Raw genomic sequence first — 230,686 nt, 5'->3', positions numbered from 1 at the left:
GCTGGAAATAAAAATAGGCAGTTAACCAAACACTTGCTGTTGCGCTTAGGTCTAAGAAATGAATAACGACATTTGTCGCTGTTGCAGAAATGACCAATGGGAATGTGAATGCAGCATAGCTCGGATAAAATGGGAGCTTAAGAGCACTTGGCAATTTCATTAATACTAAAAGATACAAAAGCTGAGCGACAATATAGAAAGTGACGACAATAAATAATTGCGCTTCAAACTGCTTAAAGTAGGCTGCCAAACTAAGCGATACCGGAGCAGTTAAAATCGTCAGCATCGGAATAGTCGGTTCAGGCAGATCTTTGCGAATAAAGCCACGTAAAATAATAATTGGCACTAAAATAATAAATGCGCAAACAGCAAAAATCAAAATACTCTTCGTGAACATTCCTGATAAATTACCTGCTGTTAAAGGCATTACAGCCGTACCTACAAATAAAATGAGCCAGCTTGGAAAAATATTTGAGATCGTGATTTTATTTTTCCAAACAAAGGTTTTGATGAAGTATATAATAATAGCAATTTGTAAAACGGCAGCAGCACTCCATAAAAGATGTATTACAGCTTCCGGAATACCGTAATAGTGCAACCCATTACTAATTGATAAAGTCCCCATTGTAAAAGTAGGGGAAACAGATGCAATAATCGGGTTTTGCATTTCCTTAACTACAGAAGAAAAAGCAAAAAGAATTTTCCCCACGATTAAAATAAACAGTAGTATGCCAATTAAAAAGAAAAAATGCCCAGTTACTGACTGATTCATACTTAATAATAAATTTCCCAATGAAATGAAAGCGAGCATAAGGCCGCTAATCGGAATAGGGATAACCTGCAATAAATTTCTCACGATGTTCCTCCAATATAAATGTGTGTGTACGCTCGATGAAATTTGACGGAAATCATACACATTTGTTCAGTATAATCTATTTTACTGCGTAATTTTTAATCCTACAACCGCAAAAGCAATAGACGAAATTAATATAATACTTCGAGCTTACCGTTTATTTGACATAGTTTCCGAAAATCCCTTACAGTTGAAAATAAAACAAGATTGCGGTGATAACATGGAGCGTTGTAGTTGGGTGAAGTTGGATGAGCCGGTGTATGTGAAATACCATGACGAGGAATGGGGAGTACCGGTTTATGATGACCGGAAATTGTTTGAAATGCTCTGTCTCGAAGGCGCACAGGCAGGATTGAGCTGGCTGACGATTTTAAAGCGCAGAGAAGGATACATAAAAGCATTTGATCAATTTGATGCGAATAAGATCGTACAGTACGACGAAGACAAATTAACGGCATTAAAAAACGACGAGCGTATTATACGCAATCAACTGAAAATCAATAGTGTTGTTACAAACGCGAAAAGTTTCCTTGCGATTCAAAAGAAATATGGCTCTTTTTCAAATTATATTTGGTCTTTTGTAGGGGGAGAGCCGATAGTAAATGCATGGGAAAGCCATCACGAAGTTCCGATCACTACAGAGATTAGTGATCAAATGAGTAAACAATTAAAAAAAGACGGATTTAAATTTGTCGGAAGTATCATTTGCTATTCCTATATGCAGGCGGTCGGTATGGTAAATGATCATACAGTTAATTGCCATTGTTATAAAAATTTACGATGAGGTGAGTGCAATAAAGAAAAAAGTTGGATGGGCAATTGCTATAATAGTCATTTTAATAGGGATTATTTTAGTTTCTTCTAATTTTAATTATGAAATAACCGAAGATTTATACGGTTTCCCTATTCCAATAAAAGCGGAATTAGTTCAAGAGAGTGAACGAGTGAAAAGTTATAATTGGTCAAGGGCTTCCGAGGAAAATGGGATACCACTTGATTATGAAATTGTTCTGAAATTAAATGGTTGGAAAAAAGGAGAACGAGAAGGGGCTAACGTATTATATACAAAAGGAAATCATACCATCAATTTGGCTTCCTACCATAAAGTAATAGATATTATGGAGAGATAGCAGTTGCAAGCATTCTTTTACAGAATGTCCTTTTTCATGCTTGAAATTATGCAGAGATTTTTTTGATATAGAAGAAAAATTAGTTGTTCTTAGTGAAGGCGGCGACTCCTTGGGGACAAGCAAAATTTATTTTGCGACGAGTAATCGCAGGAGCACGTGGGAGAGACTACAGGCTCGAGCCGTGCCCCCAGGAAAGCGTCCGCCGTAACGGAGAACAACGGCTACAGGGCAGACACAAAAATAAAGCTGTTCAAATTTTACGATGAGTAAAGTTTGAACGGCTTTATTTTTGAGGGGGATTTTGTCCCAGCCTCTTATGCTTTATTTCACAATCATTGCCGGACATTGAACACGTTTCATCACTTTATGCGATACACTTCCTAAAACCATTTCCTGCAAACTGTTTAAGCCGCGGCTGCCGATTACGACTAAATCTATATTTTGTGTATTGGCATATTTAATAATCTCCGGAGCGGGTGATCCGTGAATCATTTCTACCTTGCATTTGATTTGCTCATCTTGGAATAATTGTTCAATCGGTACAATCTTTTGACGACGTTCCATATAAAGACCTTCATTGGAACTCGCATGCAATACTTCAGTTTTCACTTTGACCATATCAATGACAAAAATAATGGTTACCATTGTTTCGGGATTTATCTTCGCTATTTTTACAGCTTCCTTTGCTGCCCGAAACGCGTTTTCGGAACCATCAGCGGCAAGTAATATATGTTGATACATAAATCCACTCCTAATCAGTTAATGTAGTACCTGTTAATTTTTTCATGAGCTGTTTGCTCGATTCATCAATATTTAAGAATGTTACTACTATGTGTTTCGTCTTCAGTTGGTCTTTTACCTTCATTAAAGCTCCAATTGCTGAATCATCCCATACTTTACATTGTTCAAAGTCAATTTGGATGGAAGATTGGTCCATTGAAATTGATTTGAAATAGTCCATAAAGCTTTCCGTTGACGCAAAGAATAATTGACCTTTTACGAAATAAGTAGTGCCTTGCTGAGAAATCGTAACACGTGAAATTTCATTGACAAAGAATAGGGCACTTACAACAATACCTGCCACAACACCTAGAGCTAAATTGTGCGTATACAATACGACACCAATTGTAAGCAGCATAACAAAAACGTCTTTCTTTGGTGCTGTCACCGCATATTTAAACGAATGCCAGTCAAATTGTGTAATACACACAACAACCATAACACCAGCGAGTACAGGCATTGGAATCTGCACGACATAATCCCCTAAAACCAATATTAAAAACATTAAAAATACACCAGCCACAAATGTGGACAAACGGCCTCTTGCACCGGACTTTACATTAATGACAGATTGTCCGATCATAGCACAGCCGGCCATACCTCCGAAAAATCCATTGATGACATTGGCAATTCCCTGTCCACGGGCCTCTTTATTTTTGTCGCTTTCTGATACGGTCATATCATCCAGAATCGAAGCCGTTAATAAAGATTCCACCAAACCGACAACAGCTAAAGCTAAAGAATAAGGTAAAATAATCATCAATGTTTCAAAAGTAAACGGAATATCAGGAATGAAAAAAGAAGGTAGGGATTGTGTAATTGTCCCCATATCTCCAACTGTGTTTAAATTAAAACCAGAATAAATGGCTACTACTGTTAAGATGATAACAGCAATTAAAGGTGCCGGAATTCCTTTTATAAAAAGAGGAATTAAGTAAATGAGCGCTATTGTTCCAAGTAAAAATAACCATGTCATGAGGCTTCCGCCAATAAAGTGGGGCGTTTGAGCGATAAAGACTAAAATGGCTAGTGAGTTTACAAAGCCAATCATGACCGCATTCGGAATAAACTTCATTAGTCTAGCAATTTTTAAAGCGCCAAAAATAATTTGGATAATTCCTGTTAGGATCGTTGCGGCTAATAAATACTGTAATCCGTGGTCCTTTACAAGTGACACGATAACAAGCGCCATCGCACCCGTTGCAGCAGAGATCATTGCTGGGCGTCCGCCAACAAAGCTGATTGTGACAGCGATAACAAAGGAGGCATACAATCCGACCATCGGATCTACTCCTGCTAAAATAGAAAAAGCAATTGCTTCCGGAATTAGTGCCAATGCAACAACTAGACCTGCTAGTACATCTGCACGAATATTTCCAAACCATTGCTCACGTAAATTGTCCATATAGGGTATAGCTCCTTTAAATAATCTTCTACTATAATATCATGCGACCAAGATGGTGCGATAGCTTTTAAAAGTTCAACTGAGTTAATCAGCATTTGGATACAACGAAAAGGAACTGAGACACAACCTAAAAAATGCCATTATTCTCCTTGAGAGAAATGACATTTTTTGCTGGCATAAAAAATTGATTTCCATTCCGGGACGCTTTCCGCGGGCACGGCCTGAGCCTGTAGTCTCAGGCGACGCGCTGTTCCCGCTGGAGTCGCCCTCCATTCCAATCAATTTTTAAAGTATCGTTTTTTAATAAGGGTCTTTTCCTTATCCAATGAAATTCTGTCCTAGCCCATTTTCTACTTTATTTTACTGAACCACTAATAAACTGTTCGTCCTGATAATACATGTTTTTAACGAGCACATTAGGGCCGAGGCATTTTACAGCAGGGCAGTGGCAGTTAAGGCTTTTCGCCAAATCTGTTTCAAGCCATTTATCAAAAATTACCGGTAACGAATCGGACGTAATATTGCCTAATGCCGGTGTATCTCCAAAGTCTGTTACGATAACGTCACCTGTGAAAATATTAATATTTAAACGAGAACGTCCGTCCGGGTCATTACGCATTGTTACATTTGGAGTGTTGCGTAAACGGTCCAGTAATTTTTGGTCTTCCTCGGTTTTACTGCAAGGGTAAAAGGGAAGAGTTCCAAACAGCATCCAAGTATTTTCATCGCGAATATCTAGTAAATGATGAATCGCTTCACGCGTTTCCTCAAGTGATAATGAAGTTAAGGCACTGGCGAAATCTGATGGATACATTGGGTGGATTTCATGACGCGCACATTTCATTTCCTCTACAATTTGCTTGTGGATATGGTCTAAGTAAGGCAATGTTTTTTTGTTCAACATCGTTTCAGCCGATACCATGACCCCATTTTCAGCAAGCATTTTAGAGTTATCAATCATACGCTGAAATAAAGCAGCACGCTGATCAAATGTTGGTTTCCGTTCCATCATGGCAAAGCCAGTTTCAACGAATTCCTCAATTGTACCCCAGTTATGCGAAATATGTAGTACATCCAGATATGGTGCAATTTCCAGGTAACGCTCACCATCAATGGTTAAATTGGAGTTCATTTGTGTACGGACACCGCGGCTATGCGCATATTTTAAAAGCGGTAAAACATACTCACGTACAGATTTACGTGACATCATTGGTTCTCCGCCTGTGATTGAGATTGTTTGAAGATGAGGAATCTCATCTAAACGCTTTAAAATTAAATCGATTGGTAAAGCATCGGGATCTTTAGTCTGCAATGTATAGCCGACTGCGCAGTGTGCACAGCGCATGTTGCATAATGTAGTGGTAGTGAATTCAATATTCGATAAAGTCAACTTACCATGTTTTTCGATATCCATATAGGCTTCCCATGGGTCGTAGCTTGTCGTAATACTTTGTTTTTCTAATGTAGTCATTTTAGTTCGATACTTCCTTTCCAACAATTTATTTTCTCATAAATTATTTGAGATGCAACCTAAAACCTTATTTAACTTGGATTTATTCTGAAAGATCGAGCACCTAAAAAGCATCAACAAAAAACTACCTGACGTTTATTAACATACAGGTAGCATAATATTTAGCTTATCTCATCCATGTTGTAAGTAATTTGACTGTTGTTCTCACTGTAAAATTTCGAACCAAACGAATTGTCTACCATTGTTTCAGCGAGATAAATTTTAGAAAAGTTAACTGCCTGAATATTAAAGTTGAACTTTGCATTTTGAATGATGCAGTTTGAAGCATGCAATACGGAGTTGTTTTGCACATAAATATCCGATTCACGACCTTCAGTTAGTTGTGTTGCTTTCAGTTCAACGGTAGATTCCGAGTCAATCCATATTTGCGGATAACCATGATTGGAAATGAATGAATCCTGAATCAATGCCTCGGCATGATTTTTAATAATAAAGCCATTCCGATCGCCTTCGAGCAGTTCACTATTTTTGAAAATAATCGAACTATCATTGACAATTACCTGTGGCATTTTATGCGAGGAAATTTGACTTTCAATAATATTCACCGATGTATCTTTCATCGCTATTATTCCGTTCGTTTGCCCGTCAATGATTTTGGAGTTTTGGATAGTGGCATTAATATGATCAATCATTTCTATTTGGGCTCCGGTTCCATCCTTAATGACAGAATCGATAATGTCCAATTGGCAATGGTCAATAACAAAAATACTTTTTCCACCCGTTAATTCACTGTGACTAATATGAATCGTGCTGTCGTTTTTCCCGGCAATATGCGCCAAATCGTTATGATTAAATTGGCAGTTATCCAACGTCGCCTTGGCATTATTAACGGCAAATAACCCATTCCCATTATTATGGTGAATTGTTGTATTCAACAGAAACATTTCTGCTTCGATTACCGTAAGTGCCGCATTTTTATGGCCTGTAATCGTACTGGATACAATGGAACAAGAAGACCCTTTCTCCGCAAAGACTCCAATTTGCTTTCCATCCTCAATCGTTACACTTTTTAATGTACAGATCGAATTTTCCGTGATGAAAAGTTGCGGTAGGACATTATGTGCAAATAACGTATCGGTAAAGTTGGCAATTGATTTTTCCTTTAATTGAATTCCAACTCCCTGACTATTGAGTACTTCGCTATTTGTCATATTCAACAAAGATTCGAATGTCAGTTGCACATTGGCTATTTTATGAAATGAAAGCAGCGTATCGGAAATCGTTGCTTCCGCATATTCCCGCAACATAATACCCGATTCACTTCCATGTTGTATTTGACACTCGCTAATGTTCAAGGAACTTTTTTGAATCCATAATTGGGGAAGGGTATGATGATGAACTGTAGTTTGAGCGAGATGAATTATCGAATTTTCGGATGCATATATCCCGTTACCTTCGCCTTGCTTAATTTCACTTTCTTTTATATCCAATAGCGAATGGTCCTGTATGACTATTTGTGTACCTGAATGGTGATGGACTTTTACATTATTTAAATAGGTCTTTGAATTCGTTTTAGCCCATATAGCTTGATTTCCTTTTGAAAGCTCACAATTTTCCAGATGGGCAGTGGAGTTTTCCAAGAGTATATGCACTTTTTTGTTTTGTTCAAAATGGCAGTATTCGAAATGTGCTTTACTGTTGGAAATGAGGGTTATGCCAATATCCGGGGCATCTCTGAAATGAGTTTTCTCACAATGTGCATAGCCGCCCTTCATAGCGATTAGGACGTTTGTTAGACCACCCTGAATAACACAGTTCTTTAAAATTAATTGACCTTCCACAAAAATTTGCGACGTAGGTTGAATGGTCATGTTTTCAAAAGTAACAACAGCCGATTTAGCGATAAGTATCGCCCCTTCTACGACAACGGTTCCTGCATTTTTAGCAGTGATTGTTCTGCTATCTAGGAAAGCTAACGTCTCTTTATATTTGCCGGCATTTACGACGATTATGTCGTCATTTGTTGCCTTTTGAACAGCTCGGCTGATTGTTTTCACCGTTGAAAAAAATGAAGTAGACACTTTTACTATCACCATACGATTCCTCCTGCAAAACATGCTATATGTAATATGTTCACGTAAAATAATGAAAATAATCATTTAATTTAAAAATTACATAAAAAAATTTTGAGTTGCTACTATTTAAAATAGTATAAAACGGCTTGAATTATTCCTCTAATTAAATGAAAGACCTGTCAAATACAAGAAATAGGTTTAAAAATCACTTAGGAAGTGAAAATTTATAGGAAGAGAAATACATCATACATAAATTCCATACATTGCAGATTTCTTAGTAGAAGAAAAGGGAGTGTAATATGGTAAAACAACTACAAATTGTCCAACAACAATTAAATGAATGTTTTTATGATCGGGAAGAAGAAGTCGAGGCATTATTAATTGCACTTTTATCTAAACAACATGTGTTATTTATAGGTCCAGCGGGTACAGGTAAGAGTGTGCTATCGTCAATGCTTGGCTCCATTGTCGATGGAAGCCGTTACTTTCAGCATTTGCTGACACCTTTCAGTACACCTGAAGAGTTATTTGGCGTGCTGTCATTGAAGGATTTGGAACAGGGAATTTATAGACGGAATGTAACCAATATGCTACCGGAAGCGCATTTTGCATTTATCGACGAAATTTTTAAAGCAAATTCAGCTATATTAAATTCGTTGCTTACACTAATTAATGAGCGTGTTTATTATAACAATGGAGTTCCAATTCCTTCACCGCTTTTAACAATTGTAGGCTCCTCCAATGAATATATAGAAGAAGGAGAAGGTCTGGAAGCGTTATTTGATCGATTCCTGCTTCGCTATGAAGTCGATTATATTCGTAATGAGGACTCTTTCATCTCCATGTTGAAGGATCAAAATGAAAAAAATGTTACAAAAATATCACTGGAAGAGCTTTATGAACACCAGCAACAAGTAGCGAATATTGACGTTTCGGACGGCATTCTTAAAATGATTGCTAAAATTCGTCAAGCACTAAAAGACGAGGGAATAAGACCTTCTGATCGCCGGTTTAAACAGTCCCTGTCCATCTTAAGGGCGAAAGCTTACTTAGCTGGAAGAACAGAAGTTATCCGAGAAGATTTAGCGATTATGGCGAATGTTTTATGGGAAACAAGCGATCAAAAAAGCACGGCGAAAGAAATTATTCATGAGATTGCCTTTGATACAGTAGATGCGTTTATTCACCGTACGACAGCTGAATTCGAAACGATTATGCTGACTGCACAAACTACATTACTTCATAGGACACCTATAGCACGAACAGAACTTAGCCAATTATTAATGCAGGGGAAATCATTGTTTATGGAAGTACAAAACATGAATCGCCAAATACCTAATCGGCCCGAATTACAAAGTTTAAAAACTGAAATGCATAAACAGTTGCTACGGATTACGTCGGATGTTATCGGGTTTTAAATTATGCTTTAAGGTGGTGAACGATGCTTGAGAGATAACGTACTTGTATTTTATAGTCGATCTGTTTTCGACATCAGCGCGACTTATAAAGAACGTTTCAACGAGCTTTTAAAAATGGCGGCAAGGTTAAAAGACAGCTGTTTAGCAGGAGAAAGAAAAGTTGCCGGCTTTACTAATTTAATTGGGGATTGTTGGTATGCCTTTTATCATAACGAGCCAATCTTAAAAGGAAATATCAATCGTGTTGATGATACACAATACGAATTTATCCGTCATTTACTGAAAAATGAGGAATACGTTCAATGGCACTCCTTAACACAGGGCGATGATTTATTAAGTGTCCTTACATCAATCAGTATTGCGGAACAGCTGCTTCAAAATTTAGAGCTGTTAAATAATGATACGTATGCTGTAAATTCCGGTCAGGAACTTGGTGCCAGTACAGCACAAATGAAAGCACATATTCGACAGCTTGGAGAAACCTCAATTAGTATGATGCTCCAAGAAAATAAAAAGAAAATCCGCAATACGAAAAAAGCTGTTCGAACAGTTGGTACAATGGATGGCAAAAAAATTGAAAATATTCCGTTGTCAGATCAATTTAAACTCGCTTCAGTCATCGGTCAGAGAAAGGAACTGCAACGCATTGCAGACTTAGTTGGTCGTTTTAAAAAAATCGCCATGAAAAAACAAAAGATGAAAAATCAGCGAAATATGGAATTTCGAAATATTTCAACCGGGCATGAAGTGTCGCGAATACTACCGCTCGAATTAGCCAATTATATGATGAGGCCAAGTAAGCTGGATTTTTTAAAACGACTAAGTGAACAGCAGACCTTCGTATTTGGTACGAAAGGGAAAGCACGTAAAGGGAAGGGACCCATTATTGTCTGTATTGATGAAAGCAGTTCCATGACAGCGATAAAAGAGCAGAGCAAAGCATTTTGTATTGCGCTGTTAACAATCGCTAAAAAGCAAAAGAGAGATTTTGCCATTGTTCCATTTGCTACAAATATAGGAGAAGTTGTCTTTTTTAGAAAAGGTCAAGCGACTACCGACGATTTAATCCAATTCAGCAATAGCTTCTTAGGTGGCGGTACGAATTACGAGTTACCTCTTCGTGAATCGTTAAATATTTTATTGAAAAGTGAGTTCAATAAAGCGGATCTATTGTTTGTTACGGATGGTTCGAGTTTTTTGCCAACAAGATTTGTCGAAGAATTTAATCACTTAAAAAAGAAAAAACAATTCGAATGTACAGCTGTTGTTTTAACAAATTTATTTAATGCAATTGATTTAAATGTCGTCCAGAAATTTTCAGATCGTGTCATTGAAGTAAATGAACTATTTGAAGCTGGTGATGCGTTCGTTCTATAGGTGCAAATTGGTATTGAAAATCATCCCTTTCCAATTTTGCGTACGTTCTCCTAGTCAAAAAGCTTACCGTCTCTTACAATGGTATAGATAATAATGGGTATATGATTTAGGGGGCGTTTTTTTGTTAGTGGAAGATTATGATGAATTATTTGAAATGTCGGTAGATGAACGAAAACATTATATTCAGTTGAATCCTACCATTGTGGAAAATTTACTGGACGGAGTTGGCGAGGAAGATGCTGCCATTCGAGACCAGTACAATTATCGTTTGTTTATCCAACTTTTAACGGAAAATGCGCTAAGCGAAATGGTGATTAATCAATTTGTCGATCATCTTTTTGCGGATAAAGGTCTACTTGCCAATATTGGTGAAAGTGGGACAGGCGCGGTTTTTCAACGGTCATATTCTGCCCTGTATTTGGCGGCAATTGTAAATGCTGATAGACAACTTTCCTATTTAAATAAGGAACAATTGGAACAGATTACACAAAATGCGATTGATTTATTAACAAAGGAACAGGATTTACGCAGCTATGTTAATATCCAATCCGGTTGGGCGCATAGTGTTGCAAATGCGTGTGAGCTCTTATGTGCAATTATCGAACACCCCGAGTATTCAATTCGCTTTACTTTCCAAATTTTGCAGGCGATCCGTGCAAATCTATGGAAAGACTATGTATTCATTGATGATGAAGACGAACGTTTTTGCAATGTCATTAACGCCTTGATAGTAAAGGGTATTGAGGAAGATTTATTCATTGAATGGTTTGAACAGCTTTTTGACCAGCTAGAAGCATCTGCTTACGCGCAGGGGTATAGTGCACTTTGGTATAAAGCAAGAACTAATCAATTAAATTTAAGCAAAACACTTTACTTCTATTTGAAATTTGCAAATCGACATGAAAAGTTACGGAGTACCGTATCAATATTCATACAGCGGTGGATAAAGTTAGGTTAACTTTTGTTTTACTGCTATAATGAATTTTGTGGAAAAATGTTATGAAGCAATGAAAACTCTCCATCTAAATAGCATTTAATTTGAATAAGGAAATTGTTGGTAAGTATAGTGTGAGGCTAACTTTTTAACGACGTAGGAATTCTAAATAATATTGTAGAATAAATATGTATTTCCGATAGGTCATAATTAAAACTTATTGTAAAAGATAATAATAATGCAATTTACTTATGTATAATAATGCGTTATTATTGAATGTGGAGAAAAGAGCTTTATAACCTTTTCGATTATGAAAAAACTAGGGGGAACACAAAAATGGCAAACTTACACAACAGTCGTGCTTCATTTGAAGTGAACGGTAAGACTTACAACTACTACCGTTTAGCTGCTCTTGAAGAAGCTGGTATCGCAAAAATTTCACGCCTACCTTACTCAATTAAAGTATTATTAGAATCAGTATTACGTCAATATGACAACTATGTAATTAAAGAAGAGCACGTAAACGAATTAGCAAAATTCGGTTCTCACAACAAAGAAGCTGAAGTACCATTCAAGCCTTCACGCGTTGTATTACAAGATTTCACTGGTGTACCAGTAGTAGTTGACTTAGCTTCATTACGTTCTGCAATGAAAGAAATGGGTGGAGACCCAGCTAAAATCAACCCAGCTATCCCAGTTGACCTTGTAATTGACCACTCAGTACAAGTAGACAAATACGGTAACGCTGCAGCTTTACAAGCGAACATGGATTTAGAGTTCGAACGTAACGCTGAACGTTATAACTTCTTAAAATGGGCTCAAACTGCTTATGATAACTTCCGTGCTGTACCACCTGCAACAGGTATCGTACACCAAGTTAACTTAGAGTATTTAGCTCCAATCGTACACGTTAACGAAACAGAAGACGGTTTAATCGCATTCCCTGACTCAGTAGTAGGTACTGACTCTCACACAACTATGATCAACGGTATCGGTGTTCTAGGTTGGGGTGTTGGTGGTATCGAAGCTGAAGCTGGTATGTTAGGTCAACCATCTTACTTCCCAATTCCTGATGTTATCGGTGTTAAATTAGTTGGCGAATTACCAAACGGTACAACTGCAACTGACTTAGCATTAAAAGTAACACAAGTATTACGTGCTCGTGGTGTAGTAAACAAATTCGTTGAGTTCTTCGGACCTGGCGTACCTGCTTTACCACTTGCTGACCGTGCAACAATCTCTAACATGGCTCCGGAATATGGTGCTACTTGTGGTTTCTTCGCAGTTGACGAAGAATCATTAAACTACATGCGTTTAACTGGCCGTGACGAAGAGCACATTGCTGTTGTTGAAGCTTACTTAAAAGCTAACGACATGTTCTTTGATGCTGACTTAGAGCCAGTATACACAGACGTATTAGAAATTAACCTTGGGGATATCGAAGCTAACCTTTCTGGTCCTAAACGTCCACAAGATTTAATTCCTTTAACTGAAATGAAACGTGTTTACCGTGAATCAGTAGTAGCTCCACAAGGTACTCAAGGTTTCGGTTTAACTGAAGAAGAATTCTCTAAAACATCTACTGCTAAATTTGCAGAAGGTGACGTAGAAATTCCAGCAGGTGCTGTAGCAATCGCTGCAATCACTTCTTGTACAAACACTTCTAACCCATACGTATTATTAGCTGCTGGTTTAGTTGCTAAAAAAGCGGTTGAGTTAGGAATCAAACCTGCTAAGTGGGTTAAAACTTCTTTAGCACCAGGTTCTAAAGTAGTAACTGGTTACCTAGAAGAGTCAGGTTTACAAGACTACTTCGACCAAATCGGTTTCAACACTGTAGGTTACGGTTGTACAACATGTATCGGTAACTCAGGTCCGTTATTACCAGAATTAGAAGAAGCAATCAAATCAAACGATTTATTCGTAACTTCTGTATTATCAGGTAACCGTAACTTCGAAGGCCGTGTACACCCATTAGTAAAAGCTAACTTCTTAGCTTCACCACCATTAGTTGTTGCTTACGCTTTAGCTGGTACTGTAGATATCGACTTACAAAAAGACGCTATCGCACAAACTCCAGACGGTAAAGATGTATTCTTCGCTGACATCTGGCCATCAACTGAAGAAGTTAATGAAGTATTAAATAAAGTTGTTACTCGTGAATTATTCCAAAAAGAATACGAAACAGTATTCACTGCTAACGAAGCTTGGAATGCAATCGAAACTTCAACTGAAAACTTATATACTTTCGATGAAAAATCAACTTACATCCAAAACCCACCATTCTTCACTGGTCTTTCTAAAGAGCCAGGTGCTATCCAAACATTAGCTGGAATGCGTGTAATGGCTAAGTTCGGTGACTCTATCACTACTGACCATATCTCTCCTGCAGGTGCGATCGGTAAAGATACACCAGCTGGTAAGTATTTAATCGAAAACGGTGTTGCTATCCGTGACTTCAACTCTTACGGATCTCGTCGTGGTAACCACGAAGTAATGATGCGTGGTACATTCGCGAACATCCGTATCCGTAACCAAATCGCTCCAGGTACAGAAGGTGGTTTCACTACTTACTGGCCAACAGGCGAAGTTGAGTACATTTACGATGCTTGCATGAAGTACCAAGAACAAGGTACTGGCTTAGTAGTATTAGCTGGTAACGACTACGGTATGGGTTCATCTCGTGACTGGGCTGCTAAAGGTACATTCTTATTAGGCGTTAAAACTGTAATCGCACAATCTTATGAGCGTATTCACCGTTCTAACCTAGTAATGATGGGCGTATTACCATTACAATTTATGGCTGGCGAATCTGCTGATTCATTAGGATTAAAAGGTGACGAAACAATCGACGTTAACTTAACTGATGATGTTAAACCACGTGATATCCTAACAGTTACTGCAACTTCTCCAGAAGGTAAAGTAACTGAGTTCAAAGCATTAGCTCGTTTCGACTCAGAAGTAGAAGTAGACTACTACCGTCACGGTGGTATCCTACAAATGGTATTACGTGCTAAAGCTGCACAACAATAATACTGTTTAACATAAGTAGCACAAACCATGTATTTGGTTTGTGCTACTTTTTTTATGTTTGAAGTTGTGTCGAATATCGGAGAGAAACTGTCGAATAAGTTCGCTTAAGTGGCGAATAAAAATAGAAGTGACGAAAATAAGGTGCCAAGTGACGAATATGTTAAGTGGATTGACGATTAAGTTTGGCAAAGTGGCGAATAAATGGAATGAAGTGTCTATTATCAAAAAATATTGTCGAATAAAATTTCTCAAGATAAAAATACTAGCGTTGATTAAAATTCTCTCGAATCAGTAGATTCGTATAAACGCTTAAAATAATCCGATTTTGTTCGTATAAACCCAAACCTCAATATACATAAAGAACGCAATATTTTGTTAATTTTACATTAATTTTTCAGAAAATGTGGAAATTTCTATAATATTCAGCTACTATCAAAAAGGTAGGTAAAAATATTATTGGGGGTTTTTTTATGAAGAAAAAGAGAATGTATTCAGCAACAGCTTTAGCAGCATTTACTGCAGTAGCTGTTGGCGCAACAGGTGTTTTAGCAGAAGAAGCAATTTTTACAGATGTAAGTGCTAACCATCCATATGCGGATGGAATTAATGCATTAACAGCTGCAGGCGTTGTAAAAGGATTTGGCGATGGTACATTTAAACCAGATACAACTGTAACACGTGGGCAAGCAGCTAAGATGATTGCAGGCGCTTTAAAACTTGATACTACAAATGTAAAGAATCCTAATTTCAAAGATATCGAAACTTCAAATCAATATTACAACCAAATTGCTGCATTAGTGGCAACAGGCTTTGTAAATGGTTATGAGGACGGTACATTCCGTACAGCAGATAAAATTACACATAATCAATTTGCAAAAATTTTAACAAATGTTTCTGCCGTTTATCCGGTTGATGCAACAGCGTTATTAACAGAAGCAAAAGTAGTGTTCAATCCAACAAAACAACTTACGCGTGGAGAACTTTCTAGTGTATTAGCTACGATGTTAGCAGGTGCAACACCAGCTCCACAGCCAGAACCAACTCCAGAACCAGAAAATGATAACTACAAATTATCGATTATGCATGTAAACGACACACATGCACGTGTAGAAATGCTTCCAAAATTAATGACAGCGGTCAAAGAGTATCGTACAACAACGCCGGATTCATTACTTCTGCATGCTGGTGATATTTTCAGCGGTACACTTTACTTTAATGAGTTTGAGGGACAAGCAGATTTACCGTTATTAAATGCACTGAAATTTGATGCAATTACATTAGGAAACCATGAATTTGATTTAGGTTCTTCACCAGAGGGACATAAAGCATTGGTGGACTTCATTAAAGCAGCGCAGTTCCCGGTAGTGACGGCAAATGTTGATTTTTCTAAGGATGCATTATTTACTGGGTTATTCTCGGATTTAGTGTCAAGTGAGCCGGAGAACGGCAAAATCTATGCGGGTATGATTAAAGAAGTGAACGGTGAAAAAGTAGGTATTTTCGGTTTAACGACTGCTGAAACGGAAGATATCGCTTCACCAGGAAGTATTGCGTTTGAAAATTATATTGAAGAAGCGAAAAAAGCAGTAAAAGCATTTGAAGATAAAGGTGTAGACAAAATTATTGCCTTAACACATATCGGATTTGATGATAATCCTGCATATGATAATGATCAAATTCTAGCAAAATCAGTACCTGGAATTGATATTATCGTAGGTGGTCACTCACATACAGAGCTTAAAGAGCCATTCGTTGTGGATACGAATACAGTAGGCGAGAAAAAAGATGTAACATTAATTGTGCAAGCGAAAGAGTATGCTAGTTTCCTTGGTACATTGAATGTTGAATTCGACGAAAATGGTGTTATTGTTAAGCATGAAGGACAATTAGTTGAAATCGGTAAACTTGCTGATGATGCAGAAGGTTTAAAAATGTTAGCACCATTTAAAGAAAAAGTGGATGCTATTTCTTCAGCTGAAATTGGGGTTACATTAACGGAAGAGTTAGTAAGTCCACGTACTTCTGAAACTATTAAAACAGGTGTACGTAATAGCGAAACAGTTTTAGGAAACATTATTACAGACGGTATGCTTACAAAAGCGAAACAATATACGGATAAAAAAGTTATAATGGCAATGCAAAACGGTGGTGGTATTCGTTCTGCAATTCCAGCAGGTAATATTACAACTGGCCAAGTTATTACAGTGTTACCATTTGGTAATACGCTAGCATTGATGGATGTTACAGGTGCTGAGATAAAAGCTGCATTTGAACATGCTGTTAAAGATGCTCCAAAAGAAAGTGGCGGGTTCCTACACATTTCAGGTGCTAAGCTAGAGTACGATTCATCTAAAGAAGCTGGCTCTCGCGTAGTTTCAGTGAAATATTATGACGAAGCGACAAAAACGTATGTTGATGTAGCGGATAACGAAACTTACACAGTTGCAACAAATGCCTTTACTGCTAAAGGCGGCGATGGATTTGATATGTTCAAGAAGGCATATGAAGATGGCCGTGTAACTGACTTAGGCTTATCGGATTGGGAAAACTTAAAAGAACAACTTTTATCAATGAAAGAAATCAAGTATACAACAGAAGGTCGTATAGTAGATGTTGCGACAGTAGAAGCAAAATAATATTGAAATCGGAAAAATCACTAATTTGGGCGACCAATTTAGTGATTTTTTTTATTTTATTTTCAGCAATATTATTATGATAAATGAGCTATTAATTTTATAGTTAAATAATTTATAAAATAGAAAATTCTGAAAAATAGACGAATGAACTACGATAGATTACTATATAGCAATTACTTTGTCCTATTTTTTGAATATTAATATGAACAAAATTCACGTACTATAGAGAAAATATTTACATTTTACAGTAGAAATATGTAAAAACTTAGAATATATTAATGTATATACGTAATGAGTAATAATTCATTCGTATATAAGTAATAGTTCAAAAAGGGGGGATTTTATGGGGTCATTTCAGTTGTTCGGAAAAGAGCTAAGTTCGCTCAAAAATCGTAAAGGATTACTTTTTACATTGATTGGCATTATGTTAATTCCAATTGTCTACGTAGCTGTATTACTTTCTGCTACATGGGGACCGTATGACAATTTGGATAATTTGCCGGTCGCCTTCGTCAATAAAGATGCAGGCGGTGTATCAAGTGGTCAACCAATCAATGTCGGCAATGATTTAATGGAAACATTAAAGGAAAGTAAGTCATTGGGGTGGCATTTCGTTTCTGAAAAAGAGGCAATGGATGGGCTCGAAAAGCAGGAATTTTATTTAGTAGTGGAAGTGCCAGAGGACTTTTCACAAAAGGTAACAACAGTCCTTGATGCAAATCCGCAAGTACCAGAGCTGCGATACATCCAAAATGAAGGGTTAAACTTCATGGGTGCCCAAGTAACGAATAGTGCGGTGGAAAGGCTTCGCGAACAATTAGGGGACAAAATTACAGCAACATATGCCAGAACAGTATTTGCTAGATTTACAGATATCGAGACAGGATTTGCAACTGGAGCAGATGGGTCGAAGCAAATTTTAACTGGTACGGAACAGCTAGCTGAGGGCACAAACACATTGCTATCATCATTAACTGATAAATCAGCCGATATTAATCAACTAGCTGCTGGTGCAAAAACAGCGGATGATGGGGCAGGTCAACTTTTATCAGCGATTACTGGCGGGACAAGTAACATTAACCGTTTAGCTAGTGGCGCAAAAGAAGTAGCAAGCGGGGCTGGTCAACTAAAGAATGGTTCCGAACAAGTTTTAGCTGGATTAAATTCAATTCAAGGAGCAACGAATCAGGTATATAATGGCTTGCAACAATTGCAGCCAGGTTCTGAAGAGTTATTAAATGGATTACAACAGCTTTCAACGGGTGCAAATCAGTTATATGCAGGAATTGCAGTAGGTGATGGAACTGCAGCTAATCCGGGGTTAGCTAATGGCTTAGCTCAATTAGCTACAGTATTACAGTCAAAACAAGCGGATATTGAGCAATTAGGTCAAGGTGCACAACTTCTGCAAGGATTGGCACAAGCACCTGGTATGGAAACATATCGTGCGAATTTGTTGGCTTTAAGCGAAGGCTTAACAGAATTAGCGACAATTTATCCGGTTGCTGTTCAAAGTGCAAGCGCTTTAAATAATGGTGCTCAACAAATTGCACAATCGATGCCAAGCTTAACAACAGGATTGGAAAATGCAATTGTTGGTCAAAAAACAATTGTAGGCGGCATTGATGCGCTTGTTACAGGTCAAGGTCAAACTGTTGCAGGAGTAAGTCAGTTAGTAAACGGACAAAAGGCGGTAGTATCAGGTGCCACTCAATTAGCTAGTGGTGCTTCACAAGTAGCCAATGGTAACCAAACGCTAACAAGCTCTTGGAATCAGTTGGGCACAGGTGTATCCAACCTGAAAAACGGCTTAACTCAAATCAGTACTGGTAATGAAACAGTAGCATTAGGTTGGCAAACAATGACTGAAGGTGTTACTTCATTAAATGATGGTGTTAACCGCCTTCAAGCAGGATCTAATGATTTAGCTACTGGTTTAGAAGGTGGACGTGATCAAGTAGCATCTTTACGAATTACCGATGAAAATATCGCGATGTTCTCTTCACCAGTTGCACTAGCTGGCGAAAAGGTGAATCCATATGAATATTACCGTGATTCAACAGCACCGTATATTTTATCGTTAGCATTATTTGTAGGTATGCTTGTATTATCACTGTTCGTTGATTTCAAAAAGCCGGCTGTACTACCAAAATCAGCGGTAAGTTGGTACGTTAGTAAATGGATGCAATTAGCGATGTTCGCTACAATCCAGGCGGTGCTTGTAACACTATTTACGTTAGTGGTATTACAATTATCAGTAGCTAATGTCATGCTATTTATTTTATTCGCTATTTTTGTAAGTATTGTATTTATGTCAATTATCTTCTTCCTAGTATCGGTTGCTGGTCATATCGGACGCTTTATCGCACTTGTGTTAGTCGTAGCACAATTATCGATTACAGGTTCGAATTTACCGATTCCGATGCTGCCGGAAAACTTACAGGCAGTAAGTTCATTCTTACCATTTACGTATTCGATCTCAGGCTTCAAATCGGTTATTTCATTAGGAGATGTTTCATTATTATCTTCTAATGCCGCAATACTTGCCATCTATTTAGTAGGGGCATCGGTGTTGGCATTCATCGCATTTATCGTAAGCTACAAAACACTTACGACAAAGTATACACCGGAAGTAGAAGTGCAACCGACTGTTTAAATTAGCCATTATTTAAATATGAAAGCCCCGAAATTTGTCGCGAACAAGTTTCGGGGCTTTCTATTTATTCGGAAAAAATCCAATAAAAAAGTGCTGAAACGTTATGTTTCAACACTAATAATATATCTAATTAAAATTCAACATTTGCGATCATGCCTTCTTCATCATCAATGTCGAGTGAAATACGTGCAGACATTGAGTCACGGCCAAGTTGCTCGTCGATGTATAGACGAAGTGCCATAATGAAATTTACTGAGTTATATACATCCAACTGACCATTATAGAATGCTTCTGCTGAATAGCCTGCTACATCATCGTACATAAGCTCCACTTCAACTTCATCAGGTGTTACATTTTTGAATTTTGCATGGAATAAACATACGGCATTAATTAAATCTTGTTCAAGTAATGTTAGCTTTTCCAAGTATCTGTTACCTCGTTATCTTTTTTGCGTTTAATAATTTGATAAATTTTAACTAGGAAGAATACGATTGCTGCAATTGCTGCAACGTTTATAAGTAAGCCTAAAATGTTACCTAACATTCCCATACCGGCAAATAAACTACCGAATAATAAACCAGCTAAACCACCAAGCATTAAGCCTTTCATTAAGCCGCCTTTGTTTGAAGCTGTGTTTGTATTATCTTTTTTAGTTGTTGTACCGTTGTTTTGTTTTGCAGCAGGGTTTGTAGCATCATTATTATTCTTTTGAATATTTGAGTTGTTATTGTTGTTATTGCTAAAGCCTTTTTTTCCTGATTTATAGGATTTTGCTTCAACAGTTTGTGCATCGTTAGCGAATAAAATTGTAGAACCTACACTTGAAAATACTAGTGCAAACGCTAACAGTATAGCTGATAATTTTTTCATGTCTTTCCCCCATATTTTCTTTTTATTTACTTTAGTAGTATATCAAAAAATGAATGAAATAGAAAATGAAAACTCTTTTATGTAAATAGAGCATGCTTTACTCGAAAGATAACATTTGCTTGTAAAATAATCGAAAGATATTGTATTCGTAAAAATGAAATTGTATGATGAATAGAATATTCTGAATTTACATAACTATGTAAGTTAAAAAAAGCACCAAATAGTTTAGGAGGAAGAAATGATGAGTAACATTCGTATTGGTATTGTAGGTTACGGTAATTTAGGACGTGGGGTAGAAGCAGCGATCAGTCAGAATTCTGACATGGAATTGGTAGCTATATTCACCCGCCGAGACCCTAGCACTGTTTCAATAAAATCAGCTAATGTACCTGTATATTTAGTGGAAGATGCACCGAAATACAAAGAGCAAATTGATGTCATGATTTTATGTGGGGGTTCTGCGAAAGATTTACCAGAGCAAGTCCCTCACTTTGCCCAATGGTTTAATACAATTGACAGCTATGATACACATGCCAATATACCGGCCTTTTTTGATGCAGCGGATGCAGTCGCACAACAGAATAATACTGTGTCGATTATTTCAGTTGGATGGGATCCTGGTTTATTTTCATTAAACCGTTTACTAGGTGAAGCAGTGTTGCCGGTCGGTCATACATATACATTTTGGGGTGATGGGTTAAGTCAAGGTCACTCAGATGCTGTACGCCGCATTAATGGCGTGAAAAAAGCAGTCCAATATACTTTACCTATTAAAGACGCGGTGAATCGTGTCCGTAATGGTGAAAATCCGGAACTGACAACGAGAGAAAAGCATGCTCGTGAATGCTATGTTGTATTGGAAGATGGCGCAGATGCAAACGTCATTGAAACAGAAATTAAAGAAATGCCGAATTATTTTGCAGATTATGATACGACTGTAAATTTCATTACGGAAACTGAATTTGATGAAAATCATCAAGGTATGCCACATGGAGGTTTCGTAATCCGTTCTGGTCAATCAGGTGAGGGTGATAAACAAATTCTGGAGTTCTCATTAAATTTGGAATCGAATCCTATGTTTACATCGAGTGTTTTAGTTGCCTATGCACGTGCAGCCTACAAACTGCATGCTAAAGGAGATAAGGGAGCTAAAACGGTATTCGATATTCCGTTTGGCTTACTATCACCTAAATCTCCAGCAGACTTACGAAAAGAATTACTTTAATTGGAAGATAAAAACGACGTCTATTTATAGTTAGACGCCGTTTTTTTTATTAAATTAATAATATTGTTTGCGAATTTCGAGGAATTTGGGCTTTTCTATTTAGAAAGTCTTTTCTTCTAACGCTTTGCCACGTATGATAGAGAGGATTATTCAACTTCTTTTAACAAAAAGAATGAAGTAGGCATCTCTAAAAGTTGCCATCGTAAATTGATATTTAAAGAAAGGATGTTTACTGTGCAGGATAAGCGTTTTAAAATCGCACATAAAGAAGCATTAATCGGAGTTGTACTTGTCATTATAAACTTTGCGATTTGGTATGGTTTTGCTTATGGACTCGGTTCAGGCGATCCGCTTCAATATAAATATATTTTAGGGTTCCCGGCCTGGTTTTTCTATAGCTGTATTGTCGGAACAGTTTTTATGATTATTTGTGTTTGGCTTGCGATGAAGCTTTTCTTCAAAGATATTTCACTTGAAGAGGAGGACAAGCATCAATGATTCATTGGCAAGTAATTGTACCACTTTTCATATTTCTAATCGTTATATTCGGAATTGGAATTTGGGCAAATAAACAAGTTCGAACGTCGACCTCTTTTATGCAGGAATATTTTTTAGGCGGTCGTGAAATGGGTGGCTTCCTTCTAGCAATGACTATGATGGCTACATACGGAAGTGCATCAAGCTTTATCGGCGGGCCAGGTGTTGCTTATAATACGGGTCTAGGCTGGGTATTACTTGCAATGGCACAGCTTCCTGCCGGCTATTTTGTATTGATGGTTCTTGGTAAGAAATTTGCGATCGTATCGCGTCGTATTGAGGCAATTACATTAATCGACTTTTTAAAGAAACGCTATGACAGCCATACGATTGTTATTTTATCGGCCATTAGTATTATTATTTTCCTATTTGCTTCAATGACAGCACAATGGGTCGGTGGGGCACGGTTAATTGAATCATTAACTGGACTTTCCTATACGAACGCATTACTGATTTTTGCGGTCGCTGTATTGGCATATGTAATTATCGGAGGTTTCCGTGCCGTAGCATTAACCGATGCATTGCAGGGAACGATTATGATTATCGGGACAGTTATTTTATTAATCGCTACGGTAATTGCCGGTGGCGGTGTAGAAAATATTATGCAAGGGCTAGTTGCGGAAAATCCGAATTTAGTTTCACCATTTGGTGCAGCTGGTAATTTAACACCTTTATATGTTTCAACGTTCTGGATATTAATCGGGTTAGGTGTAATCGGTTTACCGCAAATCGCGGTGCGAGCAATGAGCTATAAAGATTCAAAAAGCTTACACCGTGCTATTTTAATCGGTACTATCGGAATTGGCACAATTATGTTCGGCATGCATTTAATTGGTGTATTTGCGCGTCCTGTAATGCCGGGTATTGAAGTTGGCGATAAGGTGATGCCTTTATTAACGCTTGAAGTCCTGCCGCCTGTTTTAGCAGGTATTGTACTCGCTGCTCCAATGGCGGCAATTATGTCGACGGTTAATGCATTGTTAATATTAGTAAGCTCTACCGTTGTAAAAGATATTTATTTAAATTATATCAATCCAAAAGCTAGTGAAACACAAATAAAAAATCGTAGCTTCTGGGTAACGACAATTATTGGAATTACAGTCGTTATTTTTGCCGTAAAACCGCCTGAACTATTAATTATGCTGAATTTATTTGCGTTTGGCGGATTGGAATCAGCATTCCTGTGGAGCGTGGTGTTTGGTCTCTATTGGAAAAAGGCGAATAAATATGGAGCAATTAGCTCGATGATTGTTGGTATAGTGCTGTATATTGTTATTTATAGCTTTGCAGAAAATATATACGGCATGCATTCGGTGACAATTCCTATTTTTGCATCTTTATTTACATTTGTAGTTGTAAGTTTAATTGCAAATAAAGTAAAGAAAATAGAGGATTATCATTTTTAAGAGCCCTTTCAAAAAAGCCGAAGCAATCATATGATAGATTGCTTCGGTTTATTTGACGTTATTAACTTATTATTATAAACTAGGTTACGTAAAGTAACTTAAAGAAAACAAGGTGATCATATATGGAAAATATAATGGCAATTTTAAAAGATAAAATTCAGCTTATCCGTCGAGACGATCTGCAAAATATTGCACTTGTTGGACCGGTAAAGCTACCAATAAAACAAGGTGATTTTGAAGCGACTTTCCAATGGTATTCGTGGACTACTGTCGGAAAAGATTTAACGAAAGAGCAGGTAGTACAGTCGATACCTTCGATGAATTTAGCTTTCGGGCAGCAATCATCGGTATTAGTATATGGCGATTTTACACATGATGAGAATGCTTTAATTCGCATGCACAGTATTTGTCATACAGGTGATATTTTCGGGTCACAACGCTGTGATTGCGGCTACCAATTGCATGAATCTATGAAAATGATAGTCGATCATGGCTGTGGAGCAATATTATATTTGGCAGATCATGAAGGGCGCGGCATTGGCTTGTTTTCAAAATCACTTGCTTATTTATTGCAAGAGGAAGCATTTGATACAGTAGAGGCAAATCATGCACTAGGCTTTGAAGATGACACTCGTTCTTATGACGATGCCATCCGTGTATTGCAAGTACTCCGTGCAAAAGCAGTGACACTGATTACGAATAACCCGAAAAAGCTGGACGCCTTGAAAAAAAGTGGGCTTCTAGTGGCAGGGCATATACCTTTATGGGGCGGTCTAACCGAAACGAATGAACAGTATTTACAAACGAAAGTACAAAAGTCTGGACACATGGGTTTAGTTGAAAAGCTAACTGTTTAAGGGGAATGAATGATATGAAAACAGATCAGGACTATATGCAACTGGCACTCCAATTAGCGGCAAGTGCAAAGGGGAATACGAATCCGAATCCGCTAGTCGGAGCTGTCATTGTGAAAGATGGTGTCATTGTAGGTACAGGGCTTCATCGGAAAGCAGGAGAGCCCCATGCTGAAGTTCATGCAGTGAAAATGGCAGGTGATCATGCAAAGGGAGCTACTATATATGTGACGTTAGAGCCTTGTTCCCACTATGGTAAAACACCACCTTGCGCGAATCTAGTAAAAGAAAGTGGAGTTACCCGTGTCGTTGTTGCTACTGAAGATCCGAATCCTGAAGTAGCAGGACGCGGAATTCAACTTTTACGTGACGCAGGGATCGAAGTAGAAGTAGGCATTTTGCAAGAGGAAGCACAAAAACTAAATAAACGCTTTATCCATAATATGCTGACAGAGCGGCCGTTTGTTGTAGCAAAGTTTGCAATGACGTTGGACGGCAAAATTGCTACATATAATGGACATTCCCAGTGGATTACAAATGAAGAGGCACGTGCTGATGTTCATGAACTGCGACATGAAGTGGATGGGATACTCGTAGGCGTCCAAACTGTAATCAATGATAACCCGAAACTGACAACACGGCTTGCCGATCGCCCAGGTCGTAACCCGATACGTGTCGTGTTGGACCGTACATTGAGAACACCTTTGAATGCTCATATAGTCAATACGACCGAAGTACGTACGATTATCGTGACGTCACACGATGCAAACGAAAATGCCATTAAAGAATATGAAAAGCTAGGTGTAGAAATAATCCGAGTAGCAGTAAATGCATCAGGTCTTAATCTGGATGAAACGCTGCAAGCATTATATAAACAGGGGATTACCCACTTATTAGTTGAAGGTGGGGGCACTGTAAATGCTTCGTTTTTACGGAATAATATCATCGACCAATATATTGTCTATATCGCCCCGAAAGTGTTAGGAGGCAAAAATTCGATAACACCATTTACAGGAGACGATGTTGAGACCATTGATTTTGCTTCACTCGTTGAGTTTGATGAAGTGACCCGAATTGGGGAAGATTTACGCATTATCGCTTATCCTAAAAAGGTGAAGTCCAATGAGTAGAAAAGTGGATGTTTGCATTGTAGGTGGTGGTCCAGGTGGTACGTTACTTGCAAACATTTTAGCTAAGCATAATCTTTCCGTACTCTTACTGGAACGCACAAATGGCTTTGCAAAAGCGTTTCGAGGAGAGCACTTAAATGAAGAAGGCGAGCAAGTTTTAAAGCAATATGGATTATTCGAACGGATTGAAGAGCTTGGGTTACTTCGAATGGAAACATTGGAATATTGGTTGGATGGGCAAAAATTCAATACAGTTTACCCTGATCCAGTGATTGGACATTTAGGCATTCATGTACCGCAAGCACACCTTTTACAGGCGATTGTCGAACAAGCTCAAAAATATACTAGTTTTGACTATCTATTAAATACGACGGTTAAAGAGCTTATACAGGATGAACATGGTCATTATATAGGTGTTATGGCGCTTCAGGACGATCAAATCATTCAAATAGACGCACAGCTTATTATTGGGGCAGATGGACGCCATTCCACGATACGCAAATTGGCAAATTTAGACGCGACGATTCATAATCATGGCTATGATTTACTATGGGCAAGAATACCGGCACCGGAAGACTGGACCCCGTCAATTAAGATGGCGCTCGTAGATGGCATGCAAATATCGCTTTTTACCCAAACAAACGGCTTTGTGCAGATCGGGTGGAATATAGAAAAGGGAAGCTATCCATCATTAAGGAAACAGCCATTTACCCCTTTTATTGAAAAGTTGATAAAAGCATTTCCACAGTTAACTGATATGGTCAATGAGCATATCCAGACTTGGCGTGACTTTGTACTGCTTGATGTGTTTAGTACAACATCAGAACAATGGGAAAAAAACGGTGTGATATTAATCGGGGATGCAGTCCATACAATGACACCAACTGGAGCGTTTGGTTTAAATAGTTCACTAATGGATGCTCATATATTAGCGCAATGGGTTCTTCAAAAGAATCCATTTGATTATAGCTGTGCCACTGAACGTCAGAAGCAAATTGCAGCAATTCAAGCATTACAAATCGAAAAAGAACAAAAGTTTCAAGATGCTTTTGTCATATTAAGTTAGGTGAGAAAAATGAAATTTGGTTTTGATATTGATGATACACTAATTGATTTACGTCGACATGCGTTTCATTTATATAGTAAGAAGTTAAACAAATCGATTGGTGAGGACCTGTTCGATAAGATTTTGACAGTTGAAATTCATGAAGCATTTGGAATGACGAGTGAAGAAGGCAGTAAAATGTGGAATGATTCGATGGAAGATATTTATTTTACAGATTGTCCAAGCTATGAAGGGGCGAAAGAGGTTTTACAAGCCTTAGCAGAAGAAGGGCATGAAATTTACTATATTACATCACGTCCGAAAGGCTATTGTGAACAAACGCGTGAGTGGGTAAAGGCACAGGGATTTCCTGTTGTAGATGAGCGCTTTTTTTGTGGTATGAAAGATCATGAGAAAATTGATATTATAAAAAAATTACAGCTTGATGTTTATGTTGATGATAAGCCGGCTGTTCTGAATACGCTAACAGGAACAAATACGAAAGTTATTGTTAAAAATCAGTCATATAATCAAGAAATGGAATGTACTCGTCTATTAAATTGGAGCGAATTTAACGGATTAATTCAAAACGCAACATCGTAACTGTATGGAAGAGAGTCTAGCATAATACTATCCTTGAACTGAAAAAGTGAAATAGTTTGAATTTTTTACTTTCAACTCGTAAAATCTATGGTATTGTATGAGTATATCGTTAAGGGTTGGGGGATAAATAAAACTATGATTACTGAACAACATTACGAAGCAAGCATAAATTATAATGGGATTATTTTGCTATCGGCCTATTTGCAGCGCCAGTATGTATACCGTACCATTCAAGTTCGATTAAATGGTGCGAGTGAAGAGCCTTTAAATAAAGTGAAAAATATGCTCGATCATACAGAGGCTATGTTAAACGTCTTTGAAGAAGCGAAAAGTTTATTGGATGGTCAACGAAATAAGTTGAAGTCTTTTGCAGATGAAGTGAGCTTAATGATGCAAAATTATATAAAAGAAAACCCGGATTTTAATGAACGTCTAGCGGTTGTTGGTTCTACACTTTATTCGGAGCAATTGATGAATAATGGGATTATTAAACTAGGCTATATTTTCAAGCAAAATATCGGAAAAGATTTCCCGGCTCGAGTTAAATTTTATGAAGAGCGAACAAAGGTTATCGATGTGATGGTTCAATTAGTGTCTGATGGAAAAGAGATTGAGCAAGGCATGCAGGACATTTTAAACAAATGGTACGAAGGCATTGCCAATCAGAAAAAAGGCATTATGGAAGATCTATCGAAAATCAATGAAATGCTGGATTATAAAATACCACGATAAAAAAACCTTGCCATTATAGAAATGGCAAGGCTTTTTTTTGAGATTATTGACGCTCGAAGAATACTTTATCGATATTGTATTTAGCTTGGAATTGGTTGATCGCGTATGTTTCGTAAATTTCACGTTCCATTGGATCTTCAATTTCATATACTTCAATTTTATGGATTTCATCACGATGGTTTTTCATTGGTGATACGTTGTCTTCGAAGTGCTTTTTAATGCGTTGACGAATTTTACGTGCTTTCCCAACGAATAAAAGTTCATTTTTCTCATTATAGAAGAAGAAAATTCCGCCTTTATCACGCGTAATTTTGTGGAAATCAATAAAGCCGAAGTAAGGTGTAATTTCCACGTCTCCTTGTTTTAAAACTTGCTCACGCTGACGAATTACTAAATCAGGTTTTGGCATTTCAATTTTAATCATTTGTTCACGTCCCTAAAGTATTATAAAGGCTTATTTTACATGAAATTCACATAAATAGCTATCTATATAGATAATACCCATTTTTTAATGTATAAATCATATAAATATTAATCATTGCATTACATATTATCCGACACTAAATTGTAACGATATTATAGTATCACTTCGAACAAAATATTTATAATACATGATCTTTTCTCTTTTTTGTTAATAAAAAACCAATTACTAATGCTCTAGTCAAGCAATAAATATGAAATTTATTCAATATTTCCATATATTTTGGAATTTTCACTTTCTTTTTTATGCAATATTGATTATTGTATATCTAATTGTGTATAAAGAGAGAGAAGGAATAATTATGCAAAAGTATAAAGGCGAACTGTTAATGCTTATTACCGCAGTGATGTGGGGAAGTGGATTCGTTGGAATGGCGAAAGGTTTGGAGCATTGGACCGTATTTCAATTAATGGCGGGACGTTTTTTGTTAGCTTCTATTTTATTAAGTATGATTTTCAATAAAAAAATTCGGTTAATAACGAAAGCCGTCTTGTGGAAGGGCGCAGTGTTGGGAGCTATTTTATTTACTGCTTTTGCGTTACAGACTATGGGATTGGAATATACGACTCCATCCAAAAATGCTTTTTTAACGGCGATTAATGTTATTATCGTGCCTATTATCGCCTATGTTATCTACAAAAGACGCATCGATCGTTTTGAATTTATTGCTGCCGGAATTGCAGTTGTCGGGATTGGATTTTTATCGCTGCAGGATTCATTGACTATTAATGTTGGAGATTTCTTATCGATACTTTGTGCGGTAGGGTTTGCATTTGATATTTTTTATACGAATGTTTTTGTAAAAACAGAGGATGCATTAGCTTTAACAATCGTTCAGTTTTATACTGCGGCCGTGTTAAGTGTAATTGCTGTATTAATATTAGGTGAAGTACCGACTAGCTATAGTTCTGAAGGTCTTGGAATCATTATTTATTTAGCCGTTTTTTGTACCGGGGTTGCGTATGTTTGCCAAAATATTGGGATGCAATATGCGAATCCTACAAAATCAGCGATCATTTTATCTACCGAATCATTGTTCGGTACGATGTTCTCTGTACTGATTTTACATGAAATTTTAACGGGGCGTATGCTTGTAGGATGTGTGCTTATTTTTATCGCCATTCTTTTTGCCGAAGTAAAACCTACATTTAGACGGAAAAAGTCCTTTATATAAATAAGTAGAGAGCTGTATTTAAAGTCATTGAAACTTTAATACAGCTCTTTGTTTATGTTTACGTAAATACGGAAAAAGATAAGAGAAGAAACAAGGGGAGGACTGATATTAATGTTAAATTATACTCGAAACGGATCAGGAGAAGTGGTCGTGTTAGTTCACGGCTTTTTAGGTGGCACAGCAATTTTTGATAAAATTATTGAACCTTTAACAAAGTGCTTTGATGTCATTGCAATTGATTTACCCGGACATGGAAAGAGTGAGGCTCCTGAAGGGGATTACACAGTATACCAGTATGCAGAAGATATTATCGATATCTTAACATTAGAAAAAGTTGAAAAGTCATATTGGATTGGCCATTCAATGGGCGGATATATTACGCTTGCAGCCATCGAAAAACAATATACGAATATTGAAAAGGCTGTTTTATTGTATTCATCTGATGCACCGGATACCCCGGAAGCGATTGAAAAACGAGCGAAACAACAGGAAGAAATATCATTACATGGAGTCGGACCGTTTGTAGATGGGATTATCCATAACTTCTTAGCTCCGGATGCAGATGCAGAAGATGTGCTATTTGCAAAGGAAGTGGCACACGAAGCAAATGCGCAAGGGCTCGTTGCTGCACTTGGGGCAATGAAATCACGTCCAAGTCAAAAGGATTTAATGGATACAACATCTACTCCAATATTAGTTATTGAAGGTGAACAGGACAAAGCTGTTACACCAATTGTGACATCAAACCCTCATGTTAAAAAAGTAAAAACTAATACAGGGCATCTCGGCATGCTGGAAGATTCGAAAACCGTAGCCCGCGAAATATTAAATTTCCTGAATGGAGAAAATTAAAAAGATAGAGTGACCTTATTGTGCTTGAACTTAGACAGAGTCATATATTTTTTATATAAGTAAAACTACTATTTGTTCATCGGTATAGCCCCAACTCCTAGGGGACATGCAAGTGGGAAAGCCTATAGACTTTCCCACTTGCACCCCTTGGCACAAAATGATTTTATACAGAAAGAAACCAACTGTTTTGAAATAAAGTTTAATCAAAACAGTTGGTTCTTTATTTATCTAGTTTGTTTTTATAAAAAAAGTGAGATTATTTCGGGTAACTAATAACAAGTAGAACCTATAATCATATGTATTGAAAAAGAGGCAGCTATTGCTATTGTGAAATGAAAATAAATTTATTTAATCTTAAAGATTAAACAAGCATAACCCCGTTCTAATTTAGGGCTAAAAATATAATTGTTTAATTTTGAATTTAAGCAACTTCTCTATACTAAAAAATATCACAATTAAGTCGTTTGAAAATCTATTTTTATTGAACAATCGCGGCCGATTGTTGCATAAGGGTGGCATCAGATTTATACATTTACAATATTAAGCAAAAAGGATGTTACCAAACGTCACTTTTGGAACTTCCAATCGAGCAGCTAGGACAATAGCGTCTTAGCTGTTTTTATATTTAACGAATAGAGACCAACTATTATCCAACGCTTGCTATTATTAAAAATTACTAATATAATGACTTACTGTAACAATTATAGTTACAGTAAATCGGATGATTGTTTTAAGAAAAAGGAGATTCATTATGAAAATTGGTATTATTGGCGCAACAGGCAAGTCAGGACAAAAGCTTACAACTGAAGCAATTGAAAGAGGGGTAGATGTAACAGCTATCGTACGTGATGTATCAAAATTAACGCATTCTATAAAGACGATTGAAAAAAGTATTTTAGAGTTAACAACTGAAGACATTCAACAATTTGATGTTGTGATTAATACATTTGCAGCACCATTAACGGATGCTGATCAATATTTAGTGATAGGAAAACATTTAATTTCAATCTTTAAAGATGTATCAACACGCTTAATTGTCATTGGTGGAGCTGGAAGACTATTTGTTGATGAAGCAGCTACAATGCAAGTATTTGATACACCTGATTTCCCAGACTTTTTAGTACCATCTTCAAAAAAACAGTATGCTAGTTATTTAGAGTTAAAAGCATCTTCAATTAATTGGACATATGTATCTCCATCAGCATTCTTTGATCCAGAAGGGGAACGTACAGGTAATTACCTTGTTGGAAATGACCATTTAATTTTCAATTCAACAGGTGAAAGCTATGTAAGTTATGCAGATTTAGCTGTAGCGATTATTGATGCAGCTGTAAATGGAACTTATATTGGCACAGCGATTACAGTAGTAGGCGAAAAATAACTATAGTATTTGAATTAGATGACTTTCTAACACGATTTACTCGCCTAATTTCTCTACGAATTCTATACTTTATGTAGTATCAGTATTAAACCTACTGCACGATAATTAGGAGGAAGTAAACAAGTGATTAATACAAGATTAGCAATAGGTATTCATATATTAGCTTTCGTTGAGTGTGTACCAGAGAAAGATAAGTTAAACTCTGAAATTATTGCTGAAAGTATTGGGACAAATCCAGTCGTTGTACGTCGTATGTTGAGTGCACTTAAAAAAGCTAGTTTATTACAATCGATTTCAATTAAAAAGGGACTCATATTAGCTAAGAAGCCCGAAAATATTACATTATATGAAATTTTAAAGGCTGTTGATCCGTCTAATGAGTTATTTGGGATCCATCAGAGTGTGAACCCGCAATGTATGTATGGACTATCTATTGTAAAAGTAATTGAGGATGAATTTAAAAATGTCCAATTAGAATTAGAAGAAAATTTAAAGACCAAAACATTGAACGACCTTATGAGCAAAGTAAATATCCCCTTATAAATTTATTTGTTTTCATTCAAAAAGTTCTCAAATAAAAGTTTGGGGCATAAGAAAAATCGGTAAACGTTGTTTTATGATATGCTCCCCATTAGGTAGACAGATTAAAAAATAAAATCTGTTTATCGAATGGAGGGCATTTTTTTGTCTAATAAAACATTTTCATTAGAGACGAAGATTTCGGCTCTTAAATACCTAGAGGAAGGTCGTTATTCTACAAGAGAAATTTGCAAGATGTTTAATTTGAATCCAAATCGCTTATATGAATGGCGAGCTAAATATCAATTCGGGGGCACAGTGCAAGGTACAGCGAATTCGTCCTTCCACGTTGCGTGGGCAAAACTAATAGAAGAGAAACGTTTCATGAAAACTTTGAGATTCAACAAGGCTCTATTCGCAAATTGGATAGCTTGCATGGGGATCATGCGAAATTAATTGCTTATGTAGACTCAGTGAATGAAAGACATGGTCGCTTAAATGTTTATACGCCGTTTACGTCGCTTGCTTTAATTGAAGCATACGCGGCTATGGGGGATTTAGAAAAGGCAAAAATTACATTTGATTTGTACGAGCCATTTATTAATAATCCAGCTGAGTTTGCGGATTTGGCAATTATGTTTAAAGGGGACCGTTCACTCAGTGAAATGTTAATGAATAAGGGGCTGAATTACGCACTTCAATACGGTTATGATACGAAGGAATATGAAGCGTATTTGCAGTCCGTTCAGTAATTTAATCAACTGCCCCCAGAAAAGTGTCTACCGTTAAGGAGAACAATAGTTATGAGGTAGAAACAAAATAAAGGGGCTGAGAAAAAGTAGAATATTCTTTGGAGAAGGAAAAGACCCTTATTAATAAACGTAGACTTTAAAATTGATTGGAATGGAGGGCGAGTGTAGCTGACGGCTAGCGCCTTTCGCTACAAGCAAAGCTTCCAGCGGGAAAAGCGTGACGCCTGAGACTACAGGCTCAGGCCACGCCCGCGGAAAGCGTCCCGGAATGGAAATCAATTTTTTATGCTAGCAAAAAAATGCCATTTCCCTCAAGGATATTAATGGCATTGTTGGGTTACGTCCCAGGCTCTTTTAATTTTGAAGCGGGATTTTTCATACCCTCATTCAAATGAAATGATTTTTTAAATATAATGTAACCCAATTAAAATTCTCATTTTTTTCTAAATTAGAAACAAGACCAATGATGATAGCAGGACGGGGATTTTCCATAGTTAGCTCTTCTTTCAGCAATTGGATGGATTCCAGTTCCAGATTATCATTTGTTTGTTGCTGTAATTGATCTAGTTCCTCAATAATATGCTCTATTGAATAGACCTTCATTCGACTGTACAGCTGAGATGAATCCTGTAAAAAAACGACTTCACTTTTCGTAGCCAATAGCGTCGTTTTCTCTACGAGTGAATCAGCAAGTTTTATAACATCGAACGGTTTACACGATTCGAAGAAATTTTGTAAATACGCCTGTACCATCCCATTAACAACGAGCACTAAATCATACTGTTTACCTTCAATTTGATCTCCAAATACTTCGAATAATAATTTTTCCAAGCTTTTCTTCGCTAAGTCAACATAAAATTGGATTCGTTCAATCAATGTTTCATTAATCGCAGAAACCTTTTCCTTCATTAAAATTTCCGCAAAACCAGTATATTGTGACATTACTTTAAAGGTATGAACAAAATAATTATGGAGTTTTTCTGATGGTGTAGACCCTTCACTGACTGCTTGGTCAACTTCTCTTATTATATTGTTCATAAAATGTTCAATTATTGCATAAATAAGTTCATCTTTAGATTTAAATGAAAGATAGAAGGCACCTTTAGAAATGCCACAGTGATCAGTGATTTGTTGAACTGATGTAGCTTCTATCCCTTTTTCTGCAAAAAGCTGTAGGGCAGAATCCATTATTAATTGTTTTCTTGTCATAATAATTTTGAGCCCCTTTCAATTGACACGTGACCGGCTAGTCATTATTATAGAATGGTGGTTACATATAGTCAAGAAAGGTAAGGTGGAACCGTGAAAGGCTTAGTAAATTTCGTATTGAAAAATAAGCTTGCCGTATGGTTACTAACAATCATAATCGTGTTCTCAGGTATTTATTCATCTACACGTATGAAAATGGAATCGATTCCAGACATATCGATCCCGTTCTTAATCGTTATGGGTGTTTATCCTGGTGCTACACCAGAGCAAGTAATGGATGATCTTTCAATTCCTTATGAAAAGGCTGTTGAAAGTTTAGAAGATGTAAAGGCTGTTTACTCTACATCGAGTTCAAATGTTTCACAAGTTCAAGTGGAATATGAATATGGCGTAGATATGGATGAAAAGAAACGTCAATTAGAAGCTGCTTTAGATGATATTGCACTTCCAGAAGGTGCTCAAGAGCCTTCTATTATGGCAATCAGTATGAATATGATGCCGGTTATTGCGTTATCAGTAAGTAGTTCAGATGAGGATATTGTCGAATTAACTTCTACGGTAGAACAAATTATCCTTCCAAAGTTAAACAAAATTGACGGTGTAGCATCAGCTACGGTTACTGGTCAGCATTTGGAAGAGGTAGCCTTCACATATGATGAAGCAAAAATGAATGAATTAGGCCTAACAGAAGATTCTGTTAAGCAAATGGTTCAAGCAAGCGACTTAGCTGTTTCTTTAGGTTTATATAAATTTGAAGAAGGCGAGCAGGCTGTTGCAGTTGATGGTAAGTTCAAAACAGTGGAAGACTTAAAAGAAATGTTAATCCCTGTTACACCATCTGAAGCAAATCCAGTACCGTTTGTGAAGCTAGGCGATATTGCTGAGATTGAAAAGGTTGGTAAAGTTCAATCAGTTTCTCGTACAAATGGTTCAGATGCTATTGCCATTCAAGTTATTAAAGGTCAGGATGCAAATACAGTAACAGTTGTAAATGCAGTAAAAGATTTAATTGAAGAAGAGCAAGAGTTAATTTCCGGTCTTCAAATCGATATTTCTTTAGACCAAGGTAAGCCGATTGAAGACTCTGTTTTCACAATGGTTGAAAAGGCAGTATTCGGGGGATTAATTGCGATTTTAATTATCCTATTATTCCTACGTGACTTTAAATCAACAATCATTTCGATTATTTCAATTCCAGTTTCAGTATTTATGGCATTAATGCTATTGCACTGGATGGATATTACATTAAATATTATGACGTTAGGTGCCATTACCGTTGCAATCGGTCGTGTAATTGATGACTCGATTGTAGTAGTAGAAAACATATACCGTCGTATGCACTTAAAAGAAGAAAAATTACAAGGCCGTGCATTAATTCGTGAAGCAACGATTGAAATGTTTAAGCCAATTATGTCTTCAACATTAGTAACAATTGCGGTATTCGCGCCATTAGTATTTGTAGGTGGTATGGTTGGAGAATTATTCGTACCATTCGCTCTTACAATGTCATTTGCATTAATCGCTTCATTAATCGTTGCGGTTACAATTGTACCGGCACTTTCTCACACATTATTCCGTAAGAAAATTTACGGTGAAAAATCAGAAAGTCAACATAAAGAGGTTGGTAAATTAGCATTAACTTACCGAGGTTTCTTAGAAAAATGTTTAAATCATAAATGGATTACTTCTATCATTGCGATTGTAATGTTAGTAGGTTCATTAGCATTAACGCCTTTAATCGGTTTCAGCTTCATGGGTTCTCAAGAAGAGAAGGTTATGTACTTAACATACACACCTAAAACAGGTGAGTTAATGGAAGATACTTTAGCCAACATTGAAGAAGTTGAACAGGAATTAATGAAGCGTGAAGATATCGATATTTTACAATTATCGGTAAATACGGAGCCTTCAACAGATGCAGCCTCGATGATGACTGGCGGCGGTGCTGGCGGTGGTTTAATCTACGCGATTTTCGATCCGGATATGGATGATTTCCCTGGAGCGAAAAAAGAAGTAGAGGACTATATCTTCAACGTTGGCCAATCAGGCGAATGGAAAACACAAAACTTCGCGATGGGTATGTCATCGAATGAAGTGAGCTATACATTATACAGTGAAGACTTAGATAAGTTAAACGAAGCTGTAGCTCAAGTGGAAGAAGTATTAGTGGATATCGACGGACTGGATGAAGTTGAATCAAATGCTTCTGAGCCTTATGTAGAAAATGTTATCAAAGTAGATCAACAAAACGTATTACAATACGGTTTAACTACTGCACAAATTTTAATGGCATTACAAACAAATACAGCAAAAGAAGTGTTAACAACTGTTGAAAGTGATGGCAGTGACATTAATGTTGTTGTACAGCGTGAAGCTAGATCTGCAGCTGCTGACATTGACGAATTATTGGAAACACCAATTCAAACTGCAACAGGTCAATCGATGACTATCGGAGACATTGTAGAGCTTGAAGAAGGTACGACTTTAAATTCTTTATCTCGTCAAAAAGGTGAATACTTTGCGACAGTATCTGCAACAATTACAGACAAAGATATTTCTAAAGCAACATCTGCAGCGGATGAAAAAATTGCTGATTTAGAGTTACCTAAAGGTGTTACGACTGGTGTAGGTGGTGTTGCAGCTGATATGACTGAAACATTCACTCAATTAGGTGTAGCGATGATTGCAGCGATTGCAATTGTATACTTCATTTTAGTTGTAACATTTGGTGAAGGTTTGGCACCATTTGCGATTTTATTCTCATTACCATTTACTGTAATAGGTTCTTGGATTGGATTATTCGCGACAGGTCAAACGATTTCTGTATCAGTTATGATGGGACTACTGATGTTAATCGGTATCGTTGTCACGAACGCAATCGTACTTGTAGACCGTATTATCCGTATGGAACATGAAGGTATGAATATGCGTGAAGCAATATTGGAAGCCGGGGCAACACGTTTACGACCAATTTTAATGACCGCGATTGCAACAATTGGTGCAATGTTACCAATGGCATTCGGTGGCGCTGGCGGCGGTCTGATTTCTCAGGACTTGGCTGTAACAGTAATTGGTGGTTTATTATCATCAACATTATTAACATTAATTATCGTTCCGATTGTATATGAAGTATTATCAAAAATGCTGAAGAAAAATCGTAAAGATGTAAAAGACAATTAATATGAGCGGCCTGTAGGAATAATATTCTTACAGGCCGTTTTTTATTGTACAGTAAAGGGTATAGAAGTTAAGTTTTATAGACCTAAGTGGGAGGAATTTCATGAGAAAAATATTGCTTTTTAGTTTAATATTATTTGTAGCAGCCATTATTCATCCAATGACTACAAATGCTGCTACAGAAAAGGTTGACCTTGGAAAATATCCGGTACAAGTAATCGCAAAAAAGAATATAGAACTGAAGGATAAAAATGGGACTGTTATAAAAAAAGTAGCAAAAGGGGAGAAACTTTTATTAACCGGGATACATGATAAGCAAGGTATCGTAAAAAATTCGTCTAAAACCGCTTTTCTTACTTTAACCGATGTCCACTATGATCAATTAGTCGACGGTTCGAAAGTTTTAACATTCGATGAAGTAGCCTCAAAGTTAAAGCTGATATCACTAATGTATCCTTCACTTACGAATTTACAGGAAATTGGACAATCTGTTGAGGGGCGTTCTCTTTATTCCATAAAGCTTGGAACTGGTAAAAAGGAAGTTTTATTCGATGCAGCTTTCCATGGCCGGGAACATATGACGACCAACGTGCTGATGGAAATGATTGGTACATATTTAAAGGCTTACTTGAATGGTACGAAGATAGAAAAATATGATGTAAAAACGATATTAAGTGAGGTAAGTATTGTGTTTGTACCAATGGTTAACCCAGATGGTGTAACTCTTTCACAAGGTGGAAAAGTGAAAACACCTATGGCCAAGTTAAGAGCAATGAATGGGAGCTCCAATTTTAATCGTTGGAAAGCAAATATAAATGGTGTCGATTTAAATCGGCAATTCAATGTGAAATGGCAATTAATAAAAATGACAAAGCCTTCGTATAAAGAATATAAAGGTAAAGCGCCGAATACAGAGCCTGAAGCACTTGCAATGAAAAGACTGATTGATCGCGGCAATCATTTAGCCTATGTATCCTATCATTCTTCCGGTCAAATTATATATTGGAGTCGAGCGAAGAGCCATTTTGAACGCACGAAAAAGCTAGTAAAGGGAGTTTCCTCAATTACAGGCTATAAGATTATGCCCGTAACAACAAAAAACGAACCAATCGCAGCTTCTGAGGACTACTTCACAAAAGTTAAAGACCGACCTGCGATGACGGTTGAAATTGCACCATATGCCGGTGAAGCCTCGGTGCCACTAAAACGCTGGAACAATGTTTGGAAGCAAAATAAAACTGTCGCACTATACGTAGCGAATGAAGCGAGAAAATGGTAGGCAGTAGGAAAAAATTTAAATTACCGTTGCATTTATTCAGAATTATCAGTAGACTAGTAGTAATTAAATGAATTTGCAGGGGGACACGTAAGTGTTGAGAAGGTAAAACCTGACCCTTAGAACCTGTTCCGTTAACACGGGCGTAGGGAGCAAAATGTACAAGCTAATAATCGTACGTGGCGCTCTCCATCTTTTTGGAGAGCTTTTCTTTTGCAAATTTTTTAATTGCGGGGGGACACAATTGTGTTGAGAAGGTTAAAACCTGACCCTTAGAACCTGACAGTTAATACTGGCGTAGGGAGCAATAAGTGCGTACATATGCACTTTTTTAGGCATCTCTACTTTTTGTAGAGGTGCCTTTTTTGCTTACGCCTCCAAGGAGGAAATAGGATGGATTTTTGTAAAGAAGTAAGAAAGCAAACGGAATATTATTGGGAGGCCAGTTTGAAGCATCCATTTGTACAAGGTATTGCTGATGGAACATTGGAGCTGGAAAAGTTTAAATTTTATATGCTGCAGGACGCCTATTATTTAAAGCATTATATGAAACTACTTGCAATGCTGGCGGCAAAAGCTAATGAAGATGAAGATGTAGCTTATTTCCTGGAAACCGCGAACTTTATACGGGAAGCAGAGTTAGAACTACACCGTTCGACTTTCAAAGAGTTGCACGTTACACCTGAAGAAATCAGAAATTTCCAACCAGCACCTGCAGCGTACAATTATGTTAGTCATATGTATCAAGCATTTTATACAGGGTCGATTGCCGACGCATACGCTGCGATACTACCTTGTCCGTGGTTATATCAGGAAATCGGGGTCGCATTACGAAAAGCAACACCGGGTGTTAAGTTGTATCAGCAGTGGATTGATCTATATGCCTCCACTGAGATGGAGGAAACAATTGAAAAACAAAAGGAAATGATGAATCGATTTGCACAGATGCCAGGAAATAATGAACGTGAATTGACAGCCCATTTCAAGCGCAGTTGCTATTATGAGTGGCAGTTTTGGGAAATGTCCTGGACTTGTCAGGATTGGCAACAGGAAGTGTATATGAATGAGCATGCTACGATTTTATAAGGTCATATTTATATGAAGTTAATGGCATTAACAGATGATAGTCAGCCAATTTCAGTATTAGCACAAAAAATTATTCAAATTCAGCAAATCGTGGATTATATACAAATACGTGAAAAATCAAAAACACCAAAAGAAGTGGTGACTTTACTGGAATATTTGAACGAGAGATCTGTCCCGAAAGACAAAATTATCGTAAATAGTCATTTGGATATTGCGGTGAGCAACAGTATTCCAACAGTACATTTGCCAGAAAAAGGCTTTTCTATAAAGCAGGTGAAAGAGCAATTTCCTCATCTTAAAATAGGGAAATCTGTTCATGATTATGCAGGTGCAAAGGAGGCGGAGCACCATGGAGCCGATTATGTACTGTATGGACATTGCTTTGAAACAAACAGCAAAAAAGGAAAGGTTCCAAACGGTCTTTCTCCTATTAATGAAATGAAAAAGAACTTAAAAATTCCCGTCTTCGCCATTGGTGGAATTCATGTGGATCGAGTCCAGGCACTCCTAGATGTTAAGGCAGATGGAATTGCGGTTATGTCCGGGATTTTTTCGGCAACGCATCCGTTTGCAGCAGCGAACCAATACAGGGAGGCCATTAAAGATGCAAACAAGCTATGACGTAGTCGTAATTGGCGGAGGAATTATTGGAAGTGCAATTGCTTATTATTTAGCAAAGAATCAAGTCGAGGTGGCCGTGCTTGAGGAAAGTCGAATTGGACTAAAAGCGACAAGTGCAGCGGCGGGTATGCTTGGAGCACATTCGGAATATGAAGGCTATGGAAAGGACTTCTTCAATTTTGCGAGATACAGTCAAGCGCTCTATACGGAGTTAAAGGATGAACTATACGGGCTAAGTGGCATTGACATTGGCTGCAAAAAGGGAGGGATTTTAAAGCTGGCCTTTTCTGAACATGACAAGAAAGCATTAAGGGCAATACTCACACTGCCTACTGTGAAATGGCTTGAAGCAAATGAAGTAAGAAATCTAGAACCCGATGTTTCCCCGAAAATAATAGGGGCTGCCTATATTGAAGAGGATATTAGTGTAATGCCGTATCGTGTATGCCAGGCTTTTCTTAAAGGGGCACAAGTTTACGGTGCATCCATTTTTGAACATACAAATGTGTTAAAGATTCAAAAGCAGCTGGATACTTTTCAAATAGATACAACAGTAGGAATGTTCAAAGCAAAACGGGTTGTTATTGCTGCGGGTGTTTGGAGTAATCCCTTTTTTCAGCAGCTAGGTGTAGAGCAGCAAATAACACCGGTCAAAGGGGAATGTATTGCTGTGGAAGGGAGAAGTACTTTTTTAAAACACACTATTTTTCATGATAAATACTATATCGTTCCTAGAAATAATGGGGAGCTAGTTATTGGCGCTACTATGGAGGAAAATGATTGGTCAGAACACGTAAGTCTGGATGGCATGGAAACATTAATTCAAAAAGCGAAGGAACTCTTTCCTGGAATTGGTCAGATGAAGATGAATGCTGCCTGGTCAGGATTGCGTCCACAAACATTCGATCAAAAACCATTTATAGGCTTTCATCCACATGATGAAGCGATATTATTTGCAACAGGACATTACAGAAACGGGATTTTATTAGCACCAGCAACAGGTGAGATGATTGCGAGCTTTATATTAAATAGGACTGTGAAAAAAGAATGGGTCGAGTCTTTTCAAATTAATCGACCTAACAGGAGATGAGTAAGCGATGTCTATTACAGTGAATGGGAGAAAGCAAATAGAGCACTTTGAAAATGTTCAGCAATTACTGAAACATTATGGCTTAGAAAATCGCATTGTTGTCGTAGAGGTTAATCATGAAATTGTCATGAAAGAAAACTATGAAACGACGAGCTTATCACAAGGTGATGTAGTAGAGATTGTTCATTTTGTTGGAGGAGGATGAAATATGTTGAAAATCGCAGATCGCACGTTTCAATCCAGACTGCTGTTAGGGACAGGGAAATATCCGTCGTTTGAGGTGCAGAAAAAAGCAGTAGAAATATCCCAGGCAGAAATTTTAACGTTTGCCGTAAGAAGAATGAATATTTTTTCAGAAGAGCAGCCTAACTTTTTGGAGCAGCTCGATTTGACGAAATATACGCTATTGCCTAATACAGCAGGGGCAAAAACTGCAGAGGAAGCGGTACGTATTGCTAAACTTGCTAAGGCATCCGGATTATGTGACATGATTAAAGTCGAAGTCATTGGAGACTGGCATACATTGCTACCGGATCCCCTTGAAACTTTAAAGGCGTCAGAAATGCTGTTAGAAGAAGGATTTATCGTTTTACCGTATACATCGGATGACGTCGTTCTAGCTAAACGCCTTGAAAGTTTGGGTGTTCATGCGATTATGCCAGGTGCTTCACCAATTGGCTCAGGCAAAGGGATTATTAATCCAATGAATTTAAAGTTTATTATAGAGCAGTCAACTATACCAGTTATTGTAGATGCAGGGATTGGCTCGCCTAAAGATGCTGCCTATGCGATGGAGTTAGGAGCAGATGCGGTATTACTGAATACAGCTGTAGCTGGCGCAAAAGATCCTGTAAAAATGGCTGAGGCAATGAAGCTCGCGATAGATGCTGGCAGATTAGGCTTTGAGGCAGGCAGAATAGAAGAAAAAGAGTATGCAACTCCGAGCAGCCCGACAGCAGGAATGGTGACGCCTTGAACAATCGTTATGCAAGACAATCCTTATTTTTAGGAGAAAATACGCAACAACGTATCCAGCAAGCAAAAGTCTTAATTATTGGGGCAGGTGCACTTGGCTCAGCGAGTTCTGAAATGCTGGCGAGGGCAGGAATTGGGCATTTGACGATTGTTGATAGAGACTATGTTGAATGGAGCAATTTGCAGCGCCAGCAGCTCTACGTCGAGACAGATGTCCATCGCAAATTACCAAAGGCTATCGCAGCTAAACAAAGACTGGAGCAAATAAACAGTGAAATTATTGTTGAAGGTATTGTGGAAGATGTACACGGACTAAATATAGAAACTTTAATGCAAGGGCATATGATTGTTGTCGATGCAACGGATAATTTTGATACAAGCTTAATCATTAATGATGCGGCAAATAAGAAAGGGATTCCGTATATATTTGGTGCCTGTGTCGGGAGCTATGGTCTCACATTGCCTATTGTCCCAGGAGAAACCCCGTGCTTACATTGTTTACTACAGCATTTACCGATGGACACGATGACCTGTGATACAGTGGGTGTCATTAGCCCAATTGTTCAAGTTACGGCTGCGTATCAAGTAACACATATAATGAAGTGGCTTTCAGGAATCCCATTGCAACCAATTGTTCAATCGGTCGACCTTTGGAAGGACGAGCACGCAAAGGTTCATGTATCGAAGCTTAAAAATCCACATTGCCTTACTTGCGGAGAACAACCAATTTACCCTTTTCTCCAATTAGAGCAGCAAATGAAGGTAGGGGTGCTTTGCGGGCGGGATGCCGTTCAGCTAAGACCTGGCCAATCGTATAAGTATTCGTTAGAACAAATTGCAGAAAACATAAGTAAGCAAGTGACAAAGCTAATAGTAAATCCATATTTACTATCGTGTCATTTTGAGACATACCGTATCGTTTTCTTTGAGGATGGTCGTGCCATTATCCATGGTGTTGCAGACCCGATGTTAGCAAGAGTTGTTTATAATCGATTCATACAAATAGGCGGAAGCAATCAAAGAGTACAGGTGTAAATATTTCAACTGAAATGTGGTGAACAAGAGGGTACGAAACATAAATTCGTACCCTTATACTATTTAGTCTGATCAACTGCCCTCCTAAAGTAAGGGAAGCTTTTACCGTTATTTGAATGATCTAAGTCACTTTAGGATAAATAAGGGAACACTTTACCGTTATTTTCAATAAAATCATTAAATTTCATGTTTTTTAAGGTCAATAACGGAAATCTCTTCTCTTATTTTTACTATTTTTCATGTTATTTTAAAAATAACGGAAATTCATTCCTCTATTTATCTCGTTACGCAATTCAATTAAAAAAGCTTTGGAACCAAGTCTGGAAAGCCTGCCCCGGAACGGATTACAACGGACGGTAGCTTCAAAAACACTTGCTTCAACGCTTGTTTCCCGGAGCGCAGCAGAGGCCTTCATTAGGAATTTTTATTTTCAATTTCGTCTCCCACCCCTATGGTTATTAACCGTATTATTTCCATAAAAGATATTAGTTGTTGATAATTGAAATTTGTTCCTGTATAGTAATGAGCAACTTATTAAGGAGGAATGTTTATGCTGAAAATGAAGGCATCTATATTTTCTACAACACATCATCATACAAAGTAGTCTTGCTATCTTTATTAATTTATTAATATCGAATAGGAAGACTATTTTTCGTGGAATCGTATACATAAAGCCGTTTAAGGAGCTTTATATAGACGATTTTTTTTATTGCCAAAAATAAAGGGGGAACACAGCAATGAAGAAAATGGATTATCAAAATGTAAGGGGTACACAGGATTTTTTACCGGAGCAAGAGGTAGTACGACGTAAAATTCGCCGAACGTTGGAGGATACATTTATTTTATACGGCTGTAAACCGTTAGAAACACCGATGATTAATTATACCGATTTAATGGCTTCTAAATATGGGGGTGGGGCAGAAATTTTGCAGGAAATGTACACCTTAACAGATCGTGGCGAACGTGATTTGGCACTTCGTTATGATTTAACCATTCCATTCGCAAAAGTAGTCGCGATGAATCCAGGGCTTGCGATGCCATTTAAACGTTATGAAATCGGGAAGGTGTTTCGTGATGGTCCGATTAAAGCTGGACGATTCCGTGAGTTTACACAATGTGATGTCGATATCGTCGGTGTAAAGTCACAAGCTGCAGAAGCTGAACTCATGATGATGGCAGTCAATGCTTTTGAGAAATTAGACGTAAACATCTTAATTCAATATAATAACCGCAAGCTTTTGTACGGGTTACTACAAGTGCTTGAAGTGGATGAACAAAAAATGAATCGGGTTATTTTAGTTTTAGACAAGATGGAAAAAATCGACCGTATGACATTAGCGAAGGAATTATTGGAGTTGGGGGTAGGTCAAAAAGCGCTAAAAAATATAGAAGCCTTTTTAGACGCAGCACCGACACTTTCGTATTTTGAAACATTCCAAGAAGAAAATAACTTCATAAAACAAGGTGTAGCTGAAGTACGTGAATTGATGGATTATTTAAACGCGCTTAATATTGCCGAAACCTGTATTTTTAATCCGTTTTTAGCACGAGGTCTGGAAATTTATACAGGAACTATTTATGAAATTTTCTTAGCAGACGGTGTAATTAAATCAAGTATTGGCAGTGGTGGACGCTATGATAATGCCATTGGTGGATTAATAGGCACAGATGAGGAATTTGCAACGGTTGGTATTTCATTCGGCCTTGATGTTATTTATACAGCGTTTGAATTAGCTGGTAAAATTGAAGAAAAGCCTACAGAGATCGATATTTATATTATTCCGATCGGCACGGAAAAACAGGCGCTTCAACTTGCGACAAGCTTACGCAAAGAAGGTAATCGGGTGGAAGTGGAGCTCGGTGGCAAAAAGGTGCGCAAGGCAATGGAAAAGGCCAATCGTGAAAATGTATCAAAGGTTATTGTACTGGGGGAAGATGAACTAGCTAAAGGGAAGTATGAATTGAGGGATATGAAGACACGGGATATTGAAGAAAAATCATGGACGTACTAAATTAGAAGAGAATAATACATCACCTTCGATCATTAGTTAGTAATTAATAAAAGGTGATGTATTTTCTGCTGCATGATGTCAGAGTAATACATTCTTTCTTAAATATCACATAGGGCAGGTTTAATTAAATGGCGCAATAAAGTAGGTAGTAGGCTATGTACTAGACAGATTCATTTTTATGGTATATACTATGTTTAATAAGAGTTATACAAGACAACAATAAATTCACCTATTACAAAAAGTATTTGGATTTTGTTTGGTACTTTTTGTAATATGTGAATTTTTTTCTTTTTAAGGAAATTGTCATCTTATTAATACGAATAATGGAGGTCATTTAAATGACACAAGGTACAGTAAAATGGTTTAACGCAGAAAAAGGTTTTGGATTTATCGAAGTTGAAGGCGGAAACGACGTATTCGCTCACTTCTCAGCAATCCAAGGCGACGGATTCAAATCTTTAGACGAAGGTCAAAAAGTTGAGTTCGGTATCGAAGAAGGTCAACGTGGCCCACAAGCTACAAACATCGTAAAACTTTAATTTTAATGATGTAACCATACAAAAGAGGTATCCTTTTATTAGGATGCCTCTTTTTTGTGTTCAGTTTATGGTTTTCGTGTTTATGAAGATGAAGATTCGAGAGGTAATATAAAATCAGAATCCGCAATAATAAAATTACTTTTATGGATTTTAAAAATTCTATTATTTAAAAATGTTAAACTAGTTACTAAATATAGGAAGTTAATGAAAGGGGCGATCTTAATGGATTTACTATTTATAATTTTAATCTTGGTAATATTACTTGGAATATATGATTTGATAAGACATGTAAATGCGAACTTAGTAAAACAAACAAATGAATTAAAAACAATACGAGAAGAATTAAGTAAAAATAAAATAAGTGAATAAACATCCTCAAACATCGCTTTGGATACAATTTATCTTTAACTAATGGAGCAGGTTAGTTGTACAATTAATGTTACTATTATTAGAGTAGAGATATAGGTTTTTTGAAACATTTACGAAAGGAGTTTTCATTTTGCTTGGATTTTTTAGTTTTATATTATTAATCTTCTCTGTTTTATTTTTCTTATTAGGATATGCGTACTTAAATAATAAAGCAGAAAACCTCATGATGTGGAGTTTTACAGGAAAGGTTGAAAATGTGATTGATAAGGAAGGATATAAAAGGCAACAAGGAAAGCAATCAATATTAATGGGAATAATTTTCCTTTTAGTACCAGTTTCTCTATATCTAGTTGATAAATTTGATATAAATGCAAAATTACTTTACATATGGCTTCTTGTTTTAGCTGGTACGACTATTTTAAATACCATAAAGGTAAGAAGGTATTTTAACTAAAAATACCTTTAGAAACATCAAATAATTTAAGTTATTCCATTTTGCATTAACATGAGCGTTTCTGGGATAAGTAGGGCAGTTTTCTTTATTAAGGAATAAAGAGTTTATGAAAAAATATACTTAAAGTAACGGAGCTTTAGTTCAACAAATATTTATAAGTATACAAAAGAAATCTAGATAACGTTCCCGAATGAAAGTTTGGCAAGAAGCAAAAACGGCAGGAATGTTGTTAAATCAACGTTCCTGCTTTTTCTATTGGTACATTGTTTATGCGTGCTTTATACACTGTTATTAAAAGACAATACTGACATTGATTTGAGCGTATTTTATGGCATGCTGTGTCATGCATGCTTATCCTAATCTTATACCGTTTTTGTAAATTTTGTTTTAAATAGAATAAAAACATTAATAGAAATAATAATTGCGCTTATAAGAAATATCGGTGGAATGGCAAAGTGATCTGCCCAATAGCCCCCAACTAGTAAACCAAAAGGTAAAGCGAGTTTCATAATCATTGAGGTTGTACCAGCAACACGACCTAATAAATGATTGGGCGTTGTTTCTTGACGTAGTGCAAGGTAGACGATATTTGTCATCGTTGAAATTGCTGTACGTAAGGCTAATAAAATCCCTAATAGCCACCAAGTTTGTGCAAACATAAAAGCAATTAAAATAAAAACTTCCACTGCCATTGAATATGTATAAATTTGTCCTCTTCGATATTTATTACGAAGCGGTCTAATTATTTTTGCTCCCAATATGCCACCAAAAGCTGATAGTGTAAGCATGAAGCCAAGTTCCTCTTTAGAAAAATGGAGCGTATCGAGTGCATAAAACGTCAGCACACCGATAATAAGGCTTGAGGCGAAATTTGAAAAGAAAATTGTCCATGTTTGTATAAACAGTGACTTATTTCTGATCAGCTCATCATAACCCTCTTTTAAATCCTGCCAAAGCGATTGAGAAGACCGCTCTGGATTCGGCACCTTCTGTAGTAGCGCTGTTACGAAAACAATGAGCAGATTACAACCTACAAATAGCCATAAAAATAAAGCATTCGAACTCCAAAGCAGAAGCATACCTAATAGTCCAGGTCCGATAATTGAAATTAAGGTACTTTGTAACGACAATCTTGTTTGAATTTCTGTCATTTGCGAACGCTCAAACAACTGCGGCATAATCGCATTTGTCGCGCTGCCGATCATATAGCCGAGCGATGAAATAACGAAACCAAGTACATACACAGACCAAAGTGAAAACTCGGTTGTCGTTAGCACTACAGTTAAAGTGAATGCAAATAGCGTACGGATGACATTTCCCCAAAGCATTGTTAGGCGACGATTCATTCGGTCTACGAGTACACCAATAAACATTCCTAATAGCACATTGGGTAGGAAATCCATTAAGCGCATTGTACTCATAGCAATGGCTGACTTTGTATATTCATACAAGATAAGCGGTAATATAAAGGAAAACGTCGTCATTGAAATGTTTACTAATAGTGAGATTACATACAACTTTTGGAAATTTGGATTTTTAAGTAAATTCATATAGCACCTCCACTTAAAGAAGTTTAGAATAAAATAACAGGAACAAAAAGTGATTGAAAAAATAGACTTGTTCACCTTTTAAGGAGGAATTATGGAATACGAGTTTACGTTAAGCAAATTTTTTAGGAAAGATCAACGTATGGAAACGTCTATTGCGGAAATAGCCGAGCTTTTAAATTGTTCTACACGCTATGCAAAAACGATAGTACATCAGCTTGAGGAAAACCAGAAAATCCAGTGGGAGACCGCGCGTGGACGCGGAAAGAAGCCGTTTATTACGATGCTGAGAAATTCAGATACCATTCTACTAGAATGGATATCTCAACTCTGGGAAATAGGGAATTATGAAGTCGCATTGGAAATAATAAAACGCTATGACATGACGCAAAATACAACTATTCAGGCGTGGTTAAATTCAAAATTAGGTCTACAGTCTATTGAAGATGCGCATATATTTGTTCAGCAAATGTATGAAGTTGAACTTTTTCTAGATCCTTTAAAATCAATTTCAAGACATGATTCCCATATGATGGAGCAAATTCATGAAACACTTTTTGGGATTGATGAAAATGGTAATATTTTCAATAATTTAGTATTTGCTTATGATACACAGGATTATCGCACATGGTCTTTCGTATTAAAGAAAGGCGTCAAGTTTCATGACGGTACAATATTGACGGCAGAGGAGGTCGCAGCCTCGATTGCCTATATCAGTGAACGTTACAGAGAAATATATGAAATTGAACAAATGGATGTCCTTAGTAAATACGAACTTCTTGTACAACTGAAAAAGCCATTTTCCTTACTGCCAACTTTTTTTGCAAGCCCGAGATTAGTCATGCTCACCAAATCCCTCAATCCGGAAATCGGCTGTGGACCCTTTCAGCTTAAGCAACTTTCAAATGACAAAATCATTCTGGAGGCATTTCAATCTTATTTTAAAGAACGACCTTGGATTGACCGAGTGGAGCTGTTTATAACGGAAAGCGACGTCGCAAGTCCAATCTCTCATATGCCGATTGAGGACGAACCTTATCGTGTCATTGAACAGCAGGAGGAAGGGGCAACATATTTATTTTTTAACAGTAACCGTGAAGCCTTCTCAAGTGTAGAGGCAAGAGCCTATATATGGCATAATATTTTACCAGAGCAATTTGTATTAAATCCGTATTACGAGCAACCTGCGTACGGCTGGCTGACTACATCAAATAAAGTACAAGTAGAAATCCCACAGTTAATAAACCCCGACTTGAAAGAGCCGATTATTATTGGGTATCAACAAATTCGTGAAGGAGTGAACCACCTTCCACAGGCAGAAAAGCTTCAGGAGATTTTAGCAGAGCATAATATTGAAGCGGAACTTCAATGTATTAATTTTCAACAGCCAACAACTGAACGATTTAAAAAGATGGACTTATTTGTTGGAGGTATGGCTATTTTAAGAAATCTAAATCTATCCTTTTATAATTATTACACTACATACGGGAAAGACTTAATTTCTACAATGAATGCACAGGATTGTAAAAAGGCATTCAATCTATTTGAAGAAGCGAAAACGTCACATAATCCATTGCTTCAATTTGAGGAACTTGAGCAATTTCTGCAAACGTCATATCATCTGAAATTTCTAAAACACCGTAAGCATTACTATTATGTTCGGGAAAATTCTAACTTTGATCACGTGGTGTTTGATAGCCATGGACGAATTGATTATCGGAAACTTTATATTTCGGCAAATGAACATAAAAAATGATAAATACCTAAAATATAAGCCGCCTCACTACTGTTTTTCAGAAGTAAGGGGGCTTATGAACTTTTAGGCGAATGTAATTGACAATTCTGCCAATAAATAATAAGTTATATATGAGTATATGTTCATATATATAAATTGAAATGTGGAGGGGTTTTAAATGGGGGGTCACGATCACCATCATCATCATTCTCATAGCACTAACAAGAAAGTATTGTTCATTTCCTTTTTAATCATTACAAGCTTTATGATTGTCGAAGCGATTGGCGGTTTCTTGACAAATAGCCTTGCTCTTCTTTCAGATGCAGGTCATATGTTAAGCGATGCGGTATCGCTGGGCATTGCATTGTTGGCCATCATTTTGGCTGAAAGGGTCGCTAATGGCAGTAAAACATTCGGCTATAAACGTATTGAAATATTGGCCGCTACTTTAAATGGATTAACTTTAATCGTTATTGCATTGTTTATTTTCTATGAAGCAATTCAAAGATTCATGAATCCACCGGAAGTCGCATCAATAGGGATGCTCATCATTAGTAGTATCGGGTTAGCGGTAAATATATTAGTCGCATGGATCATGCTACGCGGTGCAGATACGAAAGAAAATTTAAATATGCGAGGAGCCTATTTACATGTAATAAGCGACATGATTGGCTCAATCGGTGCCATTGTGGCAGCTTTACTTATTTTGATTTTTGATTGGGGTTGGGCAGATCCATTAGCCAGCATATTTGTAGCGGCACTTGTTATTCGAAGCGGGTACCACTTAACGAAAGCTTCTTTGCATATTTTAATGGAAGGAACACCTTCAGATATAAATGTGGAGGACATCATTCATACGATTGAACAGCATAGTGAAATTAAAGCGATTCATGATCTGCATATATGGACAATTACTAGTGGGTTAAATGCCATGTCGTGCCATGTAGTAGTGAATGAAAACTTAACGATAAAAGAAAGCGAGCAGCTTCTCGATAAAATTGAACACGACTTACTTCATCAAAATATTCACCATGTGACAATACAAGTTGAAACTAATACACATAAACATGACAGTTCCATTTATTGCACAGTCAAGCAGGATACGAATGCTCATCACCACCACCATCATCATTAATACCTTTAATTTAATAAGAAATGAGTGTTAATAATATGTCGATAGAAAAAAGAACACAACACGAGCTGGATGACGAAACTTTATTTGTCGTATCGCAAACATTTAAAGCATTAAGTGATCCTACGCGGATTCGTATTTTAAACATGTTATGCTGTGAGGAACATTCTGTAAATGATATAGCGGAAAAGCTAGATTTAAATCAATCCGCTGTTTCCCATCAATTGCGTTTTTTGAAAAATCTGCGCTTAGTAAAGTTCCGTCGGGAAGGAACTACATTGTATTATTCAAGTGACGATGATCATATTATTAACCTGCTTCACCAGGCAATTGATCATGCAAAGCATTAAAGTCTGAGTTCATTTCGTAGCTTGAAATCGCACAATTTTTAGCCTTTGTAAGTACCGGATATAAAAAATAGCCTATGATAAATTATTCATAAATATATATTATGATTTTGATATAATTTGCAAGAGTAATTTAAGTAGTCTTTATAGCGTTAAAGCATCGGATTAAAGGGATTCAACAATTCCTTAATCCGATTTTTTATATTAATCTCTTTACTAAGATAATAGATTATTTCTATCATTATGATAGGTATGATGTAATAGACGAACGGGAATGCTCTCATTACAATATATATAAGGCAATTAAAAAATATAGTGTCTTGGATTTTTTAATTGGCAATATGAATTTCATAAAAATTCATCGTAACAACGAATTAAAAAACTATTTTGGGGTGATTGTTAATGGAAAAAGATTTAAGTCAATTCATCAGAAATGAAGCGTTTTTAAGTAAAGTTGTTTCGGCAGAAGAGGCCGCTTCTTGGATTGAGGACGGTATGAACCTTGGAATGAGTGGTTTTACACTTTTCGGGGAGCCAAAAGAATTTCCACTTGCACTATCTAAACGTGGTGAGAAAGAAAATTTCAAAGTCAATTTATATACTGGCGCATCTTTAGGTCCAACTGCAGATCAATCGATGGCTGAGGCGGATATTATTAACTTACGTGTTCCTTATCAGGGGAATGCCGTTATGCGCGGGAAAATCAATGCTGGAGAAATATTCTATATTGATCAGCATTTATCTCATACAGCAGAAGAAGTGAGAAAAGGATCGTTAGGGAAAATCGATTATGCTATTATCGAAGCTGCTGCTATTACAGAAGATGGGCTAATTATTCCGACTGGTTCGGTAGGGAATTCGCCTGTTTTTGTTGAAAAAGCTGAAAACGTTATCATCGAAATTAATACGACGGCACCAAAAGCTTATGAAGGACTTCATGATATTTATGTTCAGAAGGCACAAGGTGAACGTAAAGAAATTCCTGTATACGGTGTGGCAGACCGTATTGGTGATATCGGGATTAAAGTAGATCCAGCCAAGGTAAAAGGGATCGTATTATCGGAACAGCCTGATGTGCCTTCACCGTTATTTGAGCCAAATGAAGAAACACAGCAAATTGCAGATCACTTATTAGATTTCTTTGCAAGTGAAGTGGAAGCGGGCAAATTACCAGAGTCATTAGCTCCATTACAATCGGGAGTTGGATCGGTTGCAAATGCGGTTTTAAATGGCATGCAAAAATCACAATTTAAGGATATAGAAGTGTTTTCTGAAGTACTGCAAGATGGCGTGTTCGATCTAATCGACGCGGGAATCGTGAAATTCGCAGCGGGTACTGCATTCTCACTATCGAAAAAACGCGTTGATCAATTGGCAGAGGATTTAGAGAAATATAAAGATAAGATTATGTTTAGACCACAGGAAATCTCAAACAATCCGGAAGTTATTCGACGTTTAGGTGTTATTTCATTTAATACTGCCCTTGAGGTAGACATTTATGGAAATGTTAATTCAACACACGTAAACGGTACAAAAATTATGAACGGTATTGGTGGTTCAGGTGACTTTGCACGTAATGCCCGAATTACAATTTTTGTAACATCTTCTTTAGCAAAAAATGGTGCCATTTCAACAATCGTTCCATTCGTGTCGCATATTGACCATACAGAGCATGATGTGGATGTTATTGTTACAGAGCAAGGATATGCGGATCTTCGCGGGCTTCCACCAGTAAAGAGAGCCGAAAAGTTAATTGAAATTGCGCATCCTAAATATCGCGCGCAATTACGTGCCTACTTTGAAGAGGCGAAAGAAAAAGTCGGCGGTCAAACACCACATATTCTAGAAAAGGCATTTTCTTTCCATACGAATTTAAAAGAGCATGGAACAATGTTAGTTGATGATATAAAAATTAATAACTAGTAGTAATTGTACGGAAAAAAGGCGGTGTTTCAAAAGATGGATGTACAATTTCCAATTGGTAAATTACAAGTTCCTGAAAAGGTGACTTTAAATAATATTCAAGAGTGGGCAAAACAAATAGAGACTTATTCAACTCGTCTATTTGAAACTGTTGACGGTTTAAGTGACGAGGAATTGAACAAAACTTACCGGGACGGCGCCTGGACAGTCCGCCAGCTTGTGCATCATATTGCAGACTCACAGCTGAATATGTATCAGCGTTTAAAACTTGCGTTAACAGATAAAAATCCTACGGTACCGGCTTTTGATGAAGAAAAATGGGCAGTTCTACCGGATACAGAGCTTCCTGTTGAAAGTTCTCTGAAAATGCTGGAGGGGATTAATGAGCGTATTGTCGCTTTAACGCATCATTTAACAGAAGAACAATTAGGACGTGTATTCACGCACGAAACAAATGGCGAAATTTATGTAGCGACTAAGGTAGCGAAACTGGCATGGCATGAAGAACATCATTTAGCCCATATTAAAATCGCATTATCAAAATAATAGCTCTTTACAGAATTGGCTTATCTAAACTTGATAAGCCAATTTTTGGTACGATAAAAATAACGAGGGGGTGTAAATTTGATTTATTACGAACAATACGGGGATCCTAATCGTCCGACAATCATACTTTTACATGGGGCAATGGCAGTACATACATTTACACAGCAATATAGCTTATTAAAAGACTATCATATCGTTTTACCTCATTTATATGGCGCAGGAAAGTCAGTTGAAATACTTTACGAACCTGAAAAATTATCGCAGGAAATTGTGGAATTGATCCGGTCACTTAATAAGCCGAAAGTTGGTATTATTGGTCATTCTATAGGCGCACAGCTTGCGGTCAAATTAGTAAGTGACAATCCGGAGCTGTTTTCATTTGCTGTATTTTTTAGTGCGAATATATGCCCGAATGAAAAGACGATTCAAATGTATTGTAAATTTGCCCCTATAACTGTAAAGTTGCTGCGTTTTAATTGGATTGTAAAAATGCAGGGAAGGTATTGGAATTATTCGAAGGAGCAGGCGAATGATATGGTGGCGTATGCTCAAAAAATTACCGAAGAGAATTACAAGGCGTTTTTCACTGAAACGTTAAATATAATCAATCTACCTCACTTTTATACAGTTTCAGTACCAATGCTAGCGATTTGTGGTGAGCGTGAAAGCAAAGATATAAGAGAATCACTTAAATTGCTAGGGGAAAATAAGCATTGTAATGTAGCGACTATTTCTAAAGCAGGTCATGATTTCCCGATGCGTAATGCCGTAAAAATAAACCCGATTTTAATCGAGTTTATTCAAAGGCTAATATGATATGTATTAATAACGGGAGTAGTTGCAGCATAACATTATAACGCTACCAGTTAGTAAACAAAGGGAGTACCTTTAATTATTGTCTGTAGAAAATTGTTCAAGAGTCTTCCACTCTACAATTTTCTCACTTTCTTCACCATTACTTTTAAATTTTATTTTTACTTTACGGTCACTATCTTCCTTTACATTGTCCGCTATTATTTTTAGTATTATTTTTCCTTGACCATCTATTTCAAAGTTATTAATACTTTTTTTATCTCCAATATCTCTATTTCCATAAATCCCTGACTTTTTTAATGGATCAGCACCGAAAAATTCATACTTTATCCCATCTTCCTCGTAAGTAATAGGATTATTATCCTTTTTTATTAACTCAATTGAATCTATTGTTACTGGTGATTCTCCTGTCCATTCAAATGGAACAATGAGGTGATAAGTTTCATTTGATAGAAGCTCGAATCCAAAATTCCCTAAAAGAAATTCACCTGTTACCGCTTCTTCCTGTTCACTACAACCTACTAATGTAAACATAATGCATAAGAAGCTTATACATAATAAAATTTTCTTCATAATCAATCTCCTTAAATAATTAAACATATTTATTTAAAGCTTTTTCGTAAAGCAAATGATGCGGTTTGCTTCAGTAAAGCCTAATTTAATATGTACGTGTAAGCTGGCTGTATTCGATAGTTCACAATCGCTCGCAAATTCCTTGCACCCTTTAGCCTTTGCCCATTGTTCACATGCTTGAACTAGACCTTTTGCTAAGCCACGCTCACGGCAATGCTCAACGACATATAAGCCTTCCAAATACCCAACTGGACTTGAATCTGTCCCTTCTACGTAGTCATGTCGAAGCTGACACTGAGCAAATCCGATTGCTTCTTCCTCACTAAATGCCAAAAAGATAGCACTGTTAGGATGTTTAATCGTTACTTCCATGTTTTGAATGAATTCCTCTAAATCATTATCTGGCCAAAGTTGTAACGCAAGTTGTGCTGTCACAGTTGCATGTTCAATCGTAGCTAATTTAATCATAGTATCCTCCTAATTGGAAATATAATAATATAATATCAAAATTTAAGAGTTGATTTCTTAAGTTCTTTAGAAAAAAATATATTTCTGATAATCTCTCTTAATTTTTTACTTTTCAATAGATGTTTTGTACTATATAAAAGTAGTATAAAATATTTACCGAAATTTAAAATTAGGGGGATCTAAATGAGTATTTATAATTATTTGGTAAGAAAAACGAACGGTGAAATTTTATCAATGGAAACATATCGGAATCAAGTGATGCTAATTGTCAACTCAGCTAGTAATTGCGGTTTTACATATCAATATGAAGATTTACAAAAATTATATGAACGGTACGGCAATAAAGGTTTTAATGTTCTTTCATTTCCATGCAACCAATTCGGTGAGCAGAACCCTGAAGATGGTGCAACATCTGCATTGCAATGTAAAACGCAGTTCGGTGTTACTTACCAAGTATTCGATAAAATAAATGTCAATGGTAAAGAGACACATCCTTTATTTAATTATTTAAAGCATGAGGTCGATTGCCCGGAGTTTGTCCGTGATACGATGCAGCAAAAACACTTGTATGATATGATTCAGACAAATTATCCTGACTATTTAATCGGCCGCAATATTCGATGGAATTTCACGAAGTTTCTCGTTGACCGAAATGGTCGTGTCATTCAACGCTTTGAGCCGGATAGTTCATTTTTGGATATTGAAAGGGCTATTGAAAATTTATTGTAATCGTTAGCTTTTCATATCACATAAGAAAGAGCAAACACGTATGAAACTTGCGCGTTTGCTCTTTTAGTTTTAGGCATTTTTCTTCGTTCGGGTTGTACGCTTTCTTGGTGCTGGTTTCTTCGTTTTATCAAGTGATGCTTGAAGGGCCGACATTAAATCCGTAACATTATCAGGAAGTGGCCGCTTTTCGTTTACGGATACGGTACTTCCAGCCTTTTTATCTTCAATTAATTGCATTAATGCTGTACGGTATTCATCTGTATATTTTGAAGGATCAAACTCGGTTGTCAATTGTTCAACTAACATGAGCGCTGTATCAAGCTCCTTTTGAACAACGGTATCCACATCCGGAATATTTGGTACATCACCGACACTTCTTACCTCATCAGGGAAATGGATTGTCTCCATAACTAAAGCATCCTTGTAAACCCTAACTACCGCTAATTGTTCTTTGGAGCGTATAATGATTTTTGCAACACCGATCTTACCGGATTCTTCTAAAGTCTTCCTAAGTAATGCGTAAGCTTTTGATCCTGTTGCATCGGGTGACAGGAAATACGTTTTTTCAAAATAAATGGGATCAATTTCTTCTAACTTCACAAAATCAATAATCTCAACTGATTTATCCTCATTTTCTTTACGTAAATTTTCTAGTTCCTCAGCATCCAGTACGACATATTTATTTTTCGAATACTCGTAAGCTTTTACGATATCTTCTTCAGTAACTTCTTTTTCGCAGCCTTCACATACTTTTTTATAGCTAATCGGCGTATGGCATTCTTTATGAAGTTGCCTTAACTTAATATCCTTATTTTCAGTAGCCGCATGAAGTTTCACTGGAATATTGACTAATCCAAAGCTAATACTTCCTTTCCAGACAGTATGCATGCATTTTTCACCTCATTTTTCCTTACTATGGAACTAAAGATTAATTTTTATGTATTGTCTTAGTAAAAAAAACGAAAGATAGTAGAAAAACGAAAGTTGGTTGGAAATTTGAAACCAATGTTATTAACTGATTCAAATGAAATACCAGTTGGTGATTGGTTATATGAACCAAAGTATGATGGGTACCGCTGTATTCTTTCCTGGGATGAAGGAATGCATTTTCCTATTTTAAAATCGAGAAACGGCAATATACTTAATGATAAATTCCCGGAAATTATAAATTACTGTGAGCGTATTTATGACGAGATAGCACCATATTTACCTGTAATTCTCGACGGGGAATTAGTTTATTTAACTAATAATTACCATAGTGAATTTTCAGTAGTACAAAAGCGGGGAAGAATGAATAATGCCGAAACGATTGAATCCCAGGCAGATACTTTTCCTTGTCATTATATTGCTTTTGATTTACTGATCTATGAGGGAAAGTCAAAAATTAATAGCCAGTTGACTACTAGAAAGCAAATGCTTAATAAGCTGTTCGATACGATCAATCTCCCTACTACAATAAATTACATGAACGCTAGGCGACTGCAGGCTATAGATACTTTTGAAGATAGCGCTTTTGTTTGGCAGAATGTGAAAACACATAACGGGGAAGGGCTTATTGCCAAGAAAAAAACAAGTAAATGGATGGAAGGAACAAGAACTGCTAGCTGGATAAAAATAAAAAACTGGAAATATGTAGATGTTATTTTAACAAAGTTCGATAAATCTAATGGTTTTTTTGCCGGAGCAATTTTTAAAGAGGGTACATTACAGGAAATTGTCTCATTTAAACACGGTTTAAAAGAAGAAGAATACAAAACACTTACAACTTTTTTTAACACATATGGCACATTACTAGGAAATGAAATATCGGAAATCCCTGCTTCGATATGTGTTTCGATTGCGTGTATTGATTTTGATGGCACTAAATTAAGGGAACCAAGATTTCATGCGTTCCAGCATAATATAAATCCGGAAGAATGCCATTGGAAAAGTATGCAACGTCAGTTAAATCCAATACCTGAAAATGTAGCTGTAACACATCCGGAAAAACCCGTATTCCCTGTGAATGCAATTATTAAAGATGATTTTTTACTCTACCTTCAAGAGACAGCACCTTTTATGATGCCTTTTTTAAAGGACCGTCTGTTAACTGTTATTCGTTATCCTCATGGCTTACCGGGGGAAAGTTTTTATCAAAAGAACTACTTGGAAAATATACCGGACTATGTAACAACGCATATTGCGGATGAGACAAATTATGTGATTTGTAATAATATCGAAACGCTTTTATGGCTAGGAAACCAGTTAGCTATAGAATTCCATATTCCATTTCAGACAATTCATACGGATAAACCGACCGAGATTGTCTTTGACTTGGACCCGCCATCCGTCGAAGAATTTCATTTGGCAGTGAATGCAGCATTAAAGCTTAAAGTTATACTGGATCATTTTAATCTTCAATCATTTATCAAAACTTCAGGTGGAAAGGGCATGCAAGTTTATATTCCCTTGCCGTTTAATACTTTTACATATGAAGAAACCGGGGTTTTTACCGAATTTATATGTAAATTTTTAGAGCAGCAATATCCCGAATGGTTTACAATTGAGCGGCTTAAAAAAAATAGGGGAAATAGATTATATTTGGATTATGTCCAGCACAGGGAAGGTAAGACAATCGTAGCGCCCTATTCTACGCGTGGTAATGCCAATGGATTGGTAGCCGCGCCCTTATATTGGGATGAGGTTAACGAACAGTTAAAGCCAAAAAAGTTTACGACTATCCATGTAATGGAACGGATGCGTACACTCGGTAATCCATTTAGAGAATTTAGAGAAATCGGTGAAAAACAAGCGTTTAAATCAGCGCTTGATCAAATTAATGGTTTAGGATAAATATTTTGGAGCGTTGGAAGTAATTTTGTACGGATAACAAATACTAAAAGGGTCACTCGGGGGAGGTGACCCTTTTAACCGTTAGCAACAGATGATTTTAGGCACAAAGATTTTAGTAGATGAAAGTAGCGCCGACAATAATTAAAAGAATGAATAAAACAACGATTAAAGCGAATGTTGAACCAGTACCGCCGCCGTTGCCACCACCGTAACCACCACCGTAACCACCACCGTAGTTTCCGTAGTTGTTAGTATTACCTTGGTATCCACCTTGGTATCCCATGAAAAATCACCTCCTTCTCCGTTATCCTATTCAACGATGGGGAACTGATTCGGGGCATTCGAACATAAATGAATTAGAATTTAAATTATTTTTCGTTACACATCGCCATTATTAACGCTATAATACCTTCTAGAGGTGAATTGAATGTTTATTTCAGAAACAACAGTAGAAGTACGCTATGCCGAAACCGATCAGATGGGTGTCGTGTATCATGCGAATTACCTTGTATGGTGCGAAATAGGGCGTACGCAAATTTTAAAGGATTTAGGTTTTAATTATGCAAAGCTTGAAGAAGATGGCTACTTATCGCCAGTGATGGATTTTTCGATTCAGTACAAGGCAGCGATGCGCTATGGTCAAACTGCGACAGTACGGACTTGGATTGAGGAGCATACGAAGCTGCGCACTACATATGGCTATGAAATTTTACATGAAGACGGGACTGTTGCAGTAACGGCGAAGTCTCAGCATATTTTAGTGAAAAAGGAAAATTTCCGCCCGGTAGCATTAAAAAAAGTAGACCCAGCTTGGGATGCAAAATATGCAGAAGTGGCAAGAATTAAGGGCTAATAATTAATTTTATATGAACTCAAAAGGAGCTTAGCTGTACAAACAGCTAAGCTCCTTTACGTTTTAATTCAAGTATTTTTGGCGTCTCACCCTTCGCTCCGCGTCACTCTGCTTTAACATAAATAGAGCATTTCCGTTCTCTGCCGCCTCTCGATAGCGCAAGCGGCTTGATTGGGGATTATTTACTTCACTCTATAACGAGGGGCAAAGCTTTGAAATTGGTAGGCCTCTTAAAAGACAAGAAGGCAGTGATAAAGACAAGTATCACATGGCTTTAGCGCTTCTTGCCGTAGTCCACAAATCAAGGGGAATTTTACTAAAAAAGCAAACCTCATTTTATGAGGATGGCAGATTGTCGACAAAAGGTTTCCAGAGACCTTTTGTCTTTTTATTATAAATTTAACTAGGTGCTTAGCAGAAACAAGTTGTTCATTCTTCCTATTTCAAGTTGTTCAGGTTCATTGATTTGATTACTAGTCATGTAGATATCTATCCTATCGCACTTTATTTAAAGGGATTACTAAGTTGATTGGAATGGAGGGACCGTGACTCCACCGGGAAAAGCGCGCGCGGAAGATCCACTAAATTGTGCCTGCCGGTGTAGGCACAATTTAGTTAGCTGGAGCCGTGCCCGGGGAAAGCATCGGTCCCGGAATGGAAATCAACGGTTTCAATGTTAATGTAATTCTTCTTTTACAAACGCTTTTTAAGAATTTTTCTACAGTCTGACAACCTCATTATATTTGGATATAATTACAGGTAAGAAACGACAGATTAATTACAGACTTTGGGGGTAGTAGGTATGCAATTTATTAAAAGTCCATTAGGAGTGACCATTTTATTTTCGCTCGTGGCGCTCGGTTTTCAATTAACAGCTTTTGCGGATACATTTCAAACGATTTGGTTATTTAGCGTGCTCGCTATTGCGACATTTTTTATCCATGAACTAGGGCATGCCTTGTTTGCGGTGGCGGCAGGGTATCAATTTAACTTTTTAACGGCCGGACCTATTACGATTGAACGTAATAAGATTAGCGCTAATAAAAGCTGGGCATTTTTCGGTGGCGTCGCAAGTTGTTTGCCAAAAACAGATGACTTACAAATTATACGTCGTCAACATCTTTGGTTTGCAGCAGGGGGGCCAATTATTTCGCTAATAGTAGGTAGCGGTTCTCTTATTTTAGGTTATATTTTTGATCTACAAATTATATTATTTTTCGGAATGTTGAATGTAGTTATTTTTCTAGTGACAGCTATTCCGTTTAACGGAGGAATGAAATCAGATGGACGTGTAATACTTGAACTATTATCGGATAAAGATCAAAATCAGTTCGTTAGCTCGCTTATACTGATGAAAGAAATGATGACACCGGTTCATCCGACATCATGGTCAAGTAATTTAGTGGAGCAAGCAAGAACAGTACAACCAAGTGAAGAAAATATTAGCACTAGCTATTTGCTGTTTTACTATGATTTATTGAAGCATGATTACGAAACCGCATCAAAAGCCATAACTGAATATAAATCAATCCCAGTGACAAAGAAAAATAAAATGACAATGCAATTCATAACACATATAAAGCAACTGGATTTAGTAATGCTGGGACATACAGCAGCATTAGAGGAAATGAGTGAGTTACATAAGATGATTGCGCCAATTGAGCCGATTAGCTATAAGCGTAGTGAGTGGATGATTGCGAAACTTTCCGGAAACGAAGCTTTGGCATCGAAAAAGCTAGTAGAACACCGCAAACAAATCGAACAAGGTAAATCTCAATTCGGATTTTTCTATGCGGAAGAAAGACTGACAGATTTAGTGGAGGAAAAGTTAAAATAGACAAACCCCTGTTCTAGAAATAAAGTACCGGCTAGGCATTAAATTTAGAACAGGGGTATACATTTTTTGATTTAGTTGACGTTACAAACAGTTTTTATTTAATTTCTTTTTCAAAAATCAACTCAAAATTCTCTGCAGATCCATAACCGACAACACTAGGTGCAAAAATTTGAACGAGTCTCCAGCCATTTTTTGCCTCTTCTTTTATAATTTCGCGATAATCTTCTTTTGCCGTTGCCTTCATTAAACCTTGCTTTAATTCAATTTGAATAAATTTGTATTCGTACATCATGATTCACCCCTCTTGGCTTAGTTAACTTTCTCCCATCTTAAAATTCGTTAAGTATATAGTTAAACCTTTAATAAATATGAAATTTAAAATAAAAATATAACTGGTGAGAATAGTTAAGCAAATGGTCACATGACATCCTTTATACAATAGCTTTTACTAAAAAAATGCTTTAAAGGCGAAATACAGCTATATAATATTTTTGCACGTGTCCGTAAAATATTGATATAATGAAAGTTATGATTAAAAGATAAGGGAGGTGTGTTCATGGCATCAAAAACAATCACGAATGTGCAAACCCGCTGCCATATTTTACTTACAAATACTGCACGTGAAGCAATGAAGGAGCATGTTCCTGATGAACACGCCTTTTTTAATTTACAACAATATTTTTACGTCGCAATTGAAAAAGTTTCTGTGGAAGATGAACAAACACATATTACGATTTATTTCGATAATGAGAAAAATTTAAAGCTGAAAAGTAAATTTGATGATCGTGTTGTCATTATGGATTGTGTTTTCGATCCGAAAAATGGCCTCGTCGCAAAAAGCTTCCGTTCACGTGGTAAAGGTACACCGGTCGTAACAAATCGCCGCGCAACAATGAAAATTCATTTTGTCGCTTCACGAATTAGTGGGCATACATATCAAGCGCCATTTTTACAGGCAATTGCCGAGTTGCCAATAGCACAAGAACGCTTTGACTACGTAAATAAAAGAATTAGTAGCTGGGAAGGCTATTTAAAAGTTTTAAATAAAAATGCAGATATTGAAGATATACATGCCCGTTTTTCAGCCGTTACATATGATGCGGATTTTACCCATATGACATTGCGCATTTCCAATCTGGATAATAAACAATGGAAGCAGCTGGAAGGCTTAAGTGCCCGACTACGTGGTTATGTCCAGGAAATTGGAGACGTCGCAAAAATTCGTCGTAATGAAAATACAGTTGAAATTGCATTAAAGCCTTATTACAGTAACTTGGCTCGCAGAAATGAACTGCATTTTCAATCAGAGGACGTTGAATTTTCCAATGCTGCGACAAAATCACAGCTAAAGCGTTTATTAAAAGGATTTGAGCGGTTAAAAGAAGGATTAGCGGCCAATGCCAATTTGGAAACGATTTTATTTGAAGACAAACCAACGATTGCAGAGCGGAAACAGCCGTTATCAATCGATTTTCATAATCAGTTAAATACGTACCAGCAGCAAGCAGTTGAAGGGGCAATGAGTGCAGAAGATTTATACGTTATTCAAGGTCCACCCGGTACTGGTAAAACGACGGTAATTTCAGAAATTTGCTACCAAAACGCCAAAGCCGGTTTAAAAACGCTCGTTGCATCCCAATCAAACTTAGCTGTGGACAATGCATTAAGTCGGCTATTGTCGAATAAGGATATCCGAATTTTGCGTTATGGCCGTACAGAAAGTATTGAAGAAGAAGGCAAAAAGTTTATTGAAGAAAATGTAGCGGCGTATTGGCAGGAGCAAACGTTTAACGCGATTGGTCATGAAATTTCATTGCATACAAAAAAAGAACAGCTTTTAAACGAAGAAATTGCCTACGCACAAAAGGAAATTCATGAACTAAATGAACAAAAGCTAGAACTTGAAAAGCAAATCGAGCAAAAAGAAGCGGCGAAAGCAGAGCTGCATGTATTGGCGGAAAAAATCAGTGCTTTAAAAAAAGAGCTGACGTTATGCAAGAAAGAACTTGAAGAAAATGAACGTAAACTCGAAAAACTACAAACCGTGCAAAGTACAACAGCTGAAACAGTCGCAAACTTCGAACAGCAATTAGCAGATGGAATGACTGTTGAACAGCTTACAGAACAGCAGGAAAAGCTGAGTGAAGCGAAAATGGACTATGAAAAGCAAATTGCACAAAGTAAATACAAGTCAGTTCTTCATCGTTATGAGCAGCAGTATGAAGCCATTCAACTAAAAATCCAACGTGCGAATGAAACTTCGGAATATGGAAAGATCGTCGACAAAATTGCCTCTTTGAAAAAAGTGTATGAAATTGAAGCATTCATGACTGAATACAATATTCGCAGAAACTATGCAATGGATCGATTACTTACTGCTCTAGAGCGTATCCAGCCTCAAATGGAGCAATACAAGCCTATAAAGGATGTAAAAGAACGACTTGAAAAAGCGCTGAATTACAGTGAAACAGCACTTGGCATTCATGTGACACCAGATCAACTGGAAATGAATCATCATTATTCACTTGAAGAGGTACAGGAATTTTTAACGAAACTAAGCAAGGCATTTCGCGATAAGAAAGTGAATGCACAAAACGGTATACGCTCAATCCAGGGCATCCATTTGCGTATGCAATATATTGATCAGTTGAACAATAAGTATATGGATTCAATTCGTGAAACGGTGCTTATTTTTGAAAAGCTAAAAGAAGAAATCACGCTTCAGTTCAAGGAGCAAAATGACGAAAAGGCACAGGTTCTTCAAAAATTGCAGGGTGAAGCTGCTGCGATCCAAACTCAAATCGATTCAGTAAAAGGAAATGTGGACCCTTCAATTGTCGTTAGCCATACGACGGAAGAACTAGAAGAATTGTTGGCTACAAATGAGCTGGAGCAAATGAAATTCGAGACGCAGCGTCAAAATCGGGAAAGATTAGAGCTTCAGCACAGTAAAAAAGCAGAAGAACTTGCGGTACTGGATGAACAAATTACACTTGGCACTACGACTGTTGAAAACATGACGGCACGCTTTAAAGAAATCAACAGTGAAGGCGTGCAACTCGAAAAACGCCGTACAGAGCTTGAACAATTAACGAAGCTAAATCCAGAACAAGCTATTGTAGCTGTAAACGAAAAAATTGAGCATTTCACTGCGCAAATTGCAACATTACAAGTGAAAATCGATTTACTACCCGTGACAGCCGAGCTTCAAAACGAGTGGTACGGTTTACTGGAAAATGCGAATGCGCACGATTTAGATGAAATCAGAAAATTATATGTGAAGCATGCAAATGTCATTGGCACGACATGTGTAGCGTCGGCAAATAAAGAGTTTATGGACAACTATCCAACGTTTGATGTTGTCATAATTGACGAAGTTTCAAAGGCGACACCACCTGAACTACTATTACCGATGTTAAAAGGTGCAAAAATCATTTTAGTAGGAGATCATCACCAATTACCGCCACTTGTCGGGGATGCAACATTTGAAGAAACCTTAGAGCAAGTAGTAAAAGAAAGTACGACGTTTGAGGAAAAACGAGAACTAGAAAAATTACTGGAAGAATCGTTATTCGAACGCCTTTACAATAACTTACCTAACCAAAATAAAACGATGCTTGCTCTGCAATATCGTATGCATAAAAATATTATGTCAACTATCACGCCGTTTTATGAAAATGAACAGGAAAGTCTGCAATGTGGTTTGGAAGATTCGGATGCTGTACGCGATCACTTCCTGCAAACTTCTAAAATTACGCGCGACAACCATTTAATGTGGCTGGATATTCCGAATGAAAAGCCGTATTTTGAACAGCGTGTAAAAGAAGGTTCCAGCTTATTCAATGTAGCGGAGCTTGATCAGATTAAACAACAATTAATGGAAATGAATGAAGCGACTGCAAAAGCAAAAGCGGAAGGGTTAATCCCGCAAGATGCTCTAAAATCTGTTGGAGTCATTTCGTTTTACGCGGAGCAAGTAAGACGTATAAACCGTCTCATCGAACAGGAACTTAGCTTACCGCACCTGCACATTCGTACAGGCTCGGTCGATAAGTTCCAGGGTATGGAGATGGACGTTATTATCGTCAGTATGGTGCGTAATCATGATCATGAGCGCGGAGAAATTGGGTTTGCCAAAGATTATCGCCGTTTAAATGTTGCATTATCCCGCGCACGTGAACTGCTTATTATGATTGGCAGTACCGATATGTTTACAAAACGTCCAAAACATGTGAAAACACGCGATATGTATTCCCATGTATTAAATACAGTAAAAGAGCAAAGCGGCTATTTTGCAATGTAAGGAAAGGTGTATACAGTGGATTTAAACAGCATAACCGGACAATTACAAAAAGAATTCAACGAAAATCCGAACATCGAAATTCAAAAGCAGATGCAATACGCCATTCCCATCCACACGTTGGAAGTGCATTATCATCCTGTTATGCGGAATGCGATGGATATTTTAATGAAGATGATGCTCATTTCATTCCAGAAGGCGAAGCTGAAAAATGTCGAGCTTTTAGCGGAAATTTTATTAGTTGAACCGTTATTTATCCATGATTTAACTAATAAAATGTTACGAATGGGCATGATTGAAAAAGAAAATGAAGTGTTCACACTTACGGCAAAAGGAATGGCACAGCTTGAATCGGGTATTTTTGAAGAGGAGCTTGAGCAAACAAGTCATTTTGTGCAATATAGTCCGATTCATGAACAGCTGCTGGAAGGTGATTTAGAGGAGTTCGCTGATTTAGAGGAGTTTCCTGAACCATTTCCGGCGATTGAAAACGAGGAAATTGAAGCGATTGAAGAATCGATGCTGATTGAATTTATTCAGCGGCAGTTAAGCGAACAACCCTTGTCCGAACAGGAAGCCCCAACTTTTATTACAAAAGTTATATCGACCGAATCGATTCAAATTAATGATATTCCAGTTCTATGTTTTTCACTTTTGAATCAAAAGCAAAATCGGCATTTTATGCGTGTATATAATACATTAACAGGTGTATGGGATGAGAGGCTTGAAACGATTTTATTCAATTATGAGAAAGAGCATTTGAAGCCGGAATAAATATATATTTTTTGAATTATTGCAAAACTTACGCTACCGTGTTACACTAGTGTCAATTTAATAGTCTTATCAAGAGAAGCGGAGGGAACTTGGCCCGTAGATGCTTCAGCAACCTCTAGTATAACTAGAAAGGTGCTACTTCCAGCAAGGCAAAGTCCTTGGCAGATAAGAACGGGTATATTAACCTCTCATTTCTGTTGTGCTGGAATGAGGGGTTTTTTGTTTTTTCAGCAAGTATGAAGGTACTTGCTCCAATAATCAAACCCCTGCGGCTATTATGATTTACTTGAAAGGAAAGAAGCTTGAAATAGCTTTCGTTATGAAACTAAGATTATTTAGAAAGATTAGAGGGGGACAGTGTAATGCCGATTAATATTCCGAAACATTTACCGGCCGGTGAGCTACTGAGAAAAGAGAAAATTTTCGTTATGGAGGAAGACCGGGCGAAAACTCAGCAAATTCGACCTTTGAATATTTTAGTGTTCAATTTAATGCCGGAAAAAGAAAAAACCGAGCTCCAATTATTGCGTTTACTCGGAAATACACCACTACAGGTAGATGTGACATTTTTAAATACCGCTACATATGAATCAAAAAATGTTTCCAAATCACATTTAGATACGTTCTATCAAACATTCGATGAAATTAAACACCGCCGATATGATGGTCTGATTATCACAGGTGCACCGGTAGAGAAAATGCAATTTGAAGATGTGGGCTATTGGAAGGAAATTACTGATGTGATGGACTGGGCCGATCAAAATGTGACATCAATCATGTATATATGTTGGGGAGCACAAGCTGCTCTGTATCATCATTTCGGTATCGGGAAATTTGAGCTGCCTAAAAAATGCTCCGGCGTCTATTCACATGTGATTACCGATTTAACGGTCGATTTAGTACGAGGCTTCAGTGATGAATATGTTGCGCCTCATTCACGTCATACATCCGTATCAATTGATGAAGTCCGTGCGCACCCAGATTTGCGTCTGCTTAGCTATTCGGATGATGCCGGTGTATTTATCGTTCAATCAAAAAACAATAAGCATATTATGATTACAGGCCATTTAGAGTATGATGCGACGACTCTATCGGACGAATATTTCCGAGATGTTGAAAAGGATCCGGAAAATACGGAAGTTCCAATTAATTACTTCCCAAATAATGACCCGCAAAATGCTCCAAAAAATGTATGGCGTGCCCATTCACATCTATTGTTCTACAACTGGTTAAACTATTACGTATACCAAGAAACACCTTATGAGTGGCATTTTGTTGAGGAAAATATCGAATATCATATTTAAAAAAATGGCTAGGAAAGAAATAAAAAATTGATGGGAATGGAGGGCGATTCCAGCGGGAAAAGCAAAATTTTTTGCGACGAGTAACCGCAGGAGCACGGACGCCTGAGACTACAGGCTCAGGCCGTGCCCGCGGAAAGCGTCCCGGAATGGAAATCAATTTTTGGGTTATAGCTCAGCCGCTCATTTCTATTTCACTGCAAGCCATGCGCGTTCTTGCTGTATTTGCAAACTTACTTCACGGCCAAAAAAGTCACTTAGCAATTGTTCATTCAATATGACTTCACGAGTATCTGCGGCTACGCTTTTACCATCCTTCATTAACAGCACATGGCTAAAACACGGTAAAATTTCTTCTACATGATGGGTTACATAAATAAGTGTAGGACAGTTTTCACCATCAGCTATTTGCTCAATCTTTTGGAGTAAGTTTTCCCGCTCAATAAGATCAAGTCCGCCGCATGGTTCATCCAATATTAAAATTTCTGGTTCTGCCATTAAAGCACGTGCAATTTGTACACGTTGTTGTTCACCTTGCGATAAATGCTCAAAAGATTTATTCGCCAAATGTTCGCAGTGAAACTGTCTCATAAAGGATAGTGCCTGCTCAATTTCCGCATCGGACACGTCATTAAATAGACGTAGCGCACCAAACTTTCCGCTAAGCACAATTTCAATTGCATTATCCTGCCAGTTGAAGCTGTCAATCATTGCATTGCTTACCCAGCCGATGCGTGTTCGGAGAGTAGGGATATATGTATTGCCGAAAGTTTCACCTAGTACTTGCACTTTACCATTGTTCGGCCAAATATAGCCGTTGATTACTTTTAACAAGGTTGTTTTTCCTGAACCGTTCAAGCCTAAAATGGCCCAATGCTGTCCTTTTTGTACATGCCAGTCTAAATTATTCAAAATTACTTTTTCATTGCGGTAAAGATGGACATTTTCGATTTTTATCATAAAAAACACCTCCAATTACTACTATGCTTGATTTATTCAAATTCTGAAAGTATTTTTTGAATATTGTCACAATTGTTTATAAAAAAAGAAAGCAAACTTAATAAGTTCGCTTTCATCACAATTTAAATTACGGCGCTTTCTACACCTGCTGCACGGTAAAACAGTTTTTCATTCCATTTTAAAGCCCACTGAACAACGGGCCCTAAGCCGAATGCCATAATTACTGTTCCTACGCCAACAGGACCGCCTAATAGGAAGCCAATAACAGCAACTGATACTTCCATTGTCGTACGTGCACGGTTCACGCTCCAGCCTAAACGACGGACTAATAATAGCATTAATGTATCGCGTGGTCCGACACCGAGGTTAGCTACCATATACATGCCACAACCGATACCTAGTAATACAATTCCCACGACAAACGATAAAGTTTGTTCCAAAAGGTTGTGAGCATGAGGTAGCACATACAAAAAGATATCAATAAAAATACCTGTTAAAAACATATCTAAATAAGTACCTATTTTCGGTAATCTTTTAGATAACATCGAGTCAATCGCTAAAATAAGTAACCCGATAATGATGGACCAAGTCCCGATTGTTAATCCGAGATTTTTATAAAGTCCTATATGGAGCACGTCCCATGAACCTACTCCAATTGTTTGTCCTTTAATCGTTAAGGCAACACCTAATGATAAAACGATAATACCTGCGATAAAAAATAGGCAGCGCCAATAAAATCCTTGTTTCACGTTCAATTGTAATCCCTCTTCTTGTAGTCAATATCATCTTTACACATTATAGCGATTACAAGGGTGAAAAACGGATTTACAATATATTTAAAATATTATTACTTTTTAAGGCTATTTTTCATAGGAATAGCGTAACTCGTCCATTGACTCGTCGACGTCTACAATTAGATTGTGGTGATTAAAAAACCATTCATCTGACTTTTCAATAAAGAAGTGTACATTCTCTATAACAGTTTCTATCCCTATTTCATGTGGCTCCTCACGTGTCATTCCTAACGAAAAGCCTTCATGAAAGGGAGATGAGCCGCCATAGCGTGCGTAAAAGCGAATATAGTCCCCATGTTCTATTTCCATTTCTTCTTTAAACCATTCGACTGCTTTTTCTGTTAATTTAATTTCCATACAATTCACCTCTATAGTCATTATGCAGGAAATGAAAAAAACTTACAAAGCCCGCGCCTGCTTAAATGAACCAAAAAAGGCTGAAAGTATAACCCTTCAGCCTGGATGTTAAAAACCTTTAATTTTTGGTTCAGTTCCGTTTTTAATGCGTATAATATTCTCTCGGTGACGATAAAAGATAAAGGAAGCTAAAATTGCTACTAAAATAAAGAGGGCATATTCACCTGTAACAATCCAATTAATCGTTACATAGATGATCGCCACTGTAGAAGCAATCATTGACGTTAAGCTCACCATTTTTGTTGTCTTTAATGAAATAATAAATACAATAAGTAAAACAATGAATAATGGCAAATTATAGCCTAAAATGATACCTGCACTTGTAGCTACGGCCTTACCGCCGCGGAAGCTAGCGAATATCGGGAACATATGCCCCGCAGCTGCAACGATACCAAGAATAAGCGGATGAACAGTGCTATCACTGAAAACAGCTAACAGTGGCAACAAAACGGCTGCTGTTCCTTTAAAAATATCAATTAGTAGGACAGCAATTCCAGGTTTTTTACCTAGAACTCTAAATGTATTCGTAGTGCCTAAATTTCCGCTGCCTTGCTTACGGATATCTGTTTTATAAAAAATTTTCCCTATCCATAATGCAGATGGGATGGAACCGATTAAATAAGCACAAATAATTATTAAAGCGTTGATCAAGAAGTTGTGCTCCTTTCAAATATCAGAATTATTAGTTGGTACTAATAGTATGTTATGAATATTCTACAATGTTTTTTAATAGAAGGAAAGAGGTATTATTTTTTCGCAATTTTATGAAGTAAACAGGAAAAAAGTTACATTTGTACATCAACTATTAAAGGATAGGCTTTTAAACGTCGGTTTTTGATGATACAATTAGTCTTTGCAAAGCCTAAAAAAGTACGCTCAAACATTGACATCATGCATATTTGAAAGTACGATTAGGTAGTAAATAGAACGTTTGTTTGTATTTTTTGGAGGGGATTGCATTTGGTTAAAAATCAATCAGGCATGTCTTATAATGAAGATGCCATTCAAGTATTAGAAGGTTTAGAAGCCGTACGTAAAAGACCAGGGATGTATATTGGTTCTACAGATAGTCGAGGTCTTCACCACTTAGTGTATGAAATTGTAGATAACGCAGTGGATGAAGCGCTTGCTGGATTTGGTAATCATATCATCGTGAAGATTCATGAAGATAATAGTATTAGCGTACGAGACCATGGTCGTGGTATGCCTACAGGTATGCATAAAATGGGTAAGCCAACTCCGGAAATTATTTTTACAGTACTCCATGCAGGTGGTAAATTTGGACAAGGCGGCTATAAAACGAGTGGTGGTTTACATGGTGTAGGTTCATCAGTCGTAAATGCGTTGTCCACATTTTTAGAAGTGACAATTTACCGTGACGGGCAAATCTATCGTCAACGCTTCGAACAGGGCGGTAAACCGGCAACATCACTTGATATGATTGGAAATACAAAGGAAACAGGTACATTAGTGCACTTCCTGCCTGATTCATCGATTTTCTCAGCTACAAAGTATAATTACGACACGCTGGCAGAGCGCCTGCGAGAATCAGCATTTTTATTAAAAGGTTTAAAAATAGAATTGATCGATGAGCGTGTTGAAGGACAACATGAAGTGTTCTTCTATGAAAATGGTATTGAAGCATTTGTTGCTTACTTAAATGAAGAAAAAGATGTTCTGCATCCTGTTAAATATGTGGAAGGTATACTTCAGGAAATTGAAGTGGAATTTGCCCTGCAATTTAATGACGGCTATTCCGAAACGATTCTTTCATTCGTAAACAATGTTCGTACTCGAGATGGTGGAACACATGAAACAGGTGCGAAGTCTGCTTTAACACGGGTGTTTAATGAATATGCAAGAAAAATTGGTCTATTAAAAGAAAAAGATAAAAACTTGGAGGGCGTTGACATTCGCGAAGGTTTAACTGCGATTGTTTCAGTACGTATTCCAGAGAATTTGCTCCAGTTTGAAGGTCAGACGAAAGGCAAACTCGGTACATCCGAGGCGCGTTATGTCGTTGATACAGTGGTTTCTGAAAAGTTATTGTATGTACTGGAGGAAAATGCAGAGCTTTCGGCATCTTTAGTTCGAAAGGCGATTCGTGCACACCAAGTTCGTGAAGCAGCCCGTAAAGCACGTGATGACGCAAGAAACGGGAAAAAGAAAAAGTCGAGTACATTGCTATCAGGTAAGTTAACACCTGCACAATCGAAAAATGCAGCAAGAAACGAGCTGTATTTAGTAGAGGGTGATTCTGCCGGCGGTTCTGCGAAACAAGGTCGGGATCGTACATTCCAAGCTATTTTGCCTTTACGTGGTAAAGTTATCAATACCGAAAAGGCTAAGCTGCAGGACATTATGAAAAACGAGGAAATCGCTACGATTATCCATACAATTGGTGCGGGTGTCGGCGCGGATTTCAATGTGGAAGATGCCTGCTACGATAAAGTAGTCATTATGACGGATGCCGATACAGATGGCGCACATATTCAAGTACTTTTACTTACATTTTTCTATCGCTATATGCGTCCTTTAATCGAAGCTGGTAAAGTCTACATAGCATTACCACCATTGTATAAAGTGTCGAAAGGTTCCGGGAAGAAGCAGGAACTTGTATATGCCTGGACAGAGCAGGAGCTTAGTGCCGCTACGCAGAAAATTGGTAAAGGCTACGTTATCCAACGCTATAAAGGATTAGGTGAGATGAATGCTGACCAGCTTTGGGATACAACGATGAATCCGGAAACACGTACATTAATTCGTGTAAAAATTGAAGATGGTGCACGTGCGGAACGTCGTATTACTACATTAATGGGTGATAAAGTAGAACCCCGTCGTAAATGGATTGAATCAAACGTCAACTTCGGCATGGAAGAGGATGCAAGCATTTTAGAAAATGAATTCATCCAGCATGAGGAGGCAAAAGACAAATGAGTTTTGTTGAAAAATTTCAGGACTTACCATTAGAAGAAGTAATGGGTGACCGTTTTGGTCGCTATTCAAAATATATTATTCAAGACCGTGCATTGCCGGACACACGCGATGGTTTAAAACCAGTACAACGCCGTATATTATATGCGATGTTCCATGAAGGTAATACTTTTGACAAACCATTCCGTAAATCGGCAAAAACGGTCGGAAATGTAATCGGTAACTACCATCCGCACGGAGATACTTCTGTGTATGATGCGATGGTCCGAATGAGTCAAGATTGGAAAAGCCGTCACATGTTAATTGAAATGCACGGTAACAACGGGTCGGTCGACGGAGACCCGCCGGCTGCGATGCGTTATACAGAAGCACGTCTATCGGCCATTGCTGCAGAGCTATTGCGTGATATCAATAAAAATACGGTTGAATTCGTACCAAACTTTGATGATCAGGATATGGAACCAACTGTTTTACCATCACGCTTTCCGAATCTGTTGGTAAATGGCGCTACCGGGATATCTGCCGGTTATGCGACAGACATCCCTCCACATAACTTACAAGAAGCCCTTGATGCTGTGTTAATGCGTTTAGACAATCAAAACTGTACAGTCGATGAACTGATGACAGTTATTAAAGGACCTGATTTCCCGACAGGTGGCATTATACAAGGTGTCGATGGCATCAAAAAGGCATATGAAACAGGAAAAGGGAAAATTATAGTTCGTTCCCGCACAGAAATCGAGCAGTTAAAAGGGAATAAAGAGCAAATTATTATTTCGGAAATTCCATACGAAGTGAATAAAGCAAATATGATTCGTAAAATGGATGAATTGCGTGTGAATGACCGTCGTTTAGATGGTATTTCGGAAATTCGTGATGAATCTGACCGTGATGGAATGCGCATCGTCGTGGAATTAAAAAAAGATGTACAGGCACAAGGTATTTTAAACTTTTTATTAAAATCAACGGATTTACAAGTGTCTTATAACTTTAATATGATTGCTATTCATAATCGCCGTCCGATGATGATGACATTGCCCCTTATGCTGGATGCCTATATCGATCACCAAAAGGAAATTGTACGTCGCCGATCACAATATGATCTTACGCGTGCAGAAGATCGATTACATATTGTCGAAGGACTTATGAAAGCATTATCGATTTTAGACGAAGTGATAGAAACAATCCGTGCGTCAAAAGATAAGCGTGATGCAAAAAATAATATTATCGCTAAATTCGATTTTTCTGAAGAACAAGCAGAAGCCATCGTAAGCCTTCAACTTTACCGTCTAACAAATACAGATATTACACAATTACAAACTGAGCAAGAAGAATTAAGTGCCCTTATCGTAAAATTATCAGCAATTTTGGGCGATGAAAAAAAATTAATTCGGGTCATTAAGACGGAACTAAACGATATTAAGAAGCGTTTCCCATCACCGCGCCTATCAACGATCGAAGCAGAAATCGAAGAGATTAAAGTGACTCGCGATGTATTGGTGCCAAGTGAGGAAGTTGTCGTAACTGTTACCAAAGATGGTTATGTTAAACGGACAAGTCTTCGTTCGCATAGTGCTTCCAATGGGAAGGATTTCGCGATGAAGGATTCCGATTACTTAATATACGAAGCGAATTTAAATACACAGCATCATCTATTGCTGTTTACGAGTAAAGGGCACTATATTTACCAACCGGTGCATGAATTGCCTGATATTCGTTGGAAAGATCTAGGTCAGCATATTTCAAGTATTGTACCAATTGACTCCAATGAAGAAATTATCGAGGTAATTGGAATAGAGACATTCGAGCAGCCGAATGTTTATGTGTTTACAGCTACGAGAGACGGGCAAATTAAACGTTCAGCCCTTACGGATTACGTTGTAACACGTTATTCAAGACCGATTAAAACGATGAACCTTAAAGGTGACGACGAAATGATCTTTGCGCGTCTTGTTACCGAGGAGGAAGAGGTTCTATTATCCACAAATACTAGCTATACCATTCGTTTCCCAATGGAAGACTTGCCTGTAACAGGTGTAAAAACTGCGGGTGTTAAAGGGATTGTTGTAAAAGATGGTGAGTACTTAGCTGCTGTCGCTATTTTAAATCCTAAGCAAGATCATGAGTTAATTATCGTGACGCAACGCGGTGCCGTAAAACGAATGCTATTAAATGAGCTTGAGCTAGGCAACCGTGCAAAGCGCGGTGTTGTAATACTTAAAGAGCTAAAAGCAAACCCACACCGTATTTATACTATTTTAGTTGTAGGCTTTAAAGATACTTTTACAATTGAAACAGAAAAAGGTATAGTGGAAACAATTCAAGTAACAAACTTAACGAGAGCTGACCGCTATTCAAATGGTTCGCTTCGTATAGATACTGATGGAGACGGAGCTATTTCCCGAGCTTTTGTCAATAAAATGGCATAACAGTAGCGTATAATTCAGGAATCTTTCACATATGATAAAAGTAATTCATTGACATGTAAGCCAGACTTTCATACAATGAAGTTAGTAAGATTCATGCGTGATGGATCTACAGTAGTACAAAGCGATTGGGTGGCCCCCAGTCGCTTTTTTCATTTCCATAAATAAAAAACACCACTTAGGTGGCTAGTCTAAGTGGTGAAAATACTTTTTTACAGCATCATTCGGAAAAAACGATAAATAGTATCGACAAGACGAAATAAGTCTGTCACATAACGAAAAATGGCGAGTTTTTCATTACGCTTCTTTTCCGAAGCAGCCTTAGCCTTTTCTTTGCGTGATGGATAAGACACAGTAGTACACCTCCTTTACAAAAGGAGTCAGCTGGATGCTGCTTTTCTATTGTAACATGGACTAAATAATTTTCTGGTATTTAATTGATAAAATAATAGAAAAAGCGTCAAAAACCGGCAAGAATTTCTCCGGCATTTGACGCTTTTTTAGTTACTAATTTTTTTATATAAGTCCATTTCCTTTCAGGTGTTAACAAAATATTATTTTGCTTTACAGCACCAATTGTAAAGTCCGAATAATCTTCTTCCACAACAAACTGATAAATATCTTGTTGTTCTTCATTCGTTCCTGTCAACTGTACAACGTGCTGCCCTGTGCGTGCAGTAAAGTACTCCCAATACGTTATTTCATAATGCCCATCAAATACATCAGCAATCAACAATTCTTCGTTAAAAGGCCATTGCTGTGCTTTTACAAAATCAATATAAGGGGATGAAGTAGCTGTTTCTTCGCCATTAAGCACAAACCCTACTATACAGCCCATAATAACGACACAAAACAGTACCCGGATATGTTGTCCAATCGTCATCGTCTTCACTCCTCATTATAAAATAGGGGAGAGCTCACAATAGAAATGTATATAAAAAATCAGCCCCTAACAAAGTTAGAGGCTGATCGTTTTCCCTCAACTCAACAAAGTAGGAAGGATCTTTTTAGTGAGAAATATCTTGTACAGAAATACCCGTTTGTGCTTTAACTTCAACTTCACGGTATTTCACAGCGTCTACTTCTTTCGACATTAATGTACCAATAAATCCGCCTAAGAAGCCAAGAGGTACGGAAATGATCGCTGGGTTCGTTAACATAATTAACGGATCACCTACGAAGATTGCTTTACCTACTTCTGGATTCCAAACGTTTGGAGATACCGCTACTAAAACTAATGCTGAAATTAGACCTGTTAGCATCGCTGAAACAGCACCTGTTGTATTAAAGCGTTTCCAGTAAATTGTGTAAATGATTACCGGTAAGTTTGCCGATGCCGCGATACAGAATGCTAACGATACTAAGAATGCTACGTTTAATGTTTGAGCACCAAGCGCTAAAAGGATTGATACTACAGAGATTATGATTGAACCGATACGCGCTGCTTTAACAGCTTCTTTTTCAGAGATTTTACCCTTTTTAACGATTTGACCATAGATGTCATGAGATAGGGCAGATGCTCCGGAAAGTACCAGACCTGCTACTACCGCTAAAATTGTTGCGAATGCCACGGCACATACGAATGAGAAGAGGATGTCGCCACCAAGAGCTTGTGCTAATAGTGGGGCAGCCATGTTACCTGCCGGGTTGGCAGCTACAATTGTCTCTTTACCTACGAATGCAGCAGCACCGAAACCTAAGAAAATAGTTAATACATAGAATAAACCAACGATCCAAGTAGCCCAAATTACAGAAGAACGAGCTGTTTGCGCATCTTTTACAGTGAAGAAACGCATAAGAATGTGCGGAAGACCCGCTGTACCAAGTACTAACGCGATTAGCATTGAAATTGTATCAATACCATTTGTGTAACGTAAACCTGGATTTAAGTATGCTTCACCATGCTCTGTTACAGTTGTCATTTCAGTGAACATTTTTGCAATAGAGAAGTCGAATTTTGCTAATACTAGGAATGAGATAATAATAGTACCTAACATTAATAGTACTGCTTTAATAATTTGTACCCAAGAAGTGGCAGTCATACCACCGAATAATACGTATGTCGTCATCATGACACCAACTAAAAGTACAGCCATCCAGTATTCAATACCTAATAATAATTGAATAAGGGCACCAGCACCAACAAGCTGTGCAATCATGTAGAATAATACGATTGTAATAGTAGATAAAGCTGCTGTTCCACGAACTTTTGCTTTGTCAAAACGAGCAGTAATCATATCTGCCAAAGTGAATCGACCTAAGTTACGTAATGGCTCAGCTACGATATATAAAACTACTAAGTAAGCTACTAAGTATCCGATAGAGAAGAAGAATCCATCGAAACCGAATAAAGCGATCGAACCGGCGATACCTAGGAATGATGCAGCCGATAAATAGTCACCCGCGATTGCAAGTCCATTTTGCCAACCAGTTAAACCGCCACCAGCTGTATAGAAGTCTGATGCACTTGAAGTACGTTTTGATGCCCACCATGTAATAACTAAAGTTAAACCTACGATTGCTACGAAGAAGAAGACCGCTGTAAAACTCATTCCATTCATAATTAGCGACCTCCTTCATATTCTGCAATGATTGATTTCGCTTCTTTATCAAACTTGTTTGCACGTGCTACATAGAAGTGTGCGAAGCTCCATGTCATGATGAATAGACCAGCTGAATAAATCCAAACCCATGTAATGTTGCCGATTGCTTTTTGATGTAGAATTTCAGTGAATGACGTCAAGATTGGTAATAACATATAAAGTGCTAAGAAGATTGCCGTCATTGTCCATAGAAATAAATTCTTTTTCTTCGCAAGCTGCTTAAATGATTGCTGTGATGCGATTCTTTCATAATCAATTATTGGCTTTTGATTATTCCCCATAAACATACCCCCGTTTGTGATTAATATTACTGCTTCGTGTACGTAAAATTCTCTATTAGGAATTTACATTTTCATTCTATTTTAGCTGTAACAAAATTGCAATACTTTTTAAAGAAATTATGTAAAAAAACTTTTTTAAAAAATAAGTTTAATAGAGAAAAAAAGATACATAACAAATCATTTTCTTGTTATTTGAAATTCGTTTAATGTATAGAAAGCTAGATAAATCAATGTTTTGCGAAGAATATTGAAAAGGGGGTTTTGCTATTTCATTGAAATTTATGATAAGAAAATATTATATGTTTTTATAAGAAATAGTAATATTCGAAAAACAATTTACTTTTCAAAAAACGATTTTCTGTTTATTCAGAAAGTTATATTCATAAGTTAAATGGTATAAAAAGTAAAAAACTGTCCTAGAAACGTAAAAATTTCGGGACAGTTTTTTATATTTATTTGTAACTTAATAAAAGTTAATGTGAAACATCCTGCACAGAAACGCCTGTATGTGCTTTTACGCGAATTTCTTTATAAATTCGTTCTGCTTCTGCCTGTTCAACTTTATTTGCCGTTAATATAGAGCCTAAATAACCTGCAAAGAAGCTAAGTGGGATAGTGATAATTGCTGGTACTGCCAAGTTTACAAGTGGTTCCCCTACAAAGATAGCATTACCTGTCGGGCTCCAAATGTTTGGTCCAAGCGCACCTAATACTAAACATGAAACCAAACCTGTTACCATTGCAGCAACCGCACCATTGGCATTGAACTTTTTCCAGTAGATTGTGTAAAGAATAACCGGTAAGTTTGCAGAAGCACCAATACAGAAAGCAAATGACACTAAGAACGATACGTTTAAGCTTTGTGCAAATAATGCTAATAGAATAGAAATTACTGCAATTGAAATAGAACCGATTCGAGCAGCTAGTACTTGCTGTTTCTCTGTTAATTTACCATCATTTAAGATTTCACCATAAATATCATGTGAAATGGCAGAAGCACCTGTTAATACTAGTCCAGATACGACTGCTAAAATTGTTGCAAAGGCAACGGCACAAATAAATGATAATAAAATATTGCCGCCTAAAAACTCAGCTAATAGTGGTGCAGCTGTATTACCTGCAGAGTTTTCCGCAATAATGGCATCAAATCCTACGAAATGCATCGCACCAAAGCCTAGGAAAATCGTTAACGAGAAGAAAATAGCTGTTATCCAAGTAGTCCAAGAGATTGATTGACGTGCCGTTTTAGCATCCTTAACCGTGAAGAATCGCATTAAAATATGCGGTAAACCGGATGTACCCAACACTAATGCAAGCATCATCGATACTGAATCAATTGTCGAAGTATATTTAACGCCTGGCACTAAATACTGATCCCCGTAATTTGTACTTACTGTATCGAACATTTTCACTAAATTAAAATCAAACTTGGCAAATACTAAAAATGCCAACAATGTTGTACCGAATAATAATAGACCTGCTTTAATAATCTGAACCCAACTAGTCGCTGTCATTCCACCGAATAATACGTATGTAGTCATCATAACTCCAACAATAAGAACGGCTAACCAATACTCAATACCGAATAACAGTTTAATTAATGCACCTGCACCTACTAATTGTGCAATCATATATAAAATTACGATAATAATAGTTCCTGTCGCAGCAACCCCACGAATTCGCTTTTCATTGAAACGTGCTGTCAGCATATCCGCTAAAGTGTAGCGACCTAAATTACGCATCGGTTCTGCAATTATATATAGAAGAACTAAATTTGCTACTACATAACCGACAGAGAAGAAGAAGCCATCAAAGCCCGTTAATGCAATGGCACCGGATACCCCTAAAAACGCAGCTGCCGATAAATAGTCCCCAGCAATGGCAAATCCGTTTTGCCAACCTTTTAACCCACCACCGGCTGTGTAGAAGTCACTTGCAGATGAAGTTCTTTTTGCTGCAATATATGTAACTATTAATGTTAAACCGACAATCCCTAGAAAGAAACTTGCTGACACTAAATTCATTGTTGCGCACCTGCCTTTTTATATTCCTGTAAAACAGCAGCTGCAGTTTTATCAAACTTTGCTGCCATTTTTACGTAAAGTGTACAAAGCACGATTGTCATTATAAATAAGGCAAGTGAATAAACCCAAACCCATGTTATACTACCGATCGCTTTCTGTTGTAACACAGGTGTAAACGCCAAAACCGGTAATAAGATGTAAAATGTCAAAAATGTTATAGTTATACCGAATAAAAATGTGTTTTTCTTCTTTACAAATTGATTAAATGTTTCCATACGATCGATTGCATCATAGTTGATTGCATCGTGTTTCGCTGAGTATTTCTCCCCTGAATTGCCCAACGTAATTCCCCCTTATGAATTATTATTCTGTTTTAAACGGAATATTACTTTCTGAAACCGTTAATAGTAATCATTGTAAGAGGGAATTCTTTATAATGCAATAACATTTTTTCTGAATAATTAAAATCATCTGACCTAGTATGAAGTAGAATTAATAAGTTTTTTGGAGAAAATCCTTGTGGTTTTATCAGTTGATATGTAATGGAAATATTATTTTGATTTCATAATTTACAAAAAACAAAATTTAATAAGAAAAATATATACATAAAGCAAGATATTGTATTTCATTACTCTAATATAATAGATGATGCTAATTGAAACAATGAACACTTAGTTTGTACTATAACAACTATAAAATGATAAAATTTTGATATTAATAAAAATAAGAAAATTTTCTTTTCATAGGGATGTTATGATAAGAACAGTAGATGTAAAAAATAATGTTATTTTTTGGAGAACGTGCAGTTAAAATGATAATAATTTGATATTTTATTTATAATAACCCGTGTTTTTTTAAATGACGAGCAAAAATTTAATATAAAGGTGGAGAAGTATGTTAACTATTACGACGGAACGTTTACGATTTGAACAATATACTTTAGATGATTTAGATTTAGTAACAGCACTTGTAATGGACGAGCGGGTAATGAAGTATATCGGAGACGGCAACGTAAAGGATCAAACCTATGCTAAGCATTTAATTGAACGTATGCTGGAACAATATAAAAACTTTGGTGATTATGGATTACATAAACTGATGCATAAAGAAACAGGGGAGTTCATAGGACATGCTGGTTTAGTTGCACAAATTATAGATGATGCTTTCGAGATGGAGCTCGGTTACTGGATAGCACCAGACTATTGGCAGGAAGGGTATGGTTTCGAAGCGGCACGGGCATTAAAGCAGTATGCAAATGAAGAAATGTATTTGGAACGGTATGTATCGGCAATTCAGGTAGGGAATACAGGCTCAAAGCAAATTGCCCTTAAAAATGGAATGAAGCTTGAAAAGGTAATTACGATGGAAGGTAAGTCTGTTGAAATTTATGTAATAGAAAATGAAATTGAATGAGGAATAAAAATTGAAAAGTTATTTTATAAGTTATGAAGCATTTATACAAAAAGGAGGATCCATTAAAACAACGACAATTACGTATGACGAGCTACTTGCAGTGTTAACGATGCATATGGAACGGTTAGATAAACAGTTTTCTCTTATTATTAATGGACATCTACCAAAGCCATTGCATGAAATACTGGATGATGCATTTGAACAAAGTCATTTGTATAAGGCATTTTATACACAGCATTGTGCTAATCGTAGTTATCGTTATCGCAGTTTGTCCAAAAATCGTGTGAAGGTGGATTTTACACTAAGTTACCGAATGAATCGGAAAGATGAAAAACAGATGCTTGAAGAAATTGAATCGGTGCTGCAGGATATTACTACACCTAACATGTCTGCACTTCAAAAAGTGATCGAGATACATGATTATATTGTTAGAACCTATAGCTATGAACTTCATACAAAAGGGTCTCCATTTTCGGTTGCGACGTTTATGGCAGAAAAGCGCGGTGTTTGTATGGCGTATGCGCTGCTATTTGAAAAGATGATGGAAGTACTTAAGATTCCTTGTCATTATGTAATAGGGAAGGCTGACGGGGAAGGAGATGCCGGTCATGCGTGGAATATGGTCGAGATTGACGGACAATGGTATCACATAGATGTTACATGGAATGATATTGGCCATGTGTTGGAACATCATGAAATTCGATATCGTTATTTTTTGTTGACTGATGAACAAATTGCCAAAAATCATCAATGGGACTTGGATCTGTATCCACCATGTACAAGCGAACGGTTTAACGCGATACATCATCTATATGATGTGTGTATTGCTGGTGATCTGCTTATTTATCCGCATCCTAAGACGGCTTATTTGACAGCGATGGATCCGCTAACTTTGCAAACGAGAAAGCTTACTGATATTCGTGTTCAATATTGTACATATGCGAACGAGCTTGTGTATTTGGTGAATCATTCTGACGGGGCTACACTTTATACATATGATGCTAAAACGGCTGAATTAACGAAATGTAGTACGGACCCGATACATGCGATACATAAAACAACCAATGAGCTTGTTGTGACGTATGCGAATGGAAGTCAGGAAATGATTGCAATCGAAACGGCTGTGGATGTAACTGAAAGTCTTCAAATAGCTGAATTTGACGATGCGCGGTATACGAACATTTCCATGATGTCTCTTGGTGATAGTTATCTTGCAACGTTTAACAGTAATACGGAGGATCTAATCGCATTCAAGAGCGCGGATGGAGTCGAATTGTACATCAACGAGCCAATTAGGCAGTTAACAGTGTCGTTGGAGTTAAATAAAGGTATCCAGCTGCAAATGACTACGAATCGCAAACCGGTTCAATTTAAGGAATCAGCAAAATTAGTCTTGCCATTATCCTTTATAAAGGCATATATCCCAGCTTTAGAAAAAAAATTGGATAAGCAAATAACTGTTTTTGACAAAAGTATTAGTATTGATGTTTCCCGTAGCTTGCTGATACAAATCAAAAATAAATAGCTAATGTCGAATGAAGACAGGATTTTTAGAAAGAATGTTGAAATACAATATTAAATGTATCAAAAACGGGGGATAACTATGAATAGATTAAATCTTATAACACTCGGAACAAAAGATATTGTAAAGTCTCATAATTTTTTTAAAAGTCTAGGATTTCATACATCGATTAGAGGAACAGAATCTGCTCCTTCCATTATTTTCTTCAAAAATGAAGGGACAAAAATTGCATTGTATCCATTGGATGAGCTTGCAAAAGATATTAATAAAGAGAATCCGCCAGCTATTTCAAGTGGTTTTTCAGGAATTACACTCGCTTATAATGCAAAATCAATTGATGAAGTAGATGAAATTATTAATAAAGCAAAATTATCAGGCGCAACCGTTCATAAAGAGCCTAAAAAGAATGATTGGGGCGGTTACGGTGGATATTTCACGGATCTTGACGGCTACTATTGGGAAGTTGCTTACGGAGAAGATTGGGAATTCGACGAATCAAATATGCTAGTTATTAAAGATCAGCAAGCCACTTGATGAAAATGATCAAGAAAGTTTGTTCCAGCAGCTCGAAGTTCTATAACTTTATATTTTTTATATTAAGTTGACTAGATTCTAAAGTAATGCTGCGTATAAATTGAAAGTTAAATTTAATTGTTAAAAAAGTATATACAATTAAATATTTATTTCATTAAAATACGCCTTGAGTTAGCTGGATTTAGACTTAAAATAAATTCAACTAACTCAAGGCTTAATTTCGCATTTCGTCTCACTGTTATAAGTATACTTTTGAAACGAGATGTAACTTCCTATAATATATATTATGACCGTGTCCCTAATTTCTAATCCTATAAAAAGATCATCGATGATATTCCCTATAATTTTTTGTGACGTTCCTGATAATTTGTCTTTTTCATGTGAACGATAATCTCCTTTTGAACGATAAGTTGTGTATGTTTTTACAGATAATGCGTTAGCTTTTAATACATTTTATCTGGAGATTTAATATTGGATCTAAAAATAGCAATCGACGATTTTCTGTTGAACATTCAAAATGAAAAAAATTACTCTGATCATACATTCTGTTGCTATGAGTATGATTTTAAAAGCTTTTATTCCCTTTGATTCGATTCTCTTCACCTTATCTAGATTTGTTTTGTTACTAATATCTTCGTCATAGTTACAAATAATTGTATAAGATTAGTTTAACCAGCCATTTCAGCAATTAACACATGTCTATCATCTATTTCCCACTCTAAATAGCCTAATTCGATAATTAATCTTTGTAGTTCCTCTTGTGGAATATGCTGAATATTATAATCATTTTGGCCAAATTCAATCATTAAACTTTCTAAAATAAAATAAAATACTGCATGGGTATATCGAGGACTGCACAGGCAGTAAAAAAGAAGCAGGCATTCATGGATTTCCATGAATGCCTGCTTCGTTAATATTGTCAAGCGCTTTAAGTTAATGACATTGACATAAGGTTGGGTGCTTTTAGAGAATAATAAATTATTCAGTGTTTTCGCCTTCAACTTAGTCACCTTCACCTGCTGCAGAAATCTTATAAATCATACCGCCATCAGTGCTTGCAATAAGCGCGCCATCCTCAGTTACAAGAATATCACGGAAACGTTGGGCTTCTTCAGTTAATAGACGTTCTTCTCCAACGACGAGACCATTTTCAATAACGACACGTACAATATAGTTCGGCGCTAAACCACCGATGAACAAGTTGTTCTTCCATTCAGGAATTGTGTCGTTATCATAGAATGACATACCACTTGGTGCACTTGTTGGATCCCAGTAATATACTGGTTCAACAAAGCCTTGCTCCTCGTGTTCTGAAATACCATCATTTACTAAATCACCAGTGTACTCGATACCATAAGAAACAATTGGCCATCCATAGTTAGAACCTGGTTTAATAATATTCAGTTCATCCCCAGCTTGTGGACCGAATTCAACAGTCCATAAGTCTCCTGTTTCAGGATGGAAGTCTACACCTTGAATATTACGGTGACCGTAGCTATAAATACCATCTAGTGCATCTTCATCTTCAATAAATGGATTCGTGTCTACTGCTTCTCCATCTTGTGTAATGTGAATTACTTTACCTAAGTAAGCATCTAAGTCTTGTGCACGTTCACGAATTGGATCATCTGAACGTTCTCCAGTTGTTAAGAATAGGTTGCCATCATCATCAAAGATAATACGTCCACCATAGTGTAAGGCTCCATCATATGCTGGTACTGCTTGGAATATTACTTCAAAGTCTTCAAGTGAGGCTTCATCTTCTGATAAAACGCCTTTACCGACAGCAGTGACAGTACCACCTTCAATATCTTGAGAAAACGTCATAAATACTAATCTTGATTCGTCGAAATCAGGTGCAATGGTTACATCAAGTAAACCACCTTGACCTTCATTATTTACTTCGGGTGTACCTTCGATTGGATCTGAAACAGAGCCATCTTCAAGGTTTATAATAAGAAGTTCTGCTGATTCTCTTTGTGTAACAAGTAAACGGTTTGTATCAAACTCAACCATCCCCCAAGACACGCCAAGACCTTCAACTACAACTTCCACATCAAGTTCTGTTTCAGTCACTACTTTAGGTGCTCTTGTTTGTTCTTGAAATGCTGGTTCAAACTTAGTAACTTTTGGTTCAGATTCTGCACTTGTATTTGTATCTGTACTTTCATCAGCGCTTTCTTCTGTTGCAGCATCCGAGTCATTAGTTGATTCTTCGTCTGTAGTATCATCATTGCCACATGCTGCTAAAGCCAATACAAAAATCAGCATTGTAAAGAACATTAATCTTGACCACGAAACCTTCGTCATTGTTTTTCCTCCCCTTTTCGCATTCACGATTCAACTTGTCCAGCTACTCTATATGATGTTATTACCTTTACCTTTTCACATCTTGCAGTATTACTAAACATATATACATCGCAGAAATCAACTTTTGTTCCATTTGCTAATGAAATTAAACCATTTTTTGAAGCGAATTTTCCGTGAGTCTTGCAAAATAGTAATTAATAAACCGTTTCTCACTTATTTAGGAAAAGAGCAGAAAATCAAGATTAGTCTTTCTGCCCTTTCAAAACTAGCATACATATAGGCGAAACAATTGTCACAAGGCCAATGACTGTAAAAGCTATTCCCCAACTAAATGATTGTAATAAGAAGCCAAATATCATGGGAGAAAAAATGGTTACTGTAAATCCAATAACGGACTGGACTCCTAAAGCTAATCCTATGACTTCCGGATCAGAGACGTTTGTTATCGCTACATTATAAATTGGTGAATCTGCAACAATCGAAAAACCATAAATCAATAGCAATATGAACATAAGGATCATAGGAACAAAATCTAACCAGCCAATCATTAGTGAACACGAAATACTAATAATTAAAAAGAAGTTTGCCACTTTAATATGACCGAACTGATCAGATAGCTTTCCCCCCACATATGTTGCAATTCCTCCGACCATTATGACGAGCGCACCAGTAATATTTCCATACCGAATCGCTTCCGTTTGTGCTAATCCTTGAACGCCAAAATAATAAACTAGAAATGGACCGATCCATGCCCACATTGCATATAATTCCCATGAATGCCCTGCATAGCTTGCGTTGACGAGAAGGTTTTTCTTTTTCAACACTTTTTTCATAATATTCCACTGAAATTTAAGTGCATTCTCCCCACCTTTTAGATTAGGAATCTTTATAAAAATCATTAGCATTGAACCGATAATACTTAAACAGGAAGTAATGAATATGACACCTTGCCAGCCAATGTATTCGATTAAAATTCCCGAAACGAGCAAGGAAAATCCGGAACCTACCACTAATGAGCCTACATATATTCCTACTGCCTCGCCTCTTTTATGTACAGGGAATAAATCTGTCAAAATTCTCATTCCCGGCACATAGATCCCTGCTATACCAATCCCTGAAATCATTCTTAATAACAACGTCAGCCAAAACCCCTCTGCCATAATGGCAAAAGCAATTCCTGAAATGCCAGCTATTAATGCTCCAATTACAATAAAGTACTTAGGATTATATTTGTCTATTAATAAACTATAAAATATAATAGCCCCGACATAACCGATATGAAAAAAGGCAATAATAATTCCCGATTGTGAAGAGGTTAGCCCCCATTCTTCTTCAATTACAGGCATAACGGCTGAGAAATTGAACCATATTTGCATCGCCAAAAACTGTACAATTGACATACCCCATAATATTTTACTTTTGTTCAAACAGATAATGCTCCTTTCGCATACTGCTTTATATCCTTCGGCGACATTTCGGAACTTTAGTATGTAATTATATGTTATAATTTGGAAGATTAATATAAGCAGAAGTCAATTAATACCGATACCGCGCTGCTTGTGGTCTTATTAAGGAATGATGACACCCGGTTATAAAGATAGGCTTTTAAAAATGATGTTCTCTTTTCTTCAATACAATACTTATATACCATATATTTGTAAAGTTTAGAAATTTTGATTATTCTATTATTTATAACATTATTATAAAAAGTAAATAGAAAGTGAGATGAGTGTGTATTTAACACAACAGAAAGAGACATTGCCTTACCTACTTACATAGCGTTTAGTTGGTTAAGCATCTTAGGGGGAACTTATGCGAGAATATTTAAAAATAGAATTTAAGCACTTTTTTATGAATAAAAAAAACATATTTATCTACATTCTTTTAACGTTTGCTGCGTTTTTTTATGCATATAAAGTAGCTCCTGCCTATGATCCGATAGAAAAGGTAGATCGTGAAGAAATCGAAGCGCGTTATTTAACACGGCAAGAGTTTATTGAGAGCATAGAGAAACGAGATAATGAAGATATTCACCCTATGACAATACAGGCCTACCATATGTTCAGTGAAGTCAATCCATTGGACAAAGCTAGATTAGACGTACTTGATACAGGTGATTTGAAAAAATATGCTCAGTTAACAAGCGAATGGTATTTTAAGACAAATTATATGACTTATTACAACGAGCATCTCTCATACAATTCACGCTACTATATGAAACAACGAGAATTGGCATTTGATCGAGGCTTTTATAATTCGTTAGAGCAATATGCACGTTACGGGGCTTATGCCAAAGCAGATTATGAGTTATCCATTAACCAATTTGAACAACGCACAGCATTACAAACCGTTGAGCGCTTATTAAACGGCCCATTGCCAATTATATTAATTACTTGTGCCCTACTATTGACAATCGATGTTGTGTTGAAAGACCGCCTTCATCCTTCCGTTTTAAAGGGCTTTCCTTTAACCGATTGGAAAAAGCTGCTTTCGAAAATGTTCGTTGCTTATATTGGCAGCCTGGCATTATTTTTTCCGTTAATTATAGGTTTTGTTGTAATTGGTATGCGATCAGGCTTTGGTCATTTTCAGCTACCTTCTCCCGTCTTTACAAACATATCAGAATGGCAACAAGTAGGCAGTTTTGATATGATGACACTCGGAACTTTTTTAGCTCAATCACTTGCACTTATTTTAATGTGGTTCCTTGTTGTTATTGCGGTTGTAATACTGTGCAGCGTGTTGTTCCGTCATGAAATGGTGAATTTAGCTGTCGGTACTCTTTTAATTTTTGGTGAAAGATTTTATTTGAGTCGTAATGTCGGTTATTTTTGGGATATTGAAAAAGTTCCAACCTCTTATATTCAAGTTGGAAGGATCGTTTCAAAACAATATAACTTTTTCTTAGCAAGTGAATCTTTAGATTACCTTTTAGGCATTCAATTATTAGCGATATCAGCTGCTATTGTACTTATTATTATTATGCTCATTGCAAAAAATAAACGATTTATGCTCATAAAATAGGCAATGGAGAAATATAGAGCTCACAAAAAAACTGCCCTTACATTTGTTAGATTTAAACAAGTGTAAGGGCAGTTTAATTTTTCAATACAATAATTAGCTTATCAGGATTCATGTATTAAGCTTTCTTCCCATAACCTAACAATATTTAGTAATTGATTACTTTCACTAATAGTTAGCTTATAAATGTCAGGCTTTGTTGTAGACTTCCAAAAATTAAAATCATAAGTACGATCGAAGTGATGCATAATATTCGACATTATATTTCCATGAATTCCTATGACAATCTTTTTCCCTTTATATTTATGTAATAGTTCATTTAGAGCTGCAAGTCCGCGCTCCTTCACCTCATTACTTGATTCCCCGCCCGGATAAGAGAAATTTGGATTTTCCATTGAATATTTAAACGCTTCGACTGGATCTTCAAATATGTAGTCAATAGCAGCTAAACAACCTTCTCTAAAACGGTAATCCTTTTCGATTTCTTTATTAATCAATTTCGATAAACCTTCAACAGTTTGAATTGCTCTTACATATGAGCTGGATACGATATGATCAATGGATTCTAAACTTAATATTTCTTTTACTTTTTCAGCATCTTTTCTACCTTTATCAGATAAGCCTCTAAATTCTTCGTTTTCTATATCAAAAACTGAATGTGCGTGTCTTACAAAATATATTTCCGTATTCACTCTATAATTGCTCCTAATTGATCAAATTTTTATTGTGAAGATCAGTAAGGTCTTTTATATAATATAAAGTGAAATCGTCCGTTATATCTACTTCAAAAAAATATAGCTTTTCGGTTGCTACATCAATAATTTCTATTTCAAAAAGCCCCATTCCAAAGCGATAGTTGATTTCTTTTGGTTCCAAATTATTTTTATTTATATCGTAATTAGTTTCAATATTATTTTCTGCATAGAAATATGCGACTGCTTCTTTAGATTTAGAATTAAAATGATAGCTACTAATAAAAATAACTAATATGCATAATAGGACATTCAATAGAATTATTTTTTTCATACCCTCCCCCCAATAAAAACTGCTATGTACGCTCGTTCTTGTTTAACATAACAGCTAGACCTTTCTCTTTTACTTTGAGTACATAACATACTTGCTCGTTCATTTTACTAAAAGCCACATTATATTTCGTTAGGTCAATTAAATCTCGATAAGCATTGGGAAGATCGGTTGTTAAGTGCAGATGTTCAGATTGATATGGAAAGGGATCGTAAGGATTATTCGAATGTATATATACAGCGTCATATTCCGGGTATGTATCATTTAACGTAATCCATGCTTGATAAGGTTTCTGAAACGGTTCCAACTGTTCAAGCACACGGTCCAGCAGCGCTAAATGCCCTTTAATATGCTCCCTTCTTTGTTTCCGACTATCTTTCCCATACCCATAAAAATCTAAATGGTGATGCTTAAAAGCGAACCACATGTCTTCTTCAAGGTCTAAATCATACCTATATATTTCCGACCACATATTACGAAAGTAGCGGCGTTTTCCTCTGAATTTTTTCAAATGTATCTCCCTTTCATTTTCAAAAAGCAATACACTCTTTTAAATACTTAAAGTTCCCTTCATTACTCATTTCAATCTCCAACTATTATTTTCGCAAATGTTGATGGAGAAAACACTACTTCATATTGTCCTTCTAGCGCCTGCTTCACTTTTTTTGTCAGTTCAGCACCACGATCATTATGCGGCTGCTCTAGCAAAACACCATTTGGCACAATGCCGTCATTTTCCCAGTCGATCCATTTACCATAGTCATATATCCATTCCTGCAGATCTTGCTTCAACCCTTTTGATAATGTAAAATCCTCTACATTTAAATTTGTAAGACATCGGTCACACCATAATGGATCAGCACTAATATCTGCCTGCACTTTTAGTTTTTTTAATTTATGACTTCCACAATATTGCATAGGTGAAAACGCTCCTTTTACTTGTTTTCCCATCATTAATTATGAATCAAAGCATCCTCTAAAATTAGTTTTGTAAGTTCATGGTCATTAATTACAAAAGACACCTCAGTTGGTTCAACCCATATGCGCGATTTTGATTCGTGTTCACGGAGAAAAGGGAAACATTCATTTACGTCAATTCTATAAAAAGCTTGATAACCGATCATAGGATATTTCCCGTTTGGATTAAATGATGGGTTTTCTTCATGGCTCACTTCAATTGAACCTATGTATTGAATTTTTCCATTCACATATCCTTCTTCGTAAGTTTCACGCAAAATAGCTTCTTCGGGTGTTTCTCCCGCTTCCAAGTGCCCCCCTGGAAAATTAAAACCTCTATGTTTAATTTGCACTAATAAAATATTGCCATCTTTTATACAAATGGAATGTACACTTGTTACCTTAATGGATTGATTTATTTTCATTCCAGGAATCCATGTAAGTTTTACTTTATTTCCGGCCCAGTTAACATAAATTGTCTTCATTTAAAAACCTCCTCAGACACGATTAAAATGAGTGTCTGGAAATTTAGTTGGATATTTCAATCCAAGACCAAACATTCTATCCATTCCGATATGCGCTATCCAAATAAGGCAAATCATTATAATACGATCGTTATGTAGTAAAAATCCGCAAATCATTAATATTAATGGAATCGAGTATGTATGAAATAAATTATACAGTATTGAACCAACCTTAACGTTTTTTATGTAACCAAGTGCTGAAATGTCTGGAGCTAACAATAAAACTAGAAAAATGCCCCAACTAAATTGCAAATGGAAGTAAAAATAAACGCTTAAAGCAAAAACAGCTAACCCTTCCATTTGCAATATAAATTTATTCAAATAAGCCATCCTCCCTTATAATTAGTAGTGTTAGCAATCATTCTCCTCAATAACCAAACTGGTTGTTGACTATAGGTAACCATTTAAAGCACAAAAAGTTTAGCATCAAACAAAGGCTAAACTTTTTGTGCTTATTTAATTTATAATTTTATGCTGGCTTTCCGAACTACTCCTAAAGCCAATATCCTTCTATTTCTTCTCATACTCATCATAAGGGACATTTTTTTTGTTGGCCATTTGATAAATGAAAATCGAAGCCATTTCCTTATCTTCTTTAACGATCATTTCGTTCCCTGATTTATCGATAAACTTATAGTTGCCAATTGCTCCTGGTACATATTCGAATGCAACTTTACCGATTACATCCCATTCCATTTTCTGCGAACCGATTAATTGTTTTTTATACACGACATTCTCATTAATAGCTGTATATGTTTCTGTTGAACTATACAAAGTAACAAAGCCTATAATCAAAACTCCAAAACTTACAATGTATGTGATAGTCTGACGCTTCCAGCTGAGCAGTGCAAATCCAGCAGCTAAAATTGCAAAACCAGTCAAAATAAGCATTACATTCGTTTTAAATGAATAGATATAGAAATATGAGCGATCTGTTAAAAATAAGTCTGGAACGGTCATCGGTACAAAGATAGCAAATAACGGTGAAATAATTAAACAAGTAATCGCTATCAATGCAAAGATTAATCTAGGTGAATATTTTTTTAACATGGTCTTCCCCCTATAAAAATTTACTTCTTTCGCATAGTCTATAATACTGAAAGCGAGAAGTGATGCAATATTAACAATGGTATGAACTAATTATAAAATAAATTGTAAATTTTTTCAATATTTTCAATAAATATGGTTCATCATCATATCATGGGGTTGCTTTTCTAATAATATTCCATTTAATTGGTGGGCTGCAGCAAGACAGCGCTAAAGCCACCTAATACGTGATCTTAATCACTGCCTTTATTGCCGTTTGCGAGGCCCACCAATCCCAAAATTTTATCCTCGTTATAAAGTGAAGTAAAAAACATATAATCAAGCCACTTGCGCCATCGTGATTCGGCAGAGAGCGGAAATGCTATGTTTTATAAGCTTTATTTTTGCAGAATTCACTTTATGCCAAAGCAGAGTGACGTGGAGCGAAGGTTTTTTTCAATTTTGTCATCCCCAACTTATGGTGATTGATAAATATAGACGTCCGTCTGTTCTCTTTCTATTTTGAAACACCAAAAAACCAGTGCCAAATAAGATTGACACTGGTTTTGTTCTTGGATTACAGAATTAAATTTCCACGCGGTATCTCCAATGCGAATGTTTTACGTCCTCGAAGTTGATATAAGCAACGCTTGCTTCAATGACATCATTTAAATTGAGTTCATGATTTTTGGCAAAGTTTTTTAGGCTCTCAAGCAATTCTTGGTCACATGTCGTTCGGAATTCAGTCCGGTCTTTCGGGCGGTTCTGTTTATTGAATACAACAGTTCCAGTTTCTATTAAATTGCTATAGCCATTTTCGAGTAAATATCCAATGTGGGTATCGTATTTTTCGGCCAATTGCTTTAAGTTATTTAAAATTTCCGCGCTTATACGTGTTTTGTAGCGTACTCTTGTTTCATCTGTTGTTTGAATGAGCTTACCGTTATGTAGTTTCCACATTGTCATTCTCCTATCAAATATATAGATATTAACATTATATCCGATGTCTAACAAAATAAAACACTCCTTATGGGATAAGGAGTGGAAAACGTAAAGTTGCGATCGGTAATGCATATTTAGTTGTGAAGGTTTTCTTACGATAGTTTAACATTAAATACTACGTGTGAGCTGAAATTTTCAATGGTATATCTCAATTCGTGTATGCATTTCGCTCGCCTAATTTGGTTGGCATCTTTCGAGAATCTTCGTTAAAGCATTTGGTCCATTAATTGCCTGTAACACTTCTTTAAATATTACTAAAAAACGCATACAACGAAGTTAATAGAAATCATAATTATCTAACTCTAAACTAGTGGTTAATTATTTACTCTTCTTAATGATCGCAACTTTACTTACTAGTAATATACCACCTCCAAAAATAATTAAACCTCTTTATAACACTTTTTCTTTCAATTTTTTTATGTTTCAAGTATATAATGTAGGAACGGAGGTGTCTTATAATGATTAAAATTAAGAAAATAGAATTTATGAAAGTACTTTATGATGATGCATTGGCACAAAATATATTTTCTATTGCTAATATTACGTTTTCAAACCGAAATCCAATTAATGGGGCCCTCCTCTACTGGCAGCAAAATCAATCCGAAGAACTATATACAAAAGAAGGCGACTATAAGTTTTTTTATGATTTAGCAAAAGCACAATATTTTGCAGCGGTGAAATTCCCGAAAGACAGTAATTTAACTCGTGAAGAGCGCCAGGAACTTGCCTATTTATTATTGGAAGAGCGCGGAGCAATCGGAACTTACAGCTTTGTATCCACAAAGCCTAAAAAGCTCTTACATGTTAAAGATGCTTTCGAGTCTATTAATTTTCCGTCTGATTTTTCAGTCGCGGATTTTAACGATATTGCAGTAATTAAAAAAATCGAATCGCATGATGAAACACTTTATGAAGAGCTGCCTTATGACCGGACGTTTGTGGAATCCTATTTAGAATGGTGCCGATTAGCGGTGCAAAAGCATCCTTCAAAACTGACAGCTTACTTGCAATACTTACCGTTTTCGTATGTTTGCTATAGTAATGCGTTGTTATCCGAGCAATTTTTAATTGATTATTTACCGGAAGTGGATTTGGAAGCACTTCAATATAATAAACCAGTACTTGCAAGGCTTACGATGTCATTTAAACGATATTTAATTACAACTTTAATGGAAAATAAAAAGCGCATTCATCCTGATTTTGTCGATCAATTAGATGATTTTATTGAAAGTAATGCTTTTTACAGCTCCTATGATGTCGTTTATCTTCCGGAGGCTGATGAGATTCCAGATATGGATTTACAGTATTTCGAATATGACCGTGGACCGTATAAGTGGTCTGGCAGTGAACATCTAGTAAAAGGTATTCCTTCGCTAGTGAGCCAGCAGTATAATTCCTACGGGGATAAACGTTTAACAAACGCGGAAATGGATAAGAAGTTAATGGCCTATAATCCACAGCAAAAGCAATTATTTATGGCTATTGCCGAACTCCATTGGTTAAACAAATACAAAAATGAGCTGGATTGGTCATACATTTGCCAATATAATGTACATTTAAATGAGCAGTTTTTAACTGCCCATATACAATATGTTGATTTTGACGCTCTCGGACTTAATACAGATATCGCAGTTAATGTCGAATTCTTATCAACGTATTTACACCGTTTTAACCATCAAAAAGCGGTCCCTTTAATTATTTGTCATTTAACCGAGCAGTTTTATTTAACGCATAAAGATGATATTAAAGTTGATATTGATTTATTGTACAAATATATGGATTGTATCGATGAAGAGGAATTTTTGCGGATTGAAAACTATTTAATTGACTATTAGAATAACGTATTTGGTGTGAAATATAATTAGGGGTTGGATAAAGTGTAATAACTTTATCCAACCCCGTTTTGTTGCTATACATTTTGAATTTGTTTTGAAAAGTCCTTGAGGGTTAAAGGCTGATTAAAATAAAGACCTTGCCCATATTGACAGTTGAGCTCCTTTAAAATCGCCAAATCTTCCCCATTTTCAATATTATTAGCTACCACTTCTAATTCCAGGGCATTTGCTAATGAAATAATGGCAGCTACCATTTTCGCATTTGCCGGTACTAAATTTAATTCGTGAGTGAATGAGTGATCGATTTTTAATGTACTAATGGGAATTTCTCTTAAATAGTTTAAAGACGAATAACCTGTACCGAAATCATCTATTGAAATGGTAATCCCTTTATCATGCAGTTTGTTAATTTTATCAATGAGATGGATATCTTTATCGAGCATTCCAAGCTCAGATATTTCAATTTCTAAATGATGCGGTGCAAGACTTAACTGTTCCAGCATCGTTGTTAAATCAGTAATGAAATTCGATTCTTTTATTGTCTCAATTGACAGATTGATGGCAATTTTAAAGTTGTCATCTACAAACGGCTTAAATTCAGCAAGTTGCATAATTGCATTTCGCAATACCCAATGGTCGATTTGTGTGATTAATCCGCATTGTGAAGCAAAAGGTAAGATTTCTTCCTGATTCATCACGCCAATTTCTTCATCAATCCATTGGACCATCACTTCGGCTCCGATAATATTATTTTTATGTAAATGGTAGATGGGATCATACTGCAGAGCAAATTTATTTTCTCGCAATGCTTTATGCAATTTTGTTTCCAATACTAAAAACTGATCATTCGTATTGGGCATTTCTTTTTTATAGACGATATAACTGTTTCCCTTTTTAGCTTTTGCCGCATACATCGCAATGTCTGCAGTTTTGAGTAATTTTGCAGCACTTTCCCCATGTTCAGGATAAATACTGATGCCTAAACTTACGCTTGCATAAAATTCGTAATCCTCTAAGACGAAACTGTCTTTAAATACATCCAATATTTTAGCTGCCATTTCATGCACTAATGTAACGTCTTCTAATATATATACAAACTCATCGCCGTTCATTCGATAAAATGAATTGGACTGGATATCGATTTCCGTTAAACGTCTTGCTAATTCTTTTAAAAACATATCCCCGATTTTGTGTCCTAAACTATCATTTATGTTTTTAAAACGATTAACATCAAAAAAACATACAGCAAATTCTTTATTATGACGCAGACTAGTTGAAATTTCATGTTCGATTCGTTTAGATAGACTGCGACGATTAGGTAATCCTGTTAAATCATCATGATAGGCAATATGGGCAATCTTTTTAATATTTTTTTGTGCGGTAATGTCTGTACGAATGGAAATATATCGTTCAGGTTTTCCGTTCTCCCCCAAAAAAGGAACAATCGTAGTTTTTACCCAATATAATGATCCATCTTTTGCACGATTACATACCTCGCCTTGCCAAGTATCACCATTTCCTATTGTTCGCCACATTTCTTTGAAAAAAGATTTTGCATGGAAACCTGAATTTAAAATACGATGATCTTCTCCAATTAATTCCTCTCGAGAATATTTGGAAATCTCGCAAAACTGATCGTTAACCTTCTGTATAATACCCCGCTGATCCGTTACAGCTACAATTGCTGTCTTATCCAATGCAGCTTTTAAATCAACAAGTTGTTCATATGTAAAATCAATCGAAGTTAGTGCTTTAGAGTCCGATGCTCCATGCATAGAAACCTCTCCATTCTGTTCGTTAGAATAACTATATTTTCTATTGATAAAATTATAAATCTAAATACTATATTTAGCTAACTTTTTATGTAAACGTAGACATTTTAAAAATAGTTAATTACGCATAATTCACAATTTTATCATAATTACATAGTCTAAAAACAATCTCATTAAAAGATTTTTGTTGATACTATAGTAATGAAAATCTATTTCATTTAATAGATAAATATATTTATATTGAAATAATAATACAAAAAATAAACCAATCTATATATGTATAGACTGATTTATTGGGAGCTATGAAATTGTTGTATGTTGATTTTCTCATCTGTGGTGATGAGTGAATGCTTTACAAATGGAAGGTAAAGTTGGTTCAATGCTGCTTGTATGATATTATTTCATCTCCTGTTGGATTGCGTAGTTGTTATACGCAAGTAATTGCTGTGGTGAAAGCTGATTCACAAAATAACGGAAGTTTACTGGCTCAAGTCCAAACTGTTCACATTTTTCTACATATACGGAATAACCTTGTTCATAATAAATCATAATATATCCTCCTTTGTACTATAACAGTTTTTATTTTATGAATTAACTATATAACAGTTCTGTTGTGAATGTCAACGAATTTTCTGAATTTAAGCAAATAAAAAACTACAAAAATGATTTTGTAGTTTAGTTTACATAATATAATTATTTATAAATTATTGAATGGATTGTTTTTTAGTACTTCTTGTATTTGCTCATCTTCTATATGGGTATAAATTTGAGTTGTTGCAACACTGGAGTGTCCCAATATGTGCTGAAGGCTTCGTATATCTGCACCTGCTTTATACATCATTGTGGCAGAAGTATGCCGCAGCTTATGTGGTGTTAAGCGGTCTTTTGGTGAATCGCTGTTTGCATTAATGACTTTAACGATCCGAGCAATGGATTGTCTGGCAAACCGAGTTCCTTTTTGTGAAACGAATAACGGCTCTTTCCCATCACCTTTATATGTATTGCGTTCTAGTAGATATTTTTCGAGCGCTTTCATGCAGGCATCATTTAAGTATACATGGCGCTCTTTGTTCCCTTTACCGATCACGGTTAGCTTACGGTCATGAATCGAATCTAAATTTAGAGAACATAACTCTGAAACCCGTAACCCTAGATTTAGAAAAAATACCATCATACATTCATCGCGTGCACTATACGACTGTGCATGAACCGCCTCAATAAAATCCTTTGCTTCATTATAATTTAAATAAACCGGTGATCTTTTACCTATTTTCGGTGTTTCTAGTTGTTCGGCCGGATTTTCATCAATAAGTCGGCGTTTTCCTTTTAAATATTTGAAAAAGGTTTTTAATGTCGCAACTTTACGAGCGCGGGCTGCAGAAGAATTTCCACGCTGAACTTCACAATACTCCATAAATAAATATAAATCTTCCAAAGAAACTTCCTTCATCATTTCTATTGTTACATCTGAAATATCGATTGTATGTATTAAATCCAATTGTATATCATGTTCAATCGCTTTTAAAAAGCGCATAAATAAAACTAGTTCATATTCATATTCTTTACGGGTTCTTGGAGACTTACCCGTTATGGTCGTTAAGTAGATTAAAAAATCACGTAAAAATTTCGGTAATGCCATTTCCCGTATTCATCCTCTCTTCGCTATAATTATAGCACAAAAAATGTTCCCAAATATGTATTTGGGAACATTATTGGATAAATACATCTATTTTGTCGGATTGACGCCCAAAAACAGAACAAATGTTCCTATTTTGTAATTTCGATCTCAGACGAAGTGAAATATATCGTTGTGGATAGTTGTCCATCTCAAATCGTCTGAGAGCGTTTTTGAAAACTAGGTTTTTGGTTAGTATTTTTTAGATATTGGGAATATAAAGTCTAGGAGGTGAAACGATGAATACGCAAAAAACCCATTACGTCTTTTATTATCCATTTAACTATCGTCAATATCATTTTGAAAAATTTGAGCAATTATTGAAGCAACATCATTTTTATCATTTTAAAATGGATTATGAAAATGATCTTTATGGAACAGATGTCGAAATTTCTCACCAATTATTAAAGCAATTTTATTACCCGTTCGTAGAAGAAAAATTATTAAATGATGACGTTTCTCATCTCCACTTTAACCGCTACTCGAAAAAGATTCAGGAGCAAGGCGTGATGGTCACACAATTTGATGAAATTCCTTTTACTTTGTTGAGTACAGACATTAACCTCTGTCCATTCGGCATTGGAATTGCAGCTTTAAGAATAGAATTGGAAGAGGAAATAGATATTAATGCAGCGATATCATTTGGACACTATTTTCGCGTACTACAGCCGAAAATTGATGAAGAAATGGGCGCTACGATTCATTATGAAGATTTTACGTTTGAAAACACGGAGGAATTGATATTTAAGAAGATTGCCCCTTTTTTAGAAAAGTTTTTTGTTGATTATTCGGCAATTCATAAAAATATTAGCAAAATACCATTTTTTGAAGATGAACGTATGTATGTAAGTGCATTTTTTCAATTTGACGAAGATACAAAAATCGATGAATTTCTACTATACCGTGCCGGTCAGCTGAATGGACGTGATAGTAATGGAGATCCGTATATATCTAGTACGAATGAGGAATATATAAAGCGTTTTATTGATGAGCATACTTACCAACGCTGGGCACCAAGATTTTATACAATCACAACACTTCAAGGCCACATCCAATTAACAAATGTCGATAATGAAAGTATGAAGAAATATCTCGGCAGTTTCCATTCGATTTCCTATTATACTTTGCTTATTCATTATTTTTATAAGCTCATGCTATTGAAGTTAATATTTGAGCATAGTGAATTGAAATTTTCGAAGGATAAAGATATTGTGGAGGAACTAATAGAACAAATAACAAAGTTTGCTTCCCGGTATTATTTTACCGAAGTATCGGTACGTACGGAAGGAAAGGAAATATCGAATTATTTCCGGAAAGTGTTTCGTATAGACGGGCTGTACCATGAAACAAAGGAAACGCTGGAGGAACTTTATCGTATTCAGGAAGATCGATCAGCTGATAGATTAAACAAGTTAATTTTTATTTTAACAATTTTCAGTATGATTTCCGGTATATATGGCATGAACTTAGTCATTGAAATGTTAGGAGAGCCTATCCAACTGTCTGATATAGTAGGCTTCACATTATTTGAATGGATAGCATTAATACTAGCTATGCTGGGGTTATTCACAATGGCAGCTCTAATCATCAATCAGCTGTTCAACTTTACAACGAGCATCTACGGAAAACTACAAAGAAAACGACAGCGGTAAATTAAAAGATGGGATAAAGTAACAGTCATAAAGACGCTACTCTATCCCATCATTTTATTGCTACATCATAAAAAAACGATACAAGAAAAAGGCTATAATTAAAAATAAAGCTAGTTTCAGTACGCCTTTAAAAAGTTTGACAAAAAGCAGGAACGCCCCGATAAATAAGATAATAGTAAACCAATCCATTTATTTATACGAACAGCGTAATCGTTTCACCGTTACGCTCTACTTTCCAGTTTGATGATAACATTTCGCGGATTTTCTGTTCCGTCTCTGCTGAAACATTTATTTGAGTCAAGCCATTCCCTGCTTCTAACACCTCATACTGATCCTCTGTAACTTCAAAACGCATACGCAGCAAATTTTTCAATCCATTAATCGTCATAAACTTCACTTGATAAGTCCCTTTAAATGCCTGTTCCAGAACATTCGAGTCTTCTTTTAGCAACGTCACGATTGGTTCAAAGTCCATATTGTAATCGTTAGTTAAAATGTGTGCCTGATTATTTTCAAGATACTGTTTCACTTGTTCATATGTGTATGGATGTGCTTTTAATAGTTCAATTGTATAAGCTTCCATCATCGAAATAGCCAATGCCTTTCCCCCTATAAATATCATTTACTCTCTTTTTATCTATTTGCTATTGTAGCATAAGTTTCAATTCTTTTTGGGGAAACGTTGCTCACGTTCGACTAAAACCCCTTTTCTCGCATAACCAAATTGCCCAAATAACGATTCTGTATCGTGTTGATGGTCTAATTCCTTTTGGATGGCGTAATATCTTAAATTTGTAGCTGTTACTTTAAATTCCATCTGCTGAGACATTGATTTAAAAATTCTTTCAATCGTTTTTACTGTCAATGGCTCTCCCATCTTGTTCCCTACTCCAAGCCAGACATATGGTGAATATTCAGTGAGGGGCATAAATTGTTCGGTCAATTTTTTATAGTCATCCAGTAATTCCAGCAGTCTTGAAGGAATAGGCAATGACCTGAAACTTTTGGAAGCAAGGACAATGACCTCTTTCGTTTGTTTATGAATATGCTTCCATTCCATACGGACTAACTCTGCTGGTTTGATGCCAAGCTCAGCTACCGTGAAAACAATTGCCGCATTTCTTAATGCCAGCCATTCATGTTCAGCGTTTTGTGCGATGTCATATTGATAGGGCCAAAAGGATAGTGCCCGTTTAAACTGCTTTTCTTTTAAAAAGTCAAGCTCTGTATCTAGCTTTGCTAAAGGTTGGATCAATTCTTCATTATACGCGGTTATAACGCCTCTTAATTGTAAAAAGGTTGAAAATTGACGAATTGCCGCGAATTTCCGGTTTATTGTATTCACCTTTTGATAGGTTTCCTGAATTTCCTTTGAATAAAGTTCCAATGCTTCATTTATGTGCTCAGTATGCTGAGTCATTTCAGCAAACTGCTTCGCATCCAACGTATATTGTTTTTTCGTATAAAACGATTTGTTAAGTGACATTAAATAGGTTTCGAAAGCTTTCACATATGTGTCATACATAAACATCGCTCCCTTCAACCATATTGTACCATTCTATTAAATAGATTTAACATGATAAGAGTATAGATTTGCTTAACATATCATTGTTTTTCTTGAAAATTCTTAATTAAATGTTAATGATTTAATAATCGTCTATAATAATTGGTATAAAAGATTTAAGGGGGATATTTATGCAAGTGCGTACGACAAGGCTTGAAGCAGAAGAAGCAAAAATTATTTATCAGGAGACAGCTGGAATTGCCATTATTACAATTCACCGACCACAGCTCAAAAATGCGTTAACTGCTAATATGTGGGATCAATTAGCAAACATTGCACTAAAGACTTTGGAAAATCCGAAAAATAAAGTGTTGCTATTACGCGGTTCTGGAGAGAATTTTACTGCGGGTTCTGATATTAAAGAATTCAATTCAATTTCCTTGGAAAAAGCGGAAGAAGCTTTTGTACATATGGAAAAAACAATTTCTACAATTGAAAATTTGCCACTGCCTGTTATCGGTGTTATTAATGGACCGGCAATGGGTGCTGGGTTAGAGCTTGCACTTGCATGTGACATCCGCATTGGTTCGGATAAAGCGAAGATGGGGATTCCCGTTGGAAAGCTTGGTATTACATTAAACAATAAATTTGCTAAGCGTTTAGTTGATTTAGTCGGACCTTCTGCAACGAAGGATTTCGTATTTACTGGCCGTATGTATAAAGCAGACGAGGCATATAAAGCTGGCATGTTGAATTATTTAGTGGCCGAAAAGGATTTGAATCGCTTTGCCATTCGCATGGGGAAATTAGTGGCCGGAATGTCACCCGATTCACTTCTTGCTGTAAAGCGTTCTGTGAAAGAGTGTATCGATTCATCACCAGCTCTATGGGAAGGTTCTTCACCATTCGTTTCTCAAGTTGATTTCCCTGAAGGTGTACGCGCCTTTGTTGAAAAACGTCAACCTGCTTTTACTAGACAACAACGTAAATAAAATAGTAAAACGCCGCAAATTAGATTTTAAAATTTGCGGCGTTCTTCATTATTTAGTGATGAAATTTTTAAAATGATAATTCTGAGATTTCTTCACGAATTGTCCGAATATGGTCTTCCATAAGTGTTTTCGCTTTTTCGCTTTCACCTCGGCTAATGGCCAAATAGATTGCTTTATGCTCATCAAATGTACGCGTAATATTTGCTTTTGATGATAATCGATGTTTGCGCGTTGCTTCAATCGTATTTTGCATATGCGGTTCCAATGACGCAATTAGCTGTTCAAGTACGCTATTATGTGTCGATTTTGCAATTGCCATATGGAAATCCAAGTCTGCCTGTATCCCAGCTTCTTCATGATCATCTGCTGTCTTCATCGCTTCAACTGATTGGGCAATTTTTTCAAGATCATGTCCGTCAGCACGTAATGCAGCAAGTGCCGCACATTGAGATTCCAGAATCAGCCTTAATTCAAGCATCTCGTATAAAACGACTTTATCTGTTTTTAATAGTACATTTGATAATTGGTCTTGTACTTGATGAAGGGAAATATTTTTAATAAATGTCCCATCACCTTGTCGGATTTCCACTACATCACTGACTTCTAATAACCGTAGTGCCTCTCGTATCGAGGTGCGACTTACGCTATAGAGCGTGGCGAGGTCCCGTTCAGGAGGCAATTTATCCCCAACCTTTAAATGACCGTCAGCAATTTCCTGTTGTATTTTTTGGAATATGATTTCATAAACCTTTTGTTTGTTTGTTGAAGTCACCGGATTCACACCTTCACTATTTCACTAAAAATAAACTAATTGCTGGAACGAATGAGATGAGTAATACACAAATGATCATGACAAGTAGAAATGGTATAATCGCACGCATTACACCTTCAAGTTTCGTTCCAGCTATTTTATTGGCTACGAATAAGTTTAACCCAACTGGTGGTGTTATGTATCCAATTGCTAAATTTACGATCATTATAATTCCAAAATGAACAAGGTCAATTCCAAGTGCAGTCGCAACAGGCGCTAATATTGGTGTTAAAATTAAAATAGCGGCCGCTGTTTCCATAAATGTTCCGACAATCAGTAAGATGAAATTAATGATAAGCAATGCAAAAATCCAGTTGTCCGTCACACTTAATAAAGCTTCTGTAATTTGCATCGGAATGCGTTCGCGCGTTAAGTAATAGGCGAATACTGATGCGCCAGCAATGATAAATAGTATGGAGGCACTCATGACAGTTGCTGATGAAAATATGTGATACAAATCTTTTAAAGTAATTTCACGGTAAATAAATACACCAACGATTAATCCGTATACTACCGCAACTAAAGCCGCTTCTGTAGCGGTAAAAAACCCACTGTAAATACCGCCTAAAATAATAACAGGCATCATTAGAGCTAAAAAAGAATCCTTTAAAGCTAAGAAAAATTCTTTGAAATCATATTTCTCTCCGCCACCATACCCTTGAAATATTGAAACGATATAAACAAGTAAAAGTAAGGCAAACGTTACAAATATACCGGGAATAATACCTGCTAAAAAAAGATCACTAATCGAAACACTTGCTGTGACACCGAATAATACAAGTGGGACACTTGGAGGGATAATCACTCCGATTGTACCTCCTGCAGCCTGAATGGCAGTCGAGAAGTTTTTATCATAGCCTTTTTTCACCATAGCCGGAATCATAATAGCACCAACCGCCGCTGTTGTCGCCGCAGCTGAGCCAGATAATGCTGCGAAAAAGGCACATGAAATAATTGATACTAATGCCAATCCACCGCGTACACGGCCGAGCATTACTTCTGCTAAATGAATTAATCTACGGGAAATCCCGCCAGACTCCATTAACTTTCCAGCAAGCAGGAAAAAAGGAACTGCCAGTAATGGAAAGGAGTCTATCGAGTTAAACATACGTTGGAAAATTGCTACAATGGGCATTTCACTTTGAATAACGAAAAACGTTGTTGCTGCCATCGCTAGCGCAATGGCAATTGGAACATTGATGAAAATTAATACGAGCAATACAATGAAAAGAATAATATCTGCCATTAAGATAGCTCTCCTTTCAGTTGTTTTGTCGTGATATAGAACAAATTCATCACTAGAATTAGCCCACTAATAGGAATGACTGAATAGACGATTCCCATCGGTATTTGCAATACAGCTGAAGGCTGATCCATCACACGCATTGACAGTTCCAAGCCCTTAACGACCATGAGAACAAAAAACACAAGACATACTGCTGCGCTTAGTACGATAAAAACTTTCTTGATAAGGCCTTCCATACGGTCAACTAATAATTCCATGCCAATATGCGCACGGGCTGCTACTGCATAGGCCGCACCTAAAAATGTCATCCAAATCATAGAATACCGTGATAGTTCTTCTGTCCAGGCAATAGAATAGTCAAAAAAGCGGAACGTAATTTGACAAAATACCGAAATAACAAGTACAACCATCAAGGCAATTAAAATACCATGTACTACTTTATTTACCCCTTCTACTAATTTCACCATTGTCTTTCTCCTATCCTACTGCTCATTTAATATACGCTGTAATAGCTGTTGGTTTTTAGCACTGTCATATACAGACATAATTTTCTCGCGGAAAGCATCCACTTCAATTGTATCTACAACTTCCATTCCTTGTTCTTGAAGTCTGGCAAGTGCCTTTTGTTCCATATCAATTACGAGTTGCCGCTCATATGCTCCGATTTTCTGACCTTCTTCCATTACAATTTGGCGTAGATCTTCCGGTAAACGGTTATAGGCATGTTCACTCATCATAAACACTGCCGACGAATAGGCATGTCCAGTAAGCGTCATATGCTTTTGATTGGCATCATATAATTTGTAGCTATCAATCACTAAAATTGGGTTTTCCTGCCCATCCACTACACCGGACTGCAGCGCGGTCAAAGCTTCTGTCCAAGCCATCGGGGAAGGTGTCACACCAAGCTCCTTAAAGGCAGAGATAAATACTTTATTTTCCTGTACACGCATCGATAACCCTTTTAAATCATCAGGTGTTTCAACTGGCTTCAAACTGTTTGTGACATGCCTGAATCCATTTTCTCCCCAAGATAACCCGACAATCCCAATGTCGCGTAATTGATCAAACAACTCTTGTCCGATTTCACCTTCCAAAATGTTCACGGCTGATTCTCTGTCGTTAAATAAAAACGGCAGGTCAAGTACAGCAAAATCTGAAACGAAATTCATAATCGGTCCTGATGTTGAGACAACCATGTCTACTGAACCGAGCATAGCTCCTTCAATCAGCTCACGCTCTGCCCCGAGCTGACTTAAAGGGAACGTTTCAATAATGACTCTACCGTCTGTACGCTCTTCAATCCGCTGCTTCAATTCTTGCATCGCCAACTCGAATGGATGATCTGCTGCCAGTGAATGTCCTGCGTATAATACATACTGCTCTCTTTCATTTGAACTTGTGCAAGCCGATAAAAGTGCAAAACTCAATACAAGCCCCACTACGCAAACGAATTTTTTCATCTTTCAATTCCCCTAATCAATGAATATTTTCCCTGGATTCATAATGTTGTTTGGATCAAACACTTGTTTAATCTGTTTCATCCAGTCGTATGCCAGCCCATGTTCAAGTCGCTGGTATTTTGCTTTCCCACTACCGACACCATGTTCACCTGTACAAGTACCACCCAGTGATAAGGCGAATTCCACTACATGCTCATTAAGCTCTTTTGCCTTTAAAATATCCTGAGGGTCATTCATATCAACCATAAGCAAAATATGGTAGTTCCCGTCACCGACATGTCCGACAATTCCAGCGTTAATATTCATGCTCTCAATTTTTTGGCGCGAATTTTCGATTGCTTCCGGCAATGAATTGATCGGAACTACTACATCGGTAGACATTAAGCGTTTTCCTGGCGCTGAATGGATGTATGTATACGCCAAATTATGACGTAGCTCCCATAGCTGATTACGCGCCCGTTCATCCTGTTCAAAAGACAGACCTGTACAGCCATTATCATTGAGTAGCTCTGTTGCAAAGACAACGTCAGATTGTAAACCAGATTCATTTCCGTGGAATTCTAAAAATAGCGTAGGCATTTCTAAAAAGCTAGCACCTGATGCATGATTCACCTGTTCAATACTCGTTTTATCAACGAGCTCAATGCGTGCCATCGGAATACCTGCCTGCTTTAATGCAACAACGGAATTGACCGCTTCTTGGACAGTATTAAATGTCGCACGTCCTGCCACTATTTTTTCCGGAATACCGTAAACACGTAATGTTAACTCTGTAATGACACCAAGTGTACCTTCTGAACCAATCATAAGTCCGTTTAGATGATAGCCTGATGATGACTTGGCAGCTAACCCGCCTGTATGGATAATATCGCCGTTAGCTAAAACGACTTCTAAATCACGGACTTGATCACGCATAATGCCATAGCGTACTGAAGTTGTTCCGCTCGCATTTGTCGCAGCCATACCACCTAATGTTGCATCCGCCCCTGGATCTACAGAAAAGAACATGCCGTATTTTTTCAGTTCCTTATTTAATTGACTGCGAGTAACACCCGGTTGGACCTTTACAAGAAAATCTTCTGACCGTACTTCCAGCACCGCATTCATAAGTGACAAATCAAGTGAGATCCCACCTTTTGTTGGAATGACATGTCCTTCAAGACTCGTACCTAAACCAAATGGTACAACCGGTATAAGTTGCTCATTTGCGAAGGCTAAAATTGCACTAACTTCTTCCGCTGATTTTGGAAATACGACTACATCCGGTAAGTGAGGTTCATGGTAAGATTCATCTCGTCCATGTTGTTCACGTAAAACATCATTTGTTGTTACTTGTTCAGGTGATAATAAATTTTGTAAGTGTTCAATATAGTTCATAGTGCATCCCCTTTATAATTTTTGGTTATACCAACAGTCATTTGGTCCAACCAATACTTCTTAATATTTAGAATATATTTATTTATCAGAAAATACAATTAATTTTTAAGATTTATATGTTGATATTTTAAAAAAAAGAGCTGACGCATTCATGTCAGCCCTTTTTAACGGTTATTTAATTCCTCTTAACTGTAAATTAATTTTCTCGGGTTCTATGCCGAATTGATGGGAGAATACATCAGCAATATCCTTTTGAACTTCGTATAGATAGGTCGGAATATGATATTGGACAGGTGATTTTAAATAAATATTAATATTCATTTGCGGAATCCCTTCAATTTGTAGACTCAGTACTTCAAATTTTGTGATTTGACTCTGTTGCTCGAGTACATGCTCTAAAACATCTAAATAAACGGAACGTGCTATATACACACTATTTTGATGAAAATCAGGCTGTACTATCGTCGTTTCTCCAAGCTTTACTTGAGTAGAAGAGAAAATCTCTTTCCCTCGCTGAACTAGACGTTTAAAGAAATTCTGCTCCACTTGTCTGTAAGGTACTGGCATAACATGCTTTCCTTGTACTTCCCTTACGTATTTAGCGATACGGATTTCCTTTTCTGTTCGAATGTTTTGTACATAATAAAAATGATTAATTTCGCCAAGCTCTAAACGTGCAGCTATTTTTTTAGTCATTTTATCCGATGTGCCAATTATTAAGATAGATTTTACTTCATAGGTTTGAATAGCTTTTAAAATCTCCTCTTTATGTACATCATCATCAAAAATTGCGCGGCGTACAGCCTTTAATGTATTTTTCTCAAACTTTGCTGACGTTCCGGCTACCTTTTCTCCATTTACAATAAATAGCCCATCATCAATAATAGCCTGAATATTTTGTTGGTGAGCAAACTGTAAAGCACTGGTACTTTTACCAGTACCACTAGGCCCGCTTAAAGAATAAATGATCATCATTCTCTCCCTTTCTACTATCTCTACAGTAAAAAATCGCTACTCTATTTCAATTTAATGCTTTTGTGTTTGAAGATAACTCTATTTTCTGATTTCCTCCCCATTATACGTGAAGGATATGATAAAATGGTGCTTACATTTGAAAGTTTTAAGGAGTGTTACATATTGAATATCCAACCGTCAAAAAAAATGTCTTTGTTTGCACCGGCAATTTTTGGGGATTTAAAAAAACATGCAAAAAGCCAACAGCAAAATGGGATGGAATTAATTGATCTGAGCTTAGGCAGTCCAGATATCCCTCCAGCTGAAAATTTACGACAAAAGATGTCTGAACTTTCGGCACTTTCTTCTTCATATGGTTATACATTAACGGGTATTCAAACATTTAATGAAGCAGTATGTAACTACTATAAACGAGTAAACGGTGTTGAATTAAATGCAGAAACTGAAGTAGTCCAAACAATCGGCTCTCAAGAAGGATTAGTACACTTGCCTGTTGCTTTTTGTGATCCGGGAGACGTCGTATTAACAACAAATCCAGCATATGTTGCCTACGATGCCGGAATCCATTTAGCGGGTGCAAAGCCCTACTACATGCCTTTAACAAAGGAGAACGATTACTTACCCGATTTAAAAGCTGTTCCTGAAGAAGTACTGCAAAAAGCAAAATTACTTATATTGAATTTACCAGGTAATCCAGTACCTGCAATGCCATCTCCAGAATATTTTAAAGAAGTAGTCGAATTCGCGAAGAAATATAATATTATTGTATTACATGATGCGGCCTATTCAGAGTTTTACTTTAAAGGTGATGCACCGATTAGCTTCCTTGCAACACCGGGAGCAAAAGAAGTTGGGCTGGAAATCAATTCACTATCAAAAAGCTTTAGCCTGGCTGGTACACGTGTAGCCTACATTGTAGGGAATGCTCAATTAGTTGGAATAATGAAACAGTTAAAATCCAATTTAGATTTTGGTATTTTTGAACCGATTCAACAAGTAGCAGCATTAGCGTTAGACAACTCTGAGGAAATTACAGACAAATTAAGAAAGACCTTTTCAGAGCGCCATAAAACATTGATGGAAGGTTTGACATCAATTGGCTGGGAAGTTGCGCCTAGTAATGGCGGAATGTTCGTTTGGGCAAAATATCCTTACGATATTAATTGCATAGACTTTGCCTTTAAAGCAATTGAGCAAACGGGTGTCGTTATGGTTCCAGGCACGGTTTTTGGTTCAGCAGGTGAAGGCTACATGCGTTTAGCATTAGTACAACCAGTCGAATTACTTGAAAAAGCCGTTGAAAAATTAAAAACGATTCGAGTATAGCTGGGACAAAAATTATGTAGAGATTTAAATGATATAGAAGGAAACTTAGTTGTTCGTAGTGAAGGCGGCGACTCCCAGGGGACAAGCACGTGGGAGAGACTACAGGCTCGAGCCGTGCCCCCAGGAAAGCGTCCGCCGTAACGAAGAACAACGGCTACGAAGTAGACACAAATATAAAGCCGTTCAAACTTTACTTATCGTAAAATTTGAACGGCTGTTTTATTTTGAGGTGGGTTTTGTACCGGCCTCTATATACTTACTCAGTATCATAAGAAATATAACCAACTTCTTCGACTTCTGTTCCATCTAAAAATATTACAGTCGTCTGGAAAATAAGTCGCTCATCTACTCCACATACCCAACGCTCATCCGGCATGATTTCAAAAGGCATAATTTCCGCATCTTTTGATCGTATACTGCCGACCACTTCAAAGGAATGTTTACCAATAACAGTTAATTCCCCATTCGCCTGCTCACATAATACCTTTAATGAAATGTAGTCAATTTTATCTTCTTCATCTTCTGTAAGAGGCGTAATGTAAACAGAACCATTTAGTACGTCACCTTCTACAAGCTCTGTTTTTTCAATAACGGTTTCTACTCTTACGCCGTTTTCTTCTACTGTTGTTAACCATTTACTTAACATGTGAATTCCCCCATAAAATAAGAAATCAACCGAATGATTTGAAAAGGAAGTGCCCTGAATATTTCAGGCCACCCCCAAGTTCTTTATTTTAAATCTTCATACAAATTCGTTTCGTCTGTTTGAAAGCGATTATAGCGCTCTTTAAATATTCGATACGTATGTGTAATAAGGACTTTAATTAGCGCATAGCCAGGAAGACCTAACACGACACCAGCTACACCAAATAGAGAACCGGATGTTAATAATACAAAAATAATCGTAATCGGATGAATACTTAATGATTTACCCATAATTTGAGGAGATATAAACTTCCCTTCGATTAATTGTACTATTGTCCAGACGATAATTAACTTCAATAACAACCATGGTGAATTTACAATGGCAATAATCGCTGCTGGTGTTGCGGCAATTGCTGGACCTAAGTAAGGGACTACACTTGTTATCATGGCTAAGAAACCTAATAGTAATGCATAAGGCATCTTAATGATTAAAAACCCGATTGTCATCATGACGCCAATACAAAATGACACTAAAATTTGCCCTTGAATATAGGAGCTGATTTGTTTGTCCATATCATGTAGGACTTCCCCCATACGTAGGCGCATACGAGGTGGAAAAAGACGTAAAATAAAACGAGGCATTTTTTCCCCTTCATATAATAGATAAAACGTAATAAAAGGAACGATGACGAGTGATAAAACGATTCCTGTTATTGTAGATACAAGTCCCGTAATTCCTGACGCTACGCCTGACGCAACACTTGTCAATGTATCTTTCACTGTTTCAATAAAACTGCCGGTAAAATCAGTTAATATTTGATTGTAATCAAAATTGATTTTCTCAAAATACTCATTGAACTGGGAGTTATTTAAAAAGGCTAATAAATCATTGGCAAGTGACATAAGCACGACAGGGAATTCTTGTACTAAGTTTGTAAACTGGTCCCGCAAAAACGGGAATACAAGAACAACAAGCAAAGTGATTAATGCAATTGCTACAATGTACAAAATCAAGATGGCCAACCCGCGAGGTACTTTCCATCTCACTAACAGTTTTAACGGAGGACGTAATAGGTAGAATAAAATTACCCCTAACACACCCGGTAAAATGATCACTTCGAATAGTACATGCAATGGTTCAAAAACAAACGCAATTTTATCGTAGATGAATACTGTACAACCGATTAATAAGATAACCACTAATAAGAACAATAAATTTTTTCCGCCTAGAAAACGAATAAAGATCGATGAGAAAAAATTAGATTTTTCTTGCGGTAATTGATTATTACTTTTATCTTCTACTTTTTTCTCCAAAAGACCACCCCAATATATCGACAAAATTTCCTATATGTCCATTTTAGCATGAATTAGAAAATTACATCTAATGCTTACTCGCTTAAATTTAAAAAATCATGCAATATTTGTTTATTTTTTTCTTTATCGATTTCGATTACTTCACCTGCGTGACGATACTTAGCAAATTTGTATGTTCCTTCAGCAGGAATCGTTAATTTCTCAATATTTACCTTACCGCCTGCAACCGCTTTTAAAACGGTAGCTAATTGATCCTTACTAGTTAAATCAGTTGTAATATAGCCTTGCATGGCACCAACGAATTTAGGCATGTTTGCTACATTTTTCGGTGATAATAATTCATCTTTTAATGCTTCAATTACTTTTTGCTGTCGTGCAACTCGTCCAAAATCACCTTCTGCATCAGCGCGGAAACGGGCATAGCCAAGTAATTCTTTTCCGTTTAGATTGTGGACACCTTTTTTCAGTTCCACATAGATTAAACCGCCCATGTCCTTTTCAACATCCATTTCGATTCCATTCGGCGCCAAAATATCAATTAATGTTTCAAAGCTTCTAAAATCAATCATCGCATAATGATGAATTGGGATATCGAACATATTATTTAATGTTTTTTGCAGTAATGAAACGCCATCTAAGTAATAGGCAGTATTCAGTTTATATGATTGATAGCCTGGAATGTCTGCATAAATATCACGCATGAAGGAAACGAGCTTCATATCATTAGTATCACGGTTCCAGGAAAGTAACATCATTGTATCGGTACGTGATTTTTCTTCCCCGCGTGTATCAACCCCTAATACTAGGTAATTTTCAATAGTCGGGTGGTTATCATCTGGTTCAAAGCCCTCGACTGGAATTTTGTTGTCCGATGCTAAATCACGGCCACTTTGAAATTGAACATAACTATAACCAACAGAGCCAATAATGACTAAAAAGAGAATTAAAAATATGACCCTGCCCTTTCGGATTTTTTTCTTTTTATAACGGGTTTGACGCGCCTGATCTTCCATTAATACAACTTCCTTTCTAATTACGTGAAGTTTAGACGATTTATAATTATATTTAGTTTCAAATTATCATGATTATACCATTTATAGCCGAAAGCTTACTGATTAATATCAATTGTAATCATTGAATGACATACATATACATGATAGAATACAACAATTAACTACTTATGATATTAGTTCTATATTCTGCACGATATATAAAATAGTCGTCAGCAAAAGGAGTGTTACATAATGGAAAAGGCAACATTTGCAGGTGGATGTTTTTGGTGTATGGTTAAACCATTCGACAGTTGGGATGGCATCGAAAAAGTGACAAGTGGCTATACAGGCGGCCATGTAGAAAATCCAACATATGAAGATGTAAAAAAGGGTAATTCCGGACATGTTGAAGCAGTGGAGATCCTATTTAACCCGGAAATATTCAGCTATGAGAAACTGTTGGAAATTTACTGGATGCAAATAGACCCGACTGATGCGGGAGGCCAGTTCCATGATCGCGGTGAGTCGTACAAAACTATAATTTTTACACATAATAGCGCTCAACACGAAGCAGCTTTGCTGTCAAAGCAGAAATTAGCTGAAAGTGGCCGATTTAAAAAGCCTATCGTGACTGAAATCAGACAAGCCACTGCATTCTGGCCAGCAGAAGAACATCACCAGGATTATTATAAAAAAGAAGAAGCACATTATAAGGAAGACCGTGCAAAATCAGGGCGTGACGAGTTTTTAAATAACCACTGGGATAAAAATTAACTAACCCTACTTTATAAAAATAAAGACATATACAGCCGTTCAAACATTACGCATCGTAAATTTGAACGGCTTTTTATTTAAGCATTTTACCCCGGATCACTTATTACATGAAAATTTCATTAAAGGCTTCATAAATGAATTTTTTATAGATAGTTGAAGGGAAATCCTCCACCCCATTTTTGGCAAATATAATATCACGTTTAGCAGCCACTTCGTCATTTTCATAATAATAAGCTAAAGCACGTACCGCAAAGAACCGATAATATTTAGCCAAATCGATTGGATGGTGAAGATAGCTCGGTATATTTAAAGACTCGCCTATTTGAATAACATTTGTATAGTTTTTCAACTTAAACTCTGCATACATTTCTTCCCCGATGAATATTGGATTTTTAAATAGGAATAAATAATTATGAAGTTTCACTTTGTATTGCTGAATTTCAGGGGTAATTTGCCTGTAATTTTTCTCAACATTATTTAAGTAGTGTAATTTACTATATAAATAGAGGATGGATATTGTAGGGTCTTCCGCAAATTCTGATAAAAGTCTCAACTTTTCTATGTATTCCCTACTTCTGTCATAATCTTCACCGGCAATCGATTGAATAAATAACAAATGATAAAAGCGGTCCATACGATAAAATATTTGAAGTTTTTTAGCCATTTCCAAAGCTTTTTGCAAATAATGTTCGGACATTCGGACATTATCGACCGCCGAATATGAAATAGTTAAATTATAGTAGAGGTCGATTCTTACCATCGGATCAATCATGAGCTCATATGGTGCAATCTTTTCTTCACCTTGTTTTAAAATACTTAAAGCTTCACTATAATTACGCTGTTCGATTGAGGATAAACAAAGATAGAAATAACAACGCAACATACGACTGTATGCATGTATCTCCTCGTATTGATCAATGAACTTCCAGTACTCATCCAGTGATTTAGCTTTATTGATAGTACGATTCATTAAGAAATAGACTTCTCTTAATCTAATTTGTTCGTAGTTTGTTCCTTGAATTTCCGTTAAAAATGGTTCGATTTTTTCAATCATTTTAATTGTTAAGGATTGCAGTTCATCTGGATCACGGATTAGCTTTCTTCGCTCTACATCTTCTTCAATGTCCGTATATAAATTTCGAAGAGTAGTCATTGTCCCATCATCGAGTAAATAGCTTACGTCTACATTAAGCTGCTTTGCGATAAAGCAAAGACTCTCCATTGATGGCTGTGCCTTACCATTTTCAATTAAACTAAGCATTCCTTTTGTTAAACGCTCTCCCACGACTTCTGTTTGTGTTAATTTTTTCTCTTTTCTTAATTTTTTTATACGCTCTCCTAATATATTCACTTTTTCACCCACACTTCTTACCTAAATATTCGACTGAATATTCTAATTAAACTATGAATACTGATTTTTTACAATATCTTAACTAAAAGTTTAATGATTTAAACTTCAAAATAACAAAAAAAGAATGCTAAGCGAGATCATAGCATTCTTTTCTTTAAATTAAAATAGCATTTTCATTACAATTTAAAGGGTATATTGTATTTTAGTTACAATTAATATAATAAATAGTAATTTAAAATTAAGTGATTTTGTTTAATAAAGTATAATAAACTATTATTAAGAATGTGAAACAATTGCATCAATGAAACTTTTGCCATACTTTTCGAGTTTACTTTCCCCTACCCCACTTACCTCTAAAAACTGAGTACTGTTTTTAGGGCGTCGAACACACATATCCTTTAAAGTTTTATCCGAAAACACAACAAATGGTGGTACCTTTTCACGGTCAGCGATCTCTTTTCGAACTTTCCTTAAAGTTTCAAATAAAGGATCATTCGCCTCTACCGTTGCTTGAACAATACGCGCTTCTTTTCTAAATACTTGCTCTTTGCCCAACAACACTTCTTTTCCTAAGTCCGATATCGAAATCGTCGGAAACTGACCATTATGAACAATTATTAGTTTCTCTGAAATAAGAAATTCAATAAAACTCGAAATTTCCTTTGCATTCATCCCACGTAATATACCGTAAGTAGGTAATTTATGAAAATTAAATTCCAATACTTTTTTGCTTCTAGAACCAGCTAATACGGATGCAGTCATTTGCTTTCCGAATTTTTGCCCCATACGGACTATGCACGATAAAACTTTTTGAGCATCTGTCGTCACATTTTGTTGAGGGCGATCATCTGTACAGTTAGCACATCTTCCACAATCCTGTTCTGCCTCGTCCCCAAAGTAATCGATAATATAACTTTGTAAACAGCGCTCTGTATGACAGTAATCAATCATTGCATGGAGCTTTTCAAGTTCAAAAGGAATGCGCGAACGATCTTGAGCCTGATCAATTAAAAAGCGTTGTGTTTGTTCATCCGATGAACTGTAAAGTAAAATACATTCACTATCTAGTCCATCACGACCCGCTCGTCCCGCCTCCTGATAATAGCTTTCCATATTTCTTGGCATATTATAATGAAGGACGTAGCGAACGTTCGTTTTATTAATACCCATGCCAAATGCGTTTGTGGCAACCATTATTTGAACTTCATCATTTAAAAATCGATTTTGCTCATAAGTGCGGTCTTCTTCAAACATTCCCCCATGATATTTAGCTACTGCAAACCCAGCTTTATACAGCATCTCATATACCGATTCAACAGCTTTCCGGGTAGCAGCATAAATAATGCCGGCCTCTGCTTCATTTGCCTTTACATATTTTTTAATATAAGCTTCTTTATTTTCACCAAGAAGGACTGAAAACGCTAAATTCTCTCGTGCAAAGCCTGTAACGAAAGTATTGCTCTTTTCAATCGATAATAGCTTTTGAATATCAGCACTTACTTCCTCCGTTGCTGTGGCAGTCAAAGCAATAACGGTTGGTTTTACATTCCATAAGTGCAGCAGCTGTTGGATAGACCGATAACTTGGACGGAAATCATGCCCCCATTGGGAAATACAATGCGCTTCATCGATTGCTAAAAGTGGCACTTTTATTTGTGCAAGCTCCGAACAGAAACGCTCGTTTTCCAACCGCTCAGGAGCAATATATAGAAGTTTGATGTCCCCGTTGCGTACTGCATACATCACATCCTGCACTTCATCATAGCTAAGTGAACTATTTATATAAGCTGCTTTTATTCCGCTGGAAACAAGCATATCAACTTGATCTTTCATTAGTGAAATCAAAGGTGAGATTACGACTGTTGTACCTTCTAAACATAGGGCAGGTATTTGATAACAGACCGATTTCCCCCCACCAGTAGGCATAATAACTAATGTATCTTGCTTCTGTAGTACATTTTCAATGATTTGTGACTGTCCTGTTCGAAAAGAATTATAACCGAAATACGTATTTAAATGTTTAATTGCTTCCTGTAACATAGCGCCTCCTGATTTAAATTAGTTATTTTCAATATATAGTGTCATATTAAACAAAATATGAATTTTTAGTTTACATAATAAAATTATAAAGTATTACTTTTTTCTTCTACCCTACTATATAATAAATACTATTTTATATGAAATAGGGAACTTTTTGTTGAAAATTTCTTTTTCGTCTGTTATTTCTTATAGACCTTATCAATTAAATTTTCGATTAATTAGTGTCGGATAATATGTAGTGAAATAAAAAAGGAACTACCGTAGTAATCCCTATTTTTTGAACGACGCAATAATATAATTTTCATTTTTTGTGTTTTTACAGCTTTTTAAAATTAAATTGTTATCTACGACATCTACTGTTTCGCAGCTGAAGTTTGCAGTGCCATTTGATACAGATACTTTTTTATTTTCCTGCTTTAAAGTCCATGTAATCTTGTCTACAGATAATCTTATAGCGGCAAGATTTTTGTTTAAAAACATTTGTAGGCCAGGTAATGATGAGTAAGCTGTTTCCTCATCAATTTGCATATGTGGAATTTTTTCATCACCCAAAAATTCTTCGGTTAAAAAATTCGCACCTATTAATTTAAATTGCTGTCCCACTTTAATAAATGTTAATCTAATATCATTTTTCTTATCATCAATTCCATTTACGAAGTAGTAAAAGCCATCTTTACGAGCTTCCTTTATTTCAAATTCATTAATTAATTTTGCTAAATATTGTACTTCCTGTAACAAATCACTTGGCTGAATGAAATCAGTCAATGTAGCTTCATCTCGATCGTTCACAAATTGATTAAGATGTTCAATTAAATTGACGGCTGCTGCTTTCAAATTGTCTTCATTATAGGTGAAAATGTTTTTATTATAGTAGCTTGTGAAATTTTCGATTGGCTGCTGTAGTGAATCTTCGAGCAGCTCGTTATTTTTTTGTAGGCGCTCCTGCCAGTGGATTTTCTGATTGATAGCCTCATTTAATAACGTATCAATATGTTGTTTTTCTGCAATGACTTCTTTTTCGTTTCGCTTCGTTTCGAAAGTAGAAATAGGCTCTACTAAATAATCATAGCTATTTCTAATGTGGATAATTGCGATATTATGTTCTACATCAATGGCATACGTTTCGCCTAAAGTTAAAAGATCATTATGTACAAGCGAATAAGGATGACTGGCTACCTGCTCTGCATTTACCAATAGCCATTTATCGCGTTTTTCTTGCTTAATTACGTACCCTATCGCATTAGAAGTTGGCGTATATATTGGGACTTTGCTTTCCAGGGTTTCTATTTCTTCTATCGGCTCATTAGGCAGCGCTTCTCCCACCCACTTACTTTCCTCGGCTTTATCTGCACAACCTGCTAAAAACAACACCACTAGTAATAATAGCTTTTGCATACATTCTCCTAACAAATAATTATATTATGTAAACTAGTTATCTATTTATAAAAAAAGAAGCGACTGATTTATTCAGACACTTCTACCATTATACTGAATTCTTCTGTTTTTGCATTATAAAAACCGATATTGACATAAGAATAAACAAAATAACGATAATCCACCTCGTGAAATAATGCGAAGTTGTCCAATCATATACAAAGCCGATAATCAGTGGCGCAAACGCACTCATCATGAATCCACCGGATAATACCATTGAACTCCACTCATTTGCTTCTCGATTATTTTTTGCTTCATCCAGCGGTAACATAAGTCCTATCGGGAATAATCCGCTTAAAACAAATCCTAAAATAATCGCGCTTGCCCATATTGCCCATACTGAGTCGATAAAGAAAATTGCTGAGCCGATAATTCCAATAACAATTAAACTGTGCAACCAAATTATTCGATCCGGGTAACGATTAATTAAAGATGGGATTAAAATATTACCGACTAATTGGACTACTGTCATTAGTGTTAAAACAGACCCTGCTGTTAATAATACCATCCCCTGTTCTAACGCCATGGAAGTTAACCAAGTTGTTAAACTAAAAAACAAAGAAGTCTGGAGCCCAAAATAGATTAAAATCGTCCAAGCTAATTTATTTTTCCATGGATTTCTTGCTAAATCTGTCTGTTCTGTACTAGACTTCCGCATTGGCGCATCCTTTACAAATCCAAACCAGCAAATCATTGCGACAATTGCTAACAATCCCCATATACCAAGCGATAAAGCCCAATTACCATTAAAGCTTTTGTAAAAAATACCTGTAAATCCCGCGCTGATTGCCGCACCAAATCCCGTTGCAAATGAATAGACCCCAATGACCGGTTCCATTCTTGTCGGAAATCTTTGTTTTATATAAGCATTAATAATCGGACTAATAATAGAAATCGCAAAACCAGCTAAAAAGCTTGTAATAATAAGCGCACTATAGCTTGAAAAGAAAATACGTGTAACAGTAGCAAGTCCTATTAAAGCAGTCAAAAGTGTTATAGACAGCCGATACCCGTACTTTTTTTGTATAGGTACAGCTAAAGGTGCAAATAATCCCATACAAAATACAGGAATTGACGTTAATAAGCTCATCTGCGTGCTTGATACGTGTAACGATTCCCTAATAGTAGATAAAATTGGTCCAACTGAAGTGACAGCAGGCCGTAAATTTATTGAAACAAGAAAAATAGCCAAAATTATAAGACCGGTACTCCACTTTGATCTTTGTTTCATGTAACTTCCCCGTTTCTCTATACATTCGTAGCTAGTAAACCATAAAATAAAAATTCTGCCAACTTAAATTTTTTTCAATCGATGGAATTGTAGATTTTCATAAGCGCCGTTATTTAATTTAGCTTTAAATCATGCTATAATAGAAACATTGTGTGCAAAAGAGAATTCTCTTTTTTTAGCAATCCAAAATACAACGAAACAATTCAAGGAGGTACCTGCATGATTCAAGTATCAGGTGTAGGTCTACGTTACGGTGACCGTAAATTATTTGACGATGTAAATATTAAATTCAACCCAGGTAACTGTTATGGCCTAATCGGTGCAAACGGTGCTGGTAAATCAACTTTTTTAAAAATTTTATCTGGTGATATTGAGGCACAAGAAGGCCACGTATCAATGGCTAAAGATGCACGTCTTTCAGTATTAAAGCAAAACCACTTCGAGTACGATGAATTCAATGTATTAGATACGGTTGTTATGGGTAATAAACGTCTTTGGGAAGTAAAAGCTGAAAAAGACGCAATCTATATGAAACCTGAAATGACAGACGAAGACGGTATGCGCGCAGCTGAACTTGAAGGCGAATTCGCTGACATGAACGGTTGGGAAGCAGAATCTGATGCTGCCACTCTTTTAAATGGTCTAGGTATCGGCGACGATCTACACTATATGTTGATGGCTGACTTAGAAGGTTCTGACAAAGTAAAAGTTTTACTTGCACAGGCACTATTCGGTAAACCGGATGTTTTACTTCTGGATGAGCCGACGAACCACTTGGACTTAAAAGCGATTAAATGGTTGGAAGAGTTTTTAATTAACTTCGAAAACACTGTAATCGTTGTATCCCATGACCGTCACTTCCTAAATAAAGTATGTACACATATTGCTGACTTAGACTTTGGTAAAATTCAGCTTTATGTTGGGAACTACGATTTCTGGTATGAGTCAAGTCAATTAGCGCAAAAAATGATGGCTGACCAAAACAAGAAAAAAGAAGAGAAAATTAAAGAATTAAAAGAATTCGTTGCACGTTTCTCTGCAAACGCATCAAAATCTTCTCAAGCAACGTCTCGTAAAAAAATGCTTGATAAAATTGAGCTGGATGACATCCGTCCTTCAAGCCGTAAGTACCCGTTCATCAACTTCCAAGCTGGTCGTGAAATCGGGAATGACGTATTAACAGTTGATGGCTTAACAGCTTCACAAGATGGCGAAGTATTATTCAAAGACATCCGCTTCTCAATGAACAAAGAAGATAAAATTATCCTTTTAGGTTCACCAAATGCAAAATCTGCATTTATGGATATTTTAATGGATCGTAAACAAGCAGATGCCGGTACGTATAAATGGGGTGTCACAACATCTCAAAGCTACTTCGAAATGGATCATGACCAATACTTCGGCGGCAATGAAAAGTCATTAGTTGAATGGTTACGCCCTTATTCTCCGGAAGATGAAACTGAATCGTTCTTACGTGGTTTCTTAGGCCGTATGCTATTCTCTGGTGAAGAAGTGAAGAAATCTCCTGCTGTACTTTCAGGTGGAGAGAAAGTTCGCTGTATGCTTTCAAAAATGATGCTTTCGAACTCGAACGTATTATTATTGGATGAACCAACGAACCACTTAGACTTAGAATCAATTCAAGCACTGAATGAAGGTTTAATCCGCTTTAAAGGCGCGATGATCTTTACATCACATGACCACCAGTTCATTCAAACAATTGCTAATCGTGTAATTGAGATCCGTGAAGACGGTTCAATTTTAGATAAGCCATTAACATACGATGAATATTTAGAGTGGAAAGATGCTCAAGGTTTATCTTAAGATAGACAATAAAAAAGAAGGTGTGCAGCTTAGCTGTACCCTTCTTTTTTTGTATTTTTATCGACTTACTCTCTAATTGATCGTTCAAAAATTTCAAGAATTTCAAGTAACTGTTTCTTCTCGCTTTCATCCGCCTTTAGAAGTTCAAGTTTGTCTTTGTATTCTGTTATTGAATAGCGAGATAGAACCGGTAAATCATACGTTTTTACAAGTAAATCAAATAAAGTTTGCTGTTCATCTGTTAACCAACTATGAAGTGCGTAAATATTTACGAAAATATACTGGCCCTCATTATTTAAACCGATAGGAGGCGCATATTCCGATAAAGTAAATGATAATTCAGGTTGCGGTTCAAGTGGTTTGACAACTTCATCTAGCTGCATATCCCACATTTTTTTAAATTGGTCTTCCCATAATAAATTTGCCGCTGTTCTGTAGCGTGCTTCAATCCAGCCCTTATTATAACGACCATCATGATCAATACCAATATTCCGATCTTTTATTAATTGTAAAAGCAGTTCATACTCTTCTTTCACTAATAAATAATCATTGATATAGGAAGACAAAGGTATTTCAAATGTCTGTAATAAATTATCCATATACTTTTTGTAATAAGGGTTTTGTAATTGTTCGTTTAGAGATTTTTCAATTTTTGCACGCGTACTTGAACGGATTGTTTCATCTAATTCAATACCAAAATCCTGTTTTAAATAATTAAACAAAGCGTACATCGCAACAATTTCTTCATTGGCAATTCGAAAAGCATAGAATTTTTTTGGGATTTCTTCTTCACGGTAATAATATTCATGCTCATACAGCTGTAATGTAATATCTTTATGTTTTCGTAATTGATTAACGTCAAACATAGGAATTTCATTAAACTCATATTTTGTCACTTCACCAATTTCCCAATCAATTGTCCGTTCCGCGATTTTAAATATTTCCATCAACTCATTCGCAATTGCTTGATTTTCTGATCCTGGTGCTGCTTCTTGCTGTAATGCATTTTTGTATAGAATAAAATTATACCGCGCCAATTCATGTAAATTATATTGTTTTTTTATAACGTAAAGAAAATCCCGCTGTTCCATTGTTAGATCAGATTCACTAAATTCTTTTGAAGCAAAAATCGTTTCACCAGCTAGATTTTTAGTGAAATTAAAAAAAGTACTGTCGATTGCGAACGGCAAATCGAATGTCGGACGATCAGGTTTTATATGGATGAACTCGCTTTCCGCTAAGTATTCCATGTAATCGAAGGAAATTTTCATTTTTTCCTGATAGAGCGTTTGCTGATCACTACTCGGATAGCTAAACAAGCCAGTTTCATCCTGAACGAGACCTTTATTACTGGAAAACATGTCTTCTTTTAAAAGATCATGTTCTGTATTAATTAATAAATATTGCTCGATATAGTCCTGATTGCTTATATTAAGCGCTTGGAACATGGTTTCAAGATAAGGTTTTAATAAATGATCCTGCAAATCCTTTGTAAGTTGCTCTTCTAAAAGTTCTCGTTGTAATTGACGCTTTTCCTCACTTAAGGTGATATTTTGTTGATGTAAATAATCGATCAGCGCATATTTATTTATTGCATCATTTAACGCAAAAAATGTTACAGCTTCTTTCGATTGCATTCGATGATCTCGGTAAAATAGCTCATACTGGTGAATTTTTAAGTATATCTCGCTTATCGGTCTAAAATTATCCCCACTGTCCGCAAGGGGGTTCATTTGCTCGTTTGTTTCTTTACTTTGTTTTTGCCAATAAGACATTCCGAACAAACCGGCAATGATAAATATAACAATCGCTATCCACTTTATTAATGAGGTATTTTTTATATTGGCTTCATTAAAATTTCGTATTAGAAACTCAACCTTTCATTTTTTTTGTTTTTCTAAATTATATCATTATATGTAAAAATATGGTTCAAAAACATAAGTTGAGGATGACAAAATTGAAAAATAATATTTTCTAATTAAGTCCGTTCTGCTACGCTACTTGGCATAAAGTGAATTTCTGCAAAAATTGAGATTTAAACATAGCATTTCCGCTCGTTGCCTCGCGATAGCGCAAGCAGCTTAATTGCGTATTTATTACTTCACTTTATAATGAGGGCAAAATTTTGGGATTGGTGGGCCTCGCAAACGGCAAGAAAGGCAGTGATAAAGACACGCATCACGTGGCTTTATCACTGCCTTTCTTGCCGTAGCCCACCAATCAAGTGAAATTTTATTAGAAAAGCAACCCCATGTTATGGTGATGAGCCAAAAATATGCTAAACACAAAAAAAAGCTGCGTATCAATTGATACGCAGCTTAGGATTTGCAAGATTATAGTTTTGTTACGTTCTCTGCTTGTGGTCCGCGGTTTCCATCTACAACGTCGAATTCCACTTGTTGACCTTCGTCTAATGTTTTGAAACCTTCACCTTGAATAGCAGAGAAATGTACGAATACGTCATTTTCTCCTTCTACTTCGATAAAGCCAAAACCTTTTTCTGAATTAAACCATTTTACTGTACCTTGTTTCATATTGAATACCTCCAAAAATAAAAGTTAACAATTAAATGTCCTAATAAATAAAAAAAACACACATTACAAGAGCACCGATCAACTAACTCGATTACTGTTTGTAATATGTGAATCCATTGTATTCGGTCAAACATTTCAATTGTTAAATACAGTATATATTCGGCTTTATTTCATGTCAATTAGAATAATTTAAATTATAAAAATTTTGATCTTAAGTAGAAATTACCTCAGGAGTTAATATTATAATACCATGATAAATCTGACTGTCTTCATCACATGCTTCACAGAACTCACACTCTTCTTCAGACCAAAATGCATAAAAACGGTCATTTTTGTAAGCTTCAAACTCATATTTTTCGCGAAATTTTGCAAGTAACTGATTAAATGCTATTAGGAATTGTTGTTCTGTCTCAAATTTTTCAACAGATACAATATGTTCTTCCCAGCCCTCAAATTGCCACCAAGGCTCATAATCTGCTTTCATATATATAATTTGATACATAAACATTATCCTTTCTTTATAAGACCATTCTATACAGAGAACATGAATATGTCTAATAATCGATATTTTCATATGATACTGCAAGTGATAAGACAAATAATAGTATAAATTTATTAAAATGGAATGATTGATTTTTTAAAGAACCTCACACAATATTCCCTAGCAGCTTTTATCGTTTTCAAACATTTTACTTTGTTATTTGAACAAAAACTTGATACGATTAGAAAAAGACTTTCATTTTTTTATTTGTGAAAGAATTAAAGTCTGAAACTTTTTTTCATTTCAAACGTATCAATAGTATCGAGTAAAGGAGGTACGAAAATGCTTGGTCCTATAAATTTTCTTACAAGACACTTAATAAACTTTTTAGTCTTCTCAACTGCTCTAACACTTACTTTTGTAAATTTATCGGGTATAGCGACGATGCTTGCACTACCTCTTGGAGTAGGTGCCTATCTCATTAGCAATAAGGTGACATTGGGCATTCAGAAAGCTACTCAAAGTAAAAAGCTAGGGCTGTCCAAATCCGAATATAATTTAATTGAAGCACAACTTAAACAGGCCCGTGCACATATTCAGGCATTGAATCAGCAGTATATCCGTGTACGTTCTGTACGCTCATTTAAACAAATAAATGAAATGTCTAAATTATCAAAGCGCATAATCAATATTGTCCAGACTAATCCTCAAAAGTTTTATGCAGTAGAAGATTTCTTCTATGCACACTTACCTTCAGCTGTTGAGCTGTCGGATAAATATACATTATTAACAAAAGAGCAGGTTCCTGGTACGGATGTACATTTAGCTCTGGAAGATACGCGTAAAACATTAAAAGAGCTTCAAATAACGATGGAATCCGATTTGAAGAGTGCTCTATCATCAGATATCGAAAACTTAAAAATCGAACTTGACTTTGCTAAAATGTCGAATGAAAAACGTAAAGATCGATTAAAAATCGGCGGTGAGTAACAAATGAATATGACGAATAATCCATTTGATGCCTTTACAACAAGTGAGAATACAGACTTACAAGTAAGTAAAGAACAATTTGCGGTGAACGTTGCGAACAATGCAGCCTCACCGCTTTTCGCATCATTATCAAATCAAATGAAGCAAAGGGTATTACAACTAGCGCAAAATTTGGAACCAAAACAATATGAAGATATTCTTGCATTTGGTTTGCCCGCTCAGGAAGCATTAAAGAAATTTACTTCCCAAATGCTACAATACATCCAGCGAAAAGATGTCCGAAAAGTGGGTGAAGTATTATCTGATTTAATGCAGCATCTAGAAATGATAGATCCGGATGCTTTGATCGAGCAGGAAAAAGGTTTTTTTGCAAAGTTATTTAATCGTTCCAAACAGTCTATTCAGGAAATCATGACTCATTATAATAAATTAAGTAAAAGAATAGACCGATTAAGTATTCAATTAGAATATAATCAAAGTGCTCTACTGAATGATTACCAGTTTCTAAATAAATTATATGCAATGAATGAGGAATACTTTCAGGAAGTTAATATTTATATTGCGACGCTTGAAGTAAAAAAACAGCATATGAGGGATGTTGTGTTGCCTGCCCTTCAACAAGAGGTAATAGAAGGTCAAAACCCTTTTAAACAGCATGAACTGAAAGATTTGGAAATGCAAATCGAATGGATTGACCGCCGTATGTATGATTTAGAGCTTTCGCGGGAAGTTTCCATCCAATATGCTCCCCAAATCCGTATGATTCAACAAACAAATCAACTGTTAATCGAAAAGATTCAAAGCTCTATTATGACGACTATACCTCTATGGCAGTCCCAAATAGCCATGTTATTGAATATGAACAACCAGCGTCGCGCTATGCAATCGCAGGAACGTCTTATGAATGCATCAGAGCAATTAATGCGGAAAAACGGAAAGATGCTCGAGGCTTCCAGTAAGGCAGCAAAACGTCCTGCACTATCACATAACGATGTTGACCGCTTTAAACAAACTCAGCTTCAACTATTGCATGATATCGAAGACACGCTACGTATGCACGTGAAAACAGATGAAAAGCGCCATGAGATCGAACATATTATTTTAGAGCAGAAATAAAAAATGGGTACGTAAAAGACAAAATAGCCTTTTACGTACCCATTATTTTTAAGCAAAATACTCTTTGTAGAATCCGCCAACTTCACCTGTGTTATCAATAACAAAGATGAATTCTTCCGTCTCATTCTTCACTTCATATTCTTTGCCTACTGTTAATACATTTGATACTAAATACTTTGACGCATCCGTATGTACACATTTTACTGTACGAATCGTAGGTGCATCTTTCCATTTTAAATGTAGCATGCTGTTCCCTCACTTTTAACAAATATCTATACTCTTCTATTTTATATGATTTTACCGCTATAGGAAAGCCTCGATCGTATAAAAAACGGTAAGCACCAATAATTGATAGAAACAGTAGTACATGTTAAACTCACATTCAGAGGTGGAATTTATGGCATTTGGTAGTGTTCCAATGTGGTTTTTTGCAATAGCAATTGCATTTGCCGTTGTCTTTATACTTATTAGTGAATGGAATTCGAGAAAGTAAAGCTAGACAAAAGAAAAACAAGGGTGTGTTCCGAAAGAAATTTTCCGGAAACCCCTTGTTTTTTTAGTAATAAGCTATTTTTATAGATGAATCACTATTTTTAACGCAACGTACGCTTTAAAAACTCCTTCGTCCGTTCATGACTTGGATTTACAAGTATTGCTTCCGGTGACCCTTCTTCTACAATGACCCCTTTATCCATAAAGACGATGCGGTCTGATACTTCTTTTGCAAATTCCATTTCATGCGTTACAATCAGCATTGTATTTCCTTGATCTGCGAGATGACGCATTACTTTCAATACTTCCCCTACCATCTCCGGATCGAGTGCAGATGTCGGTTCATCGAATAACATTACATCCGGATCCATCGCTAAAGCACGGGCTATTGCAACACGTTGTTTTTGGCCACCAGATAAATGCTTTGGTTTTGCGTTTTTATAGGCACTCATACCAACAAGCTCCAAGTACTTCATCGCATTTTGCTGTGCCTCTTCTTTTGAACGCTTCAACACCTTTATTTGCCCGACTACACAGTTATTAAGCACGTCTAAGTTATTGAATAAATTAAACTGCTGAAAGACCATTCCTAAATGTGTACGGTAGTTTTCTATATGGTGGCCATCATTTAATATATTTTCTCCGTTATATATGATTTCTCCGGCTGTAGGAGTTTCGAGCAAGTTAATGCATCGTAACAATGTTGATTTCCCAGAACCAGAAGATCCGATTAATGTGACAACTTCCCCTTTATTCACCTGGAAGTTAACATCTTTTAATACTTCATGGTCACCGAATTTTTTATTTAAATGGTTAATGTCAATTACAACTGTCATATTTTATTTACCATCCTTTTCTAGCTTATTGCCTGTAATGAGCTCCACTTTGTAGGAAGCAGGTCCATCCATCTTCTTCTCAAACAGTAATAAGAACCGTGTTACGGTAAATGTCATAATGAAGTACAATACCGTTGCAATAAAGAATGCTTCGATATATTTATAGTTGCTTCCGGCTATCGAGTTCGCTGTGAAAAATAGTTCCACAACGGAAATAACACTTAATACGGAAGAATCTTTTATATTCATAACGAACTGGTTGCCTGTTGCAGGTAATATATTGCGCGCTACTTGTGGAATGACAATATGTAACATCGTTTGAAGATGATTCATGCCAATTGCCTGAGCTGCCTCAAATTGACCTTTGTCAATTGATACAATACCCCCACGTACATACTCAGCCATATATGCCCCAGTATTTAAACTTATAACGACAGAAGCTGCAAGAAAGCGGTCAATGTCAATCCCTAAATATACGAGACCATAAAACACAACCATCGCCTGTACCATCATTGGGGTCCCTCTGAAAATCTCAACATATGAAGTTAAAATAAAATTAAATACTTTTAAAATAATCGTTTTTACGTTCCTTTTACGTTGTGGAATTGTATGCATTATTCCTATAAAGAATCCAATAAGTGTTCCACAAATTGTTCCGATAATTGCTAATAGAAGTGCAGTCCAAGCTCCACGTACGAATAAATCCCAGTTGTTCGTAAACAAGTTCCATGATGATTCTAAAAATGCCATAGCCTTGTCCTCCAATTCTTTCTTATTAATATATGTATTAAGCAATGATAATAGAAAAAGGTTGTCTCCCGTTTGCCGGCAAGACAACCTTCATTAAACAATAATTGCAACACGATTATTGTGCTGCTGGTTGATTTGCAATTGCGTCTTCCATTAATTGTTGACGCTCTTCTTCCGAAATTTCAGCTAATACTTTGTTAATTTGTTCACGTAAATCAGATCCCTTTTTCAAACCAACTGCTACTGCTGTTGACGCTTCATCTGCTTCGAAGTTTGGTTCTGGAACGATGTACTTAATGTTGTTTAATGCCATTTCAGCAGAGATCCCTTCAGGACGCTCAGAAACGTAGCCATCGATTGCACCTGATTGTAATTGCACGCGCATTGCACCAAAGTCAGTTGCTGCAACCTGCTTGTTTACACCTTCGATTTGGTCGATTACGTCATAGTGAGTTGTCGCTTGCTGACCAGTAATTTTAGCACCTGAAAAATCAGATAATGATGTTGCATTTGCATATGGACCATCTTCTTTTACGACAATTACATAATCGCTTGTATAATAGTTTTCTGTGAAATCAATCGCTTCCATACGATCTGGCATTGGCGACATACCTGCAATTACTAAATCAATTGCTCCAGATTGTAGAGAAGGAATTAAACCATCCCAGTCCGTTTTAACGACTTTCAATTCCATATCTAAGCCTTCAGCGATTTTTTTCGCGATTTCTACATCATAGCCTGCTGCATATTCTTTCGAACCATCAATCGGTACGCCACCGTTTGAATCGCCCTTTTGCGACCAGTTAAAAGGTGCATAACCGGCTTCCATACCAACCTTCAATACTTTCTTGTCTGATCCAGTTGTTGTTTCGTCATCTGAACCGCATGCTGCAAGTACAAATATTGTCATCATTGCGGTAATGACCATTAATAGTTTCTTTTTCAAGTTAACTCTCCCCTTAATAAATGTATTTCAGGCTTTTAAAAATGAAAAAAAACGACCAAAAAGGATATCCTTAGGTCGTTTACATTCACGATTAGCCCAAATCCTCTACAGTTCCCAATATGAGATAGCACACCTCAATCATCCGGGAAGAAGATTGAGACAGTCCTGCAATTATTTATTACAGACCCAGCGCTGTTAAATCGAGCTATAACAACACTTCGGCGATATTTCCTTCTTTTATACTTCACTGTCAGCTCAATGACTCCATACAAAACTATTAAATACCGCACCTCTACCTCACTAAGCTGTGAGGTTTTGTTATTAAATTAATAGTTTAAGTTTAACATTATTCCAACTTTTCCGTCAACACTCATTTTTCTGAAATTTAAAGGAAAAAAGCTAATTCGCAATATACATTACGAATTAGCTTTCAAAGTTTTAATTATGAATTTAATAATAAATCTTCTGGGTTTTCGATCATTTCTTTAACTGTTTTTAAGAAACCAACAGAATCTTTACCATCAATAATACGGTGGTCGTAAGATAATGCTACATACATCATTGGGCGAATTTGAACTTCACCGTTAACAGCTACTGGACGGTTAACGATAGAGTGCATACCTAAAATACCAGCTTGAGTACCATTCATGATTGGTGTAGACATTAATGAACCGAATACACCACCGTTAGTGATAGTGAATGATCCACCAGCCATGTCGTTTAAGCCTAATTTTTTGTCGCGTGCTTTACCAGCTAATTCAGCGATGTTTTTCTCGATTTCAGCAAAGTTCTTAGCGTTAGCATCACGAACTACTGGTACTACTAAACCTTCTTCAGTTGATACAGCGATACCGATATCGAAGAAATTGTTTAAGTGAATTTCATCACCGTTAATTTGAGCGTTAACGTATGGATATTTTTTAAGTGCTGCAACTACTGCTTTTGTGAAGAATGACATGAAACCTAATTTAATGTCGTTATCTTTCACGAATTGTTCTTGTTTACGTTTACGTAAAGCCATGATGTTAGTCATGTCGATTTCGTTGAACGTAGTTAACATTGCAGTTGATTGTTTAACTTCTAATAAACGTTTTGCAATTGTTTGACGACGACGGCTCATTTTTTCAACAGTTACACGATCAGTGTCACCTGCTGGAGTGAAGATCATTGGACCATTTCCAGCTGGAGCTGCAGTTGCTTGTGCAGGTGCTGCCGGCGCTGTGCCATGAGCTGCTACATCTTGAACACGTACACGACCTTGAGGATCTACTGGAGAGATCGCTGCTAAGTCAATGCCTTTTTCACGAGCTAGTTTACGAGCTGCTGGTGAAGCAATTACTCGCTCACCTGAAGTTTCTTCAACTGCTACTGGAGCTGGAGCTGCTGCTGCTTTAGGAGCTTCTTCTTTTGCAGGTGCAGCAGGAGCTGGTGCTTCCTCTTTTGCTGCAGGTGCAGGTGCTGCGCCTTCGCCAGCTTCAACTACTGCGATTACTTGTCCTACTAAAACAGTATCGCCTTCTTCAGCTAAAATTTGAGTTAATACGCCTGCTTCTTCAGAGATGATTTCAGCGTTTACTTTATCTGTTTCTAATTCTACGATGAATTCGCCTTTTTCTACGCGATCTCCAACTTTTTTAACCCACTGGGCAATTGTGCCTTCAGTAATTGATTCTGCTAATTCAGGGACTTTAATTTCAGCCACGTTCATATCCTCCTTTTATTACGCTATACAGTTATTGTATAGCAAGCTACCCCTACCTTGTATAGAAGTAGCTCGGTATCAATCAATCGATTATATTATTTTTCAAGTGCTTCGTTAACTAATTTCGCTTGAGCTGCTTTATGTGAATCGCCATCACCTTCAGAAGTTGAGCTCATTGCAGGACGACCTACATAGCGAACTTTTTTGCCTTCAGCAATTTCATATAATGTTTCAAGAACATAAGTCCATGAGCCTTGGTTTTTCGGCTCTTCCTGTACCCATACAATTTCTTTCACATTTGGGAAACGAGCGATAATATCTTTCACTTGTTGTGCTGGGAATGGGTAAATTTGTTCAACACGAACGATGTGTAAATGGTCAAAACCTTCGCCATCTTTTACACGTTCAGCTAAATCAATCATTACTTTACCTGTTCCAAGTACTACTTTTTCTACAGCTTCAGCATTTTTACCTAAACCTGGCTGTTCAATTACTTCCTGGAAACGACCAGTTGCAAGTTGTTCAGCAGTCGCTGCAGCTAATGGGTGACGTAATAATGATTTTGGAGAAACCACTACTAATGGACGTACACCTTCAGTACCTAATAATGCAGCTTGACGACGCAATAAGTGGTAGTAGTTGCCTGCGTTAGAGCAGTTTGCTACGAACCAGTTATTTTCAGCTGATAATTGTAGGAAACGTTCCATACGGCTAGATGAGTGCTCTGGACCTTGACCTTCATAACCATGTGGTAATAAAAGTACGAAACCAGATTTTTGACCCCATTTAGAACGAGCACTTGAGATGAAGTTATCAAACATTACTTGTGCCATGTTTGCAAAGTCACCGAATTGCGCTTCCCATACAGATAGTACGTTTTCGTTTTCTAAATTATAACCATATTCAAACCCTACAACACCCGCTTCTGTAAGTGGTGAGTTGTAAACAGTGAATGAAGCATTTGCACCTTCAACATGGTGTAATGGTGTAAATTCAGCACCATTGTTTTTGTCATGTAACACTAAGTGACGTTGAGAGAATGTACCACGTTGTGCATCTTGACCAGTAAAACGTACCGGTGTGCCATCTTGTGTAATTGTTGCATATGCTAATGTCTCAGCATGACCCCAGTCAATTTTACCTTCAGCAAATGCATCACGACGTTTTGCTAAAATTTTACCTAATTTGTTTTGTGGTTCGAAACCGTCACCAAATACAAGTAGGTCTTCATTCACTTTAGCTAAACGCTCTGCATCGACTTTCGTGTCAATTTCAGGGAATTCAACTTTTAACTCTTCAGGCATTTCAATAGATGTATGTTCGTCTTTTTCTGCCATTGCCTTAACATGGTCGTAAGCAGCTTGCATTTCTGCATAAATGCTTGTATCCAATGCTTTAACTTCATCTGCAGATAAAATACCTGCTTCAGCTAGCTGTGCACCATATAATGCTCGGATTGGCTCATGTTTTGCTACTAATTTATATGTTTCAGGGTTTGTTACTGTCGGATCATCTGTTTCATTATGACCGTAGCGACGGTAACCAATCAAGTCGATAACGATATCTTTTTTAAACTTATCACGGTATGCCGCTACAAAACGACCTACTGCTGCTACTGTTTCAGGGCTGTCTGCATTCACATGGATTACAGGAATATCATAGCCTTTTGCTGGATCTGATGAGTAGTTTGATGAACGAGAATCATGCAATTCAGTTGTGAAACCGATCATGTTGTTCGCGATAATCTGTACAGTACCACCAGTTTTAAAGCCAGCTGTTTGAGAGAAGTTAAAGCCTTCTGTTACAATCCCTTGACCTGCAAATGCTGCATCACCGTGAAGAATAATACCCATTGCAGAAGATGGATCATGCTTAGCAACGCCCGGTTTAGAAGTATCATCTTGTGCAGCGCGCACAGAACCGATTACAAGCGGGTTACCTACTTCTAAGTGAGAAGGATTGTATGCTAATTTCACATTCAAGCCAGAATCATGTGTGTAAGATGCACCCATATGATACTTAACGTCACCAGTCCAGCCTTTAGTAATTTGTAAACGGCCATCTTCCGGTAAGAAAAGTTCATTTGAAACGTGTGCGAAATCTGAGAACATCATATCGTATGGTTTTTTCAGTACGTGAGTCAGTACGTTTAAACGACCACGGTGAGCCATACCGATGCGTACATTTTTAACACCGTTTGATTCAGAAGCCTTAATGATTTCATCTAATAAAATGATTTGTGTGTCTAAACCTTCTCCAGAGAAGCGTTTTTGACCAACGAATGTTTTATGGATGAATTTTTCAAAGTTTTCAATACGTGTTAAACGCTCCAACACGGCTTTCTTTTCTTCTGGAGTTAAAGAGGCTTTAAATGCTCCTCCTTCAATTTGTGCTTCGATCCAAGCACGTTCTTCCGCGTTTTGTAAATGTGCAACTTCGACCCCTACTTTATCTGTATAAACAGACTTCAAGTAATCAATTGCTTCTTTACCGTTAGTAACGCCTGCAGGGACATTTGCAAAAAATACTGATGCAGGAATGGCCTGAAGATCTGCTGCCGTTAAATTGAATACGCTTTCTTCAATGCGTGAAGTGTCTAATTGACGATTTTTTAAAGGGTACAAATCTGCTGCTAAATGACCATATTCACGAATAGATTCTGCCAATTTAACTGCTGCTAATACTTTTTTGTAGTCTCCAGTACCTGCTACAGCTGCTGTTGCAACTGGTTGTTGACCATCTGCAAATACAGGACCACCGTAAGCTTGGAATAACTGTACTAATTCCGGTTCAACTTCTTCAGGAGATTGCAGGAATAAGTCGTATTGCTCTAATACATAACCTAAGTTAGGACCAGAGAATGCAGACCATGGAGAACCTGCAGGTAATACATTGTTCGACATGAAAATAACCTCCAAATTTTGCCTTATGGCTGTTCCAATAATTTACTTAGAAAGAAATAATTTTATATATCACAATATAAAAATTATTATCCTTCTGCTGTTGATAATAAAGTATTACTTTTTTATCTACCAAAATAAATCAAATAATATTTTACCACTCTTCCACATAGACTAAAAGCACATTATAAAAGGGGGAAGAACGTTTTTTCCATCTCAATCTTACTACTCTTCACAAAAAATACAACTCTTTTTATAAAAATTAGCATATTTTTTCTTGAACTATTGAAATAATAAATAGATTGACTAAAATTATTCTATTTTTTATGGAATTTCAGGGAAAAAATAGTGCCTTTTTGTAAAGTACTATCCACTTTCATCAAGATTCGGTATTTATCGACAAGCATTTTTGTGATACTTAAGCCGAGTCCCGTACCAGCCACATGATTAGTACGTGATTCATCAACCCGATAAAAACGATCAAAAATATACGGTAAATGCTCCTTTGGAATGCCGAGCCCATTATCTTCTATTGTTACTAATATTGTTGAGTCCGTATCGTTATAAAGAATGTTTATTTGAAGATTTGGCACATTGCTATTATATCGTATACTATTACTCATAATATTTCTAAAGATTTGCGCTAGCGCATGTTCGGTTACTGCAGCCTCTGCCCTCTGTCCTACAACAGCTAAATAAAATTGTGTATCTGGATATAACTGTAGTAATTCTTCTTTCACCTGTTCATAAACTTCTTCTATATTAGCTGCCGCAGATTCGTCAGCTTCCTCCCTGCGAGCCAGTTGCAATAATTCCTCAATCATCTTTTTCATGCGCGTAATTTCCGTTAAGGAAGTAGTTAATGACTCCATCAAAATTTCCGGGTCGTTTTTTCCCCAACGTTTAATTAATGATAAATGACCTTCGATAACCTGGATCGGTGTCCGCAGTTCATGGGAGGCATCAGCAACGAATTGTTGTTGCTTTGTAAACGAAATTTCAAGCTCATTCATTAACGTACGATACATCTGAAGTAATTCCCCTAATTCATCATGTGCTGAGTAATCGAATTGTGGCTGTGCTTTAAACCCATTATTTCTCACTAAATGCATTGCATCCCTCAGTTGGACAATCGGTTTAACTAATACATTCGCTAAATAATAGCTGATTGAAACAGAGAAGAGCATTGCGCCAAATCCAACGATAAGTATGGTAGTCAGTATATAATTCATCATCGTATGGAATGTCGTCAAAGGATGAATGAGCTGCATAATTCCTTGAAATTGTCCAATTCGTACCGCTCTGTGGATGACATATCCTTCTGTACCGTCAATTGATTGTTTCTCTATAATAGTTGAAAAATAATTCATTTCTTCGGTTGGAAATTCCGCCGCAGATGTTACATCATTGATCCGCATAATTTCAATACCATCCAAATTAAATATACGAACCGTTTGCTCCTGGGTCAAAATTGCTTTCATTAAAGCTGAATTATTTTGCAGTTTCTGTATTGTAACAGTGTTCTCCTGTGCTTCAAAAAAAGTGGACATATCATCTATTGTACGTAGTGCATTTTTTTCTTCATTATTAATAAGCCAAGTTTGTAATGCTACATACAGTACAATTGAAATGATGGCATAGCTTATAAAAATTGTTACGCCTACAGCAAGCATCCACTTTGATTTTAAGGATAAATGCAATTGTTTTATATATCCTTTTTTCATCCGCGCATCACATATCCTACCCCACGAACTGTTTCGATATACGGGTCATTGTTTGTTTGAAGTTTCGTTCTTAGATGTCGAATATATACATCGACCACATTCGTTTCTACTTCAGTATCAAACCCCCAAACGGTTTCAAGAATGAGCTCACGAGTACATACATGATTTTTATTTTCAACAAGCAACTTTAATAAATCGAATTCCTTACGGGTAAGCTCGATTTTATCATTTTCAAACAGCACTTCATAAGCATCAACATCTATTTCTAAATCACGCACGACCAATTGTTTGGAAGTATGGGTATGCTTTACCCTTCTTAATATAGAACGAATCCTTGCGAGCAACTCCTCAATAGCAAATGGTTTCACTATATAATCATCCGCCCCTGCATCCAGTCCCGCCACACGGTCCATCACTTCATCACGGGCAGTGATTAAAAGAATGGGTACATCACTTGTCTTTCTTATTCTGCGGCATACTTCGATCCCATTTAACTGAGGCAACATCACATCTAATAAAATACAATTAAATATTTCACTTTGCGCTAATTCAAGGCCGGTTCTCCCATCATAAGCGACCATTGTTTCAAATTGTTCGTGTTGAAGTTCCAGCTCTAAAAAACGAGCAATACTCTTTTCGTCTTCAATGATTAATATTTTTTGACTCATGCCTTTCCCTCTTTCAATCAAATAATATCTATTGTTACAATCTAGTTTACCATTTGTATTTTAAATAAAAAAAGATACGGAATAAATTTTCCGTACCTTCCATTAGCTATTCCGTTATACATCACTAATACAATATTGATATTCCGGGGACTGTTTTGCTTGATATAATGCCTGGTCTGCCAAATCAATGAGCTCATCCAGGGATTCGCTATGCTGCGGGTAAATGGAAATCCCTATAGATACAGTAGGAGAGAAATGCACCCCTCTTATTCTCCATCCAATTTCCAAGTTTTCTTGAATGCGATTCATTATTTGTTCAATTTGAACCGTACGCTCTATTTCGAAATTTGATAGTCCAGTAAATACGATTAAAAATTCATCTCCGCCTAATCTTACGACTAAATCTTCTTGTCGAACACTTTTAACGAGTGAATTGCCAAACTGTATTAAAAACTCATCCCCTACATCATGCCCATATAAATCATTAACTTGTTTAAAGTTGTCACCGTCTAGATAGAAGATGGCCAGACTTGTATCAGCATGCTTCGCTTCACTTTGAATCAGAGGGAAATCTTTGTATAGTTTTCTGCGGTTGCCAAGTTGCGTCAAACTATCATGATAAGCCAAATAAGTTAATTTATCTTCCAGTTCTTTGCGTTCGGTAATTTCTCTGGATACCATCACAATTTCCGAAATTTCATGGTGCGATAAATCTAAGGATATCGTATAATTGCCCTCCGTCCATATCGGGCTGTTATCTTTTTTATGCAGCAGCAATTCGATTTTCAATTCTTCTACTAAATCGATTTCTTTAGGGTTTAGCGCTTCCTTCCATACTTTAATACTTTCAGGCATAAGCAAATCTTCGTAAGGAGCCCCAATTAGTTCATTCTCTTCGTAGCCGAGCTTTCTAATGTATGAAGGTGAAGCATATTTAATTTTCCCATAACGATCAGTCACAACGATAAAGTCATTCGTATTATCTGTAATCGCCCGGAATATCCGCTCGATTTTGTATAACTCAGACAGCAGTTGCTTTTCCGAAGAAATGTTATATTGTACAGTAAAATATTGTTCAATTTCCCCAAATTCATTTTTTAACGGAACAATTGTGGAGTCGACCCAATAAATTTCCCCATTCTTCTTGCGATTACAAACTTCATCACGCCATACATTCCCTTCTTTAACTGTGCTCCATAAATTTTCGAAAAACTCTTTGTTATGGGTACCTGAATTGAAAATATGATGTGTATTTCCGATGATTTCTTCACGACTGTAGCCGGTATTTTTTATGATACGATCATTAATATCCGTTATCACTCCATGTACATCGGTAAAAATAACATCTGCTACTGAACTAATTGCATTTTTAAACATTTCCAAGCCATGTGAAGCTGTTCGCAAAGCTTGCTGTTGTTTAATAAATTCTGTAATCTCATGTAGCATAATAATTACAGCAATCGTCGCATCGTTACTAGTCAGTGAGGAGAAGGACGCAGTAAAACATCGACGCTCATTATTTTTATCAATAAAATATAGCATCTGCGATTGAATACTTTCCCCATTTTGAACGCATTTTATATATTTTTTAAGATGTTTTACACTCTTACCGTCCATAAAAGGCATTTCAAACAACTTTTGAGTAAGAGCATCTTCCATACAAATATTAAATTCATGAATAAAAGTAGGATTTGCTTCGAGCAAATGCATATCATTAGATACTAAAAGTGTAGATATAAATGAACTGGAATGTAATGAGCGCATGAAAAGATATTTGTCTTCCAGGTCACGACCGAGGGAAACTTCTTTTGTAATTGCCAAAACATAAGTTTTTTCATTTATAAAAATTGGTATCGATGTCGTACGCTGTTTTCGAACTTCCATTTTATCATACGTATAATCTTCGTATTCCATTTGTTTTTGATTTTGTATAGTCAAATTATAGTTTTGAATAATCGGTTTTGCTAAATGGGAAGGTACGACTTGTTCTAATAACTTACCGGTAGGATTAACGTTTATTAATTCTATAGCCGCTTCATTAACATAAATATAGCGGTACTGATCATCTACTCTTTCCATAAAGAAAACAGCATCATTACTATTCTTGAATAACAAATCCAATTGATTTATGGAAAAAATGGCGTTCATTACTTGCTCCCCCTATTGCACTATTCACTGTGTAAAACTTCTTAACCTGTTTTCTGTATAAATATTACATTTATCATATTGTACTTGCTCTTCTGTTATAACACAATCAATAAACTCTATTTTATTATGACTATATTCTATTTCATAATACCCTACAATAGTTGCATTTCCAATAAGTGACAGTTTCCATTTATCATTATACTGTTCAACCGAACACTGGACGAAGCCACCTGGATTATAAACTGTAATTAAATTACCTGAAACAATGTTCTCCATTGTAGAAATCAATGCTGAAGCGGTCATTGCAGTACCACATGCATTTGTAAAACCTACACCTCGCTCATACGTGCGAACGAAAATTTCATCGTTTGAAATAGGCAGCACATAGCTGACATTTACACCATTTGGGCAATACTCATTATCCGAATTTAAAAATGCAGCTAGCTGCTGTTGATGGGATGTATTCTCTATATATTTTTTTTCAACAATTCCAATTAAATGTGGGTTAGGGACAGAAACGGCTGTAAAAGGAATATCTTCAGAAAATGCCGCAATTCGCTCATGGTGCAATTCCTGCTTATCCTCTAAAAACAGCGGCAAAGATGATAATTCAAATGAAATAGGGGAAATCTCCACTGAATATGTTGGAAGCTGTTCAAAAATAGGAGCTTCTTTTCTTACTGTTAAACAAGCATGCATCGTTTCAATAATCGCTTCATCGATTTCCAATTTTTCGCATACATGTCGTGCAACACAGCGTAAGCCATTGCCGCACATAGAAGCTTCCGAACCATCCGCGTTTATGACGCGCATTTTAGCATCCGCAATATCGGAGGGTAAAACGAGCAACAGTCCATCTGCTCCTCCATTTATAGAAGGATTACATAATTGCTTAGCCATGTTCACATAATCAAGCTTATCGTCATATAATGCTTCGTATAAATAAAATGTATTTCCTGAACCGTGAACTTTAACTAATTGTACTTTCATTCTTTCGCCTCACCTTCTCATAATTACTATATTATACTTTGTTAAAAAACAAATTGTCATCAATATTATTATTAATTAGACTATTCAGAATATATAGACTTATAGTAGAAAAAAATGTTTTTTTCGAGCTTGAAAGTTGCGCCAAGAGAATATATTATAATAAAATGTAGATACAATTCTTATTTCGATATTGTTTTATTTGTCTAGGATAGAGCGAGACCGGCAAATTATGTTCCATAGTTTAACGTCAAATTCTTTTAGGTAAGATCAAGTTCGAAATGACTACTGCCTTATGATAAAGAACCTTTTAGCATTAGAAGATTATTTGCACTATTTCTTTACTACAGGCTCTACCATTTTCTTCTTAAAAGGAGGCGTTTCACATGTTAAAACAAAGAGAACTTCATGAAACTGCAGAATTATACGAATTATTACGTCATCCGTCTGTGTTTCCATATGTACGTCAAAAAGCAACTTCTGCTGAAGAGTACTTATTTATGACTAAACAATTAATCGAAGAAGAGCAAAACGGCCAAACAATCTCACGTACGATTGTTGATGAGTGGGGCGCTCCAATCGGCACAATTAGTATCTTTGATATTCAGGATGGTGCCGGTTTTTTAGGTACTTGGATTGGGAAGCCATATCAAGGAGTAGGCTACAATCAAAAAGCAAAGCTGGCGTTTTTAAATGAGTTGTTTTTTGATTATGATTTCCATACAGTATTTTTACGCGTACGGGAAGAAAATGGTCGATCACAGGCAGCGGCATTAAAATTGCCGTATGTAATCGATGCTGAGCTTACAAATCCACTGCTTTTTGAAGAAATCAATCAAGGCGCTACAAAATTTCGTTTATTCAAAATACCAAAAGACCTGTTCTACTTAACAACTGCCAACACGCAAGAGGAAGCAGAAGAACAAGCGATGTAAAAAGAATGTTTTATAAATCAGGCATACATTATCAATAACTTATAAATTAAAGCGAAAGGCATTCTCCACATTGTTGGGACGCCTCTCGCTTTTTATTTTTCATATTGAGTAATTAAACCGACCATTTCCTTCGGTGTTTTAGGATGTTCAACTTCAACCATATGGTCAATCATTTCATCTGCTTTTGCAGTAAGGTGATTGATGGCTTGTAAAAATGATTCTTTTGTCAATTTTTCTTCATCCAATACTTGTGCAAACCCCTGTTTTTTAAATAGATTTGCATTTAATATTTGATCCCCACGACTTTTTGCCGCTGATAAAGGAATTAGTAGCATTGGCTTATGCAGTGTCAAAAATTCAAAGATAGAATTTGAGCCCGCTCTTGATACGACATAATCTGTTGCATATAACAAATCCGGCAATTCATTCGTCACATATTCAAATTGACAATAGCCTTCCAGATTATTTAATGACGCATCTTTATTCCCCTTGCCGCAAAGGTGAATGATTTGGTATTTTTCGAGCAATGCCGACAAGTTACTACGAAGTGCATCGTTAATTACCACCGACCCTAAACTGCCGCCCATAACAAGTAGTACTTTTTTGTCCGAAGTAAAATTGCATAGTGCCAAACCACGTTCGCGGTTCCCTTCAAAAAGTTGCTGCCGGATAATCGAACCAGTACATGTGGCTTTATCGCTCGGCAAATGCTTCATCGTCTCTTTAAATACGGTAAAAATATGCGAAGCGAATGGCAATGAAATTTTATTTGCCAACCCTGGTGTTACATCCGATTCATGTACAACGACGGGAATATTCGCCAGTTTGGCTGCTATTACTACCGGTACCGACACAAAACCACCTTTTGAGAAGATGACAGTCGGTTTCACTCGCTTAATAATAGTAAAAGCTTGTGTAACCCCTGCCAACACTTTGAACGGATCCGTAAAGTTCTGCATTGAAAAGTAACGGCGTAGCTTCCCGCTTGAAATGCTGTGATATGGTAATGTCGGAAAGGCATTCCCTATCAGTTCTTTTTCTATGCCATCATGCGAACCAATATAATGTACTTTATATCCTGCTTCTAATAAGGATGGAATAATTGCCTCATTTAAAGATACATGACCGGCTGTTCCTCCACCTGTTAAAATAATTGATTTTTCGTTCATAATTTTCTCCTAACAAAGCAAATGTCATTTTTTATATTTTATGCATCAAGACATTTCAACATGCTTCGATAAATATCATATTATTTAGTCTGCCATTTAATTTTAGTTAATTTTTTATTAAAATAGTTTTTTTAGGCCCATTTTCTACATCTATTCATGTATGCCTTTAATAATTATTATTTTTTAAAAAGTATTTATTGGTAATTCACCACAATTCACATAACAATTTTACATCGTTTTATTTTAAAGCAAATTTAAGTATACCGTTAATTGTAGCACAATTGAACCCGATATAAAATGCTTGTGTTAAAGATAAACGGATGTCGACCAAATTCAAATTAAATATTATAAAATAATTATTATTTCAATAAAATATAAATAACACAGCTTAGCATTTTGTAAATCCTCCGCGAGCGTACGTTAACTAGCAATAATTAAAAAGATAAAAAGGTCCCGAGAGTTCGTCTCTCGAGACCTTTTGTCTACATTCTTTTTAAACCACTATTTATAAGTGATATACCAATAATCTTTACTTTTTAATAAATTGCTGTGTCCAAATGTGGCCGTTTTTAACATAACCTACACCGATATGCGTGAAATTTTTATCTAGAATATTAGCGCGATGTCCTGCTGAGTTCATCCAAGCTTCTACAACCTGCTCTGGTGATTTTTGACCTTTTGCGATATTTTCACCTGCAGCTTTATACGAAATCTTCAATGCTTTCATACGATCAAATGGGCTACCAAATGTCGGTGAAGTATGAGAGAAATAGTTATTGTCCTTCATATCCTGTGATTTCTCTCGAGCTGCTGCCATTAAAGGACGGTCTATTTGTAATGCCTTTAAACCGTTTTTAGTACGCTCTACATTTGTTAGTTCTACTACTTTCTCTTCAAATGCCGCTACTTGATCAGTAGCAGTATTCGTTACTGCATTCGTATTCTTTGCTGTCGATACTGTTTCAGTTTTTGGAGTTGTTGCATTTGTAGAAGGACTAGTTGTTGTTTGCTTTTTAGTAACTTCTTTAACAGATGTATTTTTACTTGTATTTGATGATACCTCTTGTTTTTGAGGTGTATTTTTTTGAGAGTTATATTTTTGATTCAGCTTCATCTTATATTCTGCTGCTGATTGATAGTAGTTGATTCCAGTAGTTGTTTTGCCCCCTTCGTTTGCGTTCGCATTCGCAACGGGTGCTTGTGTTGCAAAAAGTATTACTGCACAAAATGGTAATATTAATTTTTTCATTTTGTACGCCTCCTTTCGTAATCCCATCGTAAATGAAAAATCTATAAAAAAATGGCCTATAAATTGGTAAGTTGTCCATCTACCAATTTATAAGCCTTATAATCTTAAATCTCACTTCATTTTTCCTATAAATTTATCCAATTTCCTCAAACATTGCATTTGAAAAGGTATTGACGAGTTATTGTCCAATAATTTCCACGTCTTTTATATTCTCTCCGATTATTACGAGACTTGGTGTCATCTTCACATATTCCGGCAGCCATTGCACCATACCATAAGCATATTGAAACAGCATCGGGTTTTTAATCCCTTCAATCGGTACATACCCCTTCATGCGGTAAACCGTTTCCGGAAGTTCCCTTATCCACTCTTCAAACTGTTCTTGAGTAAAACTAGTATTAAAATGTACTAATCTTGAGCCTAAGTTAAAGCTTTCACCGATGCGCGCTGCTACGATGTCATCCTTTGAAACACGGGCTGTCGATTGCATATTTTGTAACAAGTTAAGTGGAACACGACCGTTCGTTGTTTGTAAGATGAACGCTTTCGAATTAAACCCTTGCAGTTCATATACAACTTGAGCTTGTTCGGAATCTGTCAGCAAATCCGTTTTATTCGCTAATATTAAGTGTGCATGGCGAATTTGTTCCATAAACAGCGAACGAACTTGTGGTGTTAAAGTAGTGCGATCTAACCATAATCGGCTATCGGCTACTGTAACAATACCTTTTATATTCAACTGTTCTGCAAATAATGGCGAATACACGGCATCCAGTGCCTCTACAGGATGTGCTGCACCTGTTGTTTCAATAATTAATACATCAAATTCCTGATCATGCAAAAGCGATTGAATTTGCGCCTCGGTCTTTTCTGCGCCACTACAACAAATACAGCCTTCGAGCATTTCCTTTAAAGGTACATCTGACTCTACAGATTGCGAATCAAAAGGCAGCTTGCCTAATTCATTCATAATTACGGCTGGCTTTAAACCTGCTTCCTTCAGTTGACGAATCACATCCGTTAACATGGAAGTTTTGCCACTTCCTAAAAAGCCACTAAATAAATAAACATCTTTCATATTTTCACTTCCTATAATAATGGGCTAGCAATAAAGTGATTTCCACTTTATACTAGCCCATCTTTTGTATTAGTCTGCTGTTGTTTCTTCAGGCGTTACACCTAATAGTTCTTTAGCTTTTAAAATTTGAGGATCTTCAGTTTTTAGCTTTTCACTAATGGCATCCATTAATGCATATGTTGTATCTCCTGTTAAGATCCCCGTTATTTCCAGCTCATTTTCCTCTTGATACGCTTTTAAAGCCGCTTCAGTTGCTTCATCAAACTTAGTATTCACTTCGCCCGGGTCATAGCCCAGTACTTCGAGAATACGTTCTGCCGTTTCAATAGCTACATGTTCGGTACCTAATTCATAAGTTTGAGTTGGGTCAATATATGGCAGTGAAGCGTAATCTGGATAATTCACTTTCACGTCAGGCGTGATTCCTTTTTCATTTACCCAGTTTCCATCCGGTGTTAGCCATTTACCCGTTGTAAACTTTAAGTTAGCGCCATCTTCCATGTAAATTACTTCTTGCATTGTGCCTTTACCGAATGATTTTAAGCCAATAATTTGTGCATTTGCCGATTCTTTTAAAGCTCCTGCTAAGATTTCTGAGGCAGAGGCGCTTCCCTCATCGATTAATACCGTTATAGGCAGCTTATATTTAGAACGATTATCCGCCGCAACAATTTGAGGCTCTAAATTACGCTCTTGAATTTGTACGATGGTTTTACCTTGTTCAACGAATAGGTTTGAAATGTCGATGGCCGCTTTTAAATACCCACCAGGATTTTGGCGAACATCTATAACAATCCCCTTTAGTCCTTCTTTTTCAAATTCGATTAGAATTTTTTCAAGTTCTACTGCTGTATTTTCACTAAATGATGTAATTTGAAGATGAGCTATTCCTGATTCATCTAAATCACCATATACTGTTTCCACAGGGATGTCATCACGTACTAGCGTCAAGTCAAAGCTTTCCGCATCTCCGCGTTGAATTGTTAATGTCACCTCTGTACCTTTTTCTCCACGAATAAGGAGTACAGCTTCAGTGGAACTCATACCTTTTACACTTTTGCCGTCAACTGCCAGCACCATGTCTCTAGGCTGTAAACCAGCTTTTTCAGCAGGTGTATTTTTAATTGGAGAGACAATCATAATGTAGCCGTTTCTCTCTTGAATTTCTGCACCAATGCCTTGGAAACTTGAAGAAAGGTTTTCGTTAAACGAGCTAGCCTCTTCTTTGTTCATATAGTCTGAATAAGGGTCTCCCAATGCATCAAACATTCCGTTGATTGCACCATATACCACTTCTTCTTCATTTACATCTTCGAAATATTTTTGCTGAAGTGTATCATATGCATCATATAGCTTTTTAAATTCCGGTCGTTCAACAGGTACCTTTACTTCAACGACCTTTTGCTCACCAAACGTTAATGCAAAGATAGTTAAACCAGCTGTACATATAATTGTTAGGAAAATGAGCATAATGAATGCGAATGGTTTCATCCGTAAATACTTACCAGCAGGCTTTTCAACTTTAACTTGCTGCTCACTTTGTTCTGTTTGTCCTTCATCTCTTTTTTGTTCATCCATTTTAATTTCACCACTCTCATTTTTACACTGACTGATGTCACACTATATCAATAATATCAGTTTAGAGGCGACTAGAAAAGGACAGACGCTAATTTTTTTATTTTGTTTCCTATATAGAATAAAAAAAGCAGTGGGAACGCAAAAATGCGCTTCCACTGCTTGTCATTTATTCAGTTACTGTTGCTTCTTTTATCACTTCATCCGGAATTTTAATTGTATCTACCTCATCGAACTTCGAGTACACAACATTAACATCATTTTCGATCGTTGTTTCCTGACCTTCGATGTTAGTGATTATCTTTAAGTCCAAATCGATTTCCTTCGTATCAAATGTATCTTTTGCAACTACTATATTATACTGGGAATCTTCAAACGACATGTTCTCTAATATATCGTTGGACATTTCCATGGATTCACCTAAGCTTGCACCCATTTGGGAAAGAATAAATTGTTTAAACTCATCGCCTTGAATATTTAAGGTTAATAAGTAATTTTCATCGTCTTGTTCAAATGTAAACTCATCAATGAATTGCTGTAATTGTTCCAATTGGTCTGTTGCATTTGCCTGTGCCCCAGCTTGTGCCATAATTTGCTCATATTGCTCGTCCGGCAACTTGATCCATTCGTTTGTTTCGCCGTTCAACATATAAAACCCATCTTCTTCGGTCATGTACATTTCCATTGGCATATCGAATTTCTCGCCACTCATATCCATTTCAATATTACCGTTTGTATACATTGCCAATGGATTTTGTGTGATGTCCATTGCTAAATTAGAGGTACTCGTCATTTGCATTGTTTCGCCGTCCATCATTAAATTCGTCACTTGATCCATATTTGTTTCTGCATGGACGCTTTTTAAATTTTGTTGACGTTCCATTGCTTTTTCAAAGACTTGCTGCAATGTTAAGCTTGCTTCATCTTTAGTACCATCTACTGGTTCAGCTGTATCTCCGCAACCCGCTACAACTGCAATTGACAGTGCGCTCATAGCTAAATAATATCTTTTTTTCAAATTGTCCATCCCCTTAGTAAAAATAAACTACTTATATCATATACCCTTATTTAGACAATTTTAGCGGAAATAATAGATATTCGTTATATATGCCCATCATTATAATGTGCTTTATGAAATACGAACTAACCAAAATGCAGCAAATATCAATAAGCTATCAAAAATAAAGAGTCAGGAACTTTCATGCATCCCCAACCCTCTTATATCGATATAAAATTAGCGCCTTTATTCAAATATTGATTTGATATTGTTCTTCGATGAACTTATGTAATTCAACATAAGTTGCAAAGGCTACACCTAAGACGATTTCATTTTCATCGGCCCCTGCTGTAATCGAATGGTTTTCATTATAAATATGAAAATCGATAGGCAATTTCTTTATATCTTCATGGATATTATGGGCAGCTTTATTTCGCCAATGGTTAAGCAACCTTAAGTTTTCATACAATTTTTGTTCGATTAAACCCATTGAATATACAAAATATAATTTTGTTGAATAATTGGAATCGAGTATAGGGATATATGTCTCCCCCTTATTCTTTTTCGAGAAATCCTCGACGCCAAAAGCCTTTGCTTTAATTAAACTATTGATCGCATTTTCACAAAAAAGGTGCACTGTTACGATGTTTGATAATGGATCACTATTATTCATTATCCTTTGTACAAATATCTTCCCAACTTCTTTACTCATCTTTTCACCTCTTTTTATTCATTATTTGAAGAAAAGAGGATTTCCATAACATCATTTTTAAATAATTTAACAGTCTATAAGCATAAAAAAGGCGCGAAGGACGAAGCCTTCTGCGCCGAAATCATTCGATGGCTAACCGACCATCATTAATAGTTTGATTCATTTTTATTTATTTATACATGTAATTACTGATTTTTTTAATTCAAACTTATCAACTATTTTCAGACTTCTTTTTAAGTTTAAACTTTTTATTACGCATTCGATCAACTAGGAAACCTCCTCTGAATGATTTAGGCTCATATGAAATGATAAATGCCTTAGGTTCAATTGATTCTACAAGATTGAACAGTTCCTTTTCACGATTTCGTTTTGCCAAAATTTCGTATTTAAATCGGTCGCTGTCACGTCCTTGGCTAATATACGTCGTGATGGCAAATCCATTATCTCTTAACATATCAATTAATTCCTGATTTTTTTCCTGCGTGTTAATCGTAACAGAAACATAACCAACAGCTAGCTTACTTTCAATCATTGTTCCTAATGGGATTCCTAGACCAAACCCGAGTGCATATACGAGCATCGCTATGAAGTTTTGATCGCCGCTGAAAATGATAGATAATGCAAATACATTAATAAGTACTTCCATAACACCAAAAATCGAAGCGAGAAGTCTCATATTTTTTACTAAGAAAATCGTTCGCAATGTCATTAAAGGTACATAAACTAGTTGTATTGCCAAAATTAGTAGTATTTCTTGCATGTTAACGCCTCTTTCATAATAAATATTTTCTTTACTTCTACCCCAAAATTATTTTTATAGTCATATAATTTTATTGGAGTGGAGGAATGAAAATGGTAAAAAGCTTATGTAGACTACGTGTTACCCAAGAAATAAGTGCTTAAAATTATTCTGCAATGTTATTAATAGTGATTGGATATTCAAAAAATAGAAAAACGATTGCAAGAACGCAACCGTTTTCTAAGTTCTATTATTTTTGCTTTGATTCGAATGATTCGTATCTTTGAATAAATGCAGATATATGAGCTCGAGTTAAAATTCGGTCAGGCTCGTATGCAACGATTGATTTAGCTGTAGTAATCCCGTTATCCATGAAAAATTGAATCGCTTCGTTTTCACTTACTTGTTTACCTAAGTGGTAAGAAACCATCAATTCCGCTAACTTACCACGTTTAATACCACTTTCAGCTAAAGCTCTAGATGCTTTGGATTTTTCATTTGCCAGTACAGGCATTTTGTATTTTTCCGCCATGTTGTATATACCACTTCTGCTCCAAGACGACGTGCCTTTTACATTTGCTAATTCATCATTTTGAGCATAACGGAAGAAGATTGTTAAGAAGTGAGCTTCCGTTAAATGTCTGTTCGGTTGTAGCTGGGTTTCGTATTTCTTTGTTTTTGCGTTCCATTCGTCATTGTACCCTTTAATTAAGCCTCGATCGATTGCCCAAATCATATCATCTTTCCACCAAGCTGTAGGGTTGAAATCAGCATACTTTTTAATATATTCTGAGTAGTCCGGTATAGGTGTAGTACCCTCTGCTGGACTCGGTACCGGTAACGTTGTCATTTCCGGGTACTCTAAATAACTTGAAGCTACATACCCCTCTGACCCGTCGCTTCTTTTTACTGGATACCAAACAAAATGGTTTTTCTTCGTTGAAACTTCATCGTATACAAATGGACCAGTAATGGTAACCATTTCGCCTTTATTTAAAGTACCCTTAATATTTTCATTATTCGTTGTAGGTGTTGATCTAAATTTAGGGTTAGCTGTTGCACTTACTTTTTGATTCGTTTTGAAAAAATACTTTGATTTTGTTAATGGTAAATCAAATTGATAATTCAGTGCTGAAAATTTAATATTTTCCTTGCTGTTAGAGTCATATTGGAAATGTTCACGTTTAAATGGCAGTTCCTTTAAGTTAATTAATTCAGATTTCTTAACAATTCCGAGAATTTTTTCTTGATAGGCATTAACATTTCTTTCACCCGTTGCTTGGACAATTGGACTATTTACTGGTTTAGTCCCGTTATAAGCCATAATCGCGAAATACCAATGTTCCAATACTTCTCTTTCCCCGCCGTTAATGCTAGGCAAATCCTTGCGATTAAACATTTTATCCAGCGTCTCTACGCCAGCCTGAATATTATAGACAAGATCACTTTTTAGCTTCTCTTGATCGTAGCGCGCTTGATTAGTAATTTGCATAAGACCAATTCCATTATCAGCCGTCACAATCGCTTTGCCATTCTGATCAAAATGTCGCCAATTTCCACTTTCACCTTCCGCAACCGCCTTCACAATTTCAGGAGGCACATTATATCTCAGTGCTGTTTCCGTTAACAAACAGTTCATTGTGGAATAGTCTGGGTTTACCTTTGATGATGTATCATACTCACATGTATCCGCAAATACATTTTGATTTATATTGATAGATAGGGAGAGTGCACCAATGGCAACAATACTAATCAATGGTTTCAATATCTTTTTCATATGTGATTATTACACTTCCTTTTATTTTGTAACATTGAAAGATTCAGTTACATGTTACCATAAATACCCTATTTGAGATAGTGTGAAAATTCGGCGATTTTTGTTACTTGATACACTGAATGCTTCCTATCAAAATCTGATACAATTCAGCAAAAGAATAGTAAAGCTTTCATTCGATAAATTCGTCCGTTGTATACTGTTAATTTTTTTATGAAAAATTTAAAACTATATCAACCATAAATTTCCTATGTTACAATTTTAATACGAGAAAGTATTAACATAGTTTTAGCAAAAGCTGATGTTTTAGGAGGATAGTATGGAATTTCTATTAGTATTTTTAATTTTACCTATTATCATTTATACTGTTTCATCAATAAGTTATTTGTTATTTAAAAAATGGTTCATCGCTCCATTAATCGTATTTAGCGTATTAACAATACTTACGTTTACAACATTTGGTGAAACATTCTTCTTTTGGGTGATTATATTTACGATTTTCTCGATCATCACTAGTATTATGAACACTATAAAAAGGAAAAGTACTTGTGCGTAAAGCTACATACAAGTACTTCTCCTCTATCATTACATAAGCTATTAGTCTGGCGTACATTAAGCACCATTATTTGGACTGGCTTACCCTTTAACTAACTATAATTTCTATTCAATTTTAGATAACTTTAATCCCATGTGCCCCCTAATGATTCAATAATATCGCCATCCGTTGATTGTACTTTCAATGGTTCGTTTATTTCATTTAGACCGATCTTTATAAAAGGAACTTTATCATCATCCCCTCCATCTACAAATTTCAAAATTATTTCTGTCGCCCCTCGTTTACTTACCTTTTTCACTTCAATCTCTTTTCCAAGGTATTTTTCCCCAAGTTGTAAAGTGATTGCTTTGCTACCTTCAGAAATAGTGGAAATTCGGTAACCTTCTGTTTCTACAGGAGCAGCGCTTGACTGTTCAATAATCCAGTAGCCATCTTCTGAAATTATGGCTATCCCGATTGTTGCAAAAAATAGAATAGGTAAAAGGAACAAACTAATTTTATCTTTTCTATTAAACGATTTTGATTTAACCTTAGGAATTAATAACGGTAACAGCAATGTCCCTACAATACTAACGACAAGAAATCCTACTGCTAAAAATAAATACCCCATTCCTTCGAATCCCCCAACGAGAAATAGGCTGTATGCCACAATCATTCCAGAAAACAAAAAGGTAATGACTGGTGCTAAATAATATTTGCTGCTCCTTTTTGAAGCAATAAAAACAAATGCAAAAAATATAATACCTAAAAACAATCCAAACAACATGACAAAATACATCAATTTAACACCTCCATTTATAAAAATAACTGCAACACTTTTTCTAAAAATAAAATAATTACTAAATCAATCACCAACGATATCCAGACCCATTTTTTATTGAAGAATGTAAACGCAAATACAAGTAGGAATATGGCAGCTGGTATGTAAAATAAAAATATCCCAGATTTGAAATACTCTAGCATCGATGTTACAGACTCCACACCATAATATTTAAAGCTGGAGTAAACAATATAAAATAAAATTAACGCTCTTACAGTAATAAGTAATAACTTTAATCCATTATTAAACTGCACTAATTTTTTTAAAGGCTTTAACTCCACATCCTCTGAGTATTCTTGCTTTGGCATACTGGAATTAAAGTTTTCTGTACGATCATATAATTTTTGGCAATCTTCACAGTAAGTGATATGTTCTAAAACAACCTGTCTCGGCTCATCATCCAGGTCATTGATGATGGGAATCAACTCCAGAGATAAAAGATGTATTTTTTTGAAAGAATCCATAGAATTACCTCACTTTAATCATTCTTTTTCTCATTCTGAACACAATCGATTTTATTGTGGATACGGGTATATTTAATAGATCACTAATCTCATTGTAATCATAACCATAATATTCTTTTGCTATAATAATTGCTTTTTCAGAAGTCGATAGCTTGCTTAAAACTATTTCCAATTCGTTATTAAGTGTTGCACTTACTTCAGGTGTATAATTATCAACCAACAACGTTTCAATAATATTCTCATCATGTAGCAACTCAGGCTTCTTCTTTTTATAATAATCTAGCAGTGTATTTTTAACCCCTGTTATTAACCAACTCCTCATATACTTAACTTCTGTAACTACTGAGGGTGAAACTAATATTTTTGTAAAAAAATCTTGAATAATATCATCAGCGATTACGTCACTTTTAGTTAGACCTATTAAAAAGTTTCTTAAATACGCATAATGCTCATTGTATATTTCTTCAATCAGAACTAAAGGATTCATTTTAGACATTTTTTAATCTCCCTGAATCATTTTCCCTTCACAAGTGAGACGACTAAGAATTTGCTAAAGTTGCTATTATTTTTTTAATTTACCATTTGGTCTTTTTATTACCTAATTAACTCACAATTTTATTTCATATGATAGTCGAGTAAACGAGTGAAACTTGAAACACGCTGAATACCTCTATTTACATGCTATTGATTCATTCAACTAAAAAAGCACCTAACAAGTTTTCACCTGTTAGGCACTTTCAAAATTACGTTATGGATAAACCCTTTGTATTCCTACTCTTGAATCGCAGCTTCTAACGCAATAACCATCATATCGTTGAACGTTGTTTGACGCTCTTCAGAAGTTGTTACTTCGCCAGTTAAGATGTGGTCAGATACAGTTAATACTGTAAGAGCTTGACGACCGAATTTAGCAGCTAATGTGTAAAGTGCAGATGTTTCCATCTCTACAGCTAACACACCGTATTGTGCTAATTTTTCGTTTTGTGCTTCATCTGAATAGAACATATCAGCAGTGAAAATGTTCCCTACACGCACGTTTAAGTCTGCTTCTTTTGCTGCATTGTATGCTTTTAATAATAAATCGAAGTCAGCTGTTGGTGCAAAATCAATTGTACCGCCAAAAATAACACGGTTTAAACTAGAATCCGTAGATGAAGATTGAGCAATGATTACATCGCGCACTTTTACATCTTTTTGGATCGCACCGCAAGTACCTACACGGATTAATTTTTGTACACCATACTCTTGCATTAATTCTGTCGCATAAATTGAAATCGAAGGTACACCCATGCCTGTACCTTGTACAGAAATACGTTTACCTTTATACGTACCTGTATAGCCTAAAATATTACGCACTTCATTATACTGAACAACATCTTCTAGAAATGTTTCAGCAATATATTTAGCACGCAACGGATCTCCTGGTAATAATACGATTTCTGCAATGTCGCCTTTTTTGGCATTAATGTGAACGCTCATTTATAAAACCTCTTTTCATCATAATTCTTCTAAATTGTAAACGTTTTCGTATAAATATTCAATCGTTAGACGTCTTGCTTTTTAAAAATATTGGTTAAACATACAATATTTTGTCAAATGTAAGCAATTTCACATCTACGGATTTTAGTACAACTATACCTAAAAATTCGTGGGTATGCAAAATATCAATTGAATTTAGCCTCATATAAATCCCACAGTGAATCAAACGCACTTATTGTTAAATATTCGTCTGCCTGTAATTCAATATAGGTCGAAAGCTCCTCGAAATTATCCGATTGCTTTGGAAATGAATGATCTATGAACATACTTTCAGCAAAACGAACTTTTTCATCAGACCATTCTCCCCCTCTATATGTTAATACATAGTGATAAAATGACTTTTTCAATATTTTCCCTCCTACTTATATATTTTTACATTATTGTAGTGAAAAATCCCCATTAGTGTAGTATTATAATAAAATATTGATTTTTCAGAAAAGATGGTGAATTTATGCAAAAGAAAAAAAAATCAAGTACGAAACGAGAAAAAACTAATAAAAAAATGAAAACTGCAAAAAAACCACTTCATTTCTTCCATCTCATTCGAGGTAAAATTTTAATTGCGTTTACAATTTTAATGGCAATTATCCTTGCTATGCAAATTTTATCGTATATTAATATAACAAACTTACAAAATAGCTTGCGTAGTTTTGCAGATGAAAATTTAAAACAGCAATTTCAAATTAACAACCTGGCTTCTGATATTGCAAAACTGTCAAGCCATGAACAGACCTACTTAATTACAGGTGACGAAAAGTATCTGCAATTATATGAGGATACGAAAGAACTAATACATAACAATCTGACATCTGTTCAGAAATCCTTTGAAAATCAGGATGAAGAGTTGAAGATTGTTGGACAAATTCAGCAATTTTATACGAATTATTTATCCTATTCTAAATCTACAATTGATGTACGTCAAAAATACGGATATGAAAATGCGGCAAAACTCTTTCAAAATAGCGGAAGCCAAAGCTTCAAATCATATATTGATGATAATACATCTAAATTGATTCAAATTTTAGAACAACGTAACGAGGAATCCATAACGGATTTAGAGCAATTTGCTTTAGCCTCTAAAATTTCTTTTTTTGTATTAGCTTTTATTGCGATTATATTGACCATGACGTTGGGCTATATGCTATTTAAATCAATCCGTAGAAATACAAAAGCAATTAATGAGTCCATTTTGGATATTGCACAAGCTGGCGGCGATCTAACACGTCGTGTAAATGTTAAAACTAAAGATGAATTTTCTGAAATTGCCAACTCAACAAATATTCTAATCGAGTCTATATCCGTATTAATAAAGCGTGTTTCTAACCTCGCAGATAATGTGTCAGGCAGTTCTCAGGAATTAATGGCTTTAGCAGATGAGAATGCACGTACGATTGATTTTATTGCAGACTCTACGATGGATATTGCGAATGATAGCACAGAGATTTTAACTAGTATCGGAAATGCAGCAAACGAAATGCAAAAGCTTGAGCAATCGATGCATGAGTTAAATGAAAAGGCATTGGAAGTTCAACAGGCCGCTCTACACATGAAGGATGCTGCACATCTCGGTAGTAATTCGGTTACGCAATCTTCAAACGTGATGTTAGAAATTGAAGAAACGATGGCAACTACATCGGCAACAGTTGAAAATTTAGGCCGTAAATCTGAAAATATTACATCTATTATTAGTACCATTACAGCAATTGCTGAACAAACAAACTTATTGGCTTTAAACGCTGCAATCGAAGCCGCACGTGCTGGAGAGCATGGACGTGGATTTGCCGTTGTTGCTGATGAAGTACGAAAGCTTGCAGAGCAATCTCAGCAGGCTGCAAGTGAAGTAGCAGTAATTGTCGGATCTATTCAGTCCGAAGTGAAATCCATCATTGCCCAAAACCAAACAGGCGTACAAAAAGTAATTCGCGGTGTCGAAGTAACAAATGAAACAACGGATTCTTTGCAAAATATTTTGTTACAGACAGAAAAAACATCGGATATTTTAACACATATGGTTGGTCAAATTGAGCAAACATTGCACAATAGTCACGATGTGAATTCTTCCTTTGTTCATGTTGCTGCGGTTGCAGATAATACAGCCGCTAACACGGAACGCAGTGCAGCTGCTGCTTCTCAAGGCTCGGCTTCGATGGAGGAAATTAATGCGTCGGCTGTCGAATTGGCCGCGCAAGCTGATAATTTACGAAGTGTTGTTAGTGAATTTAAAATTTAACATTAAAAAACAACTCGCTTATGGGATTCCATAAGCGAGTTGTTTTTATTTGAACATTGATAAATATTGAGGATAACCTTCCTTTTCCAATTCTGAAACTGGAATAAAGCGTAATGCTGCAGAATTGATGCAGTAACGTAATCCGCCTAATTCCTGTGGTCCATCCGGAAACACATGTCCTAAATGCGAATCGGCAGTTTTACTTCGAACTTCTACACGACGCATGCCGTGAGAAGTATCAAAATGCTCCGTCACTTCCACTTGTTCGATTGGTTTTGAAAACGATGGCCAACCACAGCCGGCATCATATTTATCCTTTGAACTGAATAATGGTTTCCCGGATACAATATCAACATAGATTCCATCTTCAAAAACATCGTTGTATTCATTTCTAAATGGCGGTTCAGTTCCTTGATTTTGCGTAACATGATACTGCATCTCTGTTAATTGCTTTAAGCGTTCTTCTTTATTCATTTACTTCGACCCCCAATGTTTTTCAATAAATCCAGCTCGCCCCGAACCAATGGAATAGCGCTCGTAATGAGCAGGATTCTTTTTATAGTAATGTTGGTGATATTCTTCAGCCACATAGAACGGCTTTGCTTCTAAAATCTTTACAGCAATTGGTGCTTTGAATTTCCCGCTTGCTTCCAACTTCGCCTTTGATTGTTCGGCAATTTGTTTTTGAACATCATCATGATAAAAAATAGCCGTTGAATAGGATTCTCCGCGGTCATAAAATTGGCCGCCCGCATCAGTAGGATCAATTAATGTCCAATAAAGCTCAACTAATTTTTCATAAGGGTAAATAGCTGGATCAAATGTTATTTGTACAGCCTCTAAATGACCAGTTGTCTCACTGCAAACTTGTTCGTATGTTGGATTCTCAACATGTCCCCCTGTATAGCCTGACATAACCTCTATAATACCGGGTTGTGTATCAAATGGCTTTACCATACACCAGAAGCATCCCCCTGCAAATGTCGCTTTTTCATATGTCATAAATCTGCCTCCTAGTTTTATTCGTTTGGAATAACTACTTCTAATTCTATTTTATCATTAGGAAGATCAATTTCCTTTGCTCGGACTCTTGAACCGCTTGCAATATTAATACGAGATAAATCTACATAAATTTCCTCGTCGTTTGGCTTCACCGTAATCCAATTTGGAAAATCAACCGCGTCATCAATCATTTTCAATACAAATTCCGGTGGTATATTTGCTTTCCCGACATGGACTGCCTCTTGATTCAATACAATGTTTCCGTCCTTTACAACCGGGGTGAAATCCATCTGAATCGGCAAGTCGAAATTAAAAATGGTTAATGTACTGTATAAATAAATTTTCTCATCAATAACGATTTCTACAGGAACTGGGGATTGTTTCATCGCTGCTGTTAAATATTGTTTCGCAATTGCTTCAAATTCCTTTGCTGTCGTTTCAACTTTTAATATATTGCCCTCTATCGGGAGTGGAGGTTGTTCTGTGACTTGTTTTCCATCTGCAGTTAAAAGATACAGAACCGTAGCTAGTGTTAATAACACTGTGCCCGCTAGTAATAAAAATGCTACTTTCCATTTGTTCATATACTCACTCCCCAAATCCTATTAAACCGTCTGACATCTCTTCTATGTTACATGCTTGCATTGTTTCAATAATGCGTTCTGCCATGCGGTCGTATCCTGTGCTGTTCGGATGAAAGAAGTCTACATGATATACCATATCCTCATTTGACACAAATAAATCCTCTACAGTTACAAAACATGCTTTTCCGTCCTTTACTGCCAATTGTTCGATGGAGTAGTTCCATTCAGCAATAATTGGATCAAAAGGTGTTACTTCATCTACTACAATCGAAAAAGGGTTATAAAAACCGACTAGAATAATTGGTGCATCGGCATTAATTTCACGTATTTCTGTAATTACCTGTTCATAGCGTTCATTAAAACGAGGTAATTCTTTGTCAAACATTGTTTTAGTCATTGTAAATAAATTATTTTTCACTATTTTCATGACATCATTACCACCAAGTGATATAGAGATAAGGTCTGCTTCTGCCAGCTCCTCATCATAATGTCCACGCTGTAATAAATCTAAAAGCTGATCGCTGCGTCGACCATTTTTCCCACGGTTATCAAGTTCTACCGATTCAATCATCGGCCATTTTTCAAGCTCTTCCTGTAATCGTATCGTATAGCCATATTCCATGGTTTCATCGCCAACACCACGTGTCAATGAGTCTCCTAAAGCTAAATACTGTATAGGTTGAGCATTATCTTCTTTACGAGTGGACCAATCTAGTTGAAATACATCATTTATTATATCGAAGAAGCCCGTAGTTTTTTGTTCAGATTCATCTTCCGGACTGGATTGCTCATTATTTTCAGTACTCGAATTGTCGGTTAATTGCTCTTCCACTAGATTCGGGTCAACTGTAATGGAGCATGCGGACAAAACAATAACAGCCAAAGTTGCGAGTAAGAACCGCCACATACAATTTCCCCCTTTATATTATATTATAAAATATTTTCTGCACCATGAGGAATGATTTGCCTATAAACATCTGGATCTATGGAAAATTATCATTATTTTATATTATGTAAGTAATTGCATAAAGAATCTCAATCACAAATAAAAAGGGTAATTCTAGAGGTACTGACCTTTAGAATTACCCTATTTTTATTCGGTATAATACATAAAGCCGATTGCACCTTCACCAGTGTGTGTACTAATTACCGGCGATGTAAATGCTACTTCTACTTCTCCTGTAAAGCCTGTTGCTTTTACTTGCTCTATTAATGGATTAACTAATGTATCCATTGAATTCGCATGAGAGATTCCTACAGACATTACTTTTTTGCCTTTTGTATCTTTTTCAAATTCACTCATTAAAAATTTTATGATTTGCTTATAGCTTCGTGGTTTGGCACAAATAGTAACTTCGCCAATATCCAAGTGGCCAATCGGTTTAATATTCAGCAATGAGCTGACTACCGCTTTACCTTTTCCGATTCGTCCGCCCTTCACCATGTTTTCCAATGTATCCAGTGCAACGAAAAGACGTGTGTTTTCACGGACTTTGTTAACCCCTGCCACAATTTCCTCTACAGATGCTCCAGCGTCACGTAATCGAATTGCTTCACGAAGTTGGAAGGCAAGCCCGAATGCGATATAGCGTGAATCAATTACTGTAACATCTGCACTACTCATTTCTGCTGCCTGGCTAGCAGATTGGTATGTTCCACTCATACCGCCTGTCATGTGAATGGAGACAACTTGCGCCCCATCCTTCCCTAACTCATCATACAATTCTTTAAATACGCCCGGAGAAGGCTGAGAGCTTTTAGGCAACTCTTTTGCTGTTTTTAATAATTCGATAAATGTATCCGGTTGCAGGTTTACGCGATCTGTATACGTTTTATCATCAATTTGTACTGTTAGTGGTACTACATGGATTCCATGCTGTTGAATTTCTGCATCTGTTAAATCACATGTAGAGTCCGTTACAATATGAATTTGACTCAAAGAGAACACATCCTTTTTCTATCTTCCTTACTATTATAAAGAAATCATTTTTGTTTACCAATATGACATTTGTCATAGCAAAACATGTCTCTTTATCATCACTCTATTATGACATATAGTAGTATAACATTATGACATTCAACTATCACAATTATTTACAATTCGTACTATACTAATATAAAGAGGAGTGTGATGTACGATGCAAAAAATAGATACATTCGATTACAAAAGTTGGAAGGAAGAGTTGTGGAACGCGATTACACATGGCATTGGCTTGGCAATTAGTATTCCCGTCTGTGTATTGCTTATTATCTATTCGGCAATAAATGGATCCGCCTTGCATGTTACTTCATACGCCATTTTTGGAGCTTCATTAATCTTGTTGTTTTTAATGTCAACGCTATTACATAGTGTGCCGGAAAAATATAAACGTATCTTTGCAATTTTAGATCATTCATCGATCTATATATTAATTGCAGGTACCTATACCCCATTTTTACTTATAGCAATCGGAGGAACATTTGGCATTGTCATGCTATGTATTATATGGTCCCTAGCGATTTTAGGGGTTTTATTTAAAATCTTGTTTATCCATCGGTTTGAAAAATTATCTTTAGTATTATATATAGCGATGGGATGGCTAATTATTATCGCCATTCGTCCCCTCTACAGTTTTTTAACTTTTGATGGGTTTATGCTACTTTTATATGGCGGGATATTTTTTACTTTCGGTGCCATTTTCTACGCTTGGACTCGGTTACCTTATAACCATGCAATTTGGCATTTATTTGTTATTGCGGGATGTGGTTGTATGGTTGCCTGCGTGTATTTATACTTAATTTAACCTTATTAAAAACTAACGGGTTCGATTAATGGTGAGAAAACAATAAATAACACAGCTTTCGGGGATACAATTCTATATGAATTGGTGTCCCCGTTTTTGTTGTTATATCAACGGACCGCAAATATCACAGAGATTATTAAGAGCACATAAATTTATGTGCCTTTGCTAATTCACTTGTTAAAACACTTGCTGATTGAATATTGGAATGAATAATTTAGTGGTAATATAAGGGATATATATTAAAATATGGTTCATCACCATAAGTTGGGGATGACAAAATTGAAAAATAATATTTTCTAATTAATTCCGTTCAGCTACGCTACGGGGAAAACACGTTGAAGCAAGTGTTTTTGGAGCTCGCGTCCGTTGTACTACGTTCCGGGGCAGGCTTTCCGGGCGGCGTGGCTTCAAAGCTTTTGTCAAAAAGCTTTGCGACGAAAGCGGCAGCGACAGGAGCAACTATTTTCCGCGCACGCTTAATCGCAAAGGAGTCCGCCCCTACACTTCGCACAACTCTTTTCGTTGAAGCGAGTATTTTGGCGGCTCATCCTAAGCTCCGTGTCACTCTACTTGGGGTAAAGTAAATTTCTGCAAAAAATGAAGATATAAAACATAGCATTTCCGCTCTCTTCCGCTTCGCGATAGCGCAAGCGGCTTGATTAGCTGTTTTTACTTCACTTTATAACGAGGGCAAAATTTTGAGATTGGTGGGCCTCGCAAACGGCAATAAAGGCAGTGATAAAGACACTTCACGTGGCTTTAGCGCTGTCTTGCCGTAGCCCACCAATCAATCAAGTGAAATTTTATTAGAAAAGCAACCCCATGTTATGGTGATGAGCCTAAAATATTGAACAATATGAAATGCTGTTATTCAACTAATTGGGCAGGTTAGTGTTAGAAGGTTTGTAGATTCTAGTTATGTAAACTAACTATAAAGGAGGAGACGTTATTTATGATAAATATTTTCGTTGGATTAATCTTTGTTTTCTTCAAAACAAATTTAAGTTTTTTGGATATCGGAGCGACTTATTATTTAACCAATATAATTGGATACATATCGATACTTTTTGGGATAATCGAATTGGGAAGAACAAATCAAAGACTGTTAAAGGTTAGACCTTATGTAATGATAATGATCGCTCACAGTTTTATCTTTTTCTTATTAAATGTAACAGGTAATTCGCCGTTAACGATGGCTTTTTCAACTTCACTTGCAACAATTATAGCTTATGGTGGTCTTCTGTTTATTGTTGCAGGTATGTTTTTAATATTTGCTATTATCTCAGAACTATTGGACGATTTAAATAGTAAAAAGAATAAAAAGCTGTTATACAATCTAATTAACATTATGATGATGCTATTCATTCTAGCAGGTATAAGTGCTTACTTTAACATGCTAGCCACTACTATAATGGGTACTTTATTGTTACTGGAAGTATTATTTTTAATTAGCTATTATTACGTTTTCCTATTAAAAAATGAAAATATACATAAAAGATTTCCCCATCAACGTTCGTAAGACCGCACCTGTGGAAGCGTCTCGGAATGGCAAACAATTTTTTATGCCAGCAAAAAATGCCATTGCTCTCAAGGAGAATAATGGCATTAATTTTTATTTTTCGTAAATACAGTATTGGAATGTAAAGCCTTCGTCCGACTTTACTGGTTCAAGACAAGAAGTTTTGTTCCAATCGTCGTAGGTTGGAAAGTAAGTATCTCCCTTAAATGTATGGTTGATTAAAGTAATGTACAGCTTATCAGCTATCGGCATTACTTGTTCAAAAATTTGAGCGCCGCCAATAATCATGATTTCCTCAGTGTCTTGAACAAGTGCCAATGCTTCCTGAAGGCTTCCTACAACTTCTATTCCCTCTGCTTTATAATCTGTATTTCTTGTGATCACAATATTACGACGACCTGGTAGTGGGCGTCCAATCGATTCGAAAGTTTTTCGTCCCATGACAATTGGCTTGCCCATTGTCATCTCTTTAAAATATTTCAAGTCACCAGGCAAGTGCCAAGGAAGCTCATTTTTATAACCAATAACCCGATTTTCATCATGTGCAACAATTAGTGAAATCATCTCTATTCCCCTTTATACCGCAATCGGTGCTTTAATCGATGGATGTGGATTATAGCCTTCAATCGTTAAATCTTCTAATTCAATATCAAAAATCGATTGCTTATCTGTATTAATAGTTAATGTTGGTAAATCTCTTGGCTCACGTGACAGCTGTTCTTCCACTTGCTCAACATGGTTTAAATAAATATGTGCATCTCCGACTGTATGAATAAATTCACCAACTTCAAGATTACACTCTTTAGCCATTAAATAAAGCAGCAATGCATAAGAAGTAATATTATAATTAATTCCTAAAAAAGTGTCTCCGCTACGTTGATATAATTGACAGCTCAATTTATTATTAGCAACATAAAATTGGAACATGACATGACAAGGAGGCAATGCAGCTTTACTTCCTTTTGCACCGGCATTTATTACGTCTTCTGGGTTCCATGCATTTACAATTAATCGACGTGAATCAGGATTCGTTTTGATTTGGTTTATGACATCTTTTATTTGATCAATTTCATTTCCTTCAGAGTCTGTCCAACGTCTCCATTGCTTACCATAGACATTTCCTAAATCGCCGTATTTTTCAGCAAATTCATCATCAGTTAATACTCGATCACAGAAATCTTTCAGTTCTTTTTTGTACAGTAAATTAAATTCTTCGTCTTCTAAACAACGACGGCCGAAATCCGTCATATCCGGGCCTTCGTATTCGTCCGATTCAACCCATTTCTTAAATGCCCACTCGTCCCAGATGTGGTTATTATGCTGCAAAAGATAACGAATATTTGTATCACCTTTAATAAACCATAATAATTCACTAGCAATTAGTTTAAATGATGTTCTTTTAGTTGTGAATAATGGGAAACCTTTTGATAAGTCGAAACGCATTTGATAACCAAAAACGCTAATTGTACCAGTCCCAGTGCGGTCTTCTTTTTTTACCCCGTTATCTAAAATGTATTTCATAAAATCTAAATATGTTTTTTCTAATTCATTCGACAAGATAAACACCCTCCAAATTCATTTCATCTCTATTATAGCTATAAAAAATAATTTATGTAACAAACATATAGGCTATTTCTTTTAAATGCACCTTTTTCTCTACACGAGCGTCTTATTAAAGAACGGATAATATATTAACATAACTATTAAGAGGATATAATATGGAACAACAAATTTTAGACCTCGTACAGAATGAAAAACCGTATGCATGGCTTTATCAGTTTTTAATAATGGTGCTAGTTTCTATGATTCCATTTGCGCCTATCCCCGTGCTGGCCGCGTACATTGCCAGTCATCATGATTTTATGCCGGGTTTGATGATTAACCTGCTCGGGACGACTACGGGATCCATTTTATTATTTTTACTAAGTAAGAATTTATTACGAAGCGTTGCACTAAAATACTTAACAAAACATCAATATTTGACGAAATATGTAGAGCTCATTCAAACAAATGGCTTTTTAGCAGTACTCTTCGGGCGCCTTATCCCTATCCTACCTTCCGCAGGTGTAAATTTAATTGCAGGTATTTCTAATGTCCACGTAATCGCCTTTATTGCCGCAACAATTATAGGGAAGCTACCCACTATCTTAGCCTTTTCACTAGCAGGACATCAAATAGCTTCAGGAAACTGGGAGATTATATTGATCATTGCCCTTTACTTAGTCGCGTTATTCTTACTCGGAAGAAAAATAAAACAAAAGTGGACCCGTTAATTCAGAAAATGAACGGAGAGATTATATGAATAATGAATGGGAAAAAGATATAAGTTCTCTTTCAAAAATTAAAGTTTTTTCAAATCCTAATAACCAGCCGGTAACTATAATTGGGGATGCGGATAATTTGAAGTGTATTGGTGTCGGTACAGATGCAGCCGTTTTTCAGTCTCTTTCTGCTCCCGCTTATGCGTTTAAATTATATGCACAAGATAAAGTAGAAAAAGTAAAACTGGAAGCAAAGGTTTATGAACAATTAGGAGAATCACCTTTCTTTCCAACGTGTTATGCTTCATCCGACGAATACCTCGTTTTAAGTTACGAAGAAGGAAAAACGCTATTTGACTGCATTTTGCAAGGTATCCCTATCCCGCAGCACGTTGTAAGTGAAGTGGAAGAGGCCAGAGAATACATTCGGAATAAAGGGCTGAACCCGCGTGATATCCATTTGAGAAACATTTTACTTCAAAATGGAAAAGCAAAAATAATTGATGTGTCTGAATATACAAAATCCGGCAATGATTATCGTTGGGAACATTTAAAAAAAGGTTATGAGCAGTACTATCATTTAATTGAAGGAAATGCTGTGCCGTTTTGGCTAGTAGTAACAATTCAAAAGTGGTATAACCAGCGAGGAGAAAAGTCTTTTTCATATGAAGAATTCACGAAAACTATTTCAAAGCTTTTATTTAAAAAATAAGCTCTTATAAGCAAAAAGGTTTTGAACTATGTATGGAAATTTATAAAATAAGACAACATAAAAGGCGCTACTCGTATTTCATTTGCTGAGTAGCGCCTTTAGTCAAATGTGTCTAAATCATCGTAGAGCTCAATAGTTTGCATCAATTTTTATGTTGCCTCCCTAAGAATCGTTTTGTTGTTCTCTAAAATTTGAATCATCTGTTGCAAAATCTTCTCCTCAACTTTTTGGGAGCCATTTACTTCTTTTGCAATCACTTTCGTTAATTCTAAAACTGTACTTACGTCGAGCTTATGTTTTTCCGCTAATTGGAATGCTCGCCCTAACTGACCGGTTATCATCGGCAGTCCTCCTTTTTCTTATAGTATACAAATATTATACCTTGAGTTACATAAAAATTCACCTTAAAAAACTAAATTTTTAATAAAATTATTAAAAATCGCGTCTTTTACTAACAGGAAGCAGCAGTAACCTCTATATAGTGTAGTACGCCTCATTATTTAATATGCGTTATGAACGCTTTTTGTTTGTGCAATTGTCCTTTTTTTAAGTCAAAATTTTATGTTAGTCGGCTTTTTTTAATGAACAATCCTAATCGAATATAAATAGTATAAATCAGCTGTTTCCGGAGAAAATATATGAAGATTAAGAAACGAAGTCCTGTTTGTTTTAAACGCCAGGACATTCGAGTCAAAAAAAAATAAAGGAGATGTTACAAAATGGGAATATTATATAGAACAGCATTAGTTCTAGTCATTATTGGTGCAGTCAACTGGGGACTTATTGGATTCTTCAAGTTTGATTTAGTGGCTTCATTATTTGGTGGACAAACATCTGTATTATCAAGAATTGTTTATGCTCTTGTAGGTATTGCAGGACTTATATCGATTCCGATTCTTATGAAACCGTTAGACGATGTAGAGGAAAATTCCTACAACACATCTAATCGTGCGAATACAAGACCGAATTATAATATGGAAGCTGGTAAAGAAGAAGATTTTTCGGAATATAAGAAAACAAGTGATGATACTAAAGCCAAGCATTATAGCAGTAACAGCGACCAGAACAAAAAATAATTATCATTGACCAGGCTCTCTTATGAGTCCTGGTCTTTTGTATTTAATTGCTAATTGGTTGTGCCCTATCTGCTCTCTACATATGATGTAATGACAATCGATATTTAGTGGTGAGGAGGAAATAAATGAATAACAACAAGAAAAATTCAGATCAGTCCTCAGATGCTCAGGATATTCAAATAGCGAGACTTGCTTTTATAGGAGCTTCTATCGTTACATTAGGAGACTTAATTTCTACACTTGCTGCCGGTCTCGCACTGGATGCTTTGGAAAAATCTAAGAACGGTGATTCCGGCCCCCCGCCGACTCAGTCAAAAGATATGCAGAAACAGCTGGATTATTTAATAAATGAATTAAGACAAATAAAGAAAATGATGTAAAATACTTTTTTGAAGTAAATCTCCTAACCACCCTTCGCTCATTTAATTTGCGGAGGGGTTTTTTATTGAAATTATTCGACTTTTTAAACTTTACATATTTATAGTGCACTGATAATTACTTTATAGTAATATAATAAATTGAAAAGGAGTGTTTAAACTGGATACAATATTTATAATCATATTAATTATAGCTTTTCTAGTTATGTTGGTGTGCATTCTCAGCGCATTTGTTAACATTGTGAAAAGAAATCGATCAAAGTCGGTTAAAATGTTTAAGTATAGTGGAATAGCATTTTTAGTCTTAATCATATCATTTATAGGTGTTGGTGTGACAAGCGATGGAACGGATGTAGCTAATGAACCTGAAAAAGCGGAAGCTACTGCAAGTAAGGAAAAAACAAAAGATGATTCCGAGAAAGCAACACCTGAATCAGCAGAGAAGGTTGAAGCAGATAAAAAAGCGAAAGCTGATGCTGATGCCAAAAAAGCTGCTGATAAATTAGCAGCTGAAAAAAAATCATATTTAACTGACGTAAAACCAAAAGTGGATACTATGATGAGCTTGTATGATAAAGCGTGGAATGAGCTTTGGAAACCTACTTTTGAAGGTCTAGGCACAACTGTAGATGTGTATACAGCTTACGGTAATATGAAACAGCTGGAGCAACGCTATGATAGTCTTTACAAAACTATCGGATCAATCGATGGCAGTGGTTTATCTAAAGAAAATGAAGAGAAATTCAATGAATATAAAACAAACATGAAAAATGCCGCTATGTGGCGAGGTGAAGCAGCCGAAAAAGCGCGTAAAATGTTTGATGAAGGAAATTATAGTCCTTCAAAATTCGATAAGGTGAAAACAGATGTTTCATATGCAGATAATGAAATGATGAAAGCCATCTTATCTTTAACATCATTAGAAATGGCTTTAGGTGTAGATAGAGAAGAATAATGTATGGCCTTCCGCTCGTATATGGTGGAAGGCTTTTTTCTGTTTTGCCCTTTTTTTACTTTCTATCTTGAGGTGTTAAATATTCCATTCCAAGGACCCGTCTCATTTCGTGGGATACCCAGTTACGGATGGCGATGTTCGTGTAAGTTCTTGTTTCTGTTACTCCTCTAAACAAAACAAAATACTCCGTCACAAATTCATCTGAGCGTTGTTTTTCAATCTTACATCCTTGTTTATATAAATAATCCCTCAACTTTTTCAAATCCTGAAATGTCTCATGGGATTTTTGATCATACCATTCTTCTAAAATTTTGCCCATTTTCAATTGCGAAACGTACAGTTTGTCGCGGTCAAGCGTTTTTAAAAACATCTCTAAAATAATAAAACGGTGTATATCATCGCTAAAATTCATAATTTCTTTATGCATTAACAACACTCACCCTTTGAATAGCAGGGTATGCTGCTAAAATGTTGTCTATAATAAATGTACGCTTTGCATGACGTGTAAAACAATAAGCCTGCACGGTATTCCCTGCAATTTTAATTAATTTGATACGACGTTTTGAAATCGCGTGAGTTTTGGATAAGTACATAATGTCTAGAGTTTGATTGTACTGCATTGCTTTTATTATTTGCTCTTTCATAAATACACTCCGTCCTTTTTTATTTCATTATAGAACAAGTGTTCTTATTTTAGAACCAGTAATTTTTATAGTTTACAGTAAATAGTTGGATAAATTGAAAAAGCACTACACAAAATAATTGCGCAGAGCTTTGTTTTCTAATTCTATTAAATCCCCTCTGTGTTCATTAGTACAATTCGCCAGCCATCCGGGTCTGCAATCGTCACACCTTTTTCTTCCCAATATGGATTTTCCGGTGGAACTTGAGGATAGCCCATTTTATCAAGGCGTGTCTGTACAGCTTGAATTTGTATAGGATCTGGCATATAAAAAACGAGCAAATTATCCTCTGTCGGTGCGGGACATGGGCTTCCTTCAATATGCTCGGTAAATTCCAAATGATACGATGCATCTGGCAAGCCAATCATAATGCCAGTGTAACCTCGATGTCCTTTAAATTCACCAAGTTTTTCAAGACCAATACCTTCACAATAAAAACGTTCTACCTGTGCTAGTTTATCCGTTGGTCGTGCGATACGAAATTGTGCAATATGCAATGTTTCTGTCCATTTCTTCATATTCATCCCATTCATCCCCCCTACTTTCATTTTAAAGAACAAGAAAGGAAAATGCTCTACGACATCTGGATGAAAATTCCTATCTTAGAGTCAGTAAAAGCATATTTGAAAAGGAAATACGTTAACTATTGACGAAATATTTTACTAGCTATATAGAAAGGAGTTTTATTAATGAAGGAAAGACATGAAATATTATTTAACCAGTTAAAAAGTTACCGTAATGACACTCTTAGCTTATTGGAAGATGTTAGTGTAGAAGAAGCTGAAATTATTCCAAAACGGTTTAACAATAATATTCGTTGGAACATGGGACATATTTATCTCGATCAATATTTATGGATAGAAACACAAACTAAAGAAAAAACCAATGCACCATCAGAATATAATAGTTGGTTTGGATATGGTACATCTCCAACCGATTTCACCTCTGAAACACCTTCTTATAAAGAACTAAAAACACTTTTAGAAAATCAAATTGAAGATATTAAAGACAAATTTGCCGATAAATTAGAAATTGTGCACTCGCAAACTGACATGGGAATGAATACGATTGAACATGTATTAATAAGAACGATTTTCCATGAGGGAATACATTTTCAGCACATATTAAATTTGAAAAAATTTATTAAATAAATCTCTGATGATCATAGATTTTAGACATAAAAAAACACCTGCAGCAAGTACAGGTGTGCAATATTGTTAGGATAACCATTTCGGCGGTGTGTTTTTCGACCAATAAATATCGCCAAGGTTATAATGCTTTGAGTAATTATCTTCATATGTGTGGTAATGGAAATTATAATAATAGCCTTCAAAAGGACGGTTCTCTGTTCTTACATGGAAACGGATGATGTCTTTTTGAGAATTCGCATCTACTAAGTGGAAGATTTTTTCTGCATAGTCGCCACTTGGCTTTTCAGTAATTGACAAGTTGCGAAGCTTTTCTTCACCCACTCGGTCAATAGTCGTTGCAATTGCTTCTTCAATTTTCGGGAAGATTTTTGTTTCAAACTCCTGTTCAATGACAGGACCGACTCTTGTACCGAACTTTATGTAAGACTGCTCTTTTGCCGCGGAAACAAAATAGTCGGTTGTTGGTAATGGTTTTTCATCAACTAAAATATCATCAAGCTGATAGGCAGATGCAATATGATTGTCACTAGGTCGGTCTAATGTCGATTGATTATGACGTGACTCTTCGAAATTTGCCCAGATTTCATGATTGGGTGTAATTAAACCAAACGATAATAAAGCGACGGAAACAACGAGAGATTTGTAAATCCATTTCTTCAAGTTTATCACCTTCTTAAATTATGTATAATTTTTAACACTGTTATTAAATCTATACGAATAAAATACGAAAAGGTTTCATCTTTCTATTAATCATTGTACAATAAAAAGGAAGATATTGTAGGTTATTTAAGGGAGGTTTTTAAAAAATGGACATTGTTATGGGTGTTGGATTATTATTAATGCTTGGTTATATGACTTCTTTATGCTTCACGGACTAATACTATTTCTTTCGCAGCCATCCAAATTTTTGGGTGGTTTTTTACTACTTACCAACAAGCACTCTAAAATAAGCGGAAGATTTCCGGCTATTTATAAAATCGCTCAGAATTAGCGATAAATAAAGGTATGATTTCCGCTTATTCATGAAAATAACACCTAAATTCTAGTTTTTTAAGTAAATAAGCGGAATTTCTCCGTCTATTTTGGCGGTTTTTAAAAATTATCAGCAAATAAACGGAATTTCTCCGTTTATTTCACAATTACGCTTCCAAAACTACCTTATAAATTGGACAAGGGGCTCCCAATATAGCTTGGGAACCCCTTTAGTATTTAATAGATAGCAATATAAATAAATGAAAGTCTCAACCCGATCGTCCGGGGAATTTTATTTTATTCGGAGTAGCATAGCTCCAGTTTTAACCGCGGTAAAATTCTACTAATCTTCTCTAACTTAAGCAACATAGTCCCAACCTGCTACTATGTCCTTGCAGCCCTTAAGCTTGCGCCAGTGTGAATAAGTATCTTCAAAAACACTAGCAGAAATGCCAATTCATTTATAGCACTATCTACAATAGCACCTAACTATAATAACACATATGTTCCCCTTTGTAAAATCTCTTTCGTTCGTGCAAAACAATTCAATGTCCGTTATACTTGAAAAATCGGAATTAAAAGGAGTTAGTGAATGATGAATGAAGTAGAAACAACATTGGCAATTCAAATGAAACGTATCGCTGTAACATTGCTTGATATGGAACAAAGCCGTTTCGTCTCTGCCAGTCAAACGATGGATTTATCTGCAATACAATCAGAAGTTTACAGCAACTTTTTTGAATCGTATATAGATGCGACATTGAACAGTCCTAAGTCAGTTGCGTGTAAATTTTTAGACCGCGATAATGATATTATTACAAAGATTAATCGCTATGTAGAATATCCGGACGACACCCATTTTATATCTTTAGCGAACGACTTATCGAATAAGCTATATCAAATTATGCAAAATGTTTCAAACAGTAATGGCTCTGTGTTTGTGGCACATATTGAAATTATTGATGAGCCCTATATTTTATTTTTAAAGCTCGATCCGAAAGAAGCCGTTCAAATTGATTTGGAAACGTTAAATTTAACTACAATTGAAAATATTTTACCTGACGCTTCTAGCCGTGTGCAAAAATGTGCGCTCATTCGCATGAACTATAATCCGCTTGAAGAAAACGTTTATGTGCTTGATAGACAATCAGATGGAGAACCGGCGAAGTTTTTCATGGAGACGTTTTTACAGGCTACACCGATTGCATCAGATAAGAAGAAAACAAAGATGCTAATGAAAGAGCTATATGAGAAAATTGCGGAATCGATTAATGAAGAACAAACGCCCCACCTACAAAAAGTGATTGATGAGGAATTTGAAAATGGCAAATATATTGAGCTAGATGCATCTGTACATAATATATATGAAGCCATTGCTCCTCCTGAGAATCGTAATGATTTTGTTGAACAAGGTGCAAAATTATTTATTAATGAGTTTACAGACCGTAACCCTGACTTCACCCCTACTTTTGAAGTGAAGCGTGATGATTTAAATGTAATTTATAAATCGGCTGAAGGGGAAATATTATTCCGCTATGATAAGCGTCTTGAAAATATTGACGTTCATCATGATCAAGTGAGTGGTACTTATACGATAACGATTCGGGATGCAGATAAAATTGATTTTACTTTGCATAAAAAACCGTTATAACATTAAAAGGGGACTTGGACAAAACCCACCTCAAAATAAAAGCCTTTCATATTTTACAATGAGTAAAATATGAAAGGCTTTTTTGTCTACTTCGTAGCCGTTGTTCTCCGTTACGGCGGACGCTTTCCTGGGGGCACGGCTCGAGCCTGTAGTCTCTCCCACGTGCTTGTCCCCAAGGAGTCGCCGCCTTCACTCCGAACAACTAATTTTTACTTCTATCTCAAGTAAATCTCTGCATAATTTCAAGCATGAAAAAGACAAAGAATTATGTCCAAGCAACTCTTTTCATTACTTCGAAGTTAATGCAATAAATTCTTCTACATCTTTCTCACAAAGCGCGATTCCTTTTAACCAGAAATCTTCAGTCGTGATGTCTGCACCTAAATGCTTCATCGCTAAATCTTCTACAGTCATTACCGCTGTATCACGAAGTAATGCCATATATTTTTCCTCGAACCCTTTGCCCTCTTCTTTTGCTTTTGCGTAAATGCTTAAAGAGAATAAATAGCCGAATGTGTACGGGAAGTTATAGAACGGCACGCCTGTAATATAGAAATGCATTTTTGATGCCCAAAAGTGTGGGTGTGTTTCACCTAGTGCTCCACCATGAGCTTCGATTTGTGCTTCTTCCATTAATTCATTTAAACGCTTAGAAGATACGATACCTTTTTTGCGCTCTTCATAGAAGCGTGTTTCAAATAAATAACGAGCATGAATGTTCATAAAGAACGCTACTGAACGTTGGATTTTATCTTCTAATAGCGCGATCTTTTCCTGTTCATTTGATGCTTCTTCAACCGCTGCATCCGCTACGATCATTTCTGCAAATGTTGAAGCAGTTTCGGCAACATTCATTGCATAGCGACGGTTTAATGGATGAACCGGGCGAAGAGCATATGAATGGAATGCGTGACCAAGTTCATGTGCTAATGTTGAAACGTTCGACATTGAACCTGAATATGTCATAAAAATACGTGATTGCTCGGATAAAGGCATTCCTGTACAGAAGCCACCTGGACGTTTATTGTCACGGTCTTCCGCTTCAATCCACCCATCTTCAAAAGCAGTACGCGCGAAGCTTTCCATTTCTGAACCGAAACGACCGAAATGTTTTAAAATAAATTCCGCGCCCTCTTGGTAAGACATTGTAGCAGTAGAATCCGTTACAGGAGCATCGAAATCAAACCAATCTAATTTTTCACTGCCTAATAATGTTGCTTTATGTGTTAAATAATCTGCAAATTTTGCTTTGCGTGACGTAATAGCTCCCCACATTGCATCGATTGTTTCCTGCTTCATACGGTTAATTTGTAAAGGCTCTTTCGTAACAGAATCCCAGCCGCGCTTTTTATATACTGCTAAGCGGAAGCCAGCTAAATGGTTTAAAGTTTTAGCAAAGAACTCTTCACGGTCTGTAAATACTTCCTCTAATGCATCAAATGCAGCTTTACGAACTGTACGGTCTTTATGAGAGCTTAAGTTATTTGCTTGTCCAACCGACATTAATTTCTTTTCGCCGTCTACTTCGACTTCGACTTTAATATCACCGATCAGCATGTTATAAAGCTGACCCCATGAGCTATAGCCATCTACACCTAAAGCAGAAATTAGTGCTTCTTCTTCTTCAGATAGTGATTCCTTCGACTTTTCACGCCATTCCGTTAAAATAAACTCAAATTGTGATAATTCATTTGTTTGAAGTAATTCGTCGAAAGTCGATTCGTCGATTTTACCGAGCTTTTGATTAAAGCTTTCCATAATTGGAGAGAAGTTAGCTGAAATACCCGAAAGCTGACCTTGTAATAAAAGCGCTTCACGATCTGTCGTATCCTGTGCCGTTAAACAAGAAAGCATAGCACCCGCCTGTGATATATGCATCATTACTTCTTTAATATTTTCTAAAATAGATTGAATAGATAATGCTGCATCTGTATTTGTAGGAACATCGAATTTTTCAACCATTTCTTTTAATACATCCATTTTAGGGTTTAAATTTTCGATATGTTCTTTTAGTTGTGGTGATGCACTGCCACCTTCGAAAAATACATCTAAATCCCAAACTTCAGGATATTTTACGTTTTGCATAGTATAGCCCCGCTTTCTGAATTGTAGTTCAATTCTTATTTTACTAAAAAATGAATAAAATTGCTCGAAAATATTTCGGTTTATGAAATAAAAAAAGCTAGCCTAATAGACTAGCTTTCCATTTATAATATTGGAGATAACAGACGTGACACTGATTCACGGACTCTAGTCCATGTTTTTCGTTTCTCAAATAGCTCTTTTGTTAATTCGAAACTATCTTTTATATCTGCTTCAAATAATTCTCTACACTTAATCGCAAACCGTTCATCATATAAAATCGCATTGATTTCGAAATTTAGACTAAAGCTTCGGACATCAATGTTTGCAGTACCGATTGTTGCTAATTCATCATCGATTACGAGCATTTTTGCATGAAGGAATCCTTTTTTATAACGATATACCCTTCCACCAGATTCAAGCAGGTCTCCACCGTATGCTGAATTGGCGCCATATACGAAGGGATGGTCTGTTTTTTCAGGCGTCATAATGCGCACATCTACACCTGAGGAGGCAGCAATTTGAATTGCATGCAAAAATGCCTCATCAGGTACATAGTAAGGGGTTTGAATATAAACATATTTTTTAGCGCTTAAAATCATGCGAATATAAGTGTTTTTAATGGATTCAAAATCTGTATCCGGTCCACTCGATACAATTTGGACGGGTGTGTCCGCATCGACTGTAAATGAGGGGAAGTATCTTTGCTCGACCTTCAGTTCTTCATTTCTCGCCTGATGCCAATCAAATAAAAAATGTGCCTGCATATTGTATACGGAATTGCCTTCTATACGTAAATGCGTATCTCGCCAATACCCTATTTCGTCATCAAGACAGGCATACTCCTTACCGACATTAAAACCGCCAATATATCCAATCCGACCGTCTATAATAATGAGTTTTCGGTGATTTCGGAAATTAATTCGAGGATTGAATAATTTCAAATACGAGGAAAAGAAAGCTTCTACTTGTCCACCGGCATCCATCAATTTCTTTAAGTCTTTTTTACGTAAAGTACGTGAACCTAAATCGTCGTAAATCATTTTTACTTCAATGCCCTCTTTAGCTTTTTTAACAAGCGCATTAAAAATACTTTTTCCGACCTCATCCATTTTGTAAATGTAATATTGAATATGAATCGTTTGTTTCGCATTTTCAATATCTTCAATGACAGAGCGGAATTTTTCTTTCCCTTCAGCTAAAATCGCAACATCATTTTTAGAACTTAATAAAGCGTGATTGTAATCGACATTCATTTTTATTAACCCTTGATGCCTTTTTGTAATCTCGTTTGGAAATTCATATGTTCCTTCTGCAAGAGCGGTATGCTGATCCTGGAAAGCCTCTATAGATTCTTCCTGTTGAACAGCATGCCAGCGAACGAAATGCTTCTTTTGTAAATTTCGTCCCAATAATAAATAGAAAATGAACCCAATAACCGGCAAGAAAAATAGGACAAAAAGCCATGCCCATGTTGATGAAGCACTTTTACGACTGATAAATATTAGCATGAGTGCAAATAAAATATTCAAAAGGTACACAGTAACCATCAAAAAACCTAAAAGTGTCATTAAAATCACCTCATTTCTTCTTTTTACTTGTAAAATGTTTGCAGTTTTTTCAAGTCATTAACTATTCCCTCAAATTTAGAAATCAAGACATGTAAGCCAAAATTTATTTATTCGTCCTAACACTAAAATACCGCTTACTGTATTAGTAAGCGGTCAGACTGTAGCCATACTCTTAAATAGTGTTTGTTTACAGTTTTTTATTTTAAAATTAATTGAATCTAGACATCGTTGATTTCCGTTCCGGGACCGATGCTTTCCCCAGGCACGGCTCCAGCTAACTAACTTGTGCCTACGACGGCAGGCCCAAGTTAGTGGATCTTCCGCACGTGTGGTTCCCGGTGGAGTCACGGTCCCTCCACTCCAATCAACTTATTAATTCCTTTACATTTGAACAACTTGTTCCTGTTAACGCATCTAGAAGAACTCTTTATTTACTCTCCATCTCATACTCCATCTTTGCTTTTTTAAAGCTATAGTATAATGAGTATCGTTGAAGTCCTTTTGCCGCTTCAACGGACTGTCGTGCAAAATGGTCAAATGCTTCTAAATTACGTTCTGTTAATGCTAATTGTGCTTCAATCCCGTACTTCATCCATTCGGACTTCAAGGAATAACTATTAGCTTCTTCCCGATTTCCGGCTACTGCGGCAATTAATGCTTTACCATATGGACCATTCTGATTATCCATTAATTGATCTGCGTAGTATTGAGCACGTTCGAAATCGTCGAGACGAATTGCACGATTCATTTCATATGTATTTTTAATAACCGGTTGTTTATAGTGACCAATGATTTTTTCCATTGCTTCGATTTCCTGTTCTTTTGTACCGACTTCTAACGTGTGTATGTAATTCATTACTGGATCTTTTTTATGCTTTACAATATATTTTCTGATTTTCGCCAAATTTGTAGAAGCGTATGCAATGTAAAACATATAGCCAATTGAACAAAGACCAAAAACTAGAATTATGGAGATAGATACTACAAATGGCCAATCAAACATGGCACTTAGAAAACCTACTGCTAAGCCTAAAATTACTACATAAACCCAATTTATCATTTTTTCACCTCTTTTATTTACTCCATTTATTATAGCGTAATAATGTTATTCAATCCATGGATTAAAAAAGCAGATGCACACTTTCTATGTACATCTGCCTGTTGTCTTATTTCATTTTCTTTATGCTTTTTGAGACCTGCTTCCATTTGCGTTTTTCTGCAAGCTGAGCATCGGTATTTGCCTTTTTCTCAATATATGCGAGCTCGCGTTGCAGTTTAAAGTAACTTGTTAGTCTCGATGAATCAAGTGCACCATCATCTACTGCTTGTATAACCGCACAACCCGGTTCATTTTTATGTTTGCAGTCCCTGAAGCGGCAATTGTCCGCCAGTTGATCAATATCGGAAAAACTAGCTGATAAACTGTCTCCTTGATCCCAAAGCTGCAGCTCACGCATACCCGGTGTGTCGATTAAGCATGCCCCGGACGGTAAAACTACGAGCTCACGATGTGTTGTCGTATGACGCCCTTTCGCATCGTCTTCACGGATATCGGATACTTTCATTTGGTCAGTATTCAATAATGCATTTGTAAGAGTGGATTTTCCTGCACCGGATGAGCCTAATAATGCGGCTGTTTTTCCTTCTGTCAAAAATTCCTTTAATGCTGAAATCCCTTCGCCTGTAACCGCACTTACTGTTAAAACGTCTACACCGAATGCGACAGACTGCACTGCTTCTATAAGCGCATTTTCATCTTCACAAAGGTCTGCTTTTGTTAAAACAATGAGCGGTGTCGCACCTGAATCCCATGCTGCCACTAAATAGCGTTCTAGGCGACGGACGTTAAAATCTGCGTTCATACTCATGACAAGTAAAATATAATCCACATTTGAGGCAACAATTTGTTCATCGACTTCTAAGCCTGCCATTTTCCTTGTGAATTTTGATTTACGGTCAAATAAATGATGAATAATGGCGCGCTCTTCCCCCGGCATTTGTTCGATTATAACGAAATCCCCTACTGCCGGATAATCCTTCCTGGAAAAGGCGTGGTAAGCAAAGTTTCCGGATACTGTTGCCAAAAATTCACCTTGTTCTGTTAAAACCCGGTATGAATGCTTATGTTCTAAAATAATACGTCCAACTAATCTTGTTGCCCGGTCAAACGTTAAAGTTTGTAATTGTGTTTCAAAATATTGTGTAAATCCAAGTTGTTGTAAATTCAATGAAATTGCCTCCTAATGGCGTATAGTATTGTATTGTTTTTAGGCAAACAAAAAAACCTTATGACCAGCAATTTTGCCCGTCATAAGGTCTCATACGCACAGTGAAGAAGCGTGACTCTTCTATATTAGAAGGCACAAAGGTGGCGAATGTTATATGACAAGCTCAATTGCATCGTTTCAATCTCATGTAATTTTGTCATTGTCATCACCATCTTCCTTCAATAATTAATACAACTATAACAAATTATAGTAATTTATGTCAATATAATTTTACAGAAAATTTTAAAATAATTCACTAATATAACGCTTCAAGCTTTCGGTAAATTGGTTTGAAATAAATTGAATGTTTTAGAAATTTATGAAACAATTCAGATAGAACAAAATCGGAAGGAGTGTTTTATCGATGAGGAAATGGGTTTTTTCAACTATAATTTTTATTGTGTATTTTATCGTGTTATTTACTATCGTTAATTCACTGGTTTCGTTTTCTTCAACAATAATCAATTTCTTCTTTTCTATGCTATTTATTTTTATCGTTCTTTTTTTAACAGTATTGACTGCCAGAAGGCTTTCACTATAGAGGAAAAATATTTAAAGCGAGGTATTCTACATATGAACATTCAACTAATACAATGCACTACAAACAATTTAATAGACTTGCAATCGATAGGCCGTGATACGTTTTATGAAACATTTCATGATCAAAATAATACGGAAAATATGTCCACTTACTTAGATGAAGCTTTTTCAACTGAAAAACTAACAGCCGAGCTCCAAAATCCGTACTCACTATTTAAGCTGCTTTTTGTAAATGAGGAGCTTGCGGGATATTTAAAAGTGAATACCGATGAAGCTCAATCAGAAAAATTGGGACCTGACTACATAGAAATTGAAAGAATATATATTTTAAGCCGTTTTCATAAGTTAGGTCTAGGGAAAGTCTTAATGGAAGAGGCAATGAAAATTGCGCTACACATGCAGAAAACTAAAGTTTGGCTTGGTGTCTGGGAACAAAATTCGAATGCCATTGCGTTTTACGAAAAAGTTGGCTTTCAAAAAACAGGCACTCACTCATTTTTCATGGGTGAAGACGAGCAAATTGATTTTATTATGACAAAACAATTGTGAGGCGAAAAAATGTATATTCCAAAGCAATACCTATTAAAAGATGAACAAAAAATTCGTCAGTTTATTAAAGAGTATAGTTTTGCATCGTTTATTTCGATGCATGATGGTGTGCCTGCTGCAACGCATTTACCGCTTTATTTAAGTGCAGATCATCAAGACTTATACGGACATTTTGCACGTGCAAACCCTCAATGGAAAGACATTGAAGGTCAACAGGTGCTGGCAATTTTCAGCGGTCCGCACAGTTATATCTCCTCTTCCTGGTATGAAACGAAAGATTCGGTGCCTACTTGGAATTATGTAGCGGTTCATGTAAATGGATCTATTCAGTTTTTAAAGGATGAAAAAGAAATTCGCTTATCATTGCATCATTTAATTGATAAGTACGAAACTCCAAATAGTACATACGACGTCAATGCAGTTGATTCGAATTATATGAACAGCTTATTAAAGGGGATTGTGCCTTTTAAACTTCACATTACTTCTATAGAAGCTGTCGCAAAGTTAAGCCAAGGTCATTCAAAGGAGCGACAAGGGCTCGTTATTGAAGAATTATTGAAGAGAAATAACGGTTTTGATGTGGAAATTGCAAAATTAATGAAGGATAACTAATCGCTATTAAAATATTTAACTTTCACCCGGATGAATGATTTGACACTTTTATCCTAATATGGTAAATTTATCTCGAATTCAAGATAAAGATTGTCTTGGAGCTTCATAATAGTTGGGAGGAATTTAACATGGTAAAATGGCAAATCGATCCGGCACATTCATCAATAGGTTTTGAAGTTAAGCACATGATGGTTTCAAAAGTTAAAGGACAGTTTACTAACTATTCAGCAGATATTGAAGCGGATGATTTAGCTGATTTAACATCAGCAAACATTGATATTACAATTGATGCAACAAGTATTACGACGAACAATGATGATCGAGACAATCATTTGAAATCAGCAGAATTCTTTGACATTGAGCAGTTCCCTGACATTAAATTTAAATCGACAAGCTTTACAAAAGATGGGGACGATTATAAAGTGTCAGGCGATTTAACAATTAAGGATGTAACGAAACCGGTTGTACTTGATGTGGAATATGGCGGTAAAGGGACAAATCCATGGGGCGTAGAGGTTTACGGTTTTGAAGGAAAAGCAAAAATTGACCGTGAACAATTCGGCTTAACATGGAATGCCGCTCTTGAAACTGGTGGCGTGTTAGTAGGTAAAGATATTAAAATTAAATTAGAGCTTGAGTTAAACCCAGCACAATAATTTACATGCGAGGCTGGAACATAACCTCCTCAAAATCAAAAGCAGTCCAAGTTTACGATAAGTAAAATTTGGACTGTTTTTTCACCTTAGTAGCCGTTGTTCTCCGTTACGGCGGACGCTTTCCTGGGGGCACGAGGCCAACAGGAAGTTGGTCACAAAAGCGTTGCCACAGGACGTGGCGTTTTTAGCTTTTGTTCCTTAAGTCTCTCCCACGTGCTCCTGCGATTACTCGTCGCAAAATAAATTTTGCTTGTCCCCTAGGAGTCGCCGCCTTCACTCCGAACAACTACTTTTCCTTCTAAATCAAGTAAATCCTTGCCTAATTTTAGTCATATGTATCCTACCACTAAATTTTAAAATGTGGCATTATGCAACCTTCCTCCCCTATTGCCGTCCTCATTTAAAACATTATTTTCCATATAAGAGGTGCTTATTTGCGTAATTTTTATTCGGCGGTTGCGATATTTTGTTCAAGCATTGCATTTTTGTTTTTTTGCTTTTATTTGATAATGAATACATTATGGACATATTCCAATATGACCCTGATTGTACTGAACATTTGCTTTGTAATAGTCATTTATATTCTAATAAAAGAGTTTAAACAGCTTAACCTCTCTAAAAAAATTATCGCTATTTTCATTAACACAATTTCCTTTATTTTCACGGGACTTATTCTAGTTTATTTTGCATTGAAAATCCTCATTTTTTCAGTTGGTGGTGCAGAACATTTATTCACTTCCAATTCACCAAACAGAAATTACACGCTTGATTTTTACGCATTTGATGCAGGTGCGATGGGAACGTTCGGTATTCGTGCTGAACTTGATGGTCCTTTAGGCTTTAAAAAACAAATCTACTATGAACGGCATGGAGAAGAAGCGAATGTTCAGTGGCTTACAGATGACATTGTTATTATTAATGGTCATGAACTGAATTTAAAAAATGGAGACACTTACGGTTATCAAGTGCCAGAGAGAGGAAGATAAGATGCAAACAGCAATTATTTTTGATATGGACGGAACATTATTTCAAACGAATCTTATTTTAGAATCCGCATTGAAACAGACTTTTGAATATTTACGTGAAAACGGACTTTGGTCAGGTGATACACCTATCGAACAGTACCGTCAAATAATGGGCGTCCCATTAAATGTCGTATGGGAAACTTTATGTCCGAATCATTCCAACGAAGTTCGCGAACAAAGTAATGACCATTTTCAATTAGCGCTTATTGAGCAAATACAGCGAGGAAACGGTGCATTATATCCGGATGTCCTCCCTACGTTACAAAAGTTGAGTGAACATTATCCTTTATATATTGCGAGTAATGGACAAACGGCTTATTTACAGGCAATTGTAGCGCAGTACCGTTTAGATCGATGGATTAAAGGAGTTTACAGCATTGACTGTATTGATACAAATAACAAATCCTCTTTAGTACAGCACATTATGGAAGAACAGCAAATAAACAGTGGCTATGTTATCGGCGACCGTGCCTCAGATATCAATGCAGCAATCGATAACAATTTAACATCTATAGCAGTAAACTTTGATTTTGCACAACTTGCCGAAATAATAAAGGCTCATTTTATTGTCGAACAGTTTATACATATTCTTGATATTATAGATAGACAGCATTAAAAATGGAAGTGAGGTGTATGGAATGAATAAAAACAATGATTTACTAAAATTATGCATGATTTTTGCAATTATTGGTATAGTATTCATTGTATTTAATGGTCATTTCGCAAATGCTTTCGGCTCTGTTTGGCTTCAATCAAATGGCGGAATCATGGATACCGAGGAATATTTTTTCATGAAGACGAGCTACGCAAACGCTTCTCTAGTCATTGGAGGTATTTTATTTAGTGTTAGCTTCCTTGCAATGATATTTAGTTGGTATCAGATGAAAAATAAATAACAGCATATTAAAGGCATCGGGAATATTTCACCCGATGCCTTTGAAATTTAAGCATTTCCGCTTTTATATTGTTCATGGACAGAAGTTTCCTGCACTGGTTCATCCGGCAGGCGATTATAGGATTCTTTCTCAGTTATCAATTCTTTATCCTGAACTTCTTCTACATGGCTTCGTTCGTTATAATTTTTCATTTCTTCATCATTCCGTTCATCCGGTAATCGATTGTACGATTCCTTAACGGTTACAATACTTTTATCTTGCTCTGGTGCTTCTACGTGACTTCGTTCGTTATAATTTTTCATTTCTTCATCATTCCGTTCATCCGGTAATCGGTTATACGACTCCTTAACGGTTTCTACTTTTTTTTTTCCTCATTACCATCTACATGACTTCGTTCATCGTAGCTTTCCATTTCTTCATCATCACGCTCATCTGGTAAGCGATTATAAGACTCTTTATTTGTCTTTAATAATAGGTCATCTTTTATTGATTCATTTTGAACATTTACATGCTTTGTCTCATCAAACTTTTTCACTTTTCGATCGTCTCGTTCATCCGGTAATCGGTTGTATGATTCTTTATTCGTTTCAAATTCTTTGTTTCCCATCATGCATTCCTCCTACTGATTTCAAAAGCCCTAAACATTGTTAGGAACTTGGTAGTTTATCTTTTCCCTTAATAAGCTGTATAAAAACATTTTGCATAACTAGCTGTACAATTAATACTTTTTTGTGATTAAAAAAGACAATAAAAAAAGCCTTTAAAAGAAAGGCCTCAGATTGTCGACAAAAGATCACGAGCGTTCGTTTCCCGAAACCTTTTATCTTTTTATTATAAATTTTAACTAGATGCATAGCAGGAACAAATTATTCAATCGTCCCTATTTCATGTTGTTCACGTTCATTGAATTGATTGCTAGTCATCGTAGATATCGTACCTCACTTTATTTAAAGGGATTAATAAGTTGATTGGAATGGAGGGACCGTGACTCCACCGGGAACCGCACGTGCGGAAGATCCACTAAATGGTGCCTGCCGTTGTAGGCACCATTTAGTTAGCTGGAGCCGTGCCCGGGGAAAGCATCGGTCCCGGAATGGAAATCAACGGTTTAATGTTAATTTAATTTTTATACACACACTTTTTTAAGAGTTTTTCTACAGTCTGAAGCCTTCTAAAAGAAAAGCCTTTCGTTCAATCAGTTTGATTTTAAAAAGCGTAAAACTCGGCTTAATGTCGTTGGAATGACAGATGCATGATTTTCACCTTCTGATATAAAAAACTCACTGTTAATTCCCTTTTGAATTGCTTTTGTATAGAAGCTTTCGGCATCGACTACCATATCGCCTTCATTGCCCCCTACAGATATATATAAAGGCGCAGTATAACTATGTTCTACTTGTTTCAATCGGGTTACTATCTCATGGTTATTCCACCAAATCGATGGACTTATTGCAGCATATTTAAAAAATACATTAGGATAAGTTAAATAGCTCCACAGCACGAACAGTCCACCTAATGAATGGCCATAAATGGAGATTTTATTTTTGTTTATCGTGTATTTCTCAAGAAGCATCGGGATAATTTGATGCATAAGATAATCCATGAAATATTCCGCGCCGCCAGCCGGTACTTCTTTCATTGCTCTACCTCGGCGCACTGGAAAATGATACTCTGCTGCAGGGGCAGTAAAATCATAAAATCGCTGTTTTGGAATATCTTGTTCCTGATGCCCAATTCCTACAATAACTGCAGGCTCTATGTTCGTCTTCACACGATTGCGGATTTGGTTTGTTACTGTTTCATGGAATAGCTTACTATAGCGTGTTCCATCCAACACAATAATCACAGAAAAGCCATTTGCAGGAGGAGCTTCGTCCGGTACATAAATATCCAATATATAAGGATAGTTATTATAGTTTGATTGCATTGTATTCACCTATTTCATTAAATTATAAGAAAAGCAGACTGGCACTTGATGCTCCGTATCGACTAAAATTTTAGCATCAATTTGGAAAACTTCTTTTAAAACTTCTGTAGTCATTATTTGCACTGGTGTGCCGGTATGAAGCACTTTGCCTTTTCTCATAACAATGAGTTCATCCGAAAACCGTGCCGCATGGTTTAAATCATGTAGCACCATAATAATGGTACAACCAAAATTTTTATTGAGCTGCTGCACAATTTCCAACACTTCAAGCTGGTGTGCCATATCTAAATATGTTGTCGGCTCGTCTAGCAGTAAAATATCCGTCTCTTGTGCCAATGCCATCGCCAGCCAAACACGTTGACGTTGCCCTCCGGATAATGCCGCTAGTTCTCGGTCCCGAAACTCCTCTGTATGTGTCACTACCATCGCCCAATTAATTTTATCTATGTCTTCTTTCGTAAGACGCCCAACATTTTTCCGATGTGGATAGCGACCGTAAGCAATCAGCTCATGTACTTTTAACTGCCCTGGAGCAGCAGGTGATTGTGCTAATAAGGCCAGTTTTTTTGCTATTTCCTTTGTCGACATCGTATTCATATTCTCATCTTGAAGGAAAATATCACCGCATTCCTTTTTTAAAATGCGCCCAATCGTTTTCAGGAAAGTAGATTTTCCGCATCCATTCGGTCCAATAATCGTCGTAATCTTCCCTGTTTGGATTGATACATTTAAATTCTCGATAATTCGCGTATTTTCATAACCTGTAGTTAATCTTTCGACTTGAAATGCATACATAACGCCTCACCCTTTCGATTTTACTAATAAATATAAGAAATACGGAATGCCAACGAGGGACACGACAATACCAACCGAAAGTTCTACAGGAGAAAAAACCGTTTTGGCAATATAATCTGAAAACACAAGTAAAATAGCCCCTATAAAAAGGCTTACCGGCATCATATACCTGTGATGAATTCCGACAAGCTGGCGCGCTATATGCGGTGCCATTAATCCAATAAAACCAATACTGCCGGAAACCGATACACACGCACTTACTAGGCCAACACTTGCAAGTAATAACTTCACTTTTTCTTTTTCAAGTGAAATACCTAGACTCAAAACCGTCTCTTCTTCCAACTGAAAATAATCGAGCAAATAGGCCTTTCTATAAATATAGATCCCCAATATGATAAGCCATGGAAGCATCGCACTTACAAAATACCAATTGGAATTATAGATCGAGCCATTCATCCAAATGGCTGCAGCCTGATAATCTCCCTCATCCATTTTTAACGACCAAAAAAGGGTGATTGCACTAAAACCTGTATTAATCGCAATACCCGTCAATATAAGCTTTTGCATATCCATACGTCCTTGTTTATACGAAATGGCCAGAATAATAGCAGCTGCAATGGCGCCTCCTACGAAACCAAATAACGGGACAATCAATATTTTTAACAGACTATTTATTTCAACGTTTACTAATTCCACCTGGAAAAAGAACATAAAGATTACAATGGCACAACCCGCCCCTGCATTGATTCCAATAATGCCGGGATCAGCAAGTGCATTTTTAGTAATACCCTGGAGCACGACACCAACCATAGCAAGACCCATTCCAACTAATGCTGCTGTTATAATTCGAGGCAAACGAAAATCAAATATTACTAAATCAAATTGCGCTGTTGACTCAATACGCAGCAAAGTTTTAATAACTTCCGGAGTAGTCATTGCAAATGCACCGCTCGTTAAATGAATATACATAGCTAAAAGAAGGAGAAGTATTAATGTACCGCTCATAAACAACCATTTTTTATGCTGCATATTTTTCACCGCCTTTTCGACGAATCAAATATAAGAAAAATGGCACGCCAATGATTGCAGTAATGACGCCAATTGGAGTTTCGTATGGGAAATTTATGTATCGGCTAATTAAATCACATGCGGCTAAGAAGAATGCGCCCACCACGGCAGAACAAGGAATAATTACGCGATAATCTACCCCCATTAACATTCGTACAATATGCGGTACGACTAACCCAACAAATGCAATTTTTCCGACAAGAGCTACGGCGGTACCCGTTAAAATGGCAACAGCTAGCATGCTAAGTATTTTTACAGTACGCGTATTTTGCCCTAAGCCAACCGCCACATCTTCACCAAGTGCGGTTATTGTAACAGCACGAGCTAATACTATCGTTAATATAAGCCCAATTAATCCAATCGGTACACATAAAAACACTAACTCCATTTCAACCATATGTACTTTCGAGTTATACCACATTGTGACCGTTTGTGAGATTTGATAGTACATGGCGATTGCCGTTCCTATACTGCTAATAAATGTACCAATTACCGTACCGATAATGGCTAATCTTACAGGGGATAACCCGTTTTTGATAATGGAAGCAAACCCAAAAACGAGTGCACCGCCAAACAGTGAGCCAAGCATTGATAGCAATACTAAATTAAAGCTTGATAGACCCGGTAAAAACACGAATGCCATCGTTATGAAAAAGGCAGAACCATCTGTTACACCCATTATCGATGGCGAGGCAAGAAAATTTCGAGTAACTCCCTGCATAAGGGCACCAGCTGCTGCTAAAAATGCACCGACAAATAAGACAGCAAGCGCTCGTGGAACCCGTCCTGACCAAATAATTTGGTGATCTATATTTTCTTCATCATATTGGATAATTGCTTCTATAATCGTTTCAATTGGAATCGATTTCGTACCCATTGAGATCGATAGAATTGCCACAATTACTATTAAAATTGGCATTATTATTGAAAATAAAATGAAATGCCTATAGGAATTTTTCAAAAATAATGGCCTCCTTTGAAAAAATAAAAGAAAGAAGCTGCCCGGAAATCATTTCGGACAGCCCCCTGCACCCACTTTTTATGAGGCAGTTCTAACTACCCATACAAGCAAACGCTTTAAGTGAATCCAGCTTATTTTAATACGTTTTCATTAAACGCTTTTAGGAAATTGATTTTTGACCAGGCTGTTCCCCCTTGTGCCATTGCATCAATCAGATTGACATGCACATTATTCGTTTTTGCGGCAGTTGTACTGCTGAAAATCGGGTTATCCAAAATCTCTTTTAATAATTCTGGCGTTTCTTTATTTTCATCATCTGCATATTGCAGGAAAATCATATCCGGGTTCCACTCAGCTAATGTTTCATATGTAATAACCGTTTGTGCTTCGATTGCATTTAATTCTTCTGGGACACTAAAACCAAAATCTTCATAGATGGAAGGGTTTAAATAAACACCTGCTGGGTATACCGCCAAGCCGCCACGTACTCGGATAATCAACACTTTTTTATCTTTTAAATCACTGCTGGCAATAGTTTCTTTCGTATTGGCTAGAGTTGTTTCATAGTCTTCCAGTGCTTTTTGCGCTTCTGCTTCCTTACCCGCTAATTGTCCGAATAACAGGAGATTTTCTTTCCAGTTTGTAGAAATATGCGAATACGGGAATGTTGTCGCGATTTTGTTATAGTTTGTCATTTGCGCTTCATCCCATTTGCTTGTCCCTAAAATTACATCCGGGTTTAAAGAAAGCATTGCCTCTGTATTCGGCTCTTTTTTCGAACCGACAACCGTTGCTCCGGCTAAATCAGCTTCCAAGTATTTAGGAATTGTCTTACCATCATTTGAAATAACGCCTGCAGGTTTAACACCAAGTACTGCAGCATCTTCCATCGCCTCTAAACTTGCAGCAATAATCGTATCTACTTTCGCTGGCACATCGTAGTCGTTCCCTAAATAAGATACTTTTTGTACAGTTGCCTCATCAGCTACAGATTGATCATCTTTAGAAACTTGCTCTGTATTAGCTTCAGATGATTCCACCTCTTCTTCTGCATTACAAGCAGCTAGCATTAAGGCCAACGCCGCGGCACTTACTAACGTACGGTATTTTTTCACAATTAGTTCCTCCTGATTTGTTGATAACGATTATCATTATCATTTTATTTACAAATCTGATGTTATCAAACGGCTGTATGTACGTAAATGGAGTTTTTTACAATAGAAATGGACTTTTGCTTAATCGCTATAAAATTGTTTTCGGAAATTAGTCGGCGTTTGCTCATATTGTTTTTTAAATACACGACAAAAATAAAACGCATCTTGATAACCTACTAAATCAGCAATATCCTTAATCGGTATAGAAGTTGTTCGCAATAATTCTTTCGCTTGCTTCAAACGAAATTCTGTTAAAAACTGAATTGGTGACATCCCGATTTGCTTGTCGAATAAGTAAGCTAAACGTCGACGATCACACCCTACCTCTTCTGCAATATCTGCAATGGAAATAGATGATGTATAATGTTCAGTCATAAATGTAATGGCCTGATCAACGACATTGTTTGATGTTTGCATTTTTGAACATATGACGATGAACTCTATAAGCTGCAAAAATAAGGATTTGCACTTCAACTTATTCAAATCACCGGGTATTTTTTCAAAGTGAATCAGTTGTTGGACAAGATAATCCATTTTATGGTGTTGACCTGTAACGATTTCAAAATGACCTGTTTTAATTGATTGAGTGCTGTTCATTGATTTGTAATGAATAACCGTATAATGCCACGGTTCCTGACTTGTAACTAAAATATCAATTTCCATATTCGGTCCCGCGTGTAAAATAACCCCTTTATGTAAAGCATACACTTGCCCATTCAATGAAAAATTCGCACTTCCTGATAGTGTTATCACGAGTCCATTTAAAAGTGGTGCCGTGTTTCGACTGTGATCATGTGCATTCACACCTAAGCTTGTAACGAATAAATCTTCATATTGTATTGTTGTATTAGCAAAGTATTTTATTAAGTCGTTTGTTTGAATTGCCATCACACCCTTCTATTTCTAAGATCACCATATGCAAATGATAATCATTTTCAATAAGGGTACACTACTATGCTGTGACAGTACAACCTATTTTAGAAAAAAGAGTGAAATTATCGATTGATACAGAAAAATATGTAGGTAAAAAGCTCCTTTCCATCACATTAAATCTCACTTTTCCTAATTGATTCTATTTTCAAAAATTGATATTGATACTTTAGAAATAATGATTTATATTTATTATATTTTAATGGAATAGAGGTATGGGGATCGTGTTTTATTTAATCCAGTTTATCATTGGCGGTACTGTCATGCTGCTAGCTACATGGCTAAGTCGTTCAAACTTGCATTTTTTATCTGGAGTCATTACGCTTTTGCCGATTTTAACGTTACTGAATATGCGGCTGCAGATGAAAAATATGACGGATGAAACCTTTCACATTGTGCAGCAAAACGCTATTTTTGGAGCTGTAGGAATGGTTTTGTTTACCGCGCTCGTGTTTTATTTTTCGAGTTACTGGAAACCCGGACAAGCTGTTCTTAGTGCGCTTTCAATCTATGTTATTTTTATGTTGATTGGCAAGCCGGTTTTAGCATTTATCCAAGCATAATAAAAAAAGCTGCATAGTTATCCCTATGCAGCCTCGACTATAGATACACTCTTAATAAGTGTTTGTTTATAGTCTTTTTTATTTTAAAGATTTTTCTATTTGTTCTGTGGAGGATGTTCGATTTACTTCATCATTTAGAGAGCAACTAAAGGTGAATAAATAAATGAGTATATGCAACAGCATTAACTGTCCTCTAAATGTTCTGTTATTCGGTAAAATAATACACAATCCGATAATTAATAGTAAGGGGAAGCTTATAACTAGCATGCCTGCCCCCACAAAGCCGTCTCCAGATATAACCCCTGTACTAAATGAAACGAGCCACGTTAATATTGGTGTATGGAGCACCACCCAAACAATGGACCATATAATTTTCGTAATTTTTTTCGAGGCATTTTTCAACAGAACATGTAAAATACTAAAGCTCACAATCGAAATAAGCAGACAAATGAGCATTGTCTTTCCACCACGATTCAACCAATTGTCCTCAATCGTTGCTTCCTCTAAATTTAACGTACGAATTTCGTTATTGACGATAAAGTCCTTTACGAATTCATCCATCTGCTGTTCATCAACAGGTGCCGCTTCACTGTAGCCAATATGATAAATTAATCCATTATGATAGCTGTAGTATTCGTTTGCTGAACCAGCACTCGTATAAATAGCATCATCATTTTCATTATAAAAATAGTAATTATAGACGAGTCCTGAACCATTATTTCTTTTCTGTTTCACAATTGCTGTAGACTCGTTAATCTGTTCTATCTCCATTGGATTGCCGGCTGCATCGACTAAGTTTTGTTGAAGCTCTTCAACATTTACAGGGTTAATCCACGATGGAGCAATTGAAATATTTAAAAAATGATCATCCGACTTAAAATGAAACTGCAGCTCTGTAAAAAATCCGTCATTCACTGCAATGACCGTTCCGTTTTCCCGATCAAATGGCTGCGGTAAATTCGGAAAAGTGACGCCACTCAATTTCAAAAAATGAGCTAATGAAATTTCCCTGTAATAGCGTAATGACCGGATATGCTGCATATCCTGTTCCCTAAAGTTTTCACTGTAAGCAACCCCTGCGCCATCAATTTCATGGAATATATTTAAAAGAGTTGGTGTTTCAGTCGCTTGAAGCCGGTTTTGCTCTGGATTCAATTGATTCATTACAAAAATTATAATGGCTGTACTAATTAGAGCTGTAATTAATGTAATATGAACAAATCGTTTCGGTTTTCTTTGCTGAATTTTCATTTGTACGGCATGTTGAATATTCTTTTCATGTAGTGACGTATTTTTCAACTCTTTCAGTTTATAACGTGTCATTTTTTAACACCTCCCACTCCATTGACTGTAACTTATCCTTTAATAACTCCCTGCCTTTTACAAGTCTTGATTTTGCTGTGTTTTCATTTAAATTTAAAATTTCTGCCAGCTCTTTCACTGAATAACCTTCCAAATAATAATAGGCTACTACTTCGCGTTGCTTTAACGGTAAGCTTAGTACAGCCTCACTTATAAGCTGTTCCTCATCCTGTACGACTAATGCATCAGTATGTCTATGAGAAGATGTATGAAGCCATTTTTCCTGCAAAATGATTTTTCGGTAATGCCAACTTTTTAAATAATCTTTTGATTTATTTGTTGTCATCGTAATCAAATAGCGTTCCACTGAAGTGGGATCGAGGTCCATTTTTCTTTCATAAAATTTAATAAAAACATCTTGAACAATATCTTCGGCTGTATGTAAGTTTTTAGAATAATAATAGGCAATGCGAAAAAGCTTTGCTGTATGTTGTTGCATCAATAAATTAAGTTGTTGCTCATCCACTCATTTCACTCCTTTCTACTATAATAACGAATGTAAATATGGCTAGGTTGAAAATATAAAAAAACACGGAGCATTTACTTTCGTAAACAAACTCCGTGCTGATCATATTATTGATAAAACGGTTTTACATCATATCCGCTTTGTTCTAAATGATAGCGGATATTTTTGTCTACTAAAAAGTGACCTGCCCCAACTACGACAAAGAAAGTACCTTGCTGTTTTTCCAGTACTTCCACAAGTTTGGCAGCCATTTGTTCATCACGTTTGCCGAATAGCATTTCGTTAAATTCCGAAGTATCTTCATTCATTTCTTTTAAGCTTTCCGCAAATTTTTCAATGTCGCCATTGACCCAGTTCGTAAACCAGTCTGTCATGATTTTAACATCTTCATCTGTTTGCTCAGCTGGTTCTAAAATGCTATCAAGAGCCTCAACTAGGGATTGTTCCTGTGATTCATTAGACAAGCCATCAAACATATCAACTTGGGCATTCATACCTTCCAGCTCATAAATAGGCTTTTGCTGTAAATAAGCACTTAGTATAAATTGGATATCTACACCATGCATCGCCATTTCCTCCGGTGTTAAACCAAACACTCCGTCAAGCGCCATTGATGAAAAATTACTTGAAATAAACCAAGGTTTTTGTAATGCTAACTCTTCCATCGGCATTCCCAATTGCTCTGCAACTTTTTCCAGTTTTGCATACGTTTCTTCACTTACGACATCTTTAATTGTGCGACCATCCGTAAACATCGCTTTTTCCATATAGTAATCTAAACCGGATGGGTCCAATGAGTTTACCTCAACAAATAGACCATCTGAGTCTTTAAAGGCATTCGTAAGCTTTTTGTGCATTGGATGTAAATCCGGTGTACCTACATGAATAGAGCCTAATAAGTATACTTTTGTATCTTCGTCTTCTACTACCCAGGCAACCCCTTTTGCACCTGCATTGGCCTGTTCGAAAGTATCTTGAATTAAACGGACAGCAAAAATGACAGCATGCTGTGTCGTTGCTTTAGCATCCAGCATTAATCCACTTTCAGACCCTTGCAGTACTTTGCGCTCCTGCATATATTTAACCGCATCTTCTGATACATTCAAATCGTATTGTGCGACAATATTATATAGTTGATTAATGATATCACCGCGTGTTTTATCGCCAGTAACTTTTAGTGGTGTAAATGCTTCATTTTTAGCTAAATTTAAACCTGCAATTTTCTTTTCTGTTAATGTCATTAATGAATTTAAACGTTCAGTAGAAATAGTGGATCGAAAGCCATCATAATACCATTCAATCGGGAAAATGCCGAACTTTTCGCCATCATTTAATGTTTGGATTGCCCAATTACTAATATCGGGAGTAACCTGTTCTGCTTTAACGGCTGGCATAATTGTTGTAAACATTAAAGTTGTTCCTAATGTTGTTGCGATAGCCGTTTTCGTAAACTTTTTCATTGTTAACATCCTCCTAAAAAACGATTATGAAATCGCTTTTTCAAAATAGAATATATGAAATAGCTTTATTAGTTTGTAGTCGCTCTATAACTCTACCTGAATACATTCTAAAATTATATTTCACCCAATAATTGTATCATAATTTTTTATAAATATTTTCATTTAATGGTAATTTTTATGCAAATTATTTATATTGCTATATTTGGTTGATGATTGATGAAATCCGTTCATATTACTGACTACTAAGTATTTTTTATTTCTGTCTGAGACATATTAAATTAGGGTGATTTATACAATTTAATTTGATACCAATAAAATTTTATATGGAATAATCATCTTTTTAAAATAATATTTTCATGATTATTTTTTTTTATTCAGGGTAATTTAACTGTAGATAATCGAAAGGTGGTAAAAAGGATGAAAAAACTAGCTTTATTTTTAGCAATAGGAACCAGTGCATTTTTAGTAGCTTGCGGAGATAAAGAGGAAGCAACTAATTTACCGGATAATGCACCTACAGAGCAAAATACAATGGATCAGACAAGTAAAGATACTAATACTGATACGACGAATGCACCGTATAACTTTACACACTTTGATTTAGATATTAAGTATGCTGATAATAAGAGCTATGAAGTGGATTATGAAAATGAAGCATCTCGTGCAGAGGCAACCATCGATGATGAAGTAAATAATTCTAAAATCGAAGGTAATGAAGCTACAAATACTTTAGTACCGATTTTTGAGAGCTTTACATTTGATGCGAATACAGATTCTGATGCAGTCATTGATGAAGTTTTAGAAAAATTCAATCAGCCTGACAGCTTCTTAGAAGTTGAAATTGAAATTAAGTTTGCTGACGGTACAGTGAAAGAATACCGTCGTACAAACCAATAAGAACCTGCGGATAATAATGCCGGTTCATGCTAAAAGAGAGATTGCATTATGCAGTCTCTCTTTTTCACTGGATTACTTTAAAGCATCTTCGCAATCTGAAGCGTGCGATGTAGTACTTTTGCCATTTGAGATCGTGTTAATTTTCCATTTGGATCGAAATGGCCATTTTCTTTTCCTCCAAAGATTCCATATTCATACGCCAATGCAATATAGTAGCGCTCCGAAGAAGAAAGCTGTTTAATATCCGTGAATGGCATTTTACTTAAATTAGGATCAGCCATTGCCACTCCTGCATGCTGCAGCATACGTATGGATATTAGGGCTGCTTCTTTTCTAGTCACGACTTGTTCGGCATTAAAGTAATTTGATTTTTTATCATCCAATATCCCTGCCTCCAGTAGCGCTTGAACAGATGCTTCATACCATTTCCCTTGTATATCCAGATAGGTAGAATGTTCATTAGCTGTTAAACCCATTGAACGGGAAATCATTGCTGCATATTGTGCTAACGTAACGTGAGCACTTGGTTTAAAATAATTATTTTCAACTCCAGAAACAATTTTACGTTTCGCCAGCTGCTCAATTTGATAACGGTGCCCGTCTGCCTGAATATCAAAGAACTTCGGATTGTGCTCGGAAACAATATATTCTGCGGAGTTTTTTGTCTTCAATACATGCTTATTCAACACTCTTGTATATGGCGTTGCTTCATAATCACCATCATTACCTAAACGAAGTATTGTTGCTGAAGCCGGGAAACCTTTTACTTCGATATCAATATAGGATGAGAACTGTAAATTTTCATTATGCATACTTGCTGAAAGCAAAATAGACTGCCCTTTTACTTCATCAATTGTCAAAGCAATGACTGCATTATTATTTGAAGCAGGAATTGCAGATCGAGGGATGGAAAGTGAAATGCTATCGGAAACCGTGATTTTTGTTGGTATATGACGGTTCATATCCGATACTGGGATTAGTATAGAATACGAATTACCTTTCTTTGAAACTTCAATCGACGTCGGGTTTTCCTTTTCCTCGAGCTCTTCATAATAATACGGATCCCATCCAAATGGTATATTACGCTGAGCCTCTTCTATATATAATAAATCTTGTAAATTCGTCACTAATCGTTGCTGTAATGCGTTTAAAGCATTATATTCCTTTCGAACCGCTTCTACTTGCTGCTGCGTTGAAGAAGTCGTCAATTTCGATATGGCAGTCATGACTTGCTGTGCGATGGAGCGATTGTAGGCAGGTGACTGATGTAGCTCATATTCACGCATTTTTTCATTTGCCATTGTAGACAGTAAAGTTCGGAAATCGTACGGCAATGAATTGTACGCTTGCATCGCGGATTGATAGTTGGATACATAATTCCAATCTTTCGTATTTAATTGTTCGAAGCTGAGTTGGACAGCCTCCATTTTTCTCAGGTTCTCCATATAATTTTGAAGCTGTATGTATGAATGGCTCGGTATAGCATTTTTCTGTGAATACGTTAATGAATTGTAATAACGATTCGCCTCTTCTATGTCCCGAATAAATGTACTTTTTCTCGCTGAAATTGCATTCATTTTTGCAGCAAATGTATTCAAAACTTCCTGATGGTTTTCATATGTATCTAAGTAATAAAATAATGTCGCCGCATTCCTTACTTGCGTCTGCTGGTAATAAGTTAAGGCGTTGTAGGCATTTCGTGCTTCCTTTATGTAATACTCATATGTACTGCTCGATGTGTTGATCTGATCGATTAAGTTCTCTACGTTATAAACTTGCCAATCATAGGAATTACTACTATTCGCAAAGGCTGGTGCATCGGTAATCACAATTGCAGCAGGAATAGAAAGAATGGAAAATAGTGCTGCTGATTTTTTTATAGTCATGAATATCTACCTTTCTAAATAGAACTTGCATGTAAATTGTAGCATGAAAAAGGTAGTTGATGTTAAATATTCTAAATAAGGGGTTAATCAACGTCCGAACAACTTTGAGTGGGCAAAACGCTTACTTTGCTTAAAAAAATAAGGCGCCGTCAAAATAACGGAAGATTTTACCGTTATTTAATTGTTGTTGCTCATTTTGGGATAAATAAGGGAACGTTTTACCGTTATTTTAAATAAAAGACCGGAATTTCATGTTTTTTAGGTCAATAACGGAAATTCTTTCCCTTATTTTCACTATTTTTTGCGTAATTTTTAAAATAACGGATATTTCTTCCGCTATTTACCTCATTACGCACGCAATTCAATCTCCCGGAAAGCCATTCCCCGTAGCGCAGCAGAACAAATTTAATTAGAACCGACTTATGGTGATGAACCAAATAAGAACTAATCAGGTGCACAAAAAAAACCGGAGCATTCGATTAAGAATACTCCGGTAAGAACTATTATTTTGATTCGTTATATGCTTTTAAAAACTCTTTTACTTTTGCACTATCAGCCTCTAATTTTAAGCCTGTGTCAATTAAAGGTGTTACTGTTGATACAGCCGGCTTTTTCTTACCTTGGTAGTAGCTGATGAACTCGTCTTGATTGATCGAGTGAAGAACTGCTTTACGTAAGTCTGCTGATTTAGCAGTTTCGCGGCCGCTTGTATTGAATAATAAGTAAGATACAGCGTTACTGTCTGCAGTTTTTAATTGTAAGTTTTCATCGCCTTCTACTACGTCTGTTTTCGTTTCAGGCACTGATTGTAATACGTGAATTTCACCGTTACGCAATGCAGAAAGTGCGCTGTCGTTATCTTGGATGAAACGAACGCTTATATTTTCAATTTTTGGCTCGTTCTCAGTTCCTGCTTGATATGCCGGGTTTTTCACGAATGTTGCTTCATAGTCATTTTTCTTAACTAAAATATACGGACCAGATGCAGCTAAATGGTTGGCATAGCTGCCGCCTTCAGTAATTGTCGATTGGTCGCCGTAAGCAATATCAGAGTTCGGGTCATAGCTTGTTACATCAAATGTATTTACCGCAGTTACTGCAGCTTCCGATACGATCCCGCCTGATTGGTGTGCTAAGTAATTTAATACTTGTGGGAATGGATTTGGCGTTGTTAATTTAACTACTTGGTACTTACCTGATGCGTTGTCTACATCTTTTTCATCTGTTACAACTTCAGAAATAGCAGCCGGTAATTCATCTGATAATTCTTCTAAAATCGATTTACCATCAGCTGTTTTTACAGATTCTAATGAAGTTAGATCTGAAACGATTTCCACTGTATCGATATTTTCATGGATTGAATATGTGCGGTGATCCGGTACAGAATTTTCATCTTTCGCACGGTTTAGTGAGAATACAACATCTTCTGCTGATACTAAATCACCCGTATCAACTGCTTTGTCACCTTCTACTTTCGCGAAGTTAATGTCATCACGCAGTACGAAATAATACTCTTCGTTGTTTTCAGCTATTGCATGATCATAAGATAATGAACCTTCAGAAACAACATCATCTGTATCCGATAAGTTGACTAAACGCACATACATATTCGTATTTAACGTGTTAATTGATCCGTCGTTTGCTTTTACTGGGTCAAGTGATGTTAATGATGCGATTGCTTGGTGCAGCACTAACGTTTCAGAAGCATTTTTACCTTCATCATTGAATGAAATTGTTTCCCAAGCTTGAGCACGTGATTTTGGTAATCGAACTGTATCTGGGTTAACTTCTGTTTTATAAATCCCTTGGAATTTTTGTGAAATGTAAAGTGGTGCAATGTAAGCATTATCAAATACTAGTGCTTGTTCAAGCTCTTTATATTTTTCTTTCGCTTCATCACCTGTTAAAGTGCTTGCCTCGTCGATTAATTGATCAACTGTTTCATCTGCTGTACGGCTGTAGTCGCCACCTGATTTAAATAAGCCGCGCACTGCATAGTCAGGGTTCCCTGTAACTGTCGTCCAGCTTGAAATCGCAATATCAAAGTTGCCTGCATCTTGCTGTGCTGTAAATGAACCGTAATCTGGTTGAATGTTCAGCTTTACATCAAAGCCATTTTTCACTAATTGATCACGTACGATGTTCATATCCTGCTCTGAAGAAGCCATACCTAATAATTCAATAACCGGCTTCGTTCCAGTGCTTTCTGCCCCATCGTTTTCTTTTACATCCGATTTTGTTTCGACACAGCCTGTTAATGCTACTGCTGCTACTGTTGCTGTTGATGCTAATGTAAATAACTTTTTATTCATGAAAAATTCCTCCAAAAAATTAATTTGATTTCGGGTCTAGTGCGTCACGCAGTCCATCGCCAAAGAAGTTAAACGATAAAACAAGTAGCATGATGCATAGCCCCGGGAAAATCGCTAAATAAGAATGTGATTCCAAATATGTGCTTCCTACTTTTAAAATATTGCCCCATTCCGGTATATGTGGCTCAATACCGAGGCCAAGGAAGCTTAAACTACTTGTGGAAATAACCGCCCCCCCAATTGTTAAAGTTGCCTTTACAATCATTGGTGCTAAGGCATTTGGTACGATATGCCTGAAAATAATCGAGCGATCGTTTGCCCCTAATGCCCGGGCAGATTCCACAAATTCGTAGTTTGAGATTTGCATTACATTTGCACGCATCGTACGCGCATAAGTCGGGATCGCGCCAACACTTAATGCGATAATTAAATTCGTCGTATTTGCTCCAAAAGCGGCGATAATGGCAATAGCCAGTAAAATACCAGGAATAGCATATAGCACATCCAATGCACGCATAATAATATTGTCCGTGTTTTTACCGTAATACCCTGAAATCGCACCAAGTGCCCCACCAATTAAAGCAGGAATAATCGTTGCACAAAAACCTACAATTAAAGAAATTTGTGCACCAAAAACAATACGTGAAAATAAATCCCGTCCAAAATTATCAGTACCTAATGGATACTCAAGTGTCGGTGTTTGCAATAACACAGCATAGTTATTTTCAACTGCAAAGTCATAGTCAAATGTCCATGAGCTGACAACCGATAAACTGAACATAAATACGATGAAAAATAAACCGAACACTGCCATCGTATTACGCAATATTTTGTTCCACGTTTTTTGCCATTTTTCCACAGCAGACGGGTCCGTGTTACGTGCTTTTCGTATTAATGTAATTCCAAGAAGTAATGAAAAGAAATTACCTGTTAACGTTGGAATAAGTAATACGATTCCTAGCGGCAGCATCCATTTTGGAGCTGTATCAAACGTTACATATCTCGCTATTAAAATAGCTGTAATTAAATATAACAATGCTAAAATGATAAACGCACCCATAGCAGGTATAAATGTATCCACTACATATGGCTTGAAAATATTTAACCCTGAAATCATTAAAATAAAGATTTGTGTTAAAAACGCATAGACAGCAAATGTATATTCTGCTGTTTTATTTTTCGATGCCAGCATAAAACCATAGCCCGCAGCAAAAACATTTCCTGTAAAAACGGTTGCTACAAGTGGAATACCGAGTAATCGAGTCCGTTTTGTCACTTCACTATGCTTTGCCAAATCCTTTTTAATAAGGTGTGAAGTAAACGAGACGTAAATCGTTGTGGCAACATAGATTGCAAAGAACACCAATACGATCGGTCTCCATACACCTTCTGAAAAGTTAAAACTATAAAGTAAAAACAGCAATGAAAAAATCGCAGAAAAAGCAATGGTAAACTGTGCATTTACATACTCTTGTGTTATTTTCAACAGCAGTTTTACATCTGATATAAATTTCACGTCGGTACTCTCTCCTATGATTTTTTCATTTTTGATCGAATTCTCGGGTCAAAGAATGCATATAAAATATCGATCAACATATTAACAATCGAAATCGTGATTGCAATATAAACAACCCCGCCTAAAATTGCCGGAATGTCCGGAATAAATTGTTTATCGACAATATAGCTCCCGATTCCACTAATATTAAATACTTTCTCTGTTACCGCAGCACCGCCAAGCATTCCGCCAAATAACAATCCGATTACTGTAATTATAGGAATCATTGCATTGCGAATCGCATGCTTCGTTATAACTTTGCGTTCGCTTAAGCCTTTTGCTTTTGCTGTAATAATGTAATCCTCATGAATGACTTCCAGCATGCTGGAACGGGTCATACGTGCGATCGAAGCGGTGATCGATGTTCCGAGTACGACAATCGGCAATACAATGGACATCCAATTGCTTGGATTATACGTTGCAGGGAACCATTTCAGTTCTAAAGAGAATGTTAAAATAAAGATTAACCCTTGCCAGAAGCTTGGAATAGATAAACCGATTAACGCAACAAACATGAATACGTAATCAATAAATGAGTTCGGTCTAACTGCAGAAATAATACCTACGGGAATCGCAATGGCAATCGCCATCAATAATGAAAACATGGCAATTTCAAGCGTTACAGGGAATTTGTTTAAGATGCTTTGTGTGACATCTTCCTTCCCGGCAAAAGAAGTTCCTAAATCGAAAGTAAAAAGGCCTGATAATGAATGCCAAAGCTGTACTAAATATGGCTGATCCAATCCGTAAAGCTTATTAAAGTTTTCAATTTGAGCAGGTGTAGCCTCTACCCCCAGTAAATTACGCGCTGGGTCAAATGGAGAAATATACAAAATTGTAAACACAAGTGTGGCCACTCCAATAATGACAAACACACTTTGCAGTAAGCGTTCAAATATAAAACGAATAAAAGGATTACTCGTAATAAGTATAAGAGCGTACATTAAAATACCTGGAATTATTGTAATCAGTAAAAATAGTGGTTGTTTTAGGAGATTACTGAAATAATTTTTATAGGAGTTTTTCTGGATACCAGTAGTCGCAAGCGTTTTTTCTACTTCCCGCTCTAATTTCATTTGCGCCAACTGTTTTGCATTTACCTCAATTTCTTGCTCATTCATACTTTGTTTGAAAAACTGTGCTTTCGTTCGTTCTTCTGCTTCATATTGCTGCTGCCACTCTATGACTTTGCCACTTTCTATTATTTGTTGTTTCACCTTCAATGCATTTTCAGCATACGTAGTTTTGGAACGTTTCACTAAATAAAGTGGTAACGTGATCATGTGAACAAGCAAACCGAATAATACATAGGCAAAATAATAGCTTTTTTTAGAAGCATTTTTTTGAAAGCTTTCAAAAAACAATTGCTGCATGGAACTTAAAGCTCCTTTCTAACTTATAATCTTTCGACTTATTAAAAGATAAGAGTCGTAAAACTTTAAATATTGTATAATTCCTACCTGTATAGTAATGTATTATGTAGAACGAATATGAATAAGTCAACAAAATATTTAAACTTCTTTTCCGTGTTGTGAGACAACCACTTAAAGAAGTAATCTGCCCAGGAGGATGTCACGAATTACGTAAGATGTTCCATACGTAGGTTTGATGCCTAATTCGTACATAATGCCTGCTTGGCGCAATTGATTCTAAATAAAGGATGAGCATTTTATGAGTGAGAAGTTGCTTGAAGTGAAGGATTTACGCGTTTCTTTTATTACGGGTGAACAAGAATTCGAAGCAGTAAAAGGCGTAAGTTTTCATGTAAATAAAGGAGAAACAGTCGGGATTGTGGGTGAATCCGGTAGTGGGAAAAGTGTTACTGCTCGTTCCATTATGCGCTTGCTTCCCTCTCCCCCCTCTTTTTTGAAAGATGGAACGATTGAATTTCAAGGAAAAAATTTAATTACACAATCAGAAAAACAAATGGAGTCAATTCGTGGAAAAGACATCAGTATGATTTTTCAGGATCCAATGACATCTACAAACCCGACAATTCGTATCGGTGACCAGATTGCGGAAGGAATTATTAAGCATCAAGGGGCTTCAAAGAAAGATGCTTATGCAAAGACAATTGAATTATTAAAGCTTGTCGGTATTAAAAACAGTGAAGAACGCTACAATCAATACCCGCATGAATTTAGTGGCGGCATGCGTCAGCGTGTAATGATTGCTATGGCTTTAGCGTGTAACCCTTCCCTTTTAATTGCTGACGAACCGACAACTGCACTCGATGTAACAATTCAAGCGCAAATTCTTTCTTTAATGAAGAATATGCAAGAACGATTTGGTACATCCATTATTTTGATTACGCATGATTTAGGTGTCGTAGCAGGTATGTGCGATCGAGTTGTTGTAATGAAGGAAGGCGAAGTAGTTGAGCAAGGTACGACAGAAGAAATTTTCGCCAATCCAAAGCACCCTTACACTAAGCGTCTATTAAATGCGTTGCCAAAACTTCATGAAAAGAAAGAACCGAAAGTCATGCCTAATTTATCACCGGATTTGGATGTGAATGTTCCTTTAGTAGAAGTGAAGAACATTTCCAAGCATTTTGAACTAGCAAAAGGCAATGTACTGAAGGCTGTGGATGATTTATCATTCTATATTTATCCTGGTGAAACGCTTGGGCTAGTCGGTGAATCAGGTTCAGGTAAATCCACAACAGGTCGGACATTATTGCAACTCCATGAACCGACTGACGGAGAGGTACTCTATAAAGGTGTACCGGTTACCCGTCTTTCGAAAAATGAGTTGAAAAGTATGCGCCGCTACATGCAGATGATTTTCCAGGATCCGTATTCAAGCTTAAATCCACGGAAAAAAGTTTTGGATATTATTGGAGAAGCGCTTGATGTGCATAAGCTTTCCCCTTCTAAAGAAGCTCGCCGCACTCGAGTGGAAGAATTATTAGAGCTTGTCGGACTGAAAAAAGAGCATGCACTACGTTATCCGCATGAATTCAGTGGTGGTCAGCGTCAACGAATCGGCATTGCCCGCGCACTTGCAGTAGAGCCACAATTTATTGTGTGCGATGAACCACTTTCCGCATTGGATGTTTCCATTCAAAAGCAAGTAGTGGAATTGCTGAAAGACTTACAGCAGCGACTTGGATTAACGTATTTATTCATCGCCCATGATTTATCTATGGTAAAGCATATTAGTGATCGGGTAGCTGTTATGTATGGCGGGAAAATTGTTGAATTAGCAGAAAGTGAAGAGCTATATGCAAATCCTCAGCATCCGTATACGAAAATGCTGCTTGATTCGATTCCGATTCCCGATCCGGCCATTGAAAAACAGAAAAAACGCAAAGTAATGACAGAAGAAGAGCTTATCGCAAACCGCTTTGATGTGGAAAATACGAAACTTGTTGAAGTTTCTAAAGGACATTGGGTTGCGATTTAAATATGGTCATTAAAAAGAGACTCCAGACTATGTGAAAAATAGTTTGAAGTCTCTTTTTTTATATATTTACTGAATGGAACCTGTACTTTTCAGACCTGGAGTTACAGTTACATTTACTTTTGCATTTTTATAGGCTTCCATCCATTCCGTTTCGCTCATACGCCTGTTATGAAGGACTTTGCCTTTATAGTCAATTCCAAAGCCAAGCGGATCGTAGCCAAGTTCCATCATCTCTTTAATAAACGCTGTAATTTTTTCCTCTGTTTCACGTTTAAGTTGTTTGTTATACTTTGGCAAATCTTTATTTTTTAACGGCTTCTTTGATTCTGAAATGGAGCCCTTTAAACTAGCTTTTATATCTAGCTCTATATTTGATTCATCTTTTATGATGACTTTGTAATTGGAACGGATTGTATCAATCTTAGCTATAAATGAATCGCCGTCTTCTTCTATTTTTAACTCAGCATGTTTTGATTTTTTTGTGAGCAAATTATAGATGGAGGTATTTAGCGTTTCAAATTCATGCGGCTCTTTGTTATTTGCTAATAGGAATGACTTATTAATTTTGAAATGCTCATCTTCTTTAACTATTTCGATAATTGGTATAACTGTATCAATTCCTTTTTCCTTCATGTTTCGTCTAAATTCAAATAAATATGTCGTCACGATAAATGGACTAGTCGTTCCATTTTCATCAAAGTAGTTAAATAGCTCCGGATAAGCAGCGGTTTCCCCTTGAGGTATCAGTTTTATAATTTCTTCAGCAGATGGTCGTCCTATACTGATCCATGAAATCATTTGAATGTCCGGTCTTCTTAATAAAAAATCAATAATTTCCTCATTTTTATCCTCTTTTAATAACTCTTCTCCAATAACAATTAGTTTGGAATGCCCAAATTCAAGCTCCTTATCGGAATACGATTCCAATATACGAATGGCTTCTGATAATGTTTCACCCGTCTGTGTTAAATAAGAGTACTCCGGAGCAGTCGCTTCTTTAAATGAGCTTGTTGGTTCATATAGCTTTAACGTTATTTTATAAGGTTTGTCCTCTTCATCTGTTTTATCAACCGCTATCATTGCAATAAAAACTGTTTTATCGATATCTTTAAATTCACAACCTGCTATGAAAATGCTGCAAATTAATAACAAAATGAGAGCCTTCATTTTAATATTAAGATTTTGCATATTTCATTCTCCTTTTTATAAAAACAAACACTAGAACCATTAAAGGAAATATAAACACTAAAATGCTATAAAAAAAACTTGTATAACGAAATAGTTGGTACTCATTTAGTTCGGTTACTAAATACAGTGTAATGGCTATGAAGAAAGGAATTGGTATAAATTTTCCGATGCTATTTCCTTTGAATTTTATATTTTCAAACTTAAAAATAAAACTTAAAAATTCCATCGAAGCATGCCAATGAATGAGAATACTTATAAATGCAATCCCTAAGTAAAATAACAAGAAAATGAATAATACTCTCTCTATTACAAAAAAGTCCATTTTTAATGAGTCTGTAGTAGAAATCCATGGGTAAACAAGCTGATTAATATTTTCAAAGCCATTAAATCCAATTGGTATAAAATATGTCGTAAATAATGTTGCGCCTGCTATGAGTGTGATGAGACTAATCTGTTTCCAACCAAATGTTTGTTTTTCAGTAAAGTATCGATTAAAAATAAACAAATTTGCAACGCCTAAAAATAGAAAAAAACATGAAGAAAATGAATGCCAGTTTGGAATTTTGTTAATATATAAAGCAGCTTCTCTTACAAAATCCCATTCCAAATTAGGACTAGTATACGCTTTATAAAAAATGAACAGGATTAATGGGCTTGTAATTAACAATATAATTTCCGTTGTAAATAATACACGTTGTGTTTTCATTAAACATCCAAAAATAACGGAAAGGATTATCGTTAAGCTAATTTGCATAATAGGCATTTCTGGACTTAAGTAACGAATTAACAGAAATGTAAAGGTGATTAAGGTGATCAGTCCCGCAACAAACCATAAAATCGCGAGTGAAAATACAAACGGGAAATAAAACCATTTAGGTGTCGTTTTCTGTAAAAGCTCAGGTAAAGTCATACCCGGATAGGAATTAAAAAAGCGAGTATAAATTGTAACAAGAATCACACCTGCTATTACTCCCATTATCATAGCAGAAACGGTACCTTCTTTATGGTAATGTAAAAGAATGGCAGGGACTGAAGCGATAATATTCGCAACCATATTAATTAATATTAAATAATAATAAAATCGGTTCATGATTCCTCCCCTGATTTCATTTTATTTTTTTTATCCATACTCAGTTTTAAATAAGGTTCTCCAAAGCTATTAATGCTTACTAAGTACATAACTAAAGCGTACAGCCCCAGTGTTAAACCTGCTAAGCCAAATATTGTTGTCACTAATATGAAAAATAGACGTACCACACGAATAGAAAAGGCCATTTCATTTATCGGAATAACAAAAGTGGAAATGGCAACAGCAGATACGATAATAACCATTACATTTGATGCTAGGGAAGCCTCTGTTACAGCAGTTCCTAATATTAATCCACCTACTGTAGTAGCAGTTGCACTTACAGCTTTTGGGAGACGTATACTTGCTTCTAAAAGCATTTCCATAAAAAATAGCATAAATAATACTTCTATAAAGGATGAAAAAGGGACACCAATTCTACTACCGGCAATTGTTAATGCTAACTCTGTACGGAATACTTCCGGTGCATATGAGGTAATACCAATATATAAACTCGGCAGGAGAATACTTATAAACAAACCTGTATAGCGGAGGAATTTCAAAAAAAATGATATTAAAAATGTGTGATAATTATCTTCCATTGTTGTCATGAAATCAAAAAAGAAAACGGGTGCAATAAGCGCCTGAGGATTTCCGTCAAGTAGTAATACAACTTTTCCACCCGAAAGATTGTATGCGATACGGTCTGGTCTTTCAGTCATAATCATTTGAGGAAATAAGGAAAATTTCTGATTGTTTATATAATTATTTAACTGAGTTGTCGAAGTAATAATCTTGTTGTCAACAGTTTGAAGCCTTTCTTCAATTAGCTTCAATGCACTTTTATTTACATGTTCTTTATCATAAATGATCGCCAATTTTTGTTGGTTCACTTCCCCCATTACTACATAATCAACGAATAATGAAGGCTGATGATAATTCGATCGAATCATATTTATACTCATTGTCAGATTTTCACTTAACGCTATTTGTGATCCATGTATAGTCATTTCTACTGAGGTTGTATTTATTTGATCATTCGTAGAAAACTTTAAATCGAGTAATAGAATTTCATTTTGAATCACGATTATTACATTACCACTCATTACATCCTGTTTAAGCTGATCTAATGATTTACTTTCTTGAAATTGGGGCAAAGCCTGAATATACCGAATAAATTTAGTTTCGGAGGTCATTTCAAAAAAAGGTTTAATAATAATTTTTTGAAATAATTCCAAATTAATAAGGGTCTTAATATAATGTATTTCTGCTTTTTTCCCCTCATCTTCTAGCGTCTTCTTTGTGAGTTCGTTTGTATCCTTGAATTGTTCTTCAATTGACTTAATATTTTCTTCAGAAGACATCTTAATTCTCCTATTCTTAAATATCTTCATTTAGTATGTCCAATTCTAGGAATATTAATCATGTAAGGTTAATTTAGGTCAATGAAAAAACCATTCTCAACTAATGAGAATGGTCCAGATTGTCGACAAAAGGTCTCGAAAAACCTTTTGTCTTTTTATTATAAATTTTAATTAGGTGCTTAACAGGAACAAGTTGTTCACGCTCATTATTTTAAATTGATTTCTAGTCATCGTAGATATCGATCTCACTTTATTTAAAGGAATGAATAAGTTGATTGGAATGGAGGGACCGTGACTCCACCGGGAACCGCACGTGCGGAAGATCCACTAACTTGGGCCTGCCGTCGTAGGCACAAGTTAGTTAGCTGGAGCCGTGCCCGGGGAAAGCATCGGTCCCGGAATGGAAATCAACGGTTATGATTAGTTAACTTTATTTTAATAAAAAAGACTGTAGGCAACCCCGAATTTCTTCGAGTTTGTCTACAGTCTGAATCATTCTCAACTAATAAGAATGGTTTTAAGCTATTAATCATTATTGATTTGCTTTAGTAAACGGTAAGCATTAATATTAATAGATTTTACAGGACTAATACCTTCCATTATTTCAACTACATCTCGTAATAATGGCATCAAGTTTTCCTCAATGAATTCTTTTTTCACCGCATCAGTCACTTCGATTTCCAGTTTGTCCATACGATTAAGCAATTCATCACACATGATATGTAGTACTTCCTCTTCACGGTATGTAGACGTGTCATTTAAAATTAACTTGGCACGTAAATCCAAATATTTATACCAGTAATCCCTTAAATCCAATTGCTGCTTATTTTTATATTCCTGACGCTTAGAGCGATTCGGGTCGAGGTTTTTCGTTATTGTTAACAGTCTTTCCATTTTATATTCGATCGTGGATTGACTTTCTTTTTTTAGCTTTAATTGAGCTTCCAATGCATTTTGCAGTTGCTTTTCTTTTTTATATTTTTTAAACTTCTTGAAGCCAAAATAAAGAACACCGGCCCCTACGAAAACCATCCAATTACTCATTAAAAGTAATATTACAAAAATTATTCCGAACCAACTCCAAAATTTCTTCACCAGCTACTACACTCCTAATAATTAAACATTCTACCGGAATTATAGCATCGGCAAATTTCTGCAACAACCGGTAAAATAAGACAAAGCCTGTTACGGAAGGTGTTGACCCTTCATAACAGGCTTGTTTTTTAATACGCTATACGCTTTTTCTCATATGCCGCGATTTGTTCTTCATATTGGAATGTCAATGAAATTTCATCCCAGCCGTTTAGCAGCATTTGCTTATAATATGGGTCAATCGTAAATGAATACGTTTTGCCATACCCTGTAGTAACAGTTTGCTGCTCCAGGTTCACTTCAATAGCCTGTGCTTTTTCTAAGCCTTTTTCCAGTAGTTCATCACATTCAGCTTCTGTTAATTTAATCGGTAAAATACCGTTTTTAAAGCAGTTATTATGGAAAATATCTGCAAAGCTCGGTGCAATAACGACACGGAAGCCGTAATCAAGAATGGCCCATGGTGCATGTTCGCGTGAAGAGCCGCAGCCGAAGTTATCCTGTGCGACTAAAATTTCAGCACTCTTATATTCAGGCTTGTTTAATACGAAATCCTCATTTGGCTTGCCGTCTTTGTCAAAACGCCAGTGATAAAATACGTATTGTCCAAACCCTGTACGCTCAATACGCTTTAAAAACTCTTTTGAAATAATTTGGTCAGTATCGACATTTTTACGGTCTAGTGGTGCATATATACTGTTGACGATATTAATCGGTTCCATACTAATCTCTCCTTATGCTTCCTGCTTTTGTAGCTTACGGACATCAACAAAGCGCCCGTGAATTGCAGCGGCAGCCGCCATAGCTGGTGACACAAGATGCGTACGAGCACCCGCGCCTTGACGTCCTTCAAAGTTACGGTTTGACGTCGATGCACAACGTTCACCGGATGGAATAACATCTTCGTTCATGCCTAGGCAAGCTGAGCATCCTGATTCACGCCATTCAAAGCCTGCATCAAGAAAAATTTGGTGAAGGCCTTCTTCTTCTGCCTGACGTTTTGTTGACCAAGAGCCTGGAACAACAATACCTTTAACACCTGGAGCTATCTTTTCACCTTTAACGATATCTGCTGCTGCACGTAAGTCATTAATACGTGAGTTCGTACAAGAACCGATAAATACGTGCTGAATCTCGATATCAGTAATATTTTGTCCTTCTTGTAAATCCATATATTGCAACGCTTTATTTAATGCTGCTCTATCAGTCTCGTTATTGTAGTCTGCAGCAGTTGGTACAGTTTTCGAAACGCCAACCCCCATTGCCGGATTCGTACCCCATGTTACGATTGGTTCGATTTCGTCTGCATCGATTTCAAGTACTACATCATAAGTAGCATCTGCATCAGACGCTAAGCTTAACCAGTACTTTGCCGCTTCTTCAAACTGTTCGCCCTGTGGTGCATGGCGGCGGCCGCGAAGGAATTCTACTGTAATTTCATCTGGAGATATAAGACCAGCTTTTGCTCCGGCTTCAATTGACATATTACAAATTGTCATTCGTTCTTCCATAGAAAGTTTGCGAATTGCTTCTCCTGTATATTCAACGATATGGCCAGTTCCTACACCGATACCCCACTTAGCGATAATCGCTAAAATGATGTCTTTTGCAGTTACGCCAAGACCAAGTTCACCGTTAACACGAATTTCCATTGTAGGTGGCTTTAATTGCCATAATGTTTGAGTTGATAGAACATGTTCTACTTCCGATGTTCCAATACCGAATGCAATGGCACCGAAAGCACCGTGTGTAGCTGTATGTGAGTCTCCGCAAACAATCGTTTTACCAGGCTGTGTTAACCCTAGTTCTGGCCCGATTACGTGAACAATCCCTTGATCAGGGTGTCCGATATCTGCTAATTCAATGCCGAATTCCTTCGCATTTTCAGCTAGTGTCATAATTTGCTTTTTGGCGATTGGATCGTTAATCGTCGGTAAATTTTTCGTTGGTACGTTATGGTCCATTGTAGCAAAACATAAATCTGTTCGACGCACTTTTCGCCCTGCTAAGCGTAATCCCTCAAACGCCTGTGGACTAGTAACTTCGTGAATTAAATGTAAGTCGATATATAGTAAATCTGGCTTACCTTCTTCACGATGTACGACATGCTGTTCCCACACTTTTTCAATAATATTTTTCCCCATAGTTTTCACCGTTCCTTACCCATATATAGAGTTGATGTTCATTCTTGGGGCAGACATGATGTTGGCTAAAAATACGTCATAACAAGCGTGACATTTTTTATTCGCACCATGCTCCCCTTTTTTACAATCAACTATCTGCTTACTTAAAAAATGATTAATTATATGAAATCATAATGCTGTCCGAAACGAAGCTTGCATCGATTTCGTTTAGTACTTGTTCAGTCCATTCTTCAGTAGATAGTGAGCGTGTATGTTCCTGTGCTAAATCTGCTGTAAAATACCCATCATTAAACACTGCTGTAACCGCACGTTCAATTTCGGCTGCTTCCTCTTTTAAACCGAATGAGTATTGTAGCATCATTGCTACTGAAAGAATTGTTGCTGCCGGGTTGGCAACACCTTGCCCTGCAATTTCAGGTGCTGAACCATGTACTGGCTCGTAAAGACCGAAGTTATCACCGCGAATTGATGCTGAAGGCAATACACCTAGTGAACCTGTAATAACAGAAGCTTCGTCACTTAAAATATCACCGAATAAGTTTTCAGTAACGATGACATCATATTGACCAGGATTTGTAATTAGCTTCATCGCCACTGAGTCAACTAAGTTATGTTCTGTTTCTACATCTGGGTACTGCTTTTTCTTCTCTTCTACAATTTCACGCCATAAACGTGATGTATCGAGTACGTTTGCTTTATCTACTGAGCAAAGTTTTCCACGACGTAAACGAGCTAATTCGAAAGCATTTTCGACAATACGCTCAATTTCTTCACGTGAATACACACATGTATCAATAGCACCTGCATCTGTTTTTTTACGTGGCTCTCCGAAGTAAAGCCCTCCTGTTAATTCGCGGACGATCATTAAGTCTACATTTTCCGCAACTTCACGCTTTAATGGAGAAGATGCAAGTAAACTTGGGAATGCTTTCACAGGACGTAAATTCGCAAATAAATCGAAGTGCTTACGAATTTTTAATAAACCTTTTTCCGGACGTAGGCTTGGTGCGTTATTATCCCATTTCGGTCCACCGACAGCGCCTAATAAAATAGCATCACTTGCTTCACACATCGCAATTGTTTCATCCGGTAATGGATTGTTGTATTGATCAATTGCTGCTCCGCCGATTGCCGCGTAGTTTAAATGAAATGTATGATTAAAACGTTTCCCGATTACTTGTAATACTTTTACTGCACTTGCAACAACTTCTGGACCAATGCCGTCACCTGGTAGTACTGTAATTTTCTTTTCCATTTGTAAAACACCTTTCTTTCTACGTGAAGTTACTTGATGTAGAAGCGCCATCTGCTGTGATGACGCTATTGTTAATATAAAGAGATTGCTAGTTGAAATCTTTTAAACTGAGATTGTCTGTCTTTCTCGTACTTGCTGTTGAATCAGTTGGCGATTGACTGCATTTAAGTATGCTTTTGCACTTGCTTCTAATACATCTTGTGCTGAATCGCGTCCTGTAGAGGTATAGCCATTGTATTTTAAATTAACGACCGCTTCTCCAAGTGCATCGCGTCCTTTGCCGACTGATTGTACTCGGTAATCTAGTATGTTTACCTTTCCTCCAACAAGTAATTCCAACGTATTGAAGATTGCTTCGACTGAACCTGATCCTGTTGAAGCGAGTGTTTTCAACTCACCTCCAGGAGTAAGTACTGATGCAGTAGCAGTCGGAATATTTTCGGTACCGTACTGAACTTGAACTGATTTTAGTTCAAATAGCGGAACATCTTCTATTGAAACTTGTTGCTCAGTTAAAATCGTTGTTAAATCGTCTTCCGTAACTTCTTTTTTGCGGTCGGCCAATTTTTTGAATTCAGCAAATGCTTTGTTCAGTTTTTCATCCGATAGCTCGAAGCCCATTGTTTCTGCACGGTCGCGGAATGCTGCGCGTCCGGAATGCTTCCCTAAAACTAATGGAATATCGTCTTCTCCTACAAGTGCAGGAGAAATAATTTCGTAAGTTTCTGGATTTTTCAATACACCGTCCTGGTGAATACCCGATTCATGAGCAAATGCGTTTTTCCCTACAACAGCTTTGTTAGGCTGAATAACAACATTCGTCAGGCGGCTTACCATTTGAGATGTACGTTTAATTTCTTTTAAGTTAAGCCCTGTTTCAACACCGTAAAAATCTTTACGAATGTGAAGCGCAACACCGATTTCCTCTAATGCTGCATTTCCGGCGCGTTCACCGATACCGTTAATCGTACATTCTACTTGATCGGCACCATTTTGAACGGCTGCCAATGAGTTTGCTACTGCCATTCCTAAATCATCGTGGCAATGGGCAGAAAACTTAATTTTTTCTGCACCGATTACATTTTCACGTAAATAGCGGAATAATGCGCCATATTCCTCCGGCGATGCGTAACCAACTGTATCCGGAATATTAATTGTTGTGGCACCTGCTTTAATTACTTCCTGACAAATGCGTACTAAAAATTCTTTATCGGAACGGAAGCCGTCTTCTGCGGAAAATTCTACAAGCGAGAATTTTTCCTTTGCGTATTTCACTGCGGCTACTGCCTGCTCGACTACTTCATCCGGATTTTTCTTTAATTTGTATTCCATATGAATCGGGCTTGTTGCGATAAATGTATGAACATGTGGTTGTTCTGCATGGCGAATTGCTTCCCAAACTGCGTCGATGTCACTTTTCACGGCACGCGCTAAGCCTGTTACAATTGAATTTTTCACTGTTTTTGCAATTAACGAAACAGCTTCCAAGTCACCTGGAGATGAGGCAGGAAATCCCGCCTCAATAATTGTGACACCTAAACGCTCTAGTTGTTTTGCGATTTCCACTTTTTCTGCTGTATTTAAATTAATACCTGCAGACTGTTCACCATCGCGCAATGTTGTATCAAAAATGTCAATTTTTCTCATATTATTTCACTGTAACCTTTTGTTTTCCTTTGTTGATGAATGGCATCATTGCGCGTAATTTTTCGCCTACTTCTTCAATTTGGTGGTTAGCGCCAGCTTCTTTAAACTTCGTATATTCTGGACGACCTGTTTCATTTTCTTCGATCCAGCGTTTCGCGAAAGTACCATCTTGGATATCTGTTAACACTTCTTTCATACGTGCTTTTACAGATGCGTCGATAATACGTGGACCTGATACATAGTCTCCCCACTCAGCTGTATCTGAGATTGAATAGCGCATTGTCGCCATACCGCCTTCGAACATTAGGTCAACGATTAGCTTTAATTCGTGTAAAGTTTCAAAGTAAGCTAATTCTGGTTGGTAGCCCGCTTCTACTAATGTTTCGAAACCTGCTTTTACAAGTTCAGTTGTACCACCGCAAAGTACTGCTTGCTCACCGAATAGATCTGTTACTGTTTCTTCAGCGAATGTCGTTTCAAGTAATCCGCCACGTGCTGAACCGATTCCTTTACCGTATGCAAGGGCTAAATCACGTGCTTGACCAGTTGCATCTTGATAGATTGCGAATAAGCCAGGTACGCCTGCACCTTCAACAAATTGACGACGTACTAAGTGACCAGGACCTTTTGGCGCTACTAGGAATACGTCAACATCTGCAGGTGGTGTAATTTGACCGAAGTGTACGTTGAAACCATGTGCGAACATTAACGCTTTACCAGGTGTTAAGTACGGTGCGATCTCTGCTTCGTAAACTGCTTTTTGACGCTCATCCGGAAGTAGAATTTGGATTACATCTGCTTCTGCTGCTGCTTCAGCAACTGATTTTACTTCTACGCCGTCTTCTTTTGCTGCATCATAAGATTTACCTGGACGGATACCTACTACTACATCAAAGCCTGATTCTTTTAAATTAAGCGCATGGGCATGGCCTTGTGAACCATAACCGATAATCGCGATTTTTTTCCCTTGTAATACTTGCTCGTTGATTTCATTTTCATAATACATTTTAGACATTTTCATTTCCTCCAATTAAGTTGAATTATATATTTTTTGATATACGGGCTTCAGATGACATCCTCCGCCCCGTATGGAATGCCGGTTATTTTAAAATTGAAAGTTGTGGACCTTCGATTTTTTGCGCTTCACGAATCGATGCTGTTGCGCCGGTACGTGTTAATTCTTTAATGCCGTATGGTCTAATTAGTTCGATAAATGCATCGATTTTTTCTGGATGACCTACAACTTCATATGTGACAACATTTTTTGACGTATCGACAACTTGCGGACGGAACGGCTCAACAATTGCATTCATTTCCATTCGCATATTCGGTGGTGATACTACTTTAATAAGTGCCAGCTCACGAAGAACGATTGATTTTTCTGTAATATCATTTACTTTTAATACGTCAATTTGCTTCGATAGCTGTTTAATTAACTGTTCGATTTTATTTTCATCTTCCACATGAACGATGAACGTCATTTTTGAGAAGTTCGGCTGTTCTGAGTGACCAACTGTAATTGATTCAATATTGAATTGGCGTTTCATTAACAAACCTGTCACTCGATTTAATACTCCGCTTTGATTAATTACTGTTACTGTGAGCACACGTTTCATGGCTTTTCCACTCCAATCATTTCATGTAATCCTTTTCCTGGTGCGACCATTGGGAAGACGCTCACGAGCTGTTTCACTCGACAGTCAATTACGACTGGTTCATCTGAATTAATTGCTTCGGCAAAAATTGCTTCTGCCTCCGATAAATTATCAATTCGATAGCCCTTTACTCCATATGCCTCTGCAAGCTTTACGAAATCCGGCTGAATCGGCATAAGACTTTGAGAGTAGCGCTCTTCATAGAAAGTTTCCTGCCATTGACGTACCATTCCTAAGCAGCTGTTATTCAAAATGACAACTTTTACAGGTAAATTGAATTCTTTTAATAGAATCAGCTCTTGGTTTGTCATTTGGAACCCTGCATCACCTACGATGGAAATAACCTTCTTATCAGGTTTCGCAAATTGTGCTCCGATTGCTGCAGGGAATCCGAAGCCCATCGTTCCTAATCCGCCTGATGTAACCCAGCCATGTGGATTGTTTAAATGATAATATTGCGCTGCCCACATTTGATGCTGACCTACGTCAGTTGTAACAATTGCGTCGCCATCCGTTAATCTGTGGATGATTTCCATTGCTTGCTGCGGTAAAATTTCTTCACCAGCATCTTCATACCAAAGTGGATATCTGTCACGACTATCATTTAAGTAATCCATCCAGTCCGTCGTATCCGGTCCTTGGAAATCTTTTTTCAATAATGCATAAAGTGCTTCTTTTGCATCCGCTACAATCGGAATGTCTGTCGGAACGTTTTTCCCAATTTCTGCTGGGTCGATATCAATATGGATAATTGTCGCATTTGGAGCAAAAGTAGCTAAGTTCCCTGTCAGGCGATCGTCAAATCGTGCCCCGATATTGATTAATAAATCACATTTTGTAATGGCATCATTAGCTGTTGCGTAACCATGCATTCCCGCCATACCAAAGAACTGTTTATGCTGTCCATGTATACTTCCTAAACCAAGTAGAGTGTTTACAACCGGTAAATTATATTTTTCAATAAATTCAGTCAATTGTTCGCAAGCATCTGCGAATAATACACCTGCACCTGCAAGTACTAAAGGTTTTTTAGCTAAAGTAATGGCCTGAATCGCTTTTTGAATTTGTAAATAGTTCGGTTTTGTCGTTGGTTGATATCCAGGTAAATAAATATCTTCCGGTGTTTTTATATCCTCAAGGAAAACAGATTGTGAAATATTTTTAGGGAAATCAATAACTACCGGCCCTTTTCGTCCCGTATTCGCAATATGGAATGCTTCTTTAACGATTCGTGGAATATCCGCTACATCCTGAACCTGATAGTTGTGCTTTGTAATTGGTGTTGTAATCCCCATAATATCTGCTTCCTGGAAAGCGTCCGTACCGATGACTGATGTGGCTACCTGACCTGTAAAAATTACTAGTGGAATGGAATCAATCATCGCATCCGCAATACCTGTTACAAGGTTTGTTGCACCTGGTCCAGATGTTGCAATGACTACACCCGGCTTATTCATTACACGAGCATAACCTTCTGCTGCGTGGATAGCACCTTGTTCATGTCGTGTTAAAATATGGCGAATCGGGTTACGGTAAAGTGCATCATAAATCTGTAATACGGCCCCACCTGGATAACCAAAAATAATTTCTACTTCCTGATCATGTAATGCCTGCACTAAAATATCGGCACCATCTCTAGATTTAATTACTTGTGGCTGTTCCTCAGGCATTTCAATTTCTTTACTGATTGAAACATTTGTACTCATTTTTTAATACTCCTTCCTTTGAAAAAAATTTATATGTTAACTCATGGTCGATTTTTATATAAAAAGAAAAAGCCTCTTATATCCGCACGCAAAAGAAAACCTCTTACGTAGGGATGAAAAAGACTTTTCATGGTACCACCCTTATTTATAGCAAAGACAACAAAGGCCCCTTTAAAAGAACCAATGTCCACCTTGCTACCTCGTGAACCGCCTTGACCTCTCTATTACCAAATTCCATAAGAAATTTGTGCAACTAATAAAGAGAGCGATTCATTAATAACGAGCATTTCGATTATGCCCGGAGCTATCTAATGGCGAATGCGTTTAATAGCTCACTCCGAGGGGATGTCGAATATAGTTGTATCACCGGCTTCCACCAACACCGGCTCTCTGGTAAATACAAGACTCTATATTCTTTAACCTCATCAACGATTTATATTATTCTTTTTATATTTTCATTACGCCGCCTTGGGAAGCATTCGTTACTAAAGCTGAGTAACGTGCAAGCCAACCGCGCTTAATTTTTGGTTCAAATGGTTGTAAGTTTTGACGACGCTCTGCAAGAACTTCATCAGAAACTTGTAAATTAATTGTTCTACCTGGTAAATCGATTTCGATAATATCTCCGTTATTTACTAAAGCAATTGGACCGCCTTCAGCTGCCTCTGGAGAAATATGACCGATGGAAATTCCGCGTGATGCGCCTGAGAAACGACCATCTGTAATTAAAGCTACTTTTGTCCCCAATCCGCGACCTTGAATCGCTGATGTAGGAGCAAGCATTTCCGGCATACCCGGACCACCTTTTGGCCCTTCATAGCGAATGACTACTACGTGCCCTTCACGTACAATGCCTTCATCAATTGCTTTTTGTGCTTCTTCCTGTGATTCAAATACGATTGCCTCACCTGTAAAAGTTTTAATAGAAGGGTCAACAGCACCTACCTTAATAACAGATCCTTCAGGTGCGATGTTTCCGAATAGAACGGAAAGACCACCTACAGCACTATATGGATTATCTTTTGTTCGAATAACCTTATCATTCGTAATCTTGTAATCTTTTACAAGTTCTCGCATCGTTACACCTGCGATTGTTGGACGATCTGGATGGATCGCACCTGGAATTTTCGTTAATTCATTTATAATTGCCTGTACGCCGCCTGCTTTTGCAATGTCATCCATCGATATATCCGATGCCGGCATAATTTTCGCAATATAAGGAACGCGTTCTGCGACTTTATTAATATCTTCAATGTTATATTCGATTTCTGCTTCATTCGCGATTGCCAATGTGTGAAGTACTGTATTTGTTGAACCGCCCATTGCCATATCCAATGCAAATGCATCATCAATAGCCTCTTTTGTTACGATATCGCGTGGTTTTACGTCTTCTTTAATCATGCGTACCAAGTGTTTGGCTGCTTCATAAATTAACTCTTTCCGCTTATCACTCGTTGCAACAATTGTACCGTTACCTGGCAAAGCCAAACCTAGCATTTCCATTAGGCAATTCATTGAGTTGGCTGTGAACATTCCTGAACATGATCCGCATGTTGGACATGCATTGTTTTCAATATCAAGAAGTTCTTCTGCTGACATCGTTCCTGCCTTATGTGCGCCGACTCCTTCAAATACACTCGTCAATGATAATTGCTTACCCGTTGATGAAGTACCAGCTTCCATCGGACCGCCGGAAACAAATACTGATGGTACGTTCGTTCGAACAGCTGCCATTAGCATACCCGGTGTAATTTTGTCACAGTTCGGAATGTAAAACACGCCATCGAACCAGTGTGCATTAATAACTGTTTCGGCTGAATCTGCAATAATCTCTCGAGATGGCAATGAATAACGCATGCCGATATGACCCATTGCTATTCCGTCATCAACACCGATCGTATTGAATTCAAATGGAATACCGCCAGCTTCTATAATGGCATCTTTTACAACGTCTGCAAACTGACGTAAATGCACATGGCCTGGAATAATATCAATATATGAGTTACAAACACCGATAAACGGCTTCTCTAAATCTTTCGCCTTTACTTTACCTGTAGCATATAAAAGACTACGGTGTGGAGCTCGGTCAACTCCAAGTTTGATCATATCACTTCTCATATTAAACGCCCCTCAACGTAAAGCTTTCACTCTTGTTGTTTTATATTTCGCTTCCCCGTAATTAAAAATAAGAATTTTCTAAATTTTAATTATAGGAATCGATTTTGTCACATCATTCATTTAACATGTTTGTGTGCTTGAATGATGTGGTGTACTAAATTGTTGTTATCATAGTACGGAATGAGTGCTACCGTCAACACTATTTTTTGAATTTTTTATACAATTCAAAATGTTCTAATTTATTGTAACCGCTTTCTTACTGATTACTGTGCTGTTTATTCTCTTTCAGTTCAATTTTTACAAATTTGAATTTTTAAAAAATTTAATTTATTTTTATTTGAAAATGGTGTTGGAGCTCATCACAGTACTTGACCTAAATGCTTACATGCCTTGTTAGCATTGGTGTTAAATCATTTGAAATGATTAACAAAAAAACAATAACCTAGCAAACTGATGCTAGGTTAGGAATATACCATTTTATTAGAGTAGTAGTAATTCAATTGCAAAGTTCAAGATTATAAAGCTGTGGATTCCTACAAAAATAAGTGCCTGACGGTTTAATTTCCTCATTAATGCCTGATCCATCTTATCCACTCCACCCCGTTTAATTTTTTGATATTCTTAATATACATTACCCAACTAAATAAATCAAAATATTTCGAATATTTAGTTAACTATTTATTTTATCATTATTTCTTTTATCATGGCATAATAGCTTTATAACATATCAAGGAGGCTAATTATGGTAAAAAGAGCACTGATTGTAATCGATTATACGTATGATTTTGTCGCATCGGATGGAAAATTAACTTGTGGAGCTGCTGGGCAGGCTATTGAACAGGACATAAGCTCGTTAATTGAACAATTTGTAGAACAAAATGAAGTAGTAGTTTTTGCGAATGATTTACATGAAGAAAATGATCCTTACCACCCTGAATCAAAATTATTCCCGCCTCACAATATTAGAGGAACAAAAGGCCGTGACCTTTATGGATCGGTAAAGGACATGTATGAAAAATACAAAGAACAGGTTATTTCTTTCGATAAAACCCGCTACAGTGCTTTTGCAGGCACAAACTTGGATATCCTTCTACGTGAGCGAAGTGTCGAAGAAGTAGTTCTTGTCGGGGTTTGTACAGATATATGTGTGTTGCATACAGCCGTTGACAGCTACAACCTTGGCTATAAAATCACAATTCCAGATAAGGCGGTAGCTAGTTTCAATGAGGCAGGACATGCTTGGGCGCTGCAACATTTTAAAGGCTGTTTAGGCGCTACCATTATTTAACACACCAATAGAAAGCTTAAAAATGTTTAACCCTTCTGAAGAAAGGAAATAACTAACTAGATGCAATTATCATTCACTATTTTCAGAAGGAGTTGGACATTTATATGATGAGTTTTATTTGGTTTTTAATTATCGGAGGTATTTTAGGTTGGTTAGCAGGAGTAATTCTAGGTAAGGACGTTCCAGGAGGCATTATCGGTAATATTATTGCAGGTATTGTCGGTTCTTGGATCGGTAGTATGTTATTAGGAAATTGGGGATGGAGAGTTTCTGACTTCTATGTATTCCCAGCATTAATTGGTGCTATTGTATTGATTTTCGTCGTAAGCTTCATTTTACGTTCTATGCGAAAAGCAGCGTAATAAACACCAAATCCCAAAAAATCTGTGCATCTAAGTTTTAAAAAAGTGTGACTTCACGTCACACTTTCAGACTGTAGACAAACTCGAAGAAATTCGGATTTGCCTACAGTCTTTTTTATTAAAATAAAGTTAACTAATGAACACCGTTGATTTCCATTCCGAGACCGATGCTTTCCCCGGGCACGGCTCCAGCTAACTAAATTGTGCCTACAAGGGCAGGCACAATTTAGTGGATCTTCCGCGCGTGCGTTTCCCGGTGGAGTCACGGTCCCTCCACTCCAATCAACTTATTAGATACGATATCTACGATGACTAATAATCAATTCAAATCAATGAACACGAACAACTTATTCCTGCTAAGCATTTAGTTTTTTTTTATTTAGTATCATCCATTGCAATTTGCTTCAATTGATCACCATAATCACGGTATTGTTTGTAATAATATAAAACATCTTCTACATAGGCATCGCTGTGATTATATTGAAAAACAGCTTTTTTCAGTTCCCCATTCCTTACTCCGGCAATCGATAAAAACTTTGCCGCACTAAAAATCGCGTCTTCAATGTCAAACGGATCTGCAATACCATCGCCATTGGCATCTACCCCATACCCACCATATTTTTTTATTACTGCTGGATTCGTTTTATCCTTTTCCGGAATCTCACCTAAACCTAAGTCTTTACATGACGGGTGCTTCCAGCCGACAAATGTACAAGGCATAAATTGCATATGCCCTTCTGCTCCCACTGGGGAAATAAGCGTTCTCATTGTAGAAAAACGCGTTTCTACTCGATGATGCGCAGCAAGAAGTGTCCATGGAACATTATACTTTTGTTCCGCCGCTACATAGACAGGTATGTACTCGATCGGGATTTCTAAATCAAATTGATCCTGAATTTGCTGGTAGACCGACTTTTCGGTAAATCGTTCGATAAAAGGCAATCCACGAATTTGCTGCCAACTAAAAAAAGCAAATATGTATATTGTTAATGATATCGGAATGAGTAGTACGATTAAGTAAATTTTTACTTTAGGTGATAATAAAGGTTGTTTCTTTTTGCTTTTTGCCATAGCCGCCACCAATCTTTAACTGATTAAAACCCTACTATTCTATTCATTTTACTAAATTTCAACTCTATTTCATAGTTGATAATCAGATAGACAATCGTTACAATAGAAAACTGCATTAATTATTGATTTTAGGAGTTGTTGAAGATGTGGAAAGACTTTAAGGAATTTGCGATGAAAGGTAATGTCATCGACTTAGCTGTTGCAGTTGTAATTGGATCTGCATTTGGAAAAATCGTAACATCTTTAGTAGAAAATATTATTATGCCTCTTGTAGGGATGCTTACAGGTGGAATTGATTTAAAGGATGAGTGGAAATTTGGTTCAGGTGAGGCACAAATAGCACTTGGAGTATTTGTCCAATCGATTATTGATTTTCTTATTATTGCGTTTGCCATTTTCATGGCTCTACGCCTATTAACAAAATTAAATCGGAAAAAGGAATCGGAAATTGTAGAAGAGCCAAAACCGGAACTTGATACGAAGGAAGAACTTTTAAAAGAAATTCGTGATTTATTAAAGAACGAACAAGCCAAATAATCAAATCTTAATCAGATAAACTAAAAAAGCCATGAAATGTTATAGATTCAACATTTCGTGGCTTTCATAATGAATATTAACCATTGCTCTTTTAATTCTCCCCCGTGTTATTAATCAAAGTGACCTACCATTCTTCCTAAAGTTAAAAGTACACAACACCAAATAATTGCACTGATGCCTACATAAATCGCATAGGTTTTTAATCTCATCTGAGAAACACCAAAGAAATAGCCTGTAACATGCCGTATACCTGGTATAAAGAAACTGATGACAATAGAAGACGGGCCATACTTATGAATCCATTTTTCGGTCTTTCCTATTCTTTTGTCTGTTAATCCAATCCACCTGCCAATATGCTCAATTAAAGGACGACCCGCTTTTTTCCCAACATAATAGCTGAACATCATCCCGAGAAACGTACCGATAATGCAGACGACAAGAGAATAGGTGTAATTCAGCGTGCCGATTTTAGTAAAATACCCTATCCATAAAACGAGTAATTCATCAGGGATTGGGAGTCCGAAAAGCCCTAATGAAAGAATTACGAAAATAGCCAAGTACCCATATTGCGACACAAGCTGATTAAGGACTTCCATTTGGCAGTTCCCGTTCAATCATGTGTTTTTTTAGATGTGGAAATGTAATCCGGATCATCATCCAATTCACTAGTATACATAATGCAACAGCTATAAGGTATGGCATTATAAAAAAGGCTGTTCCAATGAAACCCAATGCTGCTATTAGAAATACATGTATCATTATATTACCTTCTCCTCTTCGTTGATTTCGAAATCCATATGTTTGTTTAGAAGGCTTACTGCCAAAATTCCTTATCCTTTATAAGTATATTGCTAGATTTTCTTGTTTCACGTGTTATTTTCACTATGTATCAATCATAAAATGTGGAATTACTTTAGGGTTAAGAAAAAGAGGTGAAATATTTGGGGAAATAATTGAGAAACGGTCTAACATTAAAGATCATCGTTTATTGTCAAACAGAAATGTCGATTGGCGTCGTTTGTTTTTTGGAAGTATATGCAACTATTTTAGCAATTATTTATACATGTCCATTTGTTGCAGAGTTGCGTTATTGTTCTTTTTTACACGTTTTACTCTCCATTTCGTTAATTCCTACTTTCCGCTATTGTCCCTTTCAGTTGTTCATGTTAAATTGATTTAATAATCGATCCATTTGAAATGTTTCGTAAATTAAGTGTAAGGAAGTGTTTTCATGTCACAGCGCTCTATTGAGACAAAATTAGTACAGCTTGGAAATTTAAGTGATGCAAAAACAGGAGCAATCAATCCTCCGATTTATATGTCTACAGCCTACCAGCATACTGGAATCGGTGAATCTACGGGCTATGATTATACACGTACAAAAAATCCGACACGCTCTATTTTGGAAGAAGGAATTGCAGAACTTGAAGGTGGAGATGCTGGGTTTGCCTGTAGTTCAGGGATGGCAGCCATTCAGCTTGTCATGTCATTATTTAAACCGAATGATGAACTAATCGTACCAGAGGATTTATACGGCGGAACGTACCGACTATTTAAAACGTTTTCAGAAAATTACAACATTAAACCTGTCTATAATGCGTTTACGAATGTAAATGAAGTAGAAAGTGCAATCAATGAAAATACGAAGGCGTTGTTTATCGAGACACCTACGAATCCTTTAATGCAGGAAATTGATTTAGTTCAATATGCAGCATTGGCTAAAAAGCATCAATTACTTTTAATTGTGGATAACACATTTTATACACCGTATTTCCAGCGTCCGATTGAATTAGGAGCGGATATTGTTTTACATAGTGCAACGAAATATATTGGCGGACACAATGATGTATTAGCAGGACTTGTCGTTGCAAAAGGTACAGAGTTGTGTGAAAAACTAGCCTATTATCATAACGGAATCGGTATGGTGTTAGCACCGATGGATTCGTGGCTGCTTATTCGCGGATTGAAAACTTTGCATCTTCGTCTAAAGCAGCATGATGCAAATGCGAAGAAAATTGCGGAGTATTTAAAGAATGAACCACTCGTTACGGATGTGCTGTATACAGGAAAAGGCGGCATGCTTTCATTCCGCGTGAAGGAAGCTTTGATGGTCAATCCGTTTTTAAAAGCAATGAAACTTATTACATTTGCAGAAAGCTTAGGCGGCGTGGAAAGCTTTATTACATACCCTGCCACACAGACTCATGCCGATATGCCGTATGAGGAGCGTGTAGCACGTGGAGTATGTGACCGATTGCTGCGTTTTTCTGTAGGGATTGAAGAAGCGGATGATTTAATTGCCGACCTTCAGCAAGTTTTCGATACGTTACGAGGTGAATTCTCATGACCAATCGCATTGAAACAGCACTTATTCACGGGGCCATTCGTGAAGGCTATGCCGATAAAAAAGGTGCAGTAAATGTACCGATGTACCTTTCTTCCACTTTCCATCAAGAATCAATCGATGAATTTGGCGAATATGATTATGCCCGTTCCGGTAACCCGACACGTGCCGCATTGGAAAAGGCTATCGCTGAACTGGAAGGCGGAAATCGAGGTTTCGCCTTTGCAACAGGCATGGCTGCTGTATCTGCATGCTTTATGATTTTATCTGCCGGTGATCATATCGTTATTACAGAGGATGTCTACGGAGGGACGTACCGTTTTGTCACAAAAGTATTGCCTCGCTATGGAATTACCCATACATTTGTAGACTTTACGGATATTGAGGCTGTTAAAGCAGCAGTCCGTCCTGACACGAAATTAATTTATATGGAAACGCCATCAAATCCTACATTAGGTATTACGGATATTCGTGCTGTTGTCGAGATTGCGAAACAACATGGTGCGATGACATTTTTGGACAATACGTTTATGACACCATTGCATCAAAAACCGCTTGATATGGGTGTAGACGTAGTCATTCATTCTGCGACGAAGTTTTTATCAGGACATTCGGATATTGTGGCCGGTTTAGTCGTAACGAAGGATGAAGAGCTCGGCAATCAAATTTATTTCGTCCAAAATTCTTTTGGATCTGTATTAGGTGTACAGGATTGCTACACGTTAATTCAGAACATGAAAACAACAGCTGTTCGATTCAATGAAGAATCACGTGTTGCGATGCGAATTGCACAGTTTTTACATGACCATCCGTTAGTGGAAAAAGTATATTACCCTGGTCTTCCCTCTCACCCTGGCTATGAGATTCATACAGCGCAGGCGACTTCTGCCGGAGCGGTATTATCGTTTAGTTTACCGAACTATGAAATTGCCAAAGCGTTTGTTGACGCAATGAAGATTCCCGTTTTTGCTGTCAGTCTTGGTGGTGTTGAATCGATTTTATCGTACCCTGCCAAAATGAGTCATGCGGCAATGGAGCCGGAAGAGCGTGCGAAGCGTGGTATAACAGACGGATTGCTGCGTTTTTCAGTCGGTTTGGAAAATGAAGACGATTTAATTGAAGATTTCACGCAGGCATTACAAATTGCTGGCGAAATAAAATAATATAAAGGTCAATAAAATCTATGTACCCGATTTTATTGACCTTTTATTTTGCTGTTATTCTATGTTTAACGCCGTTACATACGTTGCGCGACTCTCATTCCAATAGCCTACAATTTCCATAATGACAGGCCCTGTTTCCTTAATTTCTTCCAATGAATAATACGTTGAGGTGATGCCTGATTCATTCCAAATATTGAATTCCACCTTTGTCGGTTCACTATCAAAAGTGATCTCAACCGGTTCATTTAGATTCACTTCTATTTCCTGAACTGTCTCCATCATTTGATTGGGCGATGCGTGGTCTGTCATAGTTGTAGTCGTTTCTCCGGTTGATGCATCAAATGAGCTCCAGGAATAGGCCCCTTTATAAATTTTAATTGTTTGATCACCAATTACTAAGTTTATATTTGGAATTTCAAGCTTAGTAGATGCTTCTGTAGTTTTTTCAACTGACAGCAAATTAATATCAAAATCTCCATCACACCCTGTAAAGTTATAATCGATTAAAGAACCTGTCACAACCTCATCCAATTTTGTGCATTGATAGTTTTCCACCGTTTTACTTCCAAATGCATCTTCCCGGTTATCAATTTCAATCGCAAAATGCTGTCCGTCATATTCAATTGTCCAGTAAATCGGGTCCCCTTCGATTGTGTAACGGGTTAATTCAAGTAATGTTTCGTTATTTGCTTCGATGTCTTTTAAAAATTGTTCAAACAGTTCTTCATTTTCAATCTGCCCATGTCTATCAATGACCTGCTTTTTATAACTTGTTATTGTTTGAAGTAGCTCTTTAAACGGTTTGCCAAACTTAGCATTTAGCCGTCCATACCCTTCTGTTTCAATATTACTTAGAATCATCATGGACTGATCTTGCCCATACCAGATTCGGTACTCATAAATACGTTCAGGCATGTTTTTTTCCAATTCAATAAATAATCTTAATACTATATCTTCCTGCCGTACCAATTCGGGCTTCACATTTGGCTCCCATTTCGTTTCGGACAAATAATCCTGGATGTCATTAAGCTCCTCTTTATCAAAAACCATGATCTCTTCTGTCCCAATATTTTTATCGCTAACTACCCGTTCAATTACTGCGCGCTGAATTATACTTGAATCGTTCTGTTCATCTGTACATCCGACTAACAGCAGCAGCACCGCAAATATAAGTATTCTTTTCATTCCTCGTCCTCCCCTAGTTGTGTTAGAGCTTTGCGGATCTGTTCATCGTATGGAACGGTAACATTTAAATTTTGTTCATGGACATAAAAAATGAGCATTGTATTTTGCTCATACAGTTCATAAGAGACGACATTTTGTGAGGCGGTTTTTTCGTAAAATTGCTGCCTCGCTTTTGAACGATCTTTGCTCTGGTCAAATGTATATACCGAGAGTAATTTATCATTCAGTAAATACGTTTTCGGCTTTTCCCCATTTAAATCCTGCGTGAAAATCGATTTTTCTTTTTCCTCCATTACTTTTATAGGTACTTGCAGTTCCTCCAGCGCTTTAATAAAACCGGATTGCTGTGGTGAATGACAGCCACCTAATAAAACAAAAATGCATAAAATTAACCATTTTCGCATTCGTCATCCCCCTTTCTATATTGGTCGCAAGAAAAGTAAAAAAGTTACAATTAATTTTATTTCGAATTCGAGATATTTTCGTTGCATTATTATCATTTGAGTAGTAAAGTGATAACTAAGAAAGGACGTGTACGATGAAGAAAAATACTTTAGGCTCTCTTATATGGCTTCGTATGATGCGTTTTACTCATGAGAGTAACAATCTTTCAAATGAGTTTTTAAAACAGTTTGACTTAACTACTGCGCAATTCGATGTGCTCTTGCAAATCTCCATATTCGAGCCGATTACACAATCCGAGCTTGCAGAGAAAGTAACGGTAACACAAGGTGGTATTTCCCGAATGCTTACACGTCTTGAACAGGAACAGCTTATTGCAAGACATCAGGACTGGAAAACGAAATTTATCTCATTAACACCAAAAGGCAACGAAAAGTTAAACAATGCTTTTGAAGCCCAGCTCGCCTTTCAATCTTCTTTTTTTGACGAAACATTAACAAAAGAAGAACAGAAAATATTATATAAACTGATATCCCGTGTTCAAAAGAGTAGTGAACAGCGGAGTAAGTAAAAATAGGAGGAAACATATATGTATACAATTCCAGGACATCATCACATTTCCATGATTACGAAAAATGCACAGCAAAATAATACCTTTTACCGAGATGTTCTAGGGTTGCGCCGTGTAAAAGTAACAGTTAATCAAGATGAAACTTCCATGTATCATTTATTCTACGGAGATAAAACAGGCAGCCCTGGTACCGAGTTATCATTTTTTGAAATTCCACTAGTCGGTCGCACTCATCGTGGTACGAATGCGATTACGAAAATCGGTTTAATCGTCCCTTCTGAAGAAAGCCTGAACTATTGGATAAAGCGATTTGATGAGTTTGGTGTAAAGCATGAGGGGCGCTCTACATTTACGAACCGTCCTGCTGTGCTATTTGAGGATGAAGAAGGTTTACGTATGGTACTGATTGCCGCACCCAATACAAAAGTTCCTCATTGGGAAACGTATGAAAAGTCGGTAGTACCGCCTGAACATCAAATACAAGGTATGGGTCCTGTAGAAATGACCGTAAAAAATATGGGGAAACTCATTCGTACATTAACTGAAATATTCGGTTATGAAGTAAATGAACAGACAGAAACTACTGCCCTTCTCCAATCCGTTAAAGGTGAAATATTTGGTGAGATTTTCATCAACGAACAGGATGGTGCTTCCGAAAAACCAGGTCGAGGCAGTATTCACCATTTGGCGATCCGTGTGAAAAATGACGAGGAACTCGCCTATTGGGATGAACAAGTAAAAAAACGTGGATTCATCTCATCAGGCATTGTAGACCGATATTATTTTAAAAGCTTATATTTTCGTGAATCGAACGGAATTTTATTTGAAATAGCAACTGATGGTCCAGGCTTTTTACGTGATGGCGATATCGAAACACTCGGGGAACAGCTGGATTTGCCGGACTTTTTGGAAGAGAAACGCGAAGAAATTACCGCAAAACTAAAACCGATTTTTTAAGGAGAAATGAATGATGGAACAATATCGAATTGATGAAACAAAAGGGATGGAATTTGGACTTTATACATTAGGAGACCATATGCCAAATCCATTAACAGGATCTCGTATTTCTGCACAACAGCGTCTAAACGAGATTATCGAGGCAAGCCAATTAGCCGAGCAAGCTGGGATTGATGTGTTTGCGGTTGGTGAAAGTCATCAGCAATATTTTACAACACAGGCACATTCCGTTGTGTTAGGTGCGATAGCCAATGCTACGAAGAGCATCAAACTTTCGAGCTCTGCAACCGTATTGAGTGTAGCTGATCCGGTTCGTGTATATGAAGACTTTGCAACAATTGATTTAATTTCAAACGGCCGTGCAGAAATTGTTGCGGGTCGTGGATCGCGTGTTGGCGCACATGAATTGTTCGGTGTGAGCTTACGTGATTATGAAGAAATATTTGAGGAAAAGCTAGCTTTACTAAAACAGTTAAATGACAATACGGTAGTCAATTACAGTGGTAAATTCCGTCCTACTTTAAATAATGCCCATATTTTGCCGCAGCCATTAAACGGCTCCATTCCAATTTGGCGTGCAGTTGGAGGACCTCCGGGAAGTGCCATAAAAGCTGGTTATATGGGTATTCCGATGATGCTGACAACTTTAGGCGGTCCTTCGATTAACTTCAAGGCCTCTGTTGATGCTTACCGTGAAGCAGCAGATCGCAGTGGCTTTGATACAAGTACATTACCGATCGCAACGACAAGTTTATTTTATGTCGCAGAAACCGAACAAGAGGCAGTTGACGGGATGCATCCATTTTTAAGTGGCGGTTTCCAGGCAATTCGTGGACAAGGCTATCCGCGCTGGCAAGTAGAACAGGCCCCTCGAGTAGAGGATGCCTTAATGGTCGGTAGCCCGAATCAAATTATTGAAAAAATGCTGTACCAATATGAACTGTTCGGCATGCAACGCTTCATGGCTCAAATTGATTTCGGTGGCGTTCCGTTTGATAAAGTAATGAAAAACATCGAGCTGATCGGCAATGAAATTATTCCGGCTATAAAAAAATATACAGCAAAATAGCAGTAGTGACAGCCGTGGTGGAATTGATGAAAAGCTCGTAAGTATTTTATAAATATAAGGAGAATCCGTTTTGATTAAAGAATGATTAAAATGGGTTCTTCTTTTATTATTAATCGATTCAAGCTATCCATTCCATTAAAACGAGATCGTTGTTAAGATCTTTAATTCTCTTAAAACCGCATTTTTTATAGCTTGATATTGCTCTAGTGTTATTACTTTTCACCTCTAATAGAACCTTTGAGGCACCTTTATTACAAAGGAAATTTAACATCAGTTTTATCATTTTTGTCCCTATTCCTTGCCCCCATAATTTAGGTTCACCAATAAATTGATCTATTCCATAAATATTTTGGTTTCCTGGATAGCCGTACTTTTTCAATTCTGTTTCTTGAATCTCATAATATTGCATATAACCAATTGATTCATTATTGCATTCTACAATACAGGGCGTAACATAGTGTTTGCCGTCTATTCTCGGTCCGTATTTATTTATCACTCGTTCTAAATTTGAAGGTGGTTCTTCATAAAACTCTAATACCTGCTGATTATTTAGCCACTTTACCATTAGATTGAAATCAGTCTTGTCCATAAGTCGAATATGTAGTTCTTGATCTAAAATCACGCCTTTTTTCTCCCCCCATTCATCTTTCCTCTAGGTTTCATTGAGCAAATATATCTTTAGCATATTCTTGTGGGATGTTGGTTCACTAGTGAAGTCACCCCTAACAAGGTTATATTGCTTAAATTTTCTTCGTATGTGTGTTTTAACGTTATTTTTTTAGATGTAATAAGTTTAATAAGAACTCAGCCATTTCTTCTTGTGTCAATGTTAATAGT

General features: G+C 36.6%; 222 protein-coding genes and 4 riboswitches (2 of these 226 running past the window's edge). Of the genes, 93 read left to right on the top strand and 129 right to left on the bottom strand.

Features of this window, described 5'->3' with window-relative positions; genetic code table 11:
- A protein-coding gene (locus H9635_RS05170) for a TDT family transporter (protein ID WP_191699081.1) crosses the window boundary here: on the bottom strand, nt 1-856 show its 5' portion. It extends 116 nt beyond the left edge of the window; 856 of the gene's 972 nt are visible here — the first part of the coding sequence; its start codon is at nt 854-856; its stop codon lies beyond the left edge, outside the window.
- A 217-nt stretch (nt 857-1,073) separates the two neighbouring features.
- Here H9635_RS05170 and H9635_RS05165 point away from each other — a divergent pair, with 217 nt between their 5' ends.
- From H9635_RS05165 to H9635_RS19350, 3 genes are all read left to right on the top strand, one after another.
- Nucleotides 1,074-1,637, top strand: a complete 564-nt coding sequence (locus tag H9635_RS05165) for a DNA-3-methyladenine glycosylase I (protein WP_191699080.1) — start codon at nt 1,074-1,076, stop codon at nt 1,635-1,637.
- Nucleotides 1,594-1,983 (top strand): hypothetical protein, encoded by a 390-nt coding sequence (locus H9635_RS05160; RefSeq protein ID WP_225231130.1) that lies wholly within the window; start codon nt 1,594-1,596, stop codon nt 1,981-1,983. The genes H9635_RS05165 and H9635_RS05160 overlap by 44 nt, the downstream gene beginning before the upstream one ends.
- A 131-nt stretch (nt 1,984-2,114) precedes the next feature.
- Entirely contained in the window at nt 2,115-2,249 is a 135-nt protein-coding gene (locus H9635_RS19350) for a hypothetical protein (RefSeq protein WP_263616834.1), read from the top strand.
- A gap of 55 nt (nt 2,250-2,304) precedes the next feature.
- Here the strand turns inward: H9635_RS19350 and H9635_RS05155 are convergent, their stop codons facing one another.
- The 4 genes from H9635_RS05155 to H9635_RS05140 form a co-directional block, all read right to left on the bottom strand.
- Nucleotides 2,305-2,724, bottom strand: coding sequence for a universal stress protein (locus tag H9635_RS05155; RefSeq protein ID WP_191699079.1), 420 nt, complete (start codon nt 2,722-2,724; stop codon nt 2,305-2,307).
- Nucleotides 2,725-2,734: 10 nt separating this feature from the next.
- A complete protein-coding gene (locus tag H9635_RS05150) occupies nt 2,735-4,168 on the bottom strand; it encodes a SulP family inorganic anion transporter (protein ID WP_191699078.1) in 1,434 nt (477 codons plus the stop codon).
- Between the two features lie 355 nt (nt 4,169-4,523).
- Entirely contained in the window at nt 4,524-5,639 is a 1,116-nt protein-coding gene (gene yfkAB, locus H9635_RS05145; RefSeq protein WP_191699077.1) for a radical SAM/CxCxxxxC motif protein YfkAB, read from the bottom strand.
- A gap of 161 nt (nt 5,640-5,800) precedes the next feature.
- Entirely contained in the window at nt 5,801-7,735 is a 1,935-nt protein-coding gene (locus H9635_RS05140; protein WP_191699076.1) for a right-handed parallel beta-helix repeat-containing protein, read from the bottom strand.
- 278 nt (nt 7,736-8,013) lie between these two features.
- Here H9635_RS05140 and H9635_RS05135 point away from each other — a divergent pair, with 278 nt between their 5' ends.
- From H9635_RS05135 to H9635_RS05110, 6 genes are all read left to right on the top strand, one after another.
- Nucleotides 8,014-9,132 carry an AAA family ATPase gene (locus tag H9635_RS05135; protein WP_191699075.1) on the top strand — a complete coding sequence of 373 codons (1,119 nt, stop codon included), beginning with the start codon at nt 8,014-8,016 and terminating at the stop codon, nt 9,130-9,132.
- A 27-nt stretch (nt 9,133-9,159) separates the two neighbouring features.
- On the top strand, nt 9,160-10,509 hold the full coding sequence (locus tag H9635_RS05130) for a vWA domain-containing protein (protein WP_191699074.1): 1,350 nt from the start codon (nt 9,160-9,162) through the stop codon (nt 10,507-10,509).
- 127 nt (nt 10,510-10,636) lie between these two features.
- Nucleotides 10,637-11,467, top strand: a complete 831-nt coding sequence (locus H9635_RS05125) for a DUF2785 domain-containing protein (RefSeq protein WP_318245184.1) — start codon at nt 10,637-10,639, stop codon at nt 11,465-11,467.
- Between the two features lie 312 nt (nt 11,468-11,779).
- On the top strand, nt 11,780-14,476 hold the full coding sequence (acnA, locus tag H9635_RS05120) for an aconitate hydratase AcnA (RefSeq protein ID WP_191699072.1): 2,697 nt from the start codon (nt 11,780-11,782) through the stop codon (nt 14,474-14,476).
- Nucleotides 14,477-14,946: 470 nt separating this feature from the next.
- A complete protein-coding gene (locus H9635_RS05115; RefSeq protein ID WP_191699071.1) occupies nt 14,947-17,112 on the top strand; it encodes a 5'-nucleotidase C-terminal domain-containing protein in 2,166 nt (721 codons plus the stop codon).
- 343 nt (nt 17,113-17,455) lie between these two features.
- Nucleotides 17,456-19,768, top strand: a complete 2,313-nt coding sequence (locus tag H9635_RS05110; protein WP_191699070.1) for a YhgE/Pip domain-containing protein — start codon at nt 17,456-17,458, stop codon at nt 19,766-19,768.
- 130 nt (nt 19,769-19,898) lie between these two features.
- Here H9635_RS05110 and H9635_RS05105 read toward each other — a convergent pair whose 3' ends face one another.
- Together H9635_RS05105 and H9635_RS05100 are read right to left on the bottom strand one after the other, a co-directional pair.
- Nucleotides 19,899-20,192, bottom strand: a complete 294-nt coding sequence (locus tag H9635_RS05105) for a YxcD family protein (RefSeq protein ID WP_191699069.1) — start codon at nt 20,190-20,192, stop codon at nt 19,899-19,901.
- Nucleotides 20,180-20,638: a hypothetical protein gene (locus tag H9635_RS05100; RefSeq protein ID WP_191699068.1), complete on the bottom strand. Its 459-nt coding sequence runs from the start codon at nt 20,636-20,638 to the stop codon at nt 20,180-20,182. Before H9635_RS05100 ends, H9635_RS05105 begins: the two co-directional genes overlap by 13 nt.
- 241 nt (nt 20,639-20,879) lie before the next feature.
- On the opposite strand from H9635_RS05100, the gene H9635_RS05095 reads away from it, so the two are divergent.
- The 8 genes from H9635_RS05095 (at nt 20,880) to H9635_RS05060 (ending at nt 28,170) form a co-directional block, all read left to right on the top strand.
- A complete protein-coding gene (locus tag H9635_RS05095; RefSeq protein WP_191699067.1) occupies nt 20,880-21,863 on the top strand; it encodes a diaminopimelate dehydrogenase in 984 nt (327 codons plus the stop codon).
- Between the two features lie 234 nt (nt 21,864-22,097).
- Entirely contained in the window at nt 22,098-22,361 is a 264-nt protein-coding gene (locus tag H9635_RS05090) for a YhdT family protein (protein ID WP_318245178.1), read from the top strand.
- On the top strand, nt 22,361-23,806 hold the full coding sequence (panF, locus tag H9635_RS05085) for a sodium/pantothenate symporter (RefSeq protein WP_191699425.1): 1,446 nt from the start codon (nt 22,361-22,363) through the stop codon (nt 23,804-23,806). Before H9635_RS05090 ends, panF begins: the two co-directional genes overlap by 1 nt.
- A gap of 122 nt (nt 23,807-23,928) precedes the next feature.
- Complete coding sequence (locus tag H9635_RS05080) at nt 23,929-24,663, top strand: GTP cyclohydrolase II (protein ID WP_191699066.1); 735 nt, start codon at nt 23,929-23,931, stop codon at nt 24,661-24,663.
- A 14-nt stretch (nt 24,664-24,677) separates the two neighbouring features.
- Entirely contained in the window at nt 24,678-25,790 is a 1,113-nt protein-coding gene (ribD, locus tag H9635_RS05075) for a bifunctional diaminohydroxyphosphoribosylaminopyrimidine deaminase/5-amino-6-(5-phosphoribosylamino)uracil reductase RibD (RefSeq protein ID WP_191699065.1), read from the top strand.
- A complete protein-coding gene (locus tag H9635_RS05070; protein WP_191699064.1) occupies nt 25,783-26,856 on the top strand; it encodes an FAD-dependent monooxygenase in 1,074 nt (357 codons plus the stop codon). Before ribD ends, H9635_RS05070 begins: the two co-directional genes overlap by 8 nt.
- 9 nt (nt 26,857-26,865) lie before the next feature.
- Nucleotides 26,866-27,438 carry a 5' nucleotidase, NT5C type gene (locus H9635_RS05065; RefSeq protein WP_191699063.1) on the top strand — a complete coding sequence of 191 codons (573 nt, stop codon included), beginning with the start codon at nt 26,866-26,868 and terminating at the stop codon, nt 27,436-27,438.
- A 135-nt stretch (nt 27,439-27,573) separates the two neighbouring features.
- Complete coding sequence (locus H9635_RS05060; protein ID WP_191699062.1) at nt 27,574-28,170, top strand: transcriptional regulator; 597 nt, start codon at nt 27,574-27,576, stop codon at nt 28,168-28,170.
- 43 nt (nt 28,171-28,213) lie between these two features.
- On the opposite strand, the gene H9635_RS05055 is transcribed toward H9635_RS05060, so the two are convergent.
- Entirely contained in the window at nt 28,214-28,594 is a 381-nt protein-coding gene (locus tag H9635_RS05055) for a nucleotide excision repair endonuclease (RefSeq protein WP_191699061.1), read from the bottom strand.
- A gap of 358 nt (nt 28,595-28,952) precedes the next feature.
- Here H9635_RS05055 and H9635_RS05050 point away from each other — a divergent pair, with 358 nt between their 5' ends.
- The 6 genes from H9635_RS05050 to H9635_RS05025 all read left to right on the top strand — a co-directional run bounded on the left by H9635_RS05050 (nt 28,953) and on the right by H9635_RS05025 (nt 33,329).
- On the top strand, nt 28,953-29,825 hold the full coding sequence (locus H9635_RS05050) for a DMT family transporter (RefSeq protein WP_191699060.1): 873 nt from the start codon (nt 28,953-28,955) through the stop codon (nt 29,823-29,825).
- A gap of 111 nt (nt 29,826-29,936) precedes the next feature.
- Nucleotides 29,937-30,677 (top strand): alpha/beta fold hydrolase, encoded by a 741-nt coding sequence (locus H9635_RS05045; RefSeq protein WP_191699059.1) that lies wholly within the window; start codon nt 29,937-29,939, stop codon nt 30,675-30,677.
- 751 nt (nt 30,678-31,428) lie between these two features.
- Nucleotides 31,429-32,058 (top strand): NAD(P)-dependent oxidoreductase, encoded by a 630-nt coding sequence (locus tag H9635_RS05040; protein WP_191699058.1) that lies wholly within the window; start codon nt 31,429-31,431, stop codon nt 32,056-32,058.
- Nucleotides 32,059-32,181: 123 nt separating this feature from the next.
- Entirely contained in the window at nt 32,182-32,601 is a 420-nt protein-coding gene (locus H9635_RS05035) for an Rrf2 family transcriptional regulator (RefSeq protein WP_191699057.1), read from the top strand.
- 126 nt (nt 32,602-32,727) lie between these two features.
- Nucleotides 32,728-33,033, top strand: coding sequence for a transposase (locus tag H9635_RS19520; RefSeq protein ID WP_225231128.1), 306 nt, complete (start codon nt 32,728-32,730; stop codon nt 33,031-33,033).
- The gene (locus H9635_RS05025) at nt 32,931-33,329 is read left to right on the top strand and encodes a hypothetical protein (protein ID WP_191699443.1); all 399 of its coding nucleotides are present in this window, start codon (nt 32,931-32,933) and stop codon (nt 33,327-33,329) included. The genes H9635_RS19520 and H9635_RS05025 overlap by 103 nt, the downstream gene beginning before the upstream one ends.
- 387 nt (nt 33,330-33,716) lie before the next feature.
- Here the strand turns inward: H9635_RS05025 and H9635_RS05020 are convergent, their stop codons facing one another.
- Nucleotides 33,717-34,538: a TetR/AcrR family transcriptional regulator gene (locus H9635_RS05020; protein ID WP_191699055.1), complete on the bottom strand. Its 822-nt coding sequence runs from the start codon at nt 34,536-34,538 to the stop codon at nt 33,717-33,719.
- A 93-nt stretch (nt 34,539-34,631) separates the two neighbouring features.
- On the opposite strand from H9635_RS05020, the gene H9635_RS05015 reads away from it, so the two are divergent.
- The 12 genes from H9635_RS05015 to H9635_RS04960 all read left to right on the top strand — a co-directional run bounded on the left by H9635_RS05015 (nt 34,632) and on the right by H9635_RS04960 (nt 47,172).
- Nucleotides 34,632-37,718, top strand: a complete 3,087-nt coding sequence (locus H9635_RS05015; RefSeq protein WP_191699054.1) for an efflux RND transporter permease subunit — start codon at nt 34,632-34,634, stop codon at nt 37,716-37,718.
- Nucleotides 37,719-37,818: 100 nt separating this feature from the next.
- Nucleotides 37,819-38,994 (top strand): M14 family zinc carboxypeptidase, encoded by a 1,176-nt coding sequence (locus tag H9635_RS05010; protein ID WP_191699053.1) that lies wholly within the window; start codon nt 37,819-37,821, stop codon nt 38,992-38,994.
- Between the two features lie 67 nt (nt 38,995-39,061).
- A riboswitch (TPP riboswitch) is annotated at nt 39,062-39,160 on the top strand.
- A gap of 53 nt (nt 39,161-39,213) precedes the next feature.
- Nucleotides 39,214-39,312: riboswitch (TPP riboswitch) on the top strand.
- Nucleotides 39,313-39,384: 72 nt separating this feature from the next.
- On the top strand, nt 39,385-40,077 hold the full coding sequence (tenA, locus tag H9635_RS05005) for a thiaminase II (protein WP_191699052.1): 693 nt from the start codon (nt 39,385-39,387) through the stop codon (nt 40,075-40,077).
- Between the two features lie 12 nt (nt 40,078-40,089).
- Nucleotides 40,090-40,698 carry a thiamine phosphate synthase gene (locus H9635_RS05000; protein ID WP_191699051.1) on the top strand — a complete coding sequence of 203 codons (609 nt, stop codon included), beginning with the start codon at nt 40,090-40,092 and terminating at the stop codon, nt 40,696-40,698.
- Complete coding sequence (thiO, locus tag H9635_RS04995) at nt 40,682-41,788, top strand: glycine oxidase ThiO (protein WP_191699050.1); 1,107 nt, start codon at nt 40,682-40,684, stop codon at nt 41,786-41,788. Before H9635_RS05000 ends, thiO begins: the two co-directional genes overlap by 17 nt.
- A gap of 7 nt (nt 41,789-41,795) precedes the next feature.
- Nucleotides 41,796-41,993: a sulfur carrier protein ThiS gene (gene thiS / locus H9635_RS04990; protein ID WP_191699049.1), complete on the top strand. Its 198-nt coding sequence runs from the start codon at nt 41,796-41,798 to the stop codon at nt 41,991-41,993.
- Between the two features lie 3 nt (nt 41,994-41,996).
- Nucleotides 41,997-42,764 (top strand): thiazole synthase, encoded by a 768-nt coding sequence (locus H9635_RS04985; RefSeq protein ID WP_191699048.1) that lies wholly within the window; start codon nt 41,997-41,999, stop codon nt 42,762-42,764.
- A complete protein-coding gene (locus H9635_RS04980) occupies nt 42,761-43,798 on the top strand; it encodes a ThiF family adenylyltransferase (protein ID WP_191699047.1) in 1,038 nt (345 codons plus the stop codon). The genes H9635_RS04985 and H9635_RS04980 overlap by 4 nt, the downstream gene beginning before the upstream one ends.
- A 737-nt stretch (nt 43,799-44,535) precedes the next feature.
- On the top strand, nt 44,536-45,810 hold the full coding sequence (locus tag H9635_RS04975; protein WP_191699046.1) for a histidine--tRNA ligase: 1,275 nt from the start codon (nt 44,536-44,538) through the stop codon (nt 45,808-45,810).
- A 338-nt stretch (nt 45,811-46,148) separates the two neighbouring features.
- On the top strand, nt 46,149-46,349 hold the full coding sequence (locus H9635_RS04970) for a cold-shock protein (protein ID WP_191699045.1): 201 nt from the start codon (nt 46,149-46,151) through the stop codon (nt 46,347-46,349).
- A 222-nt stretch (nt 46,350-46,571) separates the two neighbouring features.
- A complete protein-coding gene (locus tag H9635_RS04965; protein ID WP_191699044.1) occupies nt 46,572-46,718 on the top strand; it encodes a hypothetical protein in 147 nt (48 codons plus the stop codon).
- Between the two features lie 130 nt (nt 46,719-46,848).
- Nucleotides 46,849-47,172, top strand: a complete 324-nt coding sequence (locus H9635_RS04960) for a DUF3784 domain-containing protein (protein ID WP_191699043.1) — start codon at nt 46,849-46,851, stop codon at nt 47,170-47,172.
- Between the two features lie 362 nt (nt 47,173-47,534).
- Here H9635_RS04960 and H9635_RS04955 read toward each other — a convergent pair whose 3' ends face one another.
- The gene (locus tag H9635_RS04955; RefSeq protein ID WP_191699042.1) at nt 47,535-48,722 is read right to left on the bottom strand and encodes an MFS transporter; all 1,188 of its coding nucleotides are present in this window, start codon (nt 48,720-48,722) and stop codon (nt 47,535-47,537) included.
- Between the two features lie 91 nt (nt 48,723-48,813).
- On the opposite strand from H9635_RS04955, the gene H9635_RS04950 reads away from it, so the two are divergent.
- The 6 genes from H9635_RS04950 (at nt 48,814) to H9635_RS04925 (ending at nt 55,218) form a co-directional block, all read left to right on the top strand.
- Nucleotides 48,814-50,475, top strand: a complete 1,662-nt coding sequence (locus tag H9635_RS04950; RefSeq protein ID WP_191699041.1) for an ABC transporter substrate-binding protein — start codon at nt 48,814-48,816, stop codon at nt 50,473-50,475.
- 157 nt (nt 50,476-50,632) lie between these two features.
- Nucleotides 50,633-51,589, top strand: a complete 957-nt coding sequence (locus tag H9635_RS04945; RefSeq protein ID WP_191699040.1) for a cation diffusion facilitator family transporter — start codon at nt 50,633-50,635, stop codon at nt 51,587-51,589.
- A gap of 35 nt (nt 51,590-51,624) precedes the next feature.
- A complete protein-coding gene (locus tag H9635_RS04940; protein WP_191699039.1) occupies nt 51,625-51,936 on the top strand; it encodes an ArsR/SmtB family transcription factor in 312 nt (103 codons plus the stop codon).
- 399 nt (nt 51,937-52,335) lie between these two features.
- Nucleotides 52,336-53,856, top strand: coding sequence for a succinate CoA transferase (locus tag H9635_RS04935; RefSeq protein WP_191699038.1), 1,521 nt, complete (start codon nt 52,336-52,338; stop codon nt 53,854-53,856).
- A gap of 36 nt (nt 53,857-53,892) precedes the next feature.
- Nucleotides 53,893-54,402 (top strand): YfiT family bacillithiol transferase, encoded by a 510-nt coding sequence (locus H9635_RS04930; RefSeq protein ID WP_191699037.1) that lies wholly within the window; start codon nt 53,893-53,895, stop codon nt 54,400-54,402.
- Between the two features lie 78 nt (nt 54,403-54,480).
- Nucleotides 54,481-55,218: an alpha/beta fold hydrolase gene (locus H9635_RS04925; protein WP_191699036.1), complete on the top strand. Its 738-nt coding sequence runs from the start codon at nt 54,481-54,483 to the stop codon at nt 55,216-55,218.
- Between the two features lie 72 nt (nt 55,219-55,290).
- On the opposite strand, the gene H9635_RS04920 is transcribed toward H9635_RS04925, so the two are convergent.
- Together H9635_RS04920 and aac(6') are read right to left on the bottom strand one after the other, a co-directional pair.
- A complete protein-coding gene (locus tag H9635_RS04920; protein ID WP_225231127.1) occupies nt 55,291-55,788 on the bottom strand; it encodes a hypothetical protein in 498 nt (165 codons plus the stop codon).
- A gap of 33 nt (nt 55,789-55,821) precedes the next feature.
- Nucleotides 55,822-56,256, bottom strand: a complete 435-nt coding sequence (aac(6'), locus tag H9635_RS04915; RefSeq protein ID WP_191699035.1) for an aminoglycoside 6'-N-acetyltransferase — start codon at nt 56,254-56,256, stop codon at nt 55,822-55,824.
- Between the two features lie 183 nt (nt 56,257-56,439).
- Between aac(6') and H9635_RS04910 the strand changes: the two genes are divergently transcribed.
- Nucleotides 56,440-56,985 carry a glutathione peroxidase gene (locus H9635_RS04910; RefSeq protein WP_191699034.1) on the top strand — a complete coding sequence of 182 codons (546 nt, stop codon included), beginning with the start codon at nt 56,440-56,442 and terminating at the stop codon, nt 56,983-56,985.
- 69 nt (nt 56,986-57,054) lie between these two features.
- Here H9635_RS04910 and ku read toward each other — a convergent pair whose 3' ends face one another.
- Nucleotides 57,055-57,873 carry a non-homologous end joining protein Ku gene (gene ku / locus H9635_RS04905; protein ID WP_191699033.1) on the bottom strand — a complete coding sequence of 273 codons (819 nt, stop codon included), beginning with the start codon at nt 57,871-57,873 and terminating at the stop codon, nt 57,055-57,057.
- A 108-nt stretch (nt 57,874-57,981) separates the two neighbouring features.
- Between ku and H9635_RS04900 the strand changes: the two genes are divergently transcribed.
- Entirely contained in the window at nt 57,982-59,817 is a 1,836-nt protein-coding gene (locus H9635_RS04900) for a DNA ligase D (protein WP_191699032.1), read from the top strand.
- A 112-nt stretch (nt 59,818-59,929) separates the two neighbouring features.
- Here the strand turns inward: H9635_RS04900 and H9635_RS04895 are convergent, their stop codons facing one another.
- The gene (locus H9635_RS04895) at nt 59,930-60,100 is read right to left on the bottom strand and encodes a YjcZ family sporulation protein (protein ID WP_191699031.1); all 171 of its coding nucleotides are present in this window, start codon (nt 60,098-60,100) and stop codon (nt 59,930-59,932) included.
- Nucleotides 60,101-60,244: 144 nt separating this feature from the next.
- Here H9635_RS04895 and H9635_RS04890 point away from each other — a divergent pair, with 144 nt between their 5' ends.
- Both H9635_RS04890 and H9635_RS04885 read left to right on the top strand, forming a co-directional pair.
- Nucleotides 60,245-60,670 carry an acyl-CoA thioesterase gene (locus H9635_RS04890; protein ID WP_191699030.1) on the top strand — a complete coding sequence of 142 codons (426 nt, stop codon included), beginning with the start codon at nt 60,245-60,247 and terminating at the stop codon, nt 60,668-60,670.
- An 802-nt stretch (nt 60,671-61,472) separates the two neighbouring features.
- A complete protein-coding gene (locus H9635_RS04885; protein ID WP_191699029.1) occupies nt 61,473-62,507 on the top strand; it encodes a site-2 protease family protein in 1,035 nt (344 codons plus the stop codon).
- A gap of 94 nt (nt 62,508-62,601) precedes the next feature.
- Here H9635_RS04885 and H9635_RS04880 read toward each other — a convergent pair whose 3' ends face one another.
- On the bottom strand, nt 62,602-62,796 hold the full coding sequence (locus H9635_RS04880) for a DUF4177 domain-containing protein (protein ID WP_191699028.1): 195 nt from the start codon (nt 62,794-62,796) through the stop codon (nt 62,602-62,604).
- A gap of 267 nt (nt 62,797-63,063) precedes the next feature.
- Here H9635_RS04880 and H9635_RS04875 point away from each other — a divergent pair, with 267 nt between their 5' ends.
- The 3 genes from H9635_RS04875 (at nt 63,064) to metA (ending at nt 68,885) form a co-directional block, all read left to right on the top strand.
- On the top strand, nt 63,064-66,810 hold the full coding sequence (locus H9635_RS04875) for an AAA domain-containing protein (protein ID WP_191699027.1): 3,747 nt from the start codon (nt 63,064-63,066) through the stop codon (nt 66,808-66,810).
- Nucleotides 66,811-66,816: 6 nt separating this feature from the next.
- On the top strand, nt 66,817-67,581 hold the full coding sequence (locus H9635_RS04870) for a nucleoside-diphosphate sugar epimerase (RefSeq protein WP_225231126.1): 765 nt from the start codon (nt 66,817-66,819) through the stop codon (nt 67,579-67,581).
- Between the two features lie 63 nt (nt 67,582-67,644).
- Nucleotides 67,645-67,753: riboswitch (SAM riboswitch) on the top strand.
- 190 nt (nt 67,754-67,943) lie between these two features.
- Nucleotides 67,944-68,885 carry a homoserine O-acetyltransferase MetA gene (gene metA / locus H9635_RS04865; RefSeq protein WP_191699026.1) on the top strand — a complete coding sequence of 314 codons (942 nt, stop codon included), beginning with the start codon at nt 67,944-67,946 and terminating at the stop codon, nt 68,883-68,885.
- 186 nt (nt 68,886-69,071) lie between these two features.
- Here metA and H9635_RS04860 read toward each other — a convergent pair whose 3' ends face one another.
- The 4 genes from H9635_RS04860 to plsY all read right to left on the bottom strand — a co-directional run bounded on the left by H9635_RS04860 (nt 69,072) and on the right by plsY (nt 71,704).
- Nucleotides 69,072-69,842 (bottom strand): ABC transporter ATP-binding protein, encoded by a 771-nt coding sequence (locus tag H9635_RS04860; RefSeq protein WP_191699025.1) that lies wholly within the window; start codon nt 69,840-69,842, stop codon nt 69,072-69,074.
- A gap of 122 nt (nt 69,843-69,964) precedes the next feature.
- Nucleotides 69,965-70,591 carry a YczE/YyaS/YitT family protein gene (locus tag H9635_RS04855; protein ID WP_191699422.1) on the bottom strand — a complete coding sequence of 209 codons (627 nt, stop codon included), beginning with the start codon at nt 70,589-70,591 and terminating at the stop codon, nt 69,965-69,967.
- 111 nt (nt 70,592-70,702) lie between these two features.
- Complete coding sequence (locus H9635_RS04850; RefSeq protein ID WP_191699024.1) at nt 70,703-70,993, bottom strand: HesB/YadR/YfhF family protein; 291 nt, start codon at nt 70,991-70,993, stop codon at nt 70,703-70,705.
- Nucleotides 70,994-71,101: 108 nt separating this feature from the next.
- A complete protein-coding gene (plsY, locus tag H9635_RS04845) occupies nt 71,102-71,704 on the bottom strand; it encodes a glycerol-3-phosphate 1-O-acyltransferase PlsY (protein WP_191699023.1) in 603 nt (200 codons plus the stop codon).
- A gap of 330 nt (nt 71,705-72,034) precedes the next feature.
- Between plsY and parE the strand changes: the two genes are divergently transcribed.
- Both parE and parC read left to right on the top strand, forming a co-directional pair.
- Complete coding sequence (gene parE, locus H9635_RS04840; RefSeq protein ID WP_225231157.1) at nt 72,035-73,990, top strand: DNA topoisomerase IV subunit B; 1,956 nt, start codon at nt 72,035-72,037, stop codon at nt 73,988-73,990.
- Entirely contained in the window at nt 73,987-76,416 is a 2,430-nt protein-coding gene (parC, locus tag H9635_RS04835; protein WP_191699021.1) for a DNA topoisomerase IV subunit A, read from the top strand. Before parE ends, parC begins: the two co-directional genes overlap by 4 nt.
- A 209-nt stretch (nt 76,417-76,625) precedes the next feature.
- Here parC and H9635_RS04830 read toward each other — a convergent pair whose 3' ends face one another.
- From H9635_RS04830 to H9635_RS04805, 6 genes are all read right to left on the bottom strand, one after another.
- Nucleotides 76,626-76,766: a hypothetical protein gene (locus tag H9635_RS04830; RefSeq protein WP_191699020.1), complete on the bottom strand. Its 141-nt coding sequence runs from the start codon at nt 76,764-76,766 to the stop codon at nt 76,626-76,628.
- A gap of 107 nt (nt 76,767-76,873) precedes the next feature.
- Nucleotides 76,874-77,296, bottom strand: a complete 423-nt coding sequence (locus H9635_RS04825; RefSeq protein ID WP_191699019.1) for a hypothetical protein — start codon at nt 77,294-77,296, stop codon at nt 76,874-76,876.
- Nucleotides 77,297-77,420: 124 nt separating this feature from the next.
- Entirely contained in the window at nt 77,421-78,965 is a 1,545-nt protein-coding gene (locus H9635_RS04820) for a solute symporter family protein (protein WP_191699421.1), read from the bottom strand.
- A gap of 11 nt (nt 78,966-78,976) precedes the next feature.
- Nucleotides 78,977-79,297: a DUF485 domain-containing protein gene (locus tag H9635_RS04815; RefSeq protein ID WP_191699018.1), complete on the bottom strand. Its 321-nt coding sequence runs from the start codon at nt 79,295-79,297 to the stop codon at nt 78,977-78,979.
- 473 nt (nt 79,298-79,770) lie between these two features.
- Nucleotides 79,771-81,321, bottom strand: coding sequence for a solute symporter family protein (locus H9635_RS04810; protein ID WP_191699017.1), 1,551 nt, complete (start codon nt 81,319-81,321; stop codon nt 79,771-79,773).
- Entirely contained in the window at nt 81,318-81,662 is a 345-nt protein-coding gene (locus H9635_RS04805) for a DUF485 domain-containing protein (protein ID WP_225231124.1), read from the bottom strand. Before H9635_RS04805 ends, H9635_RS04810 begins: the two co-directional genes overlap by 4 nt.
- Before the next feature lie 553 nt (nt 81,663-82,215).
- Between H9635_RS04805 and H9635_RS04800 the strand changes: the two genes are divergently transcribed.
- The 3 genes from H9635_RS04800 to H9635_RS04790 all read left to right on the top strand — a co-directional run bounded on the left by H9635_RS04800 (nt 82,216) and on the right by H9635_RS04790 (nt 84,790).
- Nucleotides 82,216-82,734, top strand: coding sequence for a GNAT family N-acetyltransferase (locus tag H9635_RS04800; protein WP_191699016.1), 519 nt, complete (start codon nt 82,216-82,218; stop codon nt 82,732-82,734).
- A gap of 10 nt (nt 82,735-82,744) precedes the next feature.
- Nucleotides 82,745-84,259 (top strand): transglutaminase domain-containing protein, encoded by a 1,515-nt coding sequence (locus tag H9635_RS04795; RefSeq protein ID WP_191699015.1) that lies wholly within the window; start codon nt 82,745-82,747, stop codon nt 84,257-84,259.
- Between the two features lie 78 nt (nt 84,260-84,337).
- Complete coding sequence (locus tag H9635_RS04790; protein WP_191699014.1) at nt 84,338-84,790, top strand: VOC family protein; 453 nt, start codon at nt 84,338-84,340, stop codon at nt 84,788-84,790.
- A gap of 668 nt (nt 84,791-85,458) precedes the next feature.
- Here the strand turns inward: H9635_RS04790 and H9635_RS04785 are convergent.
- The 3 genes from H9635_RS04785 to H9635_RS04775 all read right to left on the bottom strand — a co-directional run bounded on the left by H9635_RS04785 (nt 85,459) and on the right by H9635_RS04775 (nt 88,527).
- Complete coding sequence (locus tag H9635_RS04785) at nt 85,459-85,791, bottom strand: hypothetical protein (RefSeq protein WP_191699013.1); 333 nt, start codon at nt 85,789-85,791, stop codon at nt 85,459-85,461.
- Between the two features lies 1 nt (nt 85,792).
- Nucleotides 85,793-87,100, bottom strand: a complete 1,308-nt coding sequence (locus H9635_RS04780; RefSeq protein ID WP_191699012.1) for a PQQ-dependent sugar dehydrogenase — start codon at nt 87,098-87,100, stop codon at nt 85,793-85,795.
- Nucleotides 87,101-87,342: 242 nt separating this feature from the next.
- Nucleotides 87,343-88,527: an MFS transporter gene (locus tag H9635_RS04775; protein WP_191699011.1), complete on the bottom strand. Its 1,185-nt coding sequence runs from the start codon at nt 88,525-88,527 to the stop codon at nt 87,343-87,345.
- 385 nt (nt 88,528-88,912) lie between these two features.
- On the opposite strand from H9635_RS04775, the gene H9635_RS04770 reads away from it, so the two are divergent.
- Nucleotides 88,913-90,124 carry an ABC transporter permease gene (locus H9635_RS04770; RefSeq protein WP_191699010.1) on the top strand — a complete coding sequence of 404 codons (1,212 nt, stop codon included), beginning with the start codon at nt 88,913-88,915 and terminating at the stop codon, nt 90,122-90,124.
- Between the two features lie 101 nt (nt 90,125-90,225).
- Here the strand turns inward: H9635_RS04770 and H9635_RS04765 are convergent, their stop codons facing one another.
- From H9635_RS04765 to H9635_RS04730, 8 genes are all read right to left on the bottom strand, one after another.
- Nucleotides 90,226-90,813, bottom strand: coding sequence for a histidine phosphatase family protein (locus H9635_RS04765; protein ID WP_191699009.1), 588 nt, complete (start codon nt 90,811-90,813; stop codon nt 90,226-90,228).
- A 13-nt stretch (nt 90,814-90,826) separates the two neighbouring features.
- Nucleotides 90,827-91,147 carry a histidine kinase gene (locus H9635_RS04760; RefSeq protein WP_191699008.1) on the bottom strand — a complete coding sequence of 107 codons (321 nt, stop codon included), beginning with the start codon at nt 91,145-91,147 and terminating at the stop codon, nt 90,827-90,829.
- 22 nt (nt 91,148-91,169) lie between these two features.
- A complete protein-coding gene (locus H9635_RS04755) occupies nt 91,170-91,655 on the bottom strand; it encodes a hypothetical protein (RefSeq protein WP_191699007.1) in 486 nt (161 codons plus the stop codon).
- A 71-nt stretch (nt 91,656-91,726) separates the two neighbouring features.
- Nucleotides 91,727-92,098 (bottom strand): hypothetical protein, encoded by a 372-nt coding sequence (locus H9635_RS04750; protein WP_225231123.1) that lies wholly within the window; start codon nt 92,096-92,098, stop codon nt 91,727-91,729.
- On the bottom strand, nt 92,098-92,586 hold the full coding sequence (locus H9635_RS04745) for an NUDIX hydrolase (protein ID WP_191699006.1): 489 nt from the start codon (nt 92,584-92,586) through the stop codon (nt 92,098-92,100). The genes H9635_RS04750 and H9635_RS04745 overlap by 1 nt, the downstream gene beginning before the upstream one ends.
- A gap of 12 nt (nt 92,587-92,598) precedes the next feature.
- The gene (locus tag H9635_RS04740) at nt 92,599-92,955 is read right to left on the bottom strand and encodes a DUF4260 domain-containing protein (RefSeq protein ID WP_404828828.1); all 357 of its coding nucleotides are present in this window, start codon (nt 92,953-92,955) and stop codon (nt 92,599-92,601) included.
- Nucleotides 92,956-93,135: 180 nt separating this feature from the next.
- The gene (locus H9635_RS04735) at nt 93,136-93,675 is read right to left on the bottom strand and encodes an ATP-dependent exonuclease (protein ID WP_191699005.1); all 540 of its coding nucleotides are present in this window, start codon (nt 93,673-93,675) and stop codon (nt 93,136-93,138) included.
- A gap of 561 nt (nt 93,676-94,236) precedes the next feature.
- Nucleotides 94,237-94,611, bottom strand: coding sequence for an rRNA methyltransferase (locus H9635_RS04730; protein WP_191699004.1), 375 nt, complete (start codon nt 94,609-94,611; stop codon nt 94,237-94,239).
- Nucleotides 94,612-95,111: 500 nt separating this feature from the next.
- Between H9635_RS04730 and H9635_RS04725 the strand changes: the two genes are divergently transcribed.
- On the top strand, nt 95,112-96,488 hold the full coding sequence (locus H9635_RS04725; RefSeq protein WP_191699003.1) for a nucleoside-diphosphate sugar epimerase: 1,377 nt from the start codon (nt 95,112-95,114) through the stop codon (nt 96,486-96,488).
- A 74-nt stretch (nt 96,489-96,562) separates the two neighbouring features.
- Here the strand turns inward: H9635_RS04725 and H9635_RS04720 are convergent, their stop codons facing one another.
- From H9635_RS04720 to H9635_RS04710, 3 genes are all read right to left on the bottom strand, one after another.
- Entirely contained in the window at nt 96,563-98,263 is a 1,701-nt protein-coding gene (locus tag H9635_RS04720; RefSeq protein WP_191699002.1) for a putative bifunctional diguanylate cyclase/phosphodiesterase, read from the bottom strand.
- 393 nt (nt 98,264-98,656) lie between these two features.
- A complete protein-coding gene (locus H9635_RS04715) occupies nt 98,657-98,809 on the bottom strand; it encodes a transcriptional regulator (protein ID WP_191699001.1) in 153 nt (50 codons plus the stop codon).
- A 148-nt stretch (nt 98,810-98,957) separates the two neighbouring features.
- Nucleotides 98,958-99,899 (bottom strand): tyrosine recombinase XerC, encoded by a 942-nt coding sequence (locus H9635_RS04710; RefSeq protein WP_191699000.1) that lies wholly within the window; start codon nt 99,897-99,899, stop codon nt 98,958-98,960.
- 275 nt (nt 99,900-100,174) lie between these two features.
- On the opposite strand from H9635_RS04710, the gene H9635_RS04705 reads away from it, so the two are divergent.
- Entirely contained in the window at nt 100,175-101,587 is a 1,413-nt protein-coding gene (locus H9635_RS04705) for a magnesium transporter CorA family protein (protein ID WP_191698999.1), read from the top strand.
- A 193-nt stretch (nt 101,588-101,780) separates the two neighbouring features.
- On the opposite strand, the gene H9635_RS04700 is transcribed toward H9635_RS04705, so the two are convergent.
- A complete protein-coding gene (locus tag H9635_RS04700) occupies nt 101,781-102,185 on the bottom strand; it encodes a hypothetical protein (protein ID WP_191698998.1) in 405 nt (134 codons plus the stop codon).
- Between the two features lie 63 nt (nt 102,186-102,248).
- Nucleotides 102,249-103,112, bottom strand: coding sequence for a tyrosine-type recombinase/integrase (locus H9635_RS04695; RefSeq protein WP_225231122.1), 864 nt, complete (start codon nt 103,110-103,112; stop codon nt 102,249-102,251).
- Between the two features lie 170 nt (nt 103,113-103,282).
- On the opposite strand from H9635_RS04695, the gene H9635_RS04690 reads away from it, so the two are divergent.
- On the top strand, nt 103,283-104,083 hold the full coding sequence (locus tag H9635_RS04690; protein ID WP_191698996.1) for an enoyl-CoA hydratase/isomerase family protein: 801 nt from the start codon (nt 103,283-103,285) through the stop codon (nt 104,081-104,083).
- 67 nt (nt 104,084-104,150) lie between these two features.
- On the opposite strand, the gene H9635_RS19445 is transcribed toward H9635_RS04690, so the two are convergent.
- From H9635_RS19445 to H9635_RS04660, 6 genes are all read right to left on the bottom strand, one after another.
- On the bottom strand, nt 104,151-104,855 hold the full coding sequence (locus H9635_RS19445) for a FadR/GntR family transcriptional regulator (RefSeq protein ID WP_191698995.1): 705 nt from the start codon (nt 104,853-104,855) through the stop codon (nt 104,151-104,153).
- 16 nt (nt 104,856-104,871) lie between these two features.
- The gene (locus H9635_RS04680) at nt 104,872-106,140 is read right to left on the bottom strand and encodes a TRAP transporter large permease (protein ID WP_191698994.1); all 1,269 of its coding nucleotides are present in this window, start codon (nt 106,138-106,140) and stop codon (nt 104,872-104,874) included.
- Nucleotides 106,140-106,607, bottom strand: coding sequence for a TRAP transporter small permease (locus H9635_RS04675; protein WP_191698993.1), 468 nt, complete (start codon nt 106,605-106,607; stop codon nt 106,140-106,142). The genes H9635_RS04680 and H9635_RS04675 overlap by 1 nt, the downstream gene beginning before the upstream one ends.
- Nucleotides 106,608-106,622: 15 nt before the next feature.
- Complete coding sequence (locus tag H9635_RS04670) at nt 106,623-107,603, bottom strand: TRAP transporter substrate-binding protein (RefSeq protein ID WP_191698992.1); 981 nt, start codon at nt 107,601-107,603, stop codon at nt 106,623-106,625.
- Between the two features lie 12 nt (nt 107,604-107,615).
- Complete coding sequence (locus H9635_RS04665) at nt 107,616-108,980, bottom strand: FAD-binding oxidoreductase (RefSeq protein WP_191698991.1); 1,365 nt, start codon at nt 108,978-108,980, stop codon at nt 107,616-107,618.
- Between the two features lie 171 nt (nt 108,981-109,151).
- Nucleotides 109,152-109,952, bottom strand: coding sequence for a hypothetical protein (locus H9635_RS04660; RefSeq protein ID WP_191698990.1), 801 nt, complete (start codon nt 109,950-109,952; stop codon nt 109,152-109,154).
- Between the two features lie 165 nt (nt 109,953-110,117).
- Here H9635_RS04660 and H9635_RS04655 point away from each other — a divergent pair, with 165 nt between their 5' ends.
- Nucleotides 110,118-111,281 (top strand): aminotransferase class I/II-fold pyridoxal phosphate-dependent enzyme, encoded by a 1,164-nt coding sequence (locus tag H9635_RS04655; protein WP_191698989.1) that lies wholly within the window; start codon nt 110,118-110,120, stop codon nt 111,279-111,281.
- A gap of 256 nt (nt 111,282-111,537) precedes the next feature.
- Here the strand turns inward: H9635_RS04655 and H9635_RS04650 are convergent, their stop codons facing one another.
- The 3 genes from H9635_RS04650 to H9635_RS04640 all read right to left on the bottom strand — a co-directional run bounded on the left by H9635_RS04650 (nt 111,538) and on the right by H9635_RS04640 (nt 114,253).
- A complete protein-coding gene (locus H9635_RS04650; protein WP_191698988.1) occupies nt 111,538-111,927 on the bottom strand; it encodes a ubiquitin family protein in 390 nt (129 codons plus the stop codon).
- A gap of 83 nt (nt 111,928-112,010) precedes the next feature.
- Nucleotides 112,011-113,240, bottom strand: a complete 1,230-nt coding sequence (locus H9635_RS04645) for an AI-2E family transporter (RefSeq protein WP_191698987.1) — start codon at nt 113,238-113,240, stop codon at nt 112,011-112,013.
- A 74-nt stretch (nt 113,241-113,314) separates the two neighbouring features.
- Nucleotides 113,315-114,253, bottom strand: a complete 939-nt coding sequence (locus H9635_RS04640; protein ID WP_191698986.1) for an LCP family protein — start codon at nt 114,251-114,253, stop codon at nt 113,315-113,317.
- 231 nt (nt 114,254-114,484) lie between these two features.
- Here H9635_RS04640 and msrA (H9635_RS04635) point away from each other — a divergent pair, with 231 nt between their 5' ends.
- Entirely contained in the window at nt 114,485-115,006 is a 522-nt protein-coding gene (gene msrA / locus H9635_RS04635; RefSeq protein WP_191698985.1) for a peptide-methionine (S)-S-oxide reductase MsrA, read from the top strand.
- A gap of 103 nt (nt 115,007-115,109) precedes the next feature.
- Here the strand turns inward: msrA (H9635_RS04635) and H9635_RS04630 are convergent, their stop codons facing one another.
- The 4 genes from H9635_RS04630 to H9635_RS04615 all read right to left on the bottom strand — a co-directional run bounded on the left by H9635_RS04630 (nt 115,110) and on the right by H9635_RS04615 (nt 121,062).
- Nucleotides 115,110-116,357, bottom strand: coding sequence for a helix-turn-helix domain-containing protein (locus H9635_RS04630; protein ID WP_191698984.1), 1,248 nt, complete (start codon nt 116,355-116,357; stop codon nt 115,110-115,112).
- 276 nt (nt 116,358-116,633) lie between these two features.
- On the bottom strand, nt 116,634-118,397 hold the full coding sequence (gene recQ, locus H9635_RS04625; protein ID WP_191698983.1) for a DNA helicase RecQ: 1,764 nt from the start codon (nt 118,395-118,397) through the stop codon (nt 116,634-116,636).
- 270 nt (nt 118,398-118,667) lie between these two features.
- Nucleotides 118,668-119,792 (bottom strand): translation initiation factor eIF-2B alpha/beta/delta subunit family protein, encoded by a 1,125-nt coding sequence (locus H9635_RS04620; protein WP_191698982.1) that lies wholly within the window; start codon nt 119,790-119,792, stop codon nt 118,668-118,670.
- Nucleotides 119,793-119,880: 88 nt separating this feature from the next.
- Nucleotides 119,881-121,062, bottom strand: coding sequence for an MFS transporter (locus tag H9635_RS04615; RefSeq protein ID WP_191698981.1), 1,182 nt, complete (start codon nt 121,060-121,062; stop codon nt 119,881-119,883).
- Between the two features lie 219 nt (nt 121,063-121,281).
- Between H9635_RS04615 and H9635_RS04610 the strand changes: the two genes are divergently transcribed.
- On the top strand, nt 121,282-122,886 hold the full coding sequence (locus H9635_RS04610; RefSeq protein WP_191698980.1) for an ABC-F family ATP-binding cassette domain-containing protein: 1,605 nt from the start codon (nt 121,282-121,284) through the stop codon (nt 122,884-122,886).
- 65 nt (nt 122,887-122,951) lie between these two features.
- On the opposite strand, the gene H9635_RS04605 is transcribed toward H9635_RS04610, so the two are convergent.
- From H9635_RS04605 to H9635_RS04595, 3 genes are all read right to left on the bottom strand, one after another.
- Nucleotides 122,952-124,661, bottom strand: a complete 1,710-nt coding sequence (locus H9635_RS04605; RefSeq protein ID WP_191698979.1) for a hypothetical protein — start codon at nt 124,659-124,661, stop codon at nt 122,952-122,954.
- 558 nt (nt 124,662-125,219) lie between these two features.
- Nucleotides 125,220-125,420, bottom strand: coding sequence for a cold-shock protein (locus tag H9635_RS04600; protein ID WP_191698978.1), 201 nt, complete (start codon nt 125,418-125,420; stop codon nt 125,220-125,222).
- Between the two features lie 211 nt (nt 125,421-125,631).
- Nucleotides 125,632-125,922, bottom strand: a complete 291-nt coding sequence (locus H9635_RS04595; protein WP_191698977.1) for a DUF1033 family protein — start codon at nt 125,920-125,922, stop codon at nt 125,632-125,634.
- Nucleotides 125,923-126,243: 321 nt separating this feature from the next.
- Between H9635_RS04595 and H9635_RS04590 the strand changes: the two genes are divergently transcribed.
- Entirely contained in the window at nt 126,244-126,891 is a 648-nt protein-coding gene (locus tag H9635_RS04590; RefSeq protein WP_191698976.1) for a 5-bromo-4-chloroindolyl phosphate hydrolysis family protein, read from the top strand.
- 9 nt (nt 126,892-126,900) lie between these two features.
- Complete coding sequence (locus H9635_RS04585) at nt 126,901-128,007, top strand: toxic anion resistance protein (RefSeq protein WP_225231121.1); 1,107 nt, start codon at nt 126,901-126,903, stop codon at nt 128,005-128,007.
- Nucleotides 128,008-128,055: 48 nt separating this feature from the next.
- On the opposite strand, the gene H9635_RS04580 is transcribed toward H9635_RS04585, so the two are convergent.
- The 10 genes from H9635_RS04580 to dapF form a co-directional block, all read right to left on the bottom strand.
- Nucleotides 128,056-128,253 carry a DUF6501 family protein gene (locus H9635_RS04580; RefSeq protein WP_191698974.1) on the bottom strand — a complete coding sequence of 66 codons (198 nt, stop codon included), beginning with the start codon at nt 128,251-128,253 and terminating at the stop codon, nt 128,056-128,058.
- Nucleotides 128,254-128,600: 347 nt separating this feature from the next.
- Nucleotides 128,601-129,335: an amino acid ABC transporter ATP-binding protein gene (locus H9635_RS04575; RefSeq protein WP_191698973.1), complete on the bottom strand. Its 735-nt coding sequence runs from the start codon at nt 129,333-129,335 to the stop codon at nt 128,601-128,603.
- Nucleotides 129,336-129,338: 3 nt separating this feature from the next.
- Nucleotides 129,339-130,085: an amino acid ABC transporter permease gene (locus H9635_RS04570; protein WP_191698972.1), complete on the bottom strand. Its 747-nt coding sequence runs from the start codon at nt 130,083-130,085 to the stop codon at nt 129,339-129,341.
- A gap of 115 nt (nt 130,086-130,200) precedes the next feature.
- Nucleotides 130,201-131,031: a transporter substrate-binding domain-containing protein gene (locus tag H9635_RS04565; RefSeq protein WP_191698971.1), complete on the bottom strand. Its 831-nt coding sequence runs from the start codon at nt 131,029-131,031 to the stop codon at nt 130,201-130,203.
- A gap of 117 nt (nt 131,032-131,148) precedes the next feature.
- Nucleotides 131,149-131,334, bottom strand: a riboswitch (Lysine riboswitch).
- A 139-nt stretch (nt 131,335-131,473) separates the two neighbouring features.
- The gene (gene odhB, locus H9635_RS04560; RefSeq protein ID WP_191698970.1) at nt 131,474-132,733 is read right to left on the bottom strand and encodes a 2-oxoglutarate dehydrogenase complex dihydrolipoyllysine-residue succinyltransferase; all 1,260 of its coding nucleotides are present in this window, start codon (nt 132,731-132,733) and stop codon (nt 131,474-131,476) included.
- 95 nt (nt 132,734-132,828) lie between these two features.
- The gene (locus tag H9635_RS04555) at nt 132,829-135,636 is read right to left on the bottom strand and encodes a 2-oxoglutarate dehydrogenase E1 component (protein WP_191698969.1); all 2,808 of its coding nucleotides are present in this window, start codon (nt 135,634-135,636) and stop codon (nt 132,829-132,831) included.
- A 314-nt stretch (nt 135,637-135,950) separates the two neighbouring features.
- Nucleotides 135,951-137,357, bottom strand: coding sequence for a HAMP domain-containing sensor histidine kinase (locus H9635_RS04550; RefSeq protein WP_191698968.1), 1,407 nt, complete (start codon nt 137,355-137,357; stop codon nt 135,951-135,953).
- A complete protein-coding gene (locus H9635_RS04545) occupies nt 137,354-138,025 on the bottom strand; it encodes a response regulator transcription factor (RefSeq protein WP_191698967.1) in 672 nt (223 codons plus the stop codon). Before H9635_RS04545 ends, H9635_RS04550 begins: the two co-directional genes overlap by 4 nt.
- 114 nt (nt 138,026-138,139) lie before the next feature.
- Nucleotides 138,140-140,173, bottom strand: a complete 2,034-nt coding sequence (locus H9635_RS04540) for a diguanylate cyclase domain-containing protein (protein ID WP_191698966.1) — start codon at nt 140,171-140,173, stop codon at nt 138,140-138,142.
- Nucleotides 140,174-140,197: 24 nt separating this feature from the next.
- On the bottom strand, nt 140,198-141,163 hold the full coding sequence (dapF, locus tag H9635_RS04535; RefSeq protein WP_191698965.1) for a diaminopimelate epimerase: 966 nt from the start codon (nt 141,161-141,163) through the stop codon (nt 140,198-140,200).
- Nucleotides 141,164-141,546: 383 nt separating this feature from the next.
- Here dapF and H9635_RS04530 point away from each other — a divergent pair, with 383 nt between their 5' ends.
- Nucleotides 141,547-142,095, top strand: a complete 549-nt coding sequence (locus H9635_RS04530; RefSeq protein ID WP_191698964.1) for a GNAT family N-acetyltransferase — start codon at nt 141,547-141,549, stop codon at nt 142,093-142,095.
- A gap of 92 nt (nt 142,096-142,187) precedes the next feature.
- On the opposite strand, the gene H9635_RS04525 is transcribed toward H9635_RS04530, so the two are convergent.
- The 8 genes from H9635_RS04525 to H9635_RS04490 form a co-directional block, all read right to left on the bottom strand.
- Nucleotides 142,188-143,264 carry an undecaprenyldiphospho-muramoylpentapeptide beta-N-acetylglucosaminyltransferase gene (locus H9635_RS04525; protein ID WP_191698963.1) on the bottom strand — a complete coding sequence of 359 codons (1,077 nt, stop codon included), beginning with the start codon at nt 143,262-143,264 and terminating at the stop codon, nt 142,188-142,190.
- A 529-nt stretch (nt 143,265-143,793) separates the two neighbouring features.
- Nucleotides 143,794-144,513, bottom strand: a complete 720-nt coding sequence (locus H9635_RS04520) for a CAP domain-containing protein (RefSeq protein WP_191698962.1) — start codon at nt 144,511-144,513, stop codon at nt 143,794-143,796.
- A gap of 178 nt (nt 144,514-144,691) precedes the next feature.
- The gene (locus H9635_RS04515; RefSeq protein ID WP_191698961.1) at nt 144,692-145,591 is read right to left on the bottom strand and encodes a CobW family GTP-binding protein; all 900 of its coding nucleotides are present in this window, start codon (nt 145,589-145,591) and stop codon (nt 144,692-144,694) included.
- A 69-nt stretch (nt 145,592-145,660) separates the two neighbouring features.
- Nucleotides 145,661-147,169 carry a lmo1851 family serine protease gene (locus H9635_RS04510; protein WP_191698960.1) on the bottom strand — a complete coding sequence of 503 codons (1,509 nt, stop codon included), beginning with the start codon at nt 147,167-147,169 and terminating at the stop codon, nt 145,661-145,663.
- Between the two features lie 166 nt (nt 147,170-147,335).
- A complete protein-coding gene (locus H9635_RS04505; protein WP_225231119.1) occupies nt 147,336-148,160 on the bottom strand; it encodes a DUF6612 family protein in 825 nt (274 codons plus the stop codon).
- Nucleotides 148,161-148,413: 253 nt separating this feature from the next.
- Complete coding sequence (locus H9635_RS04500; RefSeq protein WP_191698958.1) at nt 148,414-148,875, bottom strand: RND transporter; 462 nt, start codon at nt 148,873-148,875, stop codon at nt 148,414-148,416.
- Between the two features lie 211 nt (nt 148,876-149,086).
- Entirely contained in the window at nt 149,087-149,635 is a 549-nt protein-coding gene (locus H9635_RS04495; protein WP_191698957.1) for a DUF2179 domain-containing protein, read from the bottom strand.
- A 229-nt stretch (nt 149,636-149,864) separates the two neighbouring features.
- A complete protein-coding gene (locus tag H9635_RS04490; RefSeq protein ID WP_191698956.1) occupies nt 149,865-151,391 on the bottom strand; it encodes a transglycosylase SLT domain-containing protein in 1,527 nt (508 codons plus the stop codon).
- Between the two features lie 316 nt (nt 151,392-151,707).
- On the opposite strand from H9635_RS04490, the gene H9635_RS04485 reads away from it, so the two are divergent.
- Nucleotides 151,708-151,944, top strand: a complete 237-nt coding sequence (locus tag H9635_RS04485) for a DUF2651 family protein (RefSeq protein WP_191698955.1) — start codon at nt 151,708-151,710, stop codon at nt 151,942-151,944.
- A 124-nt stretch (nt 151,945-152,068) separates the two neighbouring features.
- Here H9635_RS04485 and H9635_RS04480 read toward each other — a convergent pair whose 3' ends face one another.
- The 5 genes from H9635_RS04480 to H9635_RS04460 all read right to left on the bottom strand — a co-directional run bounded on the left by H9635_RS04480 (nt 152,069) and on the right by H9635_RS04460 (nt 155,114).
- The gene (locus tag H9635_RS04480; protein ID WP_191699417.1) at nt 152,069-152,722 is read right to left on the bottom strand and encodes a YesK family protein; all 654 of its coding nucleotides are present in this window, start codon (nt 152,720-152,722) and stop codon (nt 152,069-152,071) included.
- A gap of 17 nt (nt 152,723-152,739) precedes the next feature.
- The gene (locus tag H9635_RS04475) at nt 152,740-153,228 is read right to left on the bottom strand and encodes a hypothetical protein (protein ID WP_191698954.1); all 489 of its coding nucleotides are present in this window, start codon (nt 153,226-153,228) and stop codon (nt 152,740-152,742) included.
- Nucleotides 153,229-153,232: 4 nt separating this feature from the next.
- A complete protein-coding gene (locus H9635_RS04470) occupies nt 153,233-153,724 on the bottom strand; it encodes an RNA polymerase sigma factor (RefSeq protein WP_191698953.1) in 492 nt (163 codons plus the stop codon).
- Nucleotides 153,725-153,999: 275 nt separating this feature from the next.
- Nucleotides 154,000-154,707, bottom strand: a complete 708-nt coding sequence (gene deoD, locus H9635_RS04465; RefSeq protein WP_191698952.1) for a purine-nucleoside phosphorylase — start codon at nt 154,705-154,707, stop codon at nt 154,000-154,002.
- A gap of 185 nt (nt 154,708-154,892) precedes the next feature.
- The gene (locus tag H9635_RS04460; RefSeq protein ID WP_191698951.1) at nt 154,893-155,114 is read right to left on the bottom strand and encodes a YozE family protein; all 222 of its coding nucleotides are present in this window, start codon (nt 155,112-155,114) and stop codon (nt 154,893-154,895) included.
- A 104-nt stretch (nt 155,115-155,218) separates the two neighbouring features.
- On the opposite strand from H9635_RS04460, the gene H9635_RS04455 reads away from it, so the two are divergent.
- Complete coding sequence (locus tag H9635_RS04455) at nt 155,219-156,997, top strand: methyl-accepting chemotaxis protein (protein WP_191698950.1); 1,779 nt, start codon at nt 155,219-155,221, stop codon at nt 156,995-156,997.
- Between the two features lie 45 nt (nt 156,998-157,042).
- On the opposite strand, the gene msrB is transcribed toward H9635_RS04455, so the two are convergent.
- The 5 genes from msrB to H9635_RS04430 all read right to left on the bottom strand — a co-directional run bounded on the left by msrB (nt 157,043) and on the right by H9635_RS04430 (nt 160,522).
- Nucleotides 157,043-157,471, bottom strand: coding sequence for a peptide-methionine (R)-S-oxide reductase MsrB (msrB, locus tag H9635_RS04450; RefSeq protein WP_191698949.1), 429 nt, complete (start codon nt 157,469-157,471; stop codon nt 157,043-157,045).
- Nucleotides 157,472-157,999 carry a peptide-methionine (S)-S-oxide reductase MsrA gene (gene msrA / locus H9635_RS04445; protein ID WP_191698948.1) on the bottom strand — a complete coding sequence of 176 codons (528 nt, stop codon included), beginning with the start codon at nt 157,997-157,999 and terminating at the stop codon, nt 157,472-157,474.
- A gap of 17 nt (nt 158,000-158,016) precedes the next feature.
- Entirely contained in the window at nt 158,017-158,583 is a 567-nt protein-coding gene (locus H9635_RS04440) for a YpmS family protein (RefSeq protein ID WP_191698947.1), read from the bottom strand.
- Between the two features lie 4 nt (nt 158,584-158,587).
- Nucleotides 158,588-159,490 (bottom strand): GDSL-type esterase/lipase family protein, encoded by a 903-nt coding sequence (locus H9635_RS04435; protein WP_191698946.1) that lies wholly within the window; start codon nt 159,488-159,490, stop codon nt 158,588-158,590.
- A gap of 186 nt (nt 159,491-159,676) precedes the next feature.
- Nucleotides 159,677-160,522 carry a DegV family protein gene (locus H9635_RS04430; RefSeq protein ID WP_191698945.1) on the bottom strand — a complete coding sequence of 282 codons (846 nt, stop codon included), beginning with the start codon at nt 160,520-160,522 and terminating at the stop codon, nt 159,677-159,679.
- A gap of 199 nt (nt 160,523-160,721) precedes the next feature.
- Between H9635_RS04430 and trhA the strand changes: the two genes are divergently transcribed.
- The 3 genes from trhA to H9635_RS04415 all read left to right on the top strand — a co-directional run bounded on the left by trhA (nt 160,722) and on the right by H9635_RS04415 (nt 162,885).
- Nucleotides 160,722-161,366 (top strand): PAQR family membrane homeostasis protein TrhA, encoded by a 645-nt coding sequence (gene trhA / locus H9635_RS04425; RefSeq protein WP_191698944.1) that lies wholly within the window; start codon nt 160,722-160,724, stop codon nt 161,364-161,366.
- A 335-nt stretch (nt 161,367-161,701) separates the two neighbouring features.
- Nucleotides 161,702-161,950, top strand: a complete 249-nt coding sequence (locus H9635_RS04420; protein ID WP_191698943.1) for a hypothetical protein — start codon at nt 161,702-161,704, stop codon at nt 161,948-161,950.
- Nucleotides 161,951-162,318: 368 nt separating this feature from the next.
- The gene (locus H9635_RS04415; protein WP_191698942.1) at nt 162,319-162,885 is read left to right on the top strand and encodes a hypothetical protein; all 567 of its coding nucleotides are present in this window, start codon (nt 162,319-162,321) and stop codon (nt 162,883-162,885) included.
- 93 nt (nt 162,886-162,978) lie between these two features.
- Here the strand turns inward: H9635_RS04415 and H9635_RS04410 are convergent, their stop codons facing one another.
- Together H9635_RS04410 and H9635_RS04405 are read right to left on the bottom strand one after the other, a co-directional pair.
- A complete protein-coding gene (locus tag H9635_RS04410) occupies nt 162,979-163,449 on the bottom strand; it encodes a dihydrofolate reductase (protein WP_191698941.1) in 471 nt (156 codons plus the stop codon).
- A gap of 12 nt (nt 163,450-163,461) precedes the next feature.
- Nucleotides 163,462-164,442 carry a thymidylate synthase gene (locus H9635_RS04405; RefSeq protein ID WP_191698940.1) on the bottom strand — a complete coding sequence of 327 codons (981 nt, stop codon included), beginning with the start codon at nt 164,440-164,442 and terminating at the stop codon, nt 163,462-163,464.
- A 161-nt stretch (nt 164,443-164,603) separates the two neighbouring features.
- On the opposite strand from H9635_RS04405, the gene H9635_RS04400 reads away from it, so the two are divergent.
- Entirely contained in the window at nt 164,604-165,158 is a 555-nt protein-coding gene (locus H9635_RS04400) for a TVP38/TMEM64 family protein (RefSeq protein ID WP_191698939.1), read from the top strand.
- A 25-nt stretch (nt 165,159-165,183) separates the two neighbouring features.
- On the top strand, nt 165,184-165,858 hold the full coding sequence (locus H9635_RS04395) for a serine/threonine protein kinase (RefSeq protein WP_191698938.1): 675 nt from the start codon (nt 165,184-165,186) through the stop codon (nt 165,856-165,858).
- A gap of 149 nt (nt 165,859-166,007) precedes the next feature.
- Here H9635_RS04395 and H9635_RS04390 read toward each other — a convergent pair whose 3' ends face one another.
- Complete coding sequence (locus H9635_RS04390) at nt 166,008-166,199, bottom strand: ABC transporter permease (protein WP_191698937.1); 192 nt, start codon at nt 166,197-166,199, stop codon at nt 166,008-166,010.
- Nucleotides 166,200-166,577: 378 nt separating this feature from the next.
- Here H9635_RS04390 and H9635_RS04385 point away from each other — a divergent pair, with 378 nt between their 5' ends.
- The 3 genes from H9635_RS04385 (at nt 166,578) to H9635_RS04375 (ending at nt 168,266) form a co-directional block, all read left to right on the top strand.
- On the top strand, nt 166,578-166,934 hold the full coding sequence (locus H9635_RS04385; protein ID WP_191698936.1) for a DUF378 domain-containing protein: 357 nt from the start codon (nt 166,578-166,580) through the stop codon (nt 166,932-166,934).
- 125 nt (nt 166,935-167,059) lie between these two features.
- Nucleotides 167,060-167,314, top strand: a complete 255-nt coding sequence (locus H9635_RS04380; protein ID WP_191698935.1) for a translation initiation factor 2 — start codon at nt 167,060-167,062, stop codon at nt 167,312-167,314.
- Between the two features lie 328 nt (nt 167,315-167,642).
- Complete coding sequence (locus H9635_RS04375) at nt 167,643-168,266, top strand: hypothetical protein (protein ID WP_225231118.1); 624 nt, start codon at nt 167,643-167,645, stop codon at nt 168,264-168,266.
- A gap of 55 nt (nt 168,267-168,321) precedes the next feature.
- Here H9635_RS04375 and H9635_RS04370 read toward each other — a convergent pair whose 3' ends face one another.
- From H9635_RS04370 to H9635_RS04360, 3 genes are all read right to left on the bottom strand, one after another.
- Nucleotides 168,322-168,693 carry a hypothetical protein gene (locus H9635_RS04370; RefSeq protein WP_191698933.1) on the bottom strand — a complete coding sequence of 124 codons (372 nt, stop codon included), beginning with the start codon at nt 168,691-168,693 and terminating at the stop codon, nt 168,322-168,324.
- Complete coding sequence (locus H9635_RS04365; protein ID WP_404828826.1) at nt 168,686-168,886, bottom strand: transcriptional regulator; 201 nt, start codon at nt 168,884-168,886, stop codon at nt 168,686-168,688. Before H9635_RS04365 ends, H9635_RS04370 begins: the two co-directional genes overlap by 8 nt.
- 170 nt (nt 168,887-169,056) lie before the next feature.
- On the bottom strand, nt 169,057-169,467 hold the full coding sequence (locus H9635_RS04360) for a VOC family protein (protein WP_191698931.1): 411 nt from the start codon (nt 169,465-169,467) through the stop codon (nt 169,057-169,059).
- Between the two features lie 171 nt (nt 169,468-169,638).
- Here H9635_RS04360 and H9635_RS04355 point away from each other — a divergent pair, with 171 nt between their 5' ends.
- Nucleotides 169,639-170,100: a DinB family protein gene (locus H9635_RS04355; protein ID WP_191698930.1), complete on the top strand. Its 462-nt coding sequence runs from the start codon at nt 169,639-169,641 to the stop codon at nt 170,098-170,100.
- Between the two features lie 66 nt (nt 170,101-170,166).
- Here the strand turns inward: H9635_RS04355 and H9635_RS04350 are convergent, their stop codons facing one another.
- Nucleotides 170,167-170,760, bottom strand: a complete 594-nt coding sequence (locus tag H9635_RS04350; RefSeq protein WP_191698929.1) for a YpjP family protein — start codon at nt 170,758-170,760, stop codon at nt 170,167-170,169.
- 907 nt (nt 170,761-171,667) lie between these two features.
- Between H9635_RS04350 and H9635_RS04345 the strand changes: the two genes are divergently transcribed.
- Nucleotides 171,668-172,723, top strand: coding sequence for a nucleoid-associated protein (locus H9635_RS04345; protein WP_191698928.1), 1,056 nt, complete (start codon nt 171,668-171,670; stop codon nt 172,721-172,723).
- 288 nt (nt 172,724-173,011) lie between these two features.
- Here H9635_RS04345 and H9635_RS04340 read toward each other — a convergent pair whose 3' ends face one another.
- From H9635_RS04340 to rsgA, 4 genes are all read right to left on the bottom strand, one after another.
- Nucleotides 173,012-174,808 (bottom strand): M3 family oligoendopeptidase, encoded by a 1,797-nt coding sequence (locus H9635_RS04340; RefSeq protein WP_191698927.1) that lies wholly within the window; start codon nt 174,806-174,808, stop codon nt 173,012-173,014.
- A gap of 122 nt (nt 174,809-174,930) precedes the next feature.
- Nucleotides 174,931-176,376 carry a cardiolipin synthase gene (gene cls, locus H9635_RS04335; RefSeq protein ID WP_191698926.1) on the bottom strand — a complete coding sequence of 482 codons (1,446 nt, stop codon included), beginning with the start codon at nt 176,374-176,376 and terminating at the stop codon, nt 174,931-174,933.
- Nucleotides 176,377-176,803: 427 nt separating this feature from the next.
- Complete coding sequence (locus H9635_RS04330) at nt 176,804-177,436, bottom strand: hypothetical protein (protein ID WP_191698925.1); 633 nt, start codon at nt 177,434-177,436, stop codon at nt 176,804-176,806.
- A gap of 106 nt (nt 177,437-177,542) precedes the next feature.
- Nucleotides 177,543-178,604, bottom strand: a complete 1,062-nt coding sequence (gene rsgA / locus H9635_RS04325) for a ribosome small subunit-dependent GTPase A (protein WP_191698924.1) — start codon at nt 178,602-178,604, stop codon at nt 177,543-177,545.
- A gap of 612 nt (nt 178,605-179,216) precedes the next feature.
- Here rsgA and H9635_RS04320 point away from each other — a divergent pair.
- From H9635_RS04320 to H9635_RS04295, 6 genes are all read left to right on the top strand, one after another.
- Nucleotides 179,217-179,732 (top strand): GNAT family N-acetyltransferase, encoded by a 516-nt coding sequence (locus H9635_RS04320; protein WP_191698923.1) that lies wholly within the window; start codon nt 179,217-179,219, stop codon nt 179,730-179,732.
- 9 nt (nt 179,733-179,741) lie between these two features.
- Nucleotides 179,742-180,344, top strand: a complete 603-nt coding sequence (locus tag H9635_RS04315) for an FMN-binding negative transcriptional regulator (RefSeq protein ID WP_191698922.1) — start codon at nt 179,742-179,744, stop codon at nt 180,342-180,344.
- Nucleotides 180,345-180,472: 128 nt separating this feature from the next.
- Complete coding sequence (locus H9635_RS04310; protein WP_191698921.1) at nt 180,473-181,000, top strand: YceI family protein; 528 nt, start codon at nt 180,473-180,475, stop codon at nt 180,998-181,000.
- Between the two features lie 509 nt (nt 181,001-181,509).
- A complete protein-coding gene (locus H9635_RS04305; protein ID WP_318245177.1) occupies nt 181,510-181,986 on the top strand; it encodes a DUF5412 family protein in 477 nt (158 codons plus the stop codon).
- 1 nt (nt 181,987) lies between these two features.
- Nucleotides 181,988-182,641: an HAD hydrolase-like protein gene (locus H9635_RS04300; protein WP_191698919.1), complete on the top strand. Its 654-nt coding sequence runs from the start codon at nt 181,988-181,990 to the stop codon at nt 182,639-182,641.
- Between the two features lie 22 nt (nt 182,642-182,663).
- Nucleotides 182,664-182,921, top strand: a complete 258-nt coding sequence (locus H9635_RS04295) for a translation initiation factor 2 (RefSeq protein ID WP_191698918.1) — start codon at nt 182,664-182,666, stop codon at nt 182,919-182,921.
- A 47-nt stretch (nt 182,922-182,968) separates the two neighbouring features.
- Here H9635_RS04295 and H9635_RS19175 read toward each other — a convergent pair whose 3' ends face one another.
- From H9635_RS19175 to H9635_RS04260, 8 genes are all read right to left on the bottom strand, one after another.
- Nucleotides 182,969-183,223, bottom strand: coding sequence for a hypothetical protein (locus H9635_RS19175; RefSeq protein ID WP_225231117.1), 255 nt, complete (start codon nt 183,221-183,223; stop codon nt 182,969-182,971).
- 53 nt (nt 183,224-183,276) lie between these two features.
- Nucleotides 183,277-183,528 (bottom strand): hypothetical protein, encoded by a 252-nt coding sequence (locus tag H9635_RS19170; protein WP_225231116.1) that lies wholly within the window; start codon nt 183,526-183,528, stop codon nt 183,277-183,279.
- Between the two features lie 588 nt (nt 183,529-184,116).
- The gene (locus H9635_RS04285) at nt 184,117-184,848 is read right to left on the bottom strand and encodes an alpha/beta hydrolase (RefSeq protein ID WP_191698917.1); all 732 of its coding nucleotides are present in this window, start codon (nt 184,846-184,848) and stop codon (nt 184,117-184,119) included.
- 9 nt (nt 184,849-184,857) lie between these two features.
- Nucleotides 184,858-185,643 (bottom strand): ABC transporter ATP-binding protein, encoded by a 786-nt coding sequence (locus H9635_RS04280; protein WP_191698916.1) that lies wholly within the window; start codon nt 185,641-185,643, stop codon nt 184,858-184,860.
- Nucleotides 185,644-185,649: 6 nt separating this feature from the next.
- Nucleotides 185,650-186,672: a FecCD family ABC transporter permease gene (locus H9635_RS04275; protein ID WP_191698915.1), complete on the bottom strand. Its 1,023-nt coding sequence runs from the start codon at nt 186,670-186,672 to the stop codon at nt 185,650-185,652.
- Nucleotides 186,662-187,672: a FecCD family ABC transporter permease gene (locus H9635_RS04270; protein ID WP_191698914.1), complete on the bottom strand. Its 1,011-nt coding sequence runs from the start codon at nt 187,670-187,672 to the stop codon at nt 186,662-186,664. The genes H9635_RS04275 and H9635_RS04270 overlap by 11 nt, the downstream gene beginning before the upstream one ends.
- 131 nt (nt 187,673-187,803) lie before the next feature.
- The gene (locus H9635_RS04265; RefSeq protein ID WP_404828841.1) at nt 187,804-188,790 is read right to left on the bottom strand and encodes an ABC transporter substrate-binding protein; all 987 of its coding nucleotides are present in this window, start codon (nt 188,788-188,790) and stop codon (nt 187,804-187,806) included.
- A gap of 117 nt (nt 188,791-188,907) precedes the next feature.
- Nucleotides 188,908-189,714, bottom strand: coding sequence for an AraC family transcriptional regulator (locus H9635_RS04260; protein ID WP_191698912.1), 807 nt, complete (start codon nt 189,712-189,714; stop codon nt 188,908-188,910).
- A gap of 266 nt (nt 189,715-189,980) precedes the next feature.
- On the opposite strand from H9635_RS04260, the gene H9635_RS04255 reads away from it, so the two are divergent.
- On the top strand, nt 189,981-190,319 hold the full coding sequence (locus H9635_RS04255; protein WP_191699416.1) for a GlpM family protein: 339 nt from the start codon (nt 189,981-189,983) through the stop codon (nt 190,317-190,319).
- Nucleotides 190,320-190,397: 78 nt separating this feature from the next.
- On the opposite strand, the gene H9635_RS04250 is transcribed toward H9635_RS04255, so the two are convergent.
- The 3 genes from H9635_RS04250 to H9635_RS04240 form a co-directional block, all read right to left on the bottom strand.
- Entirely contained in the window at nt 190,398-191,642 is a 1,245-nt protein-coding gene (locus tag H9635_RS04250; RefSeq protein WP_191698911.1) for a hypothetical protein, read from the bottom strand.
- Nucleotides 191,629-192,147: an RNA polymerase sigma factor gene (locus H9635_RS04245; protein WP_318245176.1), complete on the bottom strand. Its 519-nt coding sequence runs from the start codon at nt 192,145-192,147 to the stop codon at nt 191,629-191,631. The genes H9635_RS04250 and H9635_RS04245 overlap by 14 nt, the downstream gene beginning before the upstream one ends.
- 107 nt (nt 192,148-192,254) lie before the next feature.
- Nucleotides 192,255-193,607, bottom strand: coding sequence for a TraB/GumN family protein (locus H9635_RS04240; protein WP_191698910.1), 1,353 nt, complete (start codon nt 193,605-193,607; stop codon nt 192,255-192,257).
- 417 nt (nt 193,608-194,024) lie between these two features.
- On the opposite strand from H9635_RS04240, the gene H9635_RS04235 reads away from it, so the two are divergent.
- A complete protein-coding gene (locus tag H9635_RS04235; protein ID WP_191698909.1) occupies nt 194,025-194,504 on the top strand; it encodes a YusW family protein in 480 nt (159 codons plus the stop codon).
- A gap of 77 nt (nt 194,505-194,581) precedes the next feature.
- On the opposite strand, the gene H9635_RS04230 is transcribed toward H9635_RS04235, so the two are convergent.
- The 4 genes from H9635_RS04230 to H9635_RS04215 all read right to left on the bottom strand — a co-directional run bounded on the left by H9635_RS04230 (nt 194,582) and on the right by H9635_RS04215 (nt 201,630).
- Complete coding sequence (locus H9635_RS04230; protein WP_191698908.1) at nt 194,582-196,390, bottom strand: S-layer homology domain-containing protein; 1,809 nt, start codon at nt 196,388-196,390, stop codon at nt 194,582-194,584.
- 503 nt (nt 196,391-196,893) lie between these two features.
- Nucleotides 196,894-198,702, bottom strand: a complete 1,809-nt coding sequence (locus H9635_RS04225) for an ABC transporter substrate-binding protein (protein ID WP_191698907.1) — start codon at nt 198,700-198,702, stop codon at nt 196,894-196,896.
- Nucleotides 198,703-198,721: 19 nt separating this feature from the next.
- Nucleotides 198,722-200,218 (bottom strand): ABC transporter permease, encoded by a 1,497-nt coding sequence (locus tag H9635_RS04220; protein ID WP_191698906.1) that lies wholly within the window; start codon nt 200,216-200,218, stop codon nt 198,722-198,724.
- A gap of 14 nt (nt 200,219-200,232) precedes the next feature.
- Complete coding sequence (locus tag H9635_RS04215; RefSeq protein WP_191698905.1) at nt 200,233-201,630, bottom strand: ABC transporter permease; 1,398 nt, start codon at nt 201,628-201,630, stop codon at nt 200,233-200,235.
- A gap of 298 nt (nt 201,631-201,928) precedes the next feature.
- On the opposite strand from H9635_RS04215, the gene H9635_RS04210 reads away from it, so the two are divergent.
- Nucleotides 201,929-203,665, top strand: a complete 1,737-nt coding sequence (locus H9635_RS04210; protein ID WP_191698904.1) for an ABC transporter ATP-binding protein — start codon at nt 201,929-201,931, stop codon at nt 203,663-203,665.
- A 66-nt stretch (nt 203,666-203,731) separates the two neighbouring features.
- Here the strand turns inward: H9635_RS04210 and H9635_RS04205 are convergent, their stop codons facing one another.
- The 12 genes from H9635_RS04205 to ilvD all read right to left on the bottom strand — a co-directional run bounded on the left by H9635_RS04205 (nt 203,732) and on the right by ilvD (nt 218,900).
- Nucleotides 203,732-204,853, bottom strand: coding sequence for a Ger(x)C family spore germination protein (locus H9635_RS04205; protein WP_191698903.1), 1,122 nt, complete (start codon nt 204,851-204,853; stop codon nt 203,732-203,734).
- Entirely contained in the window at nt 204,840-205,943 is a 1,104-nt protein-coding gene (locus H9635_RS04200; protein WP_191698902.1) for a GerAB/ArcD/ProY family transporter, read from the bottom strand. Before H9635_RS04200 ends, H9635_RS04205 begins: the two co-directional genes overlap by 14 nt.
- The gene (locus tag H9635_RS04195; protein ID WP_191698901.1) at nt 205,940-207,283 is read right to left on the bottom strand and encodes a spore germination protein; all 1,344 of its coding nucleotides are present in this window, start codon (nt 207,281-207,283) and stop codon (nt 205,940-205,942) included. The genes H9635_RS04200 and H9635_RS04195 overlap by 4 nt, the downstream gene beginning before the upstream one ends.
- Before the next feature lie 525 nt (nt 207,284-207,808).
- Nucleotides 207,809-208,378, bottom strand: coding sequence for an ABC transporter substrate-binding protein (locus tag H9635_RS04190; RefSeq protein WP_191698900.1), 570 nt, complete (start codon nt 208,376-208,378; stop codon nt 207,809-207,811).
- 128 nt (nt 208,379-208,506) lie between these two features.
- Nucleotides 208,507-209,097 (bottom strand): 3-isopropylmalate dehydratase small subunit, encoded by a 591-nt coding sequence (gene leuD, locus H9635_RS04185; RefSeq protein ID WP_191698899.1) that lies wholly within the window; start codon nt 209,095-209,097, stop codon nt 208,507-208,509.
- Nucleotides 209,098-209,109: 12 nt separating this feature from the next.
- Complete coding sequence (gene leuC / locus H9635_RS04180) at nt 209,110-210,519, bottom strand: 3-isopropylmalate dehydratase large subunit (RefSeq protein ID WP_191698898.1); 1,410 nt, start codon at nt 210,517-210,519, stop codon at nt 209,110-209,112.
- Between the two features lie 154 nt (nt 210,520-210,673).
- A complete protein-coding gene (gene leuB / locus H9635_RS04175; RefSeq protein ID WP_191698897.1) occupies nt 210,674-211,774 on the bottom strand; it encodes a 3-isopropylmalate dehydrogenase in 1,101 nt (366 codons plus the stop codon).
- Between the two features lie 102 nt (nt 211,775-211,876).
- The gene (locus H9635_RS04170) at nt 211,877-213,421 is read right to left on the bottom strand and encodes a 2-isopropylmalate synthase (protein WP_191698896.1); all 1,545 of its coding nucleotides are present in this window, start codon (nt 213,419-213,421) and stop codon (nt 211,877-211,879) included.
- A 1-nt stretch (nt 213,422) separates the two neighbouring features.
- Nucleotides 213,423-214,436 (bottom strand): ketol-acid reductoisomerase, encoded by a 1,014-nt coding sequence (gene ilvC, locus H9635_RS04165; RefSeq protein WP_191698895.1) that lies wholly within the window; start codon nt 214,434-214,436, stop codon nt 213,423-213,425.
- Between the two features lie 85 nt (nt 214,437-214,521).
- Nucleotides 214,522-215,037: an acetolactate synthase small subunit gene (ilvN, locus tag H9635_RS04160; protein ID WP_191698894.1), complete on the bottom strand. Its 516-nt coding sequence runs from the start codon at nt 215,035-215,037 to the stop codon at nt 214,522-214,524.
- Entirely contained in the window at nt 215,034-216,782 is a 1,749-nt protein-coding gene (ilvB, locus tag H9635_RS04155) for a biosynthetic-type acetolactate synthase large subunit (protein WP_191698893.1), read from the bottom strand. Before ilvB ends, ilvN begins: the two co-directional genes overlap by 4 nt.
- A 447-nt stretch (nt 216,783-217,229) precedes the next feature.
- Entirely contained in the window at nt 217,230-218,900 is a 1,671-nt protein-coding gene (ilvD, locus tag H9635_RS04150) for a dihydroxy-acid dehydratase (protein ID WP_191698892.1), read from the bottom strand.
- 742 nt (nt 218,901-219,642) lie between these two features.
- Between ilvD and H9635_RS04145 the strand changes: the two genes are divergently transcribed.
- Nucleotides 219,643-220,188 carry a cysteine hydrolase family protein gene (locus tag H9635_RS04145; protein WP_191698891.1) on the top strand — a complete coding sequence of 182 codons (546 nt, stop codon included), beginning with the start codon at nt 219,643-219,645 and terminating at the stop codon, nt 220,186-220,188.
- A 104-nt stretch (nt 220,189-220,292) separates the two neighbouring features.
- Nucleotides 220,293-220,550 carry a GlsB/YeaQ/YmgE family stress response membrane protein gene (locus H9635_RS04140; RefSeq protein ID WP_191698890.1) on the top strand — a complete coding sequence of 86 codons (258 nt, stop codon included), beginning with the start codon at nt 220,293-220,295 and terminating at the stop codon, nt 220,548-220,550.
- Nucleotides 220,551-220,925: 375 nt separating this feature from the next.
- Here H9635_RS04140 and H9635_RS04135 read toward each other — a convergent pair whose 3' ends face one another.
- Nucleotides 220,926-221,621: a lytic transglycosylase domain-containing protein gene (locus tag H9635_RS04135; RefSeq protein WP_191698889.1), complete on the bottom strand. Its 696-nt coding sequence runs from the start codon at nt 221,619-221,621 to the stop codon at nt 220,926-220,928.
- 144 nt (nt 221,622-221,765) lie between these two features.
- On the opposite strand from H9635_RS04135, the gene mscL reads away from it, so the two are divergent.
- Entirely contained in the window at nt 221,766-222,158 is a 393-nt protein-coding gene (gene mscL, locus H9635_RS04130) for a large conductance mechanosensitive channel protein MscL (protein ID WP_191698888.1), read from the top strand.
- Between the two features lie 110 nt (nt 222,159-222,268).
- Here mscL and H9635_RS04125 read toward each other — a convergent pair whose 3' ends face one another.
- Nucleotides 222,269-222,754, bottom strand: coding sequence for a DedA family protein (locus H9635_RS04125; protein ID WP_191698887.1), 486 nt, complete (start codon nt 222,752-222,754; stop codon nt 222,269-222,271).
- Nucleotides 222,755-223,111: 357 nt separating this feature from the next.
- Between H9635_RS04125 and H9635_RS04120 the strand changes: the two genes are divergently transcribed.
- Genes H9635_RS04120 through metC form a run of 3 tightly spaced genes read left to right on the top strand, consistent with a single transcriptional unit; the run spans nt 223,112 to nt 225,665 of the window.
- Nucleotides 223,112-223,333 (top strand): hypothetical protein, encoded by a 222-nt coding sequence (locus H9635_RS04120; RefSeq protein ID WP_191698886.1) that lies wholly within the window; start codon nt 223,112-223,114, stop codon nt 223,331-223,333.
- Nucleotides 223,334-223,389: 56 nt separating this feature from the next.
- Nucleotides 223,390-224,505, top strand: coding sequence for a methionine biosynthesis PLP-dependent protein (locus H9635_RS04115; protein WP_191698885.1), 1,116 nt, complete (start codon nt 223,390-223,392; stop codon nt 224,503-224,505).
- Entirely contained in the window at nt 224,502-225,665 is a 1,164-nt protein-coding gene (gene metC, locus H9635_RS04110) for a cystathionine beta-lyase (protein ID WP_191698884.1), read from the top strand. Before H9635_RS04115 ends, metC begins: the two co-directional genes overlap by 4 nt.
- A gap of 54 nt (nt 225,666-225,719) precedes the next feature.
- On the opposite strand, the gene H9635_RS04105 is transcribed toward metC, so the two are convergent.
- Both H9635_RS04105 and H9635_RS04100 read right to left on the bottom strand, forming a co-directional pair.
- Complete coding sequence (locus H9635_RS04105) at nt 225,720-226,850, bottom strand: DUF4362 domain-containing protein (protein ID WP_225231114.1); 1,131 nt, start codon at nt 226,848-226,850, stop codon at nt 225,720-225,722.
- Complete coding sequence (locus tag H9635_RS04100; protein ID WP_191698883.1) at nt 226,847-227,254, bottom strand: putative periplasmic lipoprotein; 408 nt, start codon at nt 227,252-227,254, stop codon at nt 226,847-226,849. The genes H9635_RS04105 and H9635_RS04100 overlap by 4 nt, the downstream gene beginning before the upstream one ends.
- Before the next feature lie 134 nt (nt 227,255-227,388).
- Between H9635_RS04100 and H9635_RS04095 the strand changes: the two genes are divergently transcribed.
- The 3 genes from H9635_RS04095 to H9635_RS04085 are packed head-to-tail and all read left to right on the top strand — an operon-like array spanning nt 227,389 to nt 229,849.
- Complete coding sequence (locus tag H9635_RS04095; RefSeq protein ID WP_191698882.1) at nt 227,389-227,823, top strand: MarR family winged helix-turn-helix transcriptional regulator; 435 nt, start codon at nt 227,389-227,391, stop codon at nt 227,821-227,823.
- Nucleotides 227,824-227,841: 18 nt separating this feature from the next.
- Complete coding sequence (locus tag H9635_RS04090) at nt 227,842-228,780, top strand: ring-cleaving dioxygenase (RefSeq protein ID WP_191698881.1); 939 nt, start codon at nt 227,842-227,844, stop codon at nt 228,778-228,780.
- 13 nt (nt 228,781-228,793) lie between these two features.
- Complete coding sequence (locus H9635_RS04085) at nt 228,794-229,849, top strand: LLM class flavin-dependent oxidoreductase (RefSeq protein ID WP_191698880.1); 1,056 nt, start codon at nt 228,794-228,796, stop codon at nt 229,847-229,849.
- Between the two features lie 118 nt (nt 229,850-229,967).
- Here the strand turns inward: H9635_RS04085 and H9635_RS04080 are convergent, their stop codons facing one another.
- Both H9635_RS04080 and H9635_RS04075 read right to left on the bottom strand, forming a co-directional pair.
- A complete protein-coding gene (locus H9635_RS04080; RefSeq protein ID WP_191698879.1) occupies nt 229,968-230,471 on the bottom strand; it encodes a GNAT family N-acetyltransferase in 504 nt (167 codons plus the stop codon).
- 148 nt (nt 230,472-230,619) lie between these two features.
- On the bottom strand, nt 230,620-230,686 hold the end of the coding sequence (locus H9635_RS04075) for a hypothetical protein (protein WP_191698878.1). Its footprint extends 533 nt past the window's final position; only the last 67 of its 600 coding nucleotides appear in the window; its start codon lies off the right edge, out of view — the gene reads right to left on this strand; its stop codon occupies nt 230,620-230,622.

The organism is Solibacillus faecavium (assembly GCF_014836905.1).
Lineage (GTDB): Bacteria > Bacillota > Bacilli > Bacillales_A > Planococcaceae > Solibacillus > Solibacillus faecavium.
Note: the sequence above shows the minus strand (reverse complement) of the source record. Positions and strands in the feature narration are given on the sequence as shown.

Bases quoted from the DNA above. Each gene is read 5' to 3' on its own strand.
- H9635_RS05165 (WP_191699080.1), top strand. From the start codon at position 1,074: ATGGAGCGTTGTAGTTGGGTGAAGTTGGATGAGCCGGTGTATGTGAAA.
- H9635_RS05160 (WP_225231130.1), top strand. From the start codon at position 1,594: ATGATCATACAGTTAATTGCCATTGTTATAAAAATTTACGATGAGGTG.
- H9635_RS05155 (WP_191699079.1), bottom strand. From the start codon at position 2,724: ATGTATCAACATATATTACTTGCCGCTGATGGTTCCGAAAACGCGTTT.
- H9635_RS05150 (WP_191699078.1), bottom strand. From the start codon at position 4,168: ATGGACAATTTACGTGAGCAATGGTTTGGAAATATTCGTGCAGATGTA.
- yfkAB (WP_191699077.1), bottom strand. From the start codon at position 5,639: ATGACTACATTAGAAAAACAAAGTATTACGACAAGCTACGACCCATGG.
- H9635_RS05140 (WP_191699076.1), bottom strand. From the start codon at position 7,735: ATGGTGATAGTAAAAGTGTCTACTTCATTTTTTTCAACGGTGAAAACA.
- H9635_RS05135 (WP_191699075.1), top strand. From the start codon at position 8,014: ATGGTAAAACAACTACAAATTGTCCAACAACAATTAAATGAATGTTTT.
- acnA (WP_191699072.1), top strand. From the start codon at position 11,780: ATGGCAAACTTACACAACAGTCGTGCTTCATTTGAAGTGAACGGTAAG.
- H9635_RS05115 (WP_191699071.1), top strand. From the start codon at position 14,947: ATGAAGAAAAAGAGAATGTATTCAGCAACAGCTTTAGCAGCATTTACT.
- H9635_RS05110 (WP_191699070.1), top strand. From the start codon at position 17,456: ATGGGGTCATTTCAGTTGTTCGGAAAAGAGCTAAGTTCGCTCAAAAAT.
- H9635_RS05100 (WP_191699068.1), bottom strand. From the start codon at position 20,638: ATGAAAAAATTATCAGCTATACTGTTAGCGTTTGCACTAGTATTTTCA.
- H9635_RS05095 (WP_191699067.1), top strand. From the start codon at position 20,880: ATGAGTAACATTCGTATTGGTATTGTAGGTTACGGTAATTTAGGACGT.
- H9635_RS05080 (WP_191699066.1), top strand. From the start codon at position 23,929: ATGGAAAATATAATGGCAATTTTAAAAGATAAAATTCAGCTTATCCGT.
- ribD (WP_191699065.1), top strand. From the start codon at position 24,678: ATGAAAACAGATCAGGACTATATGCAACTGGCACTCCAATTAGCGGCA.
- H9635_RS05070 (WP_191699064.1), top strand. From the start codon at position 25,783: ATGAGTAGAAAAGTGGATGTTTGCATTGTAGGTGGTGGTCCAGGTGGT.
- H9635_RS05065 (WP_191699063.1), top strand. From the start codon at position 26,866: ATGAAATTTGGTTTTGATATTGATGATACACTAATTGATTTACGTCGA.
- H9635_RS05060 (WP_191699062.1), top strand. From the start codon at position 27,574: ATGATTACTGAACAACATTACGAAGCAAGCATAAATTATAATGGGATT.
- H9635_RS05055 (WP_191699061.1), bottom strand. From the start codon at position 28,594: ATGATTAAAATTGAAATGCCAAAACCTGATTTAGTAATTCGTCAGCGT.
- H9635_RS05050 (WP_191699060.1), top strand. From the start codon at position 28,953: ATGCAAAAGTATAAAGGCGAACTGTTAATGCTTATTACCGCAGTGATG.
- H9635_RS05045 (WP_191699059.1), top strand. From the start codon at position 29,937: ATGTTAAATTATACTCGAAACGGATCAGGAGAAGTGGTCGTGTTAGTT.
- H9635_RS05040 (WP_191699058.1), top strand. From the start codon at position 31,429: ATGAAAATTGGTATTATTGGCGCAACAGGCAAGTCAGGACAAAAGCTT.
- H9635_RS19520 (WP_225231128.1), top strand. From the start codon at position 32,728: ATGGAGGGCATTTTTTTGTCTAATAAAACATTTTCATTAGAGACGAAG.
- H9635_RS05020 (WP_191699055.1), bottom strand. From the start codon at position 34,538: ATGACAAGAAAACAATTAATAATGGATTCTGCCCTACAGCTTTTTGCA.
- H9635_RS05010 (WP_191699053.1), top strand. From the start codon at position 37,819: ATGAGAAAAATATTGCTTTTTAGTTTAATATTATTTGTAGCAGCCATT.
- tenA (WP_191699052.1), top strand. From the start codon at position 39,385: ATGGATTTTTGTAAAGAAGTAAGAAAGCAAACGGAATATTATTGGGAG.
- H9635_RS05000 (WP_191699051.1), top strand. From the start codon at position 40,090: ATGAAGTTAATGGCATTAACAGATGATAGTCAGCCAATTTCAGTATTA.
- thiO (WP_191699050.1), top strand. From the start codon at position 40,682: ATGCAAACAAGCTATGACGTAGTCGTAATTGGCGGAGGAATTATTGGA.
- thiS (WP_191699049.1), top strand. From the start codon at position 41,796: ATGTCTATTACAGTGAATGGGAGAAAGCAAATAGAGCACTTTGAAAAT.
- H9635_RS04985 (WP_191699048.1), top strand. From the start codon at position 41,997: ATGTTGAAAATCGCAGATCGCACGTTTCAATCCAGACTGCTGTTAGGG.
- H9635_RS04975 (WP_191699046.1), top strand. From the start codon at position 44,536: ATGAAGAAAATGGATTATCAAAATGTAAGGGGTACACAGGATTTTTTA.
- H9635_RS04970 (WP_191699045.1), top strand. From the start codon at position 46,149: ATGACACAAGGTACAGTAAAATGGTTTAACGCAGAAAAAGGTTTTGGA.
- H9635_RS04965 (WP_191699044.1), top strand. From the start codon at position 46,572: ATGGATTTACTATTTATAATTTTAATCTTGGTAATATTACTTGGAATA.
- H9635_RS04955 (WP_191699042.1), bottom strand. From the start codon at position 48,722: ATGAATTTACTTAAAAATCCAAATTTCCAAAAGTTGTATGTAATCTCA.
- H9635_RS04950 (WP_191699041.1), top strand. From the start codon at position 48,814: ATGGAATACGAGTTTACGTTAAGCAAATTTTTTAGGAAAGATCAACGT.
- H9635_RS04945 (WP_191699040.1), top strand. From the start codon at position 50,633: ATGGGGGGTCACGATCACCATCATCATCATTCTCATAGCACTAACAAG.
- H9635_RS04940 (WP_191699039.1), top strand. From the start codon at position 51,625: ATGTCGATAGAAAAAAGAACACAACACGAGCTGGATGACGAAACTTTA.
- H9635_RS04935 (WP_191699038.1), top strand. From the start codon at position 52,336: ATGGAAAAAGATTTAAGTCAATTCATCAGAAATGAAGCGTTTTTAAGT.
- H9635_RS04930 (WP_191699037.1), top strand. From the start codon at position 53,893: ATGGATGTACAATTTCCAATTGGTAAATTACAAGTTCCTGAAAAGGTG.
- H9635_RS04920 (WP_225231127.1), bottom strand. From the start codon at position 55,788: ATGAAGAAAATTTTATTATGTATAAGCTTCTTATGCATTATGTTTACA.
- H9635_RS04910 (WP_191699034.1), top strand. From the start codon at position 56,440: ATGAGTATTTATAATTATTTGGTAAGAAAAACGAACGGTGAAATTTTA.
- ku (WP_191699033.1), bottom strand. From the start codon at position 57,873: ATGCATACTGTCTGGAAAGGAAGTATTAGCTTTGGATTAGTCAATATT.
- H9635_RS04895 (WP_191699031.1), bottom strand. From the start codon at position 60,100: ATGGGATACCAAGGTGGATACCAAGGTAATACTAACAACTACGGAAAC.
- H9635_RS04890 (WP_191699030.1), top strand. From the start codon at position 60,245: ATGTTTATTTCAGAAACAACAGTAGAAGTACGCTATGCCGAAACCGAT.
- H9635_RS04885 (WP_191699029.1), top strand. From the start codon at position 61,473: ATGCAATTTATTAAAAGTCCATTAGGAGTGACCATTTTATTTTCGCTC.
- H9635_RS04880 (WP_191699028.1), bottom strand. From the start codon at position 62,796: ATGTACGAATACAAATTTATTCAAATTGAATTAAAGCAAGGTTTAATG.
- H9635_RS04875 (WP_191699027.1), top strand. From the start codon at position 63,064: ATGGCATCAAAAACAATCACGAATGTGCAAACCCGCTGCCATATTTTA.
- metA (WP_191699026.1), top strand. From the start codon at position 67,944: ATGCCGATTAATATTCCGAAACATTTACCGGCCGGTGAGCTACTGAGA.
- H9635_RS04860 (WP_191699025.1), bottom strand. From the start codon at position 69,842: ATGATAAAAATCGAAAATGTCCATCTTTACCGCAATGAAAAAGTAATT.
- H9635_RS04850 (WP_191699024.1), bottom strand. From the start codon at position 70,993: ATGGAAATTAAATTAACAGAAAAAGCAGTCGAATGGTTTAAAGAAGAA.
- parE (WP_225231157.1), top strand. From the start codon at position 72,035: ATGTCTTATAATGAAGATGCCATTCAAGTATTAGAAGGTTTAGAAGCC.
- parC (WP_191699021.1), top strand. From the start codon at position 73,987: ATGAGTTTTGTTGAAAAATTTCAGGACTTACCATTAGAAGAAGTAATG.
- H9635_RS04825 (WP_191699019.1), bottom strand. From the start codon at position 77,296: ATGACGATTGGACAACATATCCGGGTACTGTTTTGTGTCGTTATTATG.
- H9635_RS04820 (WP_191699421.1), bottom strand. From the start codon at position 78,965: ATGAGTTTTACAGCGGTCTTCTTCTTCGTAGCAATCGTAGGTTTAACT.
- H9635_RS04815 (WP_191699018.1), bottom strand. From the start codon at position 79,297: ATGGGGAATAATCAAAAGCCAATAATTGATTATGAAAGAATCGCATCA.
- H9635_RS04810 (WP_191699017.1), bottom strand. From the start codon at position 81,321: ATGAATTTAGTGTCAGCAAGTTTCTTTCTAGGGATTGTCGGTTTAACA.
- H9635_RS04800 (WP_191699016.1), top strand. From the start codon at position 82,216: ATGTTAACTATTACGACGGAACGTTTACGATTTGAACAATATACTTTA.
- H9635_RS04790 (WP_191699014.1), top strand. From the start codon at position 84,338: ATGAATAGATTAAATCTTATAACACTCGGAACAAAAGATATTGTAAAG.
- H9635_RS04780 (WP_191699012.1), bottom strand. From the start codon at position 87,100: ATGACGAAGGTTTCGTGGTCAAGATTAATGTTCTTTACAATGCTGATT.
- H9635_RS04770 (WP_191699010.1), top strand. From the start codon at position 88,913: ATGCGAGAATATTTAAAAATAGAATTTAAGCACTTTTTTATGAATAAA.
- H9635_RS04760 (WP_191699008.1), bottom strand. From the start codon at position 91,147: ATGAAAAAAATAATTCTATTGAATGTCCTATTATGCATATTAGTTATT.
- H9635_RS04750 (WP_225231123.1), bottom strand. From the start codon at position 92,098: ATGATGGGAAAACAAGTAAAAGGAGCGTTTTCACCTATGCAATATTGT.
- H9635_RS04745 (WP_191699006.1), bottom strand. From the start codon at position 92,586: ATGAAGACAATTTATGTTAACTGGGCCGGAAATAAAGTAAAACTTACA.
- H9635_RS04740 (WP_404828828.1), bottom strand. From the start codon at position 92,955: ATGGCTTATTTGAATAAATTTATATTGCAAATGGAAGGGTTAGCTGTT.
- H9635_RS04735 (WP_191699005.1), bottom strand. From the start codon at position 93,675: ATGTTAAAAAAATATTCACCTAGATTAATCTTTGCATTGATAGCGATT.
- H9635_RS04730 (WP_191699004.1), bottom strand. From the start codon at position 94,611: ATGTGGAAACTACATAACGGTAAGCTCATTCAAACAACAGATGAAACA.
- H9635_RS04725 (WP_191699003.1), top strand. From the start codon at position 95,112: ATGATTAAAATTAAGAAAATAGAATTTATGAAAGTACTTTATGATGAT.
- H9635_RS04720 (WP_191699002.1), bottom strand. From the start codon at position 98,263: ATGCATGGAGCATCGGACTCTAAAGCACTAACTTCGATTGATTTTACA.
- H9635_RS04715 (WP_191699001.1), bottom strand. From the start codon at position 98,809: ATGATTTATTATGAACAAGGTTATTCCGTATATGTAGAAAAATGTGAA.
- H9635_RS04710 (WP_191699000.1), bottom strand. From the start codon at position 99,899: ATGGCATTACCGAAATTTTTACGTGATTTTTTAATCTACTTAACGACC.
- H9635_RS04705 (WP_191698999.1), top strand. From the start codon at position 100,175: ATGAATACGCAAAAAACCCATTACGTCTTTTATTATCCATTTAACTAT.
- H9635_RS04695 (WP_225231122.1), bottom strand. From the start codon at position 103,112: ATGTATGACACATATGTGAAAGCTTTCGAAACCTATTTAATGTCACTT.
- H9635_RS04690 (WP_191698996.1), top strand. From the start codon at position 103,283: ATGCAAGTGCGTACGACAAGGCTTGAAGCAGAAGAAGCAAAAATTATT.
- H9635_RS04680 (WP_191698994.1), bottom strand. From the start codon at position 106,140: ATGGCAGATATTATTCTTTTCATTGTATTGCTCGTATTAATTTTCATC.
- H9635_RS04675 (WP_191698993.1), bottom strand. From the start codon at position 106,607: ATGGTGAAATTAGTAGAAGGGGTAAATAAAGTAGTACATGGTATTTTA.
- H9635_RS04670 (WP_191698992.1), bottom strand. From the start codon at position 107,603: ATGAAAAAATTCGTTTGCGTAGTGGGGCTTGTATTGAGTTTTGCACTT.
- H9635_RS04665 (WP_191698991.1), bottom strand. From the start codon at position 108,980: ATGAACTATATTGAACACTTACAAAATTTATTATCACCTGAACAAGTA.
- H9635_RS04660 (WP_191698990.1), bottom strand. From the start codon at position 109,952: ATGATCATTTATTCTTTAAGCGGGCCTAGTGGTACTGGTAAAAGTACC.
- H9635_RS04650 (WP_191698988.1), bottom strand. From the start codon at position 111,927: ATGTTAAGTAAATGGTTAACAACAGTAGAAGAAAACGGCGTAAGAGTA.
- H9635_RS04640 (WP_191698986.1), bottom strand. From the start codon at position 114,253: ATGGAAGATCAGGCGCGTCAAACCCGTTATAAAAAGAAAAAAATCCGA.
- msrA (WP_191698985.1), top strand. From the start codon at position 114,485: ATGGAAAAGGCAACATTTGCAGGTGGATGTTTTTGGTGTATGGTTAAA.
- recQ (WP_191698983.1), bottom strand. From the start codon at position 118,397: ATGTTACAGGAAGCAATTAAACATTTAAATACGTATTTCGGTTATAAT.
- H9635_RS04620 (WP_191698982.1), bottom strand. From the start codon at position 119,792: ATGCAAAAGCTATTATTACTAGTGGTGTTGTTTTTAGCAGGTTGTGCA.
- H9635_RS04615 (WP_191698981.1), bottom strand. From the start codon at position 121,062: ATGAAACAAAGATCAAAGTGGAGTACCGGTCTTATAATTTTGGCTATT.
- H9635_RS04610 (WP_191698980.1), top strand. From the start codon at position 121,282: ATGATTCAAGTATCAGGTGTAGGTCTACGTTACGGTGACCGTAAATTA.
- H9635_RS04605 (WP_191698979.1), bottom strand. From the start codon at position 124,661: ATGTCTTATTGGCAAAAACAAAGTAAAGAAACAAACGAGCAAATGAAC.
- H9635_RS04600 (WP_191698978.1), bottom strand. From the start codon at position 125,420: ATGAAACAAGGTACAGTAAAATGGTTTAATTCAGAAAAAGGTTTTGGC.
- H9635_RS04595 (WP_191698977.1), bottom strand. From the start codon at position 125,922: ATGTATCAAATTATATATATGAAAGCAGATTATGAGCCTTGGTGGCAA.
- H9635_RS04590 (WP_191698976.1), top strand. From the start codon at position 126,244: ATGCTTGGTCCTATAAATTTTCTTACAAGACACTTAATAAACTTTTTA.
- H9635_RS04585 (WP_225231121.1), top strand. From the start codon at position 126,901: ATGACGAATAATCCATTTGATGCCTTTACAACAAGTGAGAATACAGAC.
- H9635_RS04580 (WP_191698974.1), bottom strand. From the start codon at position 128,253: ATGCTACATTTAAAATGGAAAGATGCACCTACGATTCGTACAGTAAAA.
- H9635_RS04575 (WP_191698973.1), bottom strand. From the start codon at position 129,335: ATGACAGTTGTAATTGACATTAACCATTTAAATAAAAAATTCGGTGAC.
- H9635_RS04570 (WP_191698972.1), bottom strand. From the start codon at position 130,085: ATGGCATTTTTAGAATCATCATGGAACTTGTTTACGAACAACTGGGAT.
- H9635_RS04555 (WP_191698969.1), bottom strand. From the start codon at position 135,636: ATGTCGAACAATGTATTACCTGCAGGTTCTCCATGGTCTGCATTCTCT.
- H9635_RS04550 (WP_191698968.1), bottom strand. From the start codon at position 137,357: ATGAAAAAAGGATATATAAAACAATTGCATTTATCCTTAAAATCAAAG.
- H9635_RS04545 (WP_191698967.1), bottom strand. From the start codon at position 138,025: ATGAGTCAAAAAATATTAATCATTGAAGACGAAAAGAGTATTGCTCGT.
- H9635_RS04540 (WP_191698966.1), bottom strand. From the start codon at position 140,173: ATGAACGCCATTTTTTCCATAAATCAATTGGATTTGTTATTCAAGAAT.
- dapF (WP_191698965.1), bottom strand. From the start codon at position 141,163: ATGAAAGTACAATTAGTTAAAGTTCACGGTTCAGGAAATACATTTTAT.
- H9635_RS04530 (WP_191698964.1), top strand. From the start codon at position 141,547: ATGTTAAAACAAAGAGAACTTCATGAAACTGCAGAATTATACGAATTA.
- H9635_RS04525 (WP_191698963.1), bottom strand. From the start codon at position 143,264: ATGAACGAAAAATCAATTATTTTAACAGGTGGAGGAACAGCCGGTCAT.
- H9635_RS04520 (WP_191698962.1), bottom strand. From the start codon at position 144,513: ATGAAAAAATTAATATTACCATTTTGTGCAGTAATACTTTTTGCAACA.
- H9635_RS04515 (WP_191698961.1), bottom strand. From the start codon at position 145,591: ATGAAAGATGTTTATTTATTTAGTGGCTTTTTAGGAAGTGGCAAAACT.
- H9635_RS04510 (WP_191698960.1), bottom strand. From the start codon at position 147,169: ATGGATGAACAAAAAAGAGATGAAGGACAAACAGAACAAAGTGAGCAG.
- H9635_RS04505 (WP_225231119.1), bottom strand. From the start codon at position 148,160: ATGAGCGCACTGTCAATTGCAGTTGTAGCGGGTTGCGGAGATACAGCT.
- H9635_RS04500 (WP_191698958.1), bottom strand. From the start codon at position 148,875: ATGAGTAAAGAAGTTGGGAAGATATTTGTACAAAGGATAATGAATAAT.
- H9635_RS04495 (WP_191698957.1), bottom strand. From the start codon at position 149,635: ATGCAAGAAATACTACTAATTTTGGCAATACAACTAGTTTATGTACCT.
- H9635_RS04490 (WP_191698956.1), bottom strand. From the start codon at position 151,391: ATGAAAAAGATATTGAAACCATTGATTAGTATTGTTGCCATTGGTGCA.
- H9635_RS04485 (WP_191698955.1), top strand. From the start codon at position 151,708: ATGGAATTTCTATTAGTATTTTTAATTTTACCTATTATCATTTATACT.
- H9635_RS04480 (WP_191699417.1), bottom strand. From the start codon at position 152,722: ATGTATTTTGTCATGTTGTTTGGATTGTTTTTAGGTATTATATTTTTT.
- H9635_RS04475 (WP_191698954.1), bottom strand. From the start codon at position 153,228: ATGGATTCTTTCAAAAAAATACATCTTTTATCTCTGGAGTTGATTCCC.
- H9635_RS04470 (WP_191698953.1), bottom strand. From the start codon at position 153,724: ATGTCTAAAATGAATCCTTTAGTTCTGATTGAAGAAATATACAATGAG.
- deoD (WP_191698952.1), bottom strand. From the start codon at position 154,707: ATGAGCGTTCACATTAATGCCAAAAAAGGCGACATTGCAGAAATCGTA.
- H9635_RS04455 (WP_191698950.1), top strand. From the start codon at position 155,219: ATGCAAAAGAAAAAAAAATCAAGTACGAAACGAGAAAAAACTAATAAA.
- msrB (WP_191698949.1), bottom strand. From the start codon at position 157,471: ATGAATAAAGAAGAACGCTTAAAGCAATTAACAGAGATGCAGTATCAT.
- msrA (WP_191698948.1), bottom strand. From the start codon at position 157,999: ATGACATATGAAAAAGCGACATTTGCAGGGGGATGCTTCTGGTGTATG.
- H9635_RS04440 (WP_191698947.1), bottom strand. From the start codon at position 158,583: ATGAACAAATGGAAAGTAGCATTTTTATTACTAGCGGGCACAGTGTTA.
- H9635_RS04435 (WP_191698946.1), bottom strand. From the start codon at position 159,490: ATGTGGCGGTTCTTACTCGCAACTTTGGCTGTTATTGTTTTGTCCGCA.
- trhA (WP_191698944.1), top strand. From the start codon at position 160,722: ATGCAAAAAATAGATACATTCGATTACAAAAGTTGGAAGGAAGAGTTG.
- H9635_RS04415 (WP_191698942.1), top strand. From the start codon at position 162,319: ATGATAAATATTTTCGTTGGATTAATCTTTGTTTTCTTCAAAACAAAT.
- H9635_RS04410 (WP_191698941.1), bottom strand. From the start codon at position 163,449: ATGATTTCACTAATTGTTGCACATGATGAAAATCGGGTTATTGGTTAT.
- H9635_RS04400 (WP_191698939.1), top strand. From the start codon at position 164,604: ATGGAACAACAAATTTTAGACCTCGTACAGAATGAAAAACCGTATGCA.
- H9635_RS04395 (WP_191698938.1), top strand. From the start codon at position 165,184: ATGAATAATGAATGGGAAAAAGATATAAGTTCTCTTTCAAAAATTAAA.
- H9635_RS04390 (WP_191698937.1), bottom strand. From the start codon at position 166,199: ATGATAACCGGTCAGTTAGGGCGAGCATTCCAATTAGCGGAAAAACAT.
- H9635_RS04385 (WP_191698936.1), top strand. From the start codon at position 166,578: ATGGGAATATTATATAGAACAGCATTAGTTCTAGTCATTATTGGTGCA.
- H9635_RS04380 (WP_191698935.1), top strand. From the start codon at position 167,060: ATGAATAACAACAAGAAAAATTCAGATCAGTCCTCAGATGCTCAGGAT.
- H9635_RS04370 (WP_191698933.1), bottom strand. From the start codon at position 168,693: ATGCATAAAGAAATTATGAATTTTAGCGATGATATACACCGTTTTATT.
- H9635_RS04365 (WP_404828826.1), bottom strand. From the start codon at position 168,886: ATGCAGTACAATCAAACTCTAGACATTATGTACTTATCCAAAACTCAC.
- H9635_RS04360 (WP_191698931.1), bottom strand. From the start codon at position 169,467: ATGAAGAAATGGACAGAAACATTGCATATTGCACAATTTCGTATCGCA.
- H9635_RS04355 (WP_191698930.1), top strand. From the start codon at position 169,639: ATGAAGGAAAGACATGAAATATTATTTAACCAGTTAAAAAGTTACCGT.
- H9635_RS04345 (WP_191698928.1), top strand. From the start codon at position 171,668: ATGAATGAAGTAGAAACAACATTGGCAATTCAAATGAAACGTATCGCT.
- H9635_RS04340 (WP_191698927.1), bottom strand. From the start codon at position 174,808: ATGCAAAACGTAAAATATCCTGAAGTTTGGGATTTAGATGTATTTTTC.
- cls (WP_191698926.1), bottom strand. From the start codon at position 176,376: ATGACACTTTTAGGTTTTTTGATGGTTACTGTGTACCTTTTGAATATT.
- H9635_RS04330 (WP_191698925.1), bottom strand. From the start codon at position 177,436: ATGATAAATTGGGTTTATGTAGTAATTTTAGGCTTAGCAGTAGGTTTT.
- H9635_RS04320 (WP_191698923.1), top strand. From the start codon at position 179,217: ATGAACATTCAACTAATACAATGCACTACAAACAATTTAATAGACTTG.
- H9635_RS04315 (WP_191698922.1), top strand. From the start codon at position 179,742: ATGTATATTCCAAAGCAATACCTATTAAAAGATGAACAAAAAATTCGT.
- H9635_RS04310 (WP_191698921.1), top strand. From the start codon at position 180,473: ATGGTAAAATGGCAAATCGATCCGGCACATTCATCAATAGGTTTTGAA.
- H9635_RS04305 (WP_318245177.1), top strand. From the start codon at position 181,510: ATGAATACATTATGGACATATTCCAATATGACCCTGATTGTACTGAAC.
- H9635_RS04300 (WP_191698919.1), top strand. From the start codon at position 181,988: ATGCAAACAGCAATTATTTTTGATATGGACGGAACATTATTTCAAACG.
- H9635_RS04295 (WP_191698918.1), top strand. From the start codon at position 182,664: ATGAATAAAAACAATGATTTACTAAAATTATGCATGATTTTTGCAATT.
- H9635_RS19175 (WP_225231117.1), bottom strand. From the start codon at position 183,223: ATGAAAAATTATAACGAACGAAGTCACGTAGAAGCACCAGAGCAAGAT.
- H9635_RS19170 (WP_225231116.1), bottom strand. From the start codon at position 183,528: ATGGGAAACAAAGAATTTGAAACGAATAAAGAATCATACAACCGATTA.
- H9635_RS04285 (WP_191698917.1), bottom strand. From the start codon at position 184,848: ATGCAATCAAACTATAATAACTATCCTTATATATTGGATATTTATGTA.
- H9635_RS04280 (WP_191698916.1), bottom strand. From the start codon at position 185,643: ATGTATGCATTTCAAGTCGAAAGATTAACTACAGGTTATGAAAATACG.
- H9635_RS04275 (WP_191698915.1), bottom strand. From the start codon at position 186,672: ATGCAGCATAAAAAATGGTTGTTTATGAGCGGTACATTAATACTTCTC.
- H9635_RS04260 (WP_191698912.1), bottom strand. From the start codon at position 189,714: ATGGCAATTCAAACAAACGACTTAATAAAATACTTTGCTAATACAACA.
- H9635_RS04250 (WP_191698911.1), bottom strand. From the start codon at position 191,642: ATGACACGTTATAAACTGAAAGAGTTGAAAAATACGTCACTACATGAA.
- H9635_RS04240 (WP_191698910.1), bottom strand. From the start codon at position 193,607: ATGAAAAAGTTTACGAAAACGGCTATCGCAACAACATTAGGAACAACT.
- H9635_RS04235 (WP_191698909.1), top strand. From the start codon at position 194,025: ATGAAAAAACTAGCTTTATTTTTAGCAATAGGAACCAGTGCATTTTTA.
- H9635_RS04230 (WP_191698908.1), bottom strand. From the start codon at position 196,390: ATGACTATAAAAAAATCAGCAGCACTATTTTCCATTCTTTCTATTCCT.
- H9635_RS04225 (WP_191698907.1), bottom strand. From the start codon at position 198,702: ATGAATAAAAAGTTATTTACATTAGCATCAACAGCAACAGTAGCAGCA.
- H9635_RS04215 (WP_191698905.1), bottom strand. From the start codon at position 201,630: ATGCAGCAATTGTTTTTTGAAAGCTTTCAAAAAAATGCTTCTAAAAAA.
- H9635_RS04210 (WP_191698904.1), top strand. From the start codon at position 201,929: ATGAGTGAGAAGTTGCTTGAAGTGAAGGATTTACGCGTTTCTTTTATT.
- H9635_RS04205 (WP_191698903.1), bottom strand. From the start codon at position 204,853: ATGCAAAATCTTAATATTAAAATGAAGGCTCTCATTTTGTTATTAATT.
- H9635_RS04200 (WP_191698902.1), bottom strand. From the start codon at position 205,943: ATGAACCGATTTTATTATTATTTAATATTAATTAATATGGTTGCGAAT.
- H9635_RS04195 (WP_191698901.1), bottom strand. From the start codon at position 207,283: ATGTCTTCTGAAGAAAATATTAAGTCAATTGAAGAACAATTCAAGGAT.
- leuD (WP_191698899.1), bottom strand. From the start codon at position 209,097: ATGGAACCGATTAATATCGTCAACAGTATATATGCACCACTAGACCGT.
- leuC (WP_191698898.1), bottom strand. From the start codon at position 210,519: ATGGGGAAAAATATTATTGAAAAAGTGTGGGAACAGCATGTCGTACAT.
- leuB (WP_191698897.1), bottom strand. From the start codon at position 211,774: ATGGAAAAGAAAATTACAGTACTACCAGGTGACGGCATTGGTCCAGAA.
- H9635_RS04170 (WP_191698896.1), bottom strand. From the start codon at position 213,421: ATGAGAAAAATTGACATTTTTGATACAACATTGCGCGATGGTGAACAG.
- ilvC (WP_191698895.1), bottom strand. From the start codon at position 214,436: ATGTCTAAAATGTATTATGAAAATGAAATCAACGAGCAAGTATTACAA.
- ilvN (WP_191698894.1), bottom strand. From the start codon at position 215,037: ATGAAACGTGTGCTCACAGTAACAGTAATTAATCAAAGCGGAGTATTA.
- ilvB (WP_191698893.1), bottom strand. From the start codon at position 216,782: ATGAGTACAAATGTTTCAATCAGTAAAGAAATTGAAATGCCTGAGGAA.
- ilvD (WP_191698892.1), bottom strand. From the start codon at position 218,900: ATGAGAAGTGATATGATCAAACTTGGAGTTGACCGAGCTCCACACCGT.
- H9635_RS04145 (WP_191698891.1), top strand. From the start codon at position 219,643: ATGGTAAAAAGAGCACTGATTGTAATCGATTATACGTATGATTTTGTC.
- H9635_RS04140 (WP_191698890.1), top strand. From the start codon at position 220,293: ATGATGAGTTTTATTTGGTTTTTAATTATCGGAGGTATTTTAGGTTGG.
- H9635_RS04135 (WP_191698889.1), bottom strand. From the start codon at position 221,621: ATGGCAAAAAGCAAAAAGAAACAACCTTTATTATCACCTAAAGTAAAA.
- mscL (WP_191698888.1), top strand. From the start codon at position 221,766: ATGTGGAAAGACTTTAAGGAATTTGCGATGAAAGGTAATGTCATCGAC.
- H9635_RS04125 (WP_191698887.1), bottom strand. From the start codon at position 222,754: ATGGAAGTCCTTAATCAGCTTGTGTCGCAATATGGGTACTTGGCTATT.
- H9635_RS04115 (WP_191698885.1), top strand. From the start codon at position 223,390: ATGTCACAGCGCTCTATTGAGACAAAATTAGTACAGCTTGGAAATTTA.
- metC (WP_191698884.1), top strand. From the start codon at position 224,502: ATGACCAATCGCATTGAAACAGCACTTATTCACGGGGCCATTCGTGAA.
- H9635_RS04105 (WP_225231114.1), bottom strand. From the start codon at position 226,850: ATGAAAAGAATACTTATATTTGCGGTGCTGCTGCTGTTAGTCGGATGT.
- H9635_RS04100 (WP_191698883.1), bottom strand. From the start codon at position 227,254: ATGCGAAAATGGTTAATTTTATGCATTTTTGTTTTATTAGGTGGCTGT.
- H9635_RS04095 (WP_191698882.1), top strand. From the start codon at position 227,389: ATGAAGAAAAATACTTTAGGCTCTCTTATATGGCTTCGTATGATGCGT.
- H9635_RS04090 (WP_191698881.1), top strand. From the start codon at position 227,842: ATGTATACAATTCCAGGACATCATCACATTTCCATGATTACGAAAAAT.
- H9635_RS04085 (WP_191698880.1), top strand. From the start codon at position 228,794: ATGGAACAATATCGAATTGATGAAACAAAAGGGATGGAATTTGGACTT.